General features: G+C 70.3%; 201 protein-coding genes, 1 tRNA gene and 1 pseudogene (2 of these 203 running past the window's edge). 114 read left to right on the top strand and 89 right to left on the bottom strand.

What is annotated here, in order from left to right:
* The 3 genes from AC07RM_RS20235 to AC07RM_RS20225 all read left to right on the top strand — a co-directional run.
* On the top strand, positions 1–782 hold the 3' portion of the coding sequence (locus AC07RM_RS20235) for an SDR family oxidoreductase (RefSeq protein WP_490878697.1). Its footprint begins 1 nt before the window's first position; 782 of the gene's 783 nt are visible here — the last part of the coding sequence; only part of the start codon is in view: it crosses the left edge, with 2 bases visible at positions 1–2; the stop codon is at positions 780–782.
* Positions 783–859: 77 nt separating this feature from the next.
* Positions 860–1,690: a DMT family transporter gene (locus AC07RM_RS20230; RefSeq protein WP_495335736.1), complete on the top strand. Its 831-nt coding sequence runs from the start codon at positions 860–862 to the stop codon at positions 1,688–1,690.
* Complete coding sequence (locus AC07RM_RS20225) at positions 1,687–2,109, top strand: acyl-CoA thioesterase (RefSeq protein WP_495335649.1); 423 nt, start codon at positions 1,687–1,689, stop codon at positions 2,107–2,109. The genes AC07RM_RS20230 and AC07RM_RS20225 overlap by 4 nt, the downstream gene beginning before the upstream one ends.
* A 10-nt stretch (positions 2,110–2,119) precedes the next feature.
* On the opposite strand, the gene AC07RM_RS20220 is transcribed toward AC07RM_RS20225, so the two are convergent.
* Both AC07RM_RS20220 and AC07RM_RS20215 read right to left on the bottom strand, forming a co-directional pair.
* Entirely contained in the window at positions 2,120–3,484 is a 1,365-nt protein-coding gene (locus AC07RM_RS20220) for a sensor histidine kinase (RefSeq protein ID WP_495335648.1), read from the bottom strand.
* 3 nt (positions 3,485–3,487) lie between these two features.
* Complete coding sequence (locus AC07RM_RS20215) at positions 3,488–4,156, bottom strand: winged helix-turn-helix domain-containing protein (protein WP_093344845.1); 669 nt, start codon at positions 4,154–4,156, stop codon at positions 3,488–3,490.
* 164 nt (positions 4,157–4,320) lie between these two features.
* On the opposite strand from AC07RM_RS20215, the gene AC07RM_RS20210 reads away from it, so the two are divergent.
* Together AC07RM_RS20210 and AC07RM_RS20205 are read left to right on the top strand one after the other, a co-directional pair.
* Positions 4,321–5,019: a phosphatase PAP2 family protein gene (locus AC07RM_RS20210; protein WP_495335647.1), complete on the top strand. Its 699-nt coding sequence runs from the start codon at positions 4,321–4,323 to the stop codon at positions 5,017–5,019.
* A gap of 57 nt (positions 5,020–5,076) precedes the next feature.
* The gene (locus AC07RM_RS20205) at positions 5,077–6,834 is read left to right on the top strand and encodes a phosphoethanolamine transferase (RefSeq protein ID WP_495335646.1); all 1,758 of its coding nucleotides are present in this window, start codon (positions 5,077–5,079) and stop codon (positions 6,832–6,834) included.
* Between the two features lie 16 nt (positions 6,835–6,850).
* Here the strand turns inward: AC07RM_RS20205 and AC07RM_RS20200 are convergent, their stop codons facing one another.
* From AC07RM_RS20200 to eat, 4 genes are read right to left on the bottom strand one after another with little or no spacing between them, the layout of a single operon-like run.
* Positions 6,851–7,429 (bottom strand): peroxidase-related enzyme, encoded by a 579-nt coding sequence (locus AC07RM_RS20200; RefSeq protein ID WP_093344841.1) that lies wholly within the window; start codon positions 7,427–7,429, stop codon positions 6,851–6,853.
* A 50-nt stretch (positions 7,430–7,479) separates the two neighbouring features.
* Positions 7,480–8,265: an ethanolamine ammonia-lyase subunit EutC gene (eutC, locus tag AC07RM_RS20195; RefSeq protein WP_495335645.1), complete on the bottom strand. Its 786-nt coding sequence runs from the start codon at positions 8,263–8,265 to the stop codon at positions 7,480–7,482.
* Positions 8,262–9,656, bottom strand: a complete 1,395-nt coding sequence (locus AC07RM_RS20190) for an ethanolamine ammonia-lyase subunit EutB (protein ID WP_093344836.1) — start codon at positions 9,654–9,656, stop codon at positions 8,262–8,264. The genes eutC and AC07RM_RS20190 overlap by 4 nt, the downstream gene beginning before the upstream one ends.
* A gap of 7 nt (positions 9,657–9,663) precedes the next feature.
* On the bottom strand, positions 9,664–11,091 hold the full coding sequence (gene eat / locus AC07RM_RS20185) for an ethanolamine permease (RefSeq protein ID WP_495335644.1): 1,428 nt from the start codon (positions 11,089–11,091) through the stop codon (positions 9,664–9,666).
* Between the two features lie 130 nt (positions 11,092–11,221).
* Here eat and AC07RM_RS20180 point away from each other — a divergent pair, with 130 nt between their 5' ends.
* Entirely contained in the window at positions 11,222–11,632 is a 411-nt protein-coding gene (locus AC07RM_RS20180) for an FKBP-type peptidyl-prolyl cis-trans isomerase (protein WP_495335643.1), read from the top strand.
* A gap of 3 nt (positions 11,633–11,635) precedes the next feature.
* Here the strand turns inward: AC07RM_RS20180 and AC07RM_RS20175 are convergent, their stop codons facing one another.
* Positions 11,636–12,397: a glucose 1-dehydrogenase gene (locus AC07RM_RS20175; protein WP_093344831.1), complete on the bottom strand. Its 762-nt coding sequence runs from the start codon at positions 12,395–12,397 to the stop codon at positions 11,636–11,638.
* A 125-nt stretch (positions 12,398–12,522) separates the two neighbouring features.
* Between AC07RM_RS20175 and AC07RM_RS20170 the strand changes: the two genes are divergently transcribed.
* Positions 12,523–13,443: a LysR family transcriptional regulator gene (locus AC07RM_RS20170; RefSeq protein ID WP_495335642.1), complete on the top strand. Its 921-nt coding sequence runs from the start codon at positions 12,523–12,525 to the stop codon at positions 13,441–13,443.
* A gap of 16 nt (positions 13,444–13,459) precedes the next feature.
* Here the strand turns inward: AC07RM_RS20170 and AC07RM_RS20165 are convergent, their stop codons facing one another.
* Positions 13,460–15,058, bottom strand: coding sequence for an OpgD/OpgG family glucan biosynthesis protein (locus AC07RM_RS20165; RefSeq protein ID WP_495335641.1), 1,599 nt, complete (start codon positions 15,056–15,058; stop codon positions 13,460–13,462).
* A gap of 321 nt (positions 15,059–15,379) precedes the next feature.
* Complete coding sequence (locus AC07RM_RS20160) at positions 15,380–16,213, bottom strand: class I SAM-dependent methyltransferase (protein ID WP_495335640.1); 834 nt, start codon at positions 16,211–16,213, stop codon at positions 15,380–15,382.
* Between the two features lie 207 nt (positions 16,214–16,420).
* Here AC07RM_RS20160 and AC07RM_RS20155 point away from each other — a divergent pair, with 207 nt between their 5' ends.
* Complete coding sequence (locus AC07RM_RS20155; RefSeq protein WP_495335639.1) at positions 16,421–17,455, top strand: molybdopterin-binding oxidoreductase; 1,035 nt, start codon at positions 16,421–16,423, stop codon at positions 17,453–17,455.
* Between the two features lie 24 nt (positions 17,456–17,479).
* Here the strand turns inward: AC07RM_RS20155 and AC07RM_RS20150 are convergent, their stop codons facing one another.
* From AC07RM_RS20150 to AC07RM_RS20140, 3 genes are all read right to left on the bottom strand, one after another.
* Positions 17,480–17,848: a gamma-glutamylcyclotransferase family protein gene (locus tag AC07RM_RS20150; RefSeq protein ID WP_495335638.1), complete on the bottom strand. Its 369-nt coding sequence runs from the start codon at positions 17,846–17,848 to the stop codon at positions 17,480–17,482.
* Positions 17,845–18,747 carry a nitroreductase family protein gene (locus AC07RM_RS20145; protein ID WP_495335637.1) on the bottom strand — a complete coding sequence of 301 codons (903 nt, stop codon included), beginning with the start codon at positions 18,745–18,747 and terminating at the stop codon, positions 17,845–17,847. The genes AC07RM_RS20150 and AC07RM_RS20145 overlap by 4 nt, the downstream gene beginning before the upstream one ends.
* A gap of 101 nt (positions 18,748–18,848) precedes the next feature.
* On the bottom strand, positions 18,849–20,747 hold the full coding sequence (locus AC07RM_RS20140) for a sigma-54-dependent Fis family transcriptional regulator (RefSeq protein WP_495335636.1): 1,899 nt from the start codon (positions 20,745–20,747) through the stop codon (positions 18,849–18,851).
* 234 nt (positions 20,748–20,981) lie between these two features.
* Here AC07RM_RS20140 and adh point away from each other — a divergent pair, with 234 nt between their 5' ends.
* From adh to AC07RM_RS20120, 4 genes are all read left to right on the top strand, one after another.
* Positions 20,982–22,502 carry an aldehyde dehydrogenase gene (gene adh, locus AC07RM_RS20135; RefSeq protein ID WP_093344814.1) on the top strand — a complete coding sequence of 507 codons (1,521 nt, stop codon included), beginning with the start codon at positions 20,982–20,984 and terminating at the stop codon, positions 22,500–22,502.
* 79 nt (positions 22,503–22,581) lie between these two features.
* A complete protein-coding gene (locus AC07RM_RS20130; protein WP_296782067.1) occupies positions 22,582–22,971 on the top strand; it encodes a DUF779 domain-containing protein in 390 nt (129 codons plus the stop codon).
* A gap of 117 nt (positions 22,972–23,088) precedes the next feature.
* Entirely contained in the window at positions 23,089–24,444 is a 1,356-nt protein-coding gene (locus AC07RM_RS20125) for a DUF2325 domain-containing protein (RefSeq protein WP_495335635.1), read from the top strand.
* Between the two features lie 22 nt (positions 24,445–24,466).
* Positions 24,467–25,396: a LysR family transcriptional regulator gene (locus AC07RM_RS20120; protein ID WP_093344806.1), complete on the top strand. Its 930-nt coding sequence runs from the start codon at positions 24,467–24,469 to the stop codon at positions 25,394–25,396.
* Here the strand turns inward: AC07RM_RS20120 and AC07RM_RS20115 are convergent.
* Positions 25,386–26,585: an NAD-dependent formate dehydrogenase gene (locus tag AC07RM_RS20115; RefSeq protein ID WP_495335634.1), complete on the bottom strand. Its 1,200-nt coding sequence runs from the start codon at positions 26,583–26,585 to the stop codon at positions 25,386–25,388. The genes AC07RM_RS20120 and AC07RM_RS20115 overlap by 11 nt on opposite strands.
* A 197-nt stretch (positions 26,586–26,782) precedes the next feature.
* Here AC07RM_RS20115 and AC07RM_RS20110 point away from each other — a divergent pair, with 197 nt between their 5' ends.
* The gene (locus AC07RM_RS20110; RefSeq protein ID WP_093344803.1) at positions 26,783–26,992 is read left to right on the top strand and encodes a TOBE domain-containing protein; all 210 of its coding nucleotides are present in this window, start codon (positions 26,783–26,785) and stop codon (positions 26,990–26,992) included.
* Positions 26,993–27,003: 11 nt separating this feature from the next.
* Here AC07RM_RS20110 and AC07RM_RS20105 read toward each other — a convergent pair whose 3' ends face one another.
* The gene (locus tag AC07RM_RS20105; protein WP_495335633.1) at positions 27,004–28,215 is read right to left on the bottom strand and encodes a hypothetical protein; all 1,212 of its coding nucleotides are present in this window, start codon (positions 28,213–28,215) and stop codon (positions 27,004–27,006) included.
* A 139-nt stretch (positions 28,216–28,354) separates the two neighbouring features.
* On the opposite strand from AC07RM_RS20105, the gene AC07RM_RS20100 reads away from it, so the two are divergent.
* From AC07RM_RS20100 to AC07RM_RS20065, 8 genes are read left to right on the top strand one after another with little or no spacing between them, the layout of a single operon-like run.
* Positions 28,355–28,771 carry a YjfI family protein gene (locus tag AC07RM_RS20100; RefSeq protein WP_093344797.1) on the top strand — a complete coding sequence of 139 codons (417 nt, stop codon included), beginning with the start codon at positions 28,355–28,357 and terminating at the stop codon, positions 28,769–28,771.
* Positions 28,772–28,782: 11 nt separating this feature from the next.
* The gene (locus tag AC07RM_RS20095; RefSeq protein ID WP_093344793.1) at positions 28,783–29,511 is read left to right on the top strand and encodes a PspA/IM30 family protein; all 729 of its coding nucleotides are present in this window, start codon (positions 28,783–28,785) and stop codon (positions 29,509–29,511) included.
* On the top strand, positions 29,508–29,948 hold the full coding sequence (locus tag AC07RM_RS20090; protein ID WP_495335632.1) for a hypothetical protein: 441 nt from the start codon (positions 29,508–29,510) through the stop codon (positions 29,946–29,948). Before AC07RM_RS20095 ends, AC07RM_RS20090 begins: the two co-directional genes overlap by 4 nt.
* Positions 29,949–30,000: 52 nt before the next feature.
* Positions 30,001–30,633, top strand: coding sequence for a ubiquinone biosynthesis protein (locus tag AC07RM_RS20085; RefSeq protein ID WP_495335631.1), 633 nt, complete (start codon positions 30,001–30,003; stop codon positions 30,631–30,633).
* Positions 30,634–30,686: 53 nt separating this feature from the next.
* Complete coding sequence (locus AC07RM_RS20080) at positions 30,687–32,855, top strand: flotillin family protein (protein WP_093344787.1); 2,169 nt, start codon at positions 30,687–30,689, stop codon at positions 32,853–32,855.
* A 29-nt stretch (positions 32,856–32,884) separates the two neighbouring features.
* Positions 32,885–38,134 carry a DNA repair ATPase gene (locus tag AC07RM_RS20075; RefSeq protein ID WP_495335630.1) on the top strand — a complete coding sequence of 1,750 codons (5,250 nt, stop codon included), beginning with the start codon at positions 32,885–32,887 and terminating at the stop codon, positions 38,132–38,134.
* Positions 38,131–38,865 (top strand): phospholipase D-like domain-containing protein, encoded by a 735-nt coding sequence (locus AC07RM_RS20070; protein ID WP_208512793.1) that lies wholly within the window; start codon positions 38,131–38,133, stop codon positions 38,863–38,865. Before AC07RM_RS20075 ends, AC07RM_RS20070 begins: the two co-directional genes overlap by 4 nt.
* The gene (locus AC07RM_RS20065) at positions 38,862–39,653 is read left to right on the top strand and encodes a hypothetical protein (RefSeq protein ID WP_495335629.1); all 792 of its coding nucleotides are present in this window, start codon (positions 38,862–38,864) and stop codon (positions 39,651–39,653) included. The genes AC07RM_RS20070 and AC07RM_RS20065 overlap by 4 nt, the downstream gene beginning before the upstream one ends.
* A gap of 12 nt (positions 39,654–39,665) precedes the next feature.
* Here the strand turns inward: AC07RM_RS20065 and AC07RM_RS20060 are convergent, their stop codons facing one another.
* The 3 genes from AC07RM_RS20060 to AC07RM_RS20050 all read right to left on the bottom strand — a co-directional run bounded on the left by AC07RM_RS20060 (position 39,666) and on the right by AC07RM_RS20050 (position 41,186).
* On the bottom strand, positions 39,666–40,133 hold the full coding sequence (locus AC07RM_RS20060; RefSeq protein ID WP_495335628.1) for an ASCH domain-containing protein: 468 nt from the start codon (positions 40,131–40,133) through the stop codon (positions 39,666–39,668).
* A gap of 124 nt (positions 40,134–40,257) precedes the next feature.
* Positions 40,258–40,398: a hypothetical protein gene (locus AC07RM_RS20055; protein WP_172705439.1), complete on the bottom strand. Its 141-nt coding sequence runs from the start codon at positions 40,396–40,398 to the stop codon at positions 40,258–40,260.
* Between the two features lie 185 nt (positions 40,399–40,583).
* Positions 40,584–41,186 (bottom strand): LuxR C-terminal-related transcriptional regulator, encoded by a 603-nt coding sequence (locus tag AC07RM_RS20050; RefSeq protein WP_203201593.1) that lies wholly within the window; start codon positions 41,184–41,186, stop codon positions 40,584–40,586.
* Positions 41,187–41,281: 95 nt separating this feature from the next.
* Here AC07RM_RS20050 and AC07RM_RS20045 point away from each other — a divergent pair, with 95 nt between their 5' ends.
* The 3 genes from AC07RM_RS20045 (at position 41,282) to AC07RM_RS20035 (ending at position 44,179) form a co-directional block, all read left to right on the top strand.
* Entirely contained in the window at positions 41,282–42,082 is an 801-nt protein-coding gene (locus AC07RM_RS20045; RefSeq protein WP_093344776.1) for a CoA transferase subunit A, read from the top strand.
* 1 nt (position 42,083) lies between these two features.
* Positions 42,084–42,722 carry a 3-oxoacid CoA-transferase subunit B gene (locus tag AC07RM_RS20040; protein WP_057595049.1) on the top strand — a complete coding sequence of 213 codons (639 nt, stop codon included), beginning with the start codon at positions 42,084–42,086 and terminating at the stop codon, positions 42,720–42,722.
* Between the two features lie 77 nt (positions 42,723–42,799).
* Positions 42,800–44,179, top strand: coding sequence for a CoA transferase (locus tag AC07RM_RS20035; RefSeq protein WP_495335627.1), 1,380 nt, complete (start codon positions 42,800–42,802; stop codon positions 44,177–44,179).
* Here AC07RM_RS20035 and AC07RM_RS20030 read toward each other — a convergent pair.
* Genes AC07RM_RS20030 through AC07RM_RS20010 form a run of 5 tightly spaced genes read right to left on the bottom strand, consistent with a single transcriptional unit; the run spans position 44,176 to position 49,801 of the window.
* Positions 44,176–45,342 carry a pyridoxal phosphate-dependent aminotransferase gene (locus tag AC07RM_RS20030; RefSeq protein ID WP_495335626.1) on the bottom strand — a complete coding sequence of 389 codons (1,167 nt, stop codon included), beginning with the start codon at positions 45,340–45,342 and terminating at the stop codon, positions 44,176–44,178. The genes AC07RM_RS20035 and AC07RM_RS20030 overlap by 4 nt on opposite strands.
* Before the next feature lie 55 nt (positions 45,343–45,397).
* Positions 45,398–46,579, bottom strand: a complete 1,182-nt coding sequence (locus tag AC07RM_RS20025) for an enolase C-terminal domain-like protein (protein WP_495335625.1) — start codon at positions 46,577–46,579, stop codon at positions 45,398–45,400.
* A 13-nt stretch (positions 46,580–46,592) separates the two neighbouring features.
* On the bottom strand, positions 46,593–47,582 hold the full coding sequence (locus AC07RM_RS20020; RefSeq protein ID WP_495335624.1) for a Bug family tripartite tricarboxylate transporter substrate binding protein: 990 nt from the start codon (positions 47,580–47,582) through the stop codon (positions 46,593–46,595).
* Between the two features lie 34 nt (positions 47,583–47,616).
* Positions 47,617–48,873: an aminotransferase class V-fold PLP-dependent enzyme gene (locus AC07RM_RS20015; protein ID WP_495335623.1), complete on the bottom strand. Its 1,257-nt coding sequence runs from the start codon at positions 48,871–48,873 to the stop codon at positions 47,617–47,619.
* A complete protein-coding gene (locus AC07RM_RS20010; protein ID WP_495335622.1) occupies positions 48,854–49,801 on the bottom strand; it encodes a dihydrodipicolinate synthase family protein in 948 nt (315 codons plus the stop codon). Before AC07RM_RS20010 ends, AC07RM_RS20015 begins: the two co-directional genes overlap by 20 nt.
* A 176-nt stretch (positions 49,802–49,977) precedes the next feature.
* On the opposite strand from AC07RM_RS20010, the gene AC07RM_RS20005 reads away from it, so the two are divergent.
* Positions 49,978–50,946 (top strand): LysR substrate-binding domain-containing protein, encoded by a 969-nt coding sequence (locus AC07RM_RS20005; RefSeq protein ID WP_495335621.1) that lies wholly within the window; start codon positions 49,978–49,980, stop codon positions 50,944–50,946.
* Here the strand turns inward: AC07RM_RS20005 and AC07RM_RS20000 are convergent.
* Positions 50,943–51,842, bottom strand: coding sequence for a LysR family transcriptional regulator (locus tag AC07RM_RS20000; protein WP_208510961.1), 900 nt, complete (start codon positions 51,840–51,842; stop codon positions 50,943–50,945). The genes AC07RM_RS20005 and AC07RM_RS20000 overlap by 4 nt on opposite strands.
* 147 nt (positions 51,843–51,989) lie before the next feature.
* On the opposite strand from AC07RM_RS20000, the gene AC07RM_RS19995 reads away from it, so the two are divergent.
* From AC07RM_RS19995 to mmsB, 5 genes are read left to right on the top strand one after another with little or no spacing between them, the layout of a single operon-like run.
* Positions 51,990–53,513, top strand: a complete 1,524-nt coding sequence (locus AC07RM_RS19995; protein ID WP_208510962.1) for a CoA-acylating methylmalonate-semialdehyde dehydrogenase — start codon at positions 51,990–51,992, stop codon at positions 53,511–53,513.
* Between the two features lie 32 nt (positions 53,514–53,545).
* Positions 53,546–53,908: a lysozyme inhibitor LprI family protein gene (locus AC07RM_RS19990; protein WP_256222620.1), complete on the top strand. Its 363-nt coding sequence runs from the start codon at positions 53,546–53,548 to the stop codon at positions 53,906–53,908.
* The gene (locus tag AC07RM_RS19985) at positions 53,905–55,059 is read left to right on the top strand and encodes an acyl-CoA dehydrogenase family protein (RefSeq protein ID WP_495335620.1); all 1,155 of its coding nucleotides are present in this window, start codon (positions 53,905–53,907) and stop codon (positions 55,057–55,059) included. The genes AC07RM_RS19990 and AC07RM_RS19985 overlap by 4 nt, the downstream gene beginning before the upstream one ends.
* 28 nt (positions 55,060–55,087) lie before the next feature.
* Complete coding sequence (locus AC07RM_RS19980) at positions 55,088–56,203, top strand: enoyl-CoA hydratase/isomerase family protein (protein WP_495335619.1); 1,116 nt, start codon at positions 55,088–55,090, stop codon at positions 56,201–56,203.
* Between the two features lie 47 nt (positions 56,204–56,250).
* Positions 56,251–57,144 (top strand): 3-hydroxyisobutyrate dehydrogenase, encoded by an 894-nt coding sequence (gene mmsB, locus AC07RM_RS19975; RefSeq protein WP_203201580.1) that lies wholly within the window; start codon positions 56,251–56,253, stop codon positions 57,142–57,144.
* A 30-nt stretch (positions 57,145–57,174) separates the two neighbouring features.
* On the opposite strand, the gene AC07RM_RS19970 is transcribed toward mmsB, so the two are convergent.
* Positions 57,175–57,345, bottom strand: coding sequence for a hypothetical protein (locus tag AC07RM_RS19970; RefSeq protein ID WP_172705438.1), 171 nt, complete (start codon positions 57,343–57,345; stop codon positions 57,175–57,177).
* Positions 57,346–57,496: 151 nt separating this feature from the next.
* On the opposite strand from AC07RM_RS19970, the gene AC07RM_RS19965 reads away from it, so the two are divergent.
* A complete protein-coding gene (locus tag AC07RM_RS19965; RefSeq protein WP_495335618.1) occupies positions 57,497–58,825 on the top strand; it encodes a lytic murein transglycosylase in 1,329 nt (442 codons plus the stop codon).
* Positions 58,826–58,838: 13 nt separating this feature from the next.
* Here the strand turns inward: AC07RM_RS19965 and AC07RM_RS19960 are convergent, their stop codons facing one another.
* Positions 58,839–59,921, bottom strand: coding sequence for a S1C family serine protease (locus AC07RM_RS19960; protein WP_495335617.1), 1,083 nt, complete (start codon positions 59,919–59,921; stop codon positions 58,839–58,841).
* Positions 59,922–60,095: 174 nt separating this feature from the next.
* Between AC07RM_RS19960 and AC07RM_RS19955 the strand changes: the two genes are divergently transcribed.
* From AC07RM_RS19955 to AC07RM_RS19930, 6 genes are all read left to right on the top strand, one after another.
* Entirely contained in the window at positions 60,096–60,956 is an 861-nt protein-coding gene (locus AC07RM_RS19955) for a hypothetical protein (protein ID WP_495335616.1), read from the top strand.
* Between the two features lie 199 nt (positions 60,957–61,155).
* Positions 61,156–61,497: a hypothetical protein gene (locus AC07RM_RS19950; RefSeq protein ID WP_057595065.1), complete on the top strand. Its 342-nt coding sequence runs from the start codon at positions 61,156–61,158 to the stop codon at positions 61,495–61,497.
* A 180-nt stretch (positions 61,498–61,677) separates the two neighbouring features.
* Positions 61,678–62,205, top strand: coding sequence for a sigma-70 family RNA polymerase sigma factor (locus AC07RM_RS19945; RefSeq protein WP_495335615.1), 528 nt, complete (start codon positions 61,678–61,680; stop codon positions 62,203–62,205).
* A gap of 20 nt (positions 62,206–62,225) precedes the next feature.
* On the top strand, positions 62,226–63,236 hold the full coding sequence (locus AC07RM_RS19940; protein WP_495335614.1) for a FecR domain-containing protein: 1,011 nt from the start codon (positions 62,226–62,228) through the stop codon (positions 63,234–63,236).
* A 110-nt stretch (positions 63,237–63,346) separates the two neighbouring features.
* Entirely contained in the window at positions 63,347–65,785 is a 2,439-nt protein-coding gene (locus tag AC07RM_RS19935) for a TonB-dependent siderophore receptor (protein ID WP_495335613.1), read from the top strand.
* Positions 65,786–65,839: 54 nt separating this feature from the next.
* Positions 65,840–67,585: a dipeptidase gene (locus AC07RM_RS19930; RefSeq protein WP_495335612.1), complete on the top strand. Its 1,746-nt coding sequence runs from the start codon at positions 65,840–65,842 to the stop codon at positions 67,583–67,585.
* Here the strand turns inward: AC07RM_RS19930 and AC07RM_RS19925 are convergent.
* From AC07RM_RS19925 to AC07RM_RS19890, 8 genes are all read right to left on the bottom strand, one after another.
* Positions 67,539–68,018 carry a MerR family DNA-binding protein gene (locus tag AC07RM_RS19925; RefSeq protein ID WP_495335611.1) on the bottom strand — a complete coding sequence of 160 codons (480 nt, stop codon included), beginning with the start codon at positions 68,016–68,018 and terminating at the stop codon, positions 67,539–67,541. The genes AC07RM_RS19930 and AC07RM_RS19925 overlap by 47 nt on opposite strands.
* A gap of 90 nt (positions 68,019–68,108) precedes the next feature.
* Complete coding sequence (locus AC07RM_RS19920) at positions 68,109–68,423, bottom strand: chaperone modulator CbpM (RefSeq protein WP_057595067.1); 315 nt, start codon at positions 68,421–68,423, stop codon at positions 68,109–68,111.
* 1 nt (position 68,424) lies between these two features.
* Complete coding sequence (locus AC07RM_RS19915; RefSeq protein WP_495335610.1) at positions 68,425–69,387, bottom strand: DnaJ C-terminal domain-containing protein; 963 nt, start codon at positions 69,385–69,387, stop codon at positions 68,425–68,427.
* A 50-nt stretch (positions 69,388–69,437) separates the two neighbouring features.
* Positions 69,438–70,094, bottom strand: a complete 657-nt coding sequence (locus AC07RM_RS19910; RefSeq protein WP_296782035.1) for a histidine phosphatase family protein — start codon at positions 70,092–70,094, stop codon at positions 69,438–69,440.
* 56 nt (positions 70,095–70,150) lie between these two features.
* Entirely contained in the window at positions 70,151–72,538 is a 2,388-nt protein-coding gene (locus tag AC07RM_RS19905; protein ID WP_495335609.1) for a penicillin acylase family protein, read from the bottom strand.
* Between the two features lie 110 nt (positions 72,539–72,648).
* Complete coding sequence (locus AC07RM_RS19900; protein WP_495335608.1) at positions 72,649–73,230, bottom strand: glutathione S-transferase family protein; 582 nt, start codon at positions 73,228–73,230, stop codon at positions 72,649–72,651.
* Between the two features lie 29 nt (positions 73,231–73,259).
* Positions 73,260–73,892 (bottom strand): CDP-alcohol phosphatidyltransferase family protein, encoded by a 633-nt coding sequence (locus tag AC07RM_RS19895; RefSeq protein ID WP_093344709.1) that lies wholly within the window; start codon positions 73,890–73,892, stop codon positions 73,260–73,262.
* 93 nt (positions 73,893–73,985) lie between these two features.
* Complete coding sequence (locus tag AC07RM_RS19890; protein WP_495335607.1) at positions 73,986–74,975, bottom strand: helix-turn-helix transcriptional regulator; 990 nt, start codon at positions 74,973–74,975, stop codon at positions 73,986–73,988.
* An 88-nt stretch (positions 74,976–75,063) separates the two neighbouring features.
* Here AC07RM_RS19890 and fauA point away from each other — a divergent pair, with 88 nt between their 5' ends.
* Positions 75,064–77,256, top strand: a complete 2,193-nt coding sequence (gene fauA / locus AC07RM_RS19885; protein WP_495335606.1) for a TonB-dependent alcaligin siderophore receptor FauA — start codon at positions 75,064–75,066, stop codon at positions 77,254–77,256.
* 13 nt (positions 77,257–77,269) lie between these two features.
* Here the strand turns inward: fauA and AC07RM_RS19880 are convergent, their stop codons facing one another.
* The 7 genes from AC07RM_RS19880 to AC07RM_RS19850 all read right to left on the bottom strand — a co-directional run bounded on the left by AC07RM_RS19880 (position 77,270) and on the right by AC07RM_RS19850 (position 84,518).
* Positions 77,270–78,007, bottom strand: coding sequence for a glutamine amidotransferase (locus AC07RM_RS19880; protein WP_495335605.1), 738 nt, complete (start codon positions 78,005–78,007; stop codon positions 77,270–77,272).
* Positions 78,008–78,027: 20 nt separating this feature from the next.
* Positions 78,028–78,804, bottom strand: a complete 777-nt coding sequence (locus tag AC07RM_RS19875; protein WP_203201563.1) for a DeoR/GlpR family DNA-binding transcription regulator — start codon at positions 78,802–78,804, stop codon at positions 78,028–78,030.
* An 83-nt stretch (positions 78,805–78,887) separates the two neighbouring features.
* Positions 78,888–81,002 (bottom strand): phosphocholine-specific phospholipase C, encoded by a 2,115-nt coding sequence (locus tag AC07RM_RS19870; RefSeq protein ID WP_495335604.1) that lies wholly within the window; start codon positions 81,000–81,002, stop codon positions 78,888–78,890.
* An 11-nt stretch (positions 81,003–81,013) separates the two neighbouring features.
* Entirely contained in the window at positions 81,014–81,256 is a 243-nt protein-coding gene (locus tag AC07RM_RS19865) for a hypothetical protein (RefSeq protein WP_495335603.1), read from the bottom strand.
* Between the two features lie 12 nt (positions 81,257–81,268).
* Positions 81,269–83,335, bottom strand: coding sequence for a hypothetical protein (locus AC07RM_RS19860; RefSeq protein WP_495335602.1), 2,067 nt, complete (start codon positions 83,333–83,335; stop codon positions 81,269–81,271).
* A 257-nt stretch (positions 83,336–83,592) separates the two neighbouring features.
* Positions 83,593–84,129: an SRPBCC family protein gene (locus AC07RM_RS19855; protein WP_495335601.1), complete on the bottom strand. Its 537-nt coding sequence runs from the start codon at positions 84,127–84,129 to the stop codon at positions 83,593–83,595.
* Positions 84,130–84,164: 35 nt separating this feature from the next.
* Positions 84,165–84,518, bottom strand: a complete 354-nt coding sequence (locus tag AC07RM_RS19850; RefSeq protein ID WP_296782025.1) for an ArsR/SmtB family transcription factor — start codon at positions 84,516–84,518, stop codon at positions 84,165–84,167.
* A gap of 178 nt (positions 84,519–84,696) precedes the next feature.
* Between AC07RM_RS19850 and bla the strand changes: the two genes are divergently transcribed.
* The 3 genes from bla to AC07RM_RS19835 all read left to right on the top strand — a co-directional run bounded on the left by bla (position 84,697) and on the right by AC07RM_RS19835 (position 88,313).
* Positions 84,697–85,584: a class A beta-lactamase gene (gene bla, locus AC07RM_RS19845; RefSeq protein ID WP_495335600.1), complete on the top strand. Its 888-nt coding sequence runs from the start codon at positions 84,697–84,699 to the stop codon at positions 85,582–85,584.
* A gap of 146 nt (positions 85,585–85,730) precedes the next feature.
* Entirely contained in the window at positions 85,731–86,960 is a 1,230-nt protein-coding gene (locus AC07RM_RS19840) for an MFS transporter (RefSeq protein ID WP_495335599.1), read from the top strand.
* A 51-nt stretch (positions 86,961–87,011) separates the two neighbouring features.
* Positions 87,012–88,313 (top strand): UDP-N-acetylglucosamine 1-carboxyvinyltransferase, encoded by a 1,302-nt coding sequence (locus AC07RM_RS19835; RefSeq protein ID WP_093344681.1) that lies wholly within the window; start codon positions 87,012–87,014, stop codon positions 88,311–88,313.
* A 143-nt stretch (positions 88,314–88,456) separates the two neighbouring features.
* On the opposite strand, the gene AC07RM_RS19830 is transcribed toward AC07RM_RS19835, so the two are convergent.
* The 4 genes from AC07RM_RS19830 to AC07RM_RS19815 form a co-directional block, all read right to left on the bottom strand.
* Positions 88,457–88,900, bottom strand: coding sequence for an ester cyclase (locus AC07RM_RS19830; RefSeq protein WP_495335598.1), 444 nt, complete (start codon positions 88,898–88,900; stop codon positions 88,457–88,459).
* A 107-nt stretch (positions 88,901–89,007) separates the two neighbouring features.
* On the bottom strand, positions 89,008–89,628 hold the full coding sequence (gene trhA / locus AC07RM_RS19825; RefSeq protein ID WP_208510737.1) for a PAQR family membrane homeostasis protein TrhA: 621 nt from the start codon (positions 89,626–89,628) through the stop codon (positions 89,008–89,010).
* A gap of 43 nt (positions 89,629–89,671) precedes the next feature.
* Positions 89,672–91,105: a glycerophosphodiester phosphodiesterase family protein gene (locus AC07RM_RS19820; protein ID WP_490878648.1), complete on the bottom strand. Its 1,434-nt coding sequence runs from the start codon at positions 91,103–91,105 to the stop codon at positions 89,672–89,674.
* A 167-nt stretch (positions 91,106–91,272) separates the two neighbouring features.
* Entirely contained in the window at positions 91,273–91,647 is a 375-nt protein-coding gene (locus AC07RM_RS19815; RefSeq protein ID WP_093344671.1) for a winged helix-turn-helix transcriptional regulator, read from the bottom strand.
* 50 nt (positions 91,648–91,697) lie between these two features.
* Here AC07RM_RS19815 and AC07RM_RS19810 point away from each other — a divergent pair, with 50 nt between their 5' ends.
* Complete coding sequence (locus tag AC07RM_RS19810) at positions 91,698–92,522, top strand: SDR family oxidoreductase (RefSeq protein ID WP_495335597.1); 825 nt, start codon at positions 91,698–91,700, stop codon at positions 92,520–92,522.
* Positions 92,523–92,538: 16 nt separating this feature from the next.
* On the opposite strand, the gene AC07RM_RS19805 is transcribed toward AC07RM_RS19810, so the two are convergent.
* A complete protein-coding gene (locus AC07RM_RS19805; protein ID WP_398493738.1) occupies positions 92,539–93,453 on the bottom strand; it encodes a LysR family transcriptional regulator in 915 nt (304 codons plus the stop codon).
* A gap of 145 nt (positions 93,454–93,598) precedes the next feature.
* Between AC07RM_RS19805 and AC07RM_RS19800 the strand changes: the two genes are divergently transcribed.
* The 4 genes from AC07RM_RS19800 to AC07RM_RS19785 are packed head-to-tail and all read left to right on the top strand — an operon-like array spanning position 93,599 to position 97,949.
* Complete coding sequence (locus tag AC07RM_RS19800; protein ID WP_495335596.1) at positions 93,599–94,054, top strand: DoxX family protein; 456 nt, start codon at positions 93,599–93,601, stop codon at positions 94,052–94,054.
* Positions 94,055–94,084: 30 nt separating this feature from the next.
* Positions 94,085–94,735, top strand: a complete 651-nt coding sequence (locus AC07RM_RS19795) for a (2Fe-2S)-binding protein (protein ID WP_495335595.1) — start codon at positions 94,085–94,087, stop codon at positions 94,733–94,735.
* Positions 94,728–95,723 carry an FAD binding domain-containing protein gene (locus AC07RM_RS19790; protein ID WP_495335594.1) on the top strand — a complete coding sequence of 332 codons (996 nt, stop codon included), beginning with the start codon at positions 94,728–94,730 and terminating at the stop codon, positions 95,721–95,723. The genes AC07RM_RS19795 and AC07RM_RS19790 overlap by 8 nt, the downstream gene beginning before the upstream one ends.
* Before the next feature lie 3 nt (positions 95,724–95,726).
* Entirely contained in the window at positions 95,727–97,949 is a 2,223-nt protein-coding gene (locus AC07RM_RS19785) for a xanthine dehydrogenase family protein molybdopterin-binding subunit (RefSeq protein WP_495335593.1), read from the top strand.
* Here AC07RM_RS19785 and AC07RM_RS19780 read toward each other — a convergent pair.
* The 4 genes from AC07RM_RS19780 to AC07RM_RS19765 form a co-directional block, all read right to left on the bottom strand.
* Entirely contained in the window at positions 97,946–98,302 is a 357-nt protein-coding gene (locus AC07RM_RS19780; RefSeq protein WP_093344659.1) for a hypothetical protein, read from the bottom strand. The genes AC07RM_RS19785 and AC07RM_RS19780 overlap by 4 nt on opposite strands.
* A 93-nt stretch (positions 98,303–98,395) precedes the next feature.
* Positions 98,396–99,823 carry a GTPase/DUF3482 domain-containing protein gene (locus tag AC07RM_RS19775; protein WP_495335592.1) on the bottom strand — a complete coding sequence of 476 codons (1,428 nt, stop codon included), beginning with the start codon at positions 99,821–99,823 and terminating at the stop codon, positions 98,396–98,398.
* Between the two features lie 61 nt (positions 99,824–99,884).
* Entirely contained in the window at positions 99,885–101,285 is a 1,401-nt protein-coding gene (locus AC07RM_RS19770) for a DUF2868 domain-containing protein (protein WP_495335591.1), read from the bottom strand.
* A gap of 380 nt (positions 101,286–101,665) precedes the next feature.
* Positions 101,666–102,286, bottom strand: a complete 621-nt coding sequence (locus tag AC07RM_RS19765) for a TetR/AcrR family transcriptional regulator (RefSeq protein WP_495335590.1) — start codon at positions 102,284–102,286, stop codon at positions 101,666–101,668.
* Positions 102,287–102,365: 79 nt separating this feature from the next.
* On the opposite strand from AC07RM_RS19765, the gene AC07RM_RS19760 reads away from it, so the two are divergent.
* Positions 102,366–102,794, top strand: coding sequence for a VOC family protein (locus AC07RM_RS19760; RefSeq protein WP_296798507.1), 429 nt, complete (start codon positions 102,366–102,368; stop codon positions 102,792–102,794).
* A 26-nt stretch (positions 102,795–102,820) separates the two neighbouring features.
* Here AC07RM_RS19760 and AC07RM_RS19755 read toward each other — a convergent pair whose 3' ends face one another.
* On the bottom strand, positions 102,821–104,680 hold the full coding sequence (locus AC07RM_RS19755) for an ABC transporter ATP-binding protein (protein WP_093344647.1): 1,860 nt from the start codon (positions 104,678–104,680) through the stop codon (positions 102,821–102,823).
* Positions 104,681–104,752: 72 nt separating this feature from the next.
* Positions 104,753–105,697, bottom strand: a complete 945-nt coding sequence (locus AC07RM_RS19750) for a LysR family transcriptional regulator (RefSeq protein ID WP_431509307.1) — start codon at positions 105,695–105,697, stop codon at positions 104,753–104,755.
* A gap of 101 nt (positions 105,698–105,798) precedes the next feature.
* Here AC07RM_RS19750 and AC07RM_RS19745 point away from each other — a divergent pair, with 101 nt between their 5' ends.
* Positions 105,799–106,629, top strand: a complete 831-nt coding sequence (locus tag AC07RM_RS19745) for a DODA-type extradiol aromatic ring-opening family dioxygenase (protein WP_431509306.1) — start codon at positions 105,799–105,801, stop codon at positions 106,627–106,629.
* Here the strand turns inward: AC07RM_RS19745 and AC07RM_RS19740 are convergent.
* Positions 106,620–108,110 (bottom strand): glycosyltransferase family 2 protein, encoded by a 1,491-nt coding sequence (locus tag AC07RM_RS19740; RefSeq protein WP_495335589.1) that lies wholly within the window; start codon positions 108,108–108,110, stop codon positions 106,620–106,622. The genes AC07RM_RS19745 and AC07RM_RS19740 overlap by 10 nt on opposite strands.
* 128 nt (positions 108,111–108,238) lie before the next feature.
* On the opposite strand from AC07RM_RS19740, the gene AC07RM_RS19735 reads away from it, so the two are divergent.
* Positions 108,239–108,799 carry a cytochrome b gene (locus AC07RM_RS19735; RefSeq protein ID WP_093344637.1) on the top strand — a complete coding sequence of 187 codons (561 nt, stop codon included), beginning with the start codon at positions 108,239–108,241 and terminating at the stop codon, positions 108,797–108,799.
* On the top strand, positions 108,796–109,686 hold the full coding sequence (locus AC07RM_RS19730) for an alpha/beta fold hydrolase (RefSeq protein ID WP_495335588.1): 891 nt from the start codon (positions 108,796–108,798) through the stop codon (positions 109,684–109,686). The genes AC07RM_RS19735 and AC07RM_RS19730 overlap by 4 nt, the downstream gene beginning before the upstream one ends.
* 6 nt (positions 109,687–109,692) lie before the next feature.
* Here AC07RM_RS19730 and AC07RM_RS19725 read toward each other — a convergent pair whose 3' ends face one another.
* Positions 109,693–110,625 (bottom strand): aldo/keto reductase, encoded by a 933-nt coding sequence (locus AC07RM_RS19725; RefSeq protein WP_495335735.1) that lies wholly within the window; start codon positions 110,623–110,625, stop codon positions 109,693–109,695.
* A 272-nt stretch (positions 110,626–110,897) separates the two neighbouring features.
* On the opposite strand from AC07RM_RS19725, the gene AC07RM_RS19720 reads away from it, so the two are divergent.
* On the top strand, positions 110,898–112,436 hold the full coding sequence (locus AC07RM_RS19720) for a WD40/YVTN/BNR-like repeat-containing protein (protein ID WP_495335587.1): 1,539 nt from the start codon (positions 110,898–110,900) through the stop codon (positions 112,434–112,436).
* Positions 112,437–112,451: 15 nt separating this feature from the next.
* Here AC07RM_RS19720 and AC07RM_RS19715 read toward each other — a convergent pair whose 3' ends face one another.
* Entirely contained in the window at positions 112,452–113,819 is a 1,368-nt protein-coding gene (locus AC07RM_RS19715; RefSeq protein ID WP_281077442.1) for a M20 metallopeptidase family protein, read from the bottom strand.
* 132 nt (positions 113,820–113,951) lie between these two features.
* Here AC07RM_RS19715 and AC07RM_RS19710 point away from each other — a divergent pair, with 132 nt between their 5' ends.
* Both AC07RM_RS19710 and AC07RM_RS19705 read left to right on the top strand, forming a co-directional pair.
* Positions 113,952–114,851, top strand: a complete 900-nt coding sequence (locus AC07RM_RS19710; protein ID WP_495335586.1) for a LysR family transcriptional regulator — start codon at positions 113,952–113,954, stop codon at positions 114,849–114,851.
* Positions 114,852–114,941: 90 nt separating this feature from the next.
* Entirely contained in the window at positions 114,942–115,856 is a 915-nt protein-coding gene (locus AC07RM_RS19705; RefSeq protein WP_495335734.1) for a LysR substrate-binding domain-containing protein, read from the top strand.
* An 11-nt stretch (positions 115,857–115,867) separates the two neighbouring features.
* On the opposite strand, the gene AC07RM_RS19700 is transcribed toward AC07RM_RS19705, so the two are convergent.
* Both AC07RM_RS19700 and AC07RM_RS19695 read right to left on the bottom strand, forming a co-directional pair.
* Positions 115,868–116,476 (bottom strand): 2-hydroxychromene-2-carboxylate isomerase, encoded by a 609-nt coding sequence (locus tag AC07RM_RS19700; protein WP_495335585.1) that lies wholly within the window; start codon positions 116,474–116,476, stop codon positions 115,868–115,870.
* A 14-nt stretch (positions 116,477–116,490) separates the two neighbouring features.
* Entirely contained in the window at positions 116,491–117,378 is an 888-nt protein-coding gene (locus AC07RM_RS19695) for a CmcJ/NvfI family oxidoreductase (RefSeq protein WP_495335584.1), read from the bottom strand.
* 232 nt (positions 117,379–117,610) lie between these two features.
* On the opposite strand from AC07RM_RS19695, the gene imuA reads away from it, so the two are divergent.
* The 4 genes from imuA (at position 117,611) to AC07RM_RS19675 (ending at position 124,178) form a co-directional block, all read left to right on the top strand.
* Positions 117,611–118,426, top strand: a complete 816-nt coding sequence (imuA, locus tag AC07RM_RS19690; protein WP_495335583.1) for a translesion DNA synthesis-associated protein ImuA — start codon at positions 117,611–117,613, stop codon at positions 118,424–118,426.
* Positions 118,395–119,768, top strand: a complete 1,374-nt coding sequence (locus AC07RM_RS19685) for a Y-family DNA polymerase (RefSeq protein WP_495335582.1) — start codon at positions 118,395–118,397, stop codon at positions 119,766–119,768. Before imuA ends, AC07RM_RS19685 begins: the two co-directional genes overlap by 32 nt.
* Complete coding sequence (locus tag AC07RM_RS19680; RefSeq protein WP_495335581.1) at positions 119,761–123,117, top strand: error-prone DNA polymerase; 3,357 nt, start codon at positions 119,761–119,763, stop codon at positions 123,115–123,117. The genes AC07RM_RS19685 and AC07RM_RS19680 overlap by 8 nt, the downstream gene beginning before the upstream one ends.
* Before the next feature lie 104 nt (positions 123,118–123,221).
* A complete protein-coding gene (locus AC07RM_RS19675; RefSeq protein ID WP_261206893.1) occupies positions 123,222–124,178 on the top strand; it encodes a hypothetical protein in 957 nt (318 codons plus the stop codon).
* Between the two features lie 31 nt (positions 124,179–124,209).
* On the opposite strand, the gene AC07RM_RS19670 is transcribed toward AC07RM_RS19675, so the two are convergent.
* The 3 genes from AC07RM_RS19670 to AC07RM_RS19660 all read right to left on the bottom strand — a co-directional run bounded on the left by AC07RM_RS19670 (position 124,210) and on the right by AC07RM_RS19660 (position 127,528).
* Positions 124,210–124,788: a 2'-5' RNA ligase family protein gene (locus AC07RM_RS19670; protein ID WP_495335580.1), complete on the bottom strand. Its 579-nt coding sequence runs from the start codon at positions 124,786–124,788 to the stop codon at positions 124,210–124,212.
* A complete protein-coding gene (locus AC07RM_RS19665; protein ID WP_495335579.1) occupies positions 124,770–124,991 on the bottom strand; it encodes a hypothetical protein in 222 nt (73 codons plus the stop codon). Before AC07RM_RS19665 ends, AC07RM_RS19670 begins: the two co-directional genes overlap by 19 nt.
* Before the next feature lie 302 nt (positions 124,992–125,293).
* Positions 125,294–127,528: a DUF6351 family protein gene (locus tag AC07RM_RS19660; protein ID WP_495335578.1), complete on the bottom strand. Its 2,235-nt coding sequence runs from the start codon at positions 127,526–127,528 to the stop codon at positions 125,294–125,296.
* Between the two features lie 139 nt (positions 127,529–127,667).
* Between AC07RM_RS19660 and AC07RM_RS19655 the strand changes: the two genes are divergently transcribed.
* Entirely contained in the window at positions 127,668–128,375 is a 708-nt protein-coding gene (locus AC07RM_RS19655) for a Crp/Fnr family transcriptional regulator (RefSeq protein WP_256222614.1), read from the top strand.
* A 71-nt stretch (positions 128,376–128,446) separates the two neighbouring features.
* Positions 128,447–128,941 (top strand): guanylate cyclase, encoded by a 495-nt coding sequence (locus AC07RM_RS19650; protein ID WP_398493777.1) that lies wholly within the window; start codon positions 128,447–128,449, stop codon positions 128,939–128,941.
* Between the two features lie 46 nt (positions 128,942–128,987).
* Here the strand turns inward: AC07RM_RS19650 and AC07RM_RS19645 are convergent, their stop codons facing one another.
* On the bottom strand, positions 128,988–131,186 hold the full coding sequence (locus AC07RM_RS19645) for a DUF6351 family protein (RefSeq protein WP_495335577.1): 2,199 nt from the start codon (positions 131,184–131,186) through the stop codon (positions 128,988–128,990).
* A gap of 152 nt (positions 131,187–131,338) precedes the next feature.
* On the opposite strand from AC07RM_RS19645, the gene AC07RM_RS19640 reads away from it, so the two are divergent.
* Positions 131,339–132,460, top strand: a complete 1,122-nt coding sequence (locus tag AC07RM_RS19640; protein WP_495335576.1) for an AraC family transcriptional regulator — start codon at positions 131,339–131,341, stop codon at positions 132,458–132,460.
* A gap of 24 nt (positions 132,461–132,484) precedes the next feature.
* Here AC07RM_RS19640 and AC07RM_RS19635 read toward each other — a convergent pair whose 3' ends face one another.
* From AC07RM_RS19635 to AC07RM_RS19605, 7 genes and pseudogenes are all read right to left on the bottom strand, one after another.
* Entirely contained in the window at positions 132,485–134,836 is a 2,352-nt protein-coding gene (locus AC07RM_RS19635) for a hypothetical protein (RefSeq protein ID WP_495335575.1), read from the bottom strand.
* Positions 134,837–135,001: 165 nt separating this feature from the next.
* On the bottom strand, positions 135,002–136,285 hold the full coding sequence (locus AC07RM_RS19630; protein ID WP_495335574.1) for a PucR family transcriptional regulator: 1,284 nt from the start codon (positions 136,283–136,285) through the stop codon (positions 135,002–135,004).
* Positions 136,286–136,428: 143 nt separating this feature from the next.
* Positions 136,429–136,502 (bottom strand) — tRNA-Gly (locus AC07RM_RS19625).
* Between the two features lie 278 nt (positions 136,503–136,780).
* A pseudogene (locus AC07RM_RS19620) lies at positions 136,781–137,212 on the bottom strand (DDE-type integrase/transposase/recombinase); the annotation flags it as partial.
* Positions 137,213–137,640: 428 nt separating this feature from the next.
* Positions 137,641–138,849: a benzoate/H(+) symporter BenE family transporter gene (locus AC07RM_RS19615; RefSeq protein ID WP_495335573.1), complete on the bottom strand. Its 1,209-nt coding sequence runs from the start codon at positions 138,847–138,849 to the stop codon at positions 137,641–137,643.
* Positions 138,850–138,972: 123 nt separating this feature from the next.
* A complete protein-coding gene (gene pdxR / locus AC07RM_RS19610; RefSeq protein WP_495335572.1) occupies positions 138,973–140,469 on the bottom strand; it encodes a MocR-like pyridoxine biosynthesis transcription factor PdxR in 1,497 nt (498 codons plus the stop codon).
* Between the two features lie 72 nt (positions 140,470–140,541).
* Positions 140,542–141,000 (bottom strand): GNAT family N-acetyltransferase, encoded by a 459-nt coding sequence (locus tag AC07RM_RS19605; protein ID WP_495335571.1) that lies wholly within the window; start codon positions 140,998–141,000, stop codon positions 140,542–140,544.
* A 254-nt stretch (positions 141,001–141,254) separates the two neighbouring features.
* Here AC07RM_RS19605 and AC07RM_RS19600 point away from each other — a divergent pair, with 254 nt between their 5' ends.
* The gene (locus AC07RM_RS19600; protein WP_495335570.1) at positions 141,255–142,052 is read left to right on the top strand and encodes a hypothetical protein; all 798 of its coding nucleotides are present in this window, start codon (positions 141,255–141,257) and stop codon (positions 142,050–142,052) included.
* A 40-nt stretch (positions 142,053–142,092) separates the two neighbouring features.
* Here the strand turns inward: AC07RM_RS19600 and AC07RM_RS19595 are convergent, their stop codons facing one another.
* Genes AC07RM_RS19595 through AC07RM_RS19585 form a run of 3 tightly spaced genes read right to left on the bottom strand, consistent with a single transcriptional unit; the run spans position 142,093 to position 143,996 of the window.
* Positions 142,093–142,596, bottom strand: coding sequence for a thermonuclease family protein (locus AC07RM_RS19595; RefSeq protein ID WP_495335569.1), 504 nt, complete (start codon positions 142,594–142,596; stop codon positions 142,093–142,095).
* Positions 142,596–143,228, bottom strand: a complete 633-nt coding sequence (locus tag AC07RM_RS19590; protein ID WP_495335568.1) for an FMN-binding negative transcriptional regulator — start codon at positions 143,226–143,228, stop codon at positions 142,596–142,598. Before AC07RM_RS19590 ends, AC07RM_RS19595 begins: the two co-directional genes overlap by 1 nt.
* 9 nt (positions 143,229–143,237) lie before the next feature.
* Positions 143,238–143,996: a hypothetical protein gene (locus AC07RM_RS19585; RefSeq protein WP_495335567.1), complete on the bottom strand. Its 759-nt coding sequence runs from the start codon at positions 143,994–143,996 to the stop codon at positions 143,238–143,240.
* 138 nt (positions 143,997–144,134) lie between these two features.
* Here AC07RM_RS19585 and AC07RM_RS19580 point away from each other — a divergent pair, with 138 nt between their 5' ends.
* Both AC07RM_RS19580 and AC07RM_RS19575 read left to right on the top strand, forming a co-directional pair.
* Positions 144,135–144,515, top strand: a complete 381-nt coding sequence (locus tag AC07RM_RS19580) for a VanZ family protein (protein WP_495335566.1) — start codon at positions 144,135–144,137, stop codon at positions 144,513–144,515.
* A gap of 299 nt (positions 144,516–144,814) precedes the next feature.
* Complete coding sequence (locus tag AC07RM_RS19575) at positions 144,815–145,099, top strand: hypothetical protein (protein ID WP_093344579.1); 285 nt, start codon at positions 144,815–144,817, stop codon at positions 145,097–145,099.
* Positions 145,100–145,162: 63 nt separating this feature from the next.
* Here the strand turns inward: AC07RM_RS19575 and oxlT are convergent, their stop codons facing one another.
* Positions 145,163–146,491, bottom strand: a complete 1,329-nt coding sequence (gene oxlT, locus AC07RM_RS19570; RefSeq protein WP_495335565.1) for an oxalate/formate MFS antiporter — start codon at positions 146,489–146,491, stop codon at positions 145,163–145,165.
* A 211-nt stretch (positions 146,492–146,702) separates the two neighbouring features.
* Entirely contained in the window at positions 146,703–147,527 is an 825-nt protein-coding gene (locus tag AC07RM_RS19565; RefSeq protein WP_495335564.1) for a ferritin-like domain-containing protein, read from the bottom strand.
* Positions 147,528–147,825: 298 nt separating this feature from the next.
* On the opposite strand from AC07RM_RS19565, the gene alaS reads away from it, so the two are divergent.
* From alaS to AC07RM_RS19465, 20 genes are all read left to right on the top strand, one after another.
* Positions 147,826–150,450, top strand: coding sequence for an alanine--tRNA ligase (gene alaS, locus AC07RM_RS19560; RefSeq protein WP_495335563.1), 2,625 nt, complete (start codon positions 147,826–147,828; stop codon positions 150,448–150,450).
* A gap of 16 nt (positions 150,451–150,466) precedes the next feature.
* On the top strand, positions 150,467–151,483 hold the full coding sequence (locus AC07RM_RS19555) for a 2-dehydropantoate 2-reductase (protein WP_495335562.1): 1,017 nt from the start codon (positions 150,467–150,469) through the stop codon (positions 151,481–151,483).
* 52 nt (positions 151,484–151,535) lie between these two features.
* Entirely contained in the window at positions 151,536–152,792 is a 1,257-nt protein-coding gene (locus AC07RM_RS19550; protein ID WP_495335561.1) for a D-amino acid dehydrogenase, read from the top strand.
* Positions 152,793–152,979: 187 nt separating this feature from the next.
* Positions 152,980–153,963, top strand: a complete 984-nt coding sequence (locus AC07RM_RS19545; protein WP_208511935.1) for a Bug family tripartite tricarboxylate transporter substrate binding protein — start codon at positions 152,980–152,982, stop codon at positions 153,961–153,963.
* A gap of 7 nt (positions 153,964–153,970) precedes the next feature.
* Positions 153,971–154,786: an SDR family oxidoreductase gene (locus AC07RM_RS19540; protein ID WP_057595710.1), complete on the top strand. Its 816-nt coding sequence runs from the start codon at positions 153,971–153,973 to the stop codon at positions 154,784–154,786.
* A 33-nt stretch (positions 154,787–154,819) separates the two neighbouring features.
* Positions 154,820–155,368 carry a cupin domain-containing protein gene (locus tag AC07RM_RS19535; protein ID WP_495335560.1) on the top strand — a complete coding sequence of 183 codons (549 nt, stop codon included), beginning with the start codon at positions 154,820–154,822 and terminating at the stop codon, positions 155,366–155,368.
* Positions 155,369–155,379: 11 nt separating this feature from the next.
* Positions 155,380–156,237 (top strand): alpha/beta fold hydrolase, encoded by an 858-nt coding sequence (locus tag AC07RM_RS19530; protein ID WP_495335733.1) that lies wholly within the window; start codon positions 155,380–155,382, stop codon positions 156,235–156,237.
* Between the two features lie 38 nt (positions 156,238–156,275).
* On the top strand, positions 156,276–157,112 hold the full coding sequence (locus AC07RM_RS19525; protein ID WP_093344539.1) for an IclR family transcriptional regulator: 837 nt from the start codon (positions 156,276–156,278) through the stop codon (positions 157,110–157,112).
* 5 nt (positions 157,113–157,117) lie between these two features.
* Entirely contained in the window at positions 157,118–157,954 is an 837-nt protein-coding gene (locus AC07RM_RS19520) for an SDR family oxidoreductase (protein ID WP_495335559.1), read from the top strand.
* Positions 157,947–159,653, top strand: coding sequence for a thiamine pyrophosphate-binding protein (locus AC07RM_RS19515; RefSeq protein ID WP_057595706.1), 1,707 nt, complete (start codon positions 157,947–157,949; stop codon positions 159,651–159,653). Before AC07RM_RS19520 ends, AC07RM_RS19515 begins: the two co-directional genes overlap by 8 nt.
* A gap of 20 nt (positions 159,654–159,673) precedes the next feature.
* Positions 159,674–160,471, top strand: coding sequence for an aspartate dehydrogenase (locus tag AC07RM_RS19510; protein ID WP_495335558.1), 798 nt, complete (start codon positions 159,674–159,676; stop codon positions 160,469–160,471).
* Positions 160,472–160,479: 8 nt separating this feature from the next.
* Positions 160,480–161,955: an aldehyde dehydrogenase gene (locus tag AC07RM_RS19505; RefSeq protein WP_296793274.1), complete on the top strand. Its 1,476-nt coding sequence runs from the start codon at positions 160,480–160,482 to the stop codon at positions 161,953–161,955.
* Between the two features lie 13 nt (positions 161,956–161,968).
* Positions 161,969–162,940 carry a VOC family protein gene (locus tag AC07RM_RS19500; RefSeq protein ID WP_495335557.1) on the top strand — a complete coding sequence of 324 codons (972 nt, stop codon included), beginning with the start codon at positions 161,969–161,971 and terminating at the stop codon, positions 162,938–162,940.
* Between the two features lie 14 nt (positions 162,941–162,954).
* Positions 162,955–163,941, top strand: coding sequence for a Bug family tripartite tricarboxylate transporter substrate binding protein (locus tag AC07RM_RS19495; RefSeq protein WP_495335556.1), 987 nt, complete (start codon positions 162,955–162,957; stop codon positions 163,939–163,941).
* 31 nt (positions 163,942–163,972) lie between these two features.
* A complete protein-coding gene (locus tag AC07RM_RS19490) occupies positions 163,973–165,151 on the top strand; it encodes an FAD-dependent monooxygenase (protein WP_495335555.1) in 1,179 nt (392 codons plus the stop codon).
* A 29-nt stretch (positions 165,152–165,180) separates the two neighbouring features.
* Positions 165,181–165,402, top strand: coding sequence for a recombinase-like helix-turn-helix domain-containing protein (locus tag AC07RM_RS19485; RefSeq protein WP_057595700.1), 222 nt, complete (start codon positions 165,181–165,183; stop codon positions 165,400–165,402).
* Positions 165,403–165,412: 10 nt separating this feature from the next.
* The gene (locus AC07RM_RS19480; RefSeq protein WP_495335554.1) at positions 165,413–166,459 is read left to right on the top strand and encodes a Rieske 2Fe-2S domain-containing protein; all 1,047 of its coding nucleotides are present in this window, start codon (positions 165,413–165,415) and stop codon (positions 166,457–166,459) included.
* A gap of 17 nt (positions 166,460–166,476) precedes the next feature.
* Positions 166,477–167,445 (top strand): PDR/VanB family oxidoreductase, encoded by a 969-nt coding sequence (locus AC07RM_RS19475; protein ID WP_495335553.1) that lies wholly within the window; start codon positions 166,477–166,479, stop codon positions 167,443–167,445.
* Between the two features lie 48 nt (positions 167,446–167,493).
* A complete protein-coding gene (locus AC07RM_RS19470; RefSeq protein WP_495335552.1) occupies positions 167,494–168,600 on the top strand; it encodes a porin in 1,107 nt (368 codons plus the stop codon).
* Positions 168,601–168,626: 26 nt separating this feature from the next.
* The gene (locus tag AC07RM_RS19465; RefSeq protein ID WP_495335551.1) at positions 168,627–169,949 is read left to right on the top strand and encodes an MFS transporter; all 1,323 of its coding nucleotides are present in this window, start codon (positions 168,627–168,629) and stop codon (positions 169,947–169,949) included.
* Between the two features lie 4 nt (positions 169,950–169,953).
* Here AC07RM_RS19465 and AC07RM_RS19460 read toward each other — a convergent pair whose 3' ends face one another.
* Positions 169,954–170,685: an ABC transporter substrate-binding protein gene (locus tag AC07RM_RS19460; RefSeq protein ID WP_093344510.1), complete on the bottom strand. Its 732-nt coding sequence runs from the start codon at positions 170,683–170,685 to the stop codon at positions 169,954–169,956.
* Between the two features lie 206 nt (positions 170,686–170,891).
* Here AC07RM_RS19460 and AC07RM_RS19455 point away from each other — a divergent pair, with 206 nt between their 5' ends.
* The 6 genes from AC07RM_RS19455 (at position 170,892) to AC07RM_RS19430 (ending at position 178,004) form a co-directional block, all read left to right on the top strand.
* Positions 170,892–171,281 (top strand): response regulator, encoded by a 390-nt coding sequence (locus AC07RM_RS19455; protein WP_093344508.1) that lies wholly within the window; start codon positions 170,892–170,894, stop codon positions 171,279–171,281.
* Entirely contained in the window at positions 171,281–171,946 is a 666-nt protein-coding gene (locus AC07RM_RS19450; protein ID WP_495335550.1) for a biliverdin-producing heme oxygenase, read from the top strand. The genes AC07RM_RS19455 and AC07RM_RS19450 overlap by 1 nt, the downstream gene beginning before the upstream one ends.
* Positions 171,947–172,057: 111 nt before the next feature.
* Positions 172,058–174,328: an ATP-binding protein gene (locus AC07RM_RS19445; protein WP_495335549.1), complete on the top strand. Its 2,271-nt coding sequence runs from the start codon at positions 172,058–172,060 to the stop codon at positions 174,326–174,328.
* Entirely contained in the window at positions 174,321–174,779 is a 459-nt protein-coding gene (locus AC07RM_RS19440; protein ID WP_093344502.1) for a response regulator, read from the top strand. Before AC07RM_RS19445 ends, AC07RM_RS19440 begins: the two co-directional genes overlap by 8 nt.
* Entirely contained in the window at positions 174,772–177,291 is a 2,520-nt protein-coding gene (locus AC07RM_RS19435; RefSeq protein ID WP_495335548.1) for a response regulator, read from the top strand. The genes AC07RM_RS19440 and AC07RM_RS19435 overlap by 8 nt, the downstream gene beginning before the upstream one ends.
* A 71-nt stretch (positions 177,292–177,362) precedes the next feature.
* Positions 177,363–178,004, top strand: a complete 642-nt coding sequence (locus tag AC07RM_RS19430; protein WP_495335547.1) for a LysE family transporter — start codon at positions 177,363–177,365, stop codon at positions 178,002–178,004.
* Between the two features lie 4 nt (positions 178,005–178,008).
* Here AC07RM_RS19430 and AC07RM_RS19425 read toward each other — a convergent pair whose 3' ends face one another.
* A complete protein-coding gene (locus AC07RM_RS19425) occupies positions 178,009–178,419 on the bottom strand; it encodes a RidA family protein (RefSeq protein WP_431509267.1) in 411 nt (136 codons plus the stop codon).
* A 116-nt stretch (positions 178,420–178,535) separates the two neighbouring features.
* Between AC07RM_RS19425 and AC07RM_RS19420 the strand changes: the two genes are divergently transcribed.
* Positions 178,536–179,462: a LysR family transcriptional regulator gene (locus AC07RM_RS19420; protein ID WP_495335546.1), complete on the top strand. Its 927-nt coding sequence runs from the start codon at positions 178,536–178,538 to the stop codon at positions 179,460–179,462.
* Between the two features lie 13 nt (positions 179,463–179,475).
* On the opposite strand, the gene AC07RM_RS19415 is transcribed toward AC07RM_RS19420, so the two are convergent.
* The 3 genes from AC07RM_RS19415 to AC07RM_RS19405 are packed head-to-tail and all read right to left on the bottom strand — an operon-like array spanning position 179,476 to position 182,520.
* The gene (locus AC07RM_RS19415) at positions 179,476–180,300 is read right to left on the bottom strand and encodes a substrate-binding domain-containing protein (RefSeq protein ID WP_495335545.1); all 825 of its coding nucleotides are present in this window, start codon (positions 180,298–180,300) and stop codon (positions 179,476–179,478) included.
* Between the two features lie 49 nt (positions 180,301–180,349).
* Entirely contained in the window at positions 180,350–181,837 is a 1,488-nt protein-coding gene (locus AC07RM_RS19410) for a sensor histidine kinase (RefSeq protein WP_495335544.1), read from the bottom strand.
* Positions 181,834–182,520 (bottom strand): response regulator, encoded by a 687-nt coding sequence (locus tag AC07RM_RS19405; RefSeq protein ID WP_093344488.1) that lies wholly within the window; start codon positions 182,518–182,520, stop codon positions 181,834–181,836. The genes AC07RM_RS19410 and AC07RM_RS19405 overlap by 4 nt, the downstream gene beginning before the upstream one ends.
* Before the next feature lie 196 nt (positions 182,521–182,716).
* Here AC07RM_RS19405 and AC07RM_RS19400 point away from each other — a divergent pair, with 196 nt between their 5' ends.
* The 4 genes from AC07RM_RS19400 (at position 182,717) to AC07RM_RS19385 (ending at position 188,076) form a co-directional block, all read left to right on the top strand.
* Positions 182,717–183,610: an alpha/beta fold hydrolase gene (locus AC07RM_RS19400; RefSeq protein ID WP_177239365.1), complete on the top strand. Its 894-nt coding sequence runs from the start codon at positions 182,717–182,719 to the stop codon at positions 183,608–183,610.
* A 493-nt stretch (positions 183,611–184,103) separates the two neighbouring features.
* Positions 184,104–184,496, top strand: a complete 393-nt coding sequence (locus AC07RM_RS19395) for a hypothetical protein (protein ID WP_495335543.1) — start codon at positions 184,104–184,106, stop codon at positions 184,494–184,496.
* 879 nt (positions 184,497–185,375) lie between these two features.
* A complete protein-coding gene (locus tag AC07RM_RS19390; RefSeq protein WP_495335542.1) occupies positions 185,376–187,598 on the top strand; it encodes a M1 family metallopeptidase in 2,223 nt (740 codons plus the stop codon).
* Between the two features lie 61 nt (positions 187,599–187,659).
* Entirely contained in the window at positions 187,660–188,076 is a 417-nt protein-coding gene (locus tag AC07RM_RS19385) for a hypothetical protein (protein ID WP_495335541.1), read from the top strand.
* A gap of 22 nt (positions 188,077–188,098) precedes the next feature.
* Here AC07RM_RS19385 and AC07RM_RS19380 read toward each other — a convergent pair whose 3' ends face one another.
* The 4 genes from AC07RM_RS19380 to AC07RM_RS19365 all read right to left on the bottom strand — a co-directional run bounded on the left by AC07RM_RS19380 (position 188,099) and on the right by AC07RM_RS19365 (position 190,847).
* Positions 188,099–188,515 (bottom strand): PaaI family thioesterase, encoded by a 417-nt coding sequence (locus AC07RM_RS19380; protein ID WP_495335540.1) that lies wholly within the window; start codon positions 188,513–188,515, stop codon positions 188,099–188,101.
* Positions 188,516–188,627: 112 nt separating this feature from the next.
* The gene (locus tag AC07RM_RS19375) at positions 188,628–189,530 is read right to left on the bottom strand and encodes an alpha/beta hydrolase (protein ID WP_495335539.1); all 903 of its coding nucleotides are present in this window, start codon (positions 189,528–189,530) and stop codon (positions 188,628–188,630) included.
* A 7-nt stretch (positions 189,531–189,537) separates the two neighbouring features.
* On the bottom strand, positions 189,538–189,939 hold the full coding sequence (locus tag AC07RM_RS19370) for a RidA family protein (RefSeq protein WP_495317690.1): 402 nt from the start codon (positions 189,937–189,939) through the stop codon (positions 189,538–189,540).
* Positions 189,939–190,847 carry a ferritin family protein gene (locus tag AC07RM_RS19365; protein ID WP_208511549.1) on the bottom strand — a complete coding sequence of 303 codons (909 nt, stop codon included), beginning with the start codon at positions 190,845–190,847 and terminating at the stop codon, positions 189,939–189,941. Before AC07RM_RS19365 ends, AC07RM_RS19370 begins: the two co-directional genes overlap by 1 nt.
* Positions 190,848–190,956: 109 nt before the next feature.
* Between AC07RM_RS19365 and AC07RM_RS19360 the strand changes: the two genes are divergently transcribed.
* Entirely contained in the window at positions 190,957–191,862 is a 906-nt protein-coding gene (locus AC07RM_RS19360; protein WP_296798880.1) for a LysR family transcriptional regulator, read from the top strand.
* A 21-nt stretch (positions 191,863–191,883) separates the two neighbouring features.
* On the opposite strand, the gene AC07RM_RS19355 is transcribed toward AC07RM_RS19360, so the two are convergent.
* Together AC07RM_RS19355 and AC07RM_RS19350 are read right to left on the bottom strand one after the other, a co-directional pair.
* A complete protein-coding gene (locus AC07RM_RS19355; protein WP_413763168.1) occupies positions 191,884–192,330 on the bottom strand; it encodes an SRPBCC family protein in 447 nt (148 codons plus the stop codon).
* 104 nt (positions 192,331–192,434) lie between these two features.
* Positions 192,435–192,869: a hypothetical protein gene (locus tag AC07RM_RS19350; protein ID WP_495335538.1), complete on the bottom strand. Its 435-nt coding sequence runs from the start codon at positions 192,867–192,869 to the stop codon at positions 192,435–192,437.
* Between the two features lie 193 nt (positions 192,870–193,062).
* Here AC07RM_RS19350 and AC07RM_RS19345 point away from each other — a divergent pair, with 193 nt between their 5' ends.
* The 3 genes from AC07RM_RS19345 to AC07RM_RS19335 all read left to right on the top strand — a co-directional run bounded on the left by AC07RM_RS19345 (position 193,063) and on the right by AC07RM_RS19335 (position 197,677).
* The gene (locus AC07RM_RS19345) at positions 193,063–194,031 is read left to right on the top strand and encodes a tripartite tricarboxylate transporter substrate binding protein (RefSeq protein WP_093344466.1); all 969 of its coding nucleotides are present in this window, start codon (positions 193,063–193,065) and stop codon (positions 194,029–194,031) included.
* A gap of 120 nt (positions 194,032–194,151) precedes the next feature.
* Entirely contained in the window at positions 194,152–195,648 is a 1,497-nt protein-coding gene (locus AC07RM_RS19340; RefSeq protein ID WP_495335537.1) for a sensor domain-containing diguanylate cyclase, read from the top strand.
* A gap of 133 nt (positions 195,649–195,781) precedes the next feature.
* Positions 195,782–197,677 (top strand): GspE/PulE family protein, encoded by a 1,896-nt coding sequence (locus AC07RM_RS19335; protein ID WP_495335536.1) that lies wholly within the window; start codon positions 195,782–195,784, stop codon positions 197,675–197,677.
* Between the two features lie 133 nt (positions 197,678–197,810).
* Here AC07RM_RS19335 and AC07RM_RS19330 read toward each other — a convergent pair whose 3' ends face one another.
* A complete protein-coding gene (locus AC07RM_RS19330; RefSeq protein ID WP_093344446.1) occupies positions 197,811–198,722 on the bottom strand; it encodes a response regulator transcription factor in 912 nt (303 codons plus the stop codon).
* Positions 198,694–202,110, bottom strand: a complete 3,417-nt coding sequence (locus tag AC07RM_RS19325) for a hybrid sensor histidine kinase/response regulator (protein ID WP_495335535.1) — start codon at positions 202,108–202,110, stop codon at positions 198,694–198,696. The genes AC07RM_RS19330 and AC07RM_RS19325 overlap by 29 nt, the downstream gene beginning before the upstream one ends.
* Positions 202,111–202,380: 270 nt before the next feature.
* Between AC07RM_RS19325 and urtA the strand changes: the two genes are divergently transcribed.
* The 8 genes from urtA to AC07RM_RS19285 all read left to right on the top strand — a co-directional run bounded on the left by urtA (position 202,381) and on the right by AC07RM_RS19285 (position 209,957).
* On the top strand, positions 202,381–203,646 hold the full coding sequence (gene urtA / locus AC07RM_RS19320) for an urea ABC transporter substrate-binding protein (protein WP_057593105.1): 1,266 nt from the start codon (positions 202,381–202,383) through the stop codon (positions 203,644–203,646).
* Positions 203,647–203,804: 158 nt separating this feature from the next.
* Positions 203,805–204,719: an urea ABC transporter permease subunit UrtB gene (urtB, locus tag AC07RM_RS19315; RefSeq protein WP_093344444.1), complete on the top strand. Its 915-nt coding sequence runs from the start codon at positions 203,805–203,807 to the stop codon at positions 204,717–204,719.
* Between the two features lie 25 nt (positions 204,720–204,744).
* Entirely contained in the window at positions 204,745–205,935 is a 1,191-nt protein-coding gene (urtC, locus tag AC07RM_RS19310; RefSeq protein ID WP_495335534.1) for an urea ABC transporter permease subunit UrtC, read from the top strand.
* A gap of 14 nt (positions 205,936–205,949) precedes the next feature.
* Positions 205,950–206,693 carry an urea ABC transporter ATP-binding protein UrtD gene (urtD, locus tag AC07RM_RS19305; protein ID WP_057593108.1) on the top strand — a complete coding sequence of 248 codons (744 nt, stop codon included), beginning with the start codon at positions 205,950–205,952 and terminating at the stop codon, positions 206,691–206,693.
* A 335-nt stretch (positions 206,694–207,028) separates the two neighbouring features.
* Positions 207,029–207,730, top strand: coding sequence for an urea ABC transporter ATP-binding subunit UrtE (gene urtE, locus AC07RM_RS19300; protein WP_495335533.1), 702 nt, complete (start codon positions 207,029–207,031; stop codon positions 207,728–207,730).
* A 27-nt stretch (positions 207,731–207,757) separates the two neighbouring features.
* Positions 207,758–208,990 (top strand): formamidase, encoded by a 1,233-nt coding sequence (gene fmdA / locus AC07RM_RS19295; RefSeq protein WP_057593110.1) that lies wholly within the window; start codon positions 207,758–207,760, stop codon positions 208,988–208,990.
* Between the two features lie 21 nt (positions 208,991–209,011).
* Entirely contained in the window at positions 209,012–209,356 is a 345-nt protein-coding gene (locus tag AC07RM_RS19290) for a zinc ribbon domain-containing protein (RefSeq protein ID WP_093344436.1), read from the top strand.
* Between the two features lie 250 nt (positions 209,357–209,606).
* A complete protein-coding gene (locus AC07RM_RS19285) occupies positions 209,607–209,957 on the top strand; it encodes an alpha/beta hydrolase (protein ID WP_208511540.1) in 351 nt (116 codons plus the stop codon).
* Between the two features lie 103 nt (positions 209,958–210,060).
* Here the strand turns inward: AC07RM_RS19285 and AC07RM_RS19280 are convergent, their stop codons facing one another.
* From AC07RM_RS19280 to AC07RM_RS19270, 3 genes are read right to left on the bottom strand one after another with little or no spacing between them, the layout of a single operon-like run.
* A complete protein-coding gene (locus AC07RM_RS19280; RefSeq protein ID WP_495335532.1) occupies positions 210,061–210,750 on the bottom strand; it encodes an RraA family protein in 690 nt (229 codons plus the stop codon).
* 14 nt (positions 210,751–210,764) lie between these two features.
* Positions 210,765–211,751: a Bug family tripartite tricarboxylate transporter substrate binding protein gene (locus tag AC07RM_RS19275; RefSeq protein ID WP_495335531.1), complete on the bottom strand. Its 987-nt coding sequence runs from the start codon at positions 211,749–211,751 to the stop codon at positions 210,765–210,767.
* Positions 211,748–212,977 carry a pyridoxal phosphate-dependent aminotransferase gene (locus tag AC07RM_RS19270; RefSeq protein ID WP_495335530.1) on the bottom strand — a complete coding sequence of 410 codons (1,230 nt, stop codon included), beginning with the start codon at positions 212,975–212,977 and terminating at the stop codon, positions 211,748–211,750. The genes AC07RM_RS19275 and AC07RM_RS19270 overlap by 4 nt, the downstream gene beginning before the upstream one ends.
* 101 nt (positions 212,978–213,078) lie before the next feature.
* On the opposite strand from AC07RM_RS19270, the gene AC07RM_RS19265 reads away from it, so the two are divergent.
* Genes AC07RM_RS19265 through AC07RM_RS19255 form a run of 3 tightly spaced genes read left to right on the top strand, consistent with a single transcriptional unit; the run spans position 213,079 to position 216,400 of the window.
* Complete coding sequence (locus AC07RM_RS19265) at positions 213,079–214,077, top strand: LysR family transcriptional regulator (protein WP_495335529.1); 999 nt, start codon at positions 213,079–213,081, stop codon at positions 214,075–214,077.
* Between the two features lie 50 nt (positions 214,078–214,127).
* Positions 214,128–215,423: an aspartate carbamoyltransferase gene (locus AC07RM_RS19260; RefSeq protein WP_495335528.1), complete on the top strand. Its 1,296-nt coding sequence runs from the start codon at positions 214,128–214,130 to the stop codon at positions 215,421–215,423.
* A 44-nt stretch (positions 215,424–215,467) separates the two neighbouring features.
* Positions 215,468–216,400 (top strand): MurR/RpiR family transcriptional regulator, encoded by a 933-nt coding sequence (locus AC07RM_RS19255; protein WP_296793813.1) that lies wholly within the window; start codon positions 215,468–215,470, stop codon positions 216,398–216,400.
* On the opposite strand, the gene AC07RM_RS19250 is transcribed toward AC07RM_RS19255, so the two are convergent.
* Positions 216,387–217,241: an HAD-IIA family hydrolase gene (locus AC07RM_RS19250; protein ID WP_093344424.1), complete on the bottom strand. Its 855-nt coding sequence runs from the start codon at positions 217,239–217,241 to the stop codon at positions 216,387–216,389. The two genes, AC07RM_RS19255 and AC07RM_RS19250, sit on opposite strands and share 14 nt — an antisense overlap.
* Before the next feature lie 192 nt (positions 217,242–217,433).
* Between AC07RM_RS19250 and AC07RM_RS19245 the strand changes: the two genes are divergently transcribed.
* The 5 genes from AC07RM_RS19245 to AC07RM_RS19225 form a co-directional block, all read left to right on the top strand.
* Complete coding sequence (locus AC07RM_RS19245; protein ID WP_093344422.1) at positions 217,434–218,369, top strand: phosphate/phosphite/phosphonate ABC transporter substrate-binding protein; 936 nt, start codon at positions 217,434–217,436, stop codon at positions 218,367–218,369.
* Between the two features lie 50 nt (positions 218,370–218,419).
* Positions 218,420–219,250, top strand: coding sequence for a phosphonate ABC transporter ATP-binding protein (locus tag AC07RM_RS19240; RefSeq protein WP_495335527.1), 831 nt, complete (start codon positions 218,420–218,422; stop codon positions 219,248–219,250).
* On the top strand, positions 219,247–220,281 hold the full coding sequence (phnE, locus tag AC07RM_RS19235; RefSeq protein WP_495335526.1) for a phosphonate ABC transporter, permease protein PhnE: 1,035 nt from the start codon (positions 219,247–219,249) through the stop codon (positions 220,279–220,281). The genes AC07RM_RS19240 and phnE overlap by 4 nt, the downstream gene beginning before the upstream one ends.
* A gap of 148 nt (positions 220,282–220,429) precedes the next feature.
* Positions 220,430–220,627, top strand: coding sequence for a hypothetical protein (locus tag AC07RM_RS19230; protein ID WP_143129180.1), 198 nt, complete (start codon positions 220,430–220,432; stop codon positions 220,625–220,627).
* Positions 220,628–220,678: 51 nt separating this feature from the next.
* Positions 220,679–221,912 carry the 5' portion of a phosphocholine-specific phospholipase C gene (locus AC07RM_RS19225; protein ID WP_495335525.1) on the top strand. 1,025 nt of this gene lie beyond the right edge of the window, so the window shows 1,234 of its 2,259 coding nt (coding positions 1–1,234); its start codon is at positions 220,679–220,681; its stop codon lies off the right edge, out of view.

Genomic DNA, 221,912 nt, shown 5'->3' with positions numbered 1-221,912 from the left:
TGGCGTACAGCATCGATCTCTCGGGCCGCGTGGCCTTCGTCACCGGCGCCTCGAGCGGCCTCGGCGCGCAGTTCGCGAAAACGCTGGCGCGCGCCGGTGCCGCCGTGGTGCTCGCGAGCCGGCGCGTCGACAAGCTCAAGGAACTGCGCGCCCGCATCCAGGGCGAGGGCGGCGACGCCCACGTGGTCGAGCTCGACGTGACCGACATAGCCAGCATCAAAGCGGCGGTGGCCCGCGCCGAGACCGAGGTCGGCGCCATCGACGTGCTGGTCAACAACTCGGGCGTGAGCACCACCCAGCGGCTGCAGGACGTGACGCCCGAGGACTACGACTTCATCTTCGACGCCAACCTCAAGGGCTCGTTCTTCGTCGCGCAGGAGGTCGGCAAGCGCATGCTGGCGCGTGCCAAGGGCGCGGCGCCGGGCACCTACATCGGCGGGCGGATCATCAACATCGCCTCGGTGGCCGGGCTCAAGGTGCTGCCGCAGATCGGCGTCTACGCCATGAGCAAGGCCGCGCTGATCCAGATGACCAAGGCCATGGCGCTCGAATGGGGCCGCTTCGGCATCAACGTCAACGCGCTGTGCCCGGGCTACATCGAGACCGAGATCAACGAATCGCACTGGAGCACCGAGGGCGGTGCCAAGCTCGTGAGCATGCTGCCGCGCAAGCGCGTGGGCAAGCCCGAGGACCTCGACGGCCTGATCGTGCTGCTGGCCAGTGGCGAGAGCCATTTCGTGAACGGCGCCGTGATCGCCGCCGACGACGGGTTCGCACTCTGAGCCCGCGCGCCTGGTTCGGGGTCGCGGCCGGCCTGGGCGCGGGGGCGCTCTGGGGGCTGGTGTTCGTCGTGCCGCGCATGGTCGGGCACTTCGCCATGGTCGACATCGTCTCGGCGCGCTTCGCCGTCTTCGGCGCCGTGTCGGCGCTGGCCGTGTTCGCGCGGCCCGCGGCGCAGCGCTGGCCCACGGGACGCCAGGCGCTGGCCGCGCTCGGCCTCAGCGTGCTGGGCTTCAGCGGCTACTACCTGCTGCTGGCCTTCGGCATCGTGGCCGCGGGCACCGAGGTGCCCAGCCTCATCATCGGCACCATCCCGGTCTGGATGATGCTGCTGGGCCGCCCGCCGGGTCTGCGCATGGCCGCGCTGCTGCCCGGCCTGCTGCTCACCGGCGCCGGCATCGCGCTGATGATCTGGGGCGCGTGGTCGGCGCAGCAGGGCGGCGCGCACGGCGGCGGGCGTTTCGCCTGGGGCATCGTGCTCTCGCTCGGCGCGATGGCGAGCTGGACCGTCTACGGCCTGCTCAACGCCGCCTGGCTGCAGCGCCACACCGAGATCCACGCGGCCGACTGGGCCAACTGGCTCGGCATCGCCACCGGCCTGGGCGCCATCGGCCTGTGGCTCGCGGCGGGCAGCGACCTCGCGGCGCTGCGGGCCCAGCCCGACAGCACGCTGTTCGTCGTGCTGGCGCTCGCGGGCGGCTTCGGCTCCTCGTGGCTCGCCACCATCCTCTGGAACGTCGCGAGCCAGCGGCTGTCGGCCAGCCTCTGCGGCCAGCTCATCGTGAGCGAGACGCTGTTCGCGCTGGTCTATTCCTTCGTCTGGGACGGCCGCTGGCCGCAGGCCACCGAGCTGGTGGCGGCGCTACTGTTCGTCCTCGGCATCCTCGCCTCGATCAAGGCCCACCGATGAGAATCGAAATCCCCGAAAAGAAGAAGCTGGTGTACGAAATGTCGATCCCGATCCGCTGGGGCGACATGGACGCGATGGGCCACCTCAACAACGCCAGCTACTTCCGCTATCTCGAGACCGCGCGCATCGACTGGATGCATTCGATCGGCTTCGAGCCCGAGCCCGGCGGCGAGGGCATGGTGATCGTGAACGCCTTCTGCAACTTCTACCGGCAGATCGAGTACCCGGGCAACGTGCTGCTCAAAATGTACGTGAGCGACCCGGGCCGCACCACCTTCGAGAGCTGGGCCACGATGGCGCGCGCCGACCAGCCCGATGTGATCTGCGCCGCGGGAGGCGCGACCACGATCTGGGTCGATTTCCCGAAGCAGAAGGCGCTGGCGCTGCCCGACTGGCTGCGCGCGCTGGTCAGCGACTGACCGCGGGCGCTCAGGCCGGCCGCAGCACGATCCGCGCCTCGAAGCCCTGGGCCGCGCCGGGCGGCGGCGAGGCCAGCTCGAGCTTCGCGCCATGCTTCTCGACGATGGTGCTCACGATCGAGATGCCGAGGCCGTAGCCGGCACGGTCGGAGCTGTGGCGCACATGGCGCTCGCGCAGGGTCGCGAGCTGCTCGGCGCTGACGCCGGGGCCGGCATCGCGCACCGCGAGCACGCAGGGCGCCATCACCTCGATCACCACGCGGCCGTCGCCGCCATAGCGCAGCGCGTTCTCCGCCAGGTTGCGCAGCGCGATCGCGAGCGCGTCGACGTCGCCCAGGGCCACCGGCGCGACGCTGTCGGGCACCTTGAGCGCCAGGCGCTCGGCATGCTGCGGGTCCTGCCAGAACTCCTGCGCCACCGTGCCGGCCAGCTGTACCAGGTCGACCCGCGCGCGCGCCAGCGAGGCGCCCGATTCGGCGCGCGAGAGCTGAAGCAGCTTCTCGGCGCGGTGGCTCAGCGTGCGCAGCGCATCGAGCGCGGCCTGCACGTCGTTGCGCTGCAGGTCGTGCTCGAGCGCGGTCTGCAGCCGCAGCCGCGCGGCCGCCAGCGGCGTGCGCAGCTCGTGCGCAGCATTGGCCGCGAGCGCGCGCTCCACGTCGAGCGAATGCGACAGGCGCTCCAGCAGCAGGTTGACGTGGTCGCCCACGGTGCGCAGCTCGCGCGGCAGGTTGGGCAGGGCGATCGGGCGCAGGTCGGCGCCGCTGCGCTTCTCGATCTCGCCGGTGAGCTGCTGCAGCACGCGCAGCTCGGTGCGCGCCACGTTGCGCAGCACCAGCGCCAGCAGCGGCAGCACCGCGCCGAGCGGGATGATCAGGCCGAACAGCGTGCGGTTGAGCGCGCGGCGGCGCTCGTCGAGCGGATCGGCCACCTGGAAGAACAGGCCCAGCGTGGGATGGCGCACGGTGTAGATGCGCCAGTTCGGGTTGTTCGCGAAGCCGGCGGCCAGCGGCACGTCGAAGGTGTCCTCGGGCGCCTCGGCCGAGCGCAGCAGCACGTGCTCGTGCAGGTCGACGATCTGGTAGATCACCGCATCCTCCGAGAACAGCTGCTTGGGCGCGATCAGCGGCGCGCGCGGCGGCTCCTGGCCCGGGTGCTGCAGCTTCTCGAGCTCCTGCACCGCCATCGCGAACATGCGGTGCGAGACCTCGACCAGTTCGTTGTCGAAGTTGTGGTTGATCTCGCGGTCCACGTACCAGACCACCGCGAACACGCACAGCAGCCAGACGCCGCCGACCCACAGGATCAGCGTGCGCGTGAGCCGGCCGGCCAGGGTGTCGCGCTCGCTGCGCGCGCGAGGTGCCGCCGCTTCGGTCATCGGCTATTCCTCCTCGTCGGCCGAGAGCCGGTAGCCGAGCCCGCGCAGGGTCTGGATGTGGCTGCGGCCGAGCTTGCGCCGCAGCCGGCTGATGAAGACCTCGAGCGTGTTGCTGTCGGCCTCGTCGCCGAAGCCGTAGAGCGCATCGGCCAGGTTCTCGCGCGTGTGGATGCGCTCGGGCCGCGTGGCCATCACGCGCAGCAGCGCCCATTCCTTCTGCGTCAGCGTCACCGGCTGGCCGTCGCGGCGCACGCGGTCGTGCGCGATGTCGATCTCGAGCGTGCCCAGCTGCAGCACCGGCGAGTTGCCCGCGCTGCGCCGGCGTTCCACCGCGCGCAGCCGCGCCAGCAGCTCGGCCGGGTCGTAGGGTTTGATCAGGTAGTCGTCGGCGCCGGCATCGAGGCCGCGGATGCGGTCGGTGACCTGGTCGCGCGCGGTCAGCACGATGACGATCGGCGGTTCGCGCAGCGCGCGCACCTGGGGCAGCAGCGAGAGGCCGTCGCCGTCGCCCAGGTGCAGGTCGAGCAGCACCGCCGCGTACTGCACCGAGAGCAGCGCGCCGCGCGCATCGGCGAGGCTGGGCGCCACGTCGACCACGAAGGCCTTGGCCAGCAGGTAGCCGCAGACGGCATCCGCCAGCGCCACATCGTCTTCGACCAGCAGTATGCGCACGCGGTGGCACTCCTCGGATTCGGTGGGAAAGCCGCAGTCTAGCGTCCGGGCCGCGGTCAGCTTCCGCTCAGCCGGCTTCAGCTTCGGTTCAGGTGGCTTCAGCCCTGGTTCATTCACACGGCCTAGGCTGGCCCCTATTTTTGCCGATGGCCGCTTTTGCTTCGATGACCCGCCGTATCCCGAACCTTCGCCTGGGCGCCTGGACCCTGATCTCGTTTGCGCTGCTGTTGCTCTGGGATGCGGGTGGCGCCGACCTGCCGCTCGCGCGCTGGATGGGCACGCCGATGGGTTTTCCGCTGCGCGAGAACCCGTTCCTGGTCCACGTGATGCACACCGGCGCCAAGAACCTGAGCTGGGCGCTGCTGGTCGCGCTGTTCCTCGCGATCCGCTGGCCCGTGGGCTTCCTGCGGCGGCTCGACCGCGCGAGCCGCGCGCAGCTGGCGCTGACGGTGCTGGCCTCGGTGTTCGCCGTCAGCCTGCTCAAGCACGCGAGCCACACCAGCTGCCCCTGGGACCTGCAGGAGTTCGGCGGCATGGCGCACTACGTCTCGCACTGGTCCTGGGGCGTGCGCGACGGCGGCCCGGGCGGCTGCTTCCCGGCCGGCCATGCCTCCACCGCCTTCGCCTACCTCGGCGGCTATTTCGTGCTGCGGCGCGTCGCCCCCCGCATCGCATCGATATGGCTGGCTGCCGCGCTGGTCGGCGGCCTGCTGCTCGGCGTGACGCAGCAACTGCGCGGCGCCCACTACATGAGCCACACCCTCTGGAGCGGCTGGGTCTGCTGGACGGTGGGCCTCGCCATCGACATGGTGATCCGTCGTGCCCGCCGCTCGACGGATGTTGTTGCGTTGCAGCAAGCCTGAACGCTGCCTGAACTGCAAGTTCAGGCTCCTTTCAGGCCCGCTTCCTACATTTGTCGCATGTCTGTCACGCGCATAGAGCCCGCGCCGCTCCGGTCCGGCCTCCCCTCGATCTCCGAATCCTCGTCGGGCCCCGCGTCCGAAACCCCCTGGGAGGCGGTGCGCCAATGGCTGGAGCGGCCGCGATCGGCCCGCCAGATGGTGCTGTGGCTGGCCCTGTACCTGGGCCTGGCCGCCAACTGGCCGCTGTGGAACGAACTGGCCCGCATCGGCGGCGCGCCCAGCACCTACCTGCCGACCATCGCCGCGATGAGCCTGCTGAGCTTCTGCGGCACGGTGGCGATGCTCTCGTTCACCGCCTGGACGCGCTGGATGAAGCCGCTGTGGCTGGCGGTGGCCGTGCTGGCGGCGCTGGTGCAGCACTACATGCTCGAGTACCGCGTGGTCATGGACCCGACCATGATCGCCAACGTGCTGCAGACCGATCCCAACGAGGCGCGCGACCTGCTGAGCTGGCGCATGGGCTTCAACCTGCTGGTGGTGATCGCGCCGGTCGCCGTCGTGCTGTGGTTCGCGCGCATCGCGCCGATGCGCTGGATCTCGCAGCTGTGGCGCAACGCCGTGCTGCTGGTGCTCGCGGTGGCCGTCGCGCTGGTCGCGGCCGTGGCCATGAACCGGCAGCTGGCGCCGCTGATGCGCAACAACGTGCACCTGCGCTACATGATGAACCCGATCGCGAGCCTCTACTCGACGGGCGCGGTGTTCATCAAGCCGCTGTTCAAGCGCAGCGGCAAGCTGATCCCGATCACGGCGGGCACCACGCTCGGTGCCAGCTACGCGGCCCAGCAGAAGCCGCCGCTGTTCGTGGTGGTGGTGGGCGAGACCGCGCGCGCCGACCACTTCGGCCTCAACGGCTATGCGCGCGACACCACGCCCGAACTCGCGAAGCGCGACGTGCTGAGCTATCGCATGGTGTATTCCTGCGGCACCAACACGCTGGCCTCGGTGCCCTGCATGTTCTCGCCGCTGGGCAAGCAGGGCTACGAATCGCGCAAGGACGACTACGAGAACCTGGTCGACGTGCTGCAGGCCGCCGGGCTGGCCGTGTTCTGGCTCGACAACCAGGCCGGCTGCAAGGATGTCTGCACCCGCATTCCCAATGCCTCGGCCTTCGACAACCTGCCGCCCGCCACCAAGAGCGCGCTGTGCGACGGCGAGGAGTGCCTCGACGACGTGATGCTCGAGGGCCTCGATGCGCGCATCGCCGCGCTGCCGGCCGAGCGCCGCGCCAAGGGCGTGGTGCTGGTGATGCACCAGATGGGCAGCCACGGGCCGGCCTACTACAAGCGCTCGGGTGCCGACATGAAGCGCTTCCAGCCCGAGTGCAAGACCAATGCGCTCGCCGAGTGCGGCCATACCGAGCTGATGAACGTCTACGACAACTCGATCGCGCAGACCGACCGCTTCCTCGGCCGCACCATCGACTGGCTCAAGGGCCAGTCGAAGCAGTACGACCCGGGCCTGCTCTACGTGAGCGACCACGGCGAGTCGCTGGGCGAGTTCGGCCTGTTCCTGCACGGCGTGCCCTACAGCTTCGCGCCCGAGGCGCAGAAGCACGTGCCCATGGTCACCTGGTTCAGCGCCGGCCTGAGCGAGCGCCGCAAGCTGTCGCGCCCGTGCATGGAGGCCGGCCTCGATGCGCCGCTCACGCACGACAACCTCTATCACACGGTGCTGGGCCTGATGGACGTCAACACGCCGACCTACAAGCCCGCGCTCGATGCGCTGGCCACCTGCCGCAAGGGCGGCGCGGCCTGAGCGCCGGCCGCGCCGCTTATTTCTTTTCGCGCGGCAGCCGCCCCATCAGGAAGAACTCGGGGTTCGGCTGCATGCCGCTGAAGCTCGCGAGCCGGTTGCTGAGCCCGAAGAAGGCGGTGATGGCCGCGATGTCCCAGATGTCCTCGTCGTCGAAGCCGTGCGCGTGCAGCGGCGCGAAGTCGCTGTCGTCGATCTCGTGCGAGCGTTCGCAGACCTTCATCGCGAAGTCGAGCATCGCGCGCTGGCGCGGCGTGATGTCGGCCTTGCGGTAGTTGACCGCCACCTGGTCGGCCACCAGCGGCTTCTTCTCGTAAATGCGCAGCAGCGCGCCGTGCGCCACCACGCAGTAGAGGCACTGGTTGGCCGCGCTGGTCGTGGTCACGATCATCTCGCGGTCGCCCTTGGTCAGCGAGCCTTCCTCCTTGAGCATCAGCGCGTCGTGGTAGGCGAAGAAGGCGCGCCATTCGGCGGGCCGGCGCGCGAGCGCGAGGAACACGTTGGGCACGAAGCCGGCCTTCTCCTGCACCGCGAGGATGGCGGTACGGATGTCTTCGGGCAGGTCGGCGAGTTCGGCGAGGGGGTAGCGGGTGGTCATGGTGTCTCCGGGTGGTTCTGCGCGCCATCATAGGCACGCCGGCCCGGTGGCTACGCGCCTGGCAGCGCCGGCGCACCGCCACCCGCCTCCAGCACCGCCAGATCGCTCTCGTCCTTGAGCCCCACGCCGCTGAGCCCGCGCCGCAGCGCCTCGCGCATCAGCCAGGCCAGCTTGAAGGCCGCGAGTTCGTACGACAGGCCTTCGGGCCGCACGTTCGAGATGCAGTTGCGCTCGGCATCGTGGCGGCCCTTGCGGGGCGCGTGGGTCAGGTAGATGCCGAGGCTGTCGGGCGAGCTGAGGCCGGGCCGTTCGCCGATCAGCATCACCGAGAGGGTGGCGCCGAACAGCTCGGCCGCCTCGTCGGCGAGCGCGACGCGCGCCTGGGTCGCGATGACGACGGGAGCGAAGCGGGTATCGGGTGGCAGGTGAGGGCGCAGCGCCGCGAGCAGCGGCGCCGCATGGCGCGCGACCGCGAGCGAGGACAGGCCGTCGCCGATCACGATGCAGACATCGACCGATCCATCGGCTTCGGCGCGCAGCCGGTCGGCATCGCCGGCATCGAGCTGCCGCCCCAGGTCCGGCCGCCGCAGGTAGGTGGCGCGGTCCTCGGCGCGGCTGCGCGCGCGCACGGCCTGCCAGCCGTCGTGATGCAGCGCGGCTTCGAGCGCATCGACGTCGAGCGCCGCATGGATCGCATCGCGCGCCATCGCATGGGCCCAGCCGAAGCGCAGCGTCTCGTCGGTCGGCATGCCGGCGCCGGCGCGGCCCAGCGCGAGCCGCGCGGGCGTGGCCGAGCGCCACTGGCCCCAGGGGTTGGGTGTGACGGGATCGCTCATGAGGACAGCGCCGACAGGGCGCCCATGCCGGCCAGCAGCCGGTTGGAGGAGGGCGGCGCGATCCGCCCCGCCGCATCGGTGATCTGCATGCGCTGCAGCCAGGCCTCGAACTCGGGCGCGCGCTTCAGGCCCAGGGTCTGGCGCAGGAACAGCGCGTCGTGGAAGGAGGTGCTCTGGTAGTTGAGCATCACGTCGTCGGCGCCCGGGATGCCCATGATGAAGTTGATGCCCGCGGTGCCCAGCAGCACCAGCAGGTTGTCCATGTCGTCCTGGTCGGCCTCGGCATGGTTGGTGTAGCAGATGTCGCAGCCGATCGGCAGGCCCATGAGCTTGCCGCAGAAGTGGTCCTCGAGGCCGGCGCGGATGATCTGCTTGCCGTCGTACAGGTACTCGGGGCCGATGAAGCCGACCACGGTGTTGATGAGCAGCGGCTTGTAGCGGCGCGCCAGCGCATAGGCGCGCACCTCGCAGGTCTGCTGGTCGACGCCGAAGTTGGCATTGGCCGACAGCGCGCTGCCCTGGCCGGTCTCGAAGTACATGAGGTTGTCGCCGACGGTGCCGCGCTGGAGCGACTGCGCGGCGTCGTGGGCCTCGGCCAGCAACTCGGGCGTGACGCCGAACGAGAGGTTGGCCTTCTCGGTGCCTGCGATCGACTGGAACACCAGGTCGACCGGCGCGCCGGCCTCGGCCAGGCGCAGCGTGTTGGTGACGTGCGTGAGCACGCAGCTCTGGGTGGGGATCTCGAAGCGCTGGATCAGCTCGTCGAGCATGTGCAGGAGGCGGCCGAGCACCGGGAGGCTGTCGGACACCGGGTTCAGGCCGATCACCGCGTCGCCCGCGCCGTAGAGCAGGCCGTCGAGCGTGGAGGCGGCCACGCCGCGCAGGTCGTCGGTGGGGTGGTTGGGCTGCAGCCGCACCGCGAGGTGGCCGGGCAGGCCGATGGTGTCGCGAAAGCGCGTGACCACGTTGCACTTCTTCGCGACCGAGACCAGGTCCTGGTTGCGCATGAGCTTCGACACCGCCGCCACCATCTCGGGCGTGAGGCCCGGCGCGAGGGCGGTGAGCGCCGCGGTGTCCGCCTGCTCCGACAGCAGCCAGTTGCGGAAGTCGCCGACCGTGAGGTGCGAGACCGGCGCGAAGGCCCGGGCATCGTGGCCGTCGATGATCAGCCGCGTGATGTTGTCGCTCTCGTAGGGGATCAGCGCCTCGTTGAGGAACTGCGCGAGCGGCGTGTCGGCCAGCACGTGGCGCGCGGCCATGCGCTGCTGCGCGGTGGCCGCGCCGATGCCCGCGAGGTAGTCGCCCGAGCGCGCGGGACTGGCCGCGGCCATGACCTGGCGCAGATCGTCGAAGGAAAAGCCCTGGCCGGCGATGGTGGTGCGGTAGCGCATCGTTCGATCAGGCGGCGGGCGTGGAGGTGGGCGCCGAGAGCATCTCGTCGGGCGCGGCCGCATTGCGCTGCGCCGAGGTCGCGAGGAAGTAGCCGTAGGCCAGCGCCATCAGCACGAGGAACAGCAGGGTGAACATCGGGTTGAACCACACCATCGCGCCCAGGCACACCAGGCCCAGGCCCAGCGCGATGGCGGGAAACACCGGGTAGAAGGGCGCGCGGTAGCTGCGCGGCAGCGCGGGCTCGGTGCGGCGCAGCCTGAACAGCGCGGCCATCGAGACCAGGTACATCACGATCGCGCCGAGCACGGCCATGGTCACGATGTTGGCCGTGAGCGTCTGGCCGCCGAACTGCACCCACTCGTCGCTGAAGATCGCCACCACGCCGACGACGCCGCCGGCCAGCAGCGCGCGGTGCGGCGTGTCGAAGCGCGGGCTCAGGCCCGCGAAGTAGCGCGGCAGGTAGCCCGCGCGCGCCAGCGCGAAGATCTGGCGCGAGTAGCCCATGATGATCCCGTGGAAGGAGGCGATCAGCCCGAACAGGCCGATCCACACCAGCATGTGCAGCCAGCCGCTGTTGTCGCCCACCACGGCCTTCATGGCCTGCGGCAGCGGGTCGTTGATGTTGGCGAGCTTGCGCCAGTCGCCCACGCCGCCCGCGAAGATCATCACGCCGAAGGCCAGCACCACCAGCGTGACGATGCCGGTGGTGTAGGCGATGGGAATCGTGCGGTGCGGATCGCGCGCTTCCTCGGCTGCCATGGCCGCGCCCTCGATCGCGAGGAAGAACCAGATCGCGAACGGGATCGAGGCGAAGATGCCCGCGATGGCCGCGCCGTTCAGCACGCTGCCGCCGGCCCAGCCGTTGGCCACGAAGTTGGCCATCGACCATCCCGGTGTGACCACGCCCATGAACACCAGCAGCTCGAAGATCGCGAGCACGGTGACGAACAGCTCGAAGGCCGCGGCGATGCCGATGCCGATCCAGTTGAGGCCGATGAAGATCACGTAGGCACCGAGCGCGAACCACTTCGGATTGATGCCCGGGAACTGCACGTTGAGGTAGGCGCCGATCGCCAGCGCGATGGCCGGCGGCGCGAACACGAACTCGATCAGCGTGGCGAAGCCGGCCACGAAGCCGCCATGCGGGCCGAAGGCGCGGCGCGCGTAGGCGAAGGGACCGCCGGCGTGCGGAATCGCGGTCGAGAGTTCGGTGAAGCTGAAGATGAAGGTGGTGTACATCGTCGCCACCAGCACCGTGGCGACCAGGAAGCCGAGCGTGCCGGCGGTGTTCCAGCCGTAGCTCCAACCAAAGTACTCGCCCGAGATCACGAGGCCGACCGCGATGCCCCAGAGCTGCAGGGGACCGAGCACTTTCTTCAGGTGGCCGCTGCCGCCGGGGGAGGGCGCGGCGGGCGTGGCTTCGGTGGAAGGCATGGGAGTTCCTCTCTCGGGCGATGTTGACAGTACCCCCGCCGCGAAGCAAGGGCCGTTCCATCACCGGCTTCGGCGCTTCATGCGCGCTGGCCATAATCGGCCCTTTCCCACCATTCCCTCGAGGTATCCCGTGAAGTCCCTGTTCTGTGCCGTTCTCGTGTCCTTCTGCGCCGTGTCCGCCGCGTGGGCCCAGTCCGCGCCCGTCACCACGGCCAGCGGCCTGATCTACCAGTCGCTCAAGGAAGGCACGGGCGCCTCGCCGGCCGCGACCGACGTGGTCAAGGTGCACTACCGCGGCACCTTCCCCGATTCGGGCAAGGAGTTCGACAGCTCCTACAAGCGCAACGAGCCCACCGAGTTCCCGCTCAACGGCGTGATCCCGTGCTGGACCGAGGGCGTGCAGAAGATGAAGCCGGGCGGCAAGGCCAAGCTGACCTGCCCGCCGTCGATCGCCTACGGTTCGCGCGGCGCGGGCGGCGTGATTCCGCCCAACGCCACGCTGAACTTCGAGATCGAGCTGATCTCGGTGACCAAGCGCTGAGCTTCAGATCTGCGCCATGCCACCGTCGACGAAGAGTTCGGTGGCGTTCACGAAGCTGCTGTCGTCCGAGGCCAGGAACACCACGGCCTTGGCGATCTCGTCGGGCGTGCCGACGCGGCCCAGAGGAATGGCCTGGGCCTGCGATTCGATGAAGCCCTCGACCTGTTCGGGCGTGAGGCCCAGCAGCTCGTAGGCCGGGGTCGGCACCACGCCCGGGCTCACCGCGTTGACGCGGATGCCGGCGTCCTTCAGGTCCACGGCCCAGCTGCGCGCGAAGCTGCGCACCGCGGCCTTGGTCGCGCTGTAGACACTGAAGGCCGGCGTGCCCTTGATGCTGGTGATCGAGGCGTTCAGCACGATTGACGAGCCCTTGCCCATCAGCGGCAGCGCCTTCTGCACGGTGAACAGCAGGCCGCGCACATTGATGCCGAAGGTCTTGTCGAAATGCTCCTCGGTGATCTGGCCCAGCGGCACCAGGCTGCCGCCGCCCGCGTTGGCGAACAGCACGTCGAGCCGGCCCTTCTGCGCGCGGATGGTGTCGTAGAGGCGGTCGAGGTCGTCGAGCTTCGAGACGTCGCCGAGCACGCCCGTGACGTTGCGGCCGATGGCTTTCACGGCCGCGTCGAGTTCGGCCTGGCGGCGGCCGGTGACGAAGACGTGGGCGCCTTCGGCCACGAAGCGTTGCGCGGTGGCCAGGCCGATGCCGCTGGTGCCGCCGGTGACGAGGGCGATCTTTCCATCGAGCTTGAGCGAAGAGGTGGACATGACTTCTTTCCTTGGGTGATGCCGCGAGGCGGCGTTGACGATGGAAGGAAGTTTGGGCGCGACCCCCGTGCCGACCAAGACGCCGCGCGCCACTTGTTTATTCACGAATCACTAATAATCGGCCGATGGACCAGATCGCTGCCATGCGCGTCTTCGCCCGCGTGGTCGAGGCCGGCACCTTCACGCGCGCCGCCGATTCGCTGCAGATGCCCAAGCCGACCGTGACGAAGATGGTGCAGCAGCTCGAGACCCACCTGCGCGTGAAGCTGCTGCAGCGCACGACCCGGCGCGTGACGGTCACGCCCGAGGGCGCGGCCTACTACGAGCGCACCGCGCGCGTGCTGGCCGAGCTCGAGGACATCGAGTCGGACCTCACGAACGCGCAGGCCAATCCGCGCGGGCGGCTGCGCGTGGACGTCGGCTCCTCGCTGGCCAACATGATCCTGATCCCGCAACTGCCTGCCTTCCATGCGCGCTATCCCGAGATCGAGCTCGAGATCGGCGTGGGCGACCGGCCCGTGAACCTGGTCGGCGATGCGGTGGACTGCGTGATCCGCGCCGGTCCGCTCGACGACCAGACGCTGGTGGCGCGTCGCATCGCGACCATGCCCTTCGTGACCTGCGCCACGCCCGGCTATCTCGAGCGCCATGGCGTGCCGAAGACCCCGGCCGACATCGGCGACGGTCGGCACCGCGTGGTGGGCTACTTCTCTTCGCTGAGCAACCGGCCGGTGCCGCTGCGCTACGGCCGCGGCGAGGACCGCATCGAGATCCATGGCCACACGGTGGTGGGCGTGAACGAGAGCACCGCGCACCTGAGCGCGATGCTCACGGGCATGGGCCTGGCGCAGACCTTCGACCTGATGGCCGCGCCGTATCTCGCGAGCGGTGCCTTGGTCGAGGTGCTGCAGGGCTTTGCGCCCGAGCCCTATCCGCTGCACGTGGTGTACCCGACCAACCGGCACCTGAGCGCCAAGCTGCGCGTGTTCGTCGACTGGGCGGTGGAGCTGTTCGCGCCCTACGACAGGCGGCGCAAACCGCGCTGAAAGAAGCCCGTCGGCCTCAGCCGGGCTGGTACTGGTACAGCCAGGTCTCGGTCAGCGTCTGGTCGCCGTTCTTCAGGAACAGGCGCATGTCGACCGGCTCGTTGCCCTCGGCCGTGAAGTCGAACTGCGCGCGCCAGTGGCCGGTGACGCCGTTGGGCACGGCCTCCGCGAAGATGTAGGAGAACTTGCCGCGCGAGGCCGTGAGCACCAGCTCGGGCTTGACGCCGAACGGGATGTTGGCGAGCGGCGCGCCGATGAACTCGACCATGAACTTGCGCACGCCCGGCGGCCGCGGCTGGCCCGGCTGGCCGCCGCGCCCGATGCGCGTGGCCACGCAGCGCGCGAGCGGCGAGGGATAGGGCTCCTGGTCGGTCCAGTGCAGCCGGTACTTGAGGTTGTAGCTGGCGCCGGCCTTGGCATCGGCCTTGGGCACCCAGAAGGCGACGATGTTGTCGTGGATCTCGTCGTCGGTCGGAATCTCGATCAATTGCACCGAGCCCTCGCCCCAGTCGCCCAGCGGCTCGACCCACAGGCTCGGGCGCTTCTCGTAGTACACGCCGTCCTGGAAGTGGTCGAAGGAACGGTCGCGCTGCAGCAGGCCGAAGCCCTTGGGGCCCGTGTCGGCGAAGGCCGAGGCGCGGGTCTGCGTCGGGTTGTTGAGCGGGCGCCAGATGCGCTCGCCCGCGCCGTTCCAGATCGCGAGGCCGTCGGAGTCGTGCACCTCGGGGCGCCAGTCGATCGCGGTGGGCTTGGCGGTCTCGGAATACCAGTACATCGAGGTCAGCGGCACCAGGCCCAGGCGCGCCACGTCGCGGCGCAGGAACAGGCGCGAGTCGATGTCCATGATCACGGCCTTGCCGCGCTGCATCACGAACTTGAACACGCCGGTGATGCTCGGTCCCTCGAGCAGCGCATAGACCGTCATCGAGTTCGTGTTGCCGGCCGCGGGCGTCTCGAAATAGAAGCGCGTGAAGGCCGGGAATTCCTCGGGCCGGTCGGGCACGGCCACCTCGAGCGCGATGCCGCGTGCCGACAGGCCGTACTGGAACAGCTCGCCGATCGCGCGGAAGTACGAGGCGCCGAGGAAGGCGACCCAGTCGTTCTTCTGCCAGTCGAGCTTGGCCTGGTCGCCCAGGCGGCTTTCCTGCAGGCGGAAGCCCGCGAAGCCGGCGCCCTCGGGCAGCGCGCGCGCCGGGCTGTCGGCGGGCATCGAGAAGTACGAGGGGTTGTAGAGCACCTCGCGCGCGAAGCCGTCGCCGTCGGAGCTCTCGAGCACGTGCATGCGCACTGGCGTCTGGAAGAAGCGGCCGAGGTGGAAGAAGGTGACCGGGAAGGCGCCGGGCCCGTCGCGGAACAGGGCGTTGGCGGGGTCGAACTTGAGCTTGCCGTGCGCGTCGTAGTCGATCTTTTCGAGCACCTGCGGCGCGAGCGGCGCCGGTGCCGCATAGGGCCGGCCGGCCAGCGACTTGGCTTCGGCGACGAGGTTGTCGAACGAGAAGGGTCGTGGCTGGCTCAGCTGCAGCCCGTTGGCGGCCAGCGCTTCGGCGGGCAGCCCGAGGGCGGCGAGGGTGGCGGCGGCGCTGCCGGCGGCAAGGAAGGATCGGCGATCAAGCATGTTTTCTTGAGGGTTGCGATTTCTCTGGCGAGTTCGGGTGAACTCCGGGAGACGGACGAAGAAGAGGGCGCTGGCGTGGCGGCCGGTGCCTGGCGCCGATGCGGACACGGTGTGCCGCGGCGGCGAGCCGGACGATCCTAATGCAGCGCGGAACTCCTTCGTCGCAGGCGCCGGCCTGTGCGGGAAGGCACGGGTTCGGCGGGCGGGACGAGTCTGGAGCTTGCCGCGGCGACGGCCCGCGGCGCGTCAGCCATTCCGCGCAAACGCCATCGGACAAGGCCGGCGATGCGGCGAAATTGTGCGTTTGTGTATCGAGCCGGCTCAGCCCACGGCATGCAGCGCATACACCGCGTACATCGGCACGCCGAAGAAGGCGCCGATCGCGCGCGACAGCATGCCGTGCGGAAAGCCATAGCCGGCCATCACCTCGTGGGTGCCCGCGAGCCGCAGCCGCGGATGCGCGCGCGCCAGCTCGGCCGGCCGGCGCAGGCCCCAGCGGAACTGCGCACCCGTGGGCCGCACCGAGGGATGCCGGTGCGCGCGGCCGGTGGCGAGCCAGCACATGGCATCGAAGGCCAGCACCGAACCCGCGGGCGCGCACTCGCCGAAGGTGGCGAACACGGCCTCGACCTGCGCGGGCTCGAGGTACATCAGCACGCCCTCGGAGAACAGGAACACCGGCGGCCCGTCGCGCGCGGGCAGGCCGAGGCCGTCCCACCAGTCGGGGGCCGTGAGGTCGAGCGGCCGCACCTCGTGGCGCGGCTCGTCGTCGGCCAGCAGCGCGCGGCGCACCGCGAGCACTTCGGGCAGGTCGGCATCGGTCATGCGCGCCTTGCCGTCGTCCAGCCATTGGAAGTAGTGGCTCAGGCCGCAGCCGAGGTTGACCACATGGCCGCCGGCATGCGCCTGCAGGAAATCGCGCGCGAGCGCGCGGAAGCAGCGCGTGCGCGCCAGCACGCCATAGACCGTGGCGCGGTCGCGCGGCAGCGGCGGGGCCTGGTCCTCGAGCGTGGCCAGCAGGCGCGCCGCGCTCGCGTCGCCGATCGCCATGCGCGGAAACATCGCATCGCCGAAGGCGCGCGCGGCCAGCGGGATGCGCAGCGTCGAGGGCACGGCCGAAAGGCCGGAAGCGGGCAGGGCGGCGTCGGAGGGCATGCGGGATCGGAAGTGAGGGCGGGGGCGAAGTCTCTCGCCTGCTGAAGAGACGGGCAAGGGCGCGCGCTGTTCAGTCGCGGCGGGAATCGGCCGTTCGCCATATCCATACATGCACAGTGATGGACCGCATACGAAGAGAGCTATTGGATTCGAATGAATTCGCTATGTAAGAATAAACATATCGAAAAACATGGAGACGAGGTGGATATGAAACATTGGTCCGCGGGCGTGGTGTCGGGTCTGGTGGCGGTCGTGGTCGCCGGTTGCGGCGGTGGTGGCGATGGCGGGGTGTTCCTGCCGGTGGCGCCGCCGCCCGCGCCCGCACCGCCTTCTCCCCCACCGCCGCCGCCGCCCGCGCCGCCGGCGCCCACGGTCAAGCTCGAAGGCGCCATCGACCGTCCCGCCGACTACGCCGAGGCCGACCTGGCCGCGCGCGCCGCCCTCACGCAGACGGTGAACTTCAACAGCGGCAGCACGCCGCAGACCCGCACCTACACCGGCACCAGCCTCTGGTCGCTGCTGTCCGACGCGGGCCTGCAGGCCGACGCCACGCGCAAGAACGACCTGCTGAGCCGCCACGTGCTGGCCACCGGCGCCGATGGCTACCGTGTGGTGTTCGCGCTCGGCGAGCTGAGCCCCGACTTCGGCAACAAGCCCGCGATCGTGGCCTATGCCGAAACCACCGGCGGCAGCTCGGGCCCGCTGGCCGCGGCCGACGGGCCGTTCCGCGTCACCGCGCCGGGCGACATCAAGGGCGGGCGCTATGTCTCGCAGCTCGTGCGGCTGCGGGTGCAGCCCTCGGCCGCCACCGCCGCCGGCACGGGCGGCGGCGTGTCGACGAGCTTCGCGGTGTCGGGCGCGGTCGGCACGCCGCTGAGCTTCGACCTCAAGGCGCTGCAGGCGATGGTGCCGGTCACGCAGACCGTGGGCGCCAACGTCTACACCGGCGTCAGCCTGTGGACGCTGCTCAACGGCCTGGGCCTGCGCCTGCCCGCGGGCAAAAACCCCAGCCTGTCGATGTATGCCGTGGCGACCGGCAGCGACGGCTACCGCGCCGCGGTCTCGCTCGGCGAGATCGATCCGGGCTTCGGCAACAAGGGTGCGATCGTCGCCTACGACATGAACGGCGCGGGGCTCGGTGCCAACGGCGTCGCGCGCCTGGTGGTGCCGGGCGAGGTCAAGCAGGGCCGCTCGGTGTCGAACCTGGTCGCGATCGAGGTGTTCGCGGCGGACACGCCCTGAACTGCGGGTCGACGCGCGGCCGTCTCAGCCGGGCCGGCCGCGCGCGTCCACGTAGGCCCAGGCCTCGAGGCCGGAGGCCAGCCGCACCCGTTCGCGGCGGTAGTCCTCGACCTCGTAGGCATCGGACTGCGCGAGCTCGGCCGGTGTGATCGCGAACACCGCGCCGTCGACGCAATCCTCCGCGCGGCCGGTGGGCGCGATGATCGGATGGTGGCTCTTGCGGCTGGTCGCGAGCACGGCGGGGTCGCGGATCGCGAGCCGCTCCAGGCGGTAGCCGGGCAACTGGTCGAGCTGGCCCGCGAGCAGCCGGCCGAAGGTCGCCAGTTGCACCGATTGGAGCTGCAAGGTGCCGTAGGAGAACAGGCGCTCGGTGGCGCCGTGGTCCGTGCTCATGGCGACGAGCGTCCCGCGTCGCCGGCATGCGGCAACAGCTGCTCGCGCGGCGGCGCCCAGGCCGACCAGACTTCGCCGGGCAGCGCGTGGTCGCGCGCGGGCGGTGCCTCGGCCACGCTGCCGAGGCTCACGAAGCCCGCGAGAAATTCCTCGGGACGCACGCCGAGCTCACTGGCCAGCACCGGATCGAAGCAGCGCTCGCCGCTCAGCACGATCGCGCCGAAGCCCAGTTGATGCGCGGCATTTAAAAGGTTGCCGAGCGCGGCGCCGGCGGCCAGCCATTGCTCGCGCGCGGGCACCTTACTGCGCGCGCGCGGCACGACCACGAAGGCCAGCAGCGCGGGCGGGCGCGTCGCATGCTCGCGCGCGCGGCGGCGGTCGGAGGCCGAGGCCAGCGGATCGCGGCGCAGCTTCTCGGCCTCGAAGCGATCGGCCAGCGCGGCGCGCTGCGCATCGCGGAACTCGATCACGCGCCACGGATGCAGCCCGCCATGGTCGGGCGCGCGCAATGCCGCCTGCAGCATCGCCTCGATGTGCTCTGCCGTGGGCGCGGGCGGGCGCAGCCGCTTGGGCGAGACCGAGCGGCGCTCGAGCAGCGGCGCCAGCGCGGCCTCGGTGCGCGAGGCCTGGAGCTCGTGGCGCAGCGCCTCGCTCTGCGCGAGAAAGCCGCGCGCCCAGGCCAGCACCCGTTCGCCCTGCGGCGTGAAGCCCTCGAAGCGCTGGCCGCGTTCGGTCGGCGGCGCCGAGGTGCGCAGCAGCGCATGGCCGTACTCGGCCTCGAGCGCCTGGAGGGCTTGCGCGAGCTCGGCCGGCGACATGCGGCTGGCCTGCGCCGCGCGGCCCAGGTGGCGCTCTTCGGCGAGCGCGAGCAGGCCGTGGAGAGGGGTGGTGCTGATCATGGGGAACACGGGACGTTGAAAAGGCGGCGGATTCGCGAGCGCATTCGCTATATTTTAAAAAGCATAGCGAAAGCCATGGCGGGAGCGGGACATCGCCAGCCTCAGCCGCCCGGCCGCCGGCCACGCTCGCGTGCCAGGTGCCGGTAGACGGTGCTGCGATGGATGCCGAGCCGGTGCGCGGCCTCGGCGACGTCGTGCCCGCAGTCCTGCAGCGCCTGCGCGATCGCCTGCCGCGTGATGGCCACGAGCGGCGGCGGGCCGCCGAAGCCGGGGCTCGTGGTGTCCGGGACGGGGGCGGCCGGCATGCCGGGCATCGCGCGCAGGTTCGCCGGCAGCGCGTCGATGCCGATCGCATCGCCGGGCTCGGCCAGCGCCACGAGCGAGCGCAGCACGCTGCGCAGCTCGCGCACGTTGCCGGGCCAGGGGCAGGCCGCAAGCGCCTCGAGCGCCTCGTCCTCGAGCCGCAGCCCGCGCGCGGCCGCGCCCGATTCGAGGAACAGCCGCGCGATCAGCGCATGCCGGTCGGCGCGCTCGCGCAGCGGCGGCAGCGCCACGGTGAAGCCGGCCACGCGATACATCAGGTCGGCGCGGAAACGCCCGGCCGCCACCAGCGCCGGCAGGTCGCCGTGCGTGGCGCAGGCCAGGTCGAAATCCACCGCCACGCCCTGGCCGCCGCCCAGCGGGCGCACCGTGCGCTCCTCGAGCACGCGCAACAGCCGCGTCTGCAGCGCCAGCGGCATCTCGGCGATCTCGTCGAGGAACAGCATGCCGCCATGCGCCTCGCGGATGCGGCCCGGCGCGCCGCGGCGGCGGGCGCCGGTGAAGGCGCCGTCCTCGTAGCCGAACAGCTCGGCCTCGATCAGGGTCTCGGGCAGCGAGGCGCAGTCGACCGCGACGAAGGGCCCGGCGCTGCGCCGGCTCGCCGCATGCAGCCGGCGCGCGAACACCTCCTTGCCGCTGCCGGTCTCGCCGTTGACCAGCACCGGCACGCCCTGGTTCAGCACCCGCACCGCGCGCTCGAGTAGCGGCTGCACGTCGTCGGGCGGCGGCGCGGCGGCCGAATCCTCGGGCGTCCACTGGCGCCGCGCGCCGCGCGACAGTGGTTCGCCGGGTCGGGCCGAGCGCTCGAGCACGGTCGCGATCTGGCGCCCGCCCGGCAGCGTGAGCAGGCTGCGGCGGCGCTCCATGCGTGCCCAGTCGCGGCCGAGGAAGGTGGCGGCGTCGAGGTCGAGCAGCTCCTGCCACGAGTGCCCGAACAGTTCGAGCGCCACGTGGTTGGCCGCGGCGATGCGGCCATCGGCGATCACCATCAGGCCTTCGCGCGCGGTGCCGATCAGCGAGGGCCGCGGATGGAAGCGCAGCAGGTGGCCGCTGGCCTCGCTGAGCATCATGCGGTGGCCGACCTGCTGCGCCGCCATGCGCACCAGCCCGAGCGCATGGCTGTTGACGCGCACCGTCTCGCCCGAGATGTCGAGCGCGCCCGCGACCTCGCCGCGGCCGGTGAAGATCGGCGCCGCCGCGCAGCCCAGCGTGCCGTTTTGTGCCAGGTAGTGCTCGCCGCCGAGCACCATCAGCGCCTCGCGCTCGGCCAGCGCGGTGCCGATGGCATTGGTGCCGCGCTGGTGTTCCGACCAGCCGGCGCCGGGCCGCAGCGCGAGGCGCTCGGCCTTGGGCAGGAAGTCGGGGCTGCCGATCTCGTCGAGGATCAGGCCGCTGGCGTCCGACAGCACCACCACGCAGCCGTTGCCGGTGGCGTGCTCGGCCAGGCCGTCGAGCTCGGGCTGGGCGCAGTCGAGCAGCCGCATCGCCTGTTCGCGCCGCTCGCGCAGCAGCGCCAGCGCCATCGGCTCGCACTCGCCGCCGCGCGGATCGACCGGCAGGCTGCGGCGCCACGAGCGCGAGATGTGCGGCGCGATCCAGGGCTCGGGGTCGCGGCCCTGCACGAAGAAGAGCTCCCGGGCCTGTTCCACCTGCGACGAGGGCGATTGCGAGTCGGTCATCCACGGCTCCAGTCGGTTCGGGGTGCGAGCCGGTTCGCCCGGTTCGCCTTTCGCGACATGCTAGCCGTCATGTTCGCGTGGATATGTCGCAGATTGCGAAAGAAAACCCTTGCGACACGGCCGCTCGCTGGGCGGGCACCTTCGGGATTTCACCGAGTCCGGCGGGTACGGGCCTTGCAGACCTTCGTGCGGGACGCCGCATGTCGCGGCGCCTTCAACACAATGGAGACACGCATGGACATGCTCGAACCGGGCAAATTCGGTACCGCGGTGCCGTTCAAGAAGCGCTATGGCAACTACATCGGCGGCGAGTGGGTGGCGCCCGTGGACAACCAGTACTTCGAGAACATCACGCCGGTGACCGGCCAGGTCTTCTGCGAGGTGCCGCGCTCGAGCGCCGCCGACATCGACCGCGCCCTCGACGCCGCGCACAAGGCCAAGGCCGCCTGGGGCCGCACCTCGACCACCGAGCGCGCGAACATCCTCAACCGCATCGCCGACCGCATGCAGGAGAACCTGGCCGTGCTCGCGGCCGCCGAGACCTGGGACAACGGCAAGCCGATCCGCGAGACCACCGCGGCCGACCTGCCGCTGGCGATCGACCACTTCCGCTACTTCGCAGCGTGCATCCGCGCGCAGGAAGGCGGCATCAGCGAGATCGACCACGAGACCTTCGCCTACCACTTCCACGAGCCGATCGGCGTGGTCGGCCAGATCATTCCGTGGAACTTCCCGCTCTTGATGGCGGTGTGGAAGCTCGCGCCCGCGCTCGCGGCGGGCAACTGCGTGGTGATCAAGCCGGCCGAGCAGACGCCGGTGTCGATCCTGGTGCTGATGGAGATCGTCGGCGACCTGCTGCCGCCGGGCGTGCTCAACGTGGTCAACGGCTTCGGCGTGGAAGCCGGCAAGCCGCTGGCCTCGAGCAACCGCATCGGCAAGATCGCCTTCACGGGCGAGACCACCACCGGCCGGCTGATCTCGCAGTACGCGAGCCAGAACTTGATTCCGGTCACGCTCGAGCTCGGCGGCAAGTCGCCCAACATCTTCTTCGCCGACGTGCTCGACAAGGACGACGCCTTCTTCGACAAGGCGCTCGAGGGCTTCGCGATGTTCGCGCTCAACCAGGGCGAGGTCTGCACCTGTCCCTCGCGCGCGCTGATCCAGGAATCGATCTACGACCGCTTCATGGAGCGTGCGCTGAAGCGCGTGGCCGCGATCCGCCAGGGCAGCCCGCTCGAGATGGAGACCATGATCGGCGCGCAGGCCTCGAGCGAGCAGCTCGAGAAGATCCTGTCGTACCTCGACATCGGCCGGCAGGAGGGTGCGCAGGTGCTGATCGGCGGCGAGCGCAACACGCTCGCGGGCGACCTCAAGGACGGCTACTACGTGAAGCCGACCGTGTTCAAGGGCCACAACAAGATGCGCATCTTCCAGGAGGAGATCTTCGGCCCGGTGGTGTCGGTGACCACCTTCAAGGACGAGGAAGAGGCGCTGGCGATCGCCAACGACACGCTCTACGGCCTGGGCGCGGGCGTCTGGAGCCGCGACATGAACCGTGCCTTCCGCATGGGCCGCGGCATCCAGGCCGGGCGCGTGTGGACCAACTGCTACCACCAGTACCCGGCGCATGCGGCCTTCGGCGGCTACAAGCAGTCCGGCATCGGCCGCGAGAACCACCGCATGATGCTCGACCACTACCAGCAGACCAAGAACCTGCTGGTCAGCTACAGCGAGAACAAGCTCGGCTTCTTCTGATCCCTGCCGCAAGGCACGCCCCGCGCGGCCCGTGACGGGACGCGCGGGGCGTTCGTGCATCTTCGAAGGAAGGCTTTCCATGACACAAGAAGTCCTGCGCGTGACTGCGACCGACGCGGCGCTGGCGCTGATCGACCGGCTCGCCGCGAAGCACGGCGCGCTGATGTTCCACCAGTCGGGCGGCTGCTGCGACGGCAGCGCGCCCATGTGCTATGCCCAGGGCGAGTTCATCGTCGGCGACTACGACCGGCTGCTGGGCCACATCGGCGGCATGCCGTTCTACATCAGCGGCCCGCAGTTCGAGTACTGGCAGCACACGCAGCTGATCATCGACGTGGTGCCGGGGCGCGGCGGCATGTTCTCGCTCGAAGGCCCCGAGGGCGTGCGCTTCCTGACGCGCTCGCGGCTGTTCACCGACGAGGAATGGGCCGTGCTCGAGGCGCGCGAGCGCGACGGCGCCAAGGCCTGAGCCTTTTCCGCCCCCGGACGGAATCCGGGTCGAAAGCCCTGGCGCTTGGCTTTCGCTATGTTGCGTCGTATATTGCGGTGTCATTTTCGCCAGACCGCGCCGTCGCGCGCCCCGCCGATGCAGCAGCCGCCTTTTCGCCTTCTCGCCGCCGCCGATGCCGCGCTCACGCGCGTCGATCGCGCGGATTCGCCGCTGCGCTATGCCGCGGTCGACTGCTGCGCCACGCCCGAGCCCGAGGCGCACGAGGCCGTCGCGGCCGGCCGCGCACGCCTGGCGGACCTCGACCACCATCTCCATTGCTCGGTGATCGGCACCTGCCTGAGCACGGCCGAGCTGCGCAAGCTGATGGCCCGCTTCGCCGACGTGAAGGGCGCCAGCGACCTGGACATCCACCACGACGCGGTGCGGCAGACCTCGCACGACCCGCAGGTCGCGAAGGCGCTGCAGAAGGCGCTCGACCACCGGCATGCGCCGGCGCTGCAGCGCGCCTCGAAGCTCGCCGACGCCGAGGCGCTGACCGCCTACTGGGACGAATCGCTGCACCAGGGCGAGGTGCCCGGCGCCTACTGGGCCGTGCTGACGCACCGCAGGACCACGCCCGCGCTGCGCCAGCGCGTGTTCGGCGAAGTCCACATGCTGTCGCACCTGGTCGGCGCGGCCAACCGTGCCGACATCCGTCGTCTCGTGGCGCTGGAGCGCGACAACGCCGAACTGCGCGAGAAGCTCGACCGCCAGCAGCTGCGTTCGCAGGAACTGATGGAGGAGCGCGACCGGCAGATCGCGGCGCTGCGGCGCGAATTGATCGAGGCCACGGCCGCCGCGGCGCCCGAACGGCAGGAAAGGGCGGAGGAGACCGACAAGGCCGAGAAGGCCGAAAAAGCGGCCGCGCTGATCGCCCTGCAGACCGCGCGCCGCGAGCGTGCCGAGCAGACCGCCGCAGCCGCGCAGGCCGAGGCGGCGCAGCTGGCCGAGACGCTCGAGCACCTGCGCCGCCACACCCAGGCGCTGGGCCGCGAACTCGGCGCCGCCGAGCTGCAGCTGCGGATCAACGCCGACGACGGCGGGCGCAACGACCAGTCGGCGCAGCTCGATGCGCAGCTGCAGGGCCGCCGCATCCTCTACGTGGGCGGCCGGCCCAGCACCTATCCGGCGATCCGCGATCTGGTATTGCGCCATGGCGGGGAATTCCGGCGCCACGGCGGCGGCCTCGAGGACCGTGCGGGCCTGCTGGCCGCGGCCGTGTCCTGGGCCCATGTGGTGGTGTTCCCGGTCGACTGCATCGACCACGAATCGGTGGACAACCTCAAGCGGCTGTGCACGCGCCAGCAGGTGCGCTACATGCCGCTGCGCAGCGCGGGCATCGGGTGCTTCGCCGCGGCCTTCTCGGGGCCGGCGGAAGGCGCGCAGGCGCAGGGCGAGGGCAGGGAAGACGGGCCGTCCGGCACGTCGCCGATCTGCCCGCGCCACGGCTGAGCCGGGCGCGCGCCTCGCCCCGATGTTCATCCGCCAGCTGAACTACGTCGTCGCGCTCGCGCGCGAACAGCACTTCGGCCGCGCCGCCGCCGCCTGCAACGTCTCGCAGCCCGCGCTGTCGGGCGCCATCCGCAGCATCGAGGAAGAACTCGGCGTGGTCATCGTGCAGCGCGGCCGGCGCTTCGAGGGCTTCACGGCCGATGGCGAGCGCGTGCTGGCCTGGGCGCGCCGCGTGCTGGCCGACTGCGAGGGCCTGCGGCAGGACGCGCGCGCGGGCGGCAACGACCCCGTGGGCGTACTGCGCATGGGCGCGATTCCCGCGGCGCTGCCGCTGGTGCCGCGGCTCACGCAGGACTGCCTGCGCCGGCATCCGCGCCTCAAGCACGAGGTCTACACGCTGTCGGCCGCCGAGATCCTGCGCAAGATCGCCGACTTCGAGCTCGACATCGGCCTGAGCTACCTCGACGACGACCGGCTCGGCGCCTTCCAGACCCTGCCGGTGTTCCGCGAGCGCTATGTGCTGGTGGCGGCCGACGAGGCCATGTTCGAGGGCGCGGCCTCGATGTCGTGGTCCGATGCCGCGAGCCTGCCGCTGTGCCTGTTCACCACCAACATGCAGTGCCGCCGCGGCATGGACGCGGCCTTCGCTGCCGCCGGCGTGAAGGCCGTGCCGCAGGTCGAGACCGATTCGATGACGGTGCTCTACGCGCATGTGCGCCAGGCCGGCCTCTACGGCATCCTGCCGCACAGCGTGTTGTGCCTGGCCGAGGGCGCCGAGCAACTGCGCTGGAGGCCGATGTCGCCGCAGCTGCAGCGCGACATCGGCCTGGTGGTGCTGGCGCAGCAGCCGCATGCGCCGGTGCTCGATGCCGCGCTGCGCAGCTTCCGCGACCTCGACCTGCAGGGCTGGGTCGACGGACTGCTCGGCGCGGCGCCGCAGCCTACTTCCTGAAGCGCGCGGCCTCTTCCGAGCCGCCGGTTGCATTGCCCGCGCTGTACGAGTGCGCGCCCACGCCGGCGAGCTTGCCGCCCTGCACGATCAGGTACTCGTTGCGGATCGGGCGGTTCTCGAAGTAGCACTCGAGGATCTCGCGCGTGCCGGCCGCGTAGCGCGTCTGCGCCGACAGGCTGGTGCCCGAGATGTGCGGCGTCATGCCGTGGTGCGGCATCGTGCGCCACGGATGGTCGGCCGGCGCCGGCTGCGGGAACCACACGTCGCCCGCATAGCCCGCGAGCTGGCCGCTCTCGAGCGCCGAGGCGATCGCGTCGCGGTCGCACAGCTTGCCGCGCGCCGTGTTGATCAGGTAGGCGCCGCGCTTGAACTTCTTCAGGCTGTCGGCATTGATCATGTGCTCGGTCTCGGGATGCAACGGGCAGTTCAGCGTCACCACGTCGCAGACCTGGGTCAGGCTCTCGAGGCTGGTGTGGTGCGTAAGGTTGAGCTCCTTCTCGACCGACTCCGGCAGGCGATGGCGGTCGAGGTAGTGCAGCTTCACGTCGAAGGGCCGAAGCAGCCGCAGCACGCGCAGCCCGATGCGCCCGGCGGCCACCGTGCCCACCTGCATGCCCTCGAGGTCATAGGAGCGCGCCACGCAGTCGGCGATGTTCCAGCCGCCTTTCACCACCCAGTTGTACGAGGGGATGTAGTTGCGCACCAGGCCCAGCGTCATCATCACCACGTGTTCCGCCACGCTGTTGCTGTTGCAGTAGGTGACCTCGGCGACCGTGATGCCGCGGTCGATGGCGGCCTGCAGGTCGGTGTGGTCCGAGCCGATGCCGGCGGTCACGATCATCTTGAGCTTGGGCGCCTTCGCGATGCGCTCGGCCGTCATGTAGGCGGGCCAGAAGGGCTGCGAGATCACGATCTCGGCATCGTGCAGCTCGCGGTCGAGCACGCTGCCTTCGCCGTCCTTGCTCGAGGTGACCACGAGCTGGTGGCCGTTGGCCTCGAGGTACTTGCGCAGGCCCAGTTCGCCCGAGACGCTGCCCAGCAGGGTGCCGGGCTGGAAGTCGATGCGCCGCGGCGTGGGCAGGGTCTGACCGTCGGGATAACGCTCCAGGTGCGGCAGGTCGTCGCGGGCATAGGTGGTGGGATAGCCCGTCACGGGGTCGTCGTAGAGCACGCAAACAATCTTGGCCAAAGTCATCTCCTGGTTGATGCGGCAGCACATCGCTGCACGGGAGAGATGGTTTCGCGAACGGCATGGCGGCGCCAATCGTTTGATCCGATGCGGCGATAGGCGAGGCTTATCGAAAGAACTGCGCGCTACCATGGCCCCGCGCTTCGGCGGCGCGCATCGCGACCGTCGAGGGCTTTCACATCCAACCAGGAGCACCCATGAAGATCAGCGCACGCAACGTCCTGTCGGGCAAGGTCATTTCCATCGTCCGCGGCCCCGTCAGCACCGAGGTCACGCTCGAGATCGCGCCCGGCGTCCAGGTCGTCTCGACCATCACCAGCAATTCGGCCGACTCCCTCAAGCTGGTCGAAGGCCAGACGGCCTATGCCGTGATCAAGGCCTCGAGCGTGATGGTGGGCACCGACTGAGGCGCGGTGCGTCAGGCGGGCGCGGCTGCCTGCGCCGCGGCGAACCAGGTCGCGGGCGCCGGTGACCATTGGCGATCGGGTTGCCGCTCGAGCAGGGCGCACGCCAGTGCACCGAGGTCCGCATCGAAGACCTCGAGCGCCGCCTCGGCACCGCCGTCTTCGCGACGCGCGCTCGAGGCGAAGCGCGCGAAGGCGTTCCAGTCCCGGGCCAGCTGCTCGACCAGGATGCGGGCGAGTTCGTACGACAGCAGGTTGCCGTCGTCGGACCGGAAGAAGGATTCGCCCGACCAGAACTGCTGGATCTCCGCCTCGCCCCAGAACGCGAGATGCTTGCGCCGCAATTCCTGCGGCGTGTGCGTCGCGGGACCGGCGCCCGCGAGCCGGCGTTCGGTATTGACCGCGAGGCCTTCGTCGAGCCATCGGGGCAGGTCCAGGTGCGACAGGGCGTTGTGGGTCATCTCGTGCGCGATCACGGGCTCGATGGCCGAGAGATCGGCCCGCTTCGCGAGAAAGTGCGGGCAGCCCGCGTCGATGAACATGCCGCCGCTGAAGGCGAATTCGCCTTGCTCCGGGTAGTAGCCCGAAACGTAGCCGTAGTAGCTCTCCTCGTCGTCCACGACCAGCAGGATGCTCCTGTCGCCGGCTTCGAACAGGGCGATGCCGGCCAGGACCTGCTGGATCCGCTTGCGCGTGGAGACCACATAGGCCGCCGTGGCCGCCGCGACCACGGGCTCGAGCGAGGACAGCACCCAGGCCTGTTCCGATTCGTACAGATGGAAGTGAGGGCCCAGGGCATCCCGCAGATGCAGCAGCCATGCGCGCTGTCCCCGCGCGAGCGCTTCGCGTCGAAGGCCGGGATCGTCCTGCGACGAGGCCCAGGCTTCGAGCGCTTGCCAATCCAGCAGCGGAAGACCCTGTGTCGTGTCCATGTTCGCGGACAGGGAGAACGCCGGCGCGGCGCCGACGGCAAGCTCGGCCGGTGCCGCTTCGGCGACGAAGCCGTGGGGCAGCGCGGCATCGTCGGCGTCCTTTCCGACGCCTCGCGGCGATCTCGGCAAGTGGGTCCATGCGATCAACGCACCCATGAAGGGAACGAGCCAGGCCATCGCGATCAGCAGGTTCCGGCGCAGCACGGTCTCGTCGATGGCCTGGATGCGCCGCGTGATCCACGCGTTGAGCGCGAGCAGCGAGGCGAGGGTCGCGACGAGGAGGAGGGTGTCCATCGTCGAATTCTAGGGAGCGCGCCAGTGCCCAAAGTCATGGTCGTAGGCCAAAAGATTTTTTGACATGTTATGTCGGCAGCCCTATAGTGACCCCACCGAGGCAAGAGCGCCTTCACGTCACTCAATCACCAGGAGGGGTATGCAAACGCTGCTGAATCAACTCGAGGGTCTGGACGTTCTGGCGGGGGCCGCGATGGGCGGCGTGACGGTGCAGCTGCAGCCGATCCCGGGCCAGACGCCCGTGATCCAGGTGAGCATCGAGGGCCGCGACGAGCTCCCGATCTTCGTGACGAGTTCCGACATGCAGATCATCTGCATCTGCTACCTGTGGACCGAGGCCGACGTCAAAGCCGAGCGGCGCACCGAGCTGCTGGAGTCGCTGCTCGATCTCAATCCCTCCGTGCCGCTGTCGTCCTTCGGGCGCGTCGACGGCCGCTACGTGCTCACCGGTGCGCTCGGTCGCGATGCGCGCGTCGAGGACATCGCGCGCGAAGTCGCGGTGCTCAGCGACAACGCGCTCGATGCACTCGATGCGTTGTCCGAATTCCTGAACTAAGCGAGGTCATCATGACGGTCATCAAGAAACTGGTCACCCTGCTGCGCGGCAGCGCACGCGAGATCGGCGAGAGCGTGGTCGACAGCAACGCGACCCGCATCTACGAACAGGAAATCATCGACGCCAAGCACAGCATCGAGAAGGCCAAGGGCGACCTCACGGGCGTCATGGCCAAAGAGATGCAGTCGGCCCGCGAGATCGAGCGCCTCAAGAACGAGGTGGCGCGCTACGAGGGCCTCGCGCTCGAGGCGCTCAACAAGACGCAGGAAGGGCTGGCGCTCGACGTGGCCGCGCGCATCGGCACCATCGAGCAGGAGCTCGAGGAGCAGGCCAAGGCCCATGCCTCGTATGCGCTGCAGGTCGGCAAGCTCAAGGAGCTGATCCGCTCGGCCGAGGCGCGCATCCGCGAGCACGAGCGCGAGATCGGCATCGCCAAGACCACCGAGAGCGTCTACCGCGCCACGCAGTCGATCTCCGAGAACATCGGCAGCGGCGGCTCGCGGCTGGCCAATGCGCGCGAATCGCTCGAGCGCATCCGCAAGCGCCACGAGGACCTGTCCGACCGCATGGCGGCCAGCGAGTCGCTCGAGAACGAACTGGGCCACGCCGCGCTCGAGAAGAAGCTCGCGGCGGCCGGCATCGGCAGCGATGCCAACCGCACCGGCAAGGTCATGGACCGCATCCGCGCGCGCCAGGCAGGCGCGGCCGGCGGCGGCACGCCGGAGTCCGGCGCGCAATGACCGTGCGGGCCAAGCCGGCACGCTGGCAGGGCTCGGACGACGCCATTCGCGCGGTGCAGGTGGCCTTCGACGTCGAGGAGGCGGTGCTCGAGGCGGTGCGCAAGGCGGCGTTCGACCGGCACGTGTCGACCTCCGACCAGATCCGGCAGGTGCTGGGCCTCACGACCACCGCGGGCCCCAAGCGCCCGCGGCTCACGGTGTCGCTCGGTGCGGCAGACTACGAGTTCCTGGCGGCGCGCTACGGACTGGCGGCCGACGACCGGCTCGCCATCAAGGAACGGGCGACGCGCGACCTGATCGCATTCGCGGGCGGTGGGAAGGCCGCGGCGAAGAGCACGACGAAGAACGCGATGAAGAGCACTGCGAAGAGCGCCGCCAAGAGCGCTCCCGACGGCGTGAAGCAGAGCGCCCGCACCGGCAAGCCGGCGCGGCGATAACAACAACGCAGAGACCACCGGCTGGCCCGGGGGAGGATCGATGGGCAATTTCATGGAAGCGGTCACGGGCTACCCGACCGCGATCTACACGGTGCTGCTGGGCGTCGTGCTGATCTACTGGGTGCTGGCGATGCTGGGCCTGGTCGACATCGAGCACCACGGCATCGACGTCGACCTCGCGCACGCCGACGGCGATGCCGAGGACGTCGGCGACCTCGCGAGCTACGTGGTGGCCATGGGCCTCAACGGCGTGCCGTTCTCGGTCGCGGTGAGCCTGCTGGTGCTGGTGGCCTGGGTGGTGTCGTGCCTCGGCGGCGAATGGCTGCTGCCGCTGGTGCCGACCACGCTGCTCAAGCTGGTCGCGGGCACCGCGCTGCTGGTGGCGAGCGCCGTGGTGGCGATCCCCGTCACGGCGGTGGCGATCCGTCCGCTGCGCGGCCTGTTCGTGAGCCACACGGCCGTGAGCAACGCGGCACTGGTCGGCCAGACCTGCAAGGTCGTCACCGGCGTGGTCAACGAGAAGGACGGCCGCGCCGAAGTGGCGCGCCGCGGCGCGAGCCTCAACATCCGCGTCTGGGCGCCGGTGCCCAACACCCTGAAGCGCGGCTCGATCGCGCTGATCCTCGAATACGACGAGGTGGCCGCGCGCTACCTCATCGCCGCGCACGACGACCTGTCGAGCTGAGCGCGGCCCCCGCCCGATCCCCTGTTTTCCGCTTCAAGTACTGGAGAAAAAAGATGGAGCCCATCCTCATTGCCGTCGCCGTGCTGGCCATTGTCATCCTCGGCCTGTTCGCGATGTTCGCCAAGTTCTATCGCAAGATCGAACAGGGCCACGCGCTGATCGTGAACACGCTGCGCGCGGAACCCGAGGTCACCTTCACCGGCCGCATGGTCTACCCGATCATCCACAAGGCCGAGCTGATGGACATCTCGGTCAAGACGATCGAGATCGACCGTTCGGCCAACGAGGGCCTGATCTGCCGCGACAACATCCGCGCCGACATCAAGGTGAAGTTCTTCGTGCGCGTCAACAAGACGGCCGACGACGTGCTCAAGGTGGCACAGGGCATCGGCTGCGCGCGCGCCTCGAACCACGAGACGCTCGAGGAACTGTTCTCGGCCAAGTTCTCCGAGGCGCTCAAGACCGTGGGCAAGTCGATGGACTTCGTCGACCTCTACCAGGCGCGCGACAACTTCCGCGACCAGATCGTGAGCCAGATCGGCAACGACCTCTCGGGCTACGTGCTCGAAGACGCGGCGATCGACTTCCTCGAGCAGACGCCGCTGTCGGAGCTCGATGCCAACAACATCCTCGATGCGCAGGGCATCAAGAAGATCACCGAGCTGACGGCGGTCGAGCACGTGCGCACCAACGAGCTGCGCCGCAACGAGGAAATGCAGATCAAGAAGAAGAACGTCGAGACGCAGGAGGCGCTGCTCGAGCTCGAGCGCCAGCAGGCCGACGCCACCTCGCGCCAGCACCGCGAGATCGCCAGCGTGCGCGCCCGCGAGGAGGCCGAGACGCTGAAGATCCAGGCCGAGGAGCGCACCAAGTCCGAGAGCGCGCGCCTGCTCTCGGAGCAGACCGTGGCTGTGCAGCAGGAGAACGTGCAGCGCGAGAAGGAAGTGGCCGAGAACAACCGCAAGCGCGCGGTGGCGATCGAGGAGGAAAAGGTCACGCGTGCCCGCGATCTCGAGATCGTCGACCGCGAGAAGGAAGTGACGCTGCAGCGCATCGAGAAGGACAAGGCCGTCGAAGTGCAGAAGAAGGCCATCGCCGACGTGATCCGCGAGCGCATCGTGGTCGAGCGCACCGTGGCCGAGCAGGAAGAGGCGATCAAGGAGCTGCGCGTGGTGGCCGAGGCCGAGCGCACCAAGAAGTCGGTCGTGATCATGGCCGAGGGCCAGGCCGACGAGAAGATGGTGCTCGACGTGAAGGCGGCCGAGACGCAGGAGAAGCGCGCGCGCCACAAGGCGGCCGAGGAACTGACGCTGGCCGATGCCAAGCTCAAGGTGGCCGAGCGCGACGCCGAGTCGAAGAAGCGCGAGGCCGAGGGCGTGGAGGCCATCTCCGCCGCGCCGGGCCTGGCGGCCGCCAAGGTGCAGATCGCCACCGCCCAGGCCAAGCTCGCGAGCTTCGAGGCCGAGGCCACGGGCAAGGAGAAGATCGGCCTGGCCGACGTGCATGTGCGCGCCGCCGACGCCGACGCGATCCTCAAGGCCGGCCAGGCCGATGCGCAGGTGATCGAGGCGCGCTCGCAGGCCGAGGCCGCGGGCATGCGCGCCAAGTTCGAGGCCGAGGCCTCGGGCAAGGAAAAGCTCGGCCTGGCCGAGGTCAACGTGCGCACGGCCGATGCCGAGGCCACGCTCAAGTCGGGCCAGGCCGATGCGCAGGTGATCGAGGCGCGCTTCGGTGCCGAGGCCAAGGGCCTGCACGAGAAGTTCGAGGCCATGAAGTCCATGAGCCCCGAGACCCGCGACCACGAGGAATTCCGCATGCGCCTCGAGAAGTCGCACATCGAGACCCTCAAGGGCATCGAGGCCCAGACGGCCATCGCCAAGGAGCAGGCCGAGGTGCTGGGCACCGCGCTGTCGAACGCCAAGATCGACATCGTGGGCGGGCAGGGCGACTACTTCGACAGCTTCGTGCGCTCGCTCTCGGTGGGCAAGGGCATCGACGGCGTGATCTCCAAGAGCAATGCGATCCAGGTCGCGTTCAAGGACCAGCTCTCGGGCAACCGCGACGTGGTGCAGGACCTGCGCGACATCGTGGGCGCGCTCGGCTCGTCCTCGGGCGAGATCCAGAACCTCAGCGTGGCGGCGCTCGTCAACAAGATCGCCACCGAGGGCAGCGAGACCCAGAAATCGGCGCTGCACAACCTGATCTCCACCTTCCGCAACTGAGCGCGGGCTGACCCGCACGGCACCCACCCATGGACACCAACGAACCGGGGAATCCGCCCGGTGCCGCGGCCGATGCGACCGAGGCCCTGGTCTCGGGCAGCGGCAGCTACGACCTGCTGAAGAAGCGCCTCGAGACCCAGGGCGAGGGCCTGCTGAAGAAGGCGCGCGCCCTCAACGAGAAGCGGCTGGCCGAGTTCGGCCGCTCCGAGCAGTCGCTGGTGCTGCGCACCCGCGCGCGCACCGAGAACAACGCCGTGGCGCGCGACATCGTGCGCATCGGCGACCTGCTGCTGTTCGGCTACAACGTCTTCATCGGCCTGCGCAAGGAAACCGCCGTTGGCGACGTGTTCGGCCTCTACCGCATGGCGCAGCTCGGCGCGCCCGATGCCGACGAGCTGCAGCCGGTGCCGATCGCCGGCACCTTCCTCGAGGACGCGCGCTTCGCCTCCGACTTCCGCGAGCTCTACGCCTACTACAAGCAGGCCACGCTGCTGCAGCTGCGCGTGACGCAGGACAAGCTGCTGGCCGCGTTCCAGATCGGCCAGCAGCTGCACGACGTGCGCGTGTTCCGCTGGGCCATCGAGCGCGACGGCGGCATCCACTACATCGACAACCGCGGCGAGCGCGACATCGCACTGCCGGCCAGCCACGACTTCGAATGGACCGTCGCCACGCGCGAGGACCACGTGGGCGGCAAGCATCCGCACGTGAACGTGCTCGACACCGTGTTCGTCGAGACGCTGGGCGGCGACCTCACGATCAAGGTCGAGAACAACACCGAGACCGGGCTGGGCATCTACAACGAACCGGTCGAGGACCGCAGCCAGTCGCTGACCGATGCCGAGATCGCCTGGGCCAAGCTCGGCATGCTGATCCTGCTGCGCGTGAAGCCCTACCGCGAGCAGGTCACGCGCTACCTGGTGTTCAACATCCGCACGCAGCAGGTCGAGCGCATCGACGCCATCGGCGGCTCGTGCGTGCAGCTGCCCGAAGATCACGGCATCATCTTCCCGGGCGGCTACTACCTGCAGTCGGGCGAGCACAAGCGCTTCGACCTGCCGGCCGACATGGTCGGCAGCCTGCGCTTCAAGCGCATGCTGCGCTCGCCCAACGGCGAGGACGTGGCCTATGTCTTCTACGACCCCAAGCCCGGGCGCTACGCGCTGTTCAATTACAACCTGATCGACAAGACGCTGGCCACGCCGATCGTCGCCAACGGCTATGCGCGCTTCGCCGACGGGCGCATCCTGGTGTTCAACGGCGACGAGAACGAGCCGACCCGCGTGCACCCGATGCAGCTGTGGCAGACGCCGTTCGCGAGCGAGGAGCATGCCGGTGCCCAGCCGCCGGCCACCGGCTTCTTCGGCAAGATCGGCAATGCCGAGCTGGTGCGCGGCGTGTCCGACCTGATGGGCATTGCGCGCGCGGTGCGCGAGCAGGCGCCCACGCGCGCCGCCTACGAGGACCTGATCCGCCAGTGCACGCGCGTGAGCGATGCCTACTTCTGGCTCGACTCGCCCGAGACCGACAACCTCTCGGGCGAGCTGCGCAGCATCGCCGAGGTGGCGCGCGGCACGCTGGCCGAGTTCGAGAAGGTCGACACCATCCGGCGCGAAACGGCACGCGCGCTGGCGCAGGCCGAGGCCGAGCAGCATGCGCTGCTGGTCGACATCGCCAGCACGCTGTGGCGCGCCCCCGACGACTTCGTCAAGGCGCTGGCGCGGCTGCGCGAGCGCCGCGGCCAGCTGCAGATGCTCAAGGAGCTGCGCTACGCCGACCTGCCGCGCATCGCCGCGATGGACGCCGCGCTCGAGACCGAGCAGCAGCGCATCGGCGAGCGCGCAATGCAGTTCCTGGCGGCCGACACCGCCTTCGACGGCCAGCGCCAGGCGCTCGACAAGCTCGCGCTCGAGCTGCCGCAGCTCGGCACCTCGCCGGCGCTCGGCAAGCTGCTCGCCACGCTCGACGAGCAGGCCGCGGGCCTCGACCTGCTGACCGAGCAGCTCGGCAGCCTGCCGGGCGGCGACGCGGTGGTGCGCACCTCGATCCTCGACCGCATCTCGCTGATCTACGCCGACATCAACCGCATGCGCGCCGATGCGCGCGCGCGCCGCAAGTCGCTGGGCGCGAACGAGGCGCGCGCCGAGTTCGGCGCCCAGTTCAAGCTGTTCGGCCAGGCGGTGGAGAACGCGCTCGAGTTCGCCGACACGCCCGAGAAGTGCGACGACGCGCTCACGCGCCTCTTGGCCCAGCTCGAGGAGATCGAGGGCCGCTTCGCCGAGCAGGAGGATTTCCTGGCCGACATCGCCGAGAAGCGCGAGTCGGTCTACGAGGCGCTGTCGGCCCGGCGCCAGACATTGGTCGAGGGACGCCAGCGGCGCGCCAAGGGCGTGATCGACGCGGCCGGCCGCATCCTCGACGGCATCGCGCGCCGCGTGGCGCAGTTCGGCGAGCTGGGGCAGGTCCACAGCTACTTCGCGGCCGATCCGATGATCGCCAAGCTGCATGCGCTGATCGCCGACCTGCGCGCGCTCGGTTCGGCGGTGCCGGCCGACGAGCTCGACACGCGGCTGAAGACCGCGCGCGACCAGGCGCTGCGCGCGGTGCGCGACAAGCGCGAGCTGGTGAGCGAGGGTGGCGACACGCTGCGGCTGGGCCGCCATGCCTTCACCGTGCACCGGCAGCCGATCGATCTCACGCTGGTGGCGCATGGCGAGGGCCTGGCCTACCAGGTCACGGGCACCGACTACCTGAGCCCGGTCAACGACGAGCGCCTGCTGCCGCTGCGGCGCTACTGGAACCAGGCGCTGGTGTCCGAGACGCCCGCGCTGTCGCGCGCCGAGTACCTGGCCGGCTGCCTGCTCGAGGCGCTGCTCCAGGGCCGGGCCGAGCGCGGCTGGGCCGAGCTGCTGGCGCTGCTGGCCGAGAACCCGCTGCATCCCGAGCTGCTGGAACTGGTGCGCCGCTTCGCCGCGCCGCGCTACCAGGAGGGCTACCAGAAGGGCGTGCACGACGAGGACGCGCTGCGCCTCCTGGCCGCGCTGGTGCCGATGCAGGACGAGGCCGGCCTGCTGGCCTGGGGCCCGACCGAGCGCGCGCTGGCCTTGCTCTACTGGCAGCACGGCCACCTGGTGGCGATGCGCGAATCGATGCAGCGGCGCGCGCGCGCCGCGTTGCAGATGCAGGAGCTGTTCGGCCGGCGCGATGCGCTGGCGCAGCTCGAGGCCGACATGGCGCGCGTGCTGCGCCACTTCGCGCAGGAATTCCTGCCCGACCTGCTGCCGTTGCCCGAACCCGCCGCCGACGACGCGGCGCTCGAGGCGCACCAGGACGAGGTCACCACGCTCTGCGGCCGCGCCGGCGCCTACCTGGTGCGCGAGCTCGCGAGCGCGCAGGGCGGCGAGCACTGGGTGGTGTCGGGCGCGGGCGAAGACCTCGCCGCCGCGCTGCTGCGCGAGCTCGAGCGCGGCGGCCGGCGCGAGGCCTGGCAGCACGACCTCGACAGCGCGCCGCCGCCCGAGCGCTGGCGACTCGCGCGCGACTGGGTGCGCGCCTATGCGCTGCACCAGTCGCCGCAATCGCTGGCCTGGGTCGACGACGCGGCCAGCGTGCTCGCCATCCCGGTGCAGCGGGTGCGCGTCAATGCGGCGCTCGACCGCACGGTCGAGGGCCTGCGCGGCGAGCATCCGCGCGTGGCCGAGGGCCGCGTCACGCTCAACCTCAACGATTTCTGGCGCCGTTTCCAGTTCCATGCCACGCACGCGGTGCCCGACTTCCAGGCGCTGCACGCGCTGCGCCACGAGCTGCTCGCGCACGAGAAGGCGCGGCTCAAGCTCGGCCAGTTCCAGGCCAAGCCGCTGTCGACCTTCGTTCGCAACCGCCTGATCGACGAGCTCTACCTGCCGATCGTGGGCGACAACCTCGCCAAGCAGATCGGCGCGGCGGGCGAGGGCAACCGCACCGACCGCATGGGCCTGCTGCTGCTGATCTCGCCGCCGGGCTACGGCAAGACCACGCTGATGGAGTACGTGGCCGACCGGCTCGGGCTGATCTTCGTGCGCATCAACTGCCCGGCGCTGGGCCATGGCGTCACGGCCGTCGATCCGGCCAGCGCGCCCAACAGCGCGGCGCGCCAGGAGCTCGAGAAGCTCAACCTGGGCCTGGCGATGGGCAGCAACGTGATGCTCTACCTCGACGACATCCAGCACACCAGCCCCGAGTTCCTGCAGAAGTTCATCGCGCTGGCCGACGGCACGCGCCGCATCGAGGGCGTGTGGAACGGCGAGCCTCGCAGCTACGACATGCGCGGCAAGCGCTTCGCGATCGTGATGGCGGGCAACCCCTACACCGAGTCGGGCGACGTGTTCAAGATCCCCGACATGCTCGCCAACCGGGCCGACATCTACAACCTCGGCGACGTGCTCTCGGGCCGCGAGGCCGCGTTCGCGCTGTCCTACATCGAGAACAGCCTCACGGCCAACGCCACCCTGATGCCGCTGGCCTCGCGCGATCCGAAGGACGTGCAGCTGCTGGTGCAGATGGCGCAGGGCCAGGAGGTGCCGAGCAGCGCGCTGTCGCATCCCTACAGCGCGGTCGAGCTCGAGGAGATCAAGGGCCTGCTGCAGCGCCTGTTCCGCGTGCGCGACCTGCTGCTCAAGGTCAACCTCGCGTACATCGAGTCGGCCGCGCAGCAGGAGCACTACCGCGCCGCGCCGCCGTTCAAGCTGCAGGGCAGCTACCGCAACATGACCAAGCTCGCGGGCAAGGTCACGGCGCTGATGCGCGACGACGAACTCGATGCGCTGCTGCGCGACCACTACCGCGGCGAGGCCCAGACGCTGACCACCGGCGCCGAGGAGAACCTGCTGCGGCTCGCGCAGCTGCTCGGCAGCCCCACGGCCGAGGAGGCCGCGCGCTGGAGCGCGATCTGCGAGGAGTTCGTGCGGCGCCGCAAGCTCGGCGGCGACGATACCGACGCCAGCCAGCGCATCACCAGCGGCCTGCTCGACGTGGCGCGCGCGGTCGATGCGCTCAAGCCCCCGCCACCTGAAGAGCCGTCTGTGCCGGAAACGCCGAGCGAGAGTCAGCGCCTGGCCGAGGCCATGCTGCAGATCGCCGTGACCTACCGCGAGCTGATCCTGCCGCTGGTCACGGCCACCGAGCGCCGGCTCGAGCTCGACCGCACCATCCGCCACGACATGGAGCGCCTCACGGCCGAGATGCAGGGCGCGAAGGCCGCGGCGAAGCGGCCTGCGGCCAAGCCGGAGAAGGACCAATGAGCACCTCGCCTTCCGAGCGGCACGACGCGCTGCCGGTGCTGCTCGCGCAGCTCGATGCCGCGATGGCCGACCACCGCCTGAGCGACGACGAGCGGCGCGTGCTGGTGCACACGCTGCGCGAGGCCTCGCCGCCCGAGGACGGCCTGCGCCAGCTGCGCAACCGGGCCTTCGACCTGGTGCGCGCGCGCACCGCCGATCCGCAGCAGCTCGGGCTGCTCAAGTGGCTCGAGGGCGTGGTGCGCGCCATCGACGTCGGCCGCTCGCCCGGCACCGCCGACGGTGCCGCGCCGCGCTCGCAGGTGTTCTTCAGCCCGGGCACGGCCTGCCTGCAGGCCATCGTCCAGCAACTGCGCGGCGCGCGCCGCAGCGCCGACCTCTGCGTCTTCACGCTGTCGGACGACCGCATCAGCGACGAGGTGCTCGCGGCGCACCGGCGCGGCCTGCGCGTGCGGCTGGTGACCGACAACGACAAGGAATACGACCTCGGCAGCGACGTAGGCCGGCTGCGCAACGCGGGCATCCCGGTGGCGGTCGACCGCACCGACGCCCACATGCACCACAAGTTCGCGATCTTCGACGGCGCCTGGCTGCTCAACGGCAGCTACAACTGGACCCGCAGCGCCAGCGAATTCAACGAGGAGAACCTGGTGCTGAGCAACGACGCTACCTTGCTGCGGCGCTTCGCCGACGAATTCGACACGCTGTGGCGCGAACTGCAGGAAGACCGATGAGCCGACGCATCGACTACGACTGGGAGCTGCCGCCCGCCATGCTGCAGCGGCTGGGCCGCGACAGCTATGGCGCGCAGCGCATCGTGCACGAGGACGGCCACCTGCTCGTGATCCTGCACGAGCCGCCCGCGGGCAGCGGCAGCGAGCGCCGTCATTCGGTGTTCCTGCGCAAACCCGACGGCGGCTGGTTCCACAAGGGCAGCACGCCGGGCGAGCGCGCCTTCGCGAAGCTGCTCGAGAGCTACCGCGCCGCGCTGGCCACCTTCGAGCAGCGCCACGAGGCGGCCGCGGATGCCGAGGCCCTGTTCCAGATCCTCGGGCCGCTGATCCCGCTGTCGCGCGCGGCCGCCAACCTGCAGGCCACCTTGCAGGCGGCGCGCGAGGCGGTGAAGGACGATCCGCTGCTGGTCGACCTGCGCGACCGCGCGGTCGAGATCGCGCGCGGGCTCGAACTGCTCCTGGCCGACACCCGCATGTCGCTCGACTTCCGCCTCGCCCATGCGGCCGAGGCGCAGGCACGCGCGGCGCTGGAGGCCACGCGCGCGCAGCACAAGCTCAACACCATCGCCGCGCTGACCTTTCCGCTGATGGCGATCGGCGCGGTCTTCGGCATGAACCTGCACAGCGGCGCCGAGAACCTGCCGGCCTGGGTCTACTGGGCGATCTTCCTGGCTGGCCTGCTGATGGGACTGATGCTGCGCGGCTGGGTCAAGGCGCCTGAAGCGGCCGGGGCGGCCGTGTCGACGGATGGCAAGGCGAAGGCCTCGATCGCGCCGAAGAAGAAGTAGGGCCGCCGGCGCTCAGTCGCGCCAGACCATCTCGAAGGTCTCGCACAGCACCGGCATGCGCAGGTCGGGCGTGCGGCCGATGCGCTCGCACTCGCCGCTGAAGTACTGCCAGTGGCCTTCGCGCCAGTAGCGCAGCGAACCGTCGCCCTCGGCCTCGACCGCAGCGAAGTCCGCGCCGACCTCCTCGAAGGGCATCACCACCACCGAGCGCGTCTCGATCACGCACAGCGGCCGGCCGTGCCAGTCGGTCACCACGCTGAGGTCGCCGGGGCTCGGCCGCGGGCGGCCCGTGGCGGCGAAGGACCATTCGAGGCTGGCCGTGCCGCGCTTGCGGCCCTCGAGCACGAGCTGCGCGAGTTCGGTGGCGCCGGCCTCGTTGTCGTCGAAGTGGAAGGCTTCGCAGAAGCGCGAAGCGGCCTCGCTGCCGAGGGCGGCCTCGAAGCGTTGCCAGAAGGGAAGGATCTCGTCGGGGATCGCCATGCGCGTGCCTGCCAAAGGGGGCAGAGCATAGCGAAGAATGAGCGCTGAATGAGGGACGCCGTGGGCGCATCCTGCGATGCGTGCGGCGCGGCGCCTCTCGTTCAGCCCTGGCGCGGTGCCAGGGTCAGGCGCGCACGCCGAGCACCGACAGGATGACGGCGGCCAGCGTCAGCGCGACCGGTGCCTTGTGCACGGCGAGCACATGGGCATGCGCGGCCAGGCGCGATTGCAGAAGGGCCTTTTCGGAATGAAGGGCTGTGGTCATGAGACGACTCCTTGAACAGTGACGCGGACACCGTGTCCGCATGACTGCAACGATAGTCCTGCGAAAGCGCCATGGTTCGTGCCTTTCATCGACACGGCGTTTCCGTTTCGGCAACGATCCGGAGGAACCCGGCGCGCGCGAAACGATCGGGGCGTGGTCCCGGGAGCATCGCGGTCAGCCAGGGGTCAGCCAGCGATCAGCTTCTGCACCAGTTCCGCCGTGGTGGCGGCCGCGTACTTGCGCATCAGCCGCGCGCGATGCAGTTCCACCGTGCGGTGGCTGATGCCCAGCGCCTTGCCGATCTCCTTCGAGGTCAGGCCGCGCATCACCTGCGCCGCCACCTCGCGCTCGCGCGGCGTGAGCTGGGCCTTGGTCGCGCGGCGCGAGCCCAGGTCCTCGAAGGTCCAGATGCCCGACTCGTGCGGGATGGCCCGGTTCATCGCATGGCCGGTGACATGGCACCAGAAGGTCTCGCCCGCGATCGCGCCATGCAGGTTGCCGAGCCGGCGCATCATGCGGTTGTCGGCGTAATGCCCGCTGGCATTCATGATCGGCTCCATGCGCTTGCCGATGCGCTCGAACTCGGCGAGGCTGGGGTAGAGGATGCTGAACGAATGCCCCACCAGCGCGGAGGGCGTTGCGCCGAAGATCTCGCACACGCGCTGGTTGCAGGCCACGATGGCGCGGTGGCGCGACACCACCATCCCGACCGGGGCATGCTCGAAGGCCAGCCGGTAGTCGATGTCGGGCGTTGCCGCCTCAGCCTTGCGATCGGTCGTCTCCTGCATCGGGGGTCACCATTACGAAATACTACGTATGCGGGTACGTAGTATCGTTCAGGGCTTTCCCACCCACTCTCGACACAGCCATTCAAGGAGCACGAGTGAACAAGATCTATCCCTCCGCCGAGGCGGCGCTCAAGGGGGTCGTGGCCGACGGGCAGATGCTCGCGGTCGGCGGCTTCGGCCTGTGCGGCATTCCCGAGGCGCTCATCGAGGCGCTCAAGGATTCCGGCGCGCAGAACCTCACCGTGATCTCGAACAACGCGGGCGTCGACGGCTTCGGCCTCGGCAAGCTGCTCGAGACGCGCCAGATCAAGAAGATGATCGCCTCCTACGTGGGCGAGAACAAGGAATTCGAACGCCAGTACCTGGCGGGCGAGCTCGCGCTGGAATTCACGCCCCAGGGCACGCTGGCCGAGAAGCTGCGCGCCGGCGGTGCCGGCATCCCGGCCTTCTTCACCAAGACCGGCGTGGGCACGCAGGTCGCCGAGGGCAAGGAACTGCGCGAGTTCGACGGCGAGACCTACGTGATGGAGCATTCGCTGGTGCCCGACGTGGCGCTGGTCAAGGCCGACGTGGCCGACAAGTCGGGCAACCTGCGCTTCCGCCTGACGGCGCGCAACTTCAATCCCGCGGCCGCGATGGCCGGCAAGATCTGCATCGTCGAGGTCGAGAAGATCGTCGAGGTGGGCGAGCTGGCCCCCGACGACATCCACCTGCCGGGCATCTACGTGCACCGCCTGGTGCTCAACGCCACGCCCGAGAAGCGCATCGAGAAGCGCACCGTGAGCGCCGGCGTCGATGCCGCGGCCGCCAAGGTCGAGGCCCAGACGGCCATCGCCCAGGCCGCCGCCGGCAGCGAAGTGCCGGCCAAGGTCGTCAACAAGAAAGAAGGAGCCTGAGATGCCCTGGACCCAAGACCAGATGGCGGCGCGCGCCGCGCAAGAGCTGGAAGACGGCTTCTACGTCAACCTCGGCATCGGCATCCCGACGCTGGTGGCCAACCACACGGGCACCAAGGAAGTCTGGCTGCAGAGCGAGAACGGCATGCTGGGCATCGGCCCGTTCCCGACCGAGGACCAGGTCGACGCCGACCTGATCAACGCCGGCAAGCAGACCGTCACCACGCTGCCGGGCTCGGCCATCTTCGGCAGCCACGACAGCTTCGCGATGATCCGCGGCGGCAAGATCAACCTCTCGATCCTCGGCGCGATGCAGGTGAGCACCCAGGGCGACCTCGCCAACTGGATGATCCCCGGCAAGATGGTCAAGGGCATGGGCGGCGCGATGGACCTGGTGGCCGGCGTCAAGCGCGTGATCGTGCTGATGGAACACGTGGCCAAGAAGAAGGACGGCACCGAGGACTTCAAGATCCTCGAGAAGTGCACCCTGCCGCTGACCGGCGTGGGTGTGGTCGACCGCATCATCACCGACCTCGCCGTGATGGACGTGGTGCCCGAGGGCCTCAAGGTGATCGAGCTCGCGCCCGGCGTGAGCTTCGATGCGCTGCAGGCCAAGACCGGCGCCAAGCTGATCCAGTAAGGCGAAGGCCGCAACGACGAACGAAGGGCAGGGCCGCGCGAGCGGGCCCTGCCTTTTTTCATTGGAGAGAACGAAAGATGAGCGTGAGCGACATCCTCCACGACCTCTGGCGCCAGGCCGGCCTGCCGGCCGACGCACTGCCGCTGGCGCGGCTCACGGGCGCCGACCCGGTGCTGCCGTCGTCCTTCGCGGTCGGCGCGGCGGCGCAGGGCAGCATCGCCGCCGCCGCGCTGGCGGCCTGCGAACTCGGCCATGCGCGCGGCGTGCCGCGGCAAGCGGTCGCGGTCGACATGCGCCATGCCGCGCTCGAATGCACCGGCTGGTTCAGCCTCGACGGCCGCGTGCCCGAACTCTGGGACGCGTTCTCGGGCCTCTACCGCACCTCCGACGGCTGGGTGCGCATCCATGCCAACTTCGCGCACCACCGCGAAGGCGCGCTGCGCCTGCTGGGCCTCGATCCCGCGACGGCCGTGCGCGCCGATGCCGAAGCCGCGATGGCCGGCTGGCGTGCGCTCGACTTCGAGGAAGCCGCCGCCGCGCGCGGGCTGGTGGCCACCGCGCTGCGCCGCTTCGACGAATGGGATGCCACGCCGCAGGGCCGCGCGATCGCCGCGCAGCCGCTGTTCACCATCGAGCGCATCGGCGACGCGGCACCGCTTGCATTGCCGCCGCTGCGCGAGGACCAGCGGCCGCTCGCGGGCCTGCGGGTGCTCGACCTCACGCGCATCCTGGCCGGCCCGGTCGGCGGGCGCGCGCTCGCGGCCTACGGGGCCGACGTGATGCTGGTCAACTCGCCGCGGCTGCCCAACATCGAGGCCATCGCCGACACCAGCCGCGGCAAGCTGTCGACGCACGTGGACCTGCGCACCGACGAGGGACAGGCGGCGCTGCGCCGGCTGGCCGGGGATGCGCATGTGTTCGTGCAGGGCTACCGGCCCGGCGGCCTCGAGGCGCTGGGCTTCGGGCCGGCGCAGCTCGCGGCGCTGCGGCCCGGCATCGTCTGCGTCTCGCTCTCGGCCTATGGCACGCAGGGCCCATGGGCTGGCCGCCGCGGCTTCGATTCGCTGGTGCAGACCGCCATGGGCTTCAACCAGGCCGAGGGCGAGGCGGCCGGCGACGGCAAGCCGAAGCCGCTGCCGATGCAGATCCTCGACGAGGCCACGGGCTACCTGATCGCCTTCGGCGCGGCCGCCGCGCTGCATCGCCAGCAGCGCGAGGGCGGCAGCTGGCAGGTGCGCGTGTCGCTCGCGCAGACCGGGCACTGGCTGCGCGGACTCGGCCGCGTGCCCGGCGGGCTCGCCACGGCCAGGCCCGACATCGCGCCCTATGTGGAAACCGAGCCCTCGGGCTTCGGCGAACTCGCGGGCCTGAGACACAGCGCGCTGCTCGCGCGCACGCCGGCCGCCTGGCCGCGGCCCTCGATGCCGCCCGGCAGCCACCCGGCGGAGTGGCCCTAGGCCCCGAGCGCCGCGCGCACCTTGTCGCCTAGGCCGCGCAGCCGCTCCACCGGCTCGTTCGAGAACACGAAGCGCAGGTACTGCGCGCCATGCGTCTCGCCCCAGCCCTGCATGGCGGTGGCGCAGACGCGCGCCTTCAGCAGCCGCTCGGAGAGAGTCTGGCCGTCGATGCCGAAGTCGCTGGCGCGCAGCAGCATCGACCAGCCGCCGGCCGGCACGCCCACGGGCAGGCCGCGCAGCTCGGCGAGCAGCGTGTCGCGCCGCCGTTCGAGTTCGCCCACGTAGGGCGCCAGCGTGCGCGGCGATTGCGCGAGCGCGGTGGCGACCGCGTCCTGCGCGATGCCCACCGGCACCACCACGTTGGCGAGCGACACCGCCACCAGGTCGGGCATGTAGCTCTCGGGTGCCACGGTCCAGCCCACGCGCCAGCCGATCATGCGCAGCTCCTTGGCCGACGAGCCCACGGTGATGGTGCGCTCGGCCATGCCGGGCAGCCCGGCCGGATGGATGAGCTCGCGGCCGTCGAACAGCAGCCGCTCCATCGCGGCATCGAGGATCAGCGTCAGGTCGTGCTGCACGCACAGCGCGGCGATCGCGCGCCAGTCGTCGGCATCGAAGCAACCGCCCGAGGGCATCGAGGGCGACATCAGCAGCATCGTGCGCACGCGCGGGCCCATGGCGGCGTGCAGCGCCTCGCGGTCGAGCTTCCATTCGCCGCCGGGCGTGAAGCAAAACGGCACGTACTTCGGCGTGCCGCCCGCGAGCCGGATGCGGTTGAGCAGGCCGGCATAGGTCGGGTCGGTCACCAGCACCTCGTCGCCGACCTCCACCGTGGCCAGCAGGGCATTGAGGATGCCCGAGAGCCCGCCGGCCGAGATCACGCAGTGGCGCGCCTCGTAGGCCACGCCCGAGAGTTCCGACACATGGCGCGCCGCGATCTCGCGCAGCCGCGCCTGGCCGACGAAGGGCAGGTAGCTGTTGTCGGCGTCCTCGGTGGCGGCGCGCACGGTGCGCGCCACCGCCTCGGCATCGGGCGGGATGTCGACGTCGAGGTTCTCGAGCCGCAGGAAGGGCGGGCCCTCGGCGTCGTCGGCGATGGCGCCCATGCGGTCGACGCCGATGCCGGCGATGTGGGTCAGGCGGGCGGGGCGGTGGCGTGGCATGCGGGCGTCTCCTGGCAGGCGTTGTCCGCACATTCTGCGGCCGGCGCGCGCGCGTTCACACCCCCAGGCTGGCCGCGAGCTCGCGGAAGATGCGGTAGAGCGCGGGCTGCTCCTCGAAGCCGATGCCCGGCGACTCGGGCAGGGTGGCGCGCCCGTTCTCGATGCGGACCTCGCGGCTGAAGCCGCCGAAGGGGCCGAACAGGCCCGGATAGGACTCCGCGCTGCCAAGGCCCAGCCCCGCGGTCGCGTGCAGCGACATCAGGTTGCCGCCGTGCGGCACGATGTTCTCGCGCGCCACGCCGTGGGCCCGAGCCAGCGCCACGATGCGCTGCAGCTCGAGCAGGCCGTAGGCCAGCGGCGGATCGGGCTGCAGCACGACGCGGCCTTCGAAGCCGCCGTAGCGCAGGAAGTTGGCCACCTCCTCGCGCGAGAACAGGTTCTCGCCGCCGGCGACGGTGCCCGCGTAGGCCTCGCTGACCGCGCGGTAGGTCTCGAAATCGGCCGGGTCGCAGGGCTCCTCGAGCCAGCGCAGGCCATAGGGCGCGATGGCGCGCGCGAAGGCCAGCGCCTCGTCGCGCCCGAAGGCGCAGCTCGCATCGAGCGCCAGCCGCGCGCCCGAGTCCACCAGCGCCAGCACCGACTCGATGCGCCGCAGCTCCGCGGCCAGCGGCAGGCCGCCGGCCTTGATCTTGAGCTCGGTGTAGCCGGCATCGAGATGGCCGCGCACCTCGTCGCCGAGCCGGGCCAGGTCGTCGTGGTCGCGGTAGAAGCCGCCGCCCACGTAGCAGCGCACCGAGCGCGCGGGTTCGATGCCGGGCTCGCCCATGCGCTCGGCCAGCACCCGGTACAGCGGCAGGCCGCGCATCTTGCCGACGATGTCCCAGAGCGCGAGTTCCAGCGTGCCGACCGCCATCGAGCGCTCGGCATGGGCGCCGGCCTTCTCGCGCCGCAGCATCAGGTCGAGCGCGCGTTGCGGGTCGACGATGCCGCTGGCGGGGTCGTTGAGTTCCTCGGGCGTGGCGCGCAGCAGGCGCGGGATGAAGCGCTCGCGCAGCGGTCCGCCGCAGCCGTAGCGGCCGAAGGAGTTGAAGGCATGGCCGACGACGCGGCGGCCGTCGCGGAACTGGTCGGTGACGATGGCCACCACGCTGGCGGTGATCTCGCTGAAATCGATGCGCGCGTTGCGCAGCGAGGAGGCGATGGGAACGGTGCGTTCCGCGATGCTGAGGATCTTCATGGGCGGTGCGGCCTCAATCGACGACGGCGCCGGTGCTCTTCACGATCGGCCCCCACTTGTCGTACTCGGCCTGGATGAAGTTGCCGAAGCGCTCGGGCGTGCCGTGCACGGGCGCGCTGCCGAGCCGCGCGATCTGCTCGCGCACGGCGGGTGTGTCGAGCGCCTGGCGCGCGGCCTCGTTGAGCCGCTCGACGATGGCGCGCGGCGTGCCCGCCGGCGCCATCAGGCCGTACCAGGCGAGCGCCTCGTAGCCGGGCACGCCGGCCTCTTCCATCGTCGGCACGCCGGGCAGCAGCGGCGAGCGCTGGCGGCCGGTGACGGCCAGCGCGCGCAGCCGCCCGGTCGCGAGGTTGGGCATGGCCGAGACCATGCTGTCGATCGCGAAGTCGATCTGCCCGCCCATCAGGTCGGTGGCCATCGGCGCCTGGCCCTTGTAGGGCACGTGCGTGAGCGCCGCGCCGGTCATCGAACCGAGCAGCACCGCCGACAGGTGCTGCGGCGTGCCGTTGCCGGACGAGCCGAAGCTGTACTTGCCGGGGTTGGCCTTCAGCAGCCGCAGGAACTCCGCCGCGCTGCGCGCCGGGTTCGCGTCGTTGACCTCGAGCACCAGCGGCACCGCCGCGAGCTGCACCACCGGCACCAGGTCTTTGAGCGGGCGATAGGGCAGCTTCGGATAGAGCCAGGGGCTGATCGCCAGCGGTCCGCTCGAGGACAGCAGCAGCGTGTAGCCGTCGGGCTTGGCCTTGGCCACGAAGTCGGTGCCGATGTTGCCGCCGGCGCCGACCCGGGCCTCGATCACCAGCGGCTGCCCGAGCGCGGCCTGCAGGCGCGGCGCGAGCAGGCGCGCGAGGGCATCCGAGGGACCGCCGACCGGGTACTGGATGACGACGCTGATGGGCTTCGAGGGATAGGCCTGCGCGGCGGCCGGCGGGCTCGCGGCGACGGCGGCGAACAGCGCGAGCGCGGTGGCCAGGCGGGCGAGGGGGCGGGGATGGATCTTCATGCTTGTCTCCTTTTTGGGTGTCGATGGAACAGCGTCAGCGGTGGACGCGGGGATTCGTGGTCTCGATGGCCTCCACGAGGCGCGCGATCTCGTCCTCGTCCGTGAGGTAGTGCGGCGTGAGCCGCAGCACGCCCGGCAGGCCCGCGGCCTCCAGTGCCCAGCGCGCGTGCTGCGGGCCGACGAAGGAGGCGTGGACGCCCGCGTCGGCGAGGCGGCGGACGAAGGCCGCGCCATCGCCGAAGGCCTCGGGCAGGCGGTAGGTCAGCAGCGCGCTGCGATCGGGCTGGCCGGCCTCGAGCGGCTGCCAGCCGAAGCGTTCCTGCAGCGCATGCGCGAGGCGCTGGCGAATCAGCGCGTTCTGTCGCGCGATGCGCGCCGGGTCGACCGCGAGCGCGTAGTCGCAGGCCGCGCCCACTGCCAGCCGCAGGCCCGGATGGAACTCGTGGCCCTCGAAGCGCCGCGCATCGGACCAGGGCTGCAGGCGCTCGGCCTCCAGCCACTGCGCGCCGGCCACGTCGACGGCATCGGGCGTGCCGAGCGTCTCGAGCGCGCGCTGCGACAGGCACAGCACGCCCGCGCCGCGCGGGCCGCGCAGCCACTTGCGCGTGGGGAACACCAGCACGTCGCAGCCCAGGGCCTGCATGTCGACCGGCCCCTGGCCCACCGCATGGCTGGCATCGAGGAACAGCAGGCCGCCATGCGCGTGCACGCAGCGCGCGACGCCGTCCATGGACGTGGCCGCGCCCCAGGCGGTCGGCACGGCGGCGAGCGAGACCACGGGGCGGCTACCGGCGGGTGCGTGGCGCAGCGCGTGGTCCAGGCGCTGCGTCAGCGGCGTCGCGCCGGGCCGCGTGCCGGTCACCGTGAAGCCGAGTCGCCCGTGTCGCGCCGCGTTCAGCAGGTGGAGCGCGTTCGCGCCGTATTCGTCGTGGGTCGTGATCACATGGGGCGCGTGGGCCGCGCTCATCGCGGTGGCCCAGGCCTGGCTCGCGGAGCCCAGCAGCGCGACCTGGTGCGGTTGCGCGTTGACGAGCCGCGCGACGCTGGCGCGCACCGCATGCAGCGCGTCCGCATGCCGTTCGGCGGCGCGGTGCGTGCCCAGCGTGCGCTCGGCCTCGAGCCAGGCCTGCCATTGCGCGTAGACGGGTTCGGGCGGCAGGCTCGCCGAGCCATGCGCGAAATGCGCGAGGTGCGCGCCCGCGCCCCAGGCGGGCGTGTCGCGGCGCAGGCGCGCGAGCTCGGCCTCGGTGAAGGGCGCGGCCGCGCCCGGCTCAGTGGCGATCGCTGGCATCGACGTCGAGTGCGGCGAGATCGAAAGCCTGGTCGCGCAGCGCCTGCCGCAGGGCCTCCTGCCGCTGCGCATCGAGCGCCTCGAGCGGCGGCCGCACGCGCGCCCATTGCGCATCGCCCGTGGCCATCGCGATGGCCGACTTCATGGCGGGAATCAGCGGATGGGCCGCGAACTTCGCGCGCACCGCGTTGAGCGCCGCCTGCCGCGCATCGGCATCCGCGTCGCGCCACGTGTCGAACAGGCGCACGATGGCGCGGGGATTGACGTTCGCGGTGGCCGAGATGCAGCCCGCGCCGCCGTGGCGCAGGGTGTCGAGCAGGAGGGTCTCGGTGCCCGCGAAGACGTCGAAGCCCGCGGGGCCGAACTGCGCGATGGTGCGCGCGGTGTAGTCCCAGTCGCCGCCGGTGTCCTTCATGCCGGCGACCGTGCCGGGGTAGCGCTTCAGCAGGCGCTCGACCAGCGCGTGGGAGAAGCCCACCTGCGCCACCGGCGGAATGTGATAGAGGTAGAGCCGCAGGCCGCTGTCGCCGACCCGCTCGATCACCTCGCTGAAGAAGGCGAACAGGCCGTCGTCGGTGACGCTCTTGTAATAGAAGGGCGGCAGCGCCAGCACGCCGGCGCAGCCCTGGTCGACCGCGCAGCGCGTGAGCCGCACCGCGTCGGCCAGCGAGCAGCTGCCGGTGCCCGGCAGCATGCGCGCGGCCGGTACGCCCGCGGCCACGGCCTGCTGCAGCAGCTCGATGCGCTCGTCGACCGAGAGCGAGTTGCCCTCGGAGTTGGTGCCGAACATCGCGAGCCCGCAGTCCTGCGCCACCAGCCAGCGGCACAGCCGCAGGAAGCGCGCGGCGTCGGGCTTCAGCGCGGCGTCGAAGGGGGTGAGGACCGGGGCGAGCACGCCGCGAAGGCGTTGGGGGGTGGAGGGCGGCATCTGGATTCCAGCAAGGGTTCGGGGTGCCGGAATTCTTGGGGGCCGAGGCCTCCAGCGGGTTGCCGATCGGGCGCCGGGTTTTGCGAAAGCCGCAAAAGATCGGAATGCCGGAGTGCCCAGGCTATAGCCGAGAGAAAGTAGACTCGGGTGGCCGCCAACTTTTGAGGAAACCGCAAATGATCGACCTGGTCAGCCTGAAGGATTTCCTGGTCCTGTGCCAGACGCGCAGCTTCAGCCGCGCCGCCGAGCGCTGCCATGTGTCGGTGTCGGGGCTGAGCCGGCGCATCCAGGGCCTCGAGCAGTGGATCGGCGCGCCGCTGTTCGACCGGCGCACCGCGGCGCTCGAGCTCACGCAGCCCGGCGAGCGGCTGCAGGCGATCTCCTCCGAGGTGGTCTATGCGCTGGAAGGGCTGCGCAAGTCGATCAAGGCCGATGGCGAGGACCGCCAGCAGCGCATCCGCTTCGCGGCGCCGCACATCATGTCGGCCGTGTTCTTCCCCGACTGGGTGCCGCGGCTGCACAACGACTTCCGGAGCGCCAAGTTCAGCGTCAGCTCCGACAACCTGCCCGAGTGCTTCGGGATGCTGGCCGAGGGCTCGGCCGACTACGTGGTCGCGCTGTTCGACGAGGCCGGCGCGGTGGCCGCGCGCGCGGGCTCGGCCTGCGAGGCGGGCGACTGCCTGGTGCTGGAACTGGGGCGCGAACGGCTGGTGCCGGTGAGCGCGCCCAATGCGGCGGGCGGGCCGCTGTTCGACCTGCGCGATCCCGGCGGCGCGCCCGTTTCCTTCCTCGGCTATGCCGAGGAATGCCACCTCGGCTGGTCACTGGCGCCGCTGCTCGAGCGCCATGGCGAACTGCGGCTGCAGCGCCACCACGAGGCCAGCCTGACCGACGGGCTGCGCTTCATGGCGCTGTCGCGGCTGGGCGTGGCCTGGCTGCCGCAGGCGCTGGTGCGCGAGGACCTCGATGCCGGGCGCCTCGTGCGGGCCGGCGGCCCTTCGCTCGAGGTGCCGCTGCGCTTCATGCTGATGCGCCGGCGCGCGCCGCTGGCCGAGCAGGCCGAGCGGCTGTGGCGCCATCTGGGCGAACTGGTGCGGGCCGAAGCGCCCGCACGGGGCGAGCCGGTGCTCGAGGGCGTGGCTTAGGCGCCGGCATCGGGCAGCAGCAGGTCGCGCTGCGCCTGAGCGGTCTGCTGCAGGAACTCCCAGGTCGCCTTCATGCGCGCGAGGTGCTTGGTCTCGGCCGGCATCGACATCCAGAAGGTGCGCGTGAAGTTCGCCTGGCCCGCGAGCACCGGCTGCAGGCTGCCGTCGCCCTCGGCCAGGAAGGCCGGCAGCACCGCGATGCCCGCGCCCGCGGCCACCGCGCGGTGCTGCGCCAGCACGCTGGTGCTGCGCAGCGCGAAGCTGTCGGGGCGGTGCAGTTCGTCGAGGTACTGCAGCTCCTTGCTGAACAGCAGGTCGTCGACATAGCTGATGAAGGTGTGGCCGCGCAGGTCCTCGCGCGTGGCGATCGGCTTGTGCGCCGCGAGGTAGGGCTTCGAGGCGTAGAGGCGCAGCGTGTAGTCGCTGAGCTTGGTGACCAGCACCGGCCCGCGCGCCGGCCGCTCGAGCGAGATCACGATGTCGGCCTCGCGCCGCGACAGGTGCACCAGCCGCGGCATCGCCAGCAGGTCGATGGTCAGCCGCGGATGCTGGCGCGCGAACAGCGCGAGCTGCGGCGCCAGCACCGCGGTGCCGAAGCCCTCGGTGGCGCCGATGCGCACCAGCCCCGACAGCCCTTCCTGCGAGGCCGGGGCCGTGCTCTCCACCGCGAGGAAGGCGCCTTCCATCGCCTCCACCTGCGGCTGCAGCCGCCGGCCGGCCTCGGTGAGCCGATGGCCGCCGGCCTCGCGCGCGAACAGCGGCGCGCCCACCTCCTTCTCGAGCGCCTGGATGCGCCGCGCCACCGTCGTGTGGTCGACCTCGAGCCGGCGCGCCGCGCTCATCAGCGTGCCCGAGCGCGCGAGTTCGAGAAAGAAGCGAAGGTTGTCCCAGTCCATGTGTTCCTCCGGGCGGCGCCGTCGTGCGGGCGATCTGCATTTATGCAAAACCCTGGCGCAATTTTGTCTATTGTCATAGCAAAACTGCAAAGCTACGATGCCCGCTGTTCCGCCGCCTTCGGCACCGCATTCACAGGAGACAAGCACATGGACGCCAGCACCCAGCCCTCGACCCAGATCGCCACCGTCAAGCTCTTGATCGGCGGCAAGTTCGTCGAGTCGAAGACCACCGAATGGCGCGACATCGTCAACCCGGCCACGCAGCAGGTGCTGGCCCGCGTGCCCTTCGCCACGCAGGATGAACTCGACGCCGCCGTCGCCTCGGCCAAGGACGCCTTCAAGACCTGGCGCAAGACCCCGCTCGGCGCGCGCGCCCGCATCTTCCTCAAGTACCAGCAGTTGATCCGCGAGAACATGGCCGAGCTGGCCGCGATCCTCACGGCCGAGCAGGGCAAGACCCTGCCCGATGCCGAGGGCGACGTGTTCCGCGGCCTCGAGGTGGTCGAGCACGCCTCGAACATCGGCAACCTGCAGCTCGGCGAGCTGGCCAACAACGTGGCCAACGGCGTCGACACCTACACCCTGCTGCAGCCGCTGGGCGTGTGCGCGGGCATCACGCCGTTCAACTTCCCGGCCATGATTCCGCTGTGGATGTTCCCGATGGCCATCGTCACCGGCAACACCTTCGTGCTCAAGCCCTCCGAGCAGGACCCGATGGTCACGATGCGCCTGTGCGAGCTCGCGCTCGAGGCCGGCATCCCGGCCGGCGTGCTCAACGTGGTCCATGGCGGCGAGGCCGTGGTCAACGGCATCTGCGACCACAAGGACATCAAGGCGATCAGCTTCGTCGGCTCGACCAAGGTCGGCACCCACGTCTACAACCGCGCCACCCTGGCCGGCAAGCGCGTGCAATGCATGATGGGCGCGAAGAACCACGCCATCGTGATGCCCGACGCCAACAAGGAACAGACGCTCAACGCGCTGGCCGGCGCGAGCTTCGGCGCCGCGGGCCAACGCTGCATGGCGGTGTCGGTGGCGGTGCTGGTGGGCGACGCGCGCAAGTGGGTGCCCGAGCTGATCGAGAAGGCCAAGACCCTGAAGATCGGTGCCGGCACCGAGAAGGGCGTGGACGTGGGCCCGCTGGTCTCGTGCGCGGCGCACGACCGCGTCAGCAGCCTGATCGAACGCGGCCTGGCCGACGGCGCCGAACTCGTGCTCGACGGCCGCAAGCCCAGCGTGCCCGGCTACGAGAAGGGCAACTTCGTCGGCCCGACGATCTTCACCGGCGTGAAGCCCGGCATGACCATCTATGACCAGGAGATCTTCGGACCGGTGCTGTGCGTGGCCGATGCCGAGACCATCGACGAGGCCATCGAGCTGATCAACAGCAACCCGAACGGCAACGGCACCGCGATCTTCACGCAGTCGGGCGCCGCGGCGCGCCGCTTCCAGGAAGACATCGACGTGGGCCAGGTCGGCATCAACGTGCCGATCCCGGTGCCGGTCCCGATGTTCTCGTTCACCGGTTCGCGCGCCTCCAAGCTCGGCGACCTGGGCCCGTACGGCAAGCAGGTCATCATGTTCTACACGCAGACCAAGACCGTGACGGCACGCTGGTTCGACGACAGCACCGTCTCGCACGGCGTCAACACCACCATCAGCCTCAAGTGAGGAAGCGCCTTCGCGTCGCGGCCTGGGGCGCGGTGGCGACGCTCGCGCTACTCGCCGGCGGCGCGCGGGCGGCCGCCGACGCCGGCGCGGACGACTGCGATCCCAACGGGAACCAGCAGCAGATGAACGCCTGCGCGGCGCGCGATTTCCGCGCCGCCGATGCGGCGCTCAACATCCGCTATGGCGAGGTGATGAAGACGCTGTCGCCGCAGATGCGCACCGCGCTGCGCAACGAGCAGCGCGCCTGGCTCAAGGGCCGCGACCCGGCCTGCAAGCGCGCCTCGAAGGCCAACGAGGGCGGCTCGATGTGGCCGCTGGTATTCAATTCATGCCTGGAGAAATCGACCCGGAAACGGACCGCCGAACTGGATCGCTGGAAGGGTCGCGAACAATGAACTTCGAACTGTCCGAAGAGCAGAACGCCTTTGCGCAGACCGCGCGCGATTTCGCGCAGGCCGAATTCGCGCCCCATGCGGCGCAGTGGGACGCCGAGGCCTTCTTTCCGAAGGAGGCCATCGCCAAGGCCGGCGAGCTGGGCTTCTGCGGCCTCTACGCGCCCGAGCGCATCGGCGGCCTCGGCCTGCCGCGGCTCGATGCGGCGCTGGTGTTCGAGGAGATGGCCGCGGTCGACCCGTCGACCACGGCCTTCATCACCATTCACAACATGGCGACCTGGATGCTCGGCACCTGGGCCACCGATGCGGTGGCCGAGCAATGGGGCGAGGACCTCACGAGCGGGCGCAAGCTGGCCTCGTACTGCCTCACCGAGCCGGGCGCCGGCTCGGACGCGGGCTCGCTCAAGACGCGCGCCGAGCTGCAGGGCGCCGAGTACGTGATCAACGGCGGCAAGGCCTTCATCTCGGGCGCCGGTTCCACCGACGTGCTGGTGCTGATGGCGCGCACCGGCGGCGCGGGCGCCAGCGGCATCTCGGCCTTCGCGGTGCCGGCCGATGCGCCCGGCGTGAGCTACGGCAAGAAGGAACACAAGATGGGCTGGAACAGCCAGCCCACGCGCACCATCAGTTTCGACAACGTGCGCATCCCGGCCGCAAACCTGCTGGGCAAGGAAGGCGAGGGCTTCCGCATCGCGATGAAGGGGCTCGACGGCGGGCGCATCAACATCGCGACCTGCTCGGTGGGCGCGGCGCAGGGCGCGCTCGACGCGGCGCGCCGCTACCTGCACGAACGCCAGCAGTTCGGCAAGCCGATTGCCAGCTTCCAGGCGCTGCAGTTCAAGCTGGCCGACATGGCGACCGAGCTGGTGGCCGCGCGCCAGATGGTGCGCCTGGCCGCGAGCAAGCTCGATGCCGGCCATGCCGACGCCAGCACCTATTGCGCGATGGCCAAGCGCTTCGCGACCGATGCGGGCTTCAATGTCTGCAACGACGCGCTGCAACTGCACGGCGGCTACGGCTACCTCAGCGAGTTCCCGCTCGAGCGGCTGGTGCGCGACACCCGCGTGCACCAGATCCTCGAGGGCACCAACGAGATCATGCGCGTGATCGTTGCGCGAAAATTGCTGGAAGGGGACAGCGATATCCGCTGACGCCCCGTATCCGGAACCCCTCAAGACAATGACCGACTCCGTAGTTCTCTTCGACGAAATCAAGACCGCCGGCGGCCAGCGCTTCGGCGTCGCCACGCTCAACGCACCCGCCTCGCTCAACGCGCTGTCAGTGGACATGGTGCGCCTGCTCACGCCCCAGCTGCGCAAATGGGCGAAGGACGACGGCATCGTCGGCGTGCTGCTGCAGGCCGCGGGCGAGAAGGCCTTCTGCGCGGGCGGCGACCTGCGCCAGCTCTACCAGACGCTGCTCGAATGCGGCCCCGAGCGCAACACCTACGCCGAGGACTTCTTCCGCGAGGAGTACGAGCTCGACCACCTGATCCACACCTTCCCGAAGCCCTTCCTCTGCTGGGGCCACGGCATCGTGATGGGCGGCGGCGTGGGCCTGATGTCGGGCTGCTCGCACCGCGTGGTGACGGCGCAGAGCCGCATCGCCATGCCCGAGATCAGCATCGGCCTGTACCCCGACGTGGGCGGCAGCTGGTTCCTGCGCCGCACGCCGGGCCGCACCGGCCTGTTCCTCGCGCTCACGGCCGCGAACCTCAACGCCGCCGACGCGATCTTCTGCGGCCTGGCCGACGTGCTGGTGCCGCAGGAGCACAAGGGCCAGGTGCTCGAGGCCATCGCCGCCGCGAACTGGGCCGGCGAGGGCAAGGCCGACCGCGCCACGCTGTCGCGCATCCTGGCCAAGGCCGGCGCGGGCGCCGAACTGCCGGCCTCGAAGGTGCGCGAGCACTACGACACCATCAATGCGCTGATGGCCGGCGACGACCTGCTCGACATCGCGCAGCGCTTGCGCGGGCTGCAGAGCGACGACGCCTGGCTGCAGAGCGCTGCCAAGACCTTCATGAAGGGCGCGCCGAGCTCGGCCGCGCTGAGCTTCGAGCTCTGGCAGCGCGTGCACCGCATGTCGCTGGCCGAGGTGTTCCGCCTCGAGTACTGGGCCTCGCTGGGCTTCTGCGCGCACAAGGACTTCGCCGAGGGCATCCGCGCGGTGCTGATCGACAAGGACCGCAACCCCCAGTGGTCGCCCGCGAGCATCGAGGAAATCACCCAGGCTTTCATCGACGACCACCTGCGCCCGCGCGGCGAGATGCCGGCGGAGCTGGCATCGCTGGTCTGATTCCATCCAGACGACAGACACACACAGACAGACAACGGAGACGACACATGAAGATCGCATTCATCGGCCTCGGCAACATGGGCGGCCCGATGGCCCTCAACCTGCTCAAGGCCGGCCACACGCTCAGCGCCTTCGACCTCTCGGCCGACGCCTGCCAGAAGTTCGCGGGCGAGGGCCTGCCGATCGCGAAGTCGGCGGCCGACAGCGTGGCCGACGCCGAGGTCGTGATCAGCATGCTGCCGGCCAGCGCGCACGTCGAGGGCCTGTTCCTCGGCGGCGCGGGCAAGCCCGGGCTGCTCGAGAGCATCCAGGCCGGTGCGCTCGTGATCGACAGCAGCACCATCGCCGCCGCCACCTCGCGCAAGGTGGCCGAGGCGGCTGCCGCCAAGGGCATCGCGATGATCGATGCGCCGGTGTCGGGCGGCACGGGCGGTGCCATCGCGGGCACGCTGACCTTCATGGTCGGCGGCGAGACGAAGGACCTCGAGCGCGCGCGGCCGGTGCTCGAGAAGATGGGCGCCAACATCTTCCACGCCGGCGCCGCGGGCGCGGGCCAGACCGCCAAGATCTGCAACAACATGCTGCTCGGCATCCTGATGATCGGCACCTCGGAGGCGCTCGCGCTCGGCGTGGCCAACGGGCTCGATCCCAAGGTGCTGTCGGAGATCATGCGCCGCAGCTCGGGCGGCAACTGGGCACTCGAGAAGTACAACCCGATGCCCGGCGTGATGGAGGCCGCGCCGGCCTCGAAGAACTACGCGGGCGGTTTCGGCACCGACCTGATGCTCAAGGACCTGGGCCTGGCGCAGGAGAACGCGACCGCGGTGCGCGCCTCGACGCCGCTGGGCGGCATCGCGCGCAACCTCTATGCCGCGCATAGCCTCGCGGGGCATGGCGCGCTCGATTTCTCGAGCGTGCTGAAGCTGTTCCAGAAGCCCTGAGCGGGCGCGGCTCGATGACGGACAGCGGCCTCAGTGCCGCTGTTTGCGCTTGTGGGCGGTCTTCTCGGCTTTCTCGAAGGCTTCGTCGCTGGGCGCGCCCTCGCTGCCCGGCTTGCGCATGTGCTCGCCGCTGCCGTGCTTGATGCGCTCCTGCTTGGCGTGGATGTTGGCGTAGAGACCCTTGGTCTTTCGGGTTGGCATCGCTGGCTCCTTGCTTCGGGACCGCCAGCGTGGCGACCGTGCATGGGCCGCCCGGCGCGCGCAGGCCGCGTCGCGGCGTAGGACATGTCGTGCGGCGCGTGGTTGCCGCAGCCGGGCGCGGGGCTTTTGCGCGCGTCGTCAGAATGGGGGCATGCCCCACGTCACTTCAGTCACTTCACGTTTCCCGCATCGCCTGCCGTACCGCGCATCCGCGAGCCTGCTGCTCGCCGCCTTCATCGCGGGCTGCGCCGCGCCGCCCGCGCGCACGCAGACCCAGCCCGCACCCGCCGCGCCACGCACCGCCACGCCTGCGCCCGCCGCACCGGTCGCACCCGCCGTCGACGATGCCCGCATCCAGCAGGACTTCGAACGCTGGGTCGCGCAGTTCCGCACCCAGGCGCGCGCCGCCGGCATCGACGAAGCCACCTTGCACAGCGCCTTCGACGGCGCGAGCTACCTGCCGCAGGTGGTGGAGCGCGATCGCAGCCAGGCCGAGTTCGTGCGCGCGGTCTGGGACTACCTCGACACGGCGGTATCGGCCCAGCGCGTGACGCGCGGCCAGGAGCGGCTGCAGGCGCTGCGGCCCCAGCTCGATGCGGTGGCCGCGCGCTATGGCGTGCCGGGCGAGATCGTGGTCGCGATCTGGGGCATGGAGAGCAACTACGGCGCCAACTACGGCGACATCTCGACCATCGACGCGCTCGCCACGCTGGGCTTCGAGGGCCGGCGCGCCGGCTGGGCGCGCGAGCAGCTGATGGCGGCGCTCAAGATCCTGCAGCGCGGCGACATCCCGCGCGACCGCATGATCGGCTCCTGGGCCGGTGCGATGGGCCAGACGCAGTTCCTGCCGACCGTGTTCCTCGCGCATGCGGTCGATGCCGACGGCGACGGCCGGCGCGACATCTGGGACAGCATGGCCGACGTCACGGCCTCGACCGCGAACTTCCTCCAGCACTCGGGCTGGCAGGCCGGCCAGCCCTGGGGCGTGGAGGTGCGGCTGCCGCCGGGTTTCGACCTCGCGCGCGCCGACGGGCAGCAACGCCAGTCCGCGAGCCAATGGGCCGCCGAGGGCGTGCGCGCCATGGACGAGGGCACGCCGCTGCCCGCGCTGGCCGATGCCTCGATCCTGCTGCCGGCCGGCGCGCGCGGGCCGGCCTTCCTGGTCGGGCCGAACTTCCGCACCATCCTGCGCTACAACAACGCGACCAGCTATGCGCTGGGCGTGGGCCTGCTGGCGCAGCGCCTCGCGGGCGGGCCCGGCGTGCGCGCCGACTGGCCGCGCGACCTGCAGCCGCTGTCGCGCGCCGAGACGATCGCGCTGCAGCAGGCGCTCAATGCGCGCGGCTTCGGCGCGGGCACGGCCGACGGGCTGCTCGGTCCGGCCACGCGCGATGCGATCCGGCGCTGGCAGCGCAGCGTGGGCGAGCCGGCCGACGGCTATCCGACCGTGCAGCTGCTGCAGCGCCTCGCCACGCCCTAGCGCTCATTCGCGCTCATTCGTCGGAGGTCGCGAGCGTGGCCTTCTGGCGCCGCGTCGCGCCCGCGCGCCACAGCGTGAGCTCGACCGCATCCCCGGGCTGCAGGCGCTCGAGCACGGTCAGCACGTCGTCGGCGCTGCTGACGGCCGCGCCGTCGATCGCGGTGATCACGTCGCCCGGCACGATGCCGCGCTCGCCGCGCGCGAAGGCACGCAGGCCCGCGCGCGCGGCCGGGCTGTCGGGCTGCACGCGCAGGATCGCCACGCCGCGCGGCAGGTCGAGCGCGCTGTTGAGTTCCTTGGGCGCGTAGGTCAGGCCCAGCGCGGGCCGCACGAAGCGGCCGTCGCGGATCAGCCGCGGCACGATGCGATTGACCTCGTCCACGGGGATCGAGAAGCCGATGCCCGCGCTCGCGCCCGAGGGGCTGAAGATGGCGGTGTTGACCCCGATCAGCCGGCCCGCCGAATCGAGCAGCGGGCCGCCCGAGTTGCCGGGGTTGATCGCGGCATCGGTCTGGATCGCGCCGCGGATGGTGCGCCGGTTGACCGAATCGATCTCGCGGTTGAGCGCGCTCACGATGCCGGTGGTCAGCGTCTGGTCGAGCCCGAAGGGATTGCCGATGGCGTAGACCTTCTGGCCCACCTGCAGGTCGGCGCTGGTGCCCAGCGGCAGCGGCCGCAGCTTGGCCGCGGGCGCGTCGATGCGCAGCACCGCGAGGTCGCGGTCGGGGAACACGCCCACCAGCTGCGCGCGGTAGCTGCTCTGGTCGGCCAGCGTCACGCGCGCGGCGGCCGCGTTCTGGATCACGTGGTAGTTGGTGACGACGTGGCCCTGCGTGTCCCAGACGAAGCCGGTGCCCGTGCCCTGCGGCACCTGCTGCACGTTGAGCGAGAACAGGCCGCGCTCCAGCCCGATCGAGGTGATGTTGACCACCGCGGGCGAGGCGGCCTTGAACACGGCGATGTTGTTCTGCTCGTCGGCCCCGAGCGCGCCGCGCGCGGCGATCGGGCGCGGCGCGGCCTCGGCGCGCGGCTGGGCATGGCCGGTGAGGGCGAGCAGGGTGGTCAGCAGGAGCGGGAGGAGGAAGAGGGTTCGCATGGCGCGGTGGGCATTGAACGGGAGCGGGGCGGACTTTAGCGGGCCGCGGTGACCGGCGATGGATTGCGATCCTCGCGGCGGCGTTCGGTTCTGCGCGCGGCGCGATTTTTCCGGCGCGCCCGGCTGGCGCTCGTCCGACGCGGCCCCACCGGGTGGGGCGCCAATAATCGCGCCATGCTGTCGTTCCTTCGCTCCCGTTGCCTGGCCGCCCTGGCCCTCGGCCTTTCGCTCTCGCTGCTGCTGGCTGCCGCGCCCGCCGCGGCCCAGGACCGCGCGCAGGCGCTGCTGCAGTTCGAGGGCGTGCCGGCGCGCTACCAGGCCGCCTACGCACCCGGCGCCGTGGCGCGCGGCGCGAAGCAGCAGCTCGATCCGGCCGACGAGGCCATCGCGGGCGGCGCGCTCAAGGCGCTCGATGCCGCCTCGGCCCATGCCTTCGACGCCCATGCCGCGCTGGCCGCGGTGCAGGCGGCCGTGGCGGCGGCCGGGCAGGGCGGCGCGGCGCCGTCGCCCGCGGCGCTGGGCGCGGTCGCGCACCTCGCGAAGGTCCGCGCCGACTATGGCGCGATGGACGACGCGGCGCGCGCCGACTTCATCAAGCGCCAGCAGGCCAACCCGCCGGGGCCGGCACGCACCGGGCTGCTCGATCGCATGGCGGTGGCCGAGCTGCGCGAGGTCGACTTCTCGAGCGAGCTGCTGATGAGCGCCGTGGTCAAGCAGCTGGCGCGCGGCAACGCGGCCCAGTTCACCTCGCTGCCCGAGGCCACGCTCGAGGGCGCCATCGACTCGCTGTGGTCGCGCGGCGTGACCTCGACGCGCCAGCGCAACCTGCTGACGGTCGCGCGCGAGCTCGAGCGGCAGCTCACGCTGGTCTGGCTGTCGGCGCTCGGCGACGAGGAGATCGCCGCGCTGGCCGCCTGGCGCGGCGATGCGCAGGCCGATGGCGAGCGCGAGGCGCTGGTCGGCAGCTACCGCGCCGAGGTCAAGGCCGGCGACACGCGCGCGATCCGCGCGGTGCTGCGCGCCTGGCCGCGATAGGCGGAAGGTATTCGGCGCGCGGGCGGAAAGCCTGGCGATTCGGCGCCGAATGTAGCTATTTGGGCGTCGTCGTCCGAAAGTTCCCGGCCATTGTTTCAATTTCGTGAACACCGTGATTCATTGGAGCAAGGGTTTTCCCTGGTTTGATGAGGCAAACTCCGCCTCACCCAAAAGAAGACCATCCAAAGGAAAGACACTCATGAAGACCTCGAACATCCTCGCTGCCGCCGCCCTGTCGCTGATCGCCGTTGCCGGCGCCCACGCGGAAACCTATGAAGGCGTGCATTCGGTGACCTCCGGGTACAGCCGCGCCGACGTGGCGCCCCAGGCCGCCGCCGCTGCGCGCGAAGGCAACATCTACGCCGACGGCGCGACCGCCAACCTGGCACCCGTCGTGGCCGGCAACACCGACCGCGCCGTGGTCCGTGGCGAAGCCGTGGCAGCCGCCCACGCTCCCGGCCAGAACCTGCGCCGCGAATCGTTCCCGGGCAGCGTGATCCCCGCGCAAGCCCGCACGCTGACGCGTCAAGCCGGCCTGTGAGGCCGGGCGGCGCAAGCCGCTTCCCGCTGAAGAGAACTGGTTAGAAAACCGGGCCACGCGACAAGCGTGGCCCGGTTTTTCGTTGGGGCGGACGTAAAGCAGCGAGAAAACGCGGCGCAGCTTGTAAGATAAGAATCATTCCCATCTTCCAACCGCGCGGGCCCGCACCCGTCCGTGACCGTGTCCCTCCCGCTCGCCGACCTTCCGCTGCAGACGCAGGTTGAAGCCCTGTACAGCCACCACCACGGCTGGCTGTGGCGCTGGCTGCAGCGCCGGCTCGGCGACGGCCACCGCGCCGCCGACCTCGCGCACGACGTGTTCGTGCGGCTGCTGGCGCGCGAGGAACTGCTGGCGATCCAGGAGCCGCGCGCCTTCCTCACGACCGTGGCGCAGCGCGTGCTGGCCAACCACTGGCGGCGCCAGCAGCTCGAGCAGGCCTATCTCGAGGCGCTGACCCTCGTGCCGGCCGAGCTGGCGCCTTCGCCCGAGGAGCGCGCGCTGCTGCTCGAGGCGCTCGCCGAGATCGACCGCCTGCTCGACGGCCTGCCGCTGGCCGTGAAGCGGGCCTTCCTGATGACGCGGCTCGACGGCCTGAACCATGCCGAGGTCGCGCAGGCGCTGGGCCTGTCCGTCACCACGGTCAAGCGCTACGTGCTCAAGGCCGCCATGCAGTGCTACTTCCCGGACGCGCTGCCGGCGGGCCGGTGAGCAGCCATCCGCCCTCCGGCATGGCCGAGCCGCCCGTCTCGGCCGAGGTCGCGCGCCGCGCGGTCGAGTGGATGCTCGAGCTGCAGGGCGAGCCCGCTTCCGCGCGCGTGCGCGACGAGTGGCGGCGCTGGCGCGCGGCGCATCCCGAGCACGAACGCGCCTGGCGCCGCATCGAGTCGGTCGACGCCGCCCTGGGCCCGCTGGCCGCGCCCGGCCATGCCGCGCTCGCGCGCGCCACGCTGGAAGCGGCCGCGCCGCTGCGCCGCCGCCAGGCGGTGCGCGCGCTGACCGCGCTGCTGTTCGCCGGCGGCGGCGCCTGGCTCGCCGCCGAGCAGACACCCTGGCGCGAATGGACCGCCGACCACCGCACCGGCACCGGCGAGCGCCGGCGCATCGTGCTCGACGACGGCACGGCGCTGGTGCTCAACAGCGGCAGCGCGGTCGACATCCGCTATGGCGCGGCCGAGCGGCGCATCCGCCTGATCGCGGGCGAGGTGCTGGTGACGAGCGCCAAGGACGCGGCCGCGCGCCCGCTGCTGGTCGAGACCGCGCATGGCGAGGCGCGCGCGCTGGGCACGATCTTTTCGGTGCGCCGGCTGCCCGAGGCCAGCCTGCTCGCGGTGTTCGAGGGCGCGGTCGCGCTGCGGCCGCGGCAGTCCGCCGGCGACACGCGCGTGCTGCAGGCCGGCGAGGCCACGCGCTTCACGGCCACCGGGGTCGATGCGCCGCATGCGCTCGAGACCGGCAGCGCGGCCTGGACCGAGGGCCTGATCGTGGCGCGCGGGATGCGGCTGGCCGACTTCCTGGCCGAGCTGAGCCGCCATGCCGCGCAGCCCATCCGCTGCGACCCGGCGATCGCGGGCCTGCGCATCTCCGGCACCTATCCGCTGGCCGACATCGACAAGGTGCTCGACACCCTGAGCGCCACCCTGTCGCTCGAGATCCAGACCGTCACGCGCTTCTGGGGCCTGCGTGCCACCGAGGTGCTGCTGGTGCCCCGGAGCAGGACGGCGCGCGCGCCGCAGCGTTGAAAAAAACGCGCGGGCGAAAAAAAAGTTGCCGCGACCTGGTCCGTTTCGCTTTCTCGCGGGACATGGAAGGTGAACAGCCATCTTCCATGGCCGCGAAAGGTCGAATTTCCATGAGTCAGACACAACAACGGGCGCCGCTGCGGCTTGCCCTCGGCCCGGTGGCGCTCGCCGCCGCACTGGCCCTCGGCGCCGTCGCGCCCCTGCCGGTCCGCGCCCAGGCCGCGGCGCCGGCCCACGGCTACGACATTCCCGCCGACACGCTGGAGAACGCGCTCAACCGCTTCGGCCGCGAGGCCGGCATCCTGCTGTCCTTTCCGACCGAGCTGACCGCCGGGCTGCGCAGCAACGGCCTGCGCGGCAGCTACACGGTGCAGGGCGGGCTCGACAGCCTGCTGGCCGGCAGCGGCCTGCAGGCGGCGCGCCAGCCCAACGGCAGCTTCATCCTGCAGCGGCGCGCTGCGGCGCCGCAGGCCGGCACCGGCAGCCTGCCGCCGGTGACCGTGACCGCCGGCACGCAGCCCGAGACCGCGAGCAGCCATGTCGAAGGCTATGTGGCCAGGCGCAGCGCCACCGGCACCAAGACCGACACGCCGCTGATCGAGACGCCGCAGTCGATCTCGGTCGTCACGGCCGATCGCGTCGCGGCCATGGGCGCCGCGCGCCTGCCCGACGCGCTGGCCTACACGCCCGGCGTGAAGGCCTTCGATGGCTACGACAGCCGCTACGACTGGCTCTCGCTGCGCGGCTTCGATGCCTACTCGCCGGGCTTCTACCTCGACGGCATGCAGATGCGCAACAACGCGGGCTACGCGGTCTGGCGCATGGAGAGCTACGGTGCCGAGCGCATCGAGGTGCTGCGCGGTCCCTCGTCGGTGCTCTACGGCCAGACCGGCCCGGGCGGCATGGTCAATGTCGTCAGCAAGCGGCCGACCGAGGAGCCGCTGCGCGAAGTGCAGGTGCAGGCCGGCAACCGCTCGCTCAAGCGCGTGGCGGCCGACTTCTCGGGGCCGCTCGATGCGCAGGGCCAGTGGCTCTACCGCCTCACGGCGATGTCGCAGGACAGCCAGACCCAGGTCGACCGCGTGGGCGACCGGCGCCAGTTCCTCGCGCCCTCGCTGACCTGGCGGCCCTCGGGCGACACCTCGCTGACGGTGCTGGCCCACTACGCGAGCATCCGCGCCGGCAATGCCTACGGTTTCCTGCCCGTGACCGGCACGCTGCTGAGCACGCCCTACGGCCGCATTCCCAGCTCGACCTTCGTCGGCGAGCCCGGCTTCGACCGCTACAACCAGGACCAGTGGGACCTCGGTTACCTGTTCGAGCACCGCTTCGACGACACCTGGACCGTGCGGCAGAACGCGCGCTACGGCCGCATCAAGACCGACTACCGCCAGATCTACGCCAACGGCTTCGTCACCAACGATCCCGACAACGTCTTCGATCCGTCGAACTTCCACACCATCAACCGCTCGCTGTTCGCCAGCAGCCCCGAGCGCGGCAAGACCTTCACGCTCGACAACCAGGTGCAGGCCAAGCTTCGTTCGGGCGACTGGCAGCACACCGTGCTGCTGGGCCTGGACTACCAGCGCAGCGTGTTCGACCAGGTGATGTACTTCGGCGAGGCGCCGCAGCTCGAGGTCTTCGCGCCGGTCTACGGGCAGCCGTTCTCGATGCCCGCGCCCAACACCGACTCGCGGGTGCGGCTGTCCCAGACCGGCATCTACCTGCAGGACCAGATCAAGTGGAACGAGCGCTGGGTCGCCACGCTCGGCGGCCGCTACGACCGCGCGCGCGTCGACACCGACAACCACCTCGATGAGAGCACGACGCGCCAGTCCGACCACAAGTTCACCGGTCGCGCGGGGCTGGTCTACCTCGCGCCCGGCGGTCTCGCGCCCTATGTGAGCTACTCGGAGTCGTTCTCGCCCTCGACCACCATCGATCCCGACACGCGCCAGCCCTTCAAGCCCGAGACCGGCAAGCAGTACGAAGTCGGCCTGCGCTACCAGCCCGTGGGCACGCGCGACAGCTACAGCGCGGCCGTGTTCGACCTGCGGCGGCAGAACATCGTGACCTTCGACCGCGACTTCGTGCCGCGCCAGACCGGCGAGGCGCGCGTGCGCGGGCTCGAACTCGAGGCGGCCTTCGAGCCGATGTCGCGCTTCAACGTCGTGCTGGCCTACAGCTGGACGCCGTCCGCCAAGGTCGTCAGCGACAGCAACCCCGACCGCATCGGCAAGCAGCTCGTGGGCACGCCGCGCAACCAGGTCTCGGCCTGGGCCGACTACCGCTTCGGCAACGGCGTGAAGGCCGGCCTGGGCGTGCGCTTCATGGGCTCGACGCACGGCGCCAACGGCACGGCGCCCGCGAAGATCCCGTCGTACACCGTGTTCGACGCGATGCTGGGCTACGACTTCGAGCACTGGGCGCTGGCGCTCAATGCGCGCAACCTCACCGATCGGATCTACCTCGGGCGCAACTGCGACGCCTACAGCTGCGGCTACGGAGAGCGGCGTTCGCTCGTGGCCACCGCCACCTACCGCTGGTAGCGCCGCGGGCTCGGCTATCGTCGGAGGATGTTCGCTCTTCGAGGGAGATCCTCCATGCCCCACCGTCTTTCGCTGCCCGTGCTTTCCATCGGCTGCGCCGTGCTCGCCCTCGGCGGCACGGCCTTCGCCGACACGCTCAAGAAGCCCGCCCTCGACCAGCTCGCCGCGCGCTGGCAGGCCGGCCAGACCGCCAGCGACTTCAATGCCTTCCTGGCCCAGGCCATGGCCGCGAACCCGGCCCACAAGGAACTGGCCACCGCCGTGTCCGCGTATGGCCGGCGCCAGCCGCTCGCGGGCGATGCACTGGTCGACATCGCGCGCCTGCTCGGCCTGTACAACCGGCTGCAGAACCAGCAGGCGGCGATCGCGAGCATCGGTGCCATGGTCGCGATCCCGACCGTGCGCAACGTGCAGGTGCCGCCGTACGAGAGCCCCGCGATCCTCGACTTCGGCCGGCTGGTCGAGAAGATGGCGAAGGACTTCGGCCTGGCCTGGCGCAACGTCGACAACCGCATCTTCGAGGTCAGCCTCCAGGGCCGCGGCAGCGAGGAGTTCGGCATCCTCACGCATGCCGACGTGGTGCCCGCCGTGCTGTCCGAATGGGTGCTCGACGACGGCACGAAGCTCGATCCCTTCACCATGACCCGCGTGGGCGACTTGCTCTACGGCCGCGGCACCATCGACGACAAGGGCTCGATCGCCGCCGTGCTCTATGCGATGAAGGCGGTCAAGGACAGCGGCCTGCCGCTCGAGCGCAGCATCCGCCTGATGATCGAGACCACCGAGGAGACTGGTGGCGACGCGATGCTCTACTACCGCAACAAGACTGCGCTGCCGGCCTACAACATCGTGCTCGACAGCAAGTACCCGGCGGTGGTGGCCGAGAAGGGCTCGGGCGCGCTCAAGGTGTTCTTCCCCGCGCAGCCCGCCGACCCCGCGGTCACCGCCATCGTCGCGATGGCCGGCGCCGCCTCGGCCAACGCGATCGCGCAGACCGCCACCGCCACGCTCAAGGGCGGTGACCTCGGCGCGGCCGCCGCGACTCTCGAGGCCGCGAAGGCCGGCTTCCTGCGCAAGTACGAGGCCCAGGGCGGCAAGTTCGCCATCGACATCGCGCGCGGCGTCGACAGCATCGAGCTCAAGGTGACCGGCGTCTCGGCCCACGGCTCGCGGCCCGAGGAGGGCGTGAACCCGGTGCCGCGCCTCGCGCTGTTCCTCAAGGAGTCGGGCCTGCCGCTCGCGCCCAACGGCTTTCGCCAGGCGGTCGACTACCTCGATGCGCTCTACGGCACCGGCTACCTCGGTGAGAAGCTGGGCCTGGGCTATGCCGACGATTTCATGGGCCCGCTGACCTTCTCGCCGAACCTGGTGCGCGCGGGCGCCGACGGCCGCGTCGAGGTCACGGTCAACGTGCGCATGCCGCGCGGCCGCACGCCCGACGAACTCAAGGCCCAGGTCACCGCGAAGGTGCAGGCCTGGGCCGATGCGGCCAAGGTCCCGCTCGAGCTCCAGTACGACCAGGGCAACTGGATGGCGCGCGACCCCAAGGGCGCCTGGCTCTCGACGCTGCTGAACATCTACGGCGACACCACCGGGCTGGAGGCCAAGCCCGTGCCCACGGCCGGCAGCACCACCGCCAAGCTGATGCCCAACGCGATCAACTTCGGCCCCGCGATGCCCGGCAAGAAGTACACCGCGCACAACGCCAAGGAATACAAGGAAGTGCCCGACCTCGACGCGGACATGCAGATGTTCACGGAGATGCTGGTGCGGATCGGCAATCTGCCGCAGATGCAGTAGCGGCAAAGCCCCGGAGCTCGACCAGCTCGTCGAGGATCGGGCACGCAGGCCGGTGGTCGCCCCGGCACAGCGCCGCGAGCCGTTCGAGTACGCGCTTCGTCGCCTGCAGTTCCTCGATGCGCGAATCGAGCGCTTCGGCGCGGCACAGCGTGAGGCGCTTGACCTCGGCGCTCGTGCGTTCCTCGTCGCGCCACAGCGCCACCAGCCGTTCGATCTCGTCCATGGCGAAGCCCAGCGCCAGCGCACGGCGCGCGAAGCGCAGCACGGCGACGTGGGCGTGCGTGTAGGGGGGCTCAGCCGCGCCGATCAGGCCGCGCGCCTCGCACTGGCGCAGCAGCCGTTGCGAAACGCCGGCGCGCGCGAGCGCGGCCTCGAGGTCGAACCGCGGCGCGGTGTCGGCGTGGACGGGCGATGGAAGGGTGCGAGGGGTCATGCGGCCTCCTGTGGAAGAGGCCCGAAGTCTTCGGTCTCGCACGGTGTCAAGGTCAAGCCGCGGCGCGGCTTTTCCTTGCGGCGCGTGGGCCTATCGCAGGCCGTGCGCCTGCAGCACCGTCTTGAGCCTGCGCACCTCGTGCTGCAGGTCGAGGATCAGCGCCGCGGCATCGAGGCCGACGCCGAAGTCGCGCTCGAGCCGCCGTGCCTCCAGCGCATGCTGCAGGTCGGCGCTCGAGAAGCGCCAGCGCTCGGGCTGCGCTTCCTCGGTCTCGATGCGCACGATGCCGACCTCGACCAGTTGCACGACCCAGGCGGTGTCGGCGCCGCAGGCATGCGCGAGTTCGCTCGCGGCCAGCGGATGCAGCTGGCCGACGGCGGTGGTGGTGATGGAAACGGTCGCCATCTCAGACTCCCAGGTGCTGGCGTGGGTTGAACGAGGCCGAGGCCTTCGCGAGCGCCTCGTAGGCGTTGCGCGCGGCCTCGCTGTCGGCGGGCGGCAGCGCGATGTCGAGCAGCAGGTAGAGGTCGCCGGGCGTCTTGCCCGCGAGGCCGCGGCCCTTGAGGCGCAGCTTGAGGCCGCTCTTGGCCTGCTTCGGCACCGTGACCTCGACCGCGCCGCCGCCGGGCAGCGGCACCTCGACCTGCGCGCCGAGCGCGGCCTCGGTGGGCGTGACCGGCAGGGTCATGTAGACGTCGCGCGCCTCGACGCGGTAGAGCTGGTGCGGCGCGATGCGCACCTCGAGGTAGAGGTCGCCGGCCGGCTCGCCGCCGTGGCCCGGCAGGCCCTGGCCCGCGAGGCGGATGAACTGGCCCGGGTGCACGCCGGGCGGGATCTTCACGCTCAGGGTGCGCGTTTCCCAGCGCGGCTGGCCCTGCGCGTCGAGCACCTGCGAGCGCAGGCTGATCTCGCGCTCGGCGCCGCCGATGGCGTCTTCCAGCGTGATCTCGATCGCGGCGTGGTGGTCCTCGCCGCGCGCGCGGAAGTTCTGCCGCGCGGCGCCGCGGCGCTCGGCCTCGCCGAACATCGAGGAGAAGAACTCGCTGAAGTCGGCATGGTCGGCCGGGCCCTGGCGCGGTCCGCGGTGGAACTCGAAGCCGGCGTCCCAGCCCGGCGGCGGCTGGAAGTCGCCGTCGGGGCGGCCGCCGCGCGCCACGCGGTCGGCCAGGGCGTCGTAGGCGGCGCGCTTCTCCTTGTCGCCGAGCACGTCCTTGGCTTCGTTGATGTCGCGCATGCGCTGCTCGGCGTCGGGCTCCTTGCTGACGTCGGGGTGGTACTTGCGCGCGAGCTTGCGGTAGGCCTTGCGCACCTCGTCGTCCGACGCGGTGCGCTCGATGCCCAGGGCGCTGTAGTAGTCCTTGAATTCCATGGTCTTGGTGTGGGGTGTGGGGACGGCTCGCGCGCGGCGCTCGGAGAACCCTAGGCCAGCGCGGCGTCGCCGTCGGCATGCCGCAGCAGCGGCGTCACGGCCCATGTGGGGCCGCTGCGGTCGAAACGCAATGGCTGCGCGTTGCCCAGCAGCCCGAGGTCGACCGGCACGCCCAGCAGCGCGGCCAGCGCATAGAGCGTGCCGCCGTGCGCCACCACCAGCACCGGCGCGGGCTGGGCCAGGGCCTCGGCCAGCGCGGCGCGCTTGCGCGCGACGAACTGGGCCAGGGTCTCGCCGCCCTCGGGCTCGCAGGCCCAGTCGATGTTGGCCGAGGAGGTGCCGATCAGCGCGCCGAAGTTGCGCTCGCGCAGCACGGCCTGCGCCGTGGGCACCAGCTTGAGCGCGCTGCCCACGGCGTGCGCGGTGTCGAAGGCGCGCCGCGCATCGGAGCAGACGATGGTGCGGATCGGCTCGCCCGCCAGCAGTTCGGCCGCGCGCGCGGCCTGCTGCAGGCCGAGTTCGCTCAGCGGCTCGTCGGTGGCCTGGAAGATGCGCTGCGCGTTGCGGCCGGTCTGGCCGTGGCGCAGAAAGTAGAAGTGGTCGCAGGCCGGCGCCAGCGGCTGGGCGGCGGCGAGGGCGATCAGCTGGTCGAGGCCCGAGGGCCGGTGGCCGGAGGCGGAAGGAGTGGCGGCAGTGGTTTGGGACATGGCGTCGATTCTGCGCAATCCATGTGTCGCAGCGGCGGGCTCGGGTTTGCTCGATCTCAGTAGGCGAACTGCAGCGGCCGTCCCTCGCGCTGCGCCTCGACGTCGGCGCGGTGGAAGGGCAGCGCGTGCCACTGCTTGGCCGCGAACAGCGGCAGCTGGTCGTAGGCGCGCGGCGAAGCGAGGTCGCTGCTCTGGCCGTAGGTCAGCAGGCCCTGCGCCACCGGCCCGCGCTCGTCGAAGCCCACCACCTGGATGTAGCTGCTGCCGTAGTTGACCTGGTAGCCCTTCGGATCGATCAGCGACTGGCCCTGCGACTCGAGCTTGTTGAGCACGCCCTCGAACTCGTCGCCGCCATGCAGCGCGATGCGCTGGCCGCGCACCTCGCGCGACTGCGGCACGCCCAGCGGCACGTCGGCCGCGAAGCCCGCGGTGCGCAGGATGCCGACCGCCTCGCCCAGGGCCTTGAAGACCGCGGCGCGGGTGGCGGGCGCGGCCATGTCGAGGCCGGCCGGCGTGGTCACCGGCTGCGCGGGATCGAAGGGCAGGCGCCAGACCTTCGGGATGTCCTTGGCCTTGCGCCAGAACTCGCGGAACAGCGCCGCGCCCTTCGCGTCGGCGTTGCTGGTGCGGTCCCAGGCCGCGAGCACGCGGCAGCCCAGCGCCTGGTCGACGTCGAGCGCGCCGCCGGCGGCCGCGCAGGCCGCCTGCAGGTCGTCCATCACCAGCAGGCCCGCGAGGTTGCGGTCGCGGAAGATCACGCTGCGCAGCTCGGCCGCGCCCATGCGGTTGCCGGGCAGGCCGTCGGCGCCCGCGAGCCGGCCCTCGATCTCGAGGATGCCGCTGCGCGTGCGCAGCCGCTGCGGCACGCCCACCGGCCCGACCAGCGGCGACACGCCCGCCATCGGCGCGATGCGCGGGTTGCTGAGCCAGTAGCTGTCGTTGCTGTTCTGCACCCAGTCGGGCGTGACCACGACCGGCATGCGCACGGGCGCGATGAGGCCCGGCGACGCGGCCGTGGCGTCGCGCTGCCAGGCGCAGGCGGCGCGCGAACCGTCGAGCACCGCGAGGCCGGCCGCATTGAGCAGCGCCGCCGCACCCGGCGAGGGCGCGCAGGCGCGCAGCTGCTCGGCCGAGACGTCGGGCACCACCGAGAGGTCGGCGTACATCGCGTTGCCGTCGCGGTCGGCCGCGATGGTGTTGATCCACGGCATGCCCTGGTTGCCCATCGCGGCGCGCAGCTCGGCCACGTTGCGTGCCTGCGCCATGCCCATCCAGGCCTCGGCCGAGCGCACGTTGAGCGTGTTGGCGTCGCGGATCGCATAGGCGCGCTGCGCGGTCCAGCCCAGGCCGGCCTTGGGCAGCGCGATCAGCGGGCCCCATTCGCTCTCGTAGAAGGTGTGCTGCAGCGCGGGCGCGCCCTCGCTCGCCGGCAGGGTCACGGTGCGCGCCGTCATGCGGCGGCGCTGGCCGTCGACGATGTAGACGGTCGGGTCGGCCGGATCGAGCTGCAGCTCGTAGAGCGTGAAGCGCTTGCCGGTCGACACGGTGTGGGTCCAGGCCACGTCCTTGTTGAAGCCGATCGCCACCACCGGGCTCAGGCCGCCGGTGGCGCCCATCACGTCGACGCGGCCGGGGATCGTCAGGTGCAGCTGCCAGAAGCGGTTGGTGCCGGTCCACGGGAAGTGCGGGTTGCCCAGCAGCAGGCCGCGGCCGTCGGGCGTGGCGTTGCGCCCGAAGGCCCAGCCGTTGGAGCCGAGCTCGCCGCCCTCGGGATTGGCGTTGAAGCTGTGGCGGCCGATCTCGGCCACGGCCTGGTCGAGCGGCACCGGCGCCGCGCCCGTGCGCGCGCCCGGCGCGGGCGGCACCGCCTCCAGCACCGCGCCCGCGAGCGCGCCCAGGCCGCCCTGGATCATCGATTGCTCGGTGGCGCGCGCCAGGTCGGCCGCGGTCATCGGCCGCACCCAGGGCTTGCCACGGCAGGCCGCGGGCAGGCCGTTGGGACCGGAGTCCTGCAGATAGCGGTTGTAGCCGGCCACGTAGCCGCGCATCATGGTCTGCACCTCGGTGCCGGTGGTGGCACCGGCGCGCGCGAGCGCGGCGTCGTCCATGTGGTAGCGCACGAACAGGTCGATCTGCGCGTTGGGCATCAGGCCCAGGCCGAAGGCGCCGCGCTCCTGCGCGCCGAAGAAGCGCGAACGCTCGCCGCGCATCGTCACCAGGTGCTCGGCGGTCTGGCAGACGTTGTCCTGCGCATGCGCGTAGGCGGCGCCGAAGGCCAGGCCTTCGTAGTCGGGCGCGGTGACGTGGGCGATGCCGTAGGTGGTGCGCTCGATCGTGACCGCGCGCCCCGAGGGCGGCGGGGCGCTGGCGCAGCCCGCGAGCAGCAGGGCGGCGGCGAGCAGGGAAAGGGGAAGGGTGGCTGCCTGTCTCTTGGTGTTGTGCATGGTGGTGCGGCGCGAAGCCTTCGTTGGAAAACAGCGGGGGACCGAGCGTAGGCCCGCCTCTGCCGCGCCACCTGTCGCCGGCGCGGCAGCCGGCGCCGGAACGTCTCGCTTCAGCCGAAGCGCATGCCCTTCGGGCGCGCCTGCAGCCGGTTGACGTAGGCGTCGATCCGGGGCCGGTTGGAACGGCCGCCGAAGGCGCGCAGGTAGATGAACATCGAGCCGATCATCACGTCGGCCGCGGTGAACTGCGCGCCGAACAGGTAGGGGCCGTCGCCGAGCTCGCGCTCGACCGCGTCCTTGGCCTCCTCGAAGTCGGTCCAGCCGCGCGCGCTGTTGTTGCTGCGCAGCTTGAGCATGCTGTCGCCCATCGCGGGCTCGAGCTGCGCGGTCGAATAGACCATCAGCGACAGGAAGCGGCCGCGCTCGGGCGTGCCCACGGGCGGGGCGAGCTTCTTCGCGGGGTACTTCTCGGCGATGTAGAGGCAGATGGCCGCGTTCTCGAACAGCCGCGTGGGGCCGTCGACCAGCGCGGGCAGCTTGCCGGCCGGGTTGATCTTGCGGAACTCGGGCGTCTTGTGCGCCTTCTCGCGCAGCAGCGTGGGCACGATCTCGTAGTCCACGCCGGCCTCGTCGAGCATCCACTTGGCGACCTGCGCGCGGCTGTGCGGGTCGAAATACAGCTTCATGGTCATGAGGGTGTCTTCCTTGGGTTGGTGCTGGCTCAGAACTTCGGGATGCGCAGCGTCTTGCTGATCATCAGCGTGCCCGAGAGCGCGAACAGCAGCGCCATCGGATGCAGCTGCCACGGGCCCACGCTCCAGGCGCCGCCCCACAGCGCGTCGCCCAGGCGGCCCTGCGAGGCGGCCCAGGCGAGCACGCCCACCAGCACCACGCTGGTCGGGATCGGCGTGCCCTCGAAGTACTTGACCTTGTCGCCGCCGGCCGAGAGCGATTCGGCCGTGACGTTGAAGCGCGCGAGCCGGCTCACGCCGCAGCAGACGAAGTAGACCAGCGCCACGCAGTCCCAGCCGCCGTCGAGCCCGGCCGCGAAGCCCAGCGCGGCCGGCGCCACGCCGAAGGAGATGATGTCGGCCAGCGAATCGAGCTCGCGCCCGAGCGCCGAATGGGTCTGGCGCCAGCGCGCGATGCGGCCGTCGAACACGTCGAACACGAAGGCCGCGGGCGCGAGCGCGGCGGCCCAGTAGAAGTGGGTGAGCGACTGGCTCGCCATGTAGGCCATCGCGAGGAACACGCCGCCCACGCCGCAGGCCGCGTTGCCGAGCGTGAACACGTCGGCGAGGTGGAAGCCGCGGATCATCGAGAAGTGCTTGCGCACGGGAGCGGGGCGGTTCATGGAGCCTTCTGGAACTGCGGAAATGCGCCGAACCTTAACCGAAGCGCCGAGGCCCCGATGTAGTCGCGCTCCGACGCGCGGGCGCGGACGGCGTCAGCGGCGTTCGCGCCCGCTCGGCGCCACGCCGAAGCGCTTGCGGAAGGCGGTCGCGAAGTTCGTCGCGTGGCGGTAGCCCACGAGCTGCGCGGCCTCCTGCACGCTCAGGCCCTGCGCCAGCCGTTCGCGCGCGAGCGCCATGCGCCGCTCGTGCAGCCATTCGAAGACCGAGCACTGGTAGGCGGCGCGGAACTTCAGGCGCAGCGTGCTCTGGCTCATGCAGGCGAGGCGGGCCAGCGCCTCGAGCGTGTGGTGTTCCTCGGGCGCGTCGTGCAGCCGTTGGCGCACGCGCTCGAGCAGCTGGCGCTCGCGCGACGAGGGCAGCGGTGGCGCCATCGGCGATGCATCGGCCAGCGCGTGCGCAAGCAGCTGCAGGCCCACGCCCTGGCACAGCAGCGCCTGCAGCGGGCCCTGCCACTGGCCGCCGAGCACCTGCTCGATGGCCTGCACGAGGTGCGGCGGCACCGCCCAGTGGCGCGGTCGCCCGGCCGGCGAGCGCAGCGCGGCGGCGATCAGCTCGTCGAGCTGCGCGTCGCCCGTGCCGAGCGGCGCGGCGGCCGACACGTTGATGCTGCGCAGCCGCTGGCGCGCCGGGTGGATGCCGGTCATCGACAGCCCGTCGCCATAGGCGGCGCTGAGGCCGCCGTGCGTGCGCATCGGCACGCTGTCGCCGCGGCCCAGCGCGGCCTGCGCCTGGCCCTGCAGCACCACGATGGCCGAGAACCGGGGGCGCGCCTGCGAGGTGGCTTCGTAGTGGTGGTGCACCACGATGTCGGAGGCGGCCAGCGTCAGGCCCGGGCCCAGCGCATGCGTCTCGACGCGGCCCTCGGCGATGCACAGCGCCTCGGGGTCGCGCGGTGCGCCCGACAGATAGGGCAGGCGGTAGCGGAAGCCCGCGTCGCGGCCGAGCCGGTCGAAGTCGGCGGCGCTGAAGCGGCGCGGCGAAACGCCGGGCGCGAGGGGCGCTTCGCTTTCGGCGCCCGGCATACGTTTGCCGCGCTTCGGCATAGGTCGGTGCATCGCCAGATAGTAACAATTCTCATTTGTCGTTAAACCCTTTGTCCTCACTGCCGCCATGCCGACTGCCTTCCGTTCTACCGCGCCGTTCCGGCGCCATTCACTGAGCCTCCTGTTCGGCGCGGCGCTGCCCTCGATATCCGCGCTGGCGCAGGCACCCGATGCCGGATCGGGCGCCGCGTTGCCCGCCATCGAGGTGACCGGCACAGCCGTCACGCCCACCACCGAGGGCACGCAGTCGTACACCACGAAGGCCGCGCGCACCGCGACCGGCCTGCAGCTCTCGCCGCGCGAGACGCCGCAATCGGTCAGCGTGGTCACGCGCCAGATCGTCGAGGACCAGGGCCTGCAGACCACCGGCGACATGCTGGGCAGCGTCACCGGCATCTCGATCACGCGCAGCGACGCCAACCGGCTTTCGGTGTCGGCGCGCGGCTTCGCGATCGACAGCTACCAGTTCGACGGCCTCGTGAGCCCGGTGCTGTCGCCCTGGTCCTTCGGCGAAAGCAACCTCGACACCGCCATCTACGACCGGCTCGAGGTGGTGCGCGGCGCCACCGGCCTGATGACCGGCGCGGGCAACCCGTCGGCCGCGATCAACTTCGTGCGCAAGCGGCCGCTGCGCGAGTTCGCGGCCTCGGCCGGCGTGTCGGTGGGCAGCTGGAATTTCCGGCGTGCCGAGGCCGACATCTCGGCGCCGCTCACGCAGGACGGGCGCATCCGCTCGCGCCTGGTGGCGGCCCATTCGGACGGCGACAGCTACACGACCTTTCTCGGCAACCGCTCGAACACCTTCTATGGCGTGCTCAGTGCCGACCTGACGTCGGCCACCGAACTCACGCTGGGCTTGAGCAAGCAGGACACCGTGACGCGCGGCTTCGGTGCCGGCTTCCCGCTGTTCTATACCGACGGCCGGCGCACCGACTTCGACCGCTCCGTGGCCAGCAACACGAGATGGACCCGGGCCGAGACCGACACCACGACCGCCTTCCTCGACCTCACGCACCGCTTCGCCAACCGCTGGACCGCGCGCCTGGCCTACAGCCACGCCAGCACCGACATGATGATGAAGCACCTCTACCGCGGCGGCGCCGTCAATGCCTTCACCGGCGCGATGAGCGTGGCGCCGTCGTACATCTACTACGACGGCGAACTGAAGCGCCGCGCCGCCCACGCCACGCTCGGCGGCCCGTTCCGCCTGCTGGGCCGCGACCACGAGTTCTCGCTCGGCTGGATGCGCTTCGACGACCGGCTCGACCTGCCGCAGTACCGCGCGCTGAACCAGCCATCGATCGGCAGCTTCTTCGACTGGCGCGTCGACCGCATCGCCGAGCCGCTGTGGTCGAGCGTGCCCTCGCAGGCCGACACCATGCGCGCGCGCCAGGACGGCACCTATGCCGTGGGGCGCTTCTCGCTGGCCGACCCGCTGCACCTGATCGTGGGCGCGCGCGTGAGCAACTGGAAGACCGACCAGAACTACTTCGGCGCGATCCGCAGGTACGAGCACCGCGACCGCATCACGCCCTACGCGGGCCTGCTCTACGACATCGACGACACCTACACGGCCTACGCCAGCTACACCAGCATCTTCAAGCCGCAGAACAACCGCGACGCGGCCGGCGAGATCCTCGACCCGGTGACCGGCAAGAGCTTCGAGCTGGGCCTCAAGGCCGCCTACGCCGAGGGCCGGCTCAACGGCGCCTTCGCGCTGTTCCAGACGCGCCAGGACAACCTGGCCGAGGCCATCGCCGGCCAGACCGCGGGCGGCGTGCCCAACACCCAGGCCTACCGCGCGGTGGCCGGCGCGAAGGTGGAAGGCGTGGACCTCGAGCTCAGCGGCGAGATCGCGCGCGGCTGGAACCTCGCCGCGGGCTACACCCACTTCCGTGCCCGCGCCGCGAACGGCACGCCGATCAACACCGGGCATCCGCGCAGCCAGCTCAAGATCTTCAGCAGCTACCAGCTGCCGGGCGACTGGAGCGCGCTGACCGTGGGCGCGGGCGTGAACTGGCAGGGCCGCGCCTACGAGACCGTCATGGCGCCGCCGGCCAACCGCTCCACCGTGGTCGCGCAGTCGGGCTATGCGCTGGTGAGCCTGATGGCGCGCTACGAGATCCGCAAGAACGTCTCGGCCACCCTGAACATCAATAACCTGACCGACCGCAAGTACTACTCGCAGGTGGCGTTCTTCAACCAGGGCTGGTATGGGTCGCCGCGCAATGCGACGCTGTCGCTGCGCGTGCAGTACTGAAGCGGCAGGAGGCTCAGAGCCCCTGGCGCGCCTCGGCGATGCGCGCGAAGCGGCCGAGCAGTTGCGCGGAATCGCCGGTGGCCTGCACGCGCTCGCGCAGCGCCTCGGGGTCGAGCCCGGCCGTCTTCAGCGGGCCGGCCAGGCGATCGATGTAGTCGCGCATCGCGTGGGCATCGAACTCGGGATGGAACTGCACGCCCCAGGCGCTGTCGCCGACGCGGAAGGCATGCACCGGGTCGTGCGCGCTGCCGGCCAGCCGCACCGCGCCCTCGGGCAGGCGCAGCGCGCTCTGCCAGTGCACCGCATGGGCCGCGAAGCGCGCCGGCAGGCCGCCCAGCAGCGGGTCGGTGGCGGCGGCCTCCTCGAGCACGACGCTGACCGTGCCGATCTCCGGGCCGCGCGGATGGTCGCCGGCCTCGCCGCCGAGCGCATGCGCGAGCAGCTGGTGGCCATAGCAGATGCCGAGCACCGGCGTGCCCTGCGCCACCGCGCGCGCGAGCCAGCCGGCGGTGCGTTCGCTCCAGTCCTCGCGGTGCGACACCATCGCATGCGAGCCGGTCAGCACCGCGCCCGCGATGGCGGCGGGATCGGGCAGCGTGTCGCCGCGGCGCGGATCGATCACGGCGATGGGCAGCGTGTCGCTGGCGAGGCCGTCGGCGATCCAGTGCTCGAAGTCGCCGTGCGTCTCGCGCAGGGCGTCGAAGGTGTCGCCGAGCTTGACGATGACCAGGGGACGGGAGTGGATTTCCATCCCGCGATGATGCCAAAGCCTCAGGCCAGCACCACGCGCTCGCAGGCCCGCCGCAGCGCCGGCAGCGCCGGCATGTCGCGCGAGGCGGCATCGGTGACGACCACGTCGATGTCGGCGCTGCGCGCATAGGTGACGCGGCTGGCCTGGCCGATCTTGGCGTGGTCGGCCAGGATCACAAGCTGCTGCGCCTGCTCGGCCATGGCGCGCGCGATCGCGGCCTCGTGGTGCTCGAAGCTCATCGCGCCGTGCTTGGGATGCATCGCCACCGGCGACAGCAGCGCCACGTCGGCGCGGTAGCGGCGGATCTCCTCGACCGTGCCGGCGCCGCAGGTGGCCTGGGTCTTGACGTCGATCTCGCCGCCGAGCAGCACGGTGCGCCCGCCTGTGTCGCGGCCCTCGGCCGCGCCCGCGAGCTTGAGCGCGATGCTCAGCGAGTTGGTGATGACCGTCATGCCGCTGAGCGTGGCCAGCGCCTCGGCCAGCAACGCGGTGGTGCTGCCGGTGTCGAGGAACACGGTCTGGCCCGGTTCGAGCAGCGCGATCGCGGCCCGGGCGATGGCGCGCTTCTCGCGCTGCCGCGCCACCAGCCGCACCGCCAGCGGCGGCTCGGGTTCGGCGCCCGTGGCCACGGCGCCGCCATGCACCCGCCGCAGCTCGCCCAGGCCCTCGAGCTCGAGCAGGTCGCGGCGCACGGTTTCGCGCGAGACCGCGAGGTCCTGCATGATCCGCTCGACGCTCAGGCGCGAGAAGGTGGCCAGCAGGCTGCGGATGCGCAGGAATCGTTCTTCTTGGAGCATGGGATGCCGATGGGAGAGGGAGCGATGGCGCCGGTGGCGGACCGGCGCCATTGTGCGGGAGGCGTGCGGGCGGCGCGTGACGCTCAGCCCGCCTGGCCCATCGCCGGATCGCTGATGCCGTGGCTGCCGTTCTCCACGCGGCCCGCGAAGCGGCGCAGGTAGCTGGTGCCGTCGTCCACGTTGGCCGTCACGCTGAAGTCGTACCAGTGCTTCGCGGGCGCCAGGTCCCACTTCTGCACGACCACCTGGCCCGGCGCGAGCGCGAAGGACCAGGGGCCGTCGGTGCGGTAGGCATTCGGCGCCACCGTGACGGTGCAGCTGATGTTGCCGAGGTTGTGCATCTCCAGGTGCACGTCGCCGTTGGCGGCGTCGTAGCAGACGCGCACCTCGGGCAGCGCCGTGCCGCCCGCGAGCGCGGCCGGCAGCTTGCCGCCGAAGCGCCGGAAGTAGCCGTTGGGGCCGAACACCGAGAGGTCGTAGCGCCCGCCGGCCGCCACCGCCCAGGCGTCGTTGAGCAGCTTGCCGGGCTCCACCGTGTAGCGGCGCGGCACCTTGTCGAGCGCGAGATGGTCGTAGACATGGAACACCGCACCGGCGCCGCCGGTGTTGCCGAACACCAGCCAGAACTTCTGCTGCGCCACGTCGGGCCGGCCGCTGGTGTGCAGCTCGTAGGGCAGGGCGCGCGAGTAGCGCACGCCGGTGGCCTGCTGCGGCAGGGTGCCGGTGCCGGGCGCGGGCGCGACCGGGGTGGGCAGCAGCAGCTGCTTCGCGATGGCATCGTCGGCCGCCTTGCCGTCGATGTGCGGCAGCGCGGGCAGCGCCGCATTGGGCGTGGCGAAGTCGAAGCAGGTGCTGAGGTCGCCCGCGACCGCGCGCCGCCAGGGGCTGATGTTGGGCTCCATCACGCCGAAGCGCGTCTCGAGGAAGCGCACCACCGAGGTGTGGTCGGCCACCTGCGAGTTGACCCAGCCGCCGCGGCTCCAGGGCGACACCACGTACATCGGCACGCGCCAGCCCATGCCGAAGGGCGAACCGCGGTAGGGCGCCTTGAGGTCGTTGCGCTCGCCCAGCGTCGACACCGTGCTCATGCCGGCCTCGCTGCCGTCGGCGTTCAGCGAGGGGATCGAGGGCGGCGGCATGTGATCGAAGTAGCCGTCGTTCTCGTCGAACATGATGAACAGCACGGTCTGGCTCCAGACCGCGGGATCGGCCGTGAGGGCGTTCAGTACGCGCTCGGTGTATTCGGCGCCCCACAGCGGCGACGAGGGGCCGGGATGCTCCGAGTACTTCTCGGGCGCCACGATCCAGCTCACCTGCGGCAGGCGGCCGGCCTTCACGTCGTCGGCCAGGGCATCGATCGAGCGCGTGGACAGGCCGCGCGCCTTGAGCGAGCGCTGCGCCTCGGTCGGCTCGGCCGCGTAGTAGGCCTTGCGGAAGCTGGTGAAGCCTTCGAGCGGGTTGTCGGTGTAGTTGTCGGCCATGTCCTGGTAGATCTGCCAGCTCACGCCGGCCTGTTCCAGGCGCTCGGGGTAGGTGGTCCAGTCGTAGCCGGGCGCGTTCGCGAGATCGTCGTTCGAGTTGTCGATCGCGGGACCGCCGCCCTGTCCCAGCGGGTCGTTGGTGCCGCTCCAGAGGAACAGGCGGTTCGAGTTGGTGCCGGTGAGCTCGCTGCAGTGGTAGGCGTCGCACAAGGTGAAGGCATCGGCCAGCGCGAACTGGTAGGCGATGTCGCTCTGCGTGTAGTAGCCGAGCGCGCGCGCCGTCTTGGCCGCCACCCACTGGTTCATGCGCCCGCCGTTCCAGGCCTGCTGGCCGTCGGACCAGCTGTGGGCCATGCCGGTGGTGCGCTGCGCGCTGGTGGCGGTGGTGTCGTAGCGGAAGGGCACGCAGGTGCCGCTGCCCGAGGTCGGCGGCTGCTGCCACACCGGCTTGCCGTTGGCCAGCGGCACCGGGAAGCGGTCGCCGAAGCCGCGCACGCCGCGCAGGGTGCCGAAGTAGTGGTCGAAGGAGCGGTTCTCCTGCATGAAGATCACGACGTGCTTGACGTCGCTGATGGTGCCGGTCTCCTGCGTCGCGGGAATCGCCAGCGCGCGGCGGATGCCGGGCGGCAGCAGGCCGAGCGCGGCGGCCGCGCCCGCGGTGGTGGCGGCGCCGCGCAGGAAGCCGCGGCGGGAAGGGGATGCTTGCTTGTCGCTCATGGTGTTCGGGCTCAGGGCGCGCAGCGCACCGACTCGGGACGGCGCGGCGGCAGTTGGGAATCGGGCGTGCCGCCCGGCGGGGTCAGCGCCTCGATCGGCGGACCGGCGGTGGCCGGGTCGTTGGGCGTGAGGCTCGTGGCCGGCGGCAGGGCGATGGCGCCGCCACCCCCGCCGCCACCGCCGCAGGCCGTGAGCACGGTGGCGGCGAGCAGCGCCAGGGCGCAGGCCGCGCGTTGCATCGTTGGGTTGCGCATGCGTGTCTCTCCTCAGGGCACCAGCGTGGTCAGCGAACCGCGCGAACGCGCGATCGACTCGATCTCGGCCGCGCTCAGCACGCGGTTCCAGGTCGCGAACTCGGCGAAGTCGAAGCGCCCGGCGATGGTGTTGCTCGCATTGCCGTTGCGGTAGTTCGGGCCGTAGCCGCCGTCGCCGTCCTCGTTGAGCGAGAAGCCCTTGTTGAGGCCGTTGAGCGCGGCCGCGAAGGCGCTCGTCAACGTGGCCGAGCTGCTCTGCAGGCCCAGGGCCGGATCGAAGACGTAGTAGCTCACCTTCAGCGCCGGCACGTCGACCGTCATCGCGACATAGGCCCAGGTGTTGGCGCTGAAGCCCAGGTCCTTGTCGCCCAGGCGCGCGCCGCCGCGGCCGATGTTGAAGCGCAGGGCGCTGCCGTACTGGCCGATCGCGAGGCCCGGGTTGTTGCCGCTGCCCCAGTCCTTGTTCGAGATCACCGGCATGCCCGAGCGAGTGGCATCGGAGCGGAACCAGAAGCCGAAGCTGAAGGGCGCCGTGGTGCTGGTCACGCTGGCCGTGGGGACCGAATAGCCGCCGTCGCAGGCCGCGCAGACCGTGGCACCGGTGTAGTCGGTCGACAGCAGCGCGCGCGTGCCGCTGCCCAGCGGCCCGTCGCCGGCCGCCGCATAGACCGCGGCCGCGCCCTTGACCCAGGGCGCGAAGACCTGGCCACCGGCGATGCGGTCCTCGAGCGCGCCGTTCAGCGGGAACAAGTGCGTGAGGCCGTTGGCCACGCTGGGCAGCAGCACAATCGGCTTCACGTAGTCGAGCGAGGCGCGCAGCGAGACCGGCGTCTTGTCGGCAACAACGGTGTAGTCGTAGGCATAGGTGCCGCTGGCGTCGAAGGGCATGGTGGTGTCCTCGAAGCCGAGGGCGGTGCCGGGCAGCGTGGCCACGGGGGCGCCGTCGCGCAGCACCGTGATGGAGGCCACGGGGGCCGGCAGCGTCCAGCTCAGGCGGATGCCGTTGCGCTTGTCGTTGGCCACCGCGGCGAGCCGGCGCACGCCGGGCGCGCCCAGCAGTGGCGCGCCGTCGATCGCGTACTTGTCGGCCGCGGGCAGCGCCGACAGGTGGGTCAGCAAGGTGGGCGCGATGTCGGCCGTGGAGGCATAGCCGTACCAGTCCGCGATGTTCGCGGGCAGCCCGGCGGGCGCTGCTGCGTCGAGGTTGGCGCGGCGGTCGAGCACCAGCGCGGTCGCGAGGTTCGACGGCACCGGGATGCCGTCGGCCACGCCGGTGGCGCCCAGGCCGTGGGTGGTGGCGACGACCACCAGCCAGTCTTCCTGCGGCTGGGCCGCGCGGCGCCGCGCCAGCGCGGAGCGCAGCGTGGCGATCTGCTTGTCGACCTGCGCGAGCGCGTTCTGGTAGTCGGTGCCGTAGCCCGCCACGTCGGCGACCTGCGCCGGGCCCTGGTAGTCGGCCACCACGAGGTCGTAGCCGCCGCTCTCGAGCGCGCCCGCGGCCTCGGTCGAGACGCAGTCGTCGCTGCCGTCGCAGTCCTTCGCGAGCTCGAGGTAGCCCGCGGCCTTGTCGGTGCGCAGCAGTTGCGGCAGGCCGCTCCAGCTCGCGACCACCGCGCTGCGGGTGTCGGCGCGGCGTTGCTTGAGCAGCTTGAAGACGGTGTCGGCGCCGAAGGCCTGGCCCTCGTAGTTGGAGCGGATCTCGTGCCGGTCGGCCCAGCCGCCGGTCAGCAGCGTGGCCCACGACGGCCCGTCGGTGGCCTGCTGCTGCGTGCGCTGGCCGAGCACGCCGCCGGTGTAGGAAGGCAGCAAGGTGCCCAGGCCTTGCAGCGCGGGCATGCGCGCATCGCCGAGCGCCTGCTGCAGGGCAGCGTATTGCACGCCGTCGACGCCGATGACCAGCGCCTTGGGGCGCGGTGCCGGCGCGGGGGAGGGCGCGGGTGCGGGTGCGGGGGCCGGCGCGGGCGGTGGAACGGGAAGGAAGGGGGTCGAGCCACCGCCACCGCCGCCGCAGGCGGCCAGCAGTAGCACGGGGGTCAGGCACAGGGCGGCGCGCGCGAGGCGGCCTCTCGGCGTTGTCATCGGGGAACTCCGGCAGGTCAAGAACGCCGGGGCGGGCACTCAAACCCGCCCCGGCACGAAGGCATTCCTGGTCGTGCGTGGCTTGCCGGCGATCGATGCATTCATGTGCACTTGGGCAGATGAATGTGATTTACAACAAAATCCACAAATACAACCAATGCCTCGAATGCTGCGCGAGCCGCATGACAGAGCCGCGACAGCACCGGCCGAAAAAGAAAAGGGGCCCGAAGGCCCCGTGGTGGTCGAGCGCGTGCGCCTCAGCGGATCTGCGCCTCGTAGTGCTGCTCGATCGCCGCCAGTGAGGTCCAGAAGCCCGCGGGCGCGCGGCCCTCGAGCAGCGCCTCGAGCACCTCGAGGTGCGCATGCCAGCCGCTGGCCACGCTGACGGTCTCCTTGCGATCGGGCAGCCGGCGGTGGGTGAGCACGAGCCGGGTCGCATCGCCCTGCGGCGCGAGTTCGAACGTGACCTCCGAGGCGTCGTCCGCCTCGCTGCCCCAGCTGATGACCAGCAGCCTCGGCGCCTCGATGCGCAGCAGCCGCGACTTCTGCAGGTGCGGCGCGCGGTAGGCCGCGTAGCGCTCGGGCGCGGCCTCGCCCGAGAGCGTGGTGTGTTCGAAGCGCAGCTCGAACACCGCGCCGGGCTGCGGCGCCATGGTGCCGCCCGCGAGCCAGCGCGCGCGCTTCTCGGGATCGACCAGGTAGGACCAGACGCGCTCCACGGGCGCGGCCAGCAGGCGCTCGATGCGCAGGGTGTCGGGCTCGACGAGCCGGCCGAATCGTTCGGTGGTGGTCATGGGTGCTGCTCCTTGTGTCGGATGAGAAAAAGCAATCAGCCGGCGGCGTCGTCGCGCAGCGCCTGCTCGAGCGCGTCGAGGCGGCCGCCCCAGAAGCCCTCGTAGTAGCGCAGCCAGGCGTCGGCCGTGGCCAGCGCCGTGGGTTCGAGCCGGCACACGTGGGCGCGGCCCTGCACCGTGCGCGACACCAGCCCCGCGCGCTCCAGCGTCTTCACGTGCTTGGAGGCGCCGGCGAAGCTCATGCGGAACGGCGCGCCGAGCTCGCCCACGCTGCAGTCGCCCTGGGCCAGCAGCTGCAGCATGGTGCGCCGCGTGCTGTCGGCCAGCGCGTGGAAGATGGCGTCGAGCCGCTGGTCCTGGCGCTCGGTGGGTAGTTCAAGTTCAACCATGGGGTTGAATATAGGCCTGTTTCGGCGTTCGTTCAACCCTTCGGTTGAATTTGAAAGAAGAAGCGCCGTTACACCCGATACAGCCGGGACGCCCACCGCCCCCGTCGCGCTGGCAGCGCGGGCCCCCCGTTCCTACGATGCAGTCTCATCCAACCACTCTCTTCGCACCAAGACACCCATGAACACACCGATCCGACGCCGTACGCTCCTCGCCGCCGCCAGCGCGGTGCCGCTCGCGAGCGCCTGCGCCGCCTGGTCCGCCGCCGGCCCGGACGCCGAGGCCCGGCTCGCGGCGCTCGAACGCGACTGCGGCGGCCGCCTGGGCGTGCATGCGCTCGACACCGCCAGCGGCGCGCGCATCGCGCACCGCGGCAACGAACTGTTTCCGATGTGCAGCACCTTCAAGCTGATGCTCGCGGCCGCGATCCTGCAGCGCGGCGCCGCGCAGGAACCGGCGCTGCTCGAGCGCCGCCTGAGCTACACCCGCGCCCACCTGCTGCCCAACTCGCCGATCACCGAGAAGCACCTGGCCGACGGCATGACCGTGGCCGAGCTCTGCGCCGCCACGCTGCAGTACAGCGACAACGCCGCCGCCAACCTGCTGATGCACCAGCTCGGCGGGCCGGCCGGCGTCACGGCCTATGCGCGCGCCATCGGCGACACGGTGTTCCGCCTCGACCGCTGGGAGACCGAGCTCAACAGCGCCATCCCCGGCGATCCGCGCGACACCACCAGCCCGGCCGCGATGGCCGCCAGCGTGCAGCGGCTGGTGCTCGGCGACGCCCTGGCCGCGCCGCAGCGCGCGCGGCTCGAGGCCTGGCTGCGCGGCAACACCACCAGCAAGGAGCGCTTCCTGGCCGGCGTGCCGGCCGGCTGGGCCGTGGGCGACAAGACCGGCGCGGGCGACTACGGCACCAACAACGACGTCGGCGTGCTGTGGCCGGCTTCGGGCGCTCCGCTGGTGCTCGCGGTGTACCTGACCTTCCCGGGCGACAAGGGCGCCAAGACGCGCAACGACGTGGTGGCCTCGGCGGTGCGCATCGTGGCGAACGCGATGCGGGGCTGAGCGCCCGCGCTGCCCCGGGGCCGCAATGCCGTACCCGCCCCATCGGGCACTGCGCGGTGCGCCTGCGCCGGCGCGCCATCGGCGGGACAATGGCCGCGCCTTGCGCGCCCCGCGCGGCCAGGGCATCCAGCCAGAGCCCCCGCCGCATGTCGTCCCCGCCCGCCGTCTCCACCTCCTCGTCCTCCTCCCAGGCCTCGTTCTCGCTGTGGCGCATCGCGGTGCCGGCCTTCGGGCCCTCGCTGCTGTTCGGCATCGGGGAGGGCGCGATCCTGCCGATCGTGCCGCTCACGGCGCGCGAGCTCGGCGCCTCGGTGCCGATGGCGGCGCTGGTGATGGCGCTGATCGGCATCGGCTCGCTGCTCAACAACATCCCGGCCTCGATGATCACCATGCGCTGGGGCGAGCGCTGGGCCATCGTCGCGGCCGGCGCCTGGAGCGCGCTCGGCATGGCGCTGTGCGTGTGGACCTCGCACCTGGGCCTGTTCGCGCTCGGCTGTTTCATGGTCGGCATGTCGCAGGCGGTCTACAACCTCGCGCGCCAGAGCTACATGAGCGAGGCGGTGCCGGTCGAGTACCGCGCGCGGGCGCTGTCCACGCTGGGCGGCGTGATGCGCATCGGCATGTTCATCGGCCCCTTCCTGGCGGCCGGCGCGGTGCATTTCTTCGGCCTGATGGCGGCCTATGTGCTCGGCATCGTGGCGGTGGCCGGCGCGGCCATCCTGGGCGCGCGCATTCCCGACCTCGAGCTGCCGCCCGCGCCGCCGGGCCAGGCCGCGCCCGCGAAGCCCACCATCGTCTCGACCCTGCGCGACCACCGGCGCGTGTTCCTCACGCTGGGCATCGCCGTGACCCTGGTCAGCGCGGTGCGCGCCTCGCGCCAGGCCGTGATCCCGCTGTGGGCCGACCACCTCGCGCTGGCGCCCTCGGTGGCCTCGCTGATCTACGGCATGGCCGGCGGCATCGACATGCTGGTGTTCTACCCGGCCGGCAAGGTGATGGACCAGAAGGGCCGGCGCTGGGTCGCGGTGCCCTCGATGCTGATCATGGGGCTCGCGATGCTGCTGATGCCGCTGACCACGGGTGCCGCCACCTTGCTGGTCGCGGCGCTGGCGATCGGCTTCGGCAACGGCATCGGCTCGGGAATGATCATGACCCTGGGCGCCGACCATTCGCCGCGCCATGGCCGCGCGCACTTCCTCGGCGTGTGGCGGCTGATGTCCGACATCGGCGCCTCCTGCGGGCCGGCGCTGCTGTCCTTCCTCGCGGGCAGCCTCTCGCTGGCCGCGGGCATCGCGGTCACGGGCGGGCTCGCCTTCGCCGCGGCCGGCGTGCTGGCCCACTGGATTCCGCGCCGCACGCCGGGCCACGAGGCCTAGCGAAGGCTGTCGCGGCCTATCATTCACCCCACACAGGGGTCCCACACACACATGTCCAATCTCATCGTCCACGGCGGCACGCCGCTGCGCGGCCGCATCACGCCGTCGGCCAACAAGAACGCGGTGCTGCCGATCCTCTGCGCCACGTTGCTCACGCGCGAACCGCTGCGCCTGCACGGCGTGCCCGACATCACCGACGTGCGCAAGATCCTCGACATCTTCCGCACGCTGGGCAGCGAGGTGCAGCTCGACCACGCCACCGGCACGCTGGCGCTGCACCACCGCGACACCGTGTTCGACGCCGCCGCCCACCGGCTGCCCGAAGAGATGCGCTCCTCGATCATGCTGGTGCCGCCGCTGCTGGCGCGCTTCGGCGTGGCGCGGCTCGAGGACAACGTCAAGGGCTGCACCCTGGGCGTGCGCGAGATCGATCCGCACGTCGAGGTGTTCCGCAGCTTCGGCGGCCAGGTCGAGCGCGCCGAGGGCTCGCTGCTGGTGCGCACCGACGGGCGCCTGGTGCCCACCGACCACTGGCTCGACTACGCCTCGGTCACCACCACCGAGAACTTCGTGTTGTGCGCGGTCGGCGCCGAGGGCACCTCGACCCTGACCAACGCCGCCTCCGAGCCGCACGTGCAGGAGTTCTGCCGCTTCATGGCCATGATCGGCGCGCGCATCGACGGCATCGGCACCTCGCGCCTCACGGTGCATGGCGGCCATGCGCTGGGTGGCGGCGAGTTCCGCTTCGACGAGGACTTCCACGAGATCACCACCTTCCTCGCGCTCGGCGCCATCACCGGCGGCGACGTGGTGGTGCGCAACAGCGCGCCGGCCAACTTTCCGTTGATCGACCGCACCTTCGCCAAGTTCGGCGTGCAGATCGTGCACGAGGACGGCTGGTCGCGCGCCGTGCGCTCGGGGCCGCTGAAGGTGCAGACGCCATTCACCGCCAACGTGCTGACCAAGGTCGAGGCCGCGCCCTGGCCCTACTTCCCGGTCGACCTGCTGCCGATCTTCATCGCGCTGGGCGTGCGCGCGCAGGGCAACGCGATGTTCTGGAACAAGGTCTACGACGGCGCGCTGGGCTGGACCGGCGAGCTCTCGAAGTTCGGCGCCCACGTGTTCTCGTCCGACCCGCACCGGCTCATCACCTTCGGCGGCGCGCCGCTGGTGCCCGCGGTGGTCGAGAGCCCCTACATCATCCGCGTGGCGATCGCGCTGTTCATGGTGGCCTCGAGCATCGAGGGCCGCTCCGAGATCCGCAACGCCACGCCGATCCGCCGCGCGCACCCGCGCTTCGTCGAGAACCTGCGCAGCCTGGGCGTGCAGGTGGAGTGGACCAGCGAGGAGTGACAAGGTGTGATTAAACCTACTGCGCGCCCCGATCTCGCACCTGCGGTCCTCGCCGTACGTGAGTACGGCTGCGGTCCTCGGCGCGACCTCGGGGCGCTCGCTACGGTTTCTTCACACCTTGTGAGCGTTCCGGCCGCGGTGTTTCACGGTGCCGCGCGCCGCAGCAGCCCGGCCTCGATGGAGGCCTCGAGCCGGTCGACCACGTCCCAGTGGCGCAGCAGCAGCCCGTCCTGCGTCTCGTAGCGGTCCGCGGTCGCGAAGCGCAGCGCGCGGCCGGTGGGCGGCGCGCCGAGGAAGTTGCCGGTGTGGGTGCCGGCCCATCGGGTCATCGCCATCAGCTGCGTGCCCTCGACCAGCACCACCTGCTCGAGCGGCCGCAGGTCGGGCAGGCCCGCGAGCAGCAGGCGCGCGAAGTCGGCGTACATGGCCGGGCCGCGGCCGCGCAGCATCGGCGAGCTGCTGCTGAAATCGGGATGCAGGAAGCGGGCGATCGCGTCGAATTCGTGGCGTTCGAACACCGCGTGGCGGAATGCGAGGAAGCTGGCGCGAAGGTCCTCGCTCGCCGAGGAAGGGGTGGTGGAGGTCATGCGGGCTCGTGAAGCGCAACGGCGGGCGGCCAGTGTGTCGCCGCGAGCTCGCGCGGCGCGATGACCGCCGCGGTCATTGACGAAGCCGCGCGCGCCTCGCGACCGCGCTACAGCACGAACCAGCCCACCGCCACGTAGTGGCTCACCGTGCCCGCGAGCACGAACAGGTGCCACACCGCATGCGCATGCCGGAAGCCGCGGCGGTTGCGGTAGAAGACCGTGCCCGCGGTGTAGAGCACGGCGCCGATCAAGAGCCATGCAAGGCCGCCGCCCTCGAGCTGCATCGCCAGCGGCACGGCCGCGGCGATCGCGAGCCAGCCCATGCCGATGTACAGCGGCAGCGAGGGCTTCACGGGCGCACCGCGCGCGGCCATCAGCTCGCGCCGGATGCCGACCGCGGCCGCGCCCCACATCGCCAGCAGCGGCACCCAGGCCCAGGCGCCTTCGAGCATCACCAGTGCGAACGGGGTGTAGGTGCCGGCGATCAGCAGGTAGATCGCGCAGTGGTCGGCGCATTCCCACAGACGTTTGAGCCGGCCGCGCGTGCTGTGGAACAGGGTGGAGGCCGCGTAGAGCGCGACCGCCGAGAGCGAGAACACGAGCGAGCCGGCGATCTTCGCCGGGTCGCCCGTGGGCAGGGTCTTGGCCAGCAGCAGCACGGCCGCCGGCAGGGCGAGCAGCAGGCCGAGCAGGTGGCTGTACCCGTTGAGTCGTTCGCCCGGGTACATGGTGTGCCGCCTGCTTGCTTCGGTCAGTCTGCCGCGTGCCGGCTCAGCGGCCGGTTTCCTTCAGGTAGTCCTGGCGCGCGGCGAAGGCCGTGTTCGCGAAGTCCGAGAACACGCCGTCGATGCCGGCGCGGAAGTACGCGAGGTACTCGGCCTTCGGGTCGCCCTTGTAGACGGCGGCCAGGTAGCGCGACTCGTTGCGGAAGGTGTAGCTGTGCACGAACAGGCCGGCCTTGTGGGCGTCGGCGATCAGGCTGGTGGGCTTGATCGTGTTGGCTTCGACCATGCCCTTGTTGGGCGTCTTGAACGGAACGATCGTGTGCGCCATCACTTGCGGCTTCCACGGGCCGATGCCATCGGCATAGGTCTTGACCTCGGCCAAGCCGGCCGGCGTGAGCATCGCGCCGAACCAGCGCGGGTCGCCCGCGAGGGTCCAGCTGTAGGGACGGCCGTCGACGAAGGTGTAGTCGTCGGTGGTGACGTAGATCATCTCGCCGGTCTTGAAGTCGATGTCGTTGCCGTCGACCAGCTGCACCGCGCGCGCCTTCAGGCCGGCCGAGCGCAGGTACTTGAGGCTCACGGGGTCGAAGCTCTGCACGAAGATCGGCGCGTCCTTGCGGTTCAGGTCGTTGGCGTTCATCGCCTTGAGCAGCGCGTCTTCCAGCGGGTGGCTGCCGGCCGGGCCGCAGCCGTTGGCGATCGCCTGGGCGTTGTTCCAGATCGGGTTCTTGGTTTCCGGATACACGGTGATCGTGCGGCCGGTGGCCTTGGCCTTGGCGCGCATGATGTCGATCACTTCCTGGAAGCTCAGGATCGGCAGCTTGCCGTTCAGCTCGGTCGGGCGCTCGTCCTTCGCGTCGAAGGTGGTGCCATGGATCCACTGCTTGAGCTCGGCCAGCGTGAAGTCGGTGATCGACCAGTCGCCGGTGTGGTCCTCGCCGTCGACGACCAGCGACTTGAGCACCGACTTCGGATCCTTGGGATCGGTCAGGTCGCTCAGGTACTTCGCCGGGCCGTTGGCGGGAATCGCCGGGTAGGTCACGTCGACGCGCACGCCGGGCACGGTGCGCTTGCGCGCGGCCACGGTGGCGTTGGTCTTGGCGACGTCGGTGATGTCGGTGTTGTCGCTGAGCCAGGGGTTGTGGCGCGCGACCAGCACGCAGTCCTTGGTCAGGTGCAGGTCGGTCTCGAGCGAATCGGCGCCGGCATCGGCGGCCGCTTCGTAGGCCTTCTGGGTTTCCTCCGGGAACAGGCCGGGCAGGCCGCGGTGGCCGATCACCAGGGGCACCGAGCCGTCGAGCGTGCCCAGCGGGGTCGGTGCCGGGGCGGGTGCCGGCGCCGGAGCGGGCGGAATGACGGGAACGAAGGCGCTGCCGCCACCACCACCGCCGCAGGCGGCGATGACGAGGCTGCCGCCGAGCGCGACGAAGGCGGCACGCAGGGGACGGGGTGCGGGTGCAGGAACGGCTGTTTTCTTCATGTTGGAGTTTCGCGTTGCGTTGCGTTGAGGGGTGCCGAAGGCCGGCGGATGCTAGGTTTGGCGGATGACGGTACGGTGACCGTGGGCGCGCAAGCAACACGGGCGTCCATGCGCCCGAAGCGCGGTGACATCGAGCGTCACCGCGGCGTCATCGAAGACTTTGTGTCCTAGTCGAAGCGCGGTCGCGCCTCGGACCACTGGAGCAGCCCGTCGAGCACCGGGCACAGCGACTGGCCCCAGTCGCTCAGGCGGTACTCCACCTTCGGCGGCACCTGCGAATGCACGGTGCGCAGCACCAGGCCATCGGCCTCGAGCTGGCGCAGCTGCTGCGTCAGCATCTTCTGCGACACGGCCGGTATCGCCTGCTCGAGCTCGGAGAAGCGCAGCACCTTGCCGCCGAAGAGCTGGAACAGGATCACCAGCTTCCAGCGGCCCTCGATCCAGCCCAAGGTGCGCTCGACCTGCGCGGCCGCGCTGGCCGGCGTGTAGGCGACGGGGTTACCTGCGAGTACGGGCCTTACTTCTTCGTGCGTTCTTGTCATGGCCCGAGGGTATCCCTAGCCTCGATGCATCGCCAACAAGGACCTTTCTCATGACCGACATGCATCAGCCTTCCTCCCTGCCTTTCTCGTTCGACCCCGCGGAGTTCGCGGGCCGCCGCGTGCTCGTCACGGGCGGCACCAAGGGCATGGGCCAGGCCATCGTGCGCCGCCTCGCCGCGAGCGGAGCGCGCGTTGCCGCCACCGCGCGCAGCGCCCCTGAGGCGGCCGACAGCGACGGCGCCGAGCTCTTCGTCGCGGCCGACATCGCCACGCCCGCGGGCGTGGCGCGAGTCGCCGAGCGCACGCTCGCGGCCTTCGGCGGGCTCGACATCCTCGTCAACAACGTCGGCGGCTCGGGCGCCTCGCCCGGCGGCGCGCTCGCGCTCGACGATGCGCAATGGCAGGCGGCGCTCGACACCAACCTGCTCGCGGCCGTGCGGCTCGACCGCGCCTTCCTGCCTTCGATGCTCGCGCAGGGCGAGGGCAGCATCGTGCACATCTCCTCGATCCAGCGCCGGCTGCCGCTGTACGAATCCACGCTCGCCTATGCCGCGGCCAAGGCGGCGCTCACCACCTACAGCAAGGGCCTGTCGAAGGAGTTCGGCCCGCGCGGCGTGCGCGTGAACACGGTGGCGCCGGGCTACATCGAGACCGGCGCCGCGCGCGCCTTCGTCGAGCGGCTCGCGGCGGGCGCGGGCAGCGACTACGCGAGCGCGCGCCAGGGCGTGATGGATGCGCTCGGCGGCATCCCAATCGGCCGGCCCGGCCTGCCCGAGGAGGTGGCCGAGCTCGTGGCCTTCCTGGTGTCGCGGCGCGCGGCCTCGATCCACGGCAGCGAGTACGTGATCGACGGCGGCACGGTGCCGGTCGTGTAGGCGCGAAAGGGCGCCGCTACCTGAGCGCGCCGAAGCGCTCGGCATAGAGCGCCGTCACCCAGTCCACGAACACCCGCACGCGCGGCGACAGCAGCCGGTGCTGCGGATAGAGCACCGAATAGACCATCGGCGGGCAGGGCGTGTCGGCGAGGATCTCGACCAGCGTGCCGGCGCGCAGCTGGCGCTCGATGTGATAGCGCGGCACCTGGATGATCCCGCAGCCCTGCTCGGCGCAGGTCTTGTAGCTGTCGGCGTTGTTCACGCTGATCCAGTCGGGCAGCACGACCTGCTCGACGCGCCCGTTGACCTCGAACAGGTAGGGGAAGTGGTCGGGCCGCGAGGACGAGAAGAAGTTCACCGCCAGGTGCTGCTGGCTCAGCAGGTCGGCCGGTGTCAGCGGCGTGCCGCGTTCGGCCAGGTAGGCCGGGCTCGCGCAGGTCACTTGCGGCAGCAGCGCGAGCCGGCGCGTGACCAGCGAGGAGTCCTTGGGCTCGCCCGCGCGCACCACGCAATCCACGCCCTCGCGCACCAGCTCCACCAGCCGGTCGCCGCTGCCCACGGCGAGCACGATGTTCGGATAGCGCGCATGGAAGTCGCCGATGCGCGGCAGCACGATGTCGTTGGCGGCCGCGCCATGGATGTCGATGCGCAGCCGCCCGCGCGGATTGACCGCGAGCTGCGCGAGCGAGGACTCGGCGTCCTCGAGTTCGAGCAGCAGGTGGCGGCAGCGCTCGTAGTAGGCCTGGCCGTCGACCGTGGTGCGCACCTGGCGCGTGGTGCGCTCGAGCAGGCGCACCTGCAGCCGGGCCTCGAGCTCCTTGATCGCATGGGTCGCCGTGGCGCGCGGCAGCTCGAGCGCGGCCGCGGCCTGCGTGAAGCTGCCGAGCTCCACGATGCGGGTGAACAGGCGCATGGCATCGAAGCGGTCCATGGAATGAGCTCGGCAAATTGTTGGCCTGCGTTGAATTGTATTGACGAAATTCGCATATTTATTCGCCAATGCAGAACAGAGAGACTGCCAGCGTGCGGCCATCCCGCCGCGCCTCGTCACCTTTTCCCCCCGAGGAGCGACCCCCATGCAGTTGATCTTTCCGCGCCTGCGCGGCACCTATGACCGCTTCGAGCCGCTGAGCTACGCGCTGCTGCGCCTGGCTTTCGGCCTGATGCTCGTGACCCACGGCCTGCCCAAGCTGCTGGGCCGCAGCCACGGCAGCATGGCCGACCCGATGAAGGGCTCGGTCAACCTGATCGCCAACGTGCTGCACCTGCCGGGCGCCGAACTGCTCGGCTGGTTCGTCGCCATCCTCGAGGGCGTGGGCGGGCTGATGCTCGCGGCCGGCCTGTTCACTCGCGTGGTCGCCGCGATGGTCGCGGTGCAGATGCTGGTCATCTGCTACGTGATGGGCCCGACCTTCCCGTGGATCGACCGCGGCTTCGAATACCCGCTGATGCTGTTCTTCATCGCGCTGTGCCTGCTGGCGCGCGGCGGCGGCCGGCTGTCGCTCGATGCGCGCATCGGGCGCGAGGTCTGAGCAGAAGAAGAAAAAAGAAAGGACGCCACGATGAACCCCACCCCATCCCCCGGCACCGGCGCGCCCGCGCTGAGCCGCCGCACCTTCATGATGAGCACCGCGGCCGGTGCCGCCGGTGCCGCGAGTGTCGCGAGCACCGGCCTGGCGAACGCACAGGACACAGCGCCCGCGCCGCCGCGCATCGACACCCGCGTCGTCATCAACGGCCAGCCGCATGCGCTGCAGCTCGAGCCGCGCGCCTCGCTGCTCGACGTGCTGCGCGAGCAGCTCGGCCTCACGGGCGCCAAGAAGGGCTGCGACCACGGCCAGTGCGGCGCCTGCACCGTCCACCTCGACGGCCGGCGCGTCGCCTCCTGTCTCACGCTGGGCGTGAAGACCGACGGCTGCGCCGTCACCACCATCGAGGGCATCGCCGCGCCCGACGGCACGCTGCATCCGATGCAGCAGGCCTTCGTCGACCACGACGCGCTGCAATGCGGCTACTGCACGCCGGGCCAGGTGATGGCCGCCATCGCCTGCGTGCGCGAGGGCCACGCCACCAGCGAGGCGCAGATCCGCGAGTACATGAGCGGCAACCTCTGTCGCTGCGGTGCCTACGCGGGCATCCTCGAGGCGATCCGCGATGCCGCCCCGCGCATGCGCGCCGAGACCGAAGCCATGGAGGGCCGCCGCCATGCATGACTTCGCCTACCACCGGCCGCGTAGCAGCGCCGAGGCCGTGCAACTGCTGGCAAGCAGCCAGCCCGGCGCGCGCTACTTCGCGGGCGGCACCACCCTGTTCGACCTGATGAAGCTCGGCGTGGAAGCGCCGGCCACCGTCGTCGACATCGGCCGCATCGAGGGCCTGCGCGAGATCGACGCCAGCGACCGGGCCGAGCTGCGCATCGGCGCGCTCGCCGCGATGAGCGACGTGGCCGAGCATCCCGTGGTGCAGCGCGAGTTCACCGCGCTGTCGGAATCGCTGTGGAAGGCCGCCTCGCAGCAGCTGCGCAACATGGCGAGCGTGGGCGGCAACCTGCTGCAGCGCACGCGCTGCGCCTATTTCCGCGGCGGCCCCGAGTTCGCCTGCAACAAGCGCGTGCCCGGCAGCGGCTGCGCGGCGCTGGCCGGCGTGAACCGCGGCCATGCGGTGCTCGGCGGCAGCGAGGCCTGCGTGGCGGTCTACCCGGGCGACTGGGCGGTGGCGCTCGCGGCCTTCGATGCGCAGGTCGACACGCTGAGCCCGCGCGGCGAACGCACGGTGGCCGTGCGCGATCTGCACCGCGCGCCCGGCGCCACGCCGCACCTCGAGACCGTGCTCGCGGCCGACGAGCTGATCGTGCGCATCCGCGTGCCGCGCACGCCGGCGGGCAGGGCCTCCACGTACCACAAGATCCGCGACCGCGAGTCCTATGCCTTCGCGCTGGCCTCGGCCGCCGTGGGCCTGCATCTGCGCGCCAACCGCGTGGTCGATGCGCGCATCGCGCTCGGCGGCGTGGCCACGCACCCGTGGCGCGCGCTCGAGGCCGAGCGCAGCCTGGTCGGGCGGCCCTTCACGCAGGCCGCGGCGCGGCGCGCGGCCGAGATCGCGTTCGCGCAGGCCAGGCCGCTCGAACATAACGGCTTCAAGGTGGCGCTCGGCATCGAGACGGTGACCGACGCGCTGATGCTGGCCCGGGACAGGAGCTGAACGATGGCAACCACGACAAGCAACCCCCAACGCGGCGCGCGTCCCGGCGCCGAGCGCGTCGATGCGCACGACAAGGTGCGCGGCGTCACCCGCTACGCGGCCGACGATGCGCGCGCCGGCCTGCTGCATGCAGCGCTCGTGCCATCGCGCATCGCGCGCGGCAGCGTGGCGCGCATCGACACCGGCGCCGCCGAGCGCGTGCGCGGCGTGCGCAAGGTCTACACGCACCAGAACATCGGCGCCTTCGAATCGGGCGGCTTCCTGATGGGCGGCGGCTTCGGCTTCCAGAGCTTCTATCCGCTGCGCTCGGCGCAGATCGCCTACCGCGGCCAGACCGTCGCGATGGTGGTCGCCGACACGCTCGAGGCCGCGCGCGAGGCGGCGGCGCTGGTGGAGGTGCGCTACGAGGCCCAGCCCTTCGTCGCGGGCATCGATGCGTCCGACGCGCAGCCGCAGGCGCAGTCCGCGCTGCTGCCGCAGCCGATGTTCGCCGACCGCCGCGTGGGCGATGCCGAGGCCGCACTGGCCGCGGCGGCCTTCACGGTGGAGGCGCGCTACGAGCTGCCGATCCAGCACCAGAACCCGATGGAGATCATCGCGACCGTGGCCGAATGGACCGAGGGCGTGCTGACCGTCCGCGAGCCGACGCAGAACGCCGAGGGCGTGCGCCACGGCCTCGCGAAGCAGCTCGGCATCGAGCCGGCGCGCGTGCGCGTGCTCTCGCCCACGCTCGGTGGCGGCTTCGGCCAGAAGAACTCGCTGCAGTCGCACACCGCGGCGGTGGCGATCGCCGCGCGCGAGCTCGGCCGGCCGGTCAAGCTGGTGCTGACGCGCGCGCAGCTGTTCCACAACGCCAGCTTCCGGCCCGCGAGCCGCCACCACGTGCGCCTGGGCGCGGACCGCGAGGGCCGGCTGGTCGCGGCCGTGCACGACATCGACCAGCAGACCTCGCGCCACGACCTCTTTCCCTCGAGCGGCAGCGAGATCACCTCGCGGCTGTACGGCGTCAGGCACTTCCTCGGCCGCGACCGGCTGGTGCGCACCGACGTGCAGACGCCGGGCTACATGCGCGCGCCCTTCGAGCATCCGGCCGCCTTCGCCTTCGAGAGCGCGGTCGACGAGATGGCGTACCTGCTGGGCCGCGACCCGGTGGCCTTCCGGCTCGCCAACGACACCGCGGTCGATCCGCTGAGCGGCAAGCCCTTCTCCTCGCGCCACCTGGCCGAATGCCTGGTGCAGGGCAGCGAGGCCTTCGGCTGGGCGCGGCGCGACATGGCGCCGGGTTCGATGCGCGCCGCCGACGGCAGCCGCATCGGCTGGGGCGTGGCCGTGGGCGCCTACAAGGCCGCGATGGCGCCGGCCTTCGCCACCGTGAGCCTGGCCGGCGACGGCCGCGTGCGCGTGGCGGTGGGCGGGCACGAGATGGGGCAGGGCATGCGCACCGCGATCGCGCTCACCGTGTCGCGCGTGCTCGGCGCGCCGGTGGCCGCGGTGGAGATCGCGCTCGGCGACACCGGCGCCGCGCCGCAGCACCTGACGGCCGGCTCCTGGGGCACCGCGACCGCGCTGCCGCCGGTGCAGGAGGCGGCGCAGCGGCTGATGGAAGACCTGCGCACCCGTGCCCCCGGCGCGGGCGCGAACGCCACCGCGCTCGCGCTGCTGCGCGCCTCGGGCCGCGCGCAGGCCGAGGCCGAGAGCCGGCGCCGCGCGCCCGGCCAGCCCGAGCAGGTCTATGGCCGGCTCACGGGCGGGCTGCCGGCCGCGGCCGGGCCGGTCTATCCCGACTACGTGGGCTTCAGCTTCATCGCGCACTTCGTCGAGGTGCGCATCGAGCCGACCACGCGCCGCATCCGCGTGCCGCGCGTGGTGAGCGTGGCCGACTGCGGCGCGGTCGCGAGTCCGCGCACCGCGCGCAGCCAGGTCGAGGGCGGCGTGGTCTGGGGCATCGGCGCCGCGCTGCGCGAGGCCAGCGAGGTCGATCCGCGCCATGGCGGCTTCCTCAATGCCGACCTGGCCGAGTACGTGCTGCCGGTGGCGGCCGACATCGGCCGCATCGAGGTCGGCTTCGTCGGCAGGCCCGACACGCGCTTCAACGCGCTCGGCGTGAAGGGTCTCGGCGAGGTCGCGATGGTGGGCGTGGCGCCCGCGATCGTGAACGCGGTGTTCCATGCCACGGGCAAGCGGCTGCGGCGGCTGCCGCTGCGGCTGGAGGACCTGCTCGATTAGCGTCGGTCGAAGCTGTTGACGTGGACCTCGACCAGGTCCACGAACTCCGGCAGCTCGAGCAGGAACTCGGGGTCGCGCGCCAGCGGTGCCACGCGCAGCGGATCGCCGCGCTTGTCGTGCATGGCGTGCATGTCCTCGACCGAGCGCCAGAACGACACGGTGCGGAACTCCGCCACGTTGCCTCGCAGGCGCCGGAAGTACTGCACGCCGAGGCAGTCGGGCTTGCGCGCGATCTCGCGGATGCCGTGCTCCAGGCTGTAGTGCAGGTAGTCGTCGGCGCGCGCGATCGGCGTGCGGCCTTCCCAGATGCGCCCGATCAGCGGGGTTTCGAGCAGCTTGCATTCGACGGTCATGGGTTCTCCTTTCGTGTCATCGATCAGGAAACCCTGGACCGGCCGCGCGGCGCCCCGCGTAGGAAGGAGGCGACGGCGCGTGCCGGGCGAGGCTCAGGCTTCGAAGCCGGCCTGCAGCAGCCCGGCGAGCGTGGCCACCAGCGCCTCGCGCTGCGGCGCGGGCCGCCACAGCGCGCGCACCGCCTGCAGCGCGCCGGCCGCGCCCTGGCCGCTCTCCCACTCGGGATGGCTGCGCGCCGGCTGCGCGGCACGCAGCGCGGCGGCGATGGCCTCGCCGGCCGCCTCGGCGCCGGCGTCTACTGCCTCGATGCGCTGCGTGGCGGCATGGCCGCGGCGCTCGAGCGCGCGCGCGAGCTGCATCTGCCAGGCCGCGAGCGTGAACAGCACGCCGTCCTCCACCGTGAGCTCGTGCACGTCGCGCAGCTTGTTCGCGAGCTTGCGGCCCAGCGGGCCCCAACCCTGCGACACCGCGCTGCCGATGGCGCCGCCCAGCGCCACGCCGGCGCCGAGCGAGAGGCCGGCCACCGCGAGATCGGCCACCGCGCCGACCGCGGCGCCGATGGCCGCGCCCTTGCCCAGGCGCAGGCCCGCGTCCTTCATCGCCTCGGGATTGAAGAAGTCGAGCGCCCAGCGGCCCTCGATCATCGGCAGCGGCGCCTCGGCCGCGTCGCCCTGGCGGAAGCCGTAGAGCGCGAGCAGGTCGTCGGCGCAGCGCTGCGCCTTGTCGAACACGGTCTTGCGCAGCGCGGCGACCAGCGCGTCGCGGCGCGCGGGATCGGCGAACTCGGTGGCCGGCACGCTGCGCCGCAGCGCGGTGGCGTCGACCAGCAACTCGGCCACGCGCGTGGCGGCCGCGCGGCGCCGCGCCGCGGCCTCGGCCTCGAGCGCATCGGCCACGCCGCGCAGCAGCTCGCGCCGGTCGCGCAGCAGCGTCGCGAGGTCGCCGTAGAGATCGCGCTCGGCGCCCACGAAGGGCGCGGCCGCATCGAAGCGCACCTGCACGTGCAGGCCGTAGGCCGAGAGCAGTTCCTTCCACGCTGCTTCGCGGCTGGCCGCGTCGCGCACGAAGTTGAGCACCGGCAGCACCGGCCGCGCGCAGGCATTGAGCAGCTCGATCTCGTCGCGGAACTTGGGCAGCACCGGTTCGCGCACGTCGATCACGAGGAAGGCGGCATTGATGTCGAGCATCGCGCGCAACACCTTGGCCTCCTGCTCGAAGGCGCCGTGCGCCTCGGGGCCCTGCAGGAAGCGGCGGATGCGCTCGGGCGGCGTGGCCTGGCCCGCGGGATCGATGCGCGCGAGGTGCTCGCGCAAGGCCACCGCGTCCTCGAGGCCCGGCGTGTCGTAGAAGCGCACGGCGGGGCGGCCGTCGATCTCGAGGTCGACCGACTCGACATGGCGCGTGGTGCCGGGGCGGTCGGACACCGCGCCGAAATCGATGCGCCGCGTGAGCGTGCGCAGCAGCGAGGTCTTGCCGGCATTGGTGTGGCCGACGACGGCGATGCGGATCGGGTCGCTCATCGAAGTACCTTCGTGCTTCGCACTGCGGTGCGAGCTTGCTTGGGGCGGTCCGGCGCGGTGTTCATGGCGCGACGGTGTCGGTGGAGCCCAGCAGCTCGGCGAGCGCGGTGCCCGCGGCCACGCGTTCGAGGCCGGCGTCGCGCAGCCACGCGAGCCAGCGCTGGATCGCCGGACCCTCGTTGCCGCCCTCGGCGATCAGCCACAGGCGGCATTCGCCGCTGTGCGCGAGCAGGTCGCGCACGAAGCGCTCGGTGCCGCGGTCGGGGCTCGCGGCCGCGCGGCAGGCCAGCACCACGCTGCGCGGCCGCGCGAGCGCGAGCCGGTCGAGCAGCGCGCGGCGCTCGGGCGCGCTGCCGTCGATGCGCTCGAGCTGCAGGTCCGCGGGCAGGCCCTCGGGCGGCCAGCCGATGTCGGGCGGCAGTTCGAAGCCGACCAGCACGCGCAGGTCGCGCAGGTCCGCAGGCGCGAGGCCCACGGGCGCCTCGCGCGCGCGGCGGCCCGGATCGGCATCGACGATGGCACTGGGCGCGAGCGCCGCGAAGCGGGCCGCGAGCTGGCGGTAGTAGGGCGCGTCGAGCGCGGGCCGCAGCGCCTGGCGCCGATGGCGCCACACGGCGGTGCTCCAGAGCAGCAGCACGAGGCGCGGCAGCAGCCCGTAGGTGAGGATGCAGCCCGTGAGCCACAGCGCCCAGGTGCGCTGGCCCGAGGCCGGCGGCGCGGTGGCGAGCACGGTGGCGGCGTCGGGCACCGGGAAGCCCAGGCGCGACGGCGCCCAGCCCAGCGCATCGACCGCGCGCACGAAGAAGGCGGGATCGAGGATGGTGGTCTCCCAGCTCAGCGTGTAGCTGCGGAAGGCCAGCGCGAACAGCATCGCCGCCAGCACCACCGCGAAGGACAGCGACCAGATGCCGTGGCTCACGATGCCGAAGGCCCAGGGCAGCAGCTTCGCGCGGCCCAGCAGGCCGGTGGTGGCGCGCACGAGCAGCGGCGCCTGGCCATGCCGGCCGCCGGCCACGCGCGCGGTCAGCGAGAGCCAGATCCAGCCCAGCGAGGCTGCGCTGAACGACGCCAGCGGCAGCCACAGCCCGAGCAGCCACAGCAGCAGCGTCAGCAGGTGCACGCCGAGCAGGCTCACGAGCGCGACGATCACGTTGATGTGACGCTCGCCACCGCCCACCACGTTGCCCGCTAGCGCGAGGCCGGCGACGACGATGAGGGCCACGAGCCCGAGCAGCACCCAGGGCGACCATTGGCGCGCGCGCCGCAGTTCGGCCTGCAATCCGAGTCGTTCGCCGAGCTGGCGCGCGCGTTCAGCGATGCGTGCCGGCGTGTGCGGCGCCTGCGCGGCGATGCGCATGGCCTGCGCGTCGTCGAGCGGACCGTTCTGCTCGGCCCATCGGATCGCCTCGGTGATCACCGCATCGGAAAAGTCGGGGTTCTCGCGCAGTGCGGTGGTGGTCAACAGCGTCCCTTCGCGAACAGAGGCAGGGCCGGCGGAAAGCCGACGATGAGCCCTCGGCCGAGGGCGGCTCAGCGCGCGGATTATGCCCGGCGCCCCCAAAGCAAAACGGGGCCGCAGCGCGGCCCCGTTCCTCTCTGGCGTGTGGATGGTTCGAGGGGGACTGACGTCTTTCAGCGCAGGCCGAAGAACGAAAGCACGGCCACGACCACGACGACCAGACCGACGATGTAAATGATGGAATTCACCGCGAGCACTCCACGTTGTTGACGATGGTCCCAGCATCACGGCGCAGGGGGTACCCAGGGTGTCGGCGGGGGGCGGCGGGTTCTGTAGGACTTGCAGGGCCGGTCGTGACATACCTTCCGCTGCCCCGCGTCGGCCTAGGACCTCGTCTTGCGCGCCGGCTTCGCGGGCGCCTCGGGCCCGAGCGCCTGCTGCAGCAGCCAGCGCATCGCGGCACGCACCTCGGCGGCATCGGCGCCCGCCTCGATCTCGAGCGCGGCGCGGTCGAAGGCGGCCGACAGCAGCTGCGAGAGCGCATCGAGCGAGACCTCGCCGCGGCCCATGCCGGCCTCGGCCAGTCCCTGGCGCAGCGAACGGGCCGCGTTCGCATCGTCCATCGCCATGATCTCCGCCATGCCGAGCACGGCCGGCCCGTCGATCAGCAGCAGCCGGGTGCGGCCCGGCACGGTCATCGCGCGCAGGTAGGCATCGCTGCCGGTCAGCAGCGCCTCGCGCGGCGCCAGCGCCTCGGGCGTGGCGGCCGCGATCTCGGCGGCCACCGCGCGCGACTCCTGCTCGAGCACATGGCGGAACAGGTCGCGCTTGTCGGCGTAGTGGTGATAGAGCGCGCCACGCGTGATGCCGGCCGCGGCCACGATGTCGGGCGTGGAGGTCTGGCCATAGCCCTGGTCGACGAAGAGGGCGCGCGCCGCCTCGGTCAGCGCCTGCCGCGTGGTCTCAGTGCGCTCCTTGTTGCTCCGGATGATCTTGGAGGTCATTTACATGCAGACTGTATGTATGTATATTCAATCAAACATACAGACTGTATGTCAGTTCCAGCCATCCCAAGGAGCCCTCATGAAAGTCACGAGCTACTACCCGGTCATCATGACCAATGACGTCGCCGGCACGGCGGACTTCTACCAGCGCCACTTCGGCTTCGCGCCGCTGTTCACGAGCGACTGGTACGTGCACCTGCAACTGGAAGGCGAGCCCTCGGTCAACCTCGCGGTGCTCGACGGCCGGCACGAGACCATTCCCGCCGCGGGCCGCGGCAAGGTGGCGGGCGGGCTGCTGTTGAACTTCGAGGTGGACGATCCCGACGCGGTGCACGACCGCCTGGCCGCGGCCGGCCTGCCGGTGCTGCTGCCGCTGCGCGACGAAGCCTTCGGCCAGCGCCACTTCATCACCAGCGACCCGAACGGGGTGCTGATCGACATCATCAAGCCGATCCCGCCGAGCGGGGAGTTCGTGGCGCAGTACGAGGCGGGCGCGCTGCCGACCTGATCGGTCAGGCCAGGCGGTTGCGAGGCTCAGGCCAGCGCCGCCTCTTCCTCGTCGAGCGCGTCGCCCAGGAAGCCGCCGCTCTGGTGCGCCCACAGCCGCGCATAGAGCCCGCCCTTGGCCATCAGCGTGCGGTGGTCGCCTTCCTCCACCACGCGGCCCTCGTCGAGCACGATCAGCCGGTCCATCGCCGCGATGGTCGACAGCCGGTGCGCGATCGCGATCACGGTCTTGCCTTCCATCAGCGTGTAGAGGCTCTGCTGGATCGCGGCCTCGACCTCCGAGTCGAGCGCGCTGGTGGCCTCGTCGAGCAGCAGGATCGGCGCGTCCTTGAGCATCACGCGCGCGATCGCGATGCGCTGGCGCTGGCCGCCCGAGAGCTTCACGCCGCGCTCGCCCACATGGGCCTCGTAGCCGTGGCGCCCGCTGGCGTCGCCCAGCGTGCCGATGAAGTCGTGCGCCTCGGCGCGGCGCGCGGCGGCCTCGATCTGCGCCGGCGTCGCGTCGGGACGGCCGTAGGCGATGTTGTCGGCCACCGAGCGGTGCATCAGCGAGGTGTCCTGCGTCACCATGCCGATGTGGCTGCGCAGCGAATCCTGCGTGGCCAGCGCGATGTCCTGGCCGTCGATCAGGATGCGGCCGCTCTCCAGGTCGTGGAAGCGCAGCAGCAGGTTCACCAGCGTCGACTTGCCGGCGCCCGAGCGGCCCACCAGGCCGATCTTCTCGCCGGGCGCCACGGTCAGCGTGAGGTCCTCGATCACGCGCCGGCCGCCGGCCGCGCCGTAGCGGAAGCTCGCATGCTCGAAGCGCACCTCGCCGCGCGGCACCTCGAGCGGCTTCGCGCCCGGCGCATCGAGCACGGCGCGCGGGCGCGACAGCGTCTTCATGCCGTCCTGCACCGTGCCGATGTTCTCGAACAGGCTGGTCATCTCCCACATGATCCAGTGCGACATGCCCTGCAGCCGCAGCGCCATGGCGGTGGCCGCGGCCACCGCGCCCACGCCGACCGCGCCGGTGGACCACAGCCACAGCGCCGTGCCCGCCATGCCGGCGGTCAGGCCCATGCTCAGCGTGTGGTTGACGATCTCGAAGGCGCTCACCAGCCGCATCTGGCCGTAGCCCGTGTGCATGAACTCGCGCATCGCGTCGCGCGCGAAGCCGGCCTCGCGCTGCGTGTGCGAGAACAGCTTCACCGTCGCGATGTTGGTGTAGGCATCGGTCACGCGGCCGGTCATCAGCGCGCGCGCATCGGCCTGCGCCTTGCCGACCGCGCCCAGGCGCGGCACGAAGTAGATCAGCGCGCCGATGTAGAAGGCCAGCCAGATCACGAACGGCCAGATCAGCTGCGCGTCGAGCACGCCCACCAGCACGATCATGGTGGCGACATACACGCCCATCGCCACCAGCACGTCGGCCAGCACGAACACGGTCTCGCGCACCGCGAGCGCGGTCTGCATCACCTTGGCCGTGATGCGGCCCGCGAACTCGTCCTGGTAGAAGGCCATGCTCTGGCCCAGCATCAGCCGGTGGAAGTTCCAGCGCAGCCGCATCGGCAGGTTGATCGCGAGCGTCTGGTGCTTGACGATGGTCTGCAGCGCGACCACCGCGATGCTGGCGACCAGCAGCCCGGCCATCCATGCGAGCGTGGTGCCGCGGTCTTCCCACAGGCGCGAGGGCGCCTGGCCGCCGAGCCAGTCGACCACGCGTCCGAGCAGCGCGAACAGCAGCGCCTCGAAGGTCGACATCACGGCGGTGAGCACCGCCATCGCGAGGATCTTGCCGCGCACGCCCTGCGTGCAGGCCCAGAGGAAGGCGAAGAAGCCTTGCGGCGGAAGCGGAGGTTCGGCGGCGGGGTAGGGGTGTAGAAGTTTTTCGAAGAAACGGAACAAGGACTGACTCTCCCGAAGAGCCGAAGACTGTAGCCGCGAGCGCATGACCTTGCCCTGAAAAGGTGCGTTTCTTCAGCTTCTGCGTGGTTTGCGCGACGAAGTCGCGGGAACGGGCGCGGTCTTTGGTTCGAGCGCCGCGAGCCGCTCGCCGAGGAAGTCGATGAAAGTACGCAGCTTGGGCGCCATGTACTGGCGGCTGGTGTAGACCGCGAACAGCGTCACCGGGTGCGGTTCGTGGTCGGGCAACAGGCGCACGAGCCGGCCCTGCGCGAGATCGTCCTCGAGCAGCCAGCCCGGCATGAAGGCCACGCCCATGCCCGCGCGCACCGCATGCAGCGTGAGCGTGGTGTCGTCCGAGCGCATGACCGGCGTGAGCCGCAGCGGGAACAGGCGCCCGCCCGGCCCGGTGAGCGCCAGGTGGTCGAGTGCCACGTAGCTCGGCACGATCGCGCCGAGCCGCGCCACCTCGGCCGGCACCGCGGGGCTGCCGCCCATGCGCGCGAGGTACTCGGGCGTGCCCGCGAGGAAGAAGGGCACGCGGCACAGCGGCCGCGCGATCAGCGCGGGCGAGGGCTCCTGCGTGGCGCGCAGCGCGAGGTCGTAGCCGTCGGCCGCGAGGTCGACCTTGCGGTTCTCGAGGTGGATGTCGAGCAGCACCTCGGGATAGCGGTCGCGGTAGTCGGCCAGCACCTGCGCGAAGCGCGCGGTGGCGCACCACACGGGCGCGCTGAGCTTGAGCTGGCCGCGCGGCGCCTCGCGGGTCTGGCCGATCGCGGCCTCGGCGGCATCGAGCAGGTCGAGCGCGCGCCGGCTCTGCTCGTACCAGGCGGTGCCGGCCTCGGTCAGGCTCAGGTGGCGGCTCGAGCGGTGCAAGAGACGCGCGCCCAGCGACTTCTCGAGCTGCGCCACGTGCTTGCTGGCCATCGGCGCCGACAGCCCGAGCCGTTCGGCGGCGGCCACGAAGCTGCCCGATTCGACGACCTCGCGGAACACGCGCAGGCTGGTCATGCGGTCCATCGATGATTTCCTCTGGAGAAACGATTCGATGAATCGTAGCCTGTCGATTTCCTCGCAGGAAATATCTACAGTCGACGCAACGCCTTCAAGGAAGCAACGACATGACCCACGACAACCCGAACCGCCTGCCCACCTACTTCATCTCGCACGGTGGCGGCCCCTGGCCCTGGATGAAGCGCGAGATGGGCGCCACCTACGACCGGCTCGCCGCCGCGCTGGCCGACATGCCGCGCCAGCTCGGCCGCACGCCCAAGGCCATCCTCATGGTCTCGGCCCACTGGGAGGCGCCGGTGTTCACGGTGCAGGGCAACCCGCGCCCGCCGATGATCTACGACTACGGCGGCTTCCCGGCCCATACCTACGAGGTGCACTACGACGCGCCCGGCTCGCCCGAGCTCGCGCAGCGCGTGCAGTCGCTGATCGCCGCGGCCGGCCTGCCGGCGGCCGTCGATCCCGAGCGCGGCTACGACCACGGCATGTTCTCGCCGATGGCCGCGATCTATCCGCAGGCCGAGGTGCCGGTGGTGCAGCTGTCGCTGCGCCGCGGCCTCGATCCGGCCGAGCACATCGCGCTGGGCCGTGCGCTCGCGCCGCTGCGCGACGAGGACGTGCTGATCGTCGGCAGCGGCCTGAGCTATCACAACCTGCGCAACTTCGGGCCGCAGGCGCATGGCGTGTCGAAGGCCTTCGGCGACTGGCTCGATGCCACCTCGGTCGAGGCCGCACCGGCGCAACGCGTGCAGCGCCTGCAGGACTGGGCCGCAGCGCCTTCGGCGCGCATGGCGCATCCGCGCGAGGAGCACCTGATTCCGCTGATGGTGGCGGTGGGCGCGGCCGAGCAGGAGGCGGGCGAGCGCGTCTATCACGAGGAGGCCTTCATGGGCGGCCTCGTGGTGTCGAGCTACCGCTTCGGCGGCGCCGGCTACTTCTGATCGACCCGGCGCTCGGCGCCGTCGGCATCGACCAGCCCGACGCGCTGCTGCCGGCCCCAGGTGCCGCGCCCGGTCAGGAAGGTCCACCAGCCCCAGGCCGCGCCCGTGTGGCGCAGCAGCTGGAAGGTGAAGGGCTCGATCAGCGCGGCCGCGAAGGCCTGCAGCATGCCGGCCTCGCCGTCGTGGCCGACCCAGCGCCGGTACAGGTGCACCGACCACAGGTGGAAGACGAGGTCGAGCACGATCTTGGCGGCGATCACGCCGGCCGCGGGCAACAGCACGCCGAAGTCGCCGCGCACCAGGTACATCACGAGCAGTCCGAAGGCCGCGAGGCCGTACAGCGGCTGCAGGGTGTCGATGGCCTTGACCGGCAGCATCGCGGTGCCGAGCCAGCCGTAGCGGCGGTCGCCCACCATCGCGCGGTACCAGTACTGGGTCTGCAGGAAGCCGCCGAACCAGCGCCGGCGCTGGCGCAGGAAGGCGCCCACGCTGCTGGGCGCGTCGGTGCGCGCCTGCGCGTCGCCGAGCACGCGCACGCGCCAGTCGAGGCCGTGCGCCTGGGCATGGCGGTGCAGCCGGTGGATGAGCTCGTAGTCCTCGACCAGGCAGTCGGTGTCGAAGCCGCCCACCGCGCGCACCGCGTCGCGCCGGAAGCCCGCGAAGGCGCCCGAGATCAGCAGCAGGCCGTCGACCCGCATCCAGGCATAGCGCGAGAGGAAGTTGCGGATGTACTCGTAGGTCTGGAACCACTGCAGCAGCCGACCGCCCAGCGTGCGGCTGCACACCGGCGTGATGACGCCGGTGGCCGCCACCAGCGCGGGTTCGTCCGAGAAGGCGCGGCGCACCGCGGCGATGGCGCGCGCGTCGAGCAGCGTGTCGCCGTCGACGGTGAGCACGGTCTCGGTGGCTATGCACAGCACCGCGGCGTTCAGGGCCACCGCCTTGCCGCCGTGCGGCAGCCGCAGCCAGTGCAGATTGGGATGCAGGGTGCTCGCGGCGCTGAGCTGCCCCGGCTCGGGCGCCTCCAGCCCGTAGCGCGTGGTGAGCAGCTCGGCCGTGCCGTCGGTCGAGCCGTCGTCGGCGATCACGATGCGGTCGGGCGCATCGGTCTGGCCCAGCAGCGCGGCCAAGGTCACGGGCAGCACCGCGGCCTCGTCGTGCGCGGCGACGATCACGCCCAGCGTGGCGCGGTGCGGTGCCACGGCGGGATGCGGCAGTGGCGCCGAGGCCAGCGCGATGCCGCGCGGGCGCAGGATCGCGAGCGTCTGCCAGCCCACGAACAGCAGCAGCACCGTGTCGTAGAGCACGTAGGCCACGCCCACCGACCAGGCCTGCACGTTGCCCAGGCGGAAGGCCATGGCGAACAGCAGGCCCCACAGCAGCAGCACGCCGCCATGGATGAGCCAGCTTCGCAGCGGCGTGGCGGGGGGCGAGAGTCGCGGTGACGCGGCGACGAAGGCGGAGCGGAGCAGGTCGTTCAAGACAGGGGCGCCAGGGCGATGGGAAGGTGTACGCACGGAACGGGCCGGCGGTTTCGAATGTCCGAGGCCGAAGACCGGACAATCGCGCGCCTGACAGGCTGAGTCGGACTCCCGCCGAAAATTCCCGCATGCCCCCTCACCATCGCTACACACGCACCGCCATCGCGCTGCACTGGATCATCGCACTGCTGATGATCGTCAACATCGCGCTGATCCTTTCGGTCGACCGCTTTCCCGACGACTGGGTGCGCCCGGCCATCGACACCCACAAGTCGATCGGCATCACCGTGCTGGGGCTGGTGATCCTGCGCATCCTGTGGCGCGCCACCCACCGGCCGCCGGCCATGCCCGGCAGCTACGGCCGGCTCGAACGCATCGGCGCGCATGCGGCCCACGGCGCGCTGTACCTCGTGATGATCGCGCTGCCGCTGTCGGGCTGGATGCACGACTCGGCCTGGAAGGACGCGGCCACGCACCCGATGCAGCTGTTCGGTCTGTTCGAATGGCCGCGCATCGGCTGGATCATGGACATCGAGGCCGCCGCCAAGGAGAACCTCCACACCGTGCTGGGCGGCGTGCACACCTGGGCCGGCTATGTGCTCTACGTGCTGTTCGCGCTGCACCTGATCGGTGCGCTCAAGCATCAGTTCCTCGATGGCGAGGCCGAACTGCAGAGGATGCTGCCATGAGCGCGGGCCTGTCCGGACTGTCGGCCACGACCGAGGACGAAGCTCGCGCCGTCATCGCGCGCGTCGATGCGCTGTCGACCCACCACGACATCGAACAGGCCGGCGTGCGCGTCCGCTGGCGCCGCTTCGGTCCCGCCGATGGCGGCGCCCATCCGCCGCTGGTGCTGCTGCATGGCGGCCACGGCAGCTGGATGCACTGGCTGCGCAATGCCGAGGCCCTGTCGGCCGAGCGAGCGCTGTGGCTGCCCGACATGCCGGGCTTCAACGATTCGGGCACGCCGCCCCCGCCGGCGCCCGACGAACATCCGCTCGCGCCCTCGCTCGCGGCACTGGCCGGCTCGCTCGATGCGCTGATCGGCACCGGCACGCTGATCGACCTCGGCGGCTTCTCCTTCGGCGGCGTGGTGGCCTCGCAGTTCGCGCTGCACCGGCGCGCGGTGCGCCGCATGCTGCTGGTGGGCAGCGGCGGCCACGGCACGATGCGGCGCATGGCGGTCGAGATGATCAACTGGCGCCTCGCGCAGGACCGCGAGGCGGAGCGCGCCGCGCTGCTGCACAACCTCGGCGCGCTGATGCTGCACGACATGTCGCGCGCCGATCCGCTGGCCTTCGAGATCCACGACATCGCCTGCCACGGCACGCGCTTTCGCAGCAAGGAGGTGTCGCGCCGCGGCGGCCTGCAGGCGGCGTTGGCCGAGATCCCCGGGCCCAAGCTCTTTCTCTGGGGCGAGTTCGACGTGACCGCCGATTCGCGCGCGCTGGTGGCGCGGCTCGTGGCCGAGGGGCCGCAGCGCGAAGGCGCCGTGGTCGACGGCGCGGGGCATTGGGTGCAGTACGAGCGGGCCGAGGAATTCAATCGGCGCGTGGCCGACTTCCTCGACCGCTGAGCGGCGTCAGCCCAGCACCTCGGCCGCGCGCCGCTTCCAGAACGCCGCGTCGGGCACCGGCCCCGCGCCGGCCGCGGCGTTCTCGGCCATGTGGGCCGCGCGGCTGGTGCCGGGGATGGTGCAGGTCACGGCCGGATGGCTCAGCACGAACTTCAGCAGCACCTGGGCCCAGCTCGCGCAGCCGATCTCCGCGGCCCAGCCCGGCAGCGCGCGTTCGCGCAGCCGGCGCAGCAGGCCGCCGCCACCGAAGGGCATGTTGACGACCACCGCCACGCCGCGCTCGGCCGCCAGCGGCAGCAGCCGTTCGCCCGCGGCGCGCGCATCGAGCGAGTAGTTGATCTGCAGGAAGTCGAGCGGCTGCGCGCGCAGCACCGCCTCGACCTCGTCGTAGGCCGAGGCCGTGTAGTGCGTGATGCCCAGGTAGCGCACGCGGCCCTGCGTCTTCCATTCGCGCAAGGTCGCGAGCTGGGTGCGCCAGTCGACCAGGTTGTGAATCTGCATCAGGTCCACGCGCTCGGTGCGCAGCCGCGCGAAGGACTGCTCCATTTGCGCGATGCCGGCCTCGCGGCCCGAGGTCCAGACCTTGGTCGCGAGGAAGGGGCGGCGCGCGCCGCGAGCCGCCGCCGTGGCGGCCAGCAGCTCGCCGGTGCTCTCCTCGGAGCGGCCGTACATCGGCGAGCTGTCGATCACCGTGCCGCCCGCGGCGAACAGCGCCTCGAGCACGCCCGCGAGGCGCTGGTATTCCTCGCTGCCGGGACGCTGGTCGAAGCCGATCCAGGTGCCGCAACCGATCACGGGCAGCGCTTCCTGGGTGGAGGGGATGGGGCGGGTGTTCATGGTCGGCGGGGGCGTGGACCCGGCCGGCCGCTGCGCGAACGCGCTCAGCGCGGCGCTCGCGGGCAGGGCCGCGGCGAGGCGCAGGAACTGCGCGCGATGCATCGGCGCCGCGAGCGCGGGCCGGGAGGAGGGCGTCGGGCCGGGGGTCTTCATGGGAAGGGTGGAATCGACGATAGCACCCGCGCCTGCATCGCGCAGCGGCTCGCGGGGGCGGGCCGCGGGTTGGCGCCGATGCAACACCTTCGTCCGGTGGATTGCCCGCGGATGTTCCCGAATGTATCGTGCGCGTCCGCAGGTGGAGGGCCTGCCGTCCGGCCGTCGAGCGATCCGCCGGAGCCATCCCGCAAAACCATTCCAACAAGAGAGCCACGACCATGACCCCGTTTCCCCGACCCATCGTCCGCCTGCTGCGCGGGTTCGTGCTGCTGCTGGCCGCGGCCCTGCTGGCCGCCTGCGTCGCGCCGCCGATCGCGCCCGAGCAGACCCTGACGGGCCATGAAGGCGCCGTGGTGATGAAGCTGATCACCAACAGCCCCGGCGAGAACGACCCGGCCGAAACGCTGTGGACCCTGCATCTCCAACGCGTGCTCGGGCCCGGCGAGAAGCAGACCGGCCAGGACATGGTGGTGCTGCAGCGTACGCGCCGTTCCACCTACACCACGGCCGTCTTCAGCGGCATGGTCGCGCCGGGCCGCTACATCATCAAGCACGCGGCGGGCGGCTCGGGCAACATGAGCTACACCTTCCCCATCGATGCGAAGTTCGGCAGCTTCGACGTGGTGCGCGACGAGGTCACGCTGCTCGGCACCTTGTTGATCCAGCCGCGCGGGGGCTCGCGCTTCGTCGTCGCCTACGTGCGGCCGGAGGAAGAACTGCAGAAGACCTTCGAGACCCTCTATCCCGCGCTGGCGGCGCAGACGCGCGATCGTCCGCAGCACGGTTTCATCTTCACGCCCGACCTGCATCGCCGCGCCGCGCTGGCGCCGCAGCTCAAGCGGCTCGCTTCCGCCTGGCATGGCCTGGCACAGACCGCCGACGGCGAGTTCATGGCCGGCGCCAAGCTCGGCAAGGTGCTGTGGCGCAAGAGCGGCGAGAGCCGCTGGCGCGAGATCGACGCGAAGACCTGGCGCGAGGTGCTGTCGGTGCGGCCGTACCGCGGTGGCCTGCTGGTGGCCGGCGAGGAGGGCCTGCTGCGGCTGTCGACCGACGAGGGCGATACCTGGAAGGACCTGTTGCCGCCCGACGACGGCCTGATCCAGTTGGCGCAGCCGATGCGCGACGGCAGTCTGGTGGTGGTCTCGCGCAGCGACAGCCTCTGGAGCGTCTACGCGTCGGCCGATCCGGGCGTCGGGTGGCGCAAGCTCGGCGAGTTCTCCGACAGCCGTTCGATCAACATGCCGTGGATGCGCAGCATGGCCTTCGGCACGCCCGACCGGGTGGGCGTGATGATGCCGAACGGCGACCTCCACGCCACCGACGGCCGCACGCTGACGCGTTCGAGCAATGGCCAGTCCACCCTCGACGTGAACGCGCTGCCCGACGGCACCCTGGTGTCGCAGACGGCGATCTTCACCAAGTCCACCATGCTGTCGCCCGACTGGGGGCAGACCTGGACCGATCTCAACACCAGCCGCTTCGTCGTGACCATCGCCTTCAAGGACCGCCAGACCGCCTATGCGGTGGCGCCGATCGCGCCCGGGTTCATGCCCGGCGCGATGGGCCTGATGACGACCCGCGACGGCGGCAAGAGCTGGACCCACACCGGCGGCTCGCCGAGCATCACGGGGCCGCAGGCCGTGCGCCAGATGATGGTGGACCGCTCCGACGGCTCCCTGATCGCCTTCCTGCCCGACAACCTGATCCTGCGTTCCGCGGACGAGGGCAAGAGCTGGAAGATCGTCAAGGACAACTGAAGCGCCGCGCGGTCCTCACTGCGCTTGCGAGACCTTGACCCCCGCGGCCCCGCCGGCCGGCCGGTTCATGTACGCCAGCGTGCTGCCTACCAGCGCGCGCACGCCCACGCGCAGCGCCGACTCGTCGATCACGAACTCGGACGAGTGGTTGGGCGCGCCGTTGCGGTCGGCGAAGGGCGAGGCATTGAGGTGCCAGAACACGATCGGGATGTTCTTGCCGAAGGAACCGAAGTCCTCCGAGCCCATGCTCGGCTGCGACTCGCGCGCCTTGCCCGGGCCGGCCGCGGTCTCGAGCGCCTGCGTCACGGCCTGCGTGGCGGCCGGATCGCTGACCAGCACCTCGTAGCCGGTGTCGATCGTGACCTCGGCCGTCAGGCCGTGGCTCTCGGCGATCTTCTGCGCCTTGAGCCGGATGGCGTCGTGCGCGGTCTTCTGGTTCTTCTGCGACAGCGAGCGCACCGTGCCCGCGATCTCGGCCGTGTCGGGCAGGATGTTGACGCGGTTGCCGCTCTGCAGCAGGCCCACGGTCACCACGGTCGGGCCGTCGAGCGGATCGATCTGGTGGCTCACGATGTTCTGCAGCGCCAGCGCGATCTCGGCCGCGGCCAGCGTGGGGTCCTTCGCGGTCCAGGGCGAGGAGCCATGGCCGCCCTTGCCCTTGAGCGCGATCTTGAACACGTCGCCGCTGGCCATCAGGCTGCCGCGCCGGTAGCTGATGGTGCCCGAGGGCGCGCGCGCACTGATGTGCTGGCCCATCACCACGTCGACCTTCGGGTTGTCGAGCACGCCGGCCTTGACCATCGCGGGCGCGCCGCTGGCCACCGGCCCCGGGCCCTGCTCCTCGGCGGGCTGGAACAGGAACACCACCGTGCCCGGCAGCTCGTCGCGCACCTTCGACAGCGCTTGCGCCGCGCCCAGCAGCATCGCCACGTGCGTGTCGTGGCCGCAGGCGTGCGAGACCGGCACGTCGCTGTTGAGCCAGGGCGCCTTCACGGTCGAGCGGAACGGCAGCTCGTTGCGCTCGGCCACCGGCAGCGCGTCCATGTCGGCGCGCAGCGCCACCACCGGGCCCGGCTTGCCGCCGCGCAGCACCGCCTTGATGCCGGTCTTGGCGACGCCGGTCTGGACCTCGATGCCGGGCATCTTCGCGAGGGCCGCCGCGATGTAGGCGGCCGTCTGCACCTCCTGGTACGACAGCTCCGGATGCTGGTGCACATGGCGGCGCCATTCGATCACCTGCGCCTCGGAGGCATCCGCGAGCGCCAGCGCGCGTGCGGTCAGCGCATGGCCGGCATCGGGCGCCGGCGCGGTCTGGGCCGAGGCCGCGACGTGGAAGAGACTGCCGGAGAGCATCAGCAGGGCGAAGCGGGAGCGGAGTTTCATGGGTGGCTGAAGAAGGAAAGGTGAAGGGGAGGTGTCCTGGCGGCCGACCATAGCGAAAGCCGGCGCATCGGAAAAGACTCGAAAAACTCCAGGGCGATCAAAATCCCTGATCACCCCATTCCTCGCCCTCCCATGAACCTGCGCCATCTGAAGATCTTCGAAGCGATCGCCGAGGCCGGCAGCATCCGCGCCGCGGCGCGCGTGGCCGGCCTCACGCAGCCCGCCATGACCTACGCGATGCGCGAGCTCGAGCAGAGCGTGGGCGCGCAGTTGCTGGTGCGCAGCGCCCAGGGCGTGTCGCTCACCGTGATCGGCGAGGCCCTGCTCCAGCGCGCGCGGCTGCTGGCCAACGAGGTGCGCCGCGCCGAGGACGAGATCGCGCAGCTGCGCGACGGTGCCGGCGGCCTTCTGCGCGTCGCCTTCAGCTCCTTCGCGGTCGAGCGGCTGCTGCCCGACGCGCTGCAGGACTTCCGCCGCAAGTGGCCGGGCGTCGCGCTCGAGCTGCAGGAGCTCAGCGGCGCCGACGTGAAGGGCCTCTGGAGCCGCGGCGATTTCGACTTCGCGATCCTCGGCGAACTCGAGCCCGATGCCGGCGACGGCGTGCACCGCGAGACGCTGCTCGAGTTCCCGCTCGCGGTGGTGGCCGGCGCGAAGCATCCGCTGGCGCGCGTGCGTTCGATGGCGAAGCTGCACGAGGCCATGTGGGTGGTGCCCTGGTACGGCGTCGAGCTGCTGCGCCGCCACTTCGCCGCGGCCGGCCTGCCGCCGCCGCGCGACATCGTGATCTGCCATTCGTGGCAGCTCGGCATCACGCTGGTGAAGAAATCCGGCGCGCTGACCCTGGCCGCGGCCTCGCTGTTCAAGCATGCCGTGGCGGCGCGCGGGCTGGTCGCGCTGCAGGTCGCGGACAGGCTGCCCCAGGTGCGGGTGTCGCTGCTGATGCGCGACCCCGCGGCGCTCACGCCGGCGGCGCGGGCGTTCTCGCAGTCGTTGAAGGGGGTGGCGGACGGGGTGTCGGCGGGGGGGCGGTAGCCGGCCGGCTCATTCCGCGCGAAGACACGCGGCGGTGCCTGTGCTCCAATCCCATTCCACCCCCGCCATCCCGCCGCATCCGCCATGGGCTTGCCGCTCCCGCTCGTCCGCCTGTCCTCGCTCGACCTCGTGCGCGGTTTCGTCGCGGTGGGGCGGCGCATGAGCATCTCGCTGGCGGCGCAGGACCTGTGCGTGACGCAGTCGGCCGTCAGCAAGCAGGTGCATGCGCTCGAGGCGCAGCTCGGCGTGAAGCTGCTGGTGCGCGGCCATCGCTCGATCTCGTTCACGCCCGAGGGCGAGCGGCTGTTCCGCAGCGCCGATGCGGTGGTGCAGCAGCTGCAGGAGGTGATGGGCGAGATCGGCCGCACCGGCGCGCAGCGGCCGGTGACGCTGAGCGCGAGCATCGGCGTCACGGGGCTGTGGCTGCTGCCGCGGCTCAGCCGGGTGCAGGACATCCATCCGGGCGTGGACGTGCGCGTGTCGGCCAACAACCGCGTGGCCGACCTGCGCAACGAAGGCATCGACCTCGCGATCCGCTACACCACGCCCGCGCTGGCACCGGCGGGCGCGGTGCGGCTGTTCGGCGAAACGGTGGCACCGGTGGCGCATCCCTCGCTGGCGCTGCCGCCGCTGGCCTCGGCCGAGGCGATCGCGGCGCTGAACCTGCTCGAGTTCGACGATGCGCAGCGGCCCTGGCTGCAGTGGCGCGACTGGCTGGCCGCGGCCGGCTGGGCCGACGCGAAGCCGCGCGGCATGCTGCGCTTCAACCAGTACGACCAGCTGATCCAGGCCGCGATGGCGGGGCAGGGTGTAGCGCTCGGGCGGCTCGAGCTGATCCAGCCGCTGCTCGACGACCGGCGGCTGGTGCGCGTGGAGGCCGCGTTGCCGGCCCAGCCCTCGGGCCATGCCTACTGGCTGATCCAGGCCGAGCCGCAGCCGCGCGAGGAAGTGCGGCACGTGGCCGAGTGGCTGGTGGCGGAAGCGAAGGGCGCCGCGCCGCGCTGAGACCGTCAGGTTCAGGCGCCGGCCTGTGCGCGAGCGAACGCCAGCGCATCGTCGAGCCGGTCGTTGCCCCAGAACATCTCGTCGCCGACGAAGAAGGTGGGCGCGCCGAAGATGCCTTTCTCCATCGCGGTCTCGGTCTGGCGGCGCAGGCGCAGCTTGTTGGCGTCCGACAGCGCCTCGTCGATCACGCGGTGCGCGTGCAGGTCCATGTCGGCGAGCAGCGCGGCCATGGTCTCGGGCGCGTCGATGTCGCGGTCCTCGGCGAAGTTCAGCCGCATCGTGCGGCGACAGAACTCGCCGATCCACGGCTGGCCGGCGCCGGCCAGCGCGATGCGCAGCGGCAGCACGGCGGCACGCGGGAAGTTGCCGGGCCGCTGCCAGGGCAGGCCGTACTTGCGGCACTGGCGCACCATGTCCTTCCAGACGTAGTCGCCCTTTTCCTTCTGCAGCACGAAGGGCGAGGTCTCCCAGCCCAGCGCGCGGAACACCGGCCCGAGCAGGAAGGGCTGCCAGCGCAGCGCGACGCCGTGCGCGGCGGCGGCCTGCTCGATGCGCATCGCGCTGAGGTAGCTGTAGTTGCTGCCGAAGTCGAACCAGAAGTCGAGCGTGGGTGCGTTCATGGCCATGGCCTCCCTCACTCGAACACCACCAGGCAGCGCGCCTCGATGCTCTCGCGCAGCGGGGCATCGGCCGGCGCCAGCGGATGGTCGAAGGCCGCGTGCGGCGTGAAGCGCGCGACGCCGCCGAGCTGCGCGTCGTACTGCTTGAACACCAGCGCCTCGTGCCGGTCCATGCGCGAGAAGTACGACCAGCGGTGGGTGGGGGCATGGGTGGCGAGGTAGATCTCGCCGGTGCGCTTCGGATAGCGCACCTCGGCGTTCACCAGGTCGCGCGCCATCACCGTGCGCGCATCGCAGACGGCCAGCGGGGTGTCGAGCACCGGCCCGGCGATCGAGCGCCAGATGTTGACGATGCAGTAGCGTCGCACGGCGGCGGCCTCGGCCGCGCTCGCGAGCACCAGCGCGAGCCGGCGCCGGCCCGATTCCTCGGTGTAGTCGTTGTGGATGCGGCCGTTGGCGGCGGCCTTGCCGTCGGTCTTGCCGCGGCCGAAGTTCAGCGCGGCGCGCTCGGGCTCGCGCTGTCGCACCAGGTGGTCGAACACGTGGGCGCGCGCGCCGCCGGTGACCGCGAGCGCGAGCGCGGCCAGCTCGGGGTAGTAGACGGCCTGGACCTCGGCGTCGTCGAGGAAGTCGGCGACCGCCGTGGGCGCCTCGCGCAGCTCGAAGCCCTCGCGCTCGATGTGGGTCGCCCGGCCGCGGGCATCGGCGATCGGCATCGCGATCCGCTCGTACTCGCCGCTCTCCCAGGGCAGGCCGGCCGGCGGCGTGAAGGCGTAGCTGTAGGGCCGCAGCGCGGTCGGCCGCAGGTAGTTGAGGCCGGCCTCGATGTCGCCGCTGGCGGGCAGCGGCGCGGCGGCGATGGCCGAGCCGGCGGGTGGGGAATGGGAAAGGGTGGCGTGCATTCCTGGGGCTCCTGGGACATGGCCCGCTGGCGGCCGCGGCGGCCCATCCGCCGCGGCCACGAGGACCATTCTTCGTGAAGCCATTGGAGCGGCTTCGGCGCGGGGCTTCAAACGAGATCTTGGCGCCATCGCATGAGCCATTGGAATGGGAGAAGGGGCCCTGCAAAGAAATTTGCCGACCCGATTGCGAACCCCCGAAATACTGGATAAAAATACAGTTAACAGTTTCATCATGGGCCTTCCTTCCCTCGCCTCCCTCTCTCCCGTCGCCGGCCGCGGCGTCTGGCATGCCGACGAGCTCGGCAGCGCCGACGCGCAGGTCATCGGCACCGGCCATGCCGCGCTCGACGCGCAGCTGCCGGGCGGAGGCTGGCCGGTCGGCGCCATGAGCGAGCTGCTGCAGGCCGCGCCCGAGGACCATGTCTGGCGGCTGCTGCTGCCCGCGCTGGTGCAGTCGGTGGCGGCGCGCGGCGGCCCCGTGGTGCTGATCGGTCCGCCGCGCGAACCTTTCGGCGCCTCGCTCGCGGCCCATGGCCTGCGGCCCGAGGCACTGATGTGGGTGCGCAGCGAGGCCTCGGCCGCGCGGCTGTGGGCCTGCGAGCAGGCGCTGCGCTGCGCCGAGGTGGGCGCGGTGCTGGCCTGGCTGCCGCAGGCGCGCGTGGGCGAGCTGCGGCGGCTGCAGCTCGCGGCCGCGCAGCACGAGGCGCTGCTGTTCGTCTGCCGGCCCGAGTCGGTGGCGCAGTCGGCCTCGCCCGCGCGGCTGCGGCTGCGCATCGCGCGCTGCGAGGCCGACCCGGCGCAGATCGAGCTGCACATCCTCAAGCGCCGCGGCCCGCCGCTGGCCGCGCCGGTGATGCTGCCGGCGCGCGGCGAGCGCATGGCGGCGCTGCTCGCGGCCGCGCGGCTGCGGCGCAAGCTGCGCGCGCAGCAGCAGGGCGCCGTGGCGGTGGAGGCGGTGGAAGCACCGCCGGCCGCCAACGTGGTGCGCATCGACGCATGGAAGGCAGGAGGCGCCAATGCACTGGATCGCCTTGCAGTGGTCGCTTGATGCGCAGGCCGAGGCCGGTGCCGCCGCCGCCGATGCCATGCCCACGCCCGAGGCGCTGGGCTGGTGGGCGCTGCGCTACACGCCGCACGTGTGCTGGCTCGACGAGGCGCTGATGCTCGAGGTCTCGGCCTGCGAGCGCCTGTGGGGCGGGCGTTCCTCGCTGATGCGTCAGTTGCTGAACGAGAACCCCGTGCCTGCCGCCGCCGTGCTGCGCGGCGCGCAGGGCGCCACCAGTCTCGAGGCGCTGGCGCGGCTGCGGCTGTTCGTGCGCGAGGAGAAACGGCCGCCCGAGATTCCCGCCGGCCTGCCGCTCGACACCCTGAGCGCCGCGCGCGAGCACCTCGATGCGCTTGCGCGGCTCGGCTGCCGCAGCTGGGGCGAGGTGGCGGCGCTGCCGCGCGGCGGGCTCTCGCGGCGCTTCGGTGCCGAGCTGCGCGCCGTACTCGACATCGCCTGGGGCCTGCGCCCCGAAAGCCATGCCTGGCTCACGCTGCCCGACGTGTTCGAGCAGAAGCTCGAGCTGCCCGCGCTGGCCGAAACCGCGCCCGAGCTGATGTGGTCGGCCAACCGGTTGTTGTCGGCGCTGCAGATCTGGCTGCGCGCACGCCAGCGCGGCGCGCGCGCGCTCGAGCTCGAATGGACGCTCGACCTCAAGCGCTTCAACGGCGTGAACCTGCCGCCGACCCAGCAGATCGCGGTGCGCACCGCCGAGCCCACGCAGGACCTCGCGCACCTGCGCCGCCTGCTGTCCGAGAAGCTCGCTCTCGCCACGCTCGCCGCGCCCGCGAGCTGGCTCAAGCTGCGCTCGCTCGAGACCGATCCGTGGGCCGGGGCGAGCACGAGTTTTCTGCCGGAGGACAACCGCAAGGGGGACAAGCTGCACGAGATGGTCGAGCGGCTGAGCGTGCGGCTGGGGGCGATGCAGGTGCTGGTGCCGCGGGCGCGGGCGGATCATCGTGCGGGACACACGCAGGCCTGGCAGCCGGCGCTGCGCACCGTGCAGCCTGACCGCGCCGCGCCGCCCAAGGCCCGCAAGGAAGCGCAGGCCGAGGCTTCCCAGCCCGATGCCATCTATCCGCCCTGGCTGCTGCCCCAGCCCCTGCTGCTCGAGATGGACGGCGAACGCCCCTGCTATGGCGGTCCGCTGAGCAAGCTGATCGGGCCGCAGCGGATCGAGGCGGGCTGGTGGGGCGGCAAGGAGGATGGCGGTCAGCCCGCGATGCGCGACTACTACGTGGCCGAAAGCGCCGAGGCCGGCTTGCTGTGGATCTTCCGCGAGCGGCCCCTGGCGCGCTTTTCCGCGGGCGAGGTGCGCTGGTACCTGCAGGGGTTCTATGCCTGAACTCAGCGACAGGCAGATGCGCAATCGCCAGCCGGCGAAGGTGCATGCGCTGCCGACGCCGTCGAGGACCGCGCCGGTATCGGCGCTGCCGGGCTATGCCGAGCTGCACTGCCTCACGAACTTCAGCTTCCAGCGCGGGGCGTCGACGCCCGAGGAGGTGGTGGACCGGGCCTATCAGCTCGGCTATTCGGCATTGGCCATCACCGATGAATGCTCGGTGGCCGGCATCGTGCGGGCCTTCGTCTGCCTGCGCGAGATGAAGCGCAAGCTCGAGGACTATGCGGCGAGCCATCCGGATGAACCACCGATTCCGATCAACACCGATTTCCGGTTGCTGTTCGGCAGCGAGTTCCGCTTCGAGCGCTTCAAGCTCGTGGTGATCGCGAACGACACCGAAGGCTGGGGCAATCTCTGCGAATTCATCACCGCCGCGCGCAACACAGAACTGCCCAAGGGCGAGTACCGCGTGAGCTGGGAAGAGAGCGATGTGGCATCGCTGCAGCATTGCCAGATCCTGTTCGTGCCGCACCGTTACCCGGGCAAGGACCTGGACACTGCCACGCTGCACGAAGACCTGATGGCCGCGAAGGCGCTCTATGCCGACAACCTCTGGCTGGCACTGGAACTGTTCAACGAGCTCGACGACGACCTGTGGTTCGTCGGGCTGATCCAGGCGAGCGAGCAGGCCGGTGTGCCGCTGGTGGCTGCTGGTGACGTGCATATGCATGCGCGGTCGTGCAAGCCGCTGCAGGACGTGCTGACGGCCGTGCGTGTGGGGCGGCCCGTGGCCGAGTGCGGCTTCGCGCTGCAGTCGAATGCCGAGCGGCACCTGCGGCAGCGCATGCGGCTGGCGGAGATCTATCTGCCGGACATGTTGGCGAACACGCTGGTAGTAGCCGATCGGTGCAGGTTCGATCCAGATGCGATCCGCGACAACTACGAATATCCGTTGGAGACCGTGGGCTCCAGTGAAACGCCGGTTCAAACGCTGGTTCGAAAGACGTGGGAAGGTGCGGGTGTGCGCTATCCGAATGGAATTCCGGACAAAGTGCGTGCGCTGATCGAGAAGGAACTCGCCCTGATCATCGAGTTGAAGTACGCGATGTTCTTCCTCACGGTGGAAAACATCGTGCAGTTCGCGAGGTCGCAGAAGATTCTTTGCCAGGGTCGCGGCTCGTCGGCCAACTCTGCCGTGTGCTTCTGTCTTGGCATCACCGCCATCAATCCCGATAAAGGCACGCTGCTGTTCGAGCGCTTCCTGAGCCGCCACCGCAACGAGCCGCCCGACATCGACGTCGACTTCGAGCACCAGCGGCGCGAACAGGTCATCCAGTACATCTACGAGAAGTACGGCCGCGAGCGTGCCGCCATCGCCGCCGTCGTCATCTGCTATCGCGCGCGCAGCGCGCTGCGCGATGTAGGCAAGGCCATCGGCATCGACGAGCGGCTGATCGACGAGTTCGCCAAGGACCACTACTGGTTCGATGAGACCGTGCTCGGCGAACAGTTGAATGCCGCCTGCGCGCGCGTGGGTGTGCAGGAAGACGAGCTCAAGCTCGTGCAGTGGATAGAGATGACGCGGCGCCTACGGGGTTTTCCTCGCCATCTGAGCCAGCACGTCGGCGGTTTCGTGCTGACGCACACCAAGCTCACGCGGCTGGTGCCGGTCGAGAAGGCCTCGATGAAGGATCGCTCGGTGATCCAGTGGGAGAAGGATGACCTCGAGGCCATGGGCATGCTCAAGGTCGACGTGCTCGCGCTCGGCATGCTCAGTGCAATCCGCAGAGGGCTTGACCACATGAATCGCTGGCGGGGCTGGTCCAGGCAGATGCATCAGATCCCGAACGACGATCCGAAAGTCTTCGACATGATTTGTGACGCTGATACCGTGGGCGTTTTCCAGATCGAGAGCCGCGCGCAGATGTCGATGCTGCCGCGCTTGAAGCCGCGCACCTACGAGGATCTGGTGATCGAGGTGGCGATCGTGCGGCCCGGACCGATCCAGGGCGGTATGGTCCACCCGTATCTCAAGCAGCGCGAGCGAGTACGCAACAAGCTGCCGATCCATTACGAAAAGGAAGAGTTGCGCGAGGCACTGGAGCGCACGCTGGGTGTGCCGATCTTCCAGGAACAGGTGATGCAGATCGCGATGATCGCGGCGAAGTTCACCGCCGACGAGGCCGACCAGTTGCGGCGTGCGATGGCGGCCTGGAAGCGCAAGGGCGGTCTGGAGAAATTTCACGACAAGCTCGTGAACGGCATGGTCAAGCGCGAGTACCCCAGGGAATTCGCCGAAGCCATCTTCAGACAGGTCATGGGCTTCGGCGACTACGGCTTCCCCGAAAGCCACGCCGCCAGCTTCGCGCTGCTGGTCACGGTCAGCAGTTGGCTCAAGTGCCACGAGCCCGCCTGTTTCCTCGCCGCCTTGCTCGACTCGCAGCCGATGGGCTTCTACAGCCCCTCGCAGCTGGTGCAGGACGCGCGCCGACATGGCGTGGAGGTGCGGCCGGTCGACGTGACCTGCAGCGAGATCGACACCACGCTCGAGCCGCGCGCTGCCGATGCACCACGCGTGCCGCCGGGCACCGACGCACGCTATGCCGAGCGCCTGGGCCATGACGACCAGCCCGCGGTGCGCCTGGGCCTGAACCGCATCGCGAGCCTCAGCAAGGGCGGCGCGAAGCGCCTGCTCGAGGCCCGCGCGCAGTCGCCTTTCACGAGCACCGAAGACCTCGCGCTACGCGCCGAGCTCGACGGCAAGGACATGGCGGCGCTGGCCGCGGCCGATGCGCTGATTTCGCTGTCGGGCCATCGGCGCCAGCAGATGTGGGATGCGACGGCGCAGCGGCGCGCGCCGGGGCTGCTCAAGGGCGTGCCGATCCACGAGGAGGCGCTGGCGCTGCCCGCGGCGCCCGAGGGCGAGGAGATCGTCGGCGACTATGCGTCGATGCGCCTCACGCTGCGGCGCCATCCGCTCGCGCTGCTGCGTCCGCGGCTGGCACGCATGAACCTGATGAGCGCCGAGCAGCTGCGGGGCATGCCCAGCGGCCGCGTGGTGCGCGCCTGCGGCATCGTCAAGGGCCGGCAGCGGCCGCAGACCGCCAACGGCACCATCTTCGTCACGCTCGAGGACGAGACCGGCAACGTCAACGTGATCGTCTGGAACCACGTGATCGAGGCCTGGCGCGAGCCGCTGCTGAAGTCGCACCTGCTCGCGGTGCAGGGCACCTGGCAGCGCGACGACGACAGCGGCGGCAAGGTGCAGCACCTGATCGCCACCGGCTTCAAGGACCTGACGCCGCTGATGGGCCGGCTCGCGCAGAGCAACAGCAGCCGGGATTTCCACTGACGCGACGGCGGCATCCGCGCGTTCTGTCCGTCTGTGCAACCGATCGCAACCGTTCGTTCGAGTCCTCGCCTCATCCACCGGATTTCGCTAACCTGTTCCTCACCATGTCCGCACTCGCCCTCGATCCCATCGTCGACACGCCCATCGGCCCGCCGCCACCCGCGCCCGATGTGCCCGTGGTGCCGCCACCGCCCGTCATGCCGCCGGGGCCGTTGCCCGAGGGCGATCCGCCGCCCGCGATGCCACCGGTGACCGACCCCGGCTTTCCGCCGCCGGTGGAGGAACCACCGATGCAGACCGCGGTGTCGCTCGCGGCCTCGCTGGCCATCGCATCGGCGTCGGGCGGCGTGCCCTTCGGCAAGCTGCATGCGCGGCGCCTGCGCGAGATGTACCGATCGGCCGGCTGGCCTTGCTGCGACGCGATCGAGGTCGAGCTGCTCGCGGGCGGCTTCCTCGAACGCGTGCGGTCGGCGCAGGGCCACGAGACCCTGCGCGTGACCGATGCCGGCCTCGCGCGCATCGCCACCACGCTCACGATCAACCGCGCGGCGCTGTCGCCGCACGAGGCGCTGGTGGAACGCGTGGCGCGCGAGATGACGCGCGGCGGCCGCATCGCCTGGCGCGGCCTGAGCCTGCGCGCGAAGCTGCCGCCGGCGGAAGAGGGCGGCAAGGCGCGCTGGTGCATGGCCAGGCCCGATGTCTTCTCGATCCGCAACACCAGCGTCGAGGCCTATGCGCACCCGATCGTGCACGAGGTGAAGGTGAGCCGCGCCGACCTGCTGGGCGACCTGCGCAAGCCCGACAAGCGCGCGGCCTACCTCGACCTCGGCGGCGAGTGCTGGTACGTGCTGGGCAACGACGCGCGCGGCCGCTGCATCGCCACGCCCGAGGAGGTGCCGGCCGAATGCGGCGTGATGGTGCTCGAGGGCGAACGCCTCGTGGTCGCGCGTGCCGCGGTGCATCGCAGCTTCGAGCGGATTCCGTTCGCGGTGTGGCTCGCGCTCGCGAAGGCGCAGCCGATGGCGGGGTTCGATGAGGACGTGCAGGACTTGCTGGTGTGAGGCCGGCCGAGCCGGCGCGATGGTTGCCGGTTCAGTGAAGTGAAGCAGTCAGGCGGCGCAGCCCGTGGCGTGCGGAGATCGATGCCAGGTGCTCGTGACGGAACGGTGTCGCGAAGTGCGAGCGGACGACGCGGATTTCGCTCACGGGCCACGAGATCGGCGACATGGGCAGGCATGCGGCGCCTTCCGCGTAGCGTGCGATGGTGACGTGCGGCTTCCATTCGGAAATCTTGGCGCGATCCACGAGGCCCGCCTGTCGGATGAGACAGTGGATCGTTTTCCGCAGCCGATGCAGCTCTCCATGCGCTGCTGGCTGCAGAACGGACACATCGTTGTTCCATGTGCAGGAATAGTCGAGCAGCAGTTCGAGCGAGCGCATCCGCACCCGTGACATGGCTTCGATCAGCCGCTCTGCGCAGCGCGCGTGCGAATGCTCGTCGACGTAGCCGAGCGTGAGATGGAACCGATCGGCTGGCGGAAAGTGGCTGTTGTGGGGCCATAGCCATTGCTGGCGGTTCTGCTCGATCTCGAGTTGCACCTGCTCATCGGGAAACAGACCCACGAGCAGTTGAGGAGGTCCCGACGACACGATCAATCCACCTTCGGCCACCACTGCTCCGCCGTCGTCCGCAACACCCGCGCAGCCTGCGCCTTGATGTCGTGCGGATCGCCCTGTTCGTTGTGCCGCAGCACGCGGAACGGCCAGGTCGAGAGGCGTCCCGTGGCACGCAGCCGCGGGGCGGGTTGCGGCTGCGTGGGGCGTGAGAAGAAGAGGATGCGCGCAGCGGTTGCGGGCGGATTGGCGGTGGTCATGCGGTCGCCTCGAAGTTGTTCTTGGAGACGAGGCATTCTAGAGAAATGCTGTATGGACGTACAGTTAAAACTCCTTGCCCTAAGCCGTCGCGGATGGGGAATTCCTATCGCGCGAACGCCCCGCGCCGCGCCACGAAAAAGGGGCTCCGAAGAGCCCCGAAATCCCCATCGTGAAACCCTCACAAGGTGTGAAGAAACCGTAGCGAGCGCCCCGAGGTCGCGCCGAGGACCGGAGCCGTACCTTGTACGGTGAGGACCGCAGGTGCGAGATCGGGGCGCGCAGCAGGTTTATTCACATCTTGTCAGCCCAGCGGCAGGCGCAGGTAGCTTCCCTTCAGCGGCTGCTGCCCCGCACCCGGCTTGCTCCAGTCGCACACGCCGGCCGGGAAGATGGTCTTGAGCCGCGTCTCCTCGGCACCGCTGAAGGTCACCGTGTAGTCGGCCATCGCGACCGGCTTGAGCTGGCACTTGAGCACGTCGTTCACGAGCGGCGAACCGGCCACGATGCGCGGCGTGCTGAAGCGCGGATAGACCACGTTGCACTTCGCGGCCGGGTCCTGCGACGCGACCTCGTCGATGCGCTTGTTGCTCTTGTCCCAGCAGGCGTCGTTGGCGCCCGCGGGCTTGTTGCGCACCACCTTGTCGGTCGAGGCCGCGGCGCTGTCGGCCGCCATGTTGTCGAGCCACTTGTTCATCAGGTCGATGGAATCGCCAACGTAGCTGAGGATCGAGGTCGACGAACCCAGCGTCCAGATGATCTGGTTGTCGCTGCGGCCATTGGCGCGCTGCAGCCGCGCGCGGATGATCAGGTCCTGCAGCGTGTCGTGGATGTCGCCGGTCGCATCGGCATTGCCGCGCTGCGTGATGATCGGGATGTTCGCGAGGCCCGGGCCGGTGAAGCTGTTCTTGAAGCCGCCCGAATAGGTCGCCTCGAGCGCGCCGGCATCGGCCTGCGAGCGTGCCGCCTGCACGTTGCCGTCGCGGTCGTAGCCGCCGACCTTCTCGTTGAGGTCGAGGAACTCCTTCACCGAGATCGTGCCCTTGTTGAGCGCGGCCAGGCCGTACTGCACGCCGATGTTGTCGATCGGGCGACGCGCTTCCTGCGTGCCGGGGCGCTTGCCCAGCAGGTTGACGTTGGTCTGGAACAGGTCGCAGCGCACGCCGTTCGGGTTGGTCGCGCGGTTGAACACGTTGGCCGCATTGCCGGGCTCGAGGAAGCCGCAGCCCACCGCGTTGTCGGACTTGATGATGCTCGCGAAAGACGCGTCCCAGGCCCCGCAGGTGCCCTGGTTGAAGCCATTGACCGCGACCTGCTTGGCCGGCGTCCAGGTCGCCATGTCGAGTCCGTAGACGTTGTTGAGAAGCCGGCACTCCATCACCTCGGGCATCAGCGTCTCGGGGAACGAGACGATCGGCTGGATGCCGTCGAGCAGCCCCGGGTAGAGCTGCGCGATCAGGTACTGCTGGATCGCGCCGCCCGAGCCGCCGATGCCCGCGGTCCACTTCGGCACCTCGCCGAATTCCTCGATCACGTGCTCCTTGATCATCATCAGCGTCTCGCCCTGCAGGTGCGGGTTCGCGTGCTGGTTATTCCACAGCTCGGTCGAGTTGAAGAAGGCGAAGCCGCGCGACAGGTAGATGTCGGCGATCGGGTCGAGGATCGATTCGATCGGGTGCACGCCCTGGTTGTATTGGGCCGAGCCGCAGCAGTCGAAGTAGGGCACCAGCTTCCTGTTCCAGCCCTTGCCGGGCTTCCAGGTGGCGGGCGCGTCCTTCGCGGGGTTGTCGAGCACCGCGAGGCGGTACACGCCGCGGTTGATGGTGCCCGACTCCACGCGCACGATGTAGGGCACGGTGACGCCGTCGTTGGTGGTGGTGTCGGCGAGGTCGGCCGGGCGCGTGCCGGTCGGGTCGGCCAGCGGCTTGAAGCTGCCGGCCTTGCTGCGGTAGTACCAGACCACCTGCGTGGTGGCCGAGCAGTTGGCATCGAGCGGCATGCCCAGGCCGTTCTGCACCGTGCGGCATTCGTAGGGCGTGATGTGCGGGCCCGAGAGGATCGGGCCGGTGATCGGGTAGTTGACCAGCTTGAGCTCGGTGCGCTGCTCGGGCTTGTCGGCGTTGGTCACGACGATCAGGTTCTCCTTGCCGGTGGTCGAGGCCGGGTCCTCGGCGAGGCCCGTGACCAAGCCGCGCAGCGTGCGCGTGGCGGCATCGCGCGTGGTCAGTTGCGCGCTCACGTCCTTGCCGTTGAGGCTCACGCGCACCTTGTCGGTCGCCACGCCCTCGGGCGCGCGCACCTCGAGCAGCGTGTCGCCGCCGCTCACCATCTCGGGCTTGGACGACAGCGTGCGCACGTCGAAGGCGGCCGGGGCGGGCGGTGGCGGCGCGACCGGCAGGAACACCGCGCCGCTGTCCGAGCTGCCGCCGCAACTGGCGAGCAGCGCGGCCGCGGCGATGGCCAGTGCCGCGACGGAGCCGGCGCGAAGGGCCGGCCACGGAGAAACCCGCTTGCGCGGTGCGTGGGGGATGGCGAACATGAGGTCTCCTGTGTTGGTGTCGATCTCCACAAAGATTAAGGAGCGGCACGCGGCACCACGGTCGTTGCGACGACAGATGAGGCGTGAATTGCTACAGGTAATCCCTGATTCCCCGCAGGCCGCGGCGTGCCTCGAGGGCATGGTGCGGCGCTCCCGGTGGGCGGCCGGTCTTTCTTCTTCCGATCTCGAGCGCGTGCTGGGCGGCATGCAGGAGCGCCAGTACGCGCGCGGTGCCTGCATCGCGGGCGCGGGCCAGGTGGTCGAGCACTGGATGGCGCTGATCGACGGCTTCGCGAAGATGTCGGTGGCCTCCGAGGACGGCCGCGTGTCGACGCTCACGGGCGTGTCGGCGGGCGTGTGGTTCGGCGAAGGCTCGCTGTTCAAGCACGAGGCGCGCCGCTACGACGTGTTCGCGCTGCGGCCCACGCGCGTGGCGCTGATGCCGCGCCGCACCTTCGACTGGCTGCGCGAGACCAGCGTGCCCTTCAACCACTACCTGCAGGAGCTGCTCAACGCGCGGTTGAGCCTGTTCATCGGCGCGCTCGCGCACGAGCGCCTGCTCGACACCGATGCGCGCGTGGCCAACTGCCTCGCGAGCCTGTTCAATCCCGAGCTCTATCCCGATGCGCCGCGCCACCTGCAGGTGGGGCAGACCGAGATCGGCCTGCTCGCCAACGTCTCGCGCCAGCGCGTGAACGTCGCGCTGCAGCGGCTGCAGGCGCTGGGGCTGATCCGGCTCGAGAAGCGCGGGCTTACCGTGCTCGACCTCACGGGCCTGGGCAACTACCGCGTGTCCTACGACGGCCCCGCGCTGGCCGAGGACGCGGCCTCGGCACGCCGCGCCTGAAGCGCGCTTCCGGCGCCGCCCGACCCCTCGGTCGGTGGCTGGAAATGAATTCTTTTTGCTACAGTTGGTCGATGAATCTCACGACAGACGCCGCGGCCGCCCCGTACCAGGACCTGGGCGAGGTGCTTCGCCAGCGCGGCGTGCAGGAGGCGCTGCGCTGCCTCAACGCCGAGGTGCCGCACCGCTACACCGCGGTCTTCGTGCTCGACGGCGACCTGCTGCGCAACCTCTACATGGTCGACAAGCTCGGCGAGGCGCGTCCCGAACAGCTCGCCGTGGTGCCGCTGGGCAGCAGCTTCTGCCAGTTCGTGCTGCGCGACGGCCGCCTGTGCACCGAGGATTCGCGCGAGGAGCGGCTGCTGGACGGCAGCCCCTACCAGGGCATGGTGATCGCCTACCACGGCGTGCCGCTGACCCATGGCGACGGCCGGCTGGCCGGCACGCTGTGTCACTTCGACCTGGTGCGCCAGAGTCTCAGCGAGGCGCAGTTCGAGCGGCTGCAGCAGGCCGGGCGCCTGCTGTCGGACCCCGTGCTGCGCGCGGCGGCGCAGGGCGAGGGCGGCTGACCGGGCCCGCGGACCCGATCGACGCCGCCTCGTTGCCGCGGCCCGATCAGCCCGGCGCGACCGCGTAGCTCTGGAAGGTGCCCTTCAGCGGCACCTGCCCGACACCCGGCTTGGTCCAGTCGCACACGCCGCTGGAGAACACGGTCCGCAGCCGGGCGAGCTGCGTGGGCGTGAGGGTCTGGGCGTAGTCCGACGCCAGCACCGGCTTCAGCTGGCACTTGTTGATGTCGTTCGTCAGCGGCGCGCCGGCCTGCTGGCGCGGCTCGCCATGCAGCGGGTACATCGTGGCGCAGGTGCCGGTGGCGCCATAGGCCGGCGATTCCTCGTACTTGGTGCCGCTGCCGTCGAAGCAGGCGTCCACCGCGGCCCGGGGCTTGTGCGCCACCACCTTGTCGGTGGTCAGCGGCGCCGGGTCGGCCGCGATGCCGTCGAGCCACTGCGTCATCACGTCGAGCGACAGCGCGGCCAGCGGATAGCCGGTGCGCGGGCCGACCCAGATGACCTGGTTGTCGATGCGGCCGTTGGCGCGCTGCAGCCGCGCGCGCACCACCAGGTCGCGCTCGTGCGAATGGATGTCGCCCGAGGCGTCGTTGTAGGTGCGCGAATGCAGGATCGGCACGAAGGCCAGGCCGCCGCCGCCCGAGTTGACCAGGCCGCTCGCATAGGCGCGTTCGAGCGCGAGCGCATCGCCCACGGTGCGCTGCGGCACCGGCTTGCCGTCCTTGTCGTAGCCGCCGACCTTCTCGTTGAGCGCCACGAACTCCTCGGCGCTGATCGCACCCTTGTTGAAGGCCTCGAGCCCGTACTGCACGCCCACGTTGTCGAGCGGGCTGCGCGCGAAGCCGGTGATCGGGTCGCGGCCCATGATGTTGGTGCGCATGTCGGAGGTGGTGCAGCGCGCGCCGGTCGGGTTGTTGATCGGGTCGTAGACCTTCGAGACGTCCTTGAGCGCGCAGCCGGCCGCGTTGGTCGCGACGATGGTGTTGACGAAGCTCAGGTCCCAGGCGCGGCAGGTGCCGTTGGTGAAGCCGTCGACCGCCGTGCGCTTGGCATTGGTCCAGGTCGCGGTGTCGGCCTTGTAGACGTTCTCCAGCAGCCGGCAGTCCGCCACGTGCAGGCTGCCGTCGGGGAAGGTCAGCGAGGGCTGCAGGCCGTCGAGCAGGCCCGGGTAGATCTGCGTGATCACCAGCTGCTGGATCGCGCCGCCCGAACCGCCCGAGCCCGCGGTCCAGCGCGGCACGCCGTAGGTCTCGATGAAGCGCTCCTTCAGCATCATCAGCGTCTCGCCCTGCAGCACCGCGTTGCCGCGCTGGCCGTTCACCAGTTCGGTCGAGATCATGTAGGCGAAGCCGCGCGACAGGTGCAGGTCGCTCAGCGCATCGGTGGCCTGGTTCACGCCCTGGTTGTACTGCGTGCCCGCGCCGCCGCCGAAGCTCACCACCAGCCGGCCGTTCCAGCCCGCGGTGGGCTTGTAGCCGGCGGGCGCCGCGGTCTCGGCCGTGGGATCGTCGAGCAGCGCGATGCGGTAGATCGTGCGGCCCACCGTGCCCGAGTCCACGCGCACGATGTAGGGCACCGTCTTGCCTTCGATGGTCGTGGTCTGCGCCAGGTCCGACGGGCGCGCGAGCGGATCGGCCAGCGGCTTGAAGCTACCGGCCGGCGTGCGGTAGAAGTAGTCGTTGCGCCGCGTTGCCGAGCAGTTCGCATCGAGCGGCGTGCCCATGTTCGATTCGACGGTGCGGCATTCGTAGGGCGTGAGCAGCGCGCCCGCGAGGATCGGGCCGGTGTCGGGGTAGTTGGTGAGCACCAGTTCGGCATTCGAGGACGCGCGGCCCTCGGCGCTCGCCTTCACCGCCAGCGTGTTGGCGCCCATGGCCAGACCCTTGACCATGCCGCGCAGGCTGCCGTTCGCATCGCGCGCGAACTGGGCCGTCACCGGCTTGCCGTTCAGCGTGAGCTCCAGTCCCGAGGCCGTCGCGCCCGCGGGTGCCTTCACTTCGACCAGCGCATCGCCGCCGCTCACGAACTGCGGCTTGGACGACAGCACCGTGATCGAGGCCTGGTCGAGCGCCGCCGGCGCCGAGGGCGGCGGCGAGGCCGGCACGACGGGGATGAAGCCCCCGCCGCCGCCGCCATCGCCGCCGCAGGCGGCCAGCAGCGCCGCGCAGGCGATGCCGAGGGAAAGGATGCGTGCCGGCCGCGCAAGCGGCGGCGCGGTTCGCGTCGAACCGAGCGTTTGTCTCATGGTGTTCTTCTTTCGTGGGACGGATGATGTCGACGCGCACGGCCTGATCGAGCCCTCGCCGCACGGCGTCGGCTTCACTCTATGCAGCGCATGCGGTCCCGTGTTCTCCGATCGCGCCAACTTCATTTGCCAATCACGCCATGTCTCACGCCATGCCCATGCCTTCCGCCGCGGGATCCGCTTCAACGGCCTTCGCGGGCCGGCCCACCTTGCCGATCTCCTACGTCAGGGATTTCCTCGCGGGACTGCCGATCGATGCGCCGACCCTGCACGGCATGCTGCACCTGGCCACGATCTCGCCCACGCTGCTCGCGCAGCGGCATGGCCGCGTCACCGAGGAGCAGTTCGCGGAGCTGTTCCGCAGCGTGGCGCTGCACATGGACGACGAGATGCCCGGGCTCTATGCGCGGCCGCTGCGCTGCGGCACGCTCAAGGTGCTGAGCATCCTGATGCTCGATGCACCCACCTTGCAGGTCGCCATCAAGCGATGGATGCAGTTCAACCGCGTGCTCGACGACGGCTCGGTGTTCACCCTGCACCGCGACGAACGCGAGGCCGTGATCCGCATCGATGCCTATCCGCGCCAGGCCCGCAGCGCGCGCCTGGTGCAGGAGCTGCACATGAAGCTGGTGCACGGCCTGTGCTCGTGGATCATCGGCGCGCGCATCGAGCTCGAGCGCATCGACTTCGGCTTCGCGCGGCCCGACGACGCGGCCGACTACCTCTTCATGTTCCCCGGCCCCGCGCGCTTCGGGCAGCCCGTGACCGCCATGGTCTTCGACCCGAAGTACCTCGACCGGCCGGTGCGCCGCCGCTCCGGCCTCGAGCTGCGCGACCTGCTGCATCGCGCGCCGCTCGACTGGCTGTTCGTGCCGCCGAGCGCCGACAGCGCCGCGCACCGCGTGCGCGGCTGGCTGCAGGCACGGCTCGGCGAGGACTGCGACATCGCTCACGTGGCGGGGGCCTTCGGCCTGTCGGCACGTACCCTCGTGCGGCATCTGCAGGCCGAGGGCGCGACCTTCCAGGACATCAAGGATGCGCTGCGCCGCGACGTCGCCATCGAGCGGCTCACGCGCGGTCCCGAACCGCTGATCTCGATCGCCTCGGACCTCGGCTTCTCGAGCGTGGCCGCCTTCCATCGCGCGTTCCGGCGCTGGACCGGCGGCACGCCGGGCGACTACCGCGAAGGCGGCGAAGCGATGGAGCGCAGCTTCGCGCGCGAGGCGAGGCCCGCGAAGCCCGCGGGTGCGTACCGCGAGGGCGCGGCGGCCTGAGCGCGCCGCGTCCTCGTCGCGAGCTCAGGGCGCGTAGGCCGCCGAGCGGCAGGGTGCGCCGCCGCAGACGTCGACCACCTTGCCGGTGCTGCGCAGGAACTCCGACTTCTGCTGCCGCGCGGCCGGCGTGGCGCGCGGATCCTCGTGCGGATCGCTGCCGGCCGTGGGCGCGAGGTTGTCCTGTGGCGGGGGCGGCAGGCGGCCCGGGCCGCTGTCCCACACCACCAACGCGGAACCGTCGTAGCCGCCGGCGCCCAGGTCCATGCACGAGAGCTGGAAGTAGGGCACCGCGTCGGGATGGCGGCCGCTGGCCGTGGCCGGGCAGTAGAGCCTGGCGCCGATGGTGCGCGCCTCGACCTCAGCCGACCACATCGTGACCTGGTGGTCGCCGAAGGCCACGTGCATCAGCACCTTGTGCGCGGGCGTGCCGGGCAGCGGCTTGTCGGTCATCGCCTGCGCATAACCGTTGGCCTCGGCGCGGTCCCACAGCGTCTGCCACAGCGAGAAGATGAACTGCTGGTCGAGGCTGTCGGGGTAGGCCGCGTAGACCATGGTCGCGAACTCGGGGAAGTCCGCGCTGCGCTCGAGCAGCAGCGAGTAGTTCATGCCGGGCACGCCGAGCACGCCGCGGTGGATGTCCTGCGCCACGCTCATCAGCATGCCACCGAGGATGCCGCCCTGGCTGTTGCCGTCGTAGAACAGCTCGCTGGTGTCGAGCACGCTGCGCGGCGTGGTGCCCATCTGGAAGGCGGCATTGCTGCCGAAGCCCTTGGCGCTTTGCATCGCGCGGCCCAGCATCAGCATGTTGAGCACGCCCTGCTGCGTGGTGTCGAAGGGCACGCGCGCGTTCGAGAGATCGAAGAAGCCGAACACCGAGGGCACGATCTCGGTCTGCGAGAAGCCGTACCAGTTGGTCGCGCAGAACACGAAGTTGTGCTCGTTGCTCATGTCCTTCACGTTGCTGGCATTGACCTCGGTCGGCTTGCCGAACAGGCCGTGGCCGTACAGCGAGATGCGCGCGGGGTTGATGCTGCCGTCGGGGTTGAGCGCCGCGCGCGGGATGTTGCAGATGAAGGGCACGGTGAGCGTCGAGTGGCCGTCCCACACCGGCGTGTCGTACACGCCCGGCGTGGCCGAGGCATAGCGGAAGGTCTCCAGCGGCAGCGGCTTGTCGCCGAGCGTGTCGAAGGCGGCCTTGACGGCCGGCACCGACAGCGTGCCGCCGCCCAGGTAGGGCGCCACCGCGGCGATCACCGGCGTGATGTCGGCCGTGCCGGCCGTGGGGGCCGCCACGAAGCTCGGCACCGTGAGCGTGCCCTCGATGTGGCGCGCGATGCGTGCGTCCTGCGCGGGCGTCAGGTCCTGCACCGTCGTCACCTTGAAGCCGGGCGTGCCGTCCGTGAGCGCCGCGAAGCCGGCATCGCGGATCGCGAGCATGCGGCCCGTGATGCTGCGCTGCGAACCGACGGTGAAGTCCCAGGCCAGGTAGAGCGGCTCGCGCGCCACGCCCGCGCGCTGCAGCGTCGAGAGGATGCTCTCCATGTGCGCTCGGCGATCGTTCACGAAGCCCAGCGCGCTCTCGTGGCGGTCGCGGTAGATGCGGAACGCGGGCCCGGCCTCGATGGTCTTGCCGGCGGCATCCTTCATGTTGCGCATCGCCACGATGTAGCGATGGCCCCACTCGAGGTTCTTCGCCACGCGGATGTTGAGGCTCTGGCGATCGCTCGCGCTGACGTTGTTCTTGTCGAGCTCGACCCAGATCAGCTTCTGCTCGAGCGTGTCGGCATCGATCAGCACCACGGGCGCGTCGGCCTTGAGCGAGGCCGAGAGATCGCCGATGCCCGGCGCGCCGGTGCGCGCGAGGTCCACGCCCGGCACGCGCGTCACGATCATCGCGCCCGGCGAGAAGCCGTCGTTGCGGTTCCATTCGGTGGTGTCGATCGGCTTGTTGCGCACCACCTCGCTGCGCGGCATCGAGGCCGTCTGCAGGTTCAGCCGGCGGCCGGTATCGGTGCTGGCATCGGCCACCGTGTAGTAGTCGTTGGGAAACGGCAGCATGCAGTGCGCGGGATCGAGGAAGTCGCAGCGCTGCGCCGTGGTGGCCGTGTCGGCGGGCAACTGGCTGTCGATGCTCGCGAGCATCGGCGGATCGCTAGGCGGCGGGTTGCCGGTGCCGGGGCCCGATGGGGGCGGAAAGCCGGCGAAGCCGAAGCTGGAGCCTCCACCGCCGCCGCCGCAGCCGGACAGCGCCGCCATCGTTGCCAGCAACGCCGTGCCGGCGAGCAGGCGCCAGCGGCGTGGCCGGCGGGAGGTCGTGGTCCTGGTGTGAAGCAGGTCGGGGCGCGCAGGGGCCTGCGCGCGATCGGGCATCGGCATGGGTCGTTGTCTCCTGTTGTGTCTTCTCGAAGGCCCGGGCCGCCACATGGCGCGGCCATCCGCGGGCTCCCGCACTCTACGGACGCGCTGCCGCGCGCGCCATTGGCAAGGTGCCCTGCCGGGCTGTGCATCTGCACAAGAGCGCACGCCTTCGGCGCGATGGCCTCAGTGCAGCGCCGAGGTCCCGCCGCGACCCAGGCGACGCTGGCGCAGCGCGAGATACATCCGCGAGAGCCAGGCCATGTCGTCCAGCCGCGCGCCGAGCAGCGACTCGATGTGCGCGAGCCGGTGCAGCAGCGTGTTGCGGTGGATGCCGAGCGCGGCCGCGGTGGCCTTGTGGTTCTGCCGGTGGTCGAAGTAGCTCTCGAGCGTTTCGAGCAGCGGCGGCTCGGCCGCGAGGGCCGCGATCATCTCGTTGCACAGCGCCGAGACCTCGGTCGACTGGCGCATCAGCGTGTCGAGCGCGAATTCGGAATAGCAGAAGCTGGCGTCGTTGCGGCGCAGGCGCTGCCCCATCTCGATCGCCGCCAACGCCTGTTCGGCGCTGCCGCGCCAGCCCGCGGCGCCCTGCGACGGCAGCCCCAGGCCCGCCGCCTCGATGCTCGGGCGCAGCCGCATCGCCTGCTCGATGCTCGCGAGCAGCCGGCGCTCGCGCGCATCGGCCGCTTCACCGGGAGGCGCCGGCAGCCAGGCCACCCAGTGGCCGCGATGCAGCGCCAGCGCGACCGGCCCCAGGTCTTCGCGCACCGCCGCGGCCACCGCCTCCAGCACCCGCTCGCCGGCCTCGGGCGTGGTCGGTTCGAGCGGCATCGGCCGCAGCGCCAGCGCCACGTGCGGCTGGTCGGCCTGGATGCCCAGCGCCTGCGCCGCGTCGTCGAAGGCGCCGACCCAGGTCGGATCGAACACCGCCGCCGCGAGCCGCGCCTGCATCTGCGCCTTCCATCGCATCTCGCGCGTGTGCTCGGCCAGGTAGGCATCGCTCACCGTGCGGCTCAGCAGGTCGCTGTAGTACAGCAGGAAGGGCGAGACGCGGAACAGCACCTCGTCGCACAGCGCGGGATGCGGCCGCACGTGCGCGAGCAGCGCGTCCATGTACACGCGCGTGCCCGTACGGTAGGCCTGCAGCAGCGCCGACAGCGAGAGCGCCTGCGCATGGCGGCGCTGGCTGAAGCGGCCGATCCATTGCAGGTCGTCGTCGTGCGGCTTGTCGCGGATCAGCAGCGCGTCGTACCAGAGCTCCGCGTTGCGCAGGCCCACGCGGTAGACGTCATGCGCGAGCGCCTGGCCCAGCGCGCCGTACTCGGGAATGCTGCCGCGCAGCGTGTCGAGCATGCGCGTCGAGAGGTTCGGGCTGTCGCGGCGCAGTTCGCGGACCAGTCCGCGCAGCCCGGGCGACAGCGGTTCCATCGCGGGCAGGCTCATGCGCTCGGGCGTGGGCGAGTTCTCCATGCGGGATTTGTCTCCATCCATCTCTTCGTGCCGTGCCGCTCAGGTGGCGGCTGGCCGACAGTGTCGGGCGGGAAGGAGAGGGGGCGCAAGAGTGCTTGCCAGAAGCACGACGGGCCGCGTTGCGCGGCCCGTGGTCAGTTGTGTGGAGCGGGTGAAGGGAATCGAACCCTCGTATGAAGCTTGGGAAGCTGCCGTTCTACCATTGAACTACACCCGCGTGGGGGCGGATTCTAGCGTGTCTCCGAGTGGCTACCCGGCGACAGTTATTCGGCGTGGGCGTTCCCATGGCGACTCGACGGCTCCAGATAGATTGCCTTCCGCCGACAGGCCTGCGCCCCGCATGGGCTGGATCTTGGTCGCGAACAACGGGCTTGAGGTCTAACCTCGCGCGGGCGGAGAAAGCTGTAACGGAATCAACCCACAATGATTTCTTGCTTAACCGAAACAGCGAGGAGATCGATTTCATGGCGACCTACGTTACGCATGAGGAGCGTTGCGGCTCATCGAGCTGGTGATACCGTACTCTTTGAGCACTGGCCTGAACTCGCGACTGGCATATTGACTGCCCCTGTCGCTATGGAAGATCAATCCGGCCTGCTTGTCCGGATGGCGCTTGAACCACGCCATTCGCTGCGCGTCGATCACGAGGTCGCGCGTCATGTCCTCGCGCAACGACCAGCCCACCTGGCGGCTGAACGTGTCGATCACCACCGCCAAGAACGGCCAGCCTTCGTCTGTCGCGATATAGGTGATGTCGCCCACCCAGACCTTGTCAGGCTCACCCACGGCGAACTGGCAGTTGAGTACATTGGGCGAGATCGGCTGGTCGTGTCGACTGTCGGTGGTGACTTTGAAGCGGCGCTTGCCTTTGGCGCGAATGCCGTGGCGCTGCATTAGCTTTTGCACCCGCTTTTTGCCCACGCGCACCTCACAGCTCATCGTTCACTCAACAAGGGCGTGGTCAATTGACCGCGTACTCTTCTTCCTTCAGGGCTAGGAAGAACATTCTCCATTGATCCCAGTACGCCTCACCCCGGCCTATGCGCGACCCGACGCTACCCCATGGGATGTCAGGATGCCTGGCCCACAGTGGGCATGGCGACTGTCATGTTTCTGTGATCGGCGATTTGAGTTGGAAGGTGGACCGAAGCTGCGAAGTTCGGCTATTGGACGATAGTACCCGTCGCGCGAGGCCAAGGGGATGTCTGCAAGCGCTGCGAAGCAGACATCCGCGACGGAGGGTCCGGTCATGACGGTGAGCCAGCCCCGTCCGCGCGCCAAATCTAGTCCTCTTGAATGACTCGTTGTCCGAGCTCGTAAAACCCTGTCGAGACACAGGTCGCGGCATAGGCCGTTCACCGGGCGGAGGCCGTTGCTTCCAGGGCCTTGCGTCCCCCATGAATCAGCAGGTGGACAACCAAGCCCGCCACAAGGCCCCAGAATGCACCTCCCACGCCCAGCAGGGTTACATTGGCCGAGGTTGCCAGGAAGGTGATCAACGCCGTCTCGCGCGTGCGGGCTTCGGCCATGGCGTTGGCCAGACTTCCTCCGATAGCACCGAGCAAGGCGAGTCCCGCCAATGTGGTGACAAAGGTGCGCGGCAGCACCGTGAACAAACTGGCTAGGGTGACACCGAAGATGCCAACCGTGACGTACAGAAGGCCGCATACCAGGCCCGCGATGTAGCGCTTCGACGGATCTTCATGCGCGTCCTTGCCGGTGCAGATGGCAGCGGTGATAGCCGCCACGTTGAAGGCGTGCGCGCCGAAGGGCGCCATGATGAGCGAGCCCAGGCCCGTGAGGGTGACGATCGGGTCGGCGCTGGTCTTGAACCCGTCGTTACGCAGCACCAGCATGCCCGGCATGTATTGCCCGGTCAGCGTGATGACGAAAAGCGGCAGTGCCACCCCCAGTAAGGAGCCCACCGAGAAGCGGGGCATCTCGAAGACCGGCGCCGCCAAGCTCAGGTGAATGCCGTTTATATCGATCCTGTCCTGCACGATGAGCAGTGCTATGCCGGTGACCAGGATGCCGACTACGGCAAATCGCGTGGTGAAACGCCGCAGCAAGGCGTAAGTCAACACCAGCACGATCACCAGCATCGGGTCGGTGCTGGCGCCGCCGAACGCGTTGATGCCGAATTGCAACAGGATGCCGGCGAGCAGGCCGGCTGCGATCCCGCTGGGGATCAGCCGTACCAGGCGCTCGAAGGCGCCGGACAGGCCCAGGCAGATGAAGCCGATGGCGGCAACGACATAGGCCCCGATCACTTCGCCATACGGCGTGAAAGGCATCACCGTTGCAAGGAACGCGACCCCAGGTGTAGACCACGCCGTGATGATTGGCTCGCGGTAGCGGTAGCTCAGCCAGGCGCCGGTCAGGCCGACGCCGATGCTCACGGACCAGACCCAAGAGGCCGTTTGCGCCGCACTGAGCTGGGCAAGCTGCGCAGCCTGGAAAACCAGTACGAAGGTACCGCCGTAGTTGACGATGACGGAAATAAGTGCCGCGACGCTGGGTGCGATGAAGTCGGCGGCTTGCAGTCGTGGAGTGGTTCGGCTCACGCGGGGCGCTCCTTCTCTTCTCGATGGAATGGCATGGAAGAGGGCGAGCTTAGGCTTCATCCGGACTGCCTATTCAGTCCAATTCTTTCACCGCGAGCAGACCACATTTCCGCAGTCGAGCGTCTATGCGAGCGCCTTGGCCAGCCGCTGGATGGCCGTCTCGATCTCATGGGGTGTGAGTGCCGCGAACCCCAGCAACCATCCGCCTCTGCTTGGCGGCCTGGCATACAGGCGGCTGAGCCCGGGCAGTTCGATGCCGACTCGCGCGGCCTGCCTGATCGTGTCCAGTTCCGATCGGCCTTCGGCCAGCAGGCAAGGCATTTGCAAGCCGCCTGGAGGAAGATGCGCCGTCACGGTGCCTGAAAGATGCCGCTGTATGGCGTGGGCCATCGCTTCCCGACGCGCTGCATAGATCTTGCGCATCGACCGGATGTGGGCACCGAAGTGGCCCGCATCCATGAAGCGGGCCAGCGTCAGCTGGGCGATTTGCGGGGTGTGGCCGTCGAGGATGCTGCGCGCATGGCTCATGGGTTTGACCAGCTCGTGCGGCAGCACCATGTAGCCCATCCGCAAACCGGGATACAGCGACTTGCTGAAGGTCCCGAGGTAGATGGTCCGCTGGAAGGGGTCCAGGCCCTGCACGCAGGCCGTGGGCAGGCCTTCGTAGTGAAACTGGCTGTCGTAGTCGTCCTCGATGATCCAGCCTTGGCGTTGTGCCGCCCAAGCCGTTAGCTCGAGGCGCCGTTCCAGGGCCATCGTGGCGCCCGTGGGGTACTGGTGCGAGGGCGTGACGTAGATGGTATTGGCGCCGCTCCTGTCCGCGCGCAGCCGGTCGGCGCGCACGCCTTTTTCGTCCACGGGGACCGGCACGATCCGGAGTTGGGCCATCTCGAAGGCCTTGCGTGCGCCGAAGTAGCCCGGGTCCTCCATCAGGATCGGCTGGCCCGCATCGACGAGGACCTGAGCGCACATGAAGAGCGCCTGCCGGGTGCTGGTCAGCACCAGCACCTGGTCGGCCGTCACCTTGGCCCCGCGCTCCAGATTCAGGTAGTCCGCAATGGCCTGCCTCAAGGGCTCGGCGCCTTGCGGGTCGCCGTGCAGTAACACGCTGGCGCGATGGTCCTTCGAGGCCTGGCGCTGCAGCCGCTCCCAGATGGCCATGGGGAAGGTGCGCGTTTCGGGAAGCCCGGTGGCGAAGGCCTTGACGACCTGCTGGTCGCAGACGCCGCCACCGGCGAGGAGGTCGGCGCCCCTCGAGCTCAGCGCCGCCGGGGTGCGGGCCCGCGGCCGCAACGGTGCCGCCGGCAGGTTGCTTTTTCTGCCGCGCGTTCCGAGAAGGCTCGGTCCTATTTTGTCGGAGACAAAGCTGCCCGAGCCTTTGCGCCGCTGGATGTAGCCGTCGAGTTGCAACTGGGCGTAGGCCGTTTCCACCGTGTCGCGCGATAGGCCCAACGACTGCGAGAGCGTACGCGTGGCGGGCAGCCGATAGCCCGGTGCCAACATGCCATCCAGGATCAGCTGGCGTAGTGCGCGCTGCACACGGACCCGCAACTCCAGCGATGCCAACCTGGGATCGGCGATGTGGATCTTGAGCGTGTCCAGCGCGAGATTGCGTGCCATGTGGTCTGTCGACAGCCGGGGGCTGCGAGTTTCGAGCAGTCCATTTTGCGCGACGGTGTCCGCCGGTCTTGTCTACAGATCCATCCGGTACTCGATAAATCCCGAGTTCTGTGCAACCCAGTTGTACAGCTTCTGTGCGCGCTTATTGGTTTCATGCATGTGCCAATAAAGCCGTGCACATTGACGCTGCTGCGCGAGGGCCTGCACCGACTCGATCAGCAGTTTTCCGGTTCCACCACTCCGAACAGTGGGCGAAACATACAGGTCTTCGAGATAGCAGAAATCGGCCGTCGACCATGTGGAGCGGTGCACGACCGAATTCACGAAGCCGATCAAGCGATCGCCTTGCGTGGCGACGGTAGAGAACACAGGCTCATCGGGATCCAGAAATCGACTGAAGGTGGTGCGTGTGACTTCTGCAGGCAGCTTCACTTCGTAGAAGACCTGATAGTCCAGCCAGAGCTGGTGCCATGGTTCGTAGTCGTTTTCTTCGATGGGCCGTGCGTGCGTCGGCGCGTGATTGCTGTTCATCTGATCCTGCGTTGCTGAAGATTGAAGGGAGCGGGTGTTTCGTCCTTCCCGGATTCGCCAAATGGTAGGTGCCCGGATCGGTCCGAACCCGACCAATTCAGGCTACAAGAGCAGGCCAATTTCAAGGATGGACGCCCTGAACTGCTGAACGGACTTCGAGGCGAAGCCCTTCGCCACTTCCCGCAAAGGGGCCAATGGACTTGGGTCCGAGCGGTTTTGATTGGAGGAACGCCCCTTTGGGGAAGTGAGGCCGCATGCGGCACACCAAGGTCGCTGCCAAGATCAATGAAGTGCCCGGCCTGCACGAGCCCCGAGCAGCGGGTGCTGTCGACGCGCGGCGGCGACGCCAGAATCACCCGCCTGCGCTGCGCGTCGCGGGCGTGAAGATGCGCTGCGGCACCACGCCGGTGCAGGCGCGAGTGTGGTGGGAAAAACACGTCTCGCCGGCGCTCGCGGCCTCAGTTCCTGATGACGATGTCGTCGGCACCATCGAGGAGATCATCCGGAAGTACGAGACCGACGAGCTCTCGACCATCAAGCGCGAGAGCACGAAGGAGGAATACAAAGGGCGGATCCGTCGGCTGCGCGCTGCTTTTCGGTCGAAGCGCTACGCAAAGACCGAGGCGCACGCCCTGCTGCCGGACTACCTGAGCGCTGTCACCGTCACCCAGCACCTGCACGCCAACCGCGATCGCGCCTCCTCGGCCAACAAGGACATCCAGACCCCATCCCTGCGAGAGCATCGAGTACTTGCCCGAGACGCCGCGCGGACAGGGATGATCTTCGACATCCCGATCGGCGACTACGACGACGATCACATCGATCTGCGGGTGACGAAAAAGCGCAACGGCAAGGGCTACGCGACGAAGGCCTACGCGATGACGCCCGACCTGCTGCGCGCGCTGAACCGGGCCAAGGAACTGCGGACGAAGAATCGCGGCGGTGCGGCCAGCCTTCCCAGCGACTACCTCTTCATCACGAAACAGGGAAACCCCGTAAGCAGTCAATCAACCACGCGCAAGCGCGTGGTTGATTGGCTGCTTACCCACTGAATTGGGCCGGTGGCGCCTGCACGTAGGGGCGAGGCAGCAGTCACCCCGGGGCCCGACTGCCCTTGCGAGCCTCGCCTTCCTGCTTGCGCCACTTCCAAGGCGCAACCGCCGCCGAGTCTCTCCAAAGTCCCTGCCTGGCGTCGCGCACCACGTCCTGTGCCTTGTACAGCGGCGCATCCCCGAGTTCCGTGGCGCCGTCGTACACCCAGGCCCAGCCGCCGGCGATCATGTGCCGCGCGACGTCCTGGTCCCGGCACTCGACGTCCGCGACGGTCTGGCCGTTGCGGTCCGTCGAGCGGCGGTAGATCTTCGCCATGTCGCGAAGGCACAGCTCGCTCAGTGCCTGCCTCGCACGCTGCCCGAACGGCTGGTTTTTCTCTGGCGCGTCGATGGCGGCAATGCGCACCTTGATTCGCTCGTGGCTGCCGGCGCCGCCGCACCGCGCGGTGAGCGTATCGCCGTCGCCGACGCTCACGACGAGGCAGGTGCGTGGCTCGGCATTGGCCAAGAGGGGCAGGGCGGCTAGGACGAGCGCGCGCAGCATCACGCGCCCCGGCGCCCGATGAGCCCACCCACCGCCCGCGCCCCCCACGACACCTCCTCCTCGAGGTTCCGCACCAGGCTCTCCCGATCCGCCTCGGTCCGCTGCTGGGAAAGAAAGCGCTTGCCGGTCAAGGCCTGGATCTCGATCTCGAAGCCCACGAGCCGCCGTGCCGTCTCGCTGAGAAATTCGGGCGATGCATCCTCCACCGACCAGGGCCGCGGCCGTCCCGCCTCCTGCGCCGCGGTCAACGCGGCAAGGTGGGCGCGCATCCAGTCGGCATCGTCGATGAATCGCAGTCGCCCTTGCGCCTGCACCACCACGTAGTTCCAGCTCGGCGCATTGCGGCCGCTGCGCTGTCCGTTGACGTACCAGCGCGGAGAAATGTAGGCGTTGGGGCTTTGGAAGACGACGGTGACCTCGGTTTCTTTCGGATCCTCCGTCCACAGCGAATGGCTTCGCGCCACGTGGCCCGAGAGCAGGCCATGCGGGCCGCGGTCCGCGAGGTGCAGGGGCAGCAGGTTCGCGTCCATCTTTCCCGACCGGGCGACGACGACGGTGGCGAGCGGGTAGTCGCGGATGTGCCGATGGAGCGCCTGCCGCTCCGTCATGGCGAACAGCGGTTGGACGTGCATGGGCCCGCGCTACTTCGCCCCGCTGACCAGCGTCTGCACCGTCGCGCGCGAGAGCGAGGCGATGTGCGCATCGATCGCCGTCACCACCGGCTGGAATTCGGCCTTGCTCAACTGCTTGGCGTCCTTCGGTTCGGCGAAATCCCTGAGCTGCCGGACCCGGCCCGCCTGCAGGGTCTTCAGCGGCTCGTAGGCCGAGAGCTCGATCGGCGGCGAGAGCGTGAAGACCTTGGCCTCCATCGCGGGCACGGCGAAGTATCGGGTCGAGCCGAGCATGCCGCGCGTGAACAGGCCCGAGTTCGCCATGTAGCTTTCGGCGCAGGGACCGCCGCTGCATTCCATCCGGGTCAGAGTGCGCTTGCCCTCGATGACGACGACCGCCGCAATCTGCTCTTCCTTGAGCTTCTGCGTCGCCCAGGACTGGGCCGGATTGGCGCGCCAGCCGTCGTTCTGCGAGACCGCGAGTGCATTGACGGTGGTGGTGGCGTAGCTCGTGAGCCGCACGACCTGGAAGCCCGCCTTCTCGAGATCGGCCGTGAAGACGTCGTAGGTGCGCGACGTGGGGTTCCACGGAAACTGGTAGCCGGTCGAGAAGTTGTTGAAGACGGTGGTGCCCACGTGCATGTGCTGCGCGGGCGCCGGCATGTTGACGAGCAGGCCGACCTTCGCGCCCCTGGGCAGCTTGCCGGCATTGGGTGGAACGGGGGGCGCCGTGGTGCAGCCCGCGAGCGCGGCGGCGAGAACGGCAAGGGCCAGAAGGCGCTTCGGCATCGGTTGTCTCCTCGTGTTTTTCTTGGGGGCGAATGCGCGCGGGCGCGGGCACGCGCCATTCTGCAAGTGCGTCGTGCGCGGCGGCAAGCCGCATCGGTCGCGGGCGGCACAATCGAAGGCTTTGCTACAGGAGATGGCGTGAGCCGACCCGAGATCTTTTCGCATGCGGCCCTCGCCGGCCCGCGCAAGTGGCGCTGGCTGCTCGCCATCACGATGGTCGCGGTGCTCGTGCTGAGCCTGCTGCCCCAGAACGTGCCGATGCCGAGCACCGGCTGGGACAAGTCCAACCACCTGCTGGCTTTCGCGACGCTCGGCGGGCTCGGCCGCTGGTCCTGGCCCGGACGGCTGCGCCTCGTGCTGCCCGCGCTGCTGGCCTATGGCGGATTGATCGAAGTGCTGCAGTCCTTCACGCCCGATCGCTCGGCGGAGTTCGAGGACCTGCTGGCGGACGCGGTTGGCCTGCTGATCGGCGCGGCCGTCGCCGCCTTCCTGGCGAGCCGGCAGCGGCGGCGCGCCTGAGGCCGGACGGGCCGCGGATCGAAGGCCCCAAAAAAACACCCGCCGAAGCGGGTGAGGTGAGCATGTAGCTCAGGGGGAGGGAGGATTCGAGCGAAGTTTCCGATGAAAACAAAAGTTCAACGTCGGTACTTTCCCTGCCTTCATGCCGCCTGGGCGACAGCGGCGATCCGGCCCGGATCCGGCCGCGATTCCGTGAACGATTTCCTCGTGTCTACGCCCGCGTGGCGCATGAGACTACAGACCGCCGCCGCCCATCGGCGAAGGATGGCTCCATCGCATCACATCCGAAAGGAGCATCCATGATGTTCGACTTCCTTCGTTCGAGCCCGACCGCCTACCTGAAGCGCGCAGCCACGCTGCTCGAGGAAGCGCAGATGGCGCGCATCGAGCACCAGGCCGCGGCCGAGCACCACAGCGCGCTGGCGCGCATGTACGCCGAGCGGGTGCGCCGCCTCGAGAGCGAGCTCTACCGGCCGCAGCAGCCCGTCGGCGCCGATGCGCCCAAGGTGTCCGAGGAGCGTCCGCAGCCGCAGCTCTACTCGCTCGATGCCAGCCGGCGTGCCGGCGCGACCTCGGCGAGCTGACACTGCCCGCAGACGACAGAACGGCCGCTGATGCGGCCGTTTTTCTTGGGGGCGGGAACGTCTTCAGTTGCGCGCCGCGGCCGCCGCGTTCGCGGCCTCGATGGTGCGCCGGCGCAGCGGCGCCAGCACCAGCTTGGCCGCGATGCCCGAGCCGATCGACACCACCGCGACCAGCAGGAACACGCGGTCCCAGTTGCCGCCCGCGGCCAGCACGGTGCCCAGCGGCACGAACAGCGAGGCGGTGCCCTTGGCCGTGTACATGGTGCCGGCGTTGCCGGCGGCATTCTTGATGCCGAAGGTGTCGGCCACCAGCGCCGGGAAGATCGAGTAGATCTCGCCCCAGAACAGGAACACCAGCGCCGCGAAGGTCATGAAGGCCACCGGCTCGTGGCCGTACTGGCGCAGCCCCAGCAGGGCCAGGCCCTCGCCGATGAAGACGATCAGCATGGTGTTCTCGCGGCCGATCTTGTCCGACACGAAGCCGCACAGCGGCCGCGTGAAGCCGTTGGCCAGGTTGTCGATGGCCAGCGTCATGGTCAGCAGCGGCATCGACAGGCCGAGGAAGTGCATCGGCAGCTTGTCGATGTGGTAGTCCTTGGCGATCGGGCCGATCTCGGCCGTGGCCATCAGGCCGCCCGCGGCCACCAGCACGAACAGCAGGTAGGTGAGCCAGAAGACGGGTGTCTTCACCATGCCGGCCGGCGTGTAGTCGACCTTGGTCATCACCAGCCGGGTCTGCGCCACCACGCCCTTGGGCACGAAGGGCTTCACCATGAACATCGCCATCACGAAGATGCAGGCGCCCTGCAGGATGCCGAAGTACAGGAAGGTGTGCTCGTAGCCCGAGGTCTGGATCATGTTGGCGATCGGGATCACGGTGAGCGCCGCGCCGGCGCCGAAGCCGGCGGCCGTGAGGCCCGCGGCCAGGCCGCGGCGGTCGGGGAACCACTTGAGCGCGTTGCCCACGCAGGTGCCGTAGACGCAGCCGGCGCCGATGCCCGACACCACGGCCGCGACGTAGAGCGCGCTCAGGCTGTCGGCGTAGGCGTTGATGATCCAGCCGCAGGCCGCGAGGATCGCGCCGCCGGCGATCACCGGCCGCGGGCCGAAGCGGTCGACCAGCCAGCCTTCGATCGGCACCAGCCAGGTCTCGACCACGACGAAGACCGAGAACGCGATCTGGATCGCGGCCAGCCCCCAGTGGTGCTTGGCCTCCATCGGTGCGACGAACAGGGTCCAGCCGTACTGGACGTTGGCGATCATCGCCATGCAGACGATGCCCAGCGAGAGCTGGATCCAGCGCGTCGCGGGATTGCGGGTGTTGGGGGTGGATGCCGAGGCGGAGCGCGGCGCGCTGCTGCTCTCGACGGCGATGGGCGAGGGAGTGGTCATGACGAACCTGTCCTTTGTCTCTGGGCGAGTCTGTAGTTATGGAAGGTGCTCGGAGCCTTCGCGTGGAGGGCTTCCGAAACGGTTTCCACTGTCGGAGCGTTCGCCTCAAAAACTCTTGACGTGCGTCAATTTCATGCCGATGGCGGCATGCTCGTTCTCCCTTATTCGCTGTCGTGAATGGATGGCCTCGCGCGCATGCGTGCGCTTGGCCTCAGCGCAGGAACACGTGCTGCATGAACTGCTGGATCGGGTACTGCATCACCGTCTGCACGCGCGCGGGCAGTTCGAGCGGACGCATCAGCATCTTGAGCGTGGCGCCCGGGCTCAGGTGGGTGCGGATGGTGCGGTTCATGGTGGCGCCGAGGCCGCGCACGTAGGCGGCATCGTCGGCGCGCTCGGGCGAACGCGCGCGCACCACGTGGCGGATCGCGCAGTCGGCGTCCTCGCTCTTGAGTTCCAGCGTGCGCCGGCCGATGGTGCCGAGCACGCGGAAGCGGCCCAGCCGCTCCTGCTCGCGGTAGCGGCGGAAGAAGCGGTAGAAGTGCTTGTAGTGGTTGACCTCGTCGGTCGCGATGCGCGTCGCGAGGTCGTGCAGCACGGGCTCGTCGGTGCTGCGGGCCATGGCTTTGTAGTAGGTGGCGGTGCCGGTCTCGACCACGCAGCGCGCGCTCATCTCGAGGCCGCGCGTGGGCGCCAGCAGCTCGACCTTGCAGTAGGTGGCGTACTCCTCGAGGAAGCCGCGGTAGGCCTGCTCCCAGGGAAACTCGGGCCAGACGTACTCGACGTAGGCGCGCAGCGCCTTGCCATGCTGCAGCTCCTCCTGTTCCCACTGGGTGCTGAGCCAGGCGGTGACTTCCTCATCGCCACGAAAGAAATCGACCAGGTTGTGGGTGTAGAGGTCCGACCCGCTTTCGATGAAGGAGGCGGCGGCCACCAGGTAGAAGAGGTTCTCGTCGGAGCGCACTCTGTCGAGCGCGATGCGCGAGAAGTCGAGGTCTTCGATCGTCCAGTGCGCTTCCACCTCGTGGCTTGCCATGCGTGTTCCTTGATTCATGTCCAGATGAATAGGAGGAGCCCGGCCGGTTTTGGTTCTCGTCGGTCGCCGGATTCGCGTCAGGGCGCATATTAGCCCCGTGTCCGGGAGCGTGCAGGGCGGGCCGCGCCGGGGGAGCCTGGGTCGAGACGGGGGATTGCATCCGGCCGGGCCGCCCGGCGGGCGCCAAACCTATAATCGATTGTTCAAGCAAATCAAGCAGTTAGGCCGGTTCGCCGCAGTGGGTTCGACATGAGGGTCGCCATCGCCGCGCCGCCCTCGACAGAAGACGAATCCAAAGATGAGCCAGCCCACATTCACTGTCGCGGACATCCGCAAGACCTTTCTCGATTTCTTCGCCTCCAAGGGCCACACGGTGGTGGCCTCGAGCCCGCTGGTGCCGGGCAACGACCCGACGCTGATGTTCACCAACTCGGGCATGGTGCAGTTCAAGGACGTGTTCCTCGGCGAAGACAAGCGCCCCTACGTGCGCGCCGCCTCGGTCCAGGCCTGCCTGCGCGCCGGCGGCAAGCACAACGACCTCGAGAACGTGGGCTACACCGCGCGCCACCACACCTTCTTCGAGATGCTGGGCAACTGGAGCTTCGGCGACTACTTCAAGCGCGAGTCGCTGCACTGGGGCTGGGAACTGCTCACGCAGGTCTTCAAGCTGCCGCCCGAGCGCCTGCTGGCCACCGTCTACCACGAGGACGACGAGGCCTTCGACATCTGGACCAAGGAAATCGGCCTGCCGCCCGAGCGCGTGATCCGCATCGGCGACAACAAGGGCGGCAAGTACAAGTCCGACAACTTCTGGATGATGGCCGACACCGGCCCCTGCGGCCCGTGCTCCGAGATCTTCTACGACCACGGCCCGCACATCCCCGGCGGCCCTCCGGGCAGCCCCGAGGAAGACGGCGACCGCTTCATCGAGATCTGGAACCACGTGTTCATGCAGTTCGACATGCAGCCCGACGGCAGCGTCGTCAAGCTGCCCGCGCCCTGCGTCGACACCGGCATGGGCCTCGAACGCCTGGCGGCGATCCTGCAGCACGTGCACAGCAACTACGAGATCGACATCTTCGACGCGCTGATCAAGGCCGCCGCGCGCGAGACCGGCGAGAAGGACCTCGCGAACAACTCGCTCAAGGTGATCGCCGACCACATCCGCGCCACCGCCTTCCTGGTGGCCGACGGCGTGATCCCCTCGAACGAGGGCCGCGGCTACGTGCAGCGGCGCATCATCCGCCGCGCGATCCGCCACGGCTACAAGCTGGGCCAGAAGAAGCCCTTCTTCCACAAGCTGGTGCCCGACCTGGCCCGCCTGATGGGCGAGGCCTATCCGAAGCTGGTGGCCGACGAGAAGCAGATCACCGACACGCTCAAGGCCGAGGAAGAGCGCTTCTTCGAGACGCTGGCGATCGGCATGGAAATCCTCGATTCGGCGCTGGCCGGCGGCGTGAAGACCCTGCCGGGCGACGTGGCCTTCAAGCTGCACGACACCTTCGGCTTCCCGCTCGACCTGACGCAGGACGTCTGCCGCGAGCGCGACGTGCAGGTCGACGAGGACGGCTTCAACGACGCGATGCGGCGCCAGAAGGAAGCCGGCCGCGCGGGCGGCAAGTTCAAGATGGAGCGCGCGGTCGAATACAGCGGCGCGGGCAACGTCTTCACCGGCTACGAACACCTCGAGGAAGCGGCCAAGGTGCTGGCGCTGTACCTCGAAGGCTCGGCCGTGCAGGAACTCAAGGAAGGCCAGAGCGGCATCGTGGTGCTCGACACCACCCCGTTCTATGCCGAGAGCGGCGGCCAGGTCGGCGACCAGGGCGTGCTCATCGCCGAGGGCGTGCAGTTCGGCGTCGAGGACACGCTCAAGATCAAGGCCGACGTCTACGGCCACCACGGCACGCAGACCCAGGGCACGCTCAAGGTCGGCGACAGCGTCAAGGCCGCGGTCGACGGCGCGCGCCGTGCCGCCACCATGCGCAACCACTCGGTCACCCACCTGATGCACAAGGCGCTGCGCGAGGTGCTCGGCGGCCACGTGCAGCAGAAGGGCTCGCTGGTCGATGCCGACAAGACGCGCTTCGACTTCGCGCACAACGCACCGGTCACGCGCGAGCAGATCCTCGAGATCGAGCAGCGCGTGAATGCCGAGATCCTCGCCAACGCCGCCACGCAGGCGCGCGTGATGGACATGGAATCGGCCCAGAAGACCGGCGCGACGATGCTGTTCGGCGAGAAGTACGGCGAGACCGTGCGCGTGCTCGACATCGGCTCGAGCCGCGAACTCTGCGGCGGCACGCACGTGGCGCGCACCGGCGACATCGGCCTGTTCAAGATCGTGAGCGAAGGCGGCGTGGCCGCCGGCGTGCGCCGGGTGGAAGCCATCACCGGCGCCAACGCGCTGGCCTACCTGCAGGACCTCGAATCCACCGTGCACAGCGCGGCCGCCACGCTCAAGGCGCCGGCCGCCGAGCTGCAGGGCCGCCTCGGCCAGGTGCTCGAGCAGATCCGCGCGCTCGAGCGCGAGGTCGGTTCGCTCAAGGGCAAGCTCGCTTCCTCCAAGGGCGACGAGCTGCTGGCGCAGGCCATCGAGATCAAGGGCGTGAAGGTGCTGGCCGCCAAGCTCGATGGCGCCGACGCCAAGACGCTGCGCGACACCATGGACAAGCTCAAGGACAAGCTCAAGAGCGCCGCCATCGTGCTGGCCGCGGTCGACGGTGCCAAGGTGCAGATCGCGGCTGGCGTCACGGCCGACGCGATGGGCAAGGTCAAGGCCGGCGAGCTGGTCAACTTCGTGGCCCAGCAGGTGGGCGGCAAGGGCGGCGGCAAGCCCGACCTGGCGATGGCCGGCGGCACCGATGCCGCGGCGCTGCCCGCGGCGCTGCAGTCGGTGCAGGCCTGGGTGAGCGAACGCCTCTGATCCGGGCGCCCTCGCGATGAACGACACGGTGCCCGGCGAAGTCCTCGTGATGGGTGCGGGCACCATCGGCTGCTTCGTCGGCGGCAGCCTCGCGGCGGCCGGCGTGCCGGTCACCTTCGTCGGTCGTTCGCGCGTCCTGCAGGCGCTGGCCGCGCAGGGCCTGGCCCTGACCGATCTCGAAGGCCGCAGCCACCGATTGCCGGCCGCCGGCCTGCACCTGATCGACCGGGTCCCCAGCGGCATCAAGCCCGCGCTGGTGCTGCTCAGCGTCAAGAGCGGCGCCACCGCCGAGGCGGCGGCCGAGCTGGCCTTCGCGCTGCCCGCGGGCACGCTGGTGGTCTCGCTGCAGAACGGCGTGTCGAATGCGGCGGTCGCGTCCGAGGCCGGTCCCACGCTCAACGTGGTGCCGGCGATGGTGCCCTACAACGTCGCCGAGCTCGGCCCCGGTGCCTTCCACCGCGGCACGCCGGGCCGGCTCGCGGCGCGCGACGACGCGGCGCTGCGGCCCTGGCTGCCGGTGTTCGAGCGTGCCGGTGTGCCGCTCGACCTGCATGCCGACCTGCGGCCGATCCAGTGGGGCAAGCTGCTGATCAACCTCAACAACCCGGTCAATGCGCTGTCGGGCCTGCCGCTGCGCGAGCAGCTGATGCAGCGCGGCTACCGGCGCTGCTTCGCGGCGCTGATGGACGAGGGCCTGCGCGTGCTGCGCCAGGCCGGCATCGCGCCGGCCCAGGTCACGGCCGTGCCGCCGCGCCGGCTGCCGGGCCTGCTGCGGCTGCCCGACTGGCTGTTCCGCATCGTCGCCGCGCGCATGCTGCGCATCGATGCCAAGGCGCGCTCCAGCATGGCCGACGACCTCGCGCTCGGCCGGCGCACCGAGATCGATGCGCTCAGCGGCGAGATCGTGCGGTTGGCCGAGGCCTGCGGGCTCGAGGCACCGCGCAACGCGCGCATGCTCGAGCTGCTCGAGGCCTGGCCGCGCTCGCCGCGGCGCTGGTCGGCCTCCGAACTGCAGGACGCTTTGAAGCTGTAGCCGCGCCGCTGTACCCTCGCGGCATGCCGGCTTCGGCAGCGGGAGGTCTTCGATGCGGGTTCTGGTCCTGGGCAGCGGTGTCATCGGCACCTCGGTGGCGTATTACCTGGCGCGCGACGGCCACGAGGTGACGGTGCTCGAGCGCCAGCCGGCGCCGGCGCTCGAAACCAGCTTCGCCAATGCGGGCGAGGTCTCGCCCGGCTATTCGGCGCCCTGGGCCGGGCCCGGCGTGCCGCTCAAGGCCGTCAAGTGGATGCTGATGCAGCACAGCCCGCTGGTCATCAAGCCGATGCTCGACCCGGCCATGTGGCGCTGGGGGCTCGCGATGCTGCGCAACTGCACGCAGGCGCGCTACGAGGTCAACAAGGCGCGCATGGTGCGGCTGGCCGAATACAGCCGCGACTGCCTGAAGGCGCTGCGCGCCGACACCGGCATCGCCTACGACGAGCGCATGCAGGGCACGCTGCAGCTGTTTCGCAGCCAGCAGCAGCTTGACGGCAGCGCCAAGGACGTCGAGGTGCTGAAGGCCTCGGGCGTGCCCTACCAGCTGCTCGACCGCGACGGCTGCGTGGCGTACGAGCCCGCGCTGGCCGCGGTGCGCGAGAAGTTCGTCGGCGGCCTGCGGCTGCCGGGCGACGAGACCGGCGACTGCTTCAAGTTCACGCAGGCGCTCGCGGTGCTGGCCGAGGGCCATGGCGCCAGCTTCCGCTTCGGCGCGAACATCGAGGCCATCGAGCACGACGGCGGCGGCGTGACCGCGGTGCGCACCGACGCCGGGCGCTTCGTCGCCGACCGCTACGTGCTCGCGCTCGGCAGCTACTCGCCCGCGCTCGCCAGGCCGCTGGGCATCGACCTGCCGGTGTACCCGGTCAAGGGCTTCTCGATCACGGTGCCGATCGCCGATCCGGCGGGCGCGCCCGAATCCACCGTGATGGACGAGACCTTCAAGGTGGCCGTGACCCGGCTCGGCGAGCGCATCCGCGTCGGCGGCACGGCCCAGCTCTCGGGCTTCGACCTGCGCCTCGATGCCGGCCGGCGCGACACGCTCGAGCACGTGGTGACCGATCTGTTCCCGCGCGGCGGCGACGTGGGCACGGCCAGCTTCTGGACCGGCCTGCGCCCGATGACGCCCGACGGCACGCCCGTGATCGGCGCCTGCCGGCTGCCGAACCTGCTGCTGAGCACGGGCCACGGCACGCTGGGCTGGACCATGGCGGCCGGCACCGGCCGCGTGATGGCCGACCTGGTCGGAGGGCGCGCGCCAGCGATCGACATGGAAGGCCTGACGGTCGCGCGCTACGGCGGCTGAACGGCGCCGGTACGACGCGCGGGCAGGGCGATTCCGGAAGGAGCCGCCCTGTTTTCGCATGGGCAAAGCCTACTAGGGTTTCTACCTAGTCATGAAGTTGTCTCGTTCGTTATCCTTCGTGGCGTTCCATTAATAAATCGTTGTTTCGTTAGTGAAACAACAACGATCCACCCGGACCCACGAATCCATGCCCCTCACTCGCCGCCACGCCCTCGCCGCCGCCGTCTGCGCGGCCGCCGCCAGCGCCACCGGGTCCGCCTGGGCCGACGCCTATCCGGCCAAGCCGATCACGCTGGTGGTCGCCTACCCGGCCGGCGGCGACACCGACGCGCTCGCGCGGCTGTTCGCCGAGAAGCTCGCCACGCGCGTCGGCCAGCCGGTGCTGGTCGACAACCGGCCGGGCGCCAGCGGCATCATCGGCAGCGCCTTCGTGTCGAAGGCCGCGCCCGACGGCTACACGCTGCTGCTCGCGCCCAGCACCTTCTCGATCGCGCAGCTGGTGCTCAAGACCGGCGGCACCTCGGGCTACGACGTGCTCGCGGGCTTCACGCCGATCGTGCAGACCGGCAGCCAGCCGCTGTTCCTGGTGGCCGGCGCCGGCAGCGGCTTCGCGAGCCTGAAGGACGCGGTGGCCGCGGCCAAGCCCGGCAAACCGCTCGGCTACGCGAGCCCGGGCAGCGGCTCGCCGATGCACATCCTCGGCGAGATGTTCGCGCGCGCCTCGGGCGCCAGCCTCGCGCACGTGCCCTACAAGGGCGTGGCGCCGGCGGTCAACGACGTGCTCGGCGGCCACGTGCCCGTCACCTTCATCACGCTGGGCCCGGTGGCGCCGTACTTCGCCAACGGCAAGCTGCGCGCGCTGGCCGTGGCCTCGGCCCAGCGCACGCCGCTCGCGCCCAACGTGCCGACGCTGGCCGAGCAGGGCTACAAGGACGTTGAGGTGACGGCCTGGAACGGCCTCTGGGGCCCGCGCAACCTGCCGCCCGAGATCGTGAAGACGCTCAACGGCCACTTCAACGAGATCCTCCGCATGCCCGAGATCGTCTCGCGCATGGCCGTGCTCGGCACCACGCCCGTGGGCGGCGAGGCCGAGGTGCTCGGCAAGACCAATGCCGCCGACTACGCGCGCTTCGGCAAGGTCATCAAGGAGCTCGGCATCCAGGCCGACTGAACCCGCCATGACCGAACTCAAGACCACCGCCGATCCCGCCAGCCTGCAGGCGCTGCTGGCCGAACTGCCGGCCAACCTGCTGGCCGGCCGCCGCGTGCTCGTCACCGGCGGCGCGCGCGGCCTCGGCCTCGCCTTCGCGCAGTGCATCGCCGCGGCCGGTGCCGGCGTGGTGCTGGCCGACATCCTCGGCGAGCAGGCCGAAAGCGAAGCCAAGGCGCTGCGCGACGCCGGCCGCCAGGCGCATGCGCTGGCCATCGATCTCGCGGACCCCGCCTCGATCGAGGCCGGCGCCGCCGAGGCGATCCGCCTGCTCGGCGGGCTCGACGGCCTGGTCAACAACGCGGCCATCACCAACTCGGGCGGCCGCGACGCGCACCAGCTCGAGATCGACACGTGGGACCGCGTGATGGCCGTCAACGTGCGCGGCAGCTGGCTCATGGGCCGTGCCTGCCGCGCGGCGCTGGCCGACAGCGGCCGCGGCGCCGTCGTCAACCTCGCCTCCGACACCGCGCTGTGGGGCGCGCCCAACCTGCTGGCCTATGCCTCGAGCAAGGGCGCGGTGATCTCCATGACGCGCTCGCTGGCGCGCGAATGGGGCGGCGACGGCATCACCGTCAACGCCGTGGCGCCGGGCCTCACGCTGGTCGAGGCCACCGAGTACGTGCCGATGGCGCGCCACCAGAAATACCTCGAGGGCCGCGCCATCCCGCGCGAACAGCAGGCGGCCGACGTCTGCGGCGCCACCGTGTTCCTGCTCTCCGGCCTCGCGCGCTTCGTGACCGGCCAGTTGCTGGCCGTGAACGGCGGCTTCGCGATGCACTGAATCCCTTCCTCTTCGACCCAGGAGTCCCACACCATGAGCGATCTGTCCGAACAGCAAAAGATCAACAATGCCGGCAGCAACAGCCTGGCGCAGCCCGCAGGCAGCAGCCTCGCCGAGTGGATGGACAGCCGCATCGCGCGCTATTCGACCCGCAAGTACGACTGGGACGCGCTGAAGTTCCAGGCCGATTTCGATCCCAAGTTCCGCCGCGCCCAGATGCGCTACGTGGGCACGGGTGGTACCGGCGTCGCCAAGGACGTCAACACCGTGCCGGCCGAGCACTTCACCTTCTCGACCATGGTGATCCCGGCCGGCCACGAAGGCCCGCCGCACCTGCACACCGACGTGGAGGAAGTGTTCTTCCTGATCCGCGGCAAGCTCAAGGTGGTGATCGAGAAGGACGGCGAGCGCTTCGAGACCATCATGACCGACCGCGACCTGATCTCGGTGCCGCCCGGCGTCTACCGCGAGGAGATCAACATCGGCGACGAGGACGCGCTGATGTGCGTGATGCTCGGCGCCAAGAAGCCGGTCACGCCGACCTATCCGGCCGACCACCCGCTGGCCAAGATCAAGCGTTGAGCGCGACGGCCGTGCAGACCATCGATACCCAGGCCTCGATGCCGCCCGCTGCCGAGCTGGCGCGGCTCGATGCGCGCTTCGCGGCCCGCGAGGTCGCGGTCGCGGGCGGCGCCGTGGTGTCGGTGCGCGAACGCGGGCAGGGCCCGGCGATCGTCTGCCTGCATGGCATCGGCTCGGGCGCGGCCTCGTGGCTCGAGGTCGCCGAACTGCTCGCGCCCGAGGCGCGCCTGATCGCCTGGGATGCACCGGGCTACGGCGCATCGACGCCGCTCGAGCCCGATGCACCGGCGGCCGCCGACTACGCGGCGCGCCTGGGCGCCTTGCTCGATGCGCTGGCGATCGACACCTGCGTGCTGCTCGGCCATTCGCTCGGCGCGATCGTCGCCGCCGCGGCCGCGCGCCGCGATGTGCGCATCCGCCGGCTGCTGCTGGTCAGCCCCGCGATCGGCTACGGCGCCGCGCAGCGCGCGCAGGCGCGCGCCAAGGTCCGCGCCGAGCGGCTCGCCACGCTCGACCAGCTCGGCATCGCCGGCATGGCCGCGCAGCGCGCGGGCCGGCTGGTGTCCGACCAGGCCAGCGAGTCCGCGCGCCAATGGGTGCGCTGGAACATGGCGCGCCTGAACGACCGCGGCTACCGCCAGGCCGTCGAGCTGCTGTGCAACGCCGACCTGCTGGCCGAGCTGCCGCCGCCGATGCCGGTGCGCGTGGCCTGCGGCGCGCTCGATGCGGTCACGCCGGCCGCGGCTTGCGAGGAAGTGGCGCGGCGCTGCGGCGTGGCGCTCGAATTGGTGGACGATGCGGGCCACGCCGGCTACGTGGAGCAACCGCGGGCCGTCGCCGCGCTGCTGCGCGAATCGCTCGCGCACTGAGCGCCATCACCCCTATCCAACGAAGGAAATCAAGAGACATGGCCACCAACGACAACGACGCGATGGACGAAGGCGCGGACCGCTACAACGTGCCCGCGCTCGAGCGCGGACTGCGCGTGCTGTGCGAGTTCAGCCGCGAGAGCCGCACGCTCTCGGCGCCCGAGCTGGCGCGCCGCTTCGACCTGCCGCGCTCGACCGTGTTCCGCCTGCTCACCACGCTCGAGAACATGGGCTTCCTCGAGCGCGCCGAGGGCGGGCGCGACTACCGCCTGGGCCTGGCCGTGCTGCGCCTGGGCTTCGAATACCTGGCCTCGCTCGAGCTCACGCAGCTCGGCACGCCGCTGCTCAACCGCCTCTGCGAGGAGCTGCGCACGCCCTGCAACCTGGTGGTGCGCGACGGCCGCTCGATCGTCTACGTCGCCAAGGTCGCGCCGCCCACGCCCTTCGCGAGCTCGGTCACCGTGGGCACGCGGCTGCCGGCCCATGCCACGGTGCTGGGCCGCATCCTGCTGGAAGACCTGACCCTGCCGCAGCTGCGCGCCCTCTATCCCGAGGACAAGCTCGAGACCTTCTCGCCGAGCACGCCGAAGACCGTCAACGAGCTGTTCGACATGGTGCAGGCCGACCGCCAGCGCGGCTACGTGCTCGGCGAGGGCTTCTTCGAATCGAACATCTCGACCATCGCCGCGCCGGTGCGCGACCACGGCGGCCACATCGTGGCGGCGCTGGGCGCCACCATCACCTCGGGCCACATCGACGAGAACCGCATGGACGAGATGGTGCAGCGCGTGCGCGGCACGGCCGACGAGATCTCGGGCCTGCTCAACTACTCGCCCGCGCGCGCCGCCAAGGTGGTGCCGCTGCGCAGCGCCTGAGACCCATGGCTGCTTCCTCTTCCTCTTCCTTCTTCGCCGCCGATGCGCTGGCCGGCCGCGTGGCCGTGGTCACGGGCGGGTCGTCGGGCATCGGCCTGGCCACGGTCGAGCTGCTGCTGGCCTGCGGCGCCGCGGTCGCGCTGTGCGGCCGCAATGCCGAGCGGCTCGATGGCGCCGTGGCCGGCCTGCGCGCGCGCTTTCCCGAGGCGCGGCTGTTCGCGCAGCCCTGCGACGTGCTCGATGCCGCCGCGGTGCGCGCCTTCGCGGCCGCCAGCGAGGCCGCGCTCGGCCCGGCGTCGATGCTGGTCAACAACGCGGGGCAGGGCCGGGTCTCGACCTTCGCCGACACCGACGACGAGGCATGGACGCAGGAGCTGCACCTGAAGTTCTTCTCCGTGATCCATCCCACGCGCGCCTTCCTGCCGCAGCTCGCGGCGCAGCGCGCCGTGCTCGGCGATGCCGCCATCGTCTGCGCCAACTCGCTGCTGGCGCGCCAGCCCGAGCCGCACATGGTCGCGACCTCGGCCGCGCGCGCGGGCCTGCTGAACCTGGTGCGCTCGATGGCGACCGAGTTCGCGCCGCAGGGCGTGCGCGTCAACGGCATCCTGATCGGCCTGGTCGAGTCGGGCCAGTGGCGCCGCCGCTTCGAGGCGCGCGAAGACAAGTCGCAGGACTGGGGCGCCTGGAGCGGCCAGCTCGCCAAGACCAAACACATCCCGCTGGGTCGCCTGGGGCTTCCGACCGAAGCCGCGCGCGCGATTCTTTTCCTGGCCTCGCCGCTCGCGTCGTACACGACCGGCAGCCACATCGACATCTCCGGAGGCCACTCCCGCCATGCATAACCCCCAGAACAACAACAGCCCCGTGACCGTCGGCGCGGTCGTCGCCGCCTTCCTCGAGCAGTGCGGCGTCAAGGCCGCCTTCGGCGTGATCTCGATCCACAACATGCCGATCCTCGATGCCTTCGCGCAGCGCGGCACGATCCGCTTCGTCTCGGCGCGCGGCGAGGCCGGCGCGGGCAACATGGCCGACGCCTATGCACGCTCCACAGCGAGCCTGGGCGTGTGCATCACCAGCACCGGCCCGGCCGCGGGCAACATCGCGGGCAGCCTGGTCGAGGCGCTGACCGCCGGCGCGCCGCTCTTGCACATCACCGGGCAGATCGAGACGCCCTACCTCGACAAGGGCATGTCGTACATCCACGAGGCGCCCGACCAGCTCACCATGCTCAAGGCGGTGTCGAAAGCGGCGCTGCGCGTGCGCAGCGTCGAGACCGTGCTCGGCACGCTCAAGCGCGCGGTGCAGCTCGCGCTGACGGCGCCCACCGGCCCGGTCAGCGTGGAGATCCCGATCGACATCCAGTCGGCGCTGACCACCATGCCGGCCGACCTGTCGCCGCTGCCCATCGAGCGGCCCGTGCCCTCGGCGGCCGGGCTCGACGCGCTGGCCGCGCGGCTCGCCGCCGCGAAGCGTCCGCTGCTGTGGATCGGCGGCGGCGCGCGCCATGCCCGCGCCGCGATCCAGCGACTGCAGAAGCTGGGCTTCGGCGTGGTCACGACCACGCAGGGCCGCGGCACCGTGCCCGAGGACGATGCCGGCTCGCTCGGCGCCTACAACATCCAGAAGCCGGTCGAGGCCTTCTACCAGAGCTGCGATGCGCTGCTGGTCGTCGGCTCGCGGCTGCGCGGCAACGAGACGCTCAAGTACGAACTCAAGCTGCCGCGCCCGCTCTACCGCATCGATGCCGACGCGGCCGCCGAAGGCCGCTGCTATGCCTCCGAGGCCTTCGTCTGCGGCGACTCGGCGCTCGCGCTGGAGGGACTGGCCGATCGCCTCGAGGCGGCGGGCTACCGCGCCGATCCGCAACTGCTGGTCGACCTGCGTGCCGCGCACGAGCAGGCGGTGGCCACGCTGCGCGACGGCCTCGGGCCCTACGCCGAACTCGTGCGCCGCCTGCAGTCGGCGGCCGGCCGCCAGTTCAACTGGGTGCGCGACGTGACCGTCTCGAACAGCACCTGGGGCAACCGCGAGCTGCGCATCTTCGAACCGAGCGCCGGCGTGCATGCCACGGGCGGCGGCATCGGGCAGGGCATGCCGATGGCGATCGGCGCGGCCATCGGCGCCGCGGTCACCGGTTCGGGCCGCAAGACCTTCTGCCTGGCCGGCGACGGCGGCTTCATCCTCAACTTGGGCGAGCTGGCCTGCATGGTGCAGGAGAAGGCGCCGATGGCCATCGTGCTGATGAACGACCAGAGCTATGGCGTGATCAAGAACATCCAGGACGCGCAGTACGGCGGCCGCCAGTGCTATGCCGAGCTGCACACGCCCGACTACGAACTGCTGTGCCGGTCGATCGCGCTGCCGCATGCGCGCGTGAAGGACCTGGCCGAGCTGCCGGCGCGGCTCGACGAGGCGCTGTCCACCGACGGCCCCTTCCTGCTCGAGATCGACATGCTGTCGATCGGCGGCTTCAAGACCAGCTTCGCGGGCCCGCCGACCAACACGGTCACGCAGATTCCCGCGCTCGGCACGGCCAAGTGACAGCGAGCGAGACCCGATCCATGACCGCCCCCACGCGCATCGCCCTGGTCGGCTGCGGCGCCATCGGCACCGCGGTGCTCGAGCTGCTGCGCGACGACCCGGCCCTGAAGGTGACGACCGTCGTCGTGCCCGCCGAGGGCGCCGACGCCGCGCGCCGCGCCGCGCCCGATGCGCGGGTGCTCGCCGCGGTGCCGGCCGAAGGCATCGACCTCGTGGTCGAGACCGCGGGCCATGCGGCCATCGAGCAGCACGTGCTGCCGGCGCTGGAACGCGGCACGCCCTGCGTGGTCGCCTCGGTGGGCGCGCTGTCGGCGGCCGGCTTCGCCGAACGGCTCGAGGCCGCGGCGGTCGCGGGCCGCACCCAGGTGCAGCTGATCCCGGGCGCCATCGGCGCGATCGACGCGCTGGCCGCGGCCCGCATCGGCGGCCTGGCCAGCGTGCGCTACACCGGCCGCAAGCCGCCGAAGGCCTGGAAGGGCACGCCGGCCGAGCAGGGCCGCGACCTCGATGCGCTGGCGCAGGCCACCGTCATCTTCGAGGGCAGCGCGCGCGAGGCGGCCTTGCTCTTTCCGAAGAACGCCAACGTGGCGGCCACCGTCTCGCTCGCGGGGCTGGGGCTCGACCGCACGCAGGTGCGGCTGATCGCCGACCCGGCCACCGCCGAGAACGTGCACACCGTCGAAGCCGAGGGCGCCTTCGGCAGCTTCGAGCTGACCATGCGCAACAAGCCGCTCGCGGCCAATCCCAAGACCTCCGCGCTGACCGTCTACAGCGCAGTGCGCGCGCTGCGCAACCGCGTCGCGGCGCTCGCCATCTGAGCCACCCCATGATTTCTTCCGAACTTCTTCCGATCTGCATCGCCGGCGAATGGCGCCTGGGCGGTGGCGACATCTACGAAAGCCTGTACCCGGCCACGGGCGAACCGATCGCGCGCCTGCGCGCCGCGAGCCTGGCTGACGTCGAGGAGGCCATCGCGGGCGCCGACCGGGCCTTCCGCACCAGCGGCTGGGCCCAGCGCCTGCCGCACGAGCGCGCCACCGTGCTGCACCGCGTGGCGCAGCTGATCCGCGACGAGGCCGAGTCGCTGGCGCAGAAGCAGCGCCTCGACAACGGCAAGCCGATCAACGAGACGCGCAACCTCGTGGCGAGCGCCGCGGGCACCTTCCAGTTCTTCGCGGCCGCGCTCGAGACGCTCGAGGAAAGCATCACCCCGTCGCGCGGCGCCTTCGTCACGATGAGCGTGCACGAGCCCATGGGCGTGGTCGCGGCGATCACGCCGTGGAACTCGCCGATCGCGAGCGAGGCGCAGAAGCTCGCGCCCGCGCTGGCGGCCGGCAATGCCGTGGTGGTGAAGCCCGCCGAGGTCACGCCGCTGATGGCGCTCGAACTGGCGCGCATCTGCGAACAGGCCGGCGTGCCCAGGGGCATCGTCAGCGTGTTGCCGGGCCGCGGCTCGGTGATCGGCGATGCGATCACGAAGCATCCGCTGGTCAAGCGCGTGTCCTTCACCGGTGGCACCACCACCGGCCGGCACATCGCCCACATCGCGGCCGACAAGATGATGCCGGTGTCGCTCGAGCTCGGCGGCAAGTCGCCGACCATGGTGCTCGAGGACGCGGACCTCGACCATGCGGTCAACGGCGTGCTCTACGGCATCTTCAGCTCGTCGGGCGAATCGTGCATCGCGGGCTCGCGGCTGTTCGTGGCGCGCGGCATCTACGACGAGTTCCTCACGCGGCTGGCCGAGGGCGCGAACGCGCTGCGCGTGGGCGACCCGGCCTCGGAGCGCACGCAGATGGGCCCGCTGATCACGGCGAAGCACCGCGAGGGCATCGAGCGCTACGTCGAGCTCGGCGTGTCCGAGGGCGGCCGCATCCGCACCGGCGGCGTGCGCCCGCAGGGCGCCGGCTACGACAGCGGCTACTTCTATCGGCCGACCATCATCGAAGGCCTGGACAACGGCGCGCGCACCAGCCAGGAGGAGATCTTCGGCCCGGTGCTGGTCGCGATGCCCTTCGACGACGAAGCCTCGCTGATCGCGCAGGCCAACGACAGCGTCTATGCGCTGGCCGCGGGCGTCTGGAGCCGCGACTTCAAGCGCGCCTGGAAGCTGGGCCGCGCGGTGCAGGCCGGCACGGTCTGGGTCAACACCTACAAGCAGTTCTCGGTCTCCACGCCCTTCGGCGGCTGGCGCGACAGCGGCCTGGGCCGCGAGAAGGGCCGCGAAGGCATCTTCCAGTACATGGAGCAGAAGAGCATGTACTGGGGCACCAACGAACAACCGCTCGCGTGGGCGAACTGAACAGGGCCACACCATGAGCGTTCTAGGCATCGACCAGATCACCTACGGGGCGGACGACCTGCCCACCTGCCGCCGCTTCTTCGAGGACTGGGGCCTCGCGCTGAAGTCCGAGGCGCCCGGCGAACTCGTCTTCGAGTGCCTCAACGGCTGCCGGGTCGTCGTTGCGGCGTTGGACGACGCGAACCTGCCGCCCGCGATGGAGGAGGGCCCGACCCTGCGCGAAGTGGTGTGGGGCGTGGAGAGCGAGGCCGACCTCGAGCGCTATGCCACCGCCATCGCGAACGATCCGGGCTTCCTCGACGCCAGCATCGATGGCGCGCGCCGCATCGGCTGCATCGATCCCAACGGCCTGGCCGTGCGCCTGCAGGTGAGCCGCAAGCATGCCGTCGAGGTCGACTGCGGCGCGATGAACACCTGGAACGCCAAGCCGCGCCTCAACCAGCCCGCGCCGATCTACGAGCGCGCGACGCCGATCGAGGTCGGCCACGTGGTGTTCTTCGTCGGCGACGTGAAGGCCACGAGCGCCTTCTATGCCGAGCGCTTCGGCTTCGTCGGCTCCGACAGCTATCCCAACCGCGGCGCCTTCATGCGCTGCGCTCCCGACGGCGGCCACCACGACCTGTTCCTGCTGCAGATCCCCTCGGGCAAGCGCGGGCTCAACCACGTGGCCTTCACGGTGCGCGACATCCACGAGGTGTTCGGCGGCGGGCTGCACTTCTCGCGCCAGGGCTGGGACACGCAGCTCGGTCCGGGCCGGCACCCGGTCTCCTCGGCCTACTTCTGGTACTTCAGGAACCCGGCCGGCGGCCTGATCGAGTACTACGCCGACGAGGACCAGCTCACGGCCGAGTGGCAGCCGCGCGAGTTCGAGCCGGGGCCGACGGTGTTCGCCGAATGGGCGGTCGATGGCGGCCTCGACGGCCACACGCGGCGCCAGAAGAACGCGGAGGGGCCGAAGGGCGCCTTCCTCACCGAGAAGAAATAACGGTTCCGATCACCATGCAACGACGCTTCTGTTTCTCCCTCCTGTTCGCATCACTGGCCGCCATCGCCTTGCCCGCGGCTGCGCAAAGCGATGTGCACAAACAGCTCGCCGCCGAGCGCTTCACCATCGTCTCGCCGTTCCCGCCGGGCGGGCCGGTCGACACGCTGGCGCGCGTGCTGTCCGACGGCCTCGCCAAGCGCTATGGGCAGGCGGCCGTGGTCGACAACCAGGTCGGCGCGGCCGGCAACATCGGCATGGAGAAGGTCAAGCGCGCCAAGGGCGACGGCCACACGCTGCTGGTGATCCCGGCCGGCAACGTCACGATCAATCCCACGCTGATGCCGAACTTCCCGTTCGACATGCAGAAGGACTTCGTGCCGATCACCATGCTGGCCAAGGCGCCCAACGTGCTGGTGGCATCGCCGGCCTCGGGCATCAGGAGCGTGAAGGAGCTGGTGGCGCAGGCCAAGGCCAAGCCCGGCACGCTGTCGTACGCCTCGCCGGGCGTGGGCAGCGGGCTGCACCTGGCGGGCGAGCTGTTCAAGCAGCAGGCCGGCATCGACCTGCTGCACGTGCCCTACAAGGGCACGCCACCCGCGCTCAACGACGTGCTCGGCGGCTCGGTGCCGCTGATGTTCAGCAACCTGCCCGCGACCCTGCCGTTCATCGGCAACGGCAAGCTGATCGCGCTCGGCGTGACCGAGGCCGTGCGCAGCCCCGCCGCGCCCGACATCCCCACCTTGGCGGAGCAGGGGATCCAGGGCGTGGCCGTGACCTCGTGGTACGGCCTGATGGCGCCGCGCGGCACGCCGGCGGCGGTGGTCGACCAGCTCGCGAAGGACGCGGCCGAGATGCTGGCCCAGCCCGAGGTGCGCGAGCGCCTGAAGGCGCAGGGCATGACCGGCGCCGCGATGAAGCCGGCCGAGTTCGCCGCGCACATCCGCGACGAGACGGCCGTCTGGGCCCGGATAGTCAAGGCGCGAAACATAGTGGCCGAGTAAGCCGCGAACAAGAGAGAAGAGACACAGACCCATGAACACCAGCGAATCCACCATCGGCATCGTCGGCGCCGGCATCGGCGGCCTGGCCGCCGCCATCGCGCTGCGCCGCGCCGGCCACGACGTGGTCGTGTTCGAGCAGGCGAAGCAGTTCGCGCGCGTCGGCGCCGACATCAACCTCACGCCCAACGCGGTGCGCGCGCTCGACGGCCTCGGCGTCGGCGAGGCGGCCCGCGTGACCGCGGCGCGGCCCTCGCACCGCATCAGCCGCACCTACGACAGCGGCGCGGAGACCTCGCGCCTCGAGATGGCCGAATCGGCCGAGGCACGCTATGGCGCGCCGCAGCTCACGATCCACCGCGCCGACCTGCTGGCCGCGCTGGCCCAGATGTTCCCGGCCGAGCGCGTGGCATTGGCCAGGCGCGCCGAGCGCATCGCGGCCGACGAGGACGGCGTGACGATCTCCTTCACCGACGGCAGCGAGGCCCGCGTGGGCGCGCTGATCGGCGCCGACGGCATCCACTCCTGCGTGCGCAATGCGATGTTCGGCGCCGAGAGCCCGCGCTTCACCGGCATCGTGGCCTACCGCGCCGTGGTGCCCGCTGAACGCGTGGCCGGCCTGCCGAACCTCGGCGCCTTCACCAAGTGGTGGGGGCCGAATCCGCAGAGCCAGATCGTCACCTTCCCGCTCAACCGCGGCAAGGACATCTTCATCTTCGCGACCACGCCGCAGGACAGCTGGCAGCTCGAGTCCTGGACCGCGCCCGGCGACGTGGACGAGCTGCGCGCGCAGTACACGGCCTACCACCCCGAGGCGCGCGCGCTGCTCGATGCCTGCGACACGGTGCTCAAGACCGCGCTCTACGAACGCGACCCGATGCCCGCCTGGGCGCAGGGTCGCATGGCGCTGATCGGCGATGCCGCGCACCCGATGCTGCCGTTCATGGCGCAGGGCGCGGGCATGGCGATCGAGGATGCGGTGGTGCTCGCGCGCCATCTCGAGGGCGTGGCGATGGACGGCGTCGCCGCCGCGCTGGCCGACTTCGAGACCGCCCGCATCGAGCGCGCCAGCCAGGTGCAGCTCGGCTCGCGCGGCAACAACTGGCTGCGCGAGGGCGGCAACGCCGACTGGGTCTACGGCTACGACGCCTGGACCGCGCCGCTGGCGACGCCCGCGATGGCCTCGATGGCCTCGATGGCCGCGACCGTTTGAAGAATTCCACCTCACCCACGGAGGACCCCATGCCACAAGACCGCTACCTGCAACCGCACCAGGCGCGCCAGCGCCCGGCCACCACCTACGAAGACCTGCTGGGCGACGTGATCGAGCGCGCCTTCGCCGACGGCATCCACGACCTGCCGGGCCTGGTGCAGCGGCTCAACGACAGCGGCCTGGCCACGCCCGGCGGCCTGGCCTGGACCGAGGCGCTGTACCGCAAGGAAATGGCCACGCTGGCCGGCTGAGGAGACACCCATGAGCATCGCCATCCAACCCGTTCCCGCCGACCCGGTCGACCACCTGCTCGAGATCGGCCTCAAGGACCTCTGGTATCCGATCTGCCCCTCGCACTTCATCAAGGAGAACCCCGTCTCGCTGCGCCGCCTGGGCCGCAAGCTCGCGCTGTGGCGCGACGGCGAGGGCGTGCTGCATGCGCTCGAGGACCGCTGCCCGCACCGCGGCGCGCCGCTGTCGCAGGGCGTGGTGCTCGGCGACCGGCTCTCCTGCCCCTACCACGGCGTGGAGGTGCGGCACGACGGCGTGGTCACGCGCGTGCCCGGCAGCCCGGGCTGCAAGCTCGAGGGCTCGAAGGCCACGCGGCACTTCCACGTGCAGGAGCGCGCCGGGGCCGTGTTCCTCTACAACGCGAAGGAGCCGGTCGACGTGCCGCCGCCGCTGGTGCTGCCCGAGCAACTGACCGACGACGCCGAGTATTCGAGCTTCCTCTGCTACACCGAGTGGAAGGGCGACTACCGCTACGTGCTCGACAACGTGATGGACCCGATGCACGGCACCTACCTGCACAAGCAGTCGCACTCGATGGCCGAGGGCGACTCGAGCGCCAAGTTCGGCATCCGGCCGACCGACATCGGCTTCGTGTTCGAGAAGGAAGGCCAGCGCAACGTCAACTTCGACTGGACCGAATGGGCCGACACCGGCATCCACTGGATGCGGCTGGAGATCCCGTATCCGAAGACCGGCGGCCCCGGCGGCAACTTCATCATCGTCGGCGCCTTCGCGCCGATCGTGAAGGGCATGACCGCCACCTTCTTCTGGCGCGTGCGCAAGCTGGCGCCGGGCTGGCAGCGCGACACCTGGCGCTTCCTCTACCGCAACCGGCTCGAGGCGCGCCACTGGCACGTGCTCGAGCAGGACCGCGTGATGCTCGAGGAGATGGAGGCCGACGCCAACCAGCACGAGAACCTCTATCAGCACGACCTGGGCATCGTGCGGCTGCGCCGCCACATGCGCAACCTGGCGGTGGCGCAGCTCGCGCAAGCGGCCGAGCCGGTCACCGCCTGAGCGAGGAAGCCATCGCCATGTCTTCTCCCACGCTGAACGCCCTCGTGCACACGATGCGCTACGAGGCCGACGGCATCGTGAGCGTCGAGTTCCGGCCGGCCACGCCCGCGGTGGACTTTCCCGCCTTCGAGGCCGGCTCGCACATCGACCTGCACCTGCCCAACGGCCTGGTGCGCAGCTACTCGCTGTGCAACCCGGCCAGCGACCGCCAGCGCTACGTGGTGGGCGTGCTCAACGACCGCAAGAGCCGCGGCGGCTCGCGCTACGTGCACCAGCAGCTGCGCGTGGGCATGACCCTGCCGATCTCGGCGCCGCGCAACAACTTCGCGCTCGAGGAGGATGCTCGGCGCTCGGTGCTGGTGGCCGGCGGCATCGGCGTCACTCCCATCTGGTGCATGCTTCAGCGGCTCGCGTCGCTCGGGCGGCCGGTCGAGCTGGTCTATTGCGCGCGCAGCCGCAAGGAAGCGGCCTTCGTCGAGGCCATCGAGGCGCTGGCGCGCGAGAAGGCCATCGAACTGAGCTGGCACTTCGACGACGAGCAGGGCGCGCCGCCCGATCTCGCGAAGCTGCTGGCCGGGCGCGGCACCGACAGCCACTACTACTGCTGCGGGCCCACGCCGATGCTCGATGCCTTCGAACGCAGCTGCGAGCAGCTCGCCTGTGCCAACGTGCACATCGAGCGTTTCGCCGCCGTGCACGTGGAGGCACCGGCCGCGACGCAGGGCTGCGTGGTGGCCTGCGCGAAGAGCGGGCGCGAGATCGAGGTGCCCGCGGGCAAGTCGATCCTCGACAGCCTGATCGATGCCGGCCTCGACCCCGACCACAGCTGCAAGGAAGGCGTCTGCGGCGCCTGCGAGACGGCCGTGCTCGAAGGCGAGATCGACCACCACGACGGCATCCTCACCAAGGCCGAACGCGCGGCCAACAAGACCATGATGATCTGCGTGTCGCGCTGCAAGAGCGCGCGCCTGGTGCTCGATATCTGATTCCCCTCCCAGGCCTCAGGCCAGAAGAAAAACCACCCGAGACATTCCATGAAAAAGTACTTGCTCACGCTGGTTTCGATCAGCGCGGCTGGCGGAGCGCTGGCCCAATCCTCCCTCACGATCTTCGGCGTGGTCGATGCCGCCGTCACCTACACGCGCGGCAGCGGGCCCGGCGCGGGCAGCAAGACGCAGCTCACGAACAGCGGCAACATGTTCAGCCGGCTCGGCTTTCGCGGCACCGAGGACCTCGGCGGCGGGCTGTCGGCGAGCTTCTGGCTCGAGATGGGGCTGCAGAACGACAGCGCGCTGGGCTTCCCCTCGAACTCGAACAACCAGGCCAGCGGCAACGGCACGCCCGGCGTGCTGAGCTTCAACCGCCGCGCCACCGTGAGCTTCGCGGGGCCGTTCGGCGAGATCCGCCTGGGCCGCGACTACGTGCCGGCGTTCTGGAACACCGCGATCTACGACCCCTTCGGCACCGGCGGCGGCATCGGCGCCAACCAGCTCTACTTCTCGGGGCTGGGTGGCCTGACGGCGCCGACCGGCACGCGCGCTTCGAACAGCGTGGGCTACCTGCTGCCGGGCGGCCTCGGCGGCTTCTACGGCCAGGTGATGTACGCGATGGGCGAGAACGAGTCGACCTCGGTGCTGCCGGGCACGCTGGTGTCGAACAAGCGCGACGGCAACCACGCCGGCCTGCGCGTGGGCTATGCCGACGGCGGCTTCAACATCGCGTTGGCGACCGGCAGGACGCGCTACGCGAGCGGCGACCTGCGCGTGACCAACCTCGGCGCCTCCTACACCTTCGGCCCGTCGCTGATGAATTTCAAGCTCACGGGCGAGCTCTACGGCGAGTCGAAGGGCTCCACCGATGCCAAGGGCGCGCTGATCGGCTTCCACCTGCCGATCGGGCCCGGCGAGATCAAGGGCTCGTACGCGCGCTACCGGCTCGAGCCCTTCGGCGCGCTGCGCAATCCCACCTCGTCGAAGCTCGCGCTGGGCTACGTGCACAACCTGTCGAAGCGCACCGCGCTCTATGCGACCGTGGCGCGCATCAGCAACAGCAACGGCGCGGCCGCGGCCCTCACGGGCGCGATCACGGCGCCGAACCGGTCCTCGAGCGGCACCGAGTTCGGCATGCGCCACATGTTCTGAGAGGGCGAACGCGCCCGGAAAGTCCCATGCGAAGCCAGAGCAAGAACCTCCGCTGGTACGGCGTGATCACGCTGTTCCTGATCGTCGCGATCTCCTACGTGGACCGCATCAACATCGCGGTGCTGATCACCGACGCCGACTTCCTGCGCCACGTGGGTCTCGCGCCGGACGACCGGGTGCGCCAGGGCTTCCTGGCGACGGCCTTCATGCTGGGCTACGGCATCTCGGCCTTCGTGCTCACGCCGTTCTGCTCGGCGCTGTTCGGCGTGCGGCGCAGCCTGATCTTCGGGCTGGTGCTCTGGGGCGTGGTGACCTGGGCCTCGCCGCTGTTCCACAGCTACGGGCTGCTGCTGGCCTCGCGCGTGCTGCTGGGCGTATCGGAAGGGCCGCTGTTCTCGCTGGCCTCGTCGTACATCAAGGCGCATTTCCGCGGCGACGAGAACGGCAAGCCCAACGCGATCGTCAACATGGGCACCGGGCTCGGGCTGGCGCTGGGCTTCCCGCTCGTGGGCTGGCTGCTCGCGCAGTACGCCTGGGACACCTCGTTCCACGTGCTGGGCGTGCTCAACATCGTGCTGGGCATTCCGCTGGTGCTGGCCTTCGTGCGCATGCCGGCGGGGCAGGGCGACGCGATAGCTCCGAAGTCCTTCGGCGACGCGATGGCGCGCGTGGGCGGCATCGTGAAGGGCGCGCTGCAGACGCGCCACCTGTTCCTGATCACGCTGCTGACCTCGGCCGCGCTGGCCTACCTTTGGGGCAGCAGCAACTGGCTGCCGACCTACCTGCGCGAGGCGCGCGGCTTCTCGCTGCGCGAGATGGGCTGGCTGGCCTCGCTGCCGCAGTACGCGACCGTGCTCGCGGTGTTCGTGGGCGGCGTGCTGGTCGACCGGCTGGGCCGCGCGCGCGTGCCCTTCATCTTCATGGGCGCCAGCGCGGGCGTGGCGCTGTCGGTGCTGCTGGCGATCAGCGCGCACGATCCCTACGTGGCGGCCTGCTGCCTGGTGGCGGCGAATTTCTTCTGGGGCCTGCAGAGCCCGGCGATCCCGAGCACGGTGCAGCACTGCGCGCGGCCCGAGCACACGGCCAGCGCCTTCGGCGTGACCAACGGCGTGGGCAGCCTGGTGGCGGGCTTCATGCCGGTGCTGATGGGCGGGGTGATCGGCGCGCTCTCGTCGGCCGGCGCGGCGGGCCATGGCGCCGGCGGCGGATCGGCGGGGGGCTTCTTCGCGGGCTTCGCGCTGCTGATCGGCACCCAGGTGGTGGTGTTCGGCTGCGGGCTGGCGCTGTGGCGGCGCGACCGCGCGCCGGAGGCGGCCGGCCGCGCGGAGGCCGTGCCCCGGGTGTCCTAGTTCATCAGGGCGCGACGCTCGCGCCCTCGATGCCGTGGCGCTGCAGCGCCTCGGCCACGAAGCCGCTGGCCTTCATCTCCTCGACGAAGGCCGCGAGCAGGGCCTGGGCCTCGGCGCCGCGGCTGGCCGGCGTGCCCATGGCCTGCTGGATCACCATGAAGCGGCCCGGCAGCAGGCGCACGCCCGAGGAGCGCTGCGCCTCGGTCTCGAGCAACTGGCGGATGCCGGCGGCCACGTCGACCTGGCCCGCGCGCAGCGCCGAGAGCACGGCCTGCGCGCCCTGCACGCGCACCAGCTCGGCCTGGTGGATCTCGCGCGTGAGGAACAGGTCGTAGGCGCTGCCCGCGCCGACCGCGATGCGGTGGCCGGGGGTGTCGACCTCGGCGTTGTCCTGCAGCTCGGAGCCGTCGCGCACCAGGTAGCTGCCCTCGATCAGCACGTAGGGCGCGGTGAAGCGCAGGCCCTCGCTGCGCGCCGGGTCGATCGCGAAGAAGCCGATGTCGGCGCGCTCGGCCCGGACCGCGTCGACCGAGGCCGCGGCCTTGTCGAACACCACCAGCTCGACGCCCACGCCGAGGCGGCGCGCGAACTCGTGGGCCAGGTCGATCGACACGCCGACCGGCTGGTAGCTCACCGGGTGCTTGTTGGCGAGGATCGGGTTGCCGAGGTTGATCGAGGCGCGCAGCGTGCCGCTGGGCGCGAAGGCGGTGACGAGGGCGGGGGAGATCTGGGTCATGGCAGTCCGTCGGAGGGAGGCGCGCGAGCGGCCGGCGCGGCCCTGGAGTTTACGGGCGCGGCGCCGGGCCCGCCGGTCGCCCGCCGTCCGGCGCGCCCGGGCGGCCGAAATTCCTACTTGGGCTGAAGGTTCTCGCTCACCGGATATTCAGCCCTATCGCGTAGGCTCGCTGCATCCGAAAAAAAATACCGAGGCTGTCGCCCATCGTGCCGATCTCCACCTTTCTCGTCGAAGACAACCCCCTCATCCGCCACAACCTGATCGCCGCCATGGAGGACGAAGCCGACATCCTGCTGGTGGGCACGGCCGCCACCGAGGCCGAGGCCATCGAGCGGCTCGACGCTTGCGATCCGCCCTGGGAGCTGCTGGTGGTCGACCTGTTCCTCGAGGAAGGCTCGGGCCTCGGGATCGTCAAGCGCTACCGCGAGCGCCGCGCCGGCCAGCGCGTGGTGGTGCTGACCAACTACGGCACCGACGACATCGCGGGCTGGGCGCGCGAGCTCGGCGCCGACGCGGTGTTCGACAAGTCGGCCGGGCTCGACGACTTCTTCTCGTTCTGCGCCGGACTCGGGGCCGAGGCCCCGGGCGCGCGCTGATGGCGGCGCCCGGACCGGCCGCCTCGGCCGCGCTGCAGCCGCTGCGCGAGGCCACGCGCGAACTGCACCATGCGCTCGACAGCCGGCTGCGCATTGGCGGCGAGGACGCCACGCTGGCCGACTATGCCGAGCACCTGCGCGCGCTGCGGCCCTGGCTGGGGGCCGTGCGGAGCGCGCTGGCGGCCTCGGGCGTCGCGGCGCTCGAGGCGGTGGCGCGGCAGCTCGCGCTGCGCCTCGAGGCGCTCGAACTCGACCTGCGCGATCTGCGCGATGCGCAGGCGGCCGGGCCGGCCACGCCGCCCGCCCTGCCGGCCTGCGCGGCGCTCGCCGCGCAGGCCGCCGACCCCGGCTTCGCCTGGGGCCTGGCCTACGTGGTCGAAGGCTCGCGGCTCGGCGGCAGCGTGATGCACCGCCGGCTGGCGCCGCGGCTCGCGCCGCATCCGATGCGCTACTTCGCGCCCGTCGGTGCCGAGGACGGCACGCCCGCGCACTGGCGCCGCTTCGTCGCCCAGCTCGGCGAGGCGCTGCGCGACCGCGCGGCCGTGCAGTCGGCGCAGCGCGGCGCGGTGGCGGGCTTCGAGGCGCTGATGCCGTGCTTCGGCCTCGCGCGCGACGGCGGAACCGCGCCGTCCCCAAGCCGCGCCGCCAGCCTGCATGCCGGGTAGGAATCGGCCGACGAAGCGGCCCCCGGGGCCGCTGGCATGATCGATCCGACCCCGATTCATTCCTCCTCCAACCCCGTGCCGGCCGATCCGGCCCCGTCCTTCCCCTCGAAAGTGTCAGCACTTCCCACGTCCTCGAACCCTCACCAGCCCGCTGCCGTTTCCGGCTCGCCGGACGCGGCCGACCTGACGAGCTGCGATCTCGAGCCGATCCGCGTGCCGGGCTCGATCCAGCCGCACGGCCGCATGCTGGTGCTGGCGGCCGAGGGCCTGGAGCGGCTGGCCTGGAGCGACAACTGGCCCGAGGGCGAAGCCGCCGCCGCGGCGCAGAGCCTGCGCGGCATGGCGCTGCCGGTGCTGCAGCCCGGCGCCTCGCCGGTGTCGCTGGGCGCGTTCGAGATCGACGGCCGCCTGTTCGACGTGGCGGTGCACCGCACCGAGCAGCACCTGATCGCCGAGTTCGAGGCCGCGAAGCCGGCCGCGGGCAACGAGGCGCCGATCTATGCGCTGAGCCGCGTCCTGCTGCCCGCGCTGCAGCAGGCGCGCGACGTGGACGAACTCACCGGGCTGGTCGCGCGCGCGATGAAGCAGCTCACGGGCTTCGGCCGCTGCCTGGTCTACCGCTTCGATGCCGCGGGCCACGGCGAGGTGCTGGCCGAGGCGGCCGACGCGGGCTACGACAGCTACGTCGGCCACCACTTCCCGGCCTCCGACATTCCGCAGCAGGCGCGCGCGCTCTACCTGGTCAACCACTTCCGGCTGATCGCCGACGCCAACTACCGCCCGGTGCCGCTGGTCTCGAGCGACGCGGCGCTGGCGCCGACCGGCATCGACCTCTCGCAGGCGCAGTTGCGCAGCGTGTCGCCGATTCACCTCGAGTACATGCGCAACATGGGCACCCTGGCCTCGATGTCGGTGTCGATCGTGGTGCGCGGCCAGCTCTGGGGCCTGATCTCCTGCCACGACCACGACCCGCGCTTCCTCGACACCGCGACCCGGCTGGCCTGCGAGCACATGGGCCAGCTGCTGTCGATGCAGATCGACGCCAAGCAGACCCATGGCGAGGTGGCCGACCGGCTCGAGCTGCGGCAGCTCACGCTGCAGACCGTGTCGCAGCTCGCCGACAGCGACGCCACCCTGCGCCGGCTGGTCGAGGAGGGCTCGCTGCTGCTGCGCGTGGCACGCGCCACCGGCGCGGCCGTGGTGCTCGACGACGCGGTCTGGACCGTGGGCGACGTGCCGCCCGAAGCGCGCATCCAGGAGCTCGCGCACTGGATCGCCGGGCTCGGCGTCGAGGTCTACGACAGCGATTCGCTGGCCGGGCATTTCAAGCCCTTCGCCGACTGCGAGGCGGTCGCGGCCGGCGTGCTGGCGATCTCGATCTCGCAGGTGCACCGCCACCTGATCCTGTGGTTCCGGCCCGAGATCGTGCAAACGGTGCAATGGGCCGGCGATCCGCGCAAGCCGATGGTGCCGAACGGCCAGCGCATGCATCCGCGGCTCAGCTTCCAGAGCTGGGTCGAGCACATCCGCGGGCATTCCAATCCCTGGTCGGCGGCCGAGGTGGGCGCGGCCGTCGAGCTGCGCCAGGCGCTGATCGGCATCGTGCTGCGGCGCGCCGAGGAACTCGCGGCCGTGGCGACCGAGCTGGGCCGCGTGAACCGCGAGCTCGAGGCCTTCTCGTACACCGTCTCGCACGACCTGCGCGCGCCCATGCGCCACATCGCGGGCTATGTCGACCTGGTGACCCAGACCGAGGGCCAGCAGCTGACCGACCGCGCGCGGCGCTACCTGAGCCACGTGAAGGACGCGGCGGCCTTCGCGGGCCAGATGGTCGACGCGCTGCTCGACTTCTCGCGCATGGGTCGCGCCGCGCTGCAGAAGCGCACGGTCGACACGCCCTCGCTGGTCGAGGGCCTGGTGCGCGAGCTGGTGCGCATCGAGCCGGCCCGCGCCATCGAATGGCGCGTCGAGCCGAACCTGCCGCCGCTGTACGCCGACCCGCTGCTGCTGCAGGTCACGGTGCGCAACCTGCTGGCCAACGCGGTCAAGTACTCGCGCACCCGCGAGCCCGCCGTGATCACGGTGCGCGCGGTGCGCAACGACGCCGGCACCGGCCTCGAGGTCGAGGACAACGGCGTGGGCTTCCAGATGAAGTACGTCGACAAGCTGTTCGGCGTGTTCCAGCGGCTGCACCAGGCCGAGGAGTTCGAGGGCACCGGCATCGGCCTGGCCAACGTGAAGCGGATCGTGGAGCGGCATGGCGGCACGGTGTGGGCGCGCGGCGAACTGGGCGCGGGCGCCTGCTTCGGCTTCGTGCTGCCGGGCGCGGAGGCGGATGGAACGAATTCGAGCAACGCAACTGACGGAGAAGAGGATGCTTAAGCCGATCCTGCTGGTCGAGGACGACAAGCGCGACCTGGAACTGACCCTGGTGGCCCTGGAGCGCAGCCAACTGGCGAACGACGTGGTCGTGCTGCGCGACGGCGCGCAGGCGCTCGACTACCTCAAGCGCGAGGGCGAGCACGCCGATCGCGCCGAAGGCAACCCGGCCGTGATCCTGCTCGACCTGAAGCTGCCCAAGGTGACCGGCCTGGAGGTGCTGCAGGAAGTGCGCGCCTCGGCGACGCTGCGCAGCATCCCGGTGGTGATGCTGACCTCGTCGCAGGAGGAATCGGACGTGCTGCGCAGCTACGAGCTCGGCGTCAACGCCTATGTGGTCAAGCCGGTGGCTTTCGACCGGTTCGTCTCGGCGATCGCCGACCTCGGGGTGTTCTGGGCCGTGCTCAACGAACCGCCGCCGGGGTCGCTCAAGGCCACCCGGCGCCATGAGTAGCGGCACGGCTTCCACGACGGCCCCCGACATCCTCGTCCTCGAGGACTCGCGCTTCGACGTCGAACTGCTGACCGAGGCGCTGGTCGCCGCGCTCCCCGGGGCGCGCGTGACCGTGGTGTGCGACGAGGAGGGCTTCACGGGCGCGCTGCAGAGCGCGCGCTACCAGCTGATCCTGTCGGACTACGAGCTGCCGGGCTTCTCGGGCGCGCATGCGCTCGAGATCGCGCGCGCGGTGGCGCCGCTCACGCCCTTCATCTTCGTCTCGGGCGTGATCGGCGAGGACAACGCGGTCGAGCTGCTCAAGCGCGGCGCCACCGACTACGTGAGCAAGGGCCGGCTGGCGCGGCTGCCGGTGGTGATGGAGCGCGCGCTCAAGGAGGCGGCCGACCGCGAGGCCAAGCAGGCGGCCGAGGCCAAGCTGCGCGTGGCCCACGAGATCTTCGGGGCCGCCGAGTCGCGGCGGCTGGCGCTGATCGAGCTCAGCGACCGCATCCGCGACATGGACGGCATCTGCGAGATCGCCTACACCGCCTCGCAGATGCTCGGCATGCAGCTGCAGGTGGACCGCGCGGGCTACGGCGTGGTGAACAAGGCGGCCGAGACCATCGAGATCGAGCGCGACTGGACCGCGCCCGGCGTCAAGAGCCTGGCCGGCACGCTGCACTTTCGCGACTACGGCAGCTACATCGACGACCTGCGCCAGGGCACGACCGTGGCCTTCGCCGATGCCCACGACGACCCGCGCACGCGCGCCACCGCCGACGCGCTCGACGGCATCGGCGCGCGCGCCGTGGTCAACATGCCGCTGACCGAGCGCGGCGGGCTGGTCGGGCTGCTCTATCTCAACCACGGCACTGCGCGCGCCTGGTCGCGCGACGAGCTCGACTTCACGCGCGAGGTCGGCGAGCGCATCCGCTCGGCGATCGCGCGGCGCGAGGCGCAGCTCGAGCTGCAGGCCTTCGCCGAATCGCTGGCGCGCGAGGTCGAGGTGCGCACGCGCGAGCGCGACCGCACCTGGGAGCTGAGCCAGGACCTGCTGGCCGTGGCCAACGGGCAGGGCAGCTTCGAGAGCGTGAATCCCGCCTGGGAGGCGGTGCTCGGCTGGAGCCGCCAGGAGCTGATGGCGATGCCGTTCCGCCAGCTCGTGCACCCCGACGACCTGGCCGCGACCGAGGCCGAGCTCGCGCGGCTGGCCAAGGGCGAGCGCACGCGCGGCTTCGAGAACCGCTACCGCGCCAAGGACGGCAGCTACCGCTGGCTGTCGTGGACCGCCGTGCCCGAGGGCGGCCTCAACTATTCGGCCGCGCGCGACATCACGCAGCAGAAGGAGCGCGCCGCCGAACTCGACGCGGCGCGCGAGCAGCTGCGCCAGAGCCAGAAGCTCGAGGCCGTGGGCCAGCTCACGGGCGGCCTCGCGCACGACTTCAACAACCTGCTGGCCGCCATCGGCGGCAGCCTGGAGCTGATGCGTCGGCGCGGGCTCGAGGGGCGGCAGGCCGACCTCGAGCGCTACATCGGCGTGGCGCACGGCGCGGTCAAGCGCGCGGCCGCGCTCACGCACCGGTTGCTGGCCTTCTCGCGCCGGCAGACGCTGGAGCCCAAGTCGGTCAACCTCAACCGCCTCGTGAACGGCATGGAAGACCTGCTGCGCCGGACCCTGGGCCCGGGCATCGCGCTCGAGAACGTGGCCGCCGTCGGCCTGTGGAACGTGCACGCCGACCCGAGCCAGCTCGAGAACGCGCTGCTCAACCTGTGCATCAACGCGCGCGACGCCATGCCCGAGGGCGGCACGCTGGTGGTCGAGACCGCCAACCGCTGGGTCGACGCGCGCACCGCGCCGGCCCGCGACCTGCCCGAGGGCCAGTACGTGTCGCTCACGGTCAGCGACAACGGCGTGGGCATGAGCGCGGAGGTGGCCGCGCGCGCCTTCGATCCCTTCTTCACCACCAAGCCCATCGGCATGGGCACCGGGCTCGGCCTGTCGATGATCTACGGCTTCGCCAAGCAGTCGGGCGGGCAGGTGCGCATCTATTCCGAGGTCGGCCAGGGCACCTCGGTCAGCATCTACCTGCCGCGCCACGACCGCACGGAGGAGAACACCGCCGAGGCCGAGCAGGTCGAGACCGCGCCGCGCGCCGACCGCGGCGACACCGTGCTGGTGGTCGACGACGAGGCCTCGCTGCGCATGCTGATCGTGGAGGTGATGCAGGGCCTGGGCTATGCCACGCTCGAGGCCGGCGACGGCGCCGATGCGCTGCGCATCCTCGAGTCGAACCAGCGCATCGACCTGCTGCTGACCGACGTCGGCCTGCCCGGCGGCATGAACGGCCGCCAGGTGGCCGATGCCGCGCGCACCCTGCGCGCCGGCCTCAAGGTGCTGTTCATCACCGGCTATGCCGAGAACGCCGTGCTGAGCCATGGCCACCTGGCGCCCGGCATGCACGTGATGACCAAGCCCTTCGAGATGGATGCGCTGGCCAAGCGGGTCAAGACGCTGATCGAGTCGCGCTGAGGGCAGGGATGTTCGCCCGCCGCTAGGATCGGCGGGTCCTTCTCGCATCCTCCTGCATCCTCCTCGGCGCCATGACCCAACTCTCGCCCCTGCTGCTCATTGCCGGCGTCTACCTTGCCGTGCTCGCGAGCCCGGGCCCCAACTTCTTCATCCTGAGCCAGATGGCCCTCGACGGGCGCCAGCGCGAGTCGCGCTACGTGGTGCTGGGACTCACGACCGGCTCGATCTTCTGGGTCGTGCTCTCGCTCGCGGGCATGTCCACCCTGATGGCGCACCATCCGTGGCTGGCCTCGGCCGTGCGCTTCCTCGGCGCGAGCTACCTGGTCTGGTACGGCGGCGGCCTGCTGTGGCGCGCCGTGTCGCCGCCCGCCAAGACGGCGACGGGAAGCGCCCGCCGCGCGCCCGCGGGCACGCGCCGCGATGCACGCAGCGCCTACCGCGCCGGCTTGCTGACCGGCATCACCAACCCGAAGGGCGCGGCCTTCTGGACCAGCGTGTTCGCGACCCTGGTGCCCGCGCAGGCCGCGGGCTGGTTCTATCCCGCCACCATCCTGATGGTGGCCGTGCTCTCGCTGCTGTGGCACTTCGGGATCACCGTGGTGTTCGGCGCCGAGGCGATCCGCGCGCGCTACCTGCGCGTGGAGCGCTGGGTCGATGGCGTGGCCGGCGGCATGCTGGTCATGCTCGGCGTGCAGCGGATCGTCGCTCGATAGGGCCTCAGGCGGCGGCGGCTTCCGGCAGCTTCGCGACCACCTTGATCTCGAAGTCGAAGCCGTAGAGCCAGGTCACGCCGATGGCGGTGGCCGTGGGATGCGGCGCCTCGCCCCAGAACTCGGCGAGCACCAGGTTCCAGATGCGCTCGAACTTCGAGGCCGGATCGACGATGAAGATCGTCACGTCGATCACGTCGGCGAAGCTGGCGCCGGCCGCCGCGAGCACGGCATTCAGGTTCTGGAAGGCCAGCCGGACCTGGGCCTCGAGCTCGGGTTCGGGCGAACCGTCGGGCCGGCTGCCGACCTGGCCCGAGACGAACAGCAGGCCGTTGGCGCGCACGGCCGGCGAGTAGCGGTGGCGCTCGTAGAGCGCCTGGCGGCCGGCGGGGAAGACGACATCGCGTGCGGAGGACATGGGATTCACTTTCTTCGATGGTTGCGGATGCAGTGAATCTAGGTGTTCGCTCTTTGCGGATAAGCGGGCAAGACGCACAATGACTGTTTGGTAATCCCAAACAATCAGGCGATCAGATGGACCGTTTCGATGCGATGCAGGCCTTTGCGCGCGTGGTGGAAGCCGGCAGCTTCACCAAGGCGGCGCAGACCCTGCACATGAGCAAGACCACCGTGACCCAGCTGGTGCAGCAGCTCGAGGCACGGCTGCGCGTGAAGCTGCTGCACCGCACGACGCGGCAGGTCAAGGTCACGGCCGATGGCGCGCTCTACTACGAGCGCGTGGTGCGCCTGCTGGCCGATCTCGAGGACGCCGACACCAGCCTGGCCAGCGCCTCGGCCTCGCCCAAGGGACGGCTGCGCGTCGACGTGCCGGCTCCGCTGGCGCGGCTGATCCTGGTGCCGGCGCTGCCGGCCTTCCATGCGCGCCATCCCGAGATCCAGCTCGACCTCGGCGTGAGCGACCGCGTGGTCGACGTGATCGGCGACAACGTCGACTGCGTCCTGCGCGGCGGCGAGCTCACCGACTCCTCGCTGGTGGCGCGCCGCGTGGGCGACCTGCGGCTCGGCGTCTATGCGGCGCCCGGCTACCTCGCGCGCGCCGGCACGCCCGTGCATCCGCGCGAGCTCGAGGACTCGCACCACCGCATCGTCGGCTTCCTGCGCTCGCGCAGCGGCACGCTGGCGCCGATCGCGCTGTCGCGCGCGGGCGAGCAGTTCGTACCGCAGGGCCGCCATGTGGTCGCGCTCGACGACGGCAATGCCTATGCCGCGGCCGGCGTCGCGGGCATGGGCGTGCTCTGGCTGCCGCGCTACATGGCCACGCCGCACCTCGCCAGCGGCGAGCTGGTGCCGCTGTTCGAGGACTGGGAGGTGGCTTCGATGCCGCTGTACCTCGTGTTCCCGCCGAACCGGCACCAGAGCGCGAAGCTGCGCGTCTTCATCGACTGGGTCGACGAGCTGATGGCGAAGCATGCGCCGCTCGCCGTGGCGGGCGGCGCCTGACGCGGCGCGCGCCTCAACGCGAAGCCAGCGGCTCCAGTCCCGTCTTCGCGATGGTCGGCGCGCTGGCCGGCGAGTTCAGGTAGCGGATCAGTTCGCGCGCCGCCTCGGGCTGCGTCGACGCGGTGGCGATGCCGGCCGAGAACACCGTCACCTGCTGCACCTCGGCCGGCAGCGGGCCCACGTAGTCGATGCCCTCGATCGGCAGCAGCTCGCTGACCTGCTGCAGGCCGAGCGCGGCGTCGCCGCGCGCCACCACGCTGCCCACGCGCTCGCTGAGGATGCGACGGCTCTTGGGCTTGACCTGGGCCTCGAGGCCGAGCTTCTTCAACAGCTCGGTCTCGTAGTAGGTGCCGCTGGCGCTGGCCGAATAGGCGATCGACGGCGCCGCGAGCAAGGTGCGCTTGAGCGCCTCGACGCTCGAGATGTCGGGCCTGGGCGCGCCCTTGCGCACCGCGAAGCCGATCGAGGAGCGCACCAGGTCGACCTGGCTGCCGGCCCGCACCTGGCCCTGCGCGACCAGCGCATCGAGCGCGGGTCGCGCCAGGATCACGACGTCGGCCGGCTCCTTGCGCGCGAGGCGGCTCGGGATGGAGTCGGCGGCATTGCCCATCGAGGCGCCGTAGGCGGTCTTCACCGCGCGGCCGCTGGCGCGCTCGAAGCCGGGGCGCAGTTCGTTGTAGGCGGCGGTGAAGCCGCCCGAGGTCATCACGTGGAGCTCGGGCTTCGGTGCCGGGGCATGGCCGGCGGGGCTGCCGCAGCCCGCGAGCGCGAGCCCGAGGGCGCTGCCGAGCAGGGCGCGGCGCGTGAAGGCAGCGAGGCGGGGGCGCTGGATGGTCATGGTGTCTCCTGTGTCGATGTCGCGCCCGCCATCGTAGGAGCCCTGCCTGTCAATCCGCCGTCAGCGCAGCGCGGGTCTTCACCGAGGCCGTGGCGCCCGGCTCGATGCCTTCGCGCGCGAGCGGCAGCCGCACCGTCACCAGCAGGCCCGGGCCGGGTCGGGTCTCGCCGAGCACGATGCTGCCGCCGTGCGCCTCGGTGGCCGAGCGCACGATCGCGAGGCCCAGGCCGCTGCCGGTCTGGGTCTGGTCGGGGTCGCGGAAGAAGCGGTCGAACACGCGCTCGCGCAGCTCGGGCGGAATGCCCGGGCCATGGTCGGCCACGCTCAGCTCGGCCTGCGCGCCGTCGCGCCGGATGCCCACGGTCACGGTCGATCCCGGCGGCGCGTACTTGGTGGCGTTGTCGATCAGGTTGTCGATCATGGACACCAGGCTGTCGCGGTCGCCGGCCACCGGTGCCGGGTCGTCGCTCAGCAGCTCGACCTCCACGCCGCGCGTGCGCGCGAGCACCGACAGCGTGGCCAGCCGTTCCTGCACCAGATCATCGAGGCGCAGCAGCGCGGGGCGCGGCGCCGAGACCTGGGCCGCGCTGCGCATCAGATGCAGCAGCTGGTTCACCAGCCGTTCGGCGCGCGCGCTGGCGCTGACCATGCGCGCCATCAGCTCCTGCTGGCGCGCGGGCGGCACCGTCCCGGGCTGCGCCTGCAGGCCCTGCAGCGCCTCCACGTTCACGCGCAGCGCCGCGATCGGCGTGCGCAGCTCGTGCGCGGCATCGGCGATGAAGCTCTGCTCGCGTTCCATGCTCGCGCGCAGCCGCTGCATCAGCGCATTGAAGTTGTCGACCAGCGGGCGCAGCTCGTCGTGGCGCGTCTGCGTGGCCAGCGGCGCGAGCTCGCGCACGTCGCGCGACGCGATCTCGCGCGCCACCTTGCGCCAGGGCCGCAGCGCGAGCCGGATCGACAGCCAGGCCGGCAGCAGCAGGAAGGGCACGCTGATGACCAGCGGCAGGATGTAGTAGCCGCGCGAATGGAAGGTCAGCCACATCTGCGGGCCGGCCGGCAGCACCAGCGCGACCCGGGTGGCACCGTCCTCGCTCTCCAGCGAACGCGTGCGCCACTGCTTGCCCTGCGCGGTCACGTCCTCGGGCACGCCGAGGCGGCTGTTGGCGATGTCGGCCGGCACGCCGTCCGAGTGGTAGACCAGCCGGCCGTGCTGCCACACCAGCAGGCTCGGCGAGAGCGAGGGATCGTTGTCGCTGCCCATGGTCTCGCGCAGCGCGATGTCCATGCGCTGGAGGCTCTCGGCCAGCGCCGCGGGCCGGTCGGCCAGGTTGTGCGCCACCGACAGCACGCTGCGGTGCGAGGTGTCGACCATGCCCATGTCCTCGGTCAGCGAGGTGCCGAGCACCAGGCCCACCGCGATGCTCCACAGCAGCGTGAGCATCGCCACCTGCGCCAGCATCAGCCGGCGCACCAGCGTGGGCCGCAACAGCCGACGCCAGCCGCGCGGGGCGTCGGAGGCCGCCGCCGTGGCCGTCAAGACGGCGTTCCCGGCAGCTTCAGCGCGGCCTGGTCGATCACGTAGCCGATGCCGCGCACGGTGCGGATGTAGCCGTCGCCGATCTTGCGGCGCAGGTTCGAGATGTGGACCTCGAGCACGTTGCTGCCATGGGTCTGCCAGGCCGGCAGCACCTGCTGCTCGAGCATGCGCCGCGTGATCACGCGGTCGGTGCGCTTGATCAGCAGGCTCAGCAGCTTGAATTCGCTGCGCGACAGGTCGACCGGCTGGCCGTTGACCTGCACGCGCTGCGTCGGCTCGTGCAGCCACAGGCCGCGCACCTCGAAGGTCACGCCGTCGCTGCCGTAGCTGCGGCGCGCGAGCGCGCGCACGCGCGACAGCATCTCGGCGAGAACGAAAGGTTTCACCAGGTAGTCGTCGGCGCCGTTGTCGAGCCCGAGCAGGCGGTCGTCGAGCGCATCGCGCGCGCTGAGGATCAGCACCGGCAGCCGCGATTCGGCGCGCCGCACGTGCTGCAGCAGGCCCAGGCCGTCGCCGTCGGGCAGGCCCAGGTCGAGCAGCAGCAGGTCGCAGCCCTCGCCATCGAGGATGCGCTGCGCGTCCTCGATGCGGCGCACCCACACCACCTCCATGCCCTGCGTCTGCAGCGCCACCCGGATGCCGGTCGCGAGGTCGAAATCGTCTTCCACCAGAAGGATCTTCATGAATGCAATCTAACCGGCGAAGCTGAAGGAATTCCTAATACTTCTCGATCGGGCCCGAAAGGTGCAAGGCGCTGCAAGTCGCCGAATCTTCAGCCGATCTTCATCTGCGCCGCCCACGATGCCGCAGGCTCGCGCGTTGCTCACCGGCCGGCCCGTGCCGGCATGGCATTCCCCCGTCTTCCTTCGCCTCCCGACGATGTCCCTCGACGCCACTTCCTTCCTGCCGCATTTCCGCTCGCCCCAGGCCCATGCGGCGCTCTCGCAGTCGTACGACCGCGTGCTCGCGCACTGGCCGGTGCCGGTGGAGTCGCGCCATGTCGACACGCGGCGCGGCCGCGCCCATCTGCTGGTGTGTGGCCCGGCCTATGGCGTGCCGGTGCTGCTGCTGCATGGCGAGGGCGGCAATGCCACCACCTGGGTCCACATGGCCGGCGTGCTCGCGGGCGCGCTGCGCGTGTACGCGGTCGACATCGTGGGCGATGCCGGCCGCAGCGAGGGCCGCCGGCCGGCCAGCGAGGACGACTACTGCGACTGGCTCGAGGACGTGCTGATCGGCGTCGGCCGGCCCAAGGTGGGGCTGTGCGGCGTCTCCTTCGGTGCCTGGCTCGCCGCCGCCTACATGCGGCGCTCGCTGCGCCGCGTCTCGAAGCTCGCGCTGCTCGCACCGCCGCGCATCGGCCCGCGGCGCGTCGTCCCCGCCGCCTGCGCGCTGCTGGCGCGGCTGTGTCCCACCGACGGCAACCTGCGCCGCCTGCATGCACTGAGTTCGTCGCCGCGCGCCTGCCCGCTGCCCGAATGGGCGCTCGAGGACCTGCTCGTGCGCTGGCGCAGCCAGGGCGCCGGACTGCCGCGCGCCGCGGGCCTCAGCGACGCCGAGATGCGGCTGCTGCCGGCCGGCACCCGCGTGCTGCTCGGCGAGGACGATGCGCTGCATGCCATCGACATCGCGAGCCGAAGGCTGCGCGTCAATGCGCCGCGCGTGGAGCTGATGGTGGTGCCCGATGCGGGGCATGCGATCGAGTTCGATCAGGCGCAGCGTGTGGGGCAGATACTGCTCGATCACTTTCGGGGGCGGGGGTACGTGCTGTAAGCGGGAGATCGCTTCATCCGCCATCCGCCATCCGCGCTCGCCCCGTCGCGCCGTCTGCCCGCCCTGGGGCCATCTTCGGTGTGCTCGCAAGCGCTATCGCTTCGTCTCCGGGATTGGAATCGTCACGGTAGCGCCATAGCTCGTATCGGTTCTGCTTCCGCGTTGATTCCCCGGGATGGGGCCGTCGGCTCCTCGGCCTGGCTGTGTGTAGACCGTCGTCGCGGAGGGCGAGATGGTCGCGGGGCCGACCTTCATCGAGGCCGCCGGCGGCGCCGTCTTCGTTTCGACAGTCGTCTGCGCAGTGGCGTATTGAACGGTCGACAGGAGAACGACCAGCGCGGTCGGAATATTCGGTTTCATCGGTATCTCCGTGGAGTGAAGGAGACTGCATTCTTCGAGGTGTCCGGGGCGGTCCGCATCCCCTGTATTGCGGATGCAGCCGGTTCGGCGCGGCGAGAGGATCCAGCTTTTCTACCAACCGCAAGAGGGATCCATGAAAGCACTTTTGACTGCCCTGGCACTGCTCGCACCTGGCCTCGTGGTCCATGCCCAGACGCCACAGACCATCGCCGCGGACTGCACGACGAGTCCCACGGGAGCCGATGGCAGGCGCCACGGATGCGAGTCCAATGTCGCGAAGCTCACCGCACCGGATGATTTCGTTTTTGCGGAGAAGACCCTCACGGGCGGCGAGACCAGCGGTGCGGGTTCCGAGCACAGTTGCAACCTTGCTTGGGGGGACTACGTGGAAGTCATCTCTGGCACCGGGATTCAGCAGCCACGCACGGTGACGCTTCAGGCAAGGGCGCGAGGTCCCAGTGGGCACTTCTCGGGCCGCGGCTGGGCGAAGTGCAGCTACACGGTCAATCTCTCGAAGTACAGGTAGGGCGGTATGGCATCGGCGAGTGGTCTCGCCATTAGGGCTCGCCGCAATGCCCACGGGCCTTCATCGAAAGGTTGCATCGCAAGCCATGCCGCACCCATGCGCGAACCAAAGAACGCATGTCTCGCCATTGATGCAACTGTGCTGCAGCAACGATTCTGCATCGCAAGTGTTGGCTGCGCGCATCGATGCACTCGCATCGCATCGCCGCGTTGTGGAGTCCATCTTCGTACCCCACGAAGCATCGCGCGGTCTTGACTCCATTCGTCGTATGACGCGCGAACAATTTGAGAGGGAAAAGTTCCGCGCTTCGTTGACGCACGGGGGGAGCGGCAGTTAGAACTGTGCGCACTCGATGGAGGGAGAACGCGTGAAGATATCGAACACCAAGCGCACACACTCCCGCCGTTGCGTCCTCGCTGCCGATCGCCTCGTGGCCGGTGCGGGAAGACGCAAGGCGGCCGATGGGTCCATGCCGATCGCGGCCTCGGCCATCGCCCGTCGCGCGCATCGCACGCGCGCCCTGCGCTGAATCGAACGCCCCGGATCCTGGTGCGATTCGTCCTCTCGCTGCCCCGCGCATCGTCGGGTATGCACAACCTCTTTTTCCGCGCGCCCAGTCCGCTGATGTGGCTGATGCCGCGGATCCTCGGCCCGCCGCATCGATCGCCGGTGCGGTCGCACGCGGCACGCGCTTGCCGCGTCCACTGAAACCGCTGCTCATGGCTGGCACTGCCTGCCTGTCGAACGATCGGTTCGACGGGAGGGCGGGGGCTTGCCGCTGCGCGAGTCTTTCACCCCCTTAACCCGCGCGCGTTCCATGCAGGAGCCGGCCACACGCCGGCAGGTGCAGGACGGCGCATGTCCCTACAAGAGGCGATCATGAAGAAATTTCTCAAGCCCGCAGTCCCGTACTTTGCCATCGGTGCAGTGACCCTTGCCGCGCTCGTGGCTTGCGGTGGCGGCGGTGGCGGCACGCCATCGTTCGGTGGCACCGGCGCCGCGCTCGACACCGGCAACGTGGTGGCGCAGAACGGCAATGCCGACGCGCCCGACGATGGCAATCCCCAGGCCGCGCCCGACTCGGCCGCGAGCAACAACATCGATCGCTCGGCGCAGCCGATGGAGCTGCCCGACACGGTCTGGCCGAAGAACTACAAGCTGTGGTTCCGCCCCGATGCGGCGCTCAAGACCTTCACCGGCCGCGGCGATGTCGAGATCGAGGTGCTGAAGCCGGTCGATGCGATCGTGGTGGCCGCGCACGACCTCAAGTTCGCCAACGGCCGCACCACGCTGCGCAAGCTCTCGAGCCCGGGCGAGGCGATCGCGCTGATCCCCACGCCGCAGACGCGCGGCGACTTCGTGCAGCTGCGGCTCAACGACGGCCAGATCGCCAAGGGCAAGTACCTGCTGCACATGGAGTGGGACGGCAAGATCCAGTTCTCCGATGCCGAGTACTGCCCGCCGGCCGAGATGATCAAGAACCCGCTGTGCTCGGCGGCCACCGGCGTGTTCAAGGTCGGCCTCTCCACGCCCGAGGGCGTGAGCAGCGATGCCATCGTGACGCAGGGCGAAACCAACTTCGCGCGCCAGTGGTTCCCGGGCTGGGACGAGCCCGCGTTCCGCCACACCTTCGAGATCTCGGCCGAGGTGCCGGGCGACTGGAAGACGGTGTCGAACGGCGCGCAGAAATCGCAGACCCGGCTGCCCGACGGCTACCAGCTGGTGTCGTTCGAGAAGACGCCCTCGATGCCCATGTACCTGACCTTCTTCGGCGGCGGCAAGTTCGACATCCTCGAGGACAGCTTCAAGAGCCCGCTCGACGGCAAGACCATGCCGCTGCGCTGGTTCACGCCGCCGGGCCGCTCGACCTGGGCCACCTTCGCGATGGAGTGGACCAAGGTCGCGATGGACTACTACTACAAGTACACCGGCATCCCGCTGCCCTTCGACAAGTTCGACACCGTGGCCGCCAACGACAGCTACGACAACAAGCCCAACACCGGCTTCGGCGGCATGGAGAACTGGGGCTCGATCTTCGAGTTCGCCGACTCGGTGCTGACCAAGCCCGGCGACACGCCCACGCTCTATTCGGTGACGGTGGTCACGCACGAGGTCGCGCACCAGTGGTTCGGCGACCTGGTCACGCTCGACTGGTGGGACAACGTGTGGCTCAACGAGTCGTTCGCGCGCTGGTTCGAAAGGCGCACCACGATCAAGTTCCACCCCGAGTACTACAGCTTCTCGGACTACGTGCTCGACAAGCACAGCGTGATCGTGGCCGACCTCAAGAACACGGCGGTGCCGGTGCAGCGCAACCTCAACGACGCGGGTTCGTTCGGCTTCATCAGCCCGTCGATCTTCGTCTACAACAAGGGCAGCCACGTGCTCGAGACGATCCAGAACTACATCGGCGAGGAGGCGATGCAGAAGGGCCTGCAGATCTACCTGAAGGACTATGCCTATGGCAACGTCACGCCCTCGCGGCTGTGGAGTTCGCTCGAGAAGGCGACCGACAAGAAGGTCAGCGCCATCGGCGACAGCCTGATCCGCCAGACCGGCGTGCCGCTGCTCACGGTCGATGCGCAGTGCGCGGGCGACCGCACCTACGTGTCGATCACGCAGGAGTCGTTCCCGAACCAGAACCAGTACCCGGCCTCGAGCTGGACCGTGCCCGTCACGCTGGCCTATGGCGACGCGATGGCGCAGCGCAAGACCTTCGTGATGGACAACAACCGCACCAACCTCGAGCTGCCGGGCTGCACCGCGGTGCTGGCCGGGCCGACCGGGCAGGACTACTACGTGAGCAACTACAGCGCCGCCTCGTGGAGTGCGCTGCTCGCGCAGGCGCAGAACTTCGCCGACAACAAGCCGCTGCTGCTGAACATCGAGCGCGATGCCTTCCGGCTGCTCGGCGTGGGGCGCATCACGCAGGCGCAGTACGACCAGATCAAGGGCGTGCTGAACCTGCCGACCGCGCTGCTGGCCAAGACGCAGGAGAGCCAGCAGAAGATGGCGGCGGTGGATGCGGGCGCCAAGGAGGAGTACCCGCATGCGCTGCGCTTCCAGGGCAGCCTGAAGCTGCGCGAGAACCTGAAGCGCTGACGGCCTGAACCCACCGGGCGACGCGCCCGGTGGGCCACCCATCTTTCACCGGAGACCAACGATGAGCACATGGAACAACGCGATGCGCGCGCTCGCGTGCATCGCCTGCGCGCTGCTGCTGGCTGCCTGCGGCGCGCGCAGCGGCCCCGAGGCCGAGCTGGTCGGCGTCTATGCCGTGAAGCAGGGCGGGGCGCTCAAGGAACTGATCAAGATCGAGCGCAAGGACGGGCGCTACGTGCTGCGCGACAAGGTGCGCACGCCCGAATGGAGCGAGCCGAAGCTGCAGCTCGCGCCGGCCACGCGCGACGACTGGCAACGCATCACCACCGACACCGCGCAGACGGCCTTCGTCGGCATGAAGAGCGAGCAGCTCGCGCTGTTCAAGGTGCCGCCGGGCTGGGAGAAGAACGGCTTCCGGACCTCGACCGGCTACTTCCTGTTCTATTCGCACGGACCGGTCGAGGCCTACAAGCTCTGAGCGCGCCCGCGTGGGCGCGGGTTCAGGCTGGCAACGCGAATGTCGCGACCGCGGTCGCGAGCGTCTGGCCGGTGGAGGCCAGGTCCATGGTCACGCGCGCGAAGGCCAGCGAGCGGCCCGAGCGCACCAGCTCGGCATGCGCGAGCACGTCCTCGCCGCCGCCCGCGCGCATGAAGGTCATGTGCAGGTCGACCGTGGCGATCGGGCGGCGCCCGCGGCCGTCGGTCCAGATCGCGAAGCACATCGCGCTGTCGGCCAGCACCGAGAGCGCCTGGCCGCCGAAGATGTTGCCCTCGCGCGTGGCCTGCTCGCCGGCCGGCATGCGCAGCGTGGCCTTGCCTTCGCCCAGCGATTCGACGCTGATGCCGAGGCTGCGCACGCAGCCCGGCAAGGCGGTGGCGAGGACGTCCCTGGCTTCTTCGAGGGTGAACGCGGTCATGGCTGGAGGTCTTTCCGTGGTCGATGCGGTGGAGGGGAGCCGCGCGCCGGCGCGGCGAAGGCCGGCAGCGTACCGCACCGGCGCGCCGCGATCGATTCCACGAAAGAGATAGTCAGCCGCGCGCCGCTTCGAGGAAGGCCAGGATCTCTTCGCCGAGCCACTGCTCGCCGCTGTCGAAGTGGGCCATGACCGAGACGTGGTTGTGCCCGGGCACGCTCAGGTGGCGCGGGGCGATGCCCTGGGCCTTGGCCATGCGCCAGGCGAACTCCGTCGCGTAGACGTCGAGCAGCGGGTTCTCGTACTCGGCATGCACGACGAAGGTGGGCAGCGCCAGCCGGTGGGCATGGGCCATCGGCGACCGGCCCTCGTAGGCCGCGGTGTCGTCGCCGAAATAGGCGCGCACGCCGGCCGCGTTCGGGTTCTCGGGCCGCGCGTCGGCGCGCAGCCGCGCCGACACCAGCACCAGCGCGCGCAGATGCCGGCCCATGAAGCCGAGCGAGGGATCGCAGGCATAGCTGGCCGCATGCGTGCCGCCGGCCGAATGCCCGATCAGGCAGATCGCATGGGGATCGCCGCCGTGCTCGGCCGCATGGCGCGCGACCCAGTCGCAGGCCGCGGCCACGTCGAACGCGCCCTGCGGATGCATGGCCTCGGGCGCGAGCCGGTATTCGACGTTGATGCCCACGCAGCCCCGGCGCGCGAACCAGCGCAGCACGTTGCCGTACATCGCGGCATTGATGTCCTTGGCGCCGCGCACGAAGGCGCCGCCGTGCACGAACACGATCACCGGCGCGGCCCGTGCGCCGCGCGGCCGGTAGACGTCGAGCACCTGCCGCGGATGCGTGCCGTAGGGCAGGTCGTGGACGATCTCGCAGCCGTCCGCGGGCGCGGCCAGCAGCAGCGGCAGGTAGGCGGCCTTCACGGGGTCGCCGGCCGCGCGGATGTCGGCCTGCCAGGCCGGGCCGGTCTCGCGCAGCATCCGGTCGATGGCTTCGGAGCGTCCGTCGGGGCGCATGCCGTCTTCAGTCGGCACGGAAGGCCGAGGCCTCGACCTCGATGCGCCAGGCCGGCTGCGCGAGCGCCTGCACCACGAGCAAGGTCGAGGCCGGGCGCGCCTCGCCGAGGAAGCCGGCGCGCACCGGGCCGAGCCGCGGCAGGTCGGCGGCGTCGGTCAGGAAGGTCGTGACCTTGACCAGGTGCGACACGTCCATGCCGGCCGCGCGCAGCACGGCCACGAGGTTGGTCCAGGCCTGCCTGGCCTGCGCCTCGAAGCTCTCTGGCAGCGTGCCGTCGGCTGCGGTGCCGATCTGGCCCGCGATGTGCAGCCAGCGGCCGGGGCCCTGGGTGACGATGCCGTGGCTGTAGGCGCCGACCGGCGGCGCGACGTCCCCGGGTGCGAGGCGGGTGGCGGCGGTGTGCGTCATCAATGCACCGCGCCGTCGAGTTCGGGAATGAACGGGATCTCGACGCCATAGGCGCCGATGTCCTCGCGGATCTTGTCGACCCCGCGCTTGATGATGCCCATCTCCTCGTCGGGATGGGTGGCGCCCAGGCCATGGTCGGCCGCCAGCGCGCGGTTGCGGCCCGAGCGCCGGCGTTCGTCCTCGGGCAGGTTGACCACCGCGTAGACGCCGTTGAGCAGGCTGCCGCGCAGCTTCTTCGCCACCTTCTCGCCGATGGTGCGCTTCTCGTCGGCCGGCAGCTCGCTGAAGAAGCGCCGCATGATGATGCGGCCGAACTGGATGTGACGCGCCTCGTCGCGCAGGATCAGCCGGCAGGCCTCGCGGATCGAGCCGAAGCGCGCGTTCTCGTAGCGCGCCTGCAGCAGTTCGCCCGAGAGCTGCTCGAACAGCGTGTTGACCGAGAGGCCCGCGAAGAAGCTCATCGCCTTCTCGTCCTTCTCGTCGTGGAAGCGCGGAATGATGTCGCGGAAGTAGTCGGCCCGCGGCGTGGGCTCGTAGGCCGCGAGGTGCTCGGCGATGCGGAAGCTGGCCTCGTGGTGGCGGAACTCCTCGGCGATGAAGTTCGTGATGTGCTGCTTGATCTCGAAGGGCTGGTGGCCAAAGATCGCCTCGCGCAGCCGCTCGGCGCCATAGGGCGTGGCGCCGTGCTCCATCCAGGCGCGCAGGCTCCACCATTCGGCGCCGGCCTGGCGCACCTCGGGCGGCAGCTCGGCCTCGCGCAGGTCGCTGTAGTCGATGTCGGCCACCGGGTCCCAGGCCAGTTCGCGCGCCTGGGTGCACAGGCGCCAGACCTCGGGGTATTCGACCTTCGAGACCACGGGATAGGGGTTCGGCACGGAAGGGATCTCTTCGAGCAGCGAGGCTTGCATGGGCGGTGTCCGTCGTGGGTTGGGGGAAAGGCCATGCTAGGAAGCCCGCGCTCATACATCCAATACTGTTTAAAGTGGCTCGTCATTCGCCGCAGCTATCTCCACGCCCATGTTCGAATTCAGACAACTGCGCCAGTTCGTGGTGCTGGCCGAGGAACTGAACTTCGGCCGCGCCGCGATCCGGCTCCACATGTCGCAGCCGCCGTTGAGCGTGGCGATGCGCAATCTCGAGGAGCAGCTCGGCGCGGTTCTGTTCGACCGCAGCCGGCACCACGTGCGGCTCACGCCCGCGGGCCAGGTCTTCCACAAGGACGCGCAGCGCCTGCTGCAGCAGGCCCAGGCGGCCGGCGAACGCGCGCGCCGCGCGGCACAGGGGCTCGAGGGCTCGCTGCGGCTCTCGTTCGTGCCGAGCGCGGCGCTCGACGTGCTGCCCGCGATCTTCAAGCGCTTCCAGCACGACTACCCGACCGTGCAACTGCGCCTCACGGCCGAGACCACCGCGCGCCAGCTCGAGGACCTGCGCAAGGGCGAGGTCGAACTCGCGCTGGTGGTGGGCCCGGTCTACGAATCGCGCGGGCTGGTGCTGGTGGACCTGCAGGCGCAGAAGTTCGTGATCGCCGTGCCGCGCAGCCATCCGCTGGCGGCGCAGCGCTCGGTGAAGATCGCGGCGCTGGCGGCCGAATCCTTCATCTCGTTCCCGGCCGCGGAAGGCGCGGGCTTCGTCGCCGCGCTGCTCGGCGCCTGCCAGTCGGCGGGCTTCCTGCCGAAGGTGGTGCAGGAGGCCGCGCAGATGCAGTCGATCCTCACGCTGGTCGCGGGCGGCCTGGGCATCGCGCTGGTGCCGGCCGCGATGCGCGTGCTCGCGATGGCCGACGTCGCCTTCCTCGAGATCGCGGGCTCGCGGCCGCCGCCGACCTACAGCCTGGTGTTCGCGCATGCGAGCGGCAACGACAACCCGGTGGTGCAGTCGTTCCTGGCGGTGGCGAAGAAGGCGGTGGAGGGGGCGGCGCGTTGAGTACGCGCCGGCTCTGCCGCCTCAACCCGGAATGTCGGGCTCCACCAATTGCGCCAGCGCCACCAGCGACTCCTGCCAGCCCAGGTAGCACATCTCGACCGGAATCATCTCGGGAATGCCTTCCTGCACGATGGCCACGTCGGTGCCGCAGGACACGGCGGTCAGCGTGACGGTGGTCTTCATCGTGCCCGGCAGGTTGGGGTCGTCGAAAGTCGCGTCGTAGGCCACGCGCTGGCCCGGCACCAGCTCGAGGTACTTGCCGCCGAACGAATGGCTGTGCCCCGAGCTGAAGTTGCTGAAGGACATGCGCCAGCTGCCGCCGACCACCGGCTCCATCTGGTGGACCTTGCCGGTGAAGCCGAAGGGCGGCAGCCAGCGTTCGAAGGCGCCGGGTTCGGTGAAGGCGCGGTAGAGGCGCTCGGGCGGGGCGCGCAGCACGCGGTGCAGACGGACGGTGTGGGTAGCCATGGTGTGTTCTCCTGGTGAAGTGGTGCGGAGGACGACCCTCCATTGACACGACGGATGAGCCTGCGGCACATCGACATGGGGCGACAAATATTTTTCGCGACGGCTCAGCGCGCGTTCGGATCGAAGAGCGCGGCAATGAAACGCCAGACGAGGCGGCGGATCTCGATGAGCAGGAAGAGGGCGATGCCGCCGATGGCGAAGCCGATGCCCTCGTTGGCGTGGCCGGACATCCACGCGATCAGCCCGACGATCAGCAGCACGGCGCAGACGATGCGAATCCCGTTGTGCTGGAGCCGGGCCACCTTCTGCTGCTTGCGCGCCTCGTGCTCGGCGCGCTCGATCTGCGCATGGAGGTCGGCGGTGGTGGCCTGCACTTCCTGGCGAAGCAGCGTCGGGTCCCGGCCGCCCAGCACCGAGCGCAACGCATGGCTGGCCTCTTCCGAGAGGCTGTCGCCGCGGGTGACGAGCAGGTACGAGAGTTCTTCGTCGCTCATCCTGGCGTAACGGTCGAGAAAATATGCGGTCTGTGCCTGGTCCAAATGCAGGGCCCTCCTGCCGGCAGATTACCGCAGGACCGTGACCGCGGGCCCGGCGGCGGGTCCCGGGCTTTCGCCGGCGTGATGGCTATAGCCACCGGTGATTCATTTCATATATGAACGCCGGCCAGTGAACGTATTGGACAGACCGCCGCCCCCGTTCGCACCATGCGGTTCCCAACATGGAGTCCCCCCGATGAATCTCCCTCGCACGCTGCTCGCGGGCCTGCTGCTCCTTGCCGCCGGCATCGCCGCGCCGGCCCTGGCCCAGGGCTTTCCCGATCGTCCGGTGACGCTGGTCGTGCCCTATCCGGCCGGCGGCTCGGCCGACATCCTGGCGCGCACGGTGGGACAGAAGCTGGCGGCGCAGCTCGGGCAGCCGGTGGTGATCGAGAACAAGGGCGGCGCCGGCACGGCGATCGGCGCGCGCTTCGTCGCGGAAGCGAAGCCCGACGGCTACACGCTGCTGCTCGGCACGGTGAGCTCGCAGGCCATCAACCCGGCGATGTCCAAGGTCGGCTACGACCCGGTGAAGGACTTCGTGCCGGTCAGCGCGCTGGCGTCGATCCCGTTCGTGCTGGTGGCCCATCCGGGCGCGCCCTACGGCAGCGTGGCCGAACTGCTCGCGGCGGCCCGGCAGGCGCCGGGATCGATCAGCTACGCATCGGCCGGCCCCGGCACCTCGAACCACCTGGCCGGTGAGATGCTCGCCTCGGCCGCGAAGCTCAAGCTGCTGCACGTGCCCTACCGCGGCAGCGCGCCGGCGCTGGCCGACGTGCTCGCGGGCCACGTGCCGCTGATGTTCGACCTGCAGACCACCTCGCTGCCCAATATCGCGACCCACAAGCTCAAGCCGCTGGCCGTGACCGGCAGCCGGCGCAGCCCGCTGCTGCCCGAGGTGCCCACGGTGGCCGAGAGCGGGCTGCCGGGCTTCGAGGTCAGCGCCTGGTTCGGCGTGTTCGCGCCCGCGAAGCTGCCGCCGCCGGTGCGCCAGCAACTCTCGGCCGCCATGGCCAAGGTGCTCGAGGACCCGGCGCTGGCGCAGCGGCTGCGCGACATCGGCGCCGAGCCCGATCCGCGCAACGCCGCGCAGTTCACCGCCTATGTCGCCGAGGAAGCCGGCAAGTACGCGGCGGTGGTGAAGACCGCGGGTCTCGCGCCCTGACCGCTGCCTGACGAGCGCGCCGGCCGGCGCACCGAAACGGCCGATACCGGCGAGAATCCGGCCGCATTCACTGCCGCCAAGGTTCCCGTGTTCCAACGCCTTTCCATTGCCGTCCGCACGATGGCCTTCGTGGCCGCCGTGTGCCTCGCGCTCGTGGCGCTCGACGTCTGGCACAGCTGGGAGTCGCGCACGGCGCTGCTCGAGCAGATGGGCGTGGCGACGGCGAACCTCTCGCGCGCGCTGGCGCAGCAGGCCGACGACACGATCAAGCAGGCCGACACGGTGCTGATCGGCGTGGTCGAGCGCCTCGAGAACGACGGCGCGGGCCCGGCCCAGGTCGAGCGGCTGCGCCGGGTGCTGGCCGCGCAGGCGGCCGAGCTGCCGCAGATCGACGCGCTGCACGTCTACGACCAGGACGGCAACTGGGTCGCGAACTCGCGCGCGGTGCCGCCGCAGAACCTCAACAACGCGGACCGCGAGTACTTCGTGTTCCACCGCACGCACGCCGACCGCGGGCCGCACATCGGCATTCCCGTGAAGAGCCGCACCAGCGGCAAGCTGCTGATCCCGGTGTCGCGCCGCATCGACCATCCCGACGGCGGCTTCGCGGGCGTGGCGCTCGCGAGCATCGACGTCGACTTCTTCCTCCGCTTCTACGACAGCCTCGACATCGGCAAGGCCGGCGCCGCGGCGCTGATCCTCGACAGCGGCACGATGATGGTCCGACGGCCCTACGGGCCCGAGATGGTGGGGCGCGACATGCGCGACTCGGAACTGTTCCGCGCCTACAAGGCCAACGGCCCGGTCGGCACCGCCTACATCAAGTCGGCGCAGGACGGGGTGCTGCGGCTCAACAGCTTCCGGCGCCTCGACAACTACCCGCTGTTCGTGGGCGCGGCGCTGTCCAAGGACGAGATCCTCGCCGGCTGGTGGAAGGACACCTTCTGGCATTCGGGCGGCGTGCTGGCGCTCAGTGCCGTGGTCGCCTTCGTCGGCCTGGGGCTGGTGCGCCAGATCGAGCGGCGCACGCGCACCGAGGCCGAGCTGCTGCGCGCGCGCGACGCGCTCGAGGCGCTCAACAAGACGCTCAACACGCTGGCGATGGAGGACGGCCTGACGGGCCTGGCGAACCGGCGCCAGTTCGACGTCACGCTCGACACCGAGTTCGGCCGCGCGGTGCGCAACGCCAGCACGCTGGCGCTGATCCTGCTCGATGTCGACCGCTTCAAGGAATACAACGACATCTACGGCCACACGGCCGGCGACGAATGCCTGCAGAAGATCTGCCGCACCATCGCCAACGTGGCGGCGCGCCGGCCCGGCGACCTCGCGGCGCGCTACGGCGGCGAGGAGCTCGCGGTGCTGCTGCCGGGCACCGACGTCGAGGCGGCCGCGCTGCTGGCCGAGCGCATCCGCGCCGCGGTGCGCGCGCTCGAGATCGAGCATGCCGGCGCCGCCGACGGCTTCGTCACCCTGAGCGCGGGCGTCGACGCGCTGCGGCCCGAGGCCGGCAGCGTGCAGCCCAAGGAGCTGGTGCGCGGCGCCGACAAGGCGCTGTACGTGGCCAAGTCGGGTGGGCGCAACCGCGTGTGCACCAACGAGACACCGGTGACCTGAACACTTGCGTACTCAGGAGTCCCGCCGGGTAGCGGGCCCTCGCGCGGCGCTCTACGATCGTGCATCCCGCGCGCCGCGATGGCATCGCCATTCCGGCGCGCCGCCCAACCCAACAACAGGAAAAGAACAAGCCATGTCATTCGCCGAAGTCGCCTTGCCCGAGCAGCTCGTGCGCGCGCTCGATGCGCAGAGCCGGATGCCGATCACGCGGATCGGCGAGGCGCTGGTCGCGCTGGGCATGATCACCGGCGACCAGCTCGCCGCCGGGCTGCGCCAGCAGCGCCGCGAACCATTGGTGCCGCTGGGCGAGACGCTGGTGCGCATGGGCGCCGTGAGCCGCGGCCAGCTGCAGACCGCGCTGGTGCGCAAGATGGGCTATCCGCTGGTCAACCTGCATGTGTTCCCGCCCGCGGCCGAGGCGCTGCGCAAGGTGGGCCACGCGGTGGCGCGGCGGCTGCAGGTCATGCCGCTGATGCTGCACGAGGGGCGGCTGGTGATCGCGATCGACGATCCCACGAGCCGCTATTCGGTGATCGACGAAGTGCAGTTCGTCGCGCAGATGAAGGTGATCCCGGTCGTGGGCCAGTGCCTGGACCTCGACAGCGTGCTGGCCGCGGCCTACGAGAAGATCGGCGACGTGGCCGACGGCGGTGGCGGCGGCGCGGCCAATCTCGACCCGATGCGCCCGCTCGAGTTCGACATGGCCGGCACCAGCGAGCTGCTGCAGACGCTCGAGAAGGAGGGCCCGGCGCCGGCGCCCACGGAGTCGCCGATCGAGCAGTCGGACAACTCGCTGGTGCGCATGATCAACAGCATGATCCAGGAGGCGCATCGCGACGGCGCCTCGGACATCCACATCGAGAGCTACCCGGGCCAGGAGAAGACGCGCATCCGCTTTCGCCGCGACGGGCTGCTCTACACCTACCTCGAGCTGCCGCCCAGCTACCGCAACGCGATCGTGGCGCGCGTGAAGATCATGTGCGACCTCGACATCAGTGAGAAGCGCAACCCGCAGGACGGCAAGATCAACTTCGCCAAGTACTCGCCGCAGCACAAGATCGAGCTGCGCGTGGCGACCATTCCCACCAACAACGGCCTGGAAGACGTGGTGATGCGGATCCTGGCCTCGGCCAAGCCGCTGCCGATGCAGTCGCTGGGCCTGTCGCCCGACAACCTGCGGCGCCTGACCCACGCGGTGGAGCGGCCCTACGGCATGGTGCTGTGCGTGGGGCCCACGGGCTCGGGCAAGACCACCACGCTGCATTCGGCGCTCATGCACATCAACACGCCCGAGCGCAAGATCTGGACCGCCGAGGACCCGGTGGAGATCACGCAGAACGGGCTGCGCCAGGTGCAGATCAATCCGCGCATCGGCTGGACCTTCGCCAAGGCGCTGCGCGCCTTCGTGCGCGCCGATCCCGACGTGATCATGGTCGGTGAGATCCGCGACGAGGAGACCGCGAAGACCGCGATCGAGGCCTCGCTGACCGGCCACCTGGTGCTGTCGACCCTGCACACCAACAGCGCGCCCGAGACCGTGACGCGCCTGCTCGACATGGGCATGGACCCGTTCAACTTCGCCGACTCGCTGCTCGCGGTGCTGGCGCAGCGGCTGGTGCGCCGCATCTGCGGCCACTGCGTGCGCAGCGCGCCCGCGAGCGAGGAGGCGGTCGAGGAACTGCTGGCCGACTACCTGCACGCCTTCCCGGCCGAGGAGATCCCGGCGCGCCGGCAGGCCACGCTCGATGGCTGGCTGCAGCGCTTCGGCCGCGACGGGCGGCTGCACCTGCACAGCGGCGCGGGCTGCGAGCACTGCGCGAAGACGGGCTTTCGCGGCCGCGTCGGCATCCACGAGCTGATGACGGTCTCGAAGGAGCTGCGCCGGCTGGTGCAGAGCGGGGCGCGCGCCGAGGAGCTGCTGCAGGCGGCGCTGAAGGAAGGCATGCGCACGCTGCGTCAGGACGGCATCGAGAAGGTGCTGGCGGGCCAGACCACGATCGAGGAAGTGCGCGCGACCAGCAACGCCTGAGAAGGTGCGAATGAACCTGCTGCGCGCCCCGATCTCGCATCTGCGGTCCTCGCCGTACGTCAGTACGGCTGCGGTCCTCGACGCGACCTCGGGGCGCTCGCGACGGTTCCTTCACACCTTCTGAGCGGACACCTCAATCGAACTGCCCGCTGGCCAGCGCCGCCGCTGCCGCGCGGGTCTCCACGCCGAGCTTCTCGAAGATGTGCTCGAGGTGCTTGTTCACCGTGCGCGGGCTGGTGCCGAGGATCTCGCCGATGTCGCGGTTGGTCTTGCCCTTGGCGAGCCATGACAGCACCTCGGTCTCGCGCGGCGTGAGCGCGGCCTCGGCCAGCCGCGCCGACGAGGCGCCGCCCGCGCCCTCGCGCTGCACCGCGAACAGCAGCATGGTCTCGCCCAATGCGGCCGCGCCGAGGTTGCGCACCGACAGCCGGATGCCGGCCGCCGTGACCACGCCGAGGGTGGCGCCGGGCGCCAGCGCGGCCTCGAGCGCGCGCGGCAGCAGGCCCGGCGCGCGCGCCTCGCCCAGCGCATGCAGCCACAGGCCGGCCTGCGGCGAGCGCCAGGCGACGCGCCCGCGCGCGTCGACGAAGACCACGCCCATGCCGGCCACGTCGACCGCGTCGCGCGCCATGCGCGTGATGCGGGCGTTGCGTGCGTGGGTGTGCAAGCGCGCCAGCACCTCCTGCGCGCGGATCGGTTTCACCACGTAGTCGACGCCGCCGCATTCGAAGCCCTCGACCACGTCGGCGGTTTCCGAGAGGCCGGTCATGAAGATCACGGGGATGTGCGCGAGCGCCGCGTCGGCCTTGATGCGGCGGCAGGTCTCGAAGCCCGAGAGGCCGGGCATCATGCCGTCGAGCAGGATGGCGTCGGGCACCACCAGTTCGAGCCGCTGCAGCGCCGATTCGCCGTCGGCCGCCACCAGCACGGTGTAGCCGCTGGCCTCGAGCGTGTCGCACAGCATGCCGAGGCTGCTGGGGGCGTCGTCCACCACCAGCACCACGGGGCGTTCGGCTTCAGGAAGGGGAGGCGAGGGTGTCTGCATCTTCGGCGAGGGCCTTGCGGAGGGAGTCGAGTTCGAAGCGCGCGACCATGCCGCGCAGCCAGGTGCAGGTGGCGGCCGCGCCGGGCGACTGGGCGGCCAGCCGGTCGAGCGCCTGGTGCAGGCCGCGCACGTGGCCCATCTGCACCAGCCGCATCAGCTCGGCGCGGTCGTCCTCGCCGAGCAGCAGCCGCGGCGGGCGAACCGGTGCGAGTTCTTCGTCGGCCCGCGGGCGCAGCGCGTCGGCGGCATCGAGCCATTCGAGGCCGAGGTGGCGCTCGAGCGTGGCGATCAGTTCGGACTCGATCACCGGCTTGCCCACGAAGGCCTGGCAGCCCGCGGCGCGCAGCCGCTCGGCCTGGTTCTCGAACATGTTGGCCGAGACGATGATGATCGGCAGCGCATCGAAGCCCGAGGCGCGCACCAGGCTCGCGGTCTGCCAGCCGTCGAGGTCGTCCATGCTGAGGTCGAGCAGGATCGCCGAGGGCAGTTCCTCGCGCAGGCTGTCGAGGCACTCGGTGCCGCTCGCGGCCTCGCGCACCTCGAAGCCCAGCGGCGCGAGCATGCCGGCCAGCATCTGGCGCTGCACGGGCTGGTCGTCCACCACCAGCAGCGTGCGGCGCTCGCCGAGGTAGCCCGACACCGGCTGGCGCAGCGCGCCGGCCTTGGCCTGCGGGCCGGGGTCGGCCACCGCGCGCAGGTAGACGCGCACGCTGAAGGTGCTGCCGGCCGAGGAGGTGGCGGCCAGCTTGAGCTCGCCGCCCATCAGCGAGGTCAGCAGGCCGGTGATCGTGAGGCCCAGCCCGGTGCCGGGCTCGCCGCGCCGGCGTCCCGCGGCACCGCGCTCGAACGGCAGGAAGATGCGCTGGTGGTCCTGCGGCGCCACGCCGATGCCGGTGTCGATCACGTCGAAGCGCAGCACCTCGCGGCGCGCGTCCACGTGCAGCGTGACGGTGCCGCTGTCGGTGAAGCGCACGGCATTGGTCAGCAGGTTGATGAGGATCTGGCGCAGCCACTTGGCGTCGGCATGCACCCAGGGCGGCAGCCGCCCGGCGTGGGTGTAGACGAAGGCCAGGCCCTTGTTCTCGGCCTGCGGCCGCACCATGTGCACCACCTGGTCGAGGAAGGCCGGCAGCGCCAGCGGCGCCGGCTCGAGCTGCAGCCGGCCGGCCTCGATGCGCGCCAGGTCGAGCAGGCCGTCGATCAGCCCCAGCATGTGCTCGCCGCTGCGGTGGATGGTCTGCACCGCCTCGCGCGGCGGCAGCGCGGCATCGCCCTTGAGCAGGATCTGCGAGTAGCCCAGGATGCTGTTGAGCGGCGTGCGCAGCTCGTGCGTCATGCCGGCCACGTAGCGCGTCTTGGCCTGGTTGGCCGCCTCGGCCGCCTCCTTGGCCGCCTGCAGCGCGGCATCGGTGCGCTGGTGGGCCTCGATCTCGAGCGTGAGCAGGTGGTTGTGGCGGTTCGATTCCTCCTGCGCCATCTGCCGGCTCTCGCTGCCCAGCACCACCCACCAGGCCGCCACCGCCGCCACCAGCGACAGCAGGGTGAAGACCTTGAGGAAGGCGTCGCGCAGCCGCGGATCGATCGCGCTGGCGCCGGTGATCGCCTCCTGCGCATAGACCACGCCCATCACCGTGGCCAGCAGCGCCACCAGCGAGGCCGCCACCATCAGGTAGTGGGCGACGCGGAAGTTGAGCCGCGCCGACAGCGCCGGCGGCAGCAGCGACTGCAGCCAGCCGCTCATCTGCTCGGCCGCGCGCGAGTCGGTCTTGCAGCGGTCGTGGCAGCGCGACTCGAGCGTGCAGCACAGCGAGCAGATCGGCGCGCTGTAGGCCGGGCAATGCGCCATGTCCTCCGATTCGAAGCCGTTGTCGCAGACCGAGCACTTGACGATCTGGCCCGGCGTCCAGTGCGCGATGTCGCGCCGCGCGAGGTAGTAGCGCCCGCGCGTGCGCCAGGCCAGCAGCGGCGAGACCGCGAGCGCGGTGGCCAGCGCGATGAAGGGCGAGAAGGAGCGCGCCCACTGGCCGATGGCGCCCGAGTAGGCCAGCATCGCGAGCGCCGCCGCCACCAGCGTGGCGACCAGGCCCACGGGGTTGATGTCGTAGAGATGGGCGCGCTTGAACTCGATGGTCTTCGGGCTCCAGCCCAGCGGCTTGTTGATGACCAGGTCGGCCACCAGCGCGCCGACCCAGGCGATCGCGATGTTGCTGTAGAAGCCCAGCACGTGCTCGAGCGCGGCGAACACGCCCAGCGCCATCAGCAGGATCGCGATCACCACGTTGAACACCAGCCACACCACCCGGCCCGGATGGCTGTGCGTGAGCCGCGCGAAGAAGTTCGACCAGGCCAGCGAGCCGGCATAGGCGTTCGTCAGGTTGATCTTCATCTGCGAGACCACCACGAACAGCACCGTGATGCCGAGGATCCAGGCCGGGTCGCGCAGCACGTAGGCGAAGCCCGTGAGGTACATCTGCGTCGGCTCGATCGCGTGGTTGGCCGGGATCTCGTGCTGCAGCGCGAGGAAGGCCAGGAAGGCGCCGCCCATCATCTTGAGCATGCCCGGCACGATCCAGCCCGGCCCGGCCACCAGCACCGCGGTCCACCAGCGCGCGCGGTTGGCGGCCGTCTTCTCGGGCAGGAAGCGCAGGTAGTCGACCTGCTCGCCGATCTGCACCACCAGCGAGAAGGCGACCGTGGCGGCGGCGCCGAACATCAGCGGATCGAAGCCGCTGCTGTTGGAGACCCGGCCCACGAGGCCGGTGAAGTCGGCATAGAGCTCGGGCTTCTTCACGAGCACCGCGACGAAGGGGCAGACGAACAGCACGATCCAGATCGGCTGCGTCCACAGCTGCAGCCCCGAGATCAGCGTGATGCCGCGCGCCACCAGCGGAATGATGACCAGCGAGGACACCAGGTAGAGCAGCCACAGCGGCCAGTCGAGGTACATCTGCAGCGCGAGCGCGAGGATGGCGGCCTCGAGCGCGAAGAAGATGAAGGTGAAGCTCGCGTAGATCAGCGAGGTGAGGGTGGAGCCCAGGTAGCCGAAGCCGGCGCCGCGCGTGAGCAGGTCCATGTCGACGCCGTGGCGCGCCGCGTAGTAGGAGATCGGCAGGCCCGTGAGGAAGGTGATCAGCCCCACCACCAGGATCGCCCACAGCGCGTTCGAGAAGCCGTAGCTCAACGCGATCGCGCCGCCGATGGCCTCGAGCGCGAGGAAGGACGTGGCGCCGAAGGCCGCGTTCGCGACCCGGAACTCCGACCACTTGCGGAAGCTGCGCGGCGTGTAGCGCAGCGCGTAGTCCTCCAGCGTCTCGTTCGCGACCCAGGCGTTGTAGTCGCGTCGGATGCGGAAGATCTTCTGCCCGCTCACGGAATTGACGGAAGGCATCGGGGTGTCTCGTGGAGACGGCGACGGCGAGGGGATCGGCATGGTGCAGCTGCATTGCAAGAAGCGCTCCGTGCCCGCCGTGCGCCCCCCGGTCCGTCGTCGTCGGTCCCGCGAGTCTGCGGGCAGGCGATGCGCAGGCCGCTACGTTGAATGACGTATTCGCGCAGCGGCCAGTGATTTCTAAAGTTCCAGCCATGGTGCCAGCCGCACCGTCCGATGCACTTCGATGGTGCGCGGCCTGTACTTTCCTCAACCTGCTGGAGTTCTTCGATGTCGCGTGATTCCGATCTTTCCCTCGATGCCCTGGCATTGCGTCGCCGCCGCCTGCTGCAAGGCGCCGCCGCGCTGCCCGTGATGGGCCTGAGCGGCCTGAGCTTCGGCCAGGGCCAGTTCCCCACGGCCAAGGTCAACACCACCAAGCTCGCCGTGACCGACACCGAGGTGACGGTGGGCCAGTTGCATTCGTCCACCGGCACGATGGCGATCTCGGAGACCGGCTCGATCCAGGCCGAGCAGCTCGCGATCGACCAGATCAACGCGATGGGCGGCATCCTGGGCCGCAAGATCAAGGTCATCAAGGAGGACGGCGCCTCCGACTGGCCGACCTTCGCCGAGAAGTCGAAGAAGCTGCTGGTCAACGACAAGGTCGCGGCCGTCTTCGGCTGCTGGACCAGCGCCTCGCGCAAGGCCGTGCTGCCGGTGTTCGAGAAGGAGAACGGCCTCCTGTATTACCCGACCTTCTACGAAGGCCTGGAGCAGAGCAAGAACGTGATCTACACGGGCCAGGAAGCGACGCAGCAGATCATCTGGGGCCTGGACTGGGGCGCGAAGGAGAAGAAGGCGAAGACCTTCTTCCTCGTCGGCTCCGACTACATCTGGCCGCGCACCTCGATGAAGATCGCGCGCAAGCACATCGAGAACTTCCAGAAGGGTTCGGTCAAGGGCGAGGAGTACTACCCGCTGGGCCACACCAACTTCAACTCGCTGATCAACAAGATCAAGGTCGCCAAGCCCGACTGCATCTTCGCGGCGGTGGTGGGCGGCTCGAACGTGGCCTTCTACAAGCAGCTCAAGGCCGCGGGCATCACGGGCGACAAGCAGTTCCTGCTGACCCTGGCCGTGACCGAGGACGAGATGACCGGCGTGGGCGGCGAGAACTTCGCGGGCTTCTACTCGTCGATGAAGTACTTCCAGTCGCTCGACAACGAGAACAACAAGAAGTTCGTGGCCGCCTTCAAGGCCAAGTACGGCAAGGACGCGGTGATCGGCGACGTGACGCAGGCCGGCTACCTCGGCCCGTGGCTGTGGAAGGCGGCGGTCGAGAAGGCCGGCAGCTTCGACGTCGACAAGGTGGTGGCGGGCTCGCCGGGCATCGAACTCAAGACCGCGCCGGAAGGCTACGTGAAGCTCGACGCGAACCATCACCTGTGGAGCAAGGCGCGCATCGGCCAGGGGCAACCGGACGGGACGTTCAAGGTGGTGGCGGAGTCGGCCGAACTGATCAAGCCGGATCCGTTCCCCAAGGGCTACCAGTAATCCCCCAACTGCCTGCCTTCTCGCCTTTCTCCCTCCCCCTCTGGGGGAGGGCAGGGGTGGGGGCAAGCGGCGTGCCCATGGCCATCGCCGCATGCCCCCATCCCGACCTTCCCCCAGAGGGGGAAGGAGCAACTACCCCAACACCTGGAACTGTCGCCATGACGCTGTCGGACATGTGGAACATCGGCCTGATGCAGGGCTTCGCGGGGCTGAGCCTCTTCGCGGTGCTGCTGCTCATGGGCCTGGGGCTCGCGATCATCTTCGGCCAGATGGGCGTCATCAACATGGCGCACGGCGAGTTCATGACCATCGGGGCCTACTCGGTCTTCCTCGCGGCGCAGGTCACCGAGCACCTGGCACCGGCCTTCATGCCGTACTACTTCCCGATCTCGATCGCGCTGGCCTTCGTGTTCGCCTTCATCGTCGGCTGGCTGGTGGAGTGGGCGCTGATCCGCCATCTCTACAAGCGGCCGCTCGACACGCTGCTCGCGACCTGGGGCGTGAGCCTGGGGCTGCAGCAGATCTTCCGCACCTTCATCGGCCCGAAGGAAGTGAGCCCAACCCTGCCCGAATGGCTGATGGGTTCGTGGACGCCGCACGAGGGCCTCGATATCCCGATCAACGGCATGTTCGTGCTGGTGCTCACGGCGCTGGTCACGGGCGGCGTGCTGATCGCGCTGCACCGGAGCCGCTGGGGCCTGCGGGTGCGCGCCACGGTGGCCAACCGCGTGATGGCCAACGCCACCGGCATCGACACCAAGAAGACCGACCGCCTGACCTTCGCGATCGGTTGCGGCATCGCCGGCGTGGCGGGCGCGGCCTTCACCACCATCGGTTCCACCGGGCCGACCTCGGGCTCGCTCTACATCGTCGACGCCTTCCTGGTAGTCACCTTCGGCGGCGCGGCCAGCCTGCTGGGCACGGTGGTCTCGGCCTTCGGCATCGCGCAGACGCAGTCGGTCTCGGAGTTCTTCATGACCGGCTCGATGGCCAAGGTGCTGACGCTGTCGCTGATCGTGCTGATCCTGATGATGCGGCCGCAAGGTTTGTTCGCCGTCAAGGTGCGTCGCTGACTTTCGCTTTCCCGGAGAACTCCCGATGAATTTCCTCAAGGCCTCGATCCAGCGCTACCAGCTCGGCAGCCTGCTGCTGCTGGTGCTGCTGCTCGCGGTGGTGCTGCCGCTGTCGCTCGACATCTTCCGACTCAACCTGGTGGGCAAGTACCTCACCTATGCCTTCGTCGCCGTGGGGCTGGTGATGGTGTGGGGCTACGGCGGGGTGCTGAGCCTCGGGCAGGGCGTGTTCTTCGGGCTCGGCGGCTACGCGATGGCGATGTTCCTCAAGCTCGAGGCCTCCGACCCGGTGTCGACCAAGATCCAGTCGACGCCCGGCATTCCCGACTTCATGGACTGGAACCAGATCACGGCGCTGCCGGCGTTCTGGCTGCCGTTCAAGAGCCTGCCGCTGACCTTGATCCTGGTGGTGGCGGTGCCGATGGCACTGGCCTGGCTGATCAGCTTCGCGATGTTCAAGCGCCGCGTGGGCGGGGTCTACTTCGCGATCATCACGCAGGCGGTGGCGCTGATCCTCACGGTGCTGATCATCGGCCAGCAGGGCTATACCGGCGGCGTGAACGGCATGACCGACCTGAAGACGATGCTGGGCTGGGACACGCGCACCGACAGCGCGAAGTACATCCTCTACTACGTCTGCGTGGCGCTGCTGGTGGTGGCCATCGTGCTGTGCCGCTGGATCCAGACCAGCAAGCTCGGCACCTTGCTGCTGGCGATGCGCGACAAGGAAGACCGGGTGCGTTTCTCGGGCTACGACGTGTCGAACTTCAAGGTCTTCACCTTCTGCCTGGCGGCCGGGCTCTCGGGCATCGGCGGCGCGATGTTCGCGCTGCAGGTGGGCTTCATGTCGCCGAGCTTCGTGGGCATCGTGCCCTCGATCGAGATGGTGATCTTCTGCGCGGTGGGCGGCCGCATGAGCCTGGTGGGCGCGGTCTACGGTGCGCTGCTGGTGAACGCGGGCAAGACGCTGTTCTCGGAGAGCTTCCCGGACCTGTGGCTGTTCCTGATGGCCGGGCTGTTCATCGGCGTGACGATGGCCTTCCCGATGGGCCTGGCGGGCCTGTGGGAGGAAAAGATCCGCCCGTGGTGGAAGTCGCGCCGCCAGGCGCTGCGCGAGGCCGCGGTCAAGCCGCCGGCGGTGGCCGCGGCTCCGGTCGCGCCCGTATCCGATCCCGAACCCACGCTGCCCGAAGGCGTGGGCAGCCAGCGCGCCTGAACCGGAGACCGACCATGAGCAACACCGACTTCGCGCTCGCCGTGGAAGACCTCAGCGTGTCCTTCGACGGCTTCAAGGCCATCGACGACCTCACGCTCTACATCGACCGCAACGAGCTGCGCGTGATCATCGGCCCGAACGGCGCCGGCAAGACGACGCTGCTCGACCTGATCTGCGGCAAGACGCGCGCGAGCAGCGGCAGCATCAAGTTCAAGAACACGGAGCTGACGAAGATGGCCGAGCACAAGCGCGTGCGGCTGGGCATCGGGCGCAAGTTCCAGACCCCCTCGATCTACGAGAACCTCAGCGTGTTCCAGAACCTCGAGGTGTCGTTTCCCAAGGGCCGCTCGGTGTTCGGCGCGCTGGCCTTCCAGTGCGACGACGAGGTCAAGGCACGCGTGCAGGCAGTGGCGACGGAGATCGGGTTGGCCGACCGGCTCGACACCGAAGCCGGCCTGTTGAGCCATGGCCAGAAGCAGTGGCTGGAGATCGGGATGCTGCTGATGCAGGAACCCGAGCTGCTGATGCTCGACGAACCCATCGCCGGCATGAGCGCGCGCGAACGCGAGCTCACGGCCGAGCTGCTCAAGCGCATCTGCCAGAACCGCGCGGTGATCGTGATCGAACACGACATGGCTTTCGTCAAGCAGATCGCGCACAAGGTGACCGTGATGCACCAGGGAAAGATCCTGGCCGAGGGGCCGATGGAGAAGGTGCAGGCGGATCCGAAGGTCATCGATGTTTATCTGGGGCACTAGATGGTGGCTCGTGTCTTGGTTCTTTCGGGGCGGGCTCACGCCGACGGGGTACTCCCCTCCGCGAATGTCCCCCGGCCTTCGGCCTCCTCCTTTATTTCGCTGCGGGGAGTACCCCGCCGGCGCGCGCCAGACGCGCAGCGCCTGATCGGCCCGCACAACGACTGCGCCCCCGTGCACAGGGCAGTGGGTGCTTCCCGCAGCGAAATAAAGGAGGAGCCGAAGGCGGGGGACATTCGCGGAGGGAAGTACCCGCTGTCCTGTGCACGCGCCCCGAACCGTCGTGCTTCGAACAGCAGCGCCCCCCAAAAAGAACACGCAGGAACAAAGGCCCAACAATGAGCAACATCACCCTCAAGGTAGAAAACCTCCACGTAGCCTACGGCCAGAGCGAAGCCCTGCACGGCATCTCGTTCGAGGGCATGGCCAACGAGACCGTCGCCATCATGGGAAGAAACGGCATGGGCAAGACCACGCTGTTCAAGAGCCTCATGGGCGTGCTCCCCCTCAAGAGCGGCCGCATCGAGGTGGCGGGACAGGACGTCTCGCGCGACGAGAGTTTCAGGCGCGTAGCCAAAGGCATCGCCTACGTGCCACAGGGCCGCATGATCTTTCCGACCCTGACCGTCGAGGAGAACATCGAGACCGGCCTCGAGAACTCCAGGACCCGCCGCATCCCCGAGGAGATCTACGCGCTCTTTCCCGTGCTGTGGGACATGCGCCGGCGCAAGGGCGGCAACCTCTCGGGCGGGCAGCAGCAACAGCTGGCCATCGCACGCGCCCTCGTCACCGATCCCAAGGTGCTGCTGCTCGACGAGCCCACCGAGGGAATCCAGCCTTCGATCATCAAGGACATCGCCAAGGCGCTCAACGAGATCCGCAAGCTGCGCGGACTGACCATCGTCGTGTCGGAGCAGGTGCTGAGCTTCGCGATGGACGTGGCCGACCGCCTGTTCGTGATCGAAGGCGGGCGCCTCGTGCACGAGACCGCGCGCGACAAGACCGACGTCGAGCGCATCAAGGCCTATCTCTCTGTTTAACCACAACCCCAACCAGGAGCCACTGCAATGACGGACACGCTGATCAAGGTCGATCTGACCAAGTCGCCCACCGAGAACGAGATGATCCACAACCGCTGGCATCCGGACATTCCGATGGCCTGCTGGGTCAATCCCGGCGACGACTTCATCCTCGAGACCTTCGACTGGACCGGCGGCTTCATCAAGAACAACGACAGCGCCGACGACGTGCGCGACATCGATCTCAGCACCGTGCACTACCTCTCGGGCCCCGTGGGCGTGAAGGGCGCCGAGCCCGGCGACCTGCTGGTGGTCGATCTTCTCGACATCGGCGCCAAGCAGGACAGCCTCTGGGGCTTCAACGGATTTTTCTCGAAGAAGAACGGTGGCGGTTTTCTTACCGATCATTTTCCCGAGGCGCAGAAATCGATCTGGGACTTCAAGGGCATGTTCACGAGTTCGCGCCACATCCCGGGCGTGAACTTCGCGGGCCTGATCCATCCGGGCCTCATCGGCTGCCTGCCCGACAAGCCCATGCTCGACATGTGGAACGAGCGCGAGAAGGCGCTGATCGCCACCGACCCCGATCGCGTGCCGGGCCTGGCCAATCCGCCGTTCGCCGGCACCGCCCACATGGGCAAGATGACCGGCGAGGCGCGCGCCAAGGCCGCGGCCGAGGGCGCGCGCACCGTGCCGCCGCGCGAGCATGGCGGCAACTGCGACATCAAGGATCTCTCGCGCGGCTCGAAGGTGTTCTTCCCCGTCTACGTCGACGGCGCCGGCCTCAGCGTGGGCGACCTGCACTTCAGCCAGGGCGACGGCGAGATCACCTTCTGCGGCGCCATCGAGATGGCCGGCTGGGTGCACATGAAGGTCTCGCTCATCAAGGGCGGCATGGCCAAGTACGGCATCAAGAACCCGATCTTCAAGCCCAGCCCCATCACGCCGCAGTACAACGACTACCTGATCTTCGAGGGCATCTCGGTCGACGAGAGCGGCAAGCAGCACTACCTCGACGTCAACGTGGCCTACCGCCAGGCCTGCCTCAACGCCATCGAGTACCTGAAGAAGTTCGGCTACTCGGGCGCGCAGGCCTACTCGATCCTCGGCACGGCACCGGTGCAGGGCCACATCAGCGGCGTGGTCGACGTGCCCAACTCCTGCGCCACCCTGTGGCTGCCCACGGGCATCTTCGACTTCGACATCAATCCCAACGCCACGGGGCCGGTGAAGATGATCGACGGCAGCATCGACATGCCGCTGTCGCCCGACCTGCGCTGAGGCATTGAGGAAAGAAGCCGCATGCCCACCTACGACTACGACTGCGGACGCTGCGGCGGCTTCGAGGCGCTGCGCCCCTCGGCGCTGCGCGACGAACCCGCTGCCTGCCCCGACTGCGGCGGCGCCTCGCCGCGCGTGCTCGCGGCCGCGCCGCGGCTCGCGCTCATGGCGGCCGACACGCGCCTCGCGATGGCCACCAACGAACGCGCGCGGCACGAGCCCGCGAGCTCGCGCGACTACGCGCGATTGCGCCATCCATCGGGCTGCGGATGCTGCTCGACGAGCGCGCGCCGCGGTGCCACGGTGACCGCCTCGAACGGTGCCAAATCGGCACCGTCGCGGCGGCCCTGGATGATCTCGCATTGAGGACTCGGCAAGATTTCATGCATGCGCTATGCGCATGCAAAGGATGCGGGAAAGTAGTGCTTTCGGCCGATCTCCCTCTGAGGAAGGTCGATTCAGTGCCCCGCTCGCATGCGTGAAACTTGCCCAAAACTTTCTGGATTGTTTCGAAACGGCGAACGCCGTGATTCTTTTTGCGGTGATTCAAAAGGGTCGAACAGGATCAAACTTCTCCTCACGGACAAACCACCGTTCAACCTGAAGGAGATACCAAATGACCGCCTCGAAGATCCTCGCCGCCGTTGCCGTTGCCCTGCTTGCCGCCACCGGCGCACAAGCCGAAACCTATGACGGCGTCCACACCGTGCACTCCACGGTCTCGCGTTCCGAAGTCGCATCGCAAGCCGTGGCAGCCGCCCGTGCCGGCGATGCCTACAGCGAAGGTGCCACCGCCGGTGCGCAACCCTTCAGCTCGACCGCCGACCGCGCGACCATCCGTGCCGAAGCCGTTGCCAAGGCCCACGATCCGCTGCAAAGCCTCGACCGCCGCGCCTTCTACCGCGACGAAGTGCCGCAAGCCTACAAGAAGCCCAGCGTGTCGTTCACGCGTCAAGCTGGCCTCTGAGCCACGGTGGCACGCCGGTGCGAGAGCACCGGCCGCATGAAAGAAGCGAATGAGGAAAGGGCCTGCGGGCCCTTTCTTCGTGTCTGGCGCGACAGCGCGCCGCTCACGCCAGCGTCTCGCCTTCCTTGAGCACGCCCGCGTTGCGCAGTGCCGCGTCGAGCCAGCTGGCCGCGGTGTGGCCTCGCTTGATCGCTTCGATGCGCGCGGCTTCGTCCTCGACCTTCTTCCGCGCCGCGCGAAGCAGGGTTTCGACTTTCTCCCGCTCGACCACCACCACGCCATCGGCATCGCCGATCACCAGATCGCCGGGACGCACGGCCACGCCGCCGACCGACACCGGATGCCCGATGCGCCCCGAGGCCAGCTTGGTCGGGCCGTTGGGATTGGTGCCGACCGAGAACACCGGGAAGTCCATCTCGTCGATCTCCACGCTGTCGCGCACCGCGCCGTCGATCACCACGCCGGCGATGCCGACCTGGCGGCAGGCATTCATCATGATCGTGCCCATCAGCGCCGCGCTGCGGTCGCCCTTGCCGTCGATCACCAGCACGTCGCCCGGCTGCGCGAGCGCGATCGCGGCATGGATCATCAGGTTGTCGCCGGGCCGCACTTCCACCGTGAGCGCGCTGCCCACCAGCTTCATGCGGTGGCGCAGGGCCTCGATGCGGCCGTGCAGGGCGCCGCGGCGGCCCGCGACGTCGGCGAGGATGGCCGGCTGGAAGGCCGCGGCGCGGCGCAGCAGCTCGGGGGATACGCGCGCGAAGTCGCGAACGATGTCGGGATGCGGGTTCATGGTCTGGTGTTCTCTCATTCGGCCTTGACGTCGGCGTCCTTCACCACGCGGCCCCACTTGCGCTTGTCGGCCGCGAGGAAGGCACGGAACTGCTCGGGCGTGCTGCCCACGGGCTCGAGGCCGTCGGCCGTGAGGCGCTTGGCGATCTCGGGCTGAGCGAGCACCTTCGCGATCTCGCGCTGCAGGCGCTCGACCACGGCCGGCGGCGTGTTCTTCGCCGCGCAGATGCCGGCCCAGGTCACGGGCTCGACCTCGGCGATGCCGGCCTCGGCCACGGTCGGAATCTCGGGAAAGGCCGCGAGCCGGCGCGGACTGGCCACGGCGAGGGCACGCAGCTTGCCGGCGCGCGCGTACTGCATCGAGCTCACGGGCTGGTCGAAGATCATCGAGACCTGGCCCGCGATCAGATCGGTCATGGCCTGGCCCGTGCCCTTGTAGGCCACGTGCACGATGTCGATGCCCGCGCGGCTCTTGAGCATCTCGCCCGCGAGGTGGCCGCCGGTGGCCGTGCCCGAGGACGCGAAGTTGATCTCGCCGGGCTTCTGCTTGGCGTAGGCGACCAGCTCCTTCACGTTCTTCACCGGCAGGCTCGCGTTGACCAGCAGCATGTAGGGCGCATTGACGACCTGCGTGACCGGCACGATGTCCTTCTCGGGATCGAAGGGCATGCTTTTCAGCACATGCGGCTGGATCGACAGCGTGCCCGTGGTGCACATCAGCAGCGTGTGGCCATCGGCTGGCGCGGCGAGCATGGCCGAGGCCGCGATGTTGCCGCCGGCGCCGGGACGGTTGTCGATCAGCACCTGCTGGCCCAGCCCTTCGGCCAGCTTGGGCGCGATCAGCCGCGCCACCACGTCGTTCGAGCCGCCGGGCGAGAAGCCGACGAGGATCTTCACGGGCTTCGATGGAAAGGTGTCGGCCGCGCTCGCGGTGGCGGCGCCGAGCCAGGCCGTGCCCGCGGCCACGACCGGCAGCAGCGTGAGAAGGGAGCGGAGTTTCATTGCGGTTCCTGGTGAAGCGGTTGGCCCGAGAGTTCGGCGCGGGCGCGTGCGATGCGCCGGCAGCCTTCGAGCAGCTGCCCGGTGCCGGCGGCGAACGAGAGGCGGAAGTGCGTCGGCACGCCATAGGCGCTGCCCTGCAGTGACGCGAGGTCCTGCGCGTCGAGCAGGTGCATCACCCAGTCGTCGCTGTCGGCGATCGTGGTGCCCTGGGGCGTGCGCAGCCCGAACAGCGCGCTGCACGAGGCGAAGACGTAGAAGGCGCCGTCGGGCACTTCGCAGCGGATGCCGTCGATGGCATTGAGCGCCTCGACCACCGTGTCGCGCCGCGCGCGGTAGGCCTGGCGGTTGGTGGCGATGCTGTCCTGCGGCCCCGTGAGCGCCGCGATGGCGGCGGCCTGCGCGATCGAGTTCGGGCCCGAGGTGCTCTGCGACTGCAGCTTGACCATCGCCTTGATCAGCGCCGCGGGCCCGGCACCGTAGCCGATGCGCCAGCCCGTCATCGCATAGGCCTTGGAGACGCCGTTCACCGTCAGCGTGCGCTCCCGCAGGTCGGGCGCCACCTCGGCGAGGGTGGCGAAGGGCGCGTCGCCGTAGACCAGGTGCTCGTAGATGTCGTCGGTCAGCACCCAGACCTGCGGATGGCGCCGCAGCACCTCGGCCAGCGCCAGCAGTTCGGCGCGCGTGTAGGTGGCGCCGCTCGGGTTGTTCGGCGAGTTGAGCATCAGCCAGCGCGTGCGGCCGGTGATGGCGCGCTCGAGGTCGGCGGGCTGCAGCTTGAAGCCCGCCGCGGCCGGGCCGTTGACGAACACCGGCACGCCGCCGGCCAGCCGCGCGATGTCGGGGTACGAGACCCAGTAGGGCGCCGGCACGATGACCTCGTCGCCGGCCGCCACCGTGCACATCAGCGCATTGAAGATCACCTGCTTGGCGCCGGTGCCGACGATGATCTCGCCCGGCGCGTAGCGCAGCCGGTTCTCGCGCAGGAACTTGCCCGCGATGGCCTCCTTGAGCGCCGGCGTGCCGCCGACGTCGGTGTAGCGCGTCTGGCCCTCGGCCATCGCGCGGATGGCGGCCTGCTTGATGTGTTCGGGCGTCTCGAAGTCGGGCTCGCCGGCGGTGAGAGCGAGGATGTCCCGGCCCTGCGCGCGCAGCTCGCGCGCCCTCTGGCCGGCCATGGAACTCGGAGAAGGCTGGATCCGGTTCAGTCGTGGTGCGATGTGAAGCATGCGGCCAGTATCGAAGTGCCTTCGCCGCGGGACAAACGAGTAATCGGCGTGGCCCGGTATTCCTTTTTTTCCTGGCCGGTGGCGGGCGTACATTCCGCCGCATGAACTTCACCTACAAGCAGCTCGAGGCCTTCCTGTTCAGCGCCAGGCTCCAGAGCTTCAGTGCCGCGGCGGTGAAGCTGCACACCACGCAGTCGGCCATCTCCAAGCGGCTGGCCGAGCTCGAGGAGTCGCTCGGCGGTCCCTTGCTGCACCGCACCTCGCACGGCCTGGAGCTGGCGCAGGCTGGCCGCGAGCTGCTGCCGCTGGCGGAAGAGGCGCTGCGGCTGTGGCAGCGCATCGAGCACGACATCAGCCTCGACAAGACGCTGCGCGGCAGCTTCCGCGTGGGCGTGACGGAGCTGATCGCGATGACCTGGCTCACGCGGCTGATCCAGCTGCTGCAGAAGCTGCATCCGCAGGTGACGATCGAGCCGGTGGTCGACGCCGGCCTCACGCTGTTCGAGCGGCTCGAGGCCAACAAGCTCGACCTGACGATCATGCCGGGCACCTTCTGGGGCCAGGCCTTCGAGTCGGTCAAGGTGGGGCAGGTCGACCAGGCCTGGATCGCGAGCCCGCGGCTGCGCATTCCGCAGCGCGCGCTGAAGCCGCACGAGTTCGCCGACTACCCGGTGATCGAGCAGCCCGCGGGCGCCTCGAAGAACCGCTTCTACGAGGCCTGGCGCGGGGAGCACGGCTTCCGCTTCGGCAAGGTCATGCTGACCAACAGCACGACGGTGCTGCGCGAGTTGACGATCAGCGGCTTCGGCATCAGCCAGCAGGCGCTCGACTACGTGCGGCCCGACATCCGCAGCGGCCTGCTGCGCATCGTGCGCAGCGACCCGATGCCGCCGCCGCTGGTCTACAGCGCCGTGCACCGGCGCGACAACGCGAGCCCGGCGCTGGCGCGCATCGTCGAGCTGGCCGTGCAGACCTGCGACTTCAAGCTGCGCGCGAGCCAGCACGACGTGGCGCCGGCGGGGCCCGCGCGCGGCGCGGGCACGCGGCAGCGCGCGCTGCGCCCGGGTGCGAAGAAGCCCGTGAAGGCGGCCCGGCGCTAGGATCCGAGCGGGATTTTAAAATATACGCATTGCGTATAAACTCGCGGCCCATGAACATGCCGCAGCAAGTGCTTCTCCGCGACGCGATGCGTCAGCTCAACATGACGCGCGATGCCTTCGCCGAGCGCATCGGCAGCCGCCGGAGGGCACTCGACGCCTGGCTGCTGCCCGACGAGTCGAACGAATTCCGGGCCATGCCCGAGGTGGCGCGGCGCTTCGTGAGCGAGATCCTGGCGTCGAGCGGGCGCCCCGGTGAATATACGCAGAGCGCACAGGATGGCGCGCTGCGCCGGTCGCTCCATGTCGACGGCGCGCAGCACCTGCTGTCGGTGGCCCAGTTCGACCGCGAGGCCATCGACGAGTTGTTCCGGCTCGCCGACGTGATGCAGCCGATCGCGCGCCGCCGCAAGGTCAGCCGCGTGCTCGAGGGCGCGGTGCTGGCCAACCTGTTCTTCGAGGCCAGCACGCGCACGCGCGTGAGCTTCGGCGCGGCCTTCTGCCGGCTCGGCGGCTCGGTCTGCGACACGACGGGCTTCACCTTCTCCTCGATGGCCAAGGGCGAATCGATCCGCGACACCAGCCGCGTCATCAGCGGCTATGCCGACGCGATCGTGGTGCGCCATCCGGAGCAGGGCTCGGTCGCCGAGTTCGCGCGCGCCACCAACGTGCCGGTCATCAACGGCGGCGACGGGCCGGGCGAGCATCCGAGCCAGGCGCTGCTCGACCTCTACACCATCCAGCGCGAGTTCTCGCGCCTGGGCAAGCTGGTCGACGGCGCGCATGTCGCGATGGTCGGCGACCTCAAGTACGGTCGCACCGTGCATTCGCTGATCAAGCTGCTCGCGCTGTACCGCGGCCTGAAGTTCACGCTGGTCGCGCCGCCGCAGCTCGCCATGCCGGCGGAGATCGTGGAGCTGGTGAGCCGCAATGGCCACGTGGTGCAGACCGCCACCGCGCCGGCGCAGGCGCTGGCCGGCGCCGACGTGGTCTACGCGACGCGCATCCAGAAGGAGCGCTTCGCGCACGACGAGGTGCTGGAGGGCTTCGACCAGGCCTTCGCGATCGACCGCGCGCTGGTCGATGCGGCGTGCAGGAAGGACGTGGTGCTGATGCACCCGCTGCCGCGCGACGGCCGCCCGGGCTCGCACGACCTGAGCACCGACCTCGACAACGACCCGCGGCTGGCGATCTTCCGCCAGACCGACAACGGCATCCCGGTGCGCATGGCCATCTTCGCCACGCTGCTGGGCGTGGACCGGCTCGTGAGCCGCTCGATGCGCGACGCGGCCTGGACGCCGCCCTCGCACATCGGCCCCGACGACAGCAGCTTCCACGGCCTCGACTGAGGCTGGCGCGAAACCGCCATCGAGCGCGGGTAAGCTCGCCGCCCATGAAGCGCAACACCACCGCCAAGTCCACCAGCGTTCCCCCCGCCGCGAACGGCAAGGCCCCGGCCACCGATGCCTCCGGCGGCGCCCCGGTGTTCGCGGTGCTCGCGCGCATCGAGACCCTCTGGTCCTCGCTCGGCCCGGTGGGCCAGCGCATCGCCGACTTCATCGTGAAGAACCCGCGCGAGGTGGTCCACATGTCGGTCAGCGAGGTGGCCGAGCGCACCGGCTCGAGCGAAGGCAGCATCGTCGGCCTGTGCAAGAACCTCGGCGCCACCGGCTTCCAGCAGATCAAGATCGCGCTGGCGCAGGAGATCGTGCGGCCGGTGCAGTTCATCCACGAGGACCTCGATCCGCAGGACGCGGCCGAGGCGGTGATCCGCAAGATCTTCCAGAGCAACGTGCAGACCCTGCACGACACGCAGGCCACGCTCGACGCCGGTTCGATGGAACGCGCGGTGAAGCTGCTGCGCGACGCCGAGCGCATCGAGATCTACGGCATCGGCAGCTCCGCCACCATCGCAGAGGACGCCCACTACCGCATGCTGCGCATCGGCCTCAACGCGAAGGTGGTGGTCGATTCGCACGTGCAGGCGATCAGCGCCTCGCTCACCGACTCGCGGGTGGCGGTGCTGACCATCTCGCACTCGGGCAGCACGCACGAGACCGTGACCGCGACGCGGCTGGCCAAGGAGGCCGGCGCCTCGACCGTGTGCATCACCAACTTCGGCAAGTCGCCGATCCAGGCCTTCTCGGACGTGCTGCTGTTCACCATGGCGCGCGAGACCAACTTCCGCACCGAGGCCATGACCAGCCGCCTCGCGCAGCTCGCGATCATCGACGTGCTGATCGCCTGCCTGGCGCTGTCGGACTACGACACCTCGGTGCGCACGCTGCGCCAGACCTTCGACGTGCTGTCGCTCAAGCGGTACTGAGGCGGCTGCGCTCGGGCGGGCGCGCGGGCAGGGCCGTCACCTCGGCCGTGGCGCGCGGCAGCAGCAGGCCGGCGACCGACGGCGCCACCGCCTCGGGCGCGGCGCCCACCAGCAGGCAGGCCATGCCCAGTCGCGCGGCGCCCGCGGCATCGGTGGCCGGGTTGTCGCCGATCACCACCGTGCTCGCGGGCTCGGCGCCCAGGCAGCGCAGGCCTTCCTCGAACAGCAGCGGCTCGGGCTTGCCGACGATGCGCCAGGGCTGCACGCCGCTGGCCGTGAGCACGGCCGCGAGCAGCGAGCCGGTCTCGGGCACCACGCGGCCGTGCGGGCCCGGATGGGTGGCGTCGGCGTTCGTGACCACCAGCCGCGCGCCGCGCAGCAGTTCGTTGGCCACCGCGCCCAGCCGCGCATGGCTGAAGCGCATGTCGAGCGCGAGCAGCACGAACTCGGCCTCGGACGCGACCAGCCGGAAGCCGAGCGCGCGCGCATGGCGCTGCAAGGCGGGCGTGCCCACCACCATCAGCCGCGCCGTGGGGTGCTGGCGCGCGAGCAGGCTCACGGCGAGCTCGCCGGCCAGCACGATGCGCTCGGGCGGCGCGCGCAGGCCGAGCCGGCGCAGCCGCAGCGCGAGGCCCTGGGCGGTGTGGGTCGAGTTGTTCGACACGATCGCGAAGCGGCCCTCGAAACGCTCGAGGAGTTCGGCCGCGCCGTCGATGGCTTCGTTCTGGCGCACCAGCGTGCCGTCGAGGTCGAGCAGCAGGTGACGCGCCTGCGCGAGCGGTGCCAGGTCCGCTGCCGCGGGGCCTCCCGGCGCCCGGGTCTGGGTTGCGATGTTCTTCATGGATCTCCGGTTCGGGCCATCGGGGGAGCGGGGGTGCTGGCCGTGCGGCGGGATTGTATTGAACATTGCTCAGTCGTTTGCTAATTTTCAAATGAGCTTATTTCATTTGCTTGTCATCTTCGACTTCTAAAGTTCAACGCAACCGAGCGAGGCACTCGCCCGAGAAACGCCCCCGAACCGAAGGAACCGATCATGAAGAAACTCCTGGCCATCGCCGCCGCCGCCGTCTCGTTCAGCGCGCTGCTGGCCCTCCCGTCCCACGCCCAGTCCGTGGCCGACGGCTCGCGCGAACATCCGCTGCGCGTGCTGCTGATTCCCGCCGACGGCGGCACCGAGTCGGGCACCAAGGCCGACTACGCGCCGGTGTTCAACGCCATCACGCGCAGCACCGGCCTGAACTTCGACCTCAAGGTCGGCCAGTCCTACGGCGCCGTGGTCGAGGGCATGTGCAACCAGCTCGCCGACATCGCCTTCTTCGGCCCGGTGTCGTACGTGCAGGCCCACAAGCGCGGCTGCGCGCAGCTGCTGGCCGTGGGCGTGGAGAAGGGCGCCTCGGTCTACTACGCCGGCATGTTCGCCAAGGCCAATGCGCCGATCGCCTCGATCAAGGACCTGAAGGGCAAGCGCGTGGCCTTCGGCGACGTGAACTCGGCCTCGAGCTTCACCTTCCAGATCGCGATGCTGCTCGACGCCGGCATGGACCCGGCCAAGGACCTGTCGGCGATCCGCATGACCGGCAGCCACGCCAGCAGCCTGGCCGCGCTGGTGCAGGACCAGGTCGACGTGGCCTCGCTCTCGTTCGACTCGTACGAGAAGGCGGTCAAGCAGGGCGCGGCCGATCCGAAGACCATCAAGGTGATCGCCAAGAGCATGGCCATTCCCTATCCGCCGCTGGCGCTGAACTCCAAGCTGCCCGAGGCGCTGAAGACCAAGCTCAAGGACGCCTTCCAGACCGTGAACAAGGCCCCCGGCATCACGCCCGACATGATCCGCGGCTACGGTGGCGGCAAGATCGACGGCTACGACACCAAGTTCTCCGAGGAAGAGTTCAACGTCGCCGCCGAGAAGCTGGGCCTGCTGACCGACGACCTCAAGGGCCGCATCCTCGCCAAGGCGGCCGAGCGTTGATCGCCGGCGATCGCACGCACGCCGCAGAGTCCGCCGCCGGAAGCACGCCCATGCTGCAGTTCGAATCGGTCGCCATGCGCCACCCCGACGGCACGCGCGCGCTCGGCGGCGTCTCGCTCGAGGTGCCCGCGGGCCAGTTCTGCGTGGTGCTGGGCGCCTCGGGCGCGGGCAAGTCGACCTTGCTGCGCACCGCCAACGGCCTGGTCGTGCCCACGCAGGGCACGGTGCGGGTCGAGGGCGTGCGCATCGCGCCGGGCTCGCTGGCACACGTGCGTCCGCGCATCGGCATGATCCACCAGCAGTTCAACCTGGTGCTGCGCTCGAGCGTGGCCGAGAACGTGCTCGCCGGCGCCTTGCCGGCCCTGGGCACCTGGCGCGCGCTGCTCGGCCTGTTCACCGACGCGCAGCGGCGCAAGGCCTGCGAACTGGTCGAGTCGGTGGGCCTGGGCGAGGAGCACCTGCTGCGCCGCGTGAGCGAGCTCTCGGGCGGCCAGCAGCAGCGCGTGGGCATCGCGCGCGCCTTCATGCTCGACCCGCCGCTGGTGCTGGCCGACGAGCCGGTGGCCAGCCTCGATCCGCAGACCAGCCACGACGTGCTGTCGCTGCTGCGCCGGCAGGCGCGCGAGCGCGGCACCACGGTGCTGTGCAGCCTGCACCAGATCGAACTGGCCTGCGAGTTCGCCGACCGCATCGTGGCCTTGCGTCGCGGCGTGGTCGTGTTCGACGGCGCGCCGCGGACGTTCCAGCCGCAGGTCTTCGATGCGATCTACGGCCGCGGCGACACCGCGCCCGAGTCCGTGCCCGCGGCCCGGCCATCGATGGCCGGCGAGCCCGAGGCGGCGCTGCCGCTGCATGCCGGCGCCCTGGAGCTCGCGCAATGAACACGATCTCTTCTTCCTCTTCCGACGCGCGCGCGTCGCGCCCGGCCTCGGCCTGGGACCTGCCGCGGCCCTTCGGCACCCGCACGCTGGTCGTGCTGCTGCTGGTGCTCGTGGTGGGCTTCTTCGCGGGCCAGCGCGTGGAGATGGGCCGCATGCTCTCGCTGACCGGCGAGGGCGTGCTCGCCGCGGTGGGCCTGCGCGACAACTCGCAGGTGCTCTCGGGCCTGGGCTCGATCGCGCGCTCGCTGTTCCCGCCGCAGATCTCCGAGCAGACCGAGGTCGCGCGCATCGAGGGCTTCGACCGCAACCGGCTGCCCTGGTTCTCGCGCGTCGAGACCCTCGAGACGCACGAGCCCAAGCTGAACCCCGAGACCCTGCAGATGGAGGACCGCGTCGAGCGCCGCGAGGTGCTGGTCGAGCCGCTGGGCTACCTGTGGCACGTGGCGGTGAAGATGCTCGAGACCTTCGAGATCGCGGTCTGGGCCACGCTGATCGCGATCGTGCTGAGCGCGCCATTGGCCTGGTGCAGCGCGAAGAACTATGCGCCCAACCGCCTGGCCTACGGCCTCGCGCGCAGCGTGGTCGGCCTGTTCCGCGCGGTGCCCGAGCTGGTGAGCGCGCTGTTCCTGGTGCTGGCCTACGGCTTCGGCCCGATCGCCGGCGTGCTGGCCCTCGCGCTGCACTCGGCCGGCTTCCTCGGCAAGTTCTACGCCGAGGACATCGAGACCGCCGACGACAAGCCGCAGGAGGCGCTGCGCGCCATCGGCGCCAACAAGCTCAAGGTGATGCGCTTCGCGGTGCTGCCGCAGGTGATGCCGCAGTTCATCGCCTACACGCTCTACGTGCTCGACCGCAACGTGCGCATGGCCACCGTGGTCGGCCTGGTCGGCGCGGGCGGCATCGGCCAGGAGCTCAAGGGCCGCTACGACATGTACAACTATGCGCACGTCGGCACGATCCTGATCGCGATCTTCCTGACGGTGCTGGTGCTCGACCGCATCGCCGCCCGGCTGCGCAGCCGCTATGGCTGAGCCCTGAGTCCCCCGCGGATACCGCGTTCGCGGCGTCCGCTCCCCATTCCCTGATTTCTGTCCGAACTCTCGCGCGGCTCGTCCGCCGCGCGGAGCGGCTTCGGCCGCGCCTTTGTCTCCCACGTCCCTCGATTCGAAAGGAACCCTCATGAAAACAGCATCTTCCCGGTACGGCCTCGCTGCGGCAGGCCTTCTCCTGTGCCTGAGCCTCGCCGCCTGCGGTGGCGGTGGTGGGGGCGGTGGCCTGCCGATCCTGCCGCCGGGACAGACCCCGCCGGCCGGCGACGGCAACAACGGCAACGGCAACAACCCGCCGCCCCAGCCCGCGCTCAAGTGCGCGCCCTGAGTCCGCGCCTTCCTCCAGACCTCCCTTCGCCCTGCGTTGAAAGAACCTCCCATGAACACCACCTCCCGTCGCGATTTCTTCCGCAAGTCGGCCGGCGCCATCGGCGCGGCCTCGGCCCTCACCATGCTCCCGCCCGTGATCCGCAAGGCCCTGGCGGTCGAGGCCGCGGTCGACACCGGCTCGATCAAGGACATCAAGCACATCGTGATCCTGATGCAGGAGAACCGCAGCTTCGACCACTACTTCGGCACGCTGAAGGGCGTGCGCGGCTTCGGCGACCGTTTCCCGATCCCGCTGGCCAACGGCAAGTCGGTGTTCTTCCAGCCCAACACCACCGCGGGCGCGCCCGAGATCCAGCCCTTCCGCCGCGACTCCACGATCGCCAACGCGCTGATCGGCTCGGGCGCGCCGCACAGCTTCCCCGACATGCAGGGCGCCTGGGCGCAGGGGAAGATGGACCGCTGGATCCAGTTCAAGAACCAGGTGACGATGGGCTACTACCTGCGCGAGGACATCCCGTTCCAGTTCGCGCTGGCCGATGCCTTCACGATCTGCGACGGCTACCACTGCTCGATCCTTACCGGCACCGATCCCAACCGCATCGTGTTCTGGTCGGGTTCCAACTTCAATCCCGAGCTGCGCAAGAAGGGCATCAACAGCACCGACACCGATTCGGAACCGGTCAACTCGCGCTGCTGGCCGAGCCCGTCGAACTGGATCGCGGGCAACCCGCAGGAAGCCGACGGCACGGGCCAGAAGAACGCGACCACGGGCGCCTACAACTACAAGTACGTCAACAACGCGTTCAAGTGGGACACGCTGCCCGACGTGCTGCAGAAGAACGGCATCAGCTGGCACATCTACCAGAACATGAACAACAACTGGACCGGCGCCATGAACGGCTGCCTGGCGTTCCAGAGCTTCCGCACCGCGCAGCCCGGCTCGCCGGTCTACCAGCACGGCCTGACCGGCGGTCCCGCCGCGGCCGACGGCGCCACCAACTTCCTGGCCCAGCTCAAGCAGGACGTGATGAACGATACCCTGCCGCAGGTCTCGTGGGTGCTGCCCACGCAGGCACTGGCCGAACACCCGGGCAGCAGCGAAGGCGTGGCCGGCGCGGCCGACTTCATCTCCGACGTGCTGAGCGCGCTGACCTCGAACCCCGCGGTCTGGAGCAAGACGGCGCTGTTCGTGACCTTCGACGAGAACGACGGCTTCTTCGACCACGTGGCGATGCCCGCCGTGCCCTCGTACGACGCCGACGGCAACCTGATGGGCAAGTCCA

This window comes from Variovorax sp. GW821-FHT09B05 (assembly GCF_059418265.1).
Note: the sequence above shows the minus strand (reverse complement) of the source record. Positions and strands in the feature narration are given on the sequence as shown.

Excerpts from the sequence above, each read along its gene's own strand:
- AC07RM_RS20230 (WP_495335736.1), top strand. The coding sequence starts at position 860 with ATGGTCGGGCACTTCGCCATGGTCGACATCGTCTCGGCGCGCTTCGCC.
- AC07RM_RS20225 (WP_495335649.1), top strand. The coding sequence starts at position 1,687 with ATGAGAATCGAAATCCCCGAAAAGAAGAAGCTGGTGTACGAAATGTCG.
- AC07RM_RS20220 (WP_495335648.1), bottom strand. The coding sequence starts at position 3,484 with ATGACCGAAGCGGCGGCACCTCGCGCGCGCAGCGAGCGCGACACCCTG.
- AC07RM_RS20210 (WP_495335647.1), top strand. The coding sequence starts at position 4,321 with ATGACCCGCCGTATCCCGAACCTTCGCCTGGGCGCCTGGACCCTGATC.
- AC07RM_RS20205 (WP_495335646.1), top strand. The coding sequence starts at position 5,077 with ATGTCTGTCACGCGCATAGAGCCCGCGCCGCTCCGGTCCGGCCTCCCC.
- AC07RM_RS20200 (WP_093344841.1), bottom strand. The coding sequence starts at position 7,429 with ATGACCACCCGCTACCCCCTCGCCGAACTCGCCGACCTGCCCGAAGAC.
- eutC (WP_495335645.1), bottom strand. The coding sequence starts at position 8,265 with ATGAGCGATCCCGTCACACCCAACCCCTGGGGCCAGTGGCGCTCGGCC.
- AC07RM_RS20190 (WP_093344836.1), bottom strand. The coding sequence starts at position 9,656 with ATGCGCTACCGCACCACCATCGCCGGCCAGGGCTTTTCCTTCGACGAT.
- eat (WP_495335644.1), bottom strand. The coding sequence starts at position 11,091 with ATGCCTTCCACCGAAGCCACGCCCGCCGCGCCCTCCCCCGGCGGCAGC.
- AC07RM_RS20175 (WP_093344831.1), bottom strand. The coding sequence starts at position 12,397 with ATGTCCACCTCTTCGCTCAAGCTCGATGGAAAGATCGCCCTCGTCACC.
- AC07RM_RS20170 (WP_495335642.1), top strand. The coding sequence starts at position 12,523 with ATGGACCAGATCGCTGCCATGCGCGTCTTCGCCCGCGTGGTCGAGGCC.
- AC07RM_RS20165 (WP_495335641.1), bottom strand. The coding sequence starts at position 15,058 with ATGCTTGATCGCCGATCCTTCCTTGCCGCCGGCAGCGCCGCCGCCACC.
- AC07RM_RS20160 (WP_495335640.1), bottom strand. The coding sequence starts at position 16,213 with ATGCCCTCCGACGCCGCCCTGCCCGCTTCCGGCCTTTCGGCCGTGCCC.
- AC07RM_RS20155 (WP_495335639.1), top strand. The coding sequence starts at position 16,421 with ATGAAACATTGGTCCGCGGGCGTGGTGTCGGGTCTGGTGGCGGTCGTG.
- AC07RM_RS20150 (WP_495335638.1), bottom strand. The coding sequence starts at position 17,848 with ATGAGCACGGACCACGGCGCCACCGAGCGCCTGTTCTCCTACGGCACC.
- AC07RM_RS20145 (WP_495335637.1), bottom strand. The coding sequence starts at position 18,747 with ATGATCAGCACCACCCCTCTCCACGGCCTGCTCGCGCTCGCCGAAGAG.
- AC07RM_RS20140 (WP_495335636.1), bottom strand. The coding sequence starts at position 20,747 with ATGACCGACTCGCAATCGCCCTCGTCGCAGGTGGAACAGGCCCGGGAG.
- adh (WP_093344814.1), top strand. The coding sequence starts at position 20,982 with ATGGACATGCTCGAACCGGGCAAATTCGGTACCGCGGTGCCGTTCAAG.
- AC07RM_RS20130 (WP_296782067.1), top strand. The coding sequence starts at position 22,582 with ATGACACAAGAAGTCCTGCGCGTGACTGCGACCGACGCGGCGCTGGCG.
- AC07RM_RS20125 (WP_495335635.1), top strand. The coding sequence starts at position 23,089 with ATGCAGCAGCCGCCTTTTCGCCTTCTCGCCGCCGCCGATGCCGCGCTC.
- AC07RM_RS20120 (WP_093344806.1), top strand. The coding sequence starts at position 24,467 with ATGTTCATCCGCCAGCTGAACTACGTCGTCGCGCTCGCGCGCGAACAG.
- AC07RM_RS20110 (WP_093344803.1), top strand. The coding sequence starts at position 26,783 with ATGAAGATCAGCGCACGCAACGTCCTGTCGGGCAAGGTCATTTCCATC.
- AC07RM_RS20105 (WP_495335633.1), bottom strand. The coding sequence starts at position 28,215 with ATGGACACCCTCCTCCTCGTCGCGACCCTCGCCTCGCTGCTCGCGCTC.
- AC07RM_RS20100 (WP_093344797.1), top strand. The coding sequence starts at position 28,355 with ATGCAAACGCTGCTGAATCAACTCGAGGGTCTGGACGTTCTGGCGGGG.
- AC07RM_RS20095 (WP_093344793.1), top strand. The coding sequence starts at position 28,783 with ATGACGGTCATCAAGAAACTGGTCACCCTGCTGCGCGGCAGCGCACGC.
- AC07RM_RS20090 (WP_495335632.1), top strand. The coding sequence starts at position 29,508 with ATGACCGTGCGGGCCAAGCCGGCACGCTGGCAGGGCTCGGACGACGCC.
- AC07RM_RS20085 (WP_495335631.1), top strand. The coding sequence starts at position 30,001 with ATGGAAGCGGTCACGGGCTACCCGACCGCGATCTACACGGTGCTGCTG.
- AC07RM_RS20080 (WP_093344787.1), top strand. The coding sequence starts at position 30,687 with ATGGAGCCCATCCTCATTGCCGTCGCCGTGCTGGCCATTGTCATCCTC.
- AC07RM_RS20075 (WP_495335630.1), top strand. The coding sequence starts at position 32,885 with ATGGACACCAACGAACCGGGGAATCCGCCCGGTGCCGCGGCCGATGCG.
- AC07RM_RS20070 (WP_208512793.1), top strand. The coding sequence starts at position 38,131 with ATGAGCACCTCGCCTTCCGAGCGGCACGACGCGCTGCCGGTGCTGCTC.
- AC07RM_RS20065 (WP_495335629.1), top strand. The coding sequence starts at position 38,862 with ATGAGCCGACGCATCGACTACGACTGGGAGCTGCCGCCCGCCATGCTG.
- AC07RM_RS20060 (WP_495335628.1), bottom strand. The coding sequence starts at position 40,133 with ATGGCGATCCCCGACGAGATCCTTCCCTTCTGGCAACGCTTCGAGGCC.
- AC07RM_RS20055 (WP_172705439.1), bottom strand. The coding sequence starts at position 40,398 with ATGACCACAGCCCTTCATTCCGAAAAGGCCCTTCTGCAATCGCGCCTG.
- AC07RM_RS20050 (WP_203201593.1), bottom strand. The coding sequence starts at position 41,186 with ATGCAGGAGACGACCGATCGCAAGGCTGAGGCGGCAACGCCCGACATC.
- AC07RM_RS20040 (WP_057595049.1), top strand. The coding sequence starts at position 42,084 with ATGCCCTGGACCCAAGACCAGATGGCGGCGCGCGCCGCGCAAGAGCTG.
- AC07RM_RS20035 (WP_495335627.1), top strand. The coding sequence starts at position 42,800 with ATGAGCGTGAGCGACATCCTCCACGACCTCTGGCGCCAGGCCGGCCTG.
- AC07RM_RS20030 (WP_495335626.1), bottom strand. The coding sequence starts at position 45,342 with ATGCCACGCCACCGCCCCGCCCGCCTGACCCACATCGCCGGCATCGGC.
- AC07RM_RS20025 (WP_495335625.1), bottom strand. The coding sequence starts at position 46,579 with ATGAAGATCCTCAGCATCGCGGAACGCACCGTTCCCATCGCCTCCTCG.
- AC07RM_RS20020 (WP_495335624.1), bottom strand. The coding sequence starts at position 47,582 with ATGAAGATCCATCCCCGCCCCCTCGCCCGCCTGGCCACCGCGCTCGCG.
- AC07RM_RS20015 (WP_495335623.1), bottom strand. The coding sequence starts at position 48,873 with ATGCCAGCGATCGCCACTGAGCCGGGCGCGGCCGCGCCCTTCACCGAG.
- AC07RM_RS20010 (WP_495335622.1), bottom strand. The coding sequence starts at position 49,801 with ATGCCGCCCTCCACCCCCCAACGCCTTCGCGGCGTGCTCGCCCCGGTC.
- AC07RM_RS20005 (WP_495335621.1), top strand. The coding sequence starts at position 49,978 with ATGATCGACCTGGTCAGCCTGAAGGATTTCCTGGTCCTGTGCCAGACG.
- AC07RM_RS20000 (WP_208510961.1), bottom strand. The coding sequence starts at position 51,842 with ATGGACTGGGACAACCTTCGCTTCTTTCTCGAACTCGCGCGCTCGGGC.
- AC07RM_RS19995 (WP_208510962.1), top strand. The coding sequence starts at position 51,990 with ATGGACGCCAGCACCCAGCCCTCGACCCAGATCGCCACCGTCAAGCTC.
- AC07RM_RS19985 (WP_495335620.1), top strand. The coding sequence starts at position 53,905 with ATGAACTTCGAACTGTCCGAAGAGCAGAACGCCTTTGCGCAGACCGCG.
- AC07RM_RS19980 (WP_495335619.1), top strand. The coding sequence starts at position 55,088 with ATGACCGACTCCGTAGTTCTCTTCGACGAAATCAAGACCGCCGGCGGC.
- mmsB (WP_203201580.1), top strand. The coding sequence starts at position 56,251 with ATGAAGATCGCATTCATCGGCCTCGGCAACATGGGCGGCCCGATGGCC.
- AC07RM_RS19970 (WP_172705438.1), bottom strand. The coding sequence starts at position 57,345 with ATGCCAACCCGAAAGACCAAGGGTCTCTACGCCAACATCCACGCCAAG.
- AC07RM_RS19965 (WP_495335618.1), top strand. The coding sequence starts at position 57,497 with ATGCCCCACGTCACTTCAGTCACTTCACGTTTCCCGCATCGCCTGCCG.
- AC07RM_RS19960 (WP_495335617.1), bottom strand. The coding sequence starts at position 59,921 with ATGCGAACCCTCTTCCTCCTCCCGCTCCTGCTGACCACCCTGCTCGCC.
- AC07RM_RS19955 (WP_495335616.1), top strand. The coding sequence starts at position 60,096 with ATGCTGTCGTTCCTTCGCTCCCGTTGCCTGGCCGCCCTGGCCCTCGGC.
- AC07RM_RS19950 (WP_057595065.1), top strand. The coding sequence starts at position 61,156 with ATGAAGACCTCGAACATCCTCGCTGCCGCCGCCCTGTCGCTGATCGCC.
- AC07RM_RS19940 (WP_495335614.1), top strand. The coding sequence starts at position 62,226 with ATGGCCGAGCCGCCCGTCTCGGCCGAGGTCGCGCGCCGCGCGGTCGAG.
- AC07RM_RS19935 (WP_495335613.1), top strand. The coding sequence starts at position 63,347 with ATGAGTCAGACACAACAACGGGCGCCGCTGCGGCTTGCCCTCGGCCCG.
- AC07RM_RS19930 (WP_495335612.1), top strand. The coding sequence starts at position 65,840 with ATGCCCCACCGTCTTTCGCTGCCCGTGCTTTCCATCGGCTGCGCCGTG.
- AC07RM_RS19925 (WP_495335611.1), bottom strand. The coding sequence starts at position 68,018 with ATGACCCCTCGCACCCTTCCATCGCCCGTCCACGCCGACACCGCGCCG.
- AC07RM_RS19920 (WP_057595067.1), bottom strand. The coding sequence starts at position 68,423 with ATGGCGACCGTTTCCATCACCACCACCGCCGTCGGCCAGCTGCATCCG.
- AC07RM_RS19915 (WP_495335610.1), bottom strand. The coding sequence starts at position 69,387 with ATGGAATTCAAGGACTACTACAGCGCCCTGGGCATCGAGCGCACCGCG.
- AC07RM_RS19910 (WP_296782035.1), bottom strand. The coding sequence starts at position 70,094 with ATGTCCCAAACCACTGCCGCCACTCCTTCCGCCTCCGGCCACCGGCCC.
- AC07RM_RS19905 (WP_495335609.1), bottom strand. The coding sequence starts at position 72,538 with ATGCACAACACCAAGAGACAGGCAGCCACCCTTCCCCTTTCCCTGCTC.
- AC07RM_RS19900 (WP_495335608.1), bottom strand. The coding sequence starts at position 73,230 with ATGACCATGAAGCTGTATTTCGACCCGCACAGCCGCGCGCAGGTCGCC.
- AC07RM_RS19895 (WP_093344709.1), bottom strand. The coding sequence starts at position 73,892 with ATGAACCGCCCCGCTCCCGTGCGCAAGCACTTCTCGATGATCCGCGGC.
- AC07RM_RS19890 (WP_495335607.1), bottom strand. The coding sequence starts at position 74,975 with ATGCCGGGCGCCGAAAGCGAAGCGCCCCTCGCGCCCGGCGTTTCGCCG.
- fauA (WP_495335606.1), top strand. The coding sequence starts at position 75,064 with ATGCCGACTGCCTTCCGTTCTACCGCGCCGTTCCGGCGCCATTCACTG.
- AC07RM_RS19880 (WP_495335605.1), bottom strand. The coding sequence starts at position 78,007 with ATGGAAATCCACTCCCGTCCCCTGGTCATCGTCAAGCTCGGCGACACC.
- AC07RM_RS19875 (WP_203201563.1), bottom strand. The coding sequence starts at position 78,804 with ATGCTCCAAGAAGAACGATTCCTGCGCATCCGCAGCCTGCTGGCCACC.
- AC07RM_RS19870 (WP_495335604.1), bottom strand. The coding sequence starts at position 81,002 with ATGAGCGACAAGCAAGCATCCCCTTCCCGCCGCGGCTTCCTGCGCGGC.
- AC07RM_RS19865 (WP_495335603.1), bottom strand. The coding sequence starts at position 81,256 with ATGCGCAACCCAACGATGCAACGCGCGGCCTGCGCCCTGGCGCTGCTC.
- AC07RM_RS19860 (WP_495335602.1), bottom strand. The coding sequence starts at position 83,335 with ATGACAACGCCGAGAGGCCGCCTCGCGCGCGCCGCCCTGTGCCTGACC.
- AC07RM_RS19855 (WP_495335601.1), bottom strand. The coding sequence starts at position 84,129 with ATGACCACCACCGAACGATTCGGCCGGCTCGTCGAGCCCGACACCCTG.
- AC07RM_RS19850 (WP_296782025.1), bottom strand. The coding sequence starts at position 84,518 with ATGGTTGAACTTGAACTACCCACCGAGCGCCAGGACCAGCGGCTCGAC.
- bla (WP_495335600.1), top strand. The coding sequence starts at position 84,697 with ATGAACACACCGATCCGACGCCGTACGCTCCTCGCCGCCGCCAGCGCG.
- AC07RM_RS19840 (WP_495335599.1), top strand. The coding sequence starts at position 85,731 with ATGTCGTCCCCGCCCGCCGTCTCCACCTCCTCGTCCTCCTCCCAGGCC.
- AC07RM_RS19835 (WP_093344681.1), top strand. The coding sequence starts at position 87,012 with ATGTCCAATCTCATCGTCCACGGCGGCACGCCGCTGCGCGGCCGCATC.
- AC07RM_RS19830 (WP_495335598.1), bottom strand. The coding sequence starts at position 88,900 with ATGACCTCCACCACCCCTTCCTCGGCGAGCGAGGACCTTCGCGCCAGC.
- trhA (WP_208510737.1), bottom strand. The coding sequence starts at position 89,628 with ATGTACCCGGGCGAACGACTCAACGGGTACAGCCACCTGCTCGGCCTG.
- AC07RM_RS19820 (WP_490878648.1), bottom strand. The coding sequence starts at position 91,105 with ATGAAGAAAACAGCCGTTCCTGCACCCGCACCCCGTCCCCTGCGTGCC.
- AC07RM_RS19815 (WP_093344671.1), bottom strand. The coding sequence starts at position 91,647 with ATGACAAGAACGCACGAAGAAGTAAGGCCCGTACTCGCAGGTAACCCC.
- AC07RM_RS19810 (WP_495335597.1), top strand. The coding sequence starts at position 91,698 with ATGACCGACATGCATCAGCCTTCCTCCCTGCCTTTCTCGTTCGACCCC.
- AC07RM_RS19805 (WP_398493738.1), bottom strand. The coding sequence starts at position 93,453 with ATGGACCGCTTCGATGCCATGCGCCTGTTCACCCGCATCGTGGAGCTC.
- AC07RM_RS19800 (WP_495335596.1), top strand. The coding sequence starts at position 93,599 with ATGCAGTTGATCTTTCCGCGCCTGCGCGGCACCTATGACCGCTTCGAG.
- AC07RM_RS19795 (WP_495335595.1), top strand. The coding sequence starts at position 94,085 with ATGAACCCCACCCCATCCCCCGGCACCGGCGCGCCCGCGCTGAGCCGC.
- AC07RM_RS19790 (WP_495335594.1), top strand. The coding sequence starts at position 94,728 with ATGCATGACTTCGCCTACCACCGGCCGCGTAGCAGCGCCGAGGCCGTG.
- AC07RM_RS19785 (WP_495335593.1), top strand. The coding sequence starts at position 95,727 with ATGGCAACCACGACAAGCAACCCCCAACGCGGCGCGCGTCCCGGCGCC.
- AC07RM_RS19780 (WP_093344659.1), bottom strand. The coding sequence starts at position 98,302 with ATGACCGTCGAATGCAAGCTGCTCGAAACCCCGCTGATCGGGCGCATC.
- AC07RM_RS19775 (WP_495335592.1), bottom strand. The coding sequence starts at position 99,823 with ATGAGCGACCCGATCCGCATCGCCGTCGTCGGCCACACCAATGCCGGC.
- AC07RM_RS19765 (WP_495335590.1), bottom strand. The coding sequence starts at position 102,286 with ATGACCTCCAAGATCATCCGGAGCAACAAGGAGCGCACTGAGACCACG.
- AC07RM_RS19760 (WP_296798507.1), top strand. The coding sequence starts at position 102,366 with ATGAAAGTCACGAGCTACTACCCGGTCATCATGACCAATGACGTCGCC.
- AC07RM_RS19750 (WP_431509307.1), bottom strand. The coding sequence starts at position 105,697 with ATGGACCGCATGACCAGCCTGCGCGTGTTCCGCGAGGTCGTCGAATCG.
- AC07RM_RS19745 (WP_431509306.1), top strand. The coding sequence starts at position 105,799 with ATGACCCACGACAACCCGAACCGCCTGCCCACCTACTTCATCTCGCAC.
- AC07RM_RS19735 (WP_093344637.1), top strand. The coding sequence starts at position 108,239 with ATGCCCCCTCACCATCGCTACACACGCACCGCCATCGCGCTGCACTGG.
- AC07RM_RS19730 (WP_495335588.1), top strand. The coding sequence starts at position 108,796 with ATGAGCGCGGGCCTGTCCGGACTGTCGGCCACGACCGAGGACGAAGCT.
- AC07RM_RS19725 (WP_495335735.1), bottom strand. The coding sequence starts at position 110,625 with ATGCATCGCGCGCAGTTCCTGCGCCTCGCCGCGGCCCTGCCCGCGAGC.
- AC07RM_RS19720 (WP_495335587.1), top strand. The coding sequence starts at position 110,898 with ATGACCCCGTTTCCCCGACCCATCGTCCGCCTGCTGCGCGGGTTCGTG.
- AC07RM_RS19715 (WP_281077442.1), bottom strand. The coding sequence starts at position 113,819 with ATGAAACTCCGCTCCCGCTTCGCCCTGCTGATGCTCTCCGGCAGTCTC.
- AC07RM_RS19710 (WP_495335586.1), top strand. The coding sequence starts at position 113,952 with ATGAACCTGCGCCATCTGAAGATCTTCGAAGCGATCGCCGAGGCCGGC.
- AC07RM_RS19700 (WP_495335585.1), bottom strand. The coding sequence starts at position 116,476 with ATGAACGCACCCACGCTCGACTTCTGGTTCGACTTCGGCAGCAACTAC.
- AC07RM_RS19695 (WP_495335584.1), bottom strand. The coding sequence starts at position 117,378 with ATGCACGCCACCCTTTCCCATTCCCCACCCGCCGGCTCGGCCATCGCC.
- imuA (WP_495335583.1), top strand. The coding sequence starts at position 117,611 with ATGGGCCTTCCTTCCCTCGCCTCCCTCTCTCCCGTCGCCGGCCGCGGC.
- AC07RM_RS19685 (WP_495335582.1), top strand. The coding sequence starts at position 118,395 with ATGCACTGGATCGCCTTGCAGTGGTCGCTTGATGCGCAGGCCGAGGCC.
- AC07RM_RS19680 (WP_495335581.1), top strand. The coding sequence starts at position 119,761 with ATGCCTGAACTCAGCGACAGGCAGATGCGCAATCGCCAGCCGGCGAAG.
- AC07RM_RS19675 (WP_261206893.1), top strand. The coding sequence starts at position 123,222 with ATGTCCGCACTCGCCCTCGATCCCATCGTCGACACGCCCATCGGCCCG.
- AC07RM_RS19665 (WP_495335579.1), bottom strand. The coding sequence starts at position 124,991 with ATGACCACCGCCAATCCGCCCGCAACCGCTGCGCGCATCCTCTTCTTC.
- AC07RM_RS19660 (WP_495335578.1), bottom strand. The coding sequence starts at position 127,528 with ATGTTCGCCATCCCCCACGCACCGCGCAAGCGGGTTTCTCCGTGGCCG.
- AC07RM_RS19655 (WP_256222614.1), top strand. The coding sequence starts at position 127,668 with ATGGTGCGGCGCTCCCGGTGGGCGGCCGGTCTTTCTTCTTCCGATCTC.
- AC07RM_RS19650 (WP_398493777.1), top strand. The coding sequence starts at position 128,447 with ATGAATCTCACGACAGACGCCGCGGCCGCCCCGTACCAGGACCTGGGC.
- AC07RM_RS19645 (WP_495335577.1), bottom strand. The coding sequence starts at position 131,186 with ATGAGACAAACGCTCGGTTCGACGCGAACCGCGCCGCCGCTTGCGCGG.
- AC07RM_RS19640 (WP_495335576.1), top strand. The coding sequence starts at position 131,339 with ATGCCCATGCCTTCCGCCGCGGGATCCGCTTCAACGGCCTTCGCGGGC.
- AC07RM_RS19635 (WP_495335575.1), bottom strand. The coding sequence starts at position 134,836 with ATGCCGATGCCCGATCGCGCGCAGGCCCCTGCGCGCCCCGACCTGCTT.
- AC07RM_RS19630 (WP_495335574.1), bottom strand. The coding sequence starts at position 136,285 with ATGGAGAACTCGCCCACGCCCGAGCGCATGAGCCTGCCCGCGATGGAA.
- pdxR (WP_495335572.1), bottom strand. The coding sequence starts at position 140,469 with ATGGCACGCAATCTCGCGCTGGACACGCTCAAGATCCACATCGCCGAT.
- AC07RM_RS19605 (WP_495335571.1), bottom strand. The coding sequence starts at position 141,000 with ATGAACAGCAATCACGCGCCGACGCACGCACGGCCCATCGAAGAAAAC.
- AC07RM_RS19600 (WP_495335570.1), top strand. The coding sequence starts at position 141,255 with ATGCGGCACACCAAGGTCGCTGCCAAGATCAATGAAGTGCCCGGCCTG.
- AC07RM_RS19595 (WP_495335569.1), bottom strand. The coding sequence starts at position 142,596 with ATGCTGCGCGCGCTCGTCCTAGCCGCCCTGCCCCTCTTGGCCAATGCC.
- AC07RM_RS19590 (WP_495335568.1), bottom strand. The coding sequence starts at position 143,228 with ATGCACGTCCAACCGCTGTTCGCCATGACGGAGCGGCAGGCGCTCCAT.
- AC07RM_RS19585 (WP_495335567.1), bottom strand. The coding sequence starts at position 143,996 with ATGCCGAAGCGCCTTCTGGCCCTTGCCGTTCTCGCCGCCGCGCTCGCG.
- AC07RM_RS19575 (WP_093344579.1), top strand. The coding sequence starts at position 144,815 with ATGATGTTCGACTTCCTTCGTTCGAGCCCGACCGCCTACCTGAAGCGC.
- oxlT (WP_495335565.1), bottom strand. The coding sequence starts at position 146,491 with ATGACCACTCCCTCGCCCATCGCCGTCGAGAGCAGCAGCGCGCCGCGC.
- AC07RM_RS19565 (WP_495335564.1), bottom strand. The coding sequence starts at position 147,527 with ATGGCAAGCCACGAGGTGGAAGCGCACTGGACGATCGAAGACCTCGAC.
- alaS (WP_495335563.1), top strand. The coding sequence starts at position 147,826 with ATGAGCCAGCCCACATTCACTGTCGCGGACATCCGCAAGACCTTTCTC.
- AC07RM_RS19555 (WP_495335562.1), top strand. The coding sequence starts at position 150,467 with ATGAACGACACGGTGCCCGGCGAAGTCCTCGTGATGGGTGCGGGCACC.
- AC07RM_RS19550 (WP_495335561.1), top strand. The coding sequence starts at position 151,536 with ATGCGGGTTCTGGTCCTGGGCAGCGGTGTCATCGGCACCTCGGTGGCG.
- AC07RM_RS19545 (WP_208511935.1), top strand. The coding sequence starts at position 152,980 with ATGCCCCTCACTCGCCGCCACGCCCTCGCCGCCGCCGTCTGCGCGGCC.
- AC07RM_RS19540 (WP_057595710.1), top strand. The coding sequence starts at position 153,971 with ATGACCGAACTCAAGACCACCGCCGATCCCGCCAGCCTGCAGGCGCTG.
- AC07RM_RS19535 (WP_495335560.1), top strand. The coding sequence starts at position 154,820 with ATGAGCGATCTGTCCGAACAGCAAAAGATCAACAATGCCGGCAGCAAC.
- AC07RM_RS19525 (WP_093344539.1), top strand. The coding sequence starts at position 156,276 with ATGGCCACCAACGACAACGACGCGATGGACGAAGGCGCGGACCGCTAC.
- AC07RM_RS19520 (WP_495335559.1), top strand. The coding sequence starts at position 157,118 with ATGGCTGCTTCCTCTTCCTCTTCCTTCTTCGCCGCCGATGCGCTGGCC.
- AC07RM_RS19515 (WP_057595706.1), top strand. The coding sequence starts at position 157,947 with ATGCATAACCCCCAGAACAACAACAGCCCCGTGACCGTCGGCGCGGTC.
- AC07RM_RS19510 (WP_495335558.1), top strand. The coding sequence starts at position 159,674 with ATGACCGCCCCCACGCGCATCGCCCTGGTCGGCTGCGGCGCCATCGGC.
- AC07RM_RS19505 (WP_296793274.1), top strand. The coding sequence starts at position 160,480 with ATGATTTCTTCCGAACTTCTTCCGATCTGCATCGCCGGCGAATGGCGC.
- AC07RM_RS19500 (WP_495335557.1), top strand. The coding sequence starts at position 161,969 with ATGAGCGTTCTAGGCATCGACCAGATCACCTACGGGGCGGACGACCTG.
- AC07RM_RS19495 (WP_495335556.1), top strand. The coding sequence starts at position 162,955 with ATGCAACGACGCTTCTGTTTCTCCCTCCTGTTCGCATCACTGGCCGCC.
- AC07RM_RS19490 (WP_495335555.1), top strand. The coding sequence starts at position 163,973 with ATGAACACCAGCGAATCCACCATCGGCATCGTCGGCGCCGGCATCGGC.
- AC07RM_RS19485 (WP_057595700.1), top strand. The coding sequence starts at position 165,181 with ATGCCACAAGACCGCTACCTGCAACCGCACCAGGCGCGCCAGCGCCCG.
- AC07RM_RS19480 (WP_495335554.1), top strand. The coding sequence starts at position 165,413 with ATGAGCATCGCCATCCAACCCGTTCCCGCCGACCCGGTCGACCACCTG.
- AC07RM_RS19475 (WP_495335553.1), top strand. The coding sequence starts at position 166,477 with ATGTCTTCTCCCACGCTGAACGCCCTCGTGCACACGATGCGCTACGAG.
- AC07RM_RS19470 (WP_495335552.1), top strand. The coding sequence starts at position 167,494 with ATGAAAAAGTACTTGCTCACGCTGGTTTCGATCAGCGCGGCTGGCGGA.
- AC07RM_RS19465 (WP_495335551.1), top strand. The coding sequence starts at position 168,627 with ATGCGAAGCCAGAGCAAGAACCTCCGCTGGTACGGCGTGATCACGCTG.
- AC07RM_RS19460 (WP_093344510.1), bottom strand. The coding sequence starts at position 170,685 with ATGACCCAGATCTCCCCCGCCCTCGTCACCGCCTTCGCGCCCAGCGGC.
- AC07RM_RS19450 (WP_495335550.1), top strand. The coding sequence starts at position 171,281 with ATGGCGGCGCCCGGACCGGCCGCCTCGGCCGCGCTGCAGCCGCTGCGC.
- AC07RM_RS19440 (WP_093344502.1), top strand. The coding sequence starts at position 174,321 with ATGCTTAAGCCGATCCTGCTGGTCGAGGACGACAAGCGCGACCTGGAA.
- AC07RM_RS19435 (WP_495335548.1), top strand. The coding sequence starts at position 174,772 with ATGAGTAGCGGCACGGCTTCCACGACGGCCCCCGACATCCTCGTCCTC.
- AC07RM_RS19430 (WP_495335547.1), top strand. The coding sequence starts at position 177,363 with ATGACCCAACTCTCGCCCCTGCTGCTCATTGCCGGCGTCTACCTTGCC.
- AC07RM_RS19425 (WP_431509267.1), bottom strand. The coding sequence starts at position 178,419 with ATGTCCTCCGCACGCGATGTCGTCTTCCCCGCCGGCCGCCAGGCGCTC.
- AC07RM_RS19420 (WP_495335546.1), top strand. The coding sequence starts at position 178,536 with ATGGACCGTTTCGATGCGATGCAGGCCTTTGCGCGCGTGGTGGAAGCC.
- AC07RM_RS19415 (WP_495335545.1), bottom strand. The coding sequence starts at position 180,300 with ATGACCATCCAGCGCCCCCGCCTCGCTGCCTTCACGCGCCGCGCCCTG.
- AC07RM_RS19405 (WP_093344488.1), bottom strand. The coding sequence starts at position 182,520 with ATGAAGATCCTTCTGGTGGAAGACGATTTCGACCTCGCGACCGGCATC.
- AC07RM_RS19400 (WP_177239365.1), top strand. The coding sequence starts at position 182,717 with ATGTCCCTCGACGCCACTTCCTTCCTGCCGCATTTCCGCTCGCCCCAG.
- AC07RM_RS19395 (WP_495335543.1), top strand. The coding sequence starts at position 184,104 with ATGAAAGCACTTTTGACTGCCCTGGCACTGCTCGCACCTGGCCTCGTG.
- AC07RM_RS19390 (WP_495335542.1), top strand. The coding sequence starts at position 185,376 with ATGAAGAAATTTCTCAAGCCCGCAGTCCCGTACTTTGCCATCGGTGCA.
- AC07RM_RS19385 (WP_495335541.1), top strand. The coding sequence starts at position 187,660 with ATGAGCACATGGAACAACGCGATGCGCGCGCTCGCGTGCATCGCCTGC.
- AC07RM_RS19380 (WP_495335540.1), bottom strand. The coding sequence starts at position 188,515 with ATGACCGCGTTCACCCTCGAAGAAGCCAGGGACGTCCTCGCCACCGCC.
- AC07RM_RS19375 (WP_495335539.1), bottom strand. The coding sequence starts at position 189,530 with ATGCGCCCCGACGGACGCTCCGAAGCCATCGACCGGATGCTGCGCGAG.
- AC07RM_RS19370 (WP_495317690.1), bottom strand. The coding sequence starts at position 189,939 with ATGACGCACACCGCCGCCACCCGCCTCGCACCCGGGGACGTCGCGCCG.
- AC07RM_RS19365 (WP_208511549.1), bottom strand. The coding sequence starts at position 190,847 with ATGCAAGCCTCGCTGCTCGAAGAGATCCCTTCCGTGCCGAACCCCTAT.
- AC07RM_RS19360 (WP_296798880.1), top strand. The coding sequence starts at position 190,957 with ATGTTCGAATTCAGACAACTGCGCCAGTTCGTGGTGCTGGCCGAGGAA.
- AC07RM_RS19355 (WP_413763168.1), bottom strand. The coding sequence starts at position 192,330 with ATGGCTACCCACACCGTCCGTCTGCACCGCGTGCTGCGCGCCCCGCCC.
- AC07RM_RS19345 (WP_093344466.1), top strand. The coding sequence starts at position 193,063 with ATGAATCTCCCTCGCACGCTGCTCGCGGGCCTGCTGCTCCTTGCCGCC.
- AC07RM_RS19340 (WP_495335537.1), top strand. The coding sequence starts at position 194,152 with ATGGCCTTCGTGGCCGCCGTGTGCCTCGCGCTCGTGGCGCTCGACGTC.
- AC07RM_RS19335 (WP_495335536.1), top strand. The coding sequence starts at position 195,782 with ATGTCATTCGCCGAAGTCGCCTTGCCCGAGCAGCTCGTGCGCGCGCTC.
- AC07RM_RS19330 (WP_093344446.1), bottom strand. The coding sequence starts at position 198,722 with ATGCAGACACCCTCGCCTCCCCTTCCTGAAGCCGAACGCCCCGTGGTG.
- AC07RM_RS19325 (WP_495335535.1), bottom strand. The coding sequence starts at position 202,110 with ATGCCTTCCGTCAATTCCGTGAGCGGGCAGAAGATCTTCCGCATCCGA.
- urtA (WP_057593105.1), top strand. The coding sequence starts at position 202,381 with ATGTCGCGTGATTCCGATCTTTCCCTCGATGCCCTGGCATTGCGTCGC.
- urtB (WP_093344444.1), top strand. The coding sequence starts at position 203,805 with ATGACGCTGTCGGACATGTGGAACATCGGCCTGATGCAGGGCTTCGCG.
- urtC (WP_495335534.1), top strand. The coding sequence starts at position 204,745 with ATGAATTTCCTCAAGGCCTCGATCCAGCGCTACCAGCTCGGCAGCCTG.
- urtD (WP_057593108.1), top strand. The coding sequence starts at position 205,950 with ATGAGCAACACCGACTTCGCGCTCGCCGTGGAAGACCTCAGCGTGTCC.
- urtE (WP_495335533.1), top strand. The coding sequence starts at position 207,029 with ATGAGCAACATCACCCTCAAGGTAGAAAACCTCCACGTAGCCTACGGC.
- fmdA (WP_057593110.1), top strand. The coding sequence starts at position 207,758 with ATGACGGACACGCTGATCAAGGTCGATCTGACCAAGTCGCCCACCGAG.
- AC07RM_RS19290 (WP_093344436.1), top strand. The coding sequence starts at position 209,012 with ATGCCCACCTACGACTACGACTGCGGACGCTGCGGCGGCTTCGAGGCG.
- AC07RM_RS19285 (WP_208511540.1), top strand. The coding sequence starts at position 209,607 with ATGACCGCCTCGAAGATCCTCGCCGCCGTTGCCGTTGCCCTGCTTGCC.
- AC07RM_RS19280 (WP_495335532.1), bottom strand. The coding sequence starts at position 210,750 with ATGAACCCGCATCCCGACATCGTTCGCGACTTCGCGCGCGTATCCCCC.
- AC07RM_RS19275 (WP_495335531.1), bottom strand. The coding sequence starts at position 211,751 with ATGAAACTCCGCTCCCTTCTCACGCTGCTGCCGGTCGTGGCCGCGGGC.
- AC07RM_RS19270 (WP_495335530.1), bottom strand. The coding sequence starts at position 212,977 with ATGCTTCACATCGCACCACGACTGAACCGGATCCAGCCTTCTCCGAGT.
- AC07RM_RS19265 (WP_495335529.1), top strand. The coding sequence starts at position 213,079 with ATGAACTTCACCTACAAGCAGCTCGAGGCCTTCCTGTTCAGCGCCAGG.
- AC07RM_RS19260 (WP_495335528.1), top strand. The coding sequence starts at position 214,128 with ATGAACATGCCGCAGCAAGTGCTTCTCCGCGACGCGATGCGTCAGCTC.
- AC07RM_RS19255 (WP_296793813.1), top strand. The coding sequence starts at position 215,468 with ATGAAGCGCAACACCACCGCCAAGTCCACCAGCGTTCCCCCCGCCGCG.
- AC07RM_RS19250 (WP_093344424.1), bottom strand. The coding sequence starts at position 217,241 with ATGAAGAACATCGCAACCCAGACCCGGGCGCCGGGAGGCCCCGCGGCA.
- AC07RM_RS19245 (WP_093344422.1), top strand. The coding sequence starts at position 217,434 with ATGAAGAAACTCCTGGCCATCGCCGCCGCCGCCGTCTCGTTCAGCGCG.
- AC07RM_RS19240 (WP_495335527.1), top strand. The coding sequence starts at position 218,420 with ATGCTGCAGTTCGAATCGGTCGCCATGCGCCACCCCGACGGCACGCGC.
- phnE (WP_495335526.1), top strand. The coding sequence starts at position 219,247 with ATGAACACGATCTCTTCTTCCTCTTCCGACGCGCGCGCGTCGCGCCCG.
- AC07RM_RS19230 (WP_143129180.1), top strand. The coding sequence starts at position 220,430 with ATGAAAACAGCATCTTCCCGGTACGGCCTCGCTGCGGCAGGCCTTCTC.